Consider the following 230,686-nt stretch of genomic DNA (forward strand, 5'->3'; position numbering starts at 1 on the left):
GTCGTTAACAGTGATCGTTGCGCTCGCCGTCGTATCAACTGTGTGGGTTGAAGTCGTGGTTGCGGTAAATGGATTACCTGTCGCGTCAGTGCCAGTCACAGTCGCATCGAAGCTGGTGTCGGCCGCCAAGTCTGCGCCATCAACTGCAATGCTGTAGGTGTTGCCCGCCAGCACGGTGCCGCTGTAAGGCGTGCCGTTGATGGTGAAGCTAACAGTGTCGCCAGGCGCGGCGTCGCCGCCGACCGAACCGGTGACATTGATGCTTGTTCCAGCTTCAGCAGCGTTAACAATGTCGTCAGGTGTGATGTCGTTGACCGTGATCGTTGCCGCAGCAGACGTATCAACGGTATGCGTTGAGGTCGTGGTTGCCGTGAACGGATTGCCCGCTGCATCGGTTCCCGTTACCGTGGCATCGAAACTGGTTTGTGCTGCTAGATCGCTGCCCGCAACCGCAATGCTGTAAGTGTTGCCCGCCAGCACAGTGCCGCTGTAAGGCGTTCCGTTAATCGTAAAGCTAACCGTGTCGCCAGGGGCGGCGTCGCCACCGACGGTACCTGTCACATCAATCGTGCCTCCTGCTTCGGCCGCGTTAACGATGTCATCAGGCGTAATGTCGTTGACCGTGATTGTTGCGCTCGCCATCGTATCAACGGTGTGCGTTGAAGTGGTGGTTGCCGTGAACGGATTGCCCGCTTCATCAGTGCCAGTCACTGTTGCATCGAAGCTGGTATTCGCCGCCAAGTCGGCGCCGTCAACCGCAATGCTATAGGTGTTACCTGCCAGCACAGTACCGCTGTAAGACGTACCGTTAATCGTAAAGCTAACGGTATCGCCAGGGGCGGCGTCACCGCCGACAGTACCTGTTACATCAATCGTGCTTCCAGCTTCGGCTGCGTTAACAATGTCATCAGGCGTGATGTCGTTAACGGTGATTGTTGCCGTAGCAGAGGTATCAACCGTGTGGGTTGAGGTGGTTGTCGCGGTAAACGGATTTCCCGCGGCATCGGTTCCCGCAACCGTCGCATCGAAGCTGGTGTCGGCGGCCAAGTCAGCGCCATCAACCGCAATGCTGTAAGTGTTGCCCGCCAAGACGGTGCCGCTGTAAGGCGTGCCGTTAATGGTGAAGCTAACAGTGTCGCCCACTGTTGCATCGCCACCCACTGTACCGGTGACGTTGATGCTTGTTCCGGCTTCGGCCGCGTTCACAATGTCGTCAGGCGTGATGTCGTTGACGGTGATTGTTGCACTCGCCGTCGTATCAACGGTATGCGTTGAAGTGGTGGTTGCCGTGAACGGATTACCCGCTGCGTCAGTGCCTGTCACTGTCGCAGCGAAGCTGGTATCGGCCGCCAAATCGGCGCCATCAACCGCAATGCTGTAGGTGTTGCCCGCCAGTACAGTACCGCTGTATGGCGTGCCGTTGATGGTGAAGCTCACGATATCGCCAGGGGCAGCGTCGCCACCCACAGTACCGGTGACGTTGATGCTTGTTCCGGCTTCAGCCGCGTTCACGATGTCGTCAGCAGTGATGTCGTTGACCGCGATTGTTGCACTCGCTGCCGTATCAACGGTGTGGGTTGAAGTGGTGATTGCGGTGAACGGATTACCTGCCGCGTCTGTACCCGTTACGGTGGCATCGAAGCTGGTGTCTGCCGCTAAGTCGGCGCCATCAACCGCAATGCTGTAGGTGTTGCCAGCCAGCACGGTGCCACTGTAAGGCGTGCCGTTAATGGTGAAGCTAACTGTGTCGCCAGGCGCGGCGTCGCCGCCAACTGAACCGGTGACGTTGATGGTTGTTCCCGCTTCCGCTGCGTTAACGATGTCATCTGGGGTGATCGCGTCTACGCTGATAGTTGCTGCTGCGCTCGTATCTACTGAATGCGTTGACGTTGTTGTAGCAATAAAGGAATTACCCGCGGCGTCGCTGCCCGCAACGGTGGCGTCGAAGCTAGTTTGCGCCGCAAGATCGCTACCCGCTACCGGAATGCTAAAGGTGTTGCCAGCCAACACTGTACCGCTGTACCGCGTGCCGTTGATGGTGAAGCTAACGGTGTCGCCTGGAGCCGCATCGCCGCCGACCGAACCAGTAATATTAATTGTGGTGCCCGCTTCCACCGCGTTAACCACGTCATCGGCCGTGATGCTGTCGACGGTGATCGTCGCTGCACTAGCGGTATCTACGGTGTGGGTTGATGTGGCCGTTGCAGTGAAAGGGTTGCCCGCACCGTCCGTGCCCGTAACAGTGACGTCGAAGGACGTATCAGCAGCAAGATCGGCGCCCGCGACCGCAATACTGTATGTGTTTCCAGCGAGCACGATGCCACTATAAGGTGTGCCATTAACCGTAAAGCTAACGGTGTCGCCCGCGCTAGCATCGCCGCCAACCGTACCTGTAACATTAATGTTCGCGCCGGCTTCAGCCGCGTTAACCACGTCATCAGAGGTGATGTTATCGACCGTGACGGTCGCCGCTGCAGAGGTATCAACCGTGTGGCTTGAGGAGGTCGTAGCCGTGAACGGATTACCCGCTGCGTCGGTGCCAGTAACGCTTACATCGAAACTGGTGTCGGCCGCTAAGTCTGAACCGGCGACTGCAATACTGTAGGTGTTGCCCGCCAGCACGGTGCCGCTGTAAGGCGTACCGTTGATGGTGAAGCTAACGGTATCACCCGGGGCTGCGTCGCCGCCAACGGTGCCCGTTACATCAATCGAAGTACCCGCTTCAGCGGCGTTCACTACATCGTCAGGCGTGATGTCGTTGACCGTGATCGTTGCGGTCGCTGCAGCATCAACCGTGTGGGTTGAAGTGGTGGTAGCAGTGAAGGCGTTACCCGCTGCGTCAGAGCCAGTCACAGTCGCAGCAAAGCTGGTGTCGGCCGCTAAGTCGGCGCCAGCAACTGCAATCGTAAAGGTATTGCCCGCCTGAACGGTGCCGCTGTATGGCGTGCCATTAATGGTAAAGCTAACCGTATCGCCGACCGCGGCATCACCACCAACAGTACCAGTGACATCAATGCTCCCACCGGCCTCTACTGCATTCACGACATCATCGGCAGTAATGTTATCGACGGTGATGGTCGCCGTCGCAATAGTATCAACAGTGAATGGACGGCTGTCGTTTGCAGTGAAGCTATTACCGGCGTCATCGCTACCGGTCACGACTGCAGTGGCACTACCAGCACTAAGGGCCGCCACATCTGCAGCGGGAACAGTAACGCTGAAACTGGTGTTGTCTGCATTGACGGTGGCCGCGTAATCCTTGCCACCAATACTAACAATAACACTGTCACCGCTAGCGGCATCGCCACCAACCGTGCCAGAAATAATAAGATCAGTGCCCGCTTCCGCGGCATTAATAATGTCGTCGGCCGCAATTGCTGCCAGCGCAATAGTTGCCGCCGCACTGGTATCAACGCTGTGCGTTGAGGTACTGCTTGCCGTAAACGGGTTGCCGGCATTATCGGCGCCTGTAACCGTGGCATCAAAACTGGTGTCAGCCGCTAAATCCGTGCCCGCTACCGCAATACTAAAGGTATTGCCGGCTTGGACCGTACCGCTGTAGTTAGTGCCATTGATGGTAAAACTTACCGCATCACCAGGCGCTGCATCGCCGCCCACTGAGCCAGTCACATTGATTGTGCTGCCAGCTTCCGCCGCGCTAACAACGTCGTCAGCGGTAATACTGTCGACGGCAATGGTCGCCGACGCAGTGACATCAGAAATATGCGTTGAGGTAGTCGTTGCAGTAAAAGGATTACCGGCATCATCGCTGCCAGTTACACTTGCATCAAAGCTGGTATCGGCTGCCAAATCTGCACCCGCGACGGCAATACTGTAGGTATTACCGCTTTGTACGATACCGCTGTAATCATTGCCGTTAACGGTAAAGCTAACCGTGTCACCCGGGGCCGCGTCACCGCCGACCGAACCCGTCACGTTAATTGTACCGCCCGCTTCCGCCGCGCTAACCACGTCATCGGCGGTGATACTATCGACGGTGATTGTCGCGGCCGCTGTCGCGTCAAAAATATGTGTGGAAGTGGTGCTTGCCGTAAACGGATTCCCGGCGTTATCTGTGCCCACTACCGTGGCATCGAAGCTGGTATCCGCTGCTAAATCGCTGCCAGCTACCGCAATACTGTAGGTGTTGCCGGGCTGAACGATGCCGCTGTAATCGCCGCCATTAATCGTGAAGCTAACCGTGTCGCCTGGGGCGGCGTCGCCACCGACCGAGCCTGTCACGTTGATCGTGCCACCGGCCTCTGCCGCATTAACCACGTCATCAGCAGTAATGCTATCCACGATAATGGTCGCCGCCGCAGTAGTGTCTACGGTGTAGTTTGAGGTGGTCGTTGCGGTGAAGCTATTACCCGCTGCATCAGTGCCCGTTACTGTGGCATCGAAGCTGGTATCGGCGGCCAAATCGGCGCCATTAACAGCAATGCTGTAGGTGTTGCCCGCCAAGACGATACCGCTGTATGGCGTGCCGTTAATGGTGAAGCTCACGGTATCGCCAGGCGCGGCATCGCCACCGACAGTACCGGTGACGTTGATGCTTGTTCCTGCTTCAGCAGCGTTCACTACATCGTCAGCGGTGATGTCATTAACGGTGATCGTTGCCGCAGCAGACGTATCGACGGTATGCGTTGAAGTCGTCGTTGCCGTAAACGGATTACCCGCGGCGTCAGTGCCCGTCACGGTCGCATCGAAGCTGGTATCGGCGGCCAAGTCGGCGCCATCAACGGCAATGCTGTAGGTGTTGCCCGCCAAGACAGTACCGCTGTATGGCGTGCCATTGATGGTAAAGCTTACTGTGTCGCCTGGCGCCGCGTCACCACCGACTGTACCCGTCACATTTATCGTTGCGCCGGCTTCAGCTGCATTTAAAACGTCGTCGGCAGTGATGTCATCAACAACAATTGTTGCACCGGCAACGTTATCCACCGTGTGAGTTGACGTTGTTGTCGCCGTAAACGGATTCCCGGCGTCATCGCTACCAGCAACACTTGCGTCGAACGAGGTATCGGCAGCAAGATCAGATCCAGCTACGGCAATACTAAAGGTATTACCCGCTTGCACGGCGCCACTGTAATCCGTGCCATTAATAGTAAAACTAACCGTGTCGCCAATGCCGGCGTCACCGCCAACCGAGCCCGTCACATTGATGGTGCCACCGGCTTCCGCCGCGCTAACCACGTCATCGGCAGTAATATTATCAACTGAAATCGTGGCCGTCGCAGCGGTATCAACCGTGAAGGGCCGACTGCTGGTTGCGGTAAATGGATTACCGGCATCATCGCTGCCGGTGAGGGTCGCAGTAACATTACCTGCCGTTAGCGCCGCCACATCCGTAGCAGGAACAGTAACGCTGAAAGTGATGTTGTCTGCATTGACGGTCGCCGCATAATCATTGCCACCAATGCTAACCACGACGCTGTCGCCGCTAACAGCGTCGCCGCCAACCGTACCGCTAATTGTAAGATCTGCGCCTGCCTCGACCGCGTTAATAATGTCGTCTGTGGCAATCGCATCCAGTGCAACACTTGCGGCAGAACTAATATCCACACTGTGCGTTGAGGTGGTGCTTGCGGTAAACGGATTCCCTGCATTATCGGTGCCGACAACAGTGGCATCAAAGCTGGTATCGGCCAGCAAATCACTACCTGCTACCGCGATACTATAGGTATTACCTGCTTGGACAGTGCCACTGTAATCCGTGCCATTAACAGTAAAACTAACGGTGTCGCCAACAGTGGCATCGCCACCGACCGAGCCAGTGACATGAATTGTGGCTCCGGCTTCCGCAGCGTTAACAACATCATCCGGCGTGATGCTATCGACAATAATCGTTGCGGTCGCGGTGGCATCAACCGTGTGTGTTGATGTGCTTGTGGCAGTGAAGGGATTACCCGATCCGTCGCTACCCGATACTGAGACATCGAAGCTGGTGTCGGCGGCCAGATCCGATCCCGCCACCGCGATGCTATAGGTATTGCCTGCTTGAACAATACCACTGTAGTCCGTGCCATTGACGGTGAAACTAACGCTATCACCAGGCGCCGCATCTCCACCAACGGAACCAGTGACATTGATTGTGCCGCCCGCTTCTGCCGCGCTAAGCACATCATCGGCGGTGATGCTGTCGACAGTGATTGTCGCTGCTGCCGACGCATCCGAAATATGCGTTGAGGTGGTCGTCGCCGTAAACGGATTACCCGCGTTATCTGTGCCGACAACCGTGGCATCGAAGCTAGTATCGGCCGCTAAATCTGTGCCCGCTACCGCAATGCTAAAGACACTGCCCGCTTGCACAGTTCCGCTGTAATCTGTGCCGTTAATGGAAAAGCTGACGGTATCACCAACGGTAGCATCGCCACTTACCGAGCCCGTGACATTAATTATGCCGCCTGCTTCCGCCGCATTGACTACGTCATCGGCGGTGATGCTATCGACGACAATGGCCGCCGAGCTTGTGATGTCGACGCTGTGTGTTGAGGTCGTGCTGGCAGTGAAGGGATTACCCGCGCCATCTGTGCCAGTAACAGTAGCATCGAAGCTGGTATCTGCCGCCAGATCAACACCTGACACCGCAATGCTAAAGCTATTATCCGCTAGTACCGTGCCACTGTAATCAGTGCCATTGACAGTGAAACTCACTGCGTCGCCTGGCGCGGCATCGCCGCTAACAGAACCGGTAATATTGATCGTTGCACCAGCTTCAGCAGCGTTAATGACATCATCGGCGGTGATGCTGTCCACGGATATTGTCGCCGCTGCCGTCGTGTCTACCGCGTGGCTAGAAGTAGTGATCGCAGTAAATGGATTGCCGGCGTTGTCGCTACCCGTCACGGTGACATCAAAGCTATTGTCAGCGGCTAAGTCGGCTCCCGACACCGCAATACTGTAGGTGTTCCCCGCCAGTACAGTCCCGCTGTAATTAGTGCCATTAACGGTAAAGCTAACGGTATCGCCAACAGTGGCGTCGCCGCCGACGCTACCCGTAACGTTAATTGTTGCGCCAGCTTCCGCGGCGTTAACTACATCATCGGCGGTAATGTCATCGACGCTGATACTCGCAGTACTGGCCGTATCTACTGTGTGAGTTGAAGTGGTCGTCGCAGTGAAGGAATTGCCCGCATCGTCGGTGCCAGTCACCGTAGCCTCGAGGCTCGTGTCGGCTGCTAAGTCTGCGCCGGCAACGGCAATCGTAAAGCTATTATCAGCCTGAACGGTGCCGCTGTAGGTGTTGCCATTAATCGTAACGCTAACGGTATCATCAGCTGCTGCGTCGCCAGTAACCACACCAGTAACGTCAATTGTTCCGCCAGCCTCAGCCGCATTCACTACGTCATCGGCGGTAATGCTATCGACGGCAATTGTTGCTGCCGCAGAGGTATCAACTGCGTGAGTCGATGTGGTGCTTGCGGTAAACGGATTGCCGGCGCTGTCGGTGCCCGTCACCGTCACGTCGAAAGACGTGTCGGCGGCCAAATCCGATCCTGCCACCGCAACGCTATAGGTATTACCTGCCTGAACAGTACCAGTGTAAACGGTGCCATTTACCGTAAAGCTAACTGTATCGCCAACCGCCGCATCGCCGCCGACGCTACCCGTAACGTTAATCGTTGCGCCAGATTCCGCGGCGTTAACCACGTCATCAGCAGTAATATCATCAACGGTGATGGTCGCCGCTGCAGTAGTATCAACAAGATAGGTAGAGGTTGTTGTTGCCGTAAACGGATTACCGGCATTATCCGCACCCACGACTGTGGCGTCGAAAGACGTACCTGCCGCTAAATCAGCGCCAGCAACCGCAACGCTAAAGGTATTGCCGGCTTGAACTGTACCGCTGTAGTTAGTGCCATTAATGGTAAAGCTGACCGTATCACCAACTGCTGCATCGCCACCCACCGAACCAGTAACGTTAACAGTACCGCCGGCTTCCGCCGCATTCAGTACGTCATCAGGCGTAATGCTATCGACATTAATCGTCGCTGCGGCACTAGTATCAACACTGTGAATTGAAGTCGTCGTCGCTGTAAATGGATTGCCTGCGCCGTCGGTGCCGGTCACCGTAGCATCGAAACTGGTATCCGCCGCTAAGTCTGCGCCGGCAACCGCGATGCTGAAGGTATTATCGGCTTGCACAATGCCGCTGTAGTCGTTGCCATTTATCGTCAAACTAACGGTGTCGCCAACGGCGGCGTCGCCAGCAACCGAGCCGGTCACATCGATTGTGCCGCCGGCCTCAGCAGCACTAACAACGTCATCAGCAGTGATACTATCGACCGCAATTGTCGCTGCCGCAGAGGTGTCAACTGCATGAGTCGATGTGGTACTTGCCGTAAACGGATTGCCGGCGCTGTCGGTCCCTGCCACCGTCACGTCGAAAGACGTGTCGGCGGCTAAATCCGACCCTGCCACAGCTATACTAAAGGTATTACCGGCCTGCACTGTGCCACTGTAATCAGTGCCATTGACTGTAAAATTAACGATGTCACCAATCGCCGCGTCACCACCAACCGAACCAGTCACATCGATTGCGCCACCCGCTTCAGCCGCGTTGACCACATCATCGGCGGTGATGTTATCAACGACGATGGTTGCTGAACTAGCCGTATCGATCCCGTGCGTTGAGGTCGTGCTGGCAGTGAAGGGATTACCTGCACTGTCGGTCCCCGTCACGATCGCATCGAAACTGTTGTCCGCAGCAAGATCCGCCCCGGCAACCGCAATGCTATAGGTGTTACCCGCTTGTACGGTGCCACTGTAATCAGTGCCGTTAACCGTAATGCTAACTGTGTCGCCTGCCGCAGCGTCGCCACCAACAGAACCAGTAACATTGATTGCGCCACCCGCCTCTACAGCGTTAACCACGTCATCAGCAGTAATGCTATCCACTGTAATTGTTGCTGCTGCGCTGGTATCAACGGTGTAGGTAGACGTCGTCGTTGCCGTAAACGGATTGCCGGCGTTATCCGTACCTGCAACCGTTGCGTCAAATGCCGTATCTGCTGCCAGATCCGACCCCGCTACAGCAATACTAAAGGTATTACCGGCTTGAACGGTGCCGCTGTAATTTGTGCCATTAATCGTAAAGCTAATGGTGTCGCCAACCGCCGCGTCACCGCCAACCGAACCGGTCACATCGATCGTGCCACCGGCCTCTACAGCGTTAACAACGTCATCAGCGGTAATACTGTCAACAGTAATTGTCGCTGCCGCAGCAGTATCAACGGTGTGGGTAGATGTCGTTGTTGCCGTAAACGGATTGCCCGCGTTATCCAAACCAACAACTGTTGCATCAAAAGAGGTGTCCGCAGCTAGATCAGACCCAGCCACCGTAATATTAAAGATATTGCCGGCTTGCACGGTGCCGCTGTAGGCAGTGCCATTAATAGTAAAGCTAACTGTGTCGCCAACAGCCGCGTCGCCACCAACTGATCCAGTCACACTGATGGCGCCGCCGGCTTCCGCCGCACTAATAATGTCATCAGCGGTAATGCTGTTAACAGTAATAGACGCTGCCGCAGCAGTATCAACCGTGTAGGTAGATGTCGTCGTTGCCGTAAACGGATTGCCGGCGTTATCTGTACCTACAACCGTCGCATCAAAGGCGGTTTGAGCGGCGAGATCAGACCCAGCCACCGCAATACTAAAGGTATTACCGGCTTGCACGGTGCCGCTATAATCCGTGCCATTAATGGTAAAACTAACTATGTCGCCAATGGCTGCATCGCCGCCAACCGAACCAGTTACGTTAATTGTGCCGCCAGCTTCCGCCGCGCTAACGATGTCATCGGCAGTGATGCTGTCGACAGTCACACTGACTGCCGCTGTTGTATCAACTGTATAGGTAGATATGGTCGTTGCCGTAAACGGATTGCCGGCGGTATCTGTACCGGCAACCGTCGCGTCGAACGAGGTAGCAGCTGCCAGATCAGCCCCAGCCACCGCTACGCTATAGGTATTGCCGGCTTGCACGGTGCCGCTGTAGGCAGTGCCATTAATCGTGAAACTAACCGTATCACCAACGGCGGCGTCACCGCCAACCGAACCGGTCACATTGATAGTGCCACCAGCTTCCGCCGCGCTAACAACGTCATCGGCGGTAATGCTGTCGACAGTGATAGTGCCCGCCGCAGCGGTATCAACGGTGAACGTAGATGTGGTACTGGCCGTGAAAGGGTTTCCGGCATTATCAGTGCCGATGACCGTCGCTTCAAACGAGGTGTCAGCAGCTAAATCAGATCCCGCTACCGCAACACCAAAGGTGTTGCCTGCTTGAACAATACCGCTGTAGTTAGTGCCATTGATCGTAAAGCTAACTGTGTCGCCAACAGTAGCATCGCCCCCAACAGAACCGGTTACATTAACCGTAGTGCCAGCTTCAGCTGCGTTCACAACATTGTCGGCGGTGATGCTGTCGACAATAATGTTCGCTGCCGCGGTGGTATCCACGATGTAGTTAGACGTGGTCGTTGCCGTAAACGGATTACCCGCGGCGTCGTTACCTACTACCGTGGCATCAAAGCTCGTATCCGCGGCCAAGTCTGCGCCAGCAACGACAATACCAAAAGAGTTATCTGCCTGAACAGTTGCGCTGTAGCTGTTGCCATTGATGGTGACAGTCACGGTATCGCCTTCTGCCGCATCACCACCCACGGAACCCGTAACATTGATATTCCCGCCAGCTTCCGCCGCATTCAGCACGTCATCAGAGGTAATATTATCGACGGCAATGGTAGCGGCTGCGGTGGTATCAACGGTATGCGTTGACGTGATGCTTGCCGTAAAGGGATTGCTCGCGTTATCAGAACCCGTCACCACGATATCGAAGGAAGTATCAGCAGCCAGATCAACCCCTGACACAGCAATACTGTAGGTGTTATCGGCCTGAACCGTTCCGCTGTAATCGTTGCCGTTAACGGTAAAGCTAACCGTGTCGCCGACAGCAGCATCACCACTGACTGCGCCTGTTACATTGATGCTTGCGCCAACTTCGGCGGCACTGACAATGTCATCAGCGGTAATGCTATTTACCGTAATCGTCGCTGCAGCAGAGCTATCTACGGTATGTGTGGATGCCGCGGTAGCGGTAAACGAATTACCAGCCGAATCACTGCCAGTAACGGTAAGCTCAAAACTAGTGTCTGCGGCGAGATCTGCGCCCGCAACCGGAATACTGAAGGTATTATCTGCTTGCACGACACCACTGTAATCAGTGCCATTAACAGTAAAACTGACCGTGTCGCCGACCGTTGCATCACCGCTAACAGAACCTGTTACATTTATATTTGTAGCCGCCTCGGCGGCGCTCACCACGTCATCGCTGGTAATATTGTCGACGCTAATAGACGCCGTCGTTGTGGTATCAACTGTAAATGGACGACTGCTGCTAGCAGTAAAACTATTACCTGCGTCATCTGTGCCAGACAGGGTCGCAGTCACATTGCCGCCCGTCAGTGCTGCAACATCCGCGGCAGGGATCGCAACTGCGAAGCTCGCGTTATCGGCATTAACCGTTGCGAGATAATCTTTGCCGCCGACACTTACCATAACAGTGTCACCGGCCGCCGCGTCACCACTTACCAAGCCTGTAATCACTAGATCACTTGCCGACTCCACTGCATTGACAATGTCGTCCGTCGCGATTGTATTCAGAGCAACACTTGCCGCGGCACTGGTATCAACGATATGCGTCGACGTGGTGCTAGCGGTAAAGGGATTACCCGCGCCATCACTGCCGGTAACACTGACAACAAAACTGGTATCGGCAACTAGATCCGATCCCGCTACGGCAACGCTAAAGGTATTACCCGGCTGCACGGTCGCACTGTAATCGCTACCGTTAATGGTGAAATTAACTGTGGCGCCAGCCGTGGCGTCACCGCCAACTGAGCCAGTAACAATGACATTACCACCAGCTTCTGCCGCACTCACCACATCGTCTGGCGTGATGCTGTCGACAATAATACTCGCCGCCGCGGTGGTATCCACGGTGTAGCTAGACGTGGTTGTTGCCGTAAACGGATTACCTGCGCCATCGCTGCCAGTGACCGTGACGTCGAAACTCGTATCAGCGGCCAGGTCAGAACCCGCCACAGCAACGCTAAAGACATTTCCGGCTTGAACAGTACCGCTATAAACCGTGCCATTGATGGTAAAACTCACTGTGGAGCCAACCGTGGCATCGCCACCAACCGAACCAGTCACATTAATTGTGCCGCCTGCTTCAGCCGCACTAATTACGTCATCGGCAGTGATGCTATCGACAATGACAGTGGCTGTTGCAGTGGTATCGACGGTATAGCTCGATGTTGTCGTCGCTGTAAAAAGATTGCCAGCGCTATCGCTGCCCGTCACCGTGGCATCAAAACTAGTGGCCGCCGCTAAATCTGAGCCCGCTACCGCAACACTAAAGGTGTTACCGGCTTGAACAGTTCCGGTGTAAACCGTGCCATTAATCGCGAAACTCACCGTGGCACCGACTGCCGCATCGCCGCCAACTGAACCAGTGACATTAATTGTGCCGCCAGCTTCAGCAGCGCTTAACACGTCATCAGGAGTGATGCTATCTACGGTAATACTCGCTGTTGCGGTGGTATCGACCGTGTAAGTAGATGTGGTCGTGGCCGTGAAGGGATTACCGGCGCTATCGCTGCCCGTTACCGTAGCATCAAAGCTGCTGCCCGCCGCTAAATCTGCGCCCGCCACCGCAACGCTAAAAGTATTTCCGGCTTGCACTGTGCCGGTATAAGCCCTGCCATTAATTGTAAAACTAACGGTCGCGCCTTCCGCCGCATCGCCACCCACGGAACCAGTAACGTTAATTGTGCTACCGGCTTCCGCCGCATTAATAACGTCATCGGCGGTAATGCTGTCAACAGTAATAGCGGCCGCAGCATCGGTATCAACCGTGTAAATAGACGTGCTTGTCGCCGTGTAGGGATTACCAGCACTATCGCTGCCGGCCACCGTGACATCAACGCTGGTGTCGGCCGCTAAATCAGACCCTGCCACTGCAATACTAAAGATATTGCCAGCTTGTACTGTGCCGCTATAAACCGTGCCATTGATAGTAACGCTAACCGCGGCGCCCACTGTAGCATCGCCGCCAACGGAGCCGGTGACATTAACAGTGCCGCCGGCTTCTACCGCATTGATAACGTCATCAGCAGTGATGCTATCGACCGTCACTGCGGCCGCCGCCTCAGTATCAACAGTGTAAGTAGACGTGGTCGTGGCGATGAAGGAATTGCCAATATCATCGGTGCCCACAACAGTGACATCGAAGCTCGTGTCCGCCGCCAAGTCAGACCCAGCCACTGCGACGCTAAAAACATTACCGGTTTGAACAGTGCCGGTGTAGGCGGTGCCATTAACAGTGAAACTAACCGTGTCGCCGACAGAGGCATCGCCGCCAACCGATCCCGTCACATTAACGATGCCACCGGCTTCCGCCGCACTTACAACGTCGTCGGCAGTAATGCTATCGACAGTCACTGTGGCTGTTGCGGTAGTATCAACGGTGTAGCTAGCGAGCGTTGTCGCCGTGAACGGATTACCCGCGCTATCGCTACCCGTAACCGTGGCGACGAAGTTAGTTTGGGCCGCTAGATCTGATCCAGCTACCGCAACACTGAAGGTATTATCTGTTTGAACAACGCCGGTGTAGGTGGTGCCATTAATAGTGAAACTAACGGTGTCGCCGACCTTGGCGTCACCGCCAACCAAACCAGTAACATTGATTGTGCCGCCGGCTTCCGCCGCATTAACAATGTCATCCGCGGTAACGCTATCAACAGCAATTGTCGCTGCGCTTTCTGTGTCCACGGTATGTGTTGATGTGGCGATAATCGTAAACGGGTTACCCGCTTCATCCGTACCTGTAACGGTCGTCTCAAAGCTGGCATCAGCCGCAAGATCAGAACCCGCCACCGGAATGCTGTAAGTATTATCAGCCTGAACAACACCGCTATATTCAGTGCCATTGACAGTCAAGCTTACCGTATCACCAGGGCCGGCATCTGGGCCAACGCTACCAGTGACATTAACATTCCCGCCGGCTTCAGCCGCATTAACAATGTCGTCTGCGGTGATATTATCAACTGTAATGGTGGCCGTACTAGAGGTGTCTACCGTGTGGGTAGAGATGGTGGTCGCAGTAAACGGATTGCCTGCGCTATCGGCACCTGTAACAGTCGCCTCAAAACGGGTATCAGCTACGAGGTCAGAGCCTGCCACCGGAATACTGTAGGTATTGCCAGCTTGCACAACACCACTATACGCTCGGCCATTAATGGTCATGCTAACAGTATCGCCAGGACCTGCATCAAGGCCAACACTGCCGCTCACATCTACATTGCCGCCTGCCTCAACGGCATTAACAATATCATCTGCCGTGATGTTATCGACAGAGATTGAAGCTGCGCTGCTCTTATCGACTGTAAATGGACGACTGGTATCGACCACAAGGCTATTACCAGCATCGTCAGTACTAATCAGCGTTGCAGTTACAGTACCGCCCGTGAGCTCACTTACATCCGCAGCAGGAACAGTGACGCTAAAGCTACTATCATCGGCATTAATGATAGCGTCGTAATCCTTGCCACCAATATTGATTGTGATGCTGCGGTCCTCAGCAAACTCACCAGATATAGCGCCACTAATAACAAGCGCACTGCCCAATTCGGCTGCATTAACAACGCCGTCCACAGCAACTTCGTTGAGGCTAATACTTGTTTTGGCCTGATCCGATTGCGAGCTATTACGCGAACTGCCACCCAGCCCTTGAAAATCGAGTTCGTCAGTATCGCTATCACCAGAAATAGGCGTCAATCTGGTGTCAACAATCCCCTCGCGCCCATCCCGCTGAAATTCCGAAGAGGCGCCAAGCCCGTCGCCAACACCAACATCCTGAACACCTGCTGCCGTGGGTTCTAACTCAGAGAGATCAAGCCCATCCAAAATAGCCTGTTGAAGGGCGGCAATTTGGTCCACATCCAAGTCGCCATAGCCTTCGCCATCATAGGCCAAGGTTTCATCCATCAGAATTCTGGCATCAGCTTCAACCTGTAGCTGATGCCCATCATAGAATGTCACCAATACCGTCGAATTAAGCCCCGTCATCAATAAATCGCCTTCGCGGAGACCATCTCCAACATTGACGACACGGACTATGCCTTCGGCGCTACGTACTGTTGCAGAACCGACGATCTCGGCGATAAAACCTATTTGCTTGGCAGCCATGATTAAACCTCTTTTTAGATTTACCAAGACTAGCAGCGCAAGCAACTGAACGCATTGTACCTAGGTACAATATAAGCAATCGGGCTGACCGCCCGACCATGAAGACGAAAGAGGAATAATAGGCGACCAGTCAAGTAAAACTGGGCTATTTAGTGAGGCGTAAGTGCTGGGCGATGGCTGAGCAGAATCATCAGGCCTTTGCGGTCGCTGATACCGAGCTTTTCATAAATACTCGTGAGATGCGCTTTCACAGTGCGCTCAGAGATATTGCACTCAAGTGCTATATCCTTGTTAGAGCGACCGTCGGCAACAAACTCTGCCAGCTCACGCTCACGCGGAGTCAGCTTTTCTAGCTCGGCCGCAGACTCTCGAGATTGAGTATCGCCCGCGCGAGCCAGTGCAAACACCTCGCCGAGCAAGGCGGGTGGAAACCAGCTACCACCCGCCTCCAACAAACGCAGCAACTGAGCGTAATGCTGGGGCGCCATATAGCTATTAAAATAGGCCTTAGCGCCGTTTTCACTGGCTGCCAACAAACCAGAAACCGCCGGCGCGTCATCCGCCACCGCCACTACCGCCAATTTAGCCGCGGTAAAAGCGCTCACCTCCTGCTCAGCTAATGAAGACAGGTGCAATATATACACATCGCCCAGCTCTGCGGGCGGCAGCAAATTCACCGATGAAAACTGGCGAATAGCGCCACTTTCGCCCAAAGCATTACTAATATGCCGGGCAAACGCAGAAGACCTAGAACACACATATATCGTCATTTAATTCTCTGTCATCGCTTTTTGCAGACCACGATTTATAGGTTTTAACAAATATTCAAGCACAGTTTTTTTTCCAGTGACAATATCTGCTTCGCTGGTCATACCAACCTTAATCGGCAGGCGCTCAACATCCTTACCCAAATAAGAGTGCTCTGGCTGCACCCGCACAATATAGAAGCTTTCGCCCTCGTCGGTCGTTGTCGTATCGGCGCTCACATAGATAACGCTACCACCCAAGCTGCCGCTTATCGCAAAGTCATAGGCCGAAAACTTTAAGCGCGCAGGCTGGCCGATCTGAATTAAAGCAATATCAGCGGGTTTTATGCGCATCTCAACCAGCGGCTCGTCTCCCAAGGGAACTATTTCTAACACATTATCACTAGCCTTAACCACTCCGCCAATAGAGTTGGCATATAAACGCTTAACCACTCCTCGCACCGGTGAGCGCAGCGTGGTGCGACTTACCCGATCCTCTAGCGCCGCTTGCGTTTGCTCAAAGCGCGACATCTCCGCCAATACTTCATTTAGCTCGCGCTTGGCTTCATTGCGAAAATCTAGCTCGATTTGACTCAGCTTGCGGCGAGCTTCCTCTATAGAGGACTCTAAACGCGGTATGGTGATCGTTACCGTTTCTAACTCACCCTCAATTTCCGCCTCACGCTGGCGCAGCTGAAGAAAATCAATCTCGCTGATAATGCGCTCTCTCACTAAGGGCCGCTTGATACTAATCTCTTCCCGAACCAACTTTAAGCTCTTACGCAACTGGCGCTGCTTCGCGTGCCCCTCTTCAAGTCCATTTTCTTGCTGCGCAAGCTGCTGACGATAAATGCTAAGCGTATCTTGCAGCTGCTGCTGATTACTGTCGTATAAGCTGCGCTCCGAGCGCACTAACTCCGGAATAGTTTGAGTGATTTCCGGAGCAACATCGAAATTTTCATTGTAGGCTTCGGCACGCAAACGAATACTTCGCGCTTGTAACTCGTAATATTTAAGCTGATTCTCTTCAAAAGAACTCGAAAACGCCACTTCGCTCAACTTTAACAGCGCCTGCTTCGGTTCGACTAAATCCCCTTCACGCACCAAAATTTCGGTAACAACACCGCCCTCAAGGCTCTGCACCTGCTGCACTTGACCCGCGGGTATAACCTTGCCCGCGCCGCGCACTACCACATCCACATGCGCCCACGCCATCCACAGCACTATCGCTAAGAATAGCGCCGCCAACACAAAAAGCACGGCCATAAGATAGCCGGGGGAGCGCTGTACAACAGCCGCCGACAAGCTGCGCATATACGCCAAGTCAGCTTCATCTATGTCCTTGTGAGTCTTTATCTCTGTCTTCATCAGCGCTATCTACTTCCCAAGTTGCTTCAGCTTTTCGACGACTTGCGCCTTGGGCCCGTCCATTAAAATACGGCCATTCTCAACTACAATAAGGCGCTCGACCAAATCGAGCATGGAGGTTTTGTGGGTAATCACAATCAAGGTTTTATCTCGCGTGTAATCAAACAAGCGGCGCTTAATTCTAAACTCGGTAGAATTATCCATATTGCTAGTGGGCTCATCTAAAATCACAATAGATTCATTGCGCAGCAAAGCCCGCCCCAAAGCAATAGATTGGCGCTGACCACCAGACAAGCACGCACCCTGCTCACCCACCTGAGTATCAAACCCAGAAGGCAGCTGATTAACAAATTGATCGACGCCACACAAGGCCGCCACGTCTAACAATCGCTCGTCGTGAACCTGGGGATCGCGATAAATCATATTGTCGCGAATAGTCCCTCGCATCAGGCCAACTTCCTGCGAGAGGTAGCTAATATGCTGACGAAGATCGGCGGGATCAATTTGCTTACTATTAATATCATCCACCGAAATTGAGCCCGAGCTCGGCTCGTAAAGACCAAGTATCAGCTTAGCCAGACTGCTTTTTCCCGAACCAACCTTGCCGATAATGCCCACATGCTCGCCGGGAGTAATATTAAAAGAAATATCCGTAAGCGAAGCCTGCTGCGCTTCGGGGTAGCTAAACGCGACTTTTTTAAATTCAATATGACCGTCAAAACTCGGGCGGCGAACATATTGCTTATTTTCTGGACGCTCAACCGGCAAGTTCATAATATTGTCTAAAGAGTCAAACGCCGTCTTGGTCTGTTGGTACTGGGATATCAAGGTAGCCACCTGACCCACTGGGGCAACAGCGCGAGAAGACAGCATCACCACCGCGATCAAACCGCCCAAAGAGAGCAACTGATCACTAATCTGATAAACACCAAAAATGATGAGACATACCGTATTCAACTGCATTAAAAACTGAGAAATCACCGCGATGGAGTTTGACAGCAAGCGGCTGCGCATCGACTTGTGAGCAATCGCCCCTGAGGACTCCTCCCAAACCCACTGCGAGTGACTAGAAGCACCCAGTGCTTTAATCGTTTGAATCGAATGCAAGCTTTCGATCAAATGCGCATTTTTGTTCGCCGAGGCTTCAAAGGTTGCCTCAATACTCTCACGTAGAGGCTTAGTAATCAGATAACTATAGAGCAGCAGTAAAATTGTTATCACCACCGGCACGACAACCAATGGCCCACCGATATACGCAACCAAAATAAGTAACAGTATCGAAAAGGGCAAATCAACCAAGGTACTGAGGGTCGAGGCGGTAAAAAAGCTACGAATACTTTCAAATTCACGTAAATTATTAGCGAAGGCGCCCACGCTGCGCGGCCATTCCGACATCTTTAAATTCATCACCTGCTCAAAGATGATGGACGACATAATAACGTCGCTTTTCTTACCCGACACTTCAAGAAAATAGGTACGCAGGAAGCGCAACGCCATGTCAAAGCCATAAACCAACAAGACCCCAATCGCCAACACCCAGAGGGTTTCTATGGCGGCATTGGGCACTACCCTGTCGTAGACATTCATGGTGAATAGTGGTGTGGCGATCACAAAGAAATTAATTAAAATCGACGCCACAATCACACTAACAAAAGCTTCTTTCGATAGTTTAAGAGTGTCCCAAAACCAGTGGCCCTTACGAAGATTTAGGGTTTTCCGGCCAGCCGACTCTTGTTTAAACTCGACTTTAAGAAGGAAAGCAAAACCAGTATAGGACTCATTAAGCTTGGCAAAATCTATCCACTCAGCGCCATCGGCAACATCGGGAAAAATCACCTGCGCCCTGCCATTCTGGCGATCAACCTTCTCCAAGATTACCGCATCGCGATTTTTCAACACCAGAATACACGGTAGCAACAGCCCTGAAATTTCTTCCAAGTCGCGCTTAATCAACCTAGAGGCAAAGCCCGCGCGCGCCGCTACTCGCTGAAACATCCCCTTAGATCGCTCGAGCGAAAACATCTCTGGTCCCCGCGCACCAGGCGCAACGGGCAAACCAGAAATCAGCGCATCGACCGTTACCGGCCGATTATAAAGCTTGGAAAAAACCACAAGACAACCCAGCAGTGGATCGTAAACGTGCTCTACTTCTGTCATATGATTCTCTCTGGCCTACCCAGATAATTGCCCTGCATACCATCAACGCCCATCGCCAGCAAACGATCGCGAAGTGGCTGCTGATCTACGCCAACCGCTATCAATTGAATATCTAAGGTTCTCACCACATTACGCAGCGCCTGATAACCGCTGGCATTATTCTCTGCGCCGAGGTCATCAAGCACCTGCGCGGAAATTTTCACATACTCGGGATTAATCGTCTGCAAGCTGTGCATCGGAATATTTAGATCCAAATGATCAACGCCAAAGGCGTGACCATAGCGCTTTACCGCATCGGCAAGTTGCTGACAGCGCTGCGGGTGACTTCTAACGGCCTCGTGACTCACTTCAACGCACAATGTGCCCGGCGATTTTTGAAACAGCGCCAGCATCTGATTTAGCTCCTCAAAGGCATGCGCGCCACTAATAAACAAATCAGAAAAATTCACTGCAAAGGGCACAATATATTTACTGTCATTTACCACCGGCAGCAACTCATTGACCTTGCGATAAATGGCCATACCAAAGCCCAGCGACAAGGCCATCGGCATAAAAATACCGGCGGGAACTTCCCGTCCATCTTCGTCGTCTACACGCACAAAAATCTCGCGGTGAATAACCGCACCGTATTTATCATAAACCAACTGCGACACAAGATAGAATTTATTGTCGTCCAACGCCCGCTGAAACCAACTGCGCCACTGAAGCTTACCCTGGGGCAGCGATAAGCTCTGCTCGCCTGGAAAACACAACTGATAAGCACCAATAGACTGCGCCTGACTCAAGGACAAATCTAATTCCGACAGCAGTTCCGTTGCAGCATCTGCGCTACTCAACTCAGCAACACCAGCATTCAATGAAACGAGCCCCTGCTCAATGCTGCATTGCGATTGAAAACGCGAAAACAAGCGTTCAATCACCGCCGTGGCGAGCTCGCGATCAGCCTGAATAATTAGGGCAAACTCATCCTCACTAATTCGCGCATAGTTATAATGGGAGTTTTGTGCCAAAGCATCTTTTAAGCAGCTGGCAAATTGCTGCACAAGTTCATCGGCATGCTGATACCCCGACTGCTCGCGCAAGGTCTCTAGGCCATTAATTTTAATCATGGCCATCACGCCATGAAAGTTGGCACTGCCCGAGAAAATCGCATTGAGCTCGGTCATCAAAAAGCGACGATTGCGCAGTCCTGTTAGCTCGTCCTGATAGAGCAGACTCTGATAGCGCGCCACCGCATGCTCCTGCTCCTCAAATATCTCTTTAACATTGCGCGATAGTCGATTCATCGTTTGCACAACTCTGCGCAGCTCGAGCGTTCTCGGCAAGCTCTCCTGCTCGGTGTAGCGGTTTTCCTGAATATCAATCGCCTGGCGATACACTGCCTTTAATGGCTTAAGCAAAAAATCCAGAACTAGCCATAACAATATCAATACGGCAACGAAAATTAGAACAAACCATTGTGTGGTTGACACTAGCCGCTTATACAAACCGGCGTAGGCAAAGCCCGGATGCAGACTTATTTCTAACTGTGCAATGGGAACCCAGCCTTTCATTACATCTGCACGACCGGTCTCAGGTTCAAGATGTACCGCATCAACAAACCAACCGGGGACACCGCTCGCCGCTAGTGGCCGGCGCTTTTCAAAAATCACGCGACCGTCGTCAGACGAAACCAACTTAATATCGCTGTAATAACCGCTGTCAAATACCGCATTAAACAAGGTCTCAATTGCCGCCACGTCTTCGCCACTGCCCGTGGTCGACATTGAAATCGCCAACACCGTAGCAGTGTCTTGAACTGTTGACTGCAGCTGCCCGCGCAGTAAATTAGTAGACTGCCGCAAGCTATCAACACTGATAAGCCCAAGCAACAAGGCAAAACCAATGGCCACCAATATGGCGATTTGCCTAAACAAGGTCATTTTTCACCTTCCCGAAGAGTGTTCAACAGCGCCTTCCATTTACTATTTTTTATTTTATCGGTCGGCACGCGAGTACCGACACCGGCTGTGGTATCGGTCAAAAAAAAGGTGCGCGCATTAAAGCTGTATACCGGCAACAGGTCTTTGCGCTCGGAAGCGGGCAGCACACGTAAATCGTAATTATCTAAGACGAGGGGAATACTCTGTGGCTTTTCAAAATAGGTAAGTACCATATGGGCAACATTTAGCTCAGTGGCTTTAACATAGGTTAAAAACAATTTACTTTCTGGCACTCCCACTTCGCGTAAGGCGAAATATTTGGCAATAACGTAATCTTCACAGTCGCCCCGCATGCGACCTATAAACTCTTCTGGCGTTGCCCAGTAGTCACGTTCTTGCCAATTCTCTAGATCATCTACATAAGTAAACTGATTAAAGAAGTCATTCACTCTAACCAGCTTTTCATGCTCGCTTAAACTGGCAATTTCAACCAAGATTAATTGTAACTGCCGGCCGCGCTGATAGGCCGCCTCGCCGTAGCGGCGTTGCAATTCATCGAGATGTCCCTGACTAACAATTGAATCGGCAAGTAGCGGCATGCACACAGCAAACAGAATGAGCAGTCGACTAAAGCAGTAGCGGGCGCCCATTTGTTTTTTTGCAATCACCACCAACTTAGGCCTCAACAAACGTCAACGGGACAAAACCCTCCGCTTAATCGCACCGCCAAGCTTGGCAGGAATATGCCTTCGCGCAAGCCAACACATCACACAATACGCGCGAAAAATACAAGGTTCGCTCATTGTTAATTAGCGTAGTCCATTTTGCCCAATAGTCACGGTAATTACCGAGCCGACTCTTGCAAAATAAAGCGAAATTCGCCGCGGCGATTTATTGCCCGACCGTCATCTGTAGCGTTATCGGCTAGAGGCTCATCCTCACCCCGACCAGCAATATATATGCGATCGGCCGACACTCCTGCTTTAATCAACATTTGCTTGGTAGCTTCAGCGCGACGTTCTGATAAACGCAGATTATAGCCGCTAGAGCCGAGGCTATCGGTATAAGCAGACATTTCAACAAGCACTCGAGGGCTAGCAAGTAGCGCACTAATAATACGATTTGCCAACACTCTTGATTCCGCAGTTAATGACACCCGATTAAAGTCAAAGTTCACGTAGTAAGCCTTAGTGAAATCAACTGCCGCGTGCTCACCCACCATCAAGGTTACGGTTGCCGTCGCCGTCGCCTGGCCATCATCAACAATATACGTAAAGGTATCGCTGCCGAGAAACCCTTCCGCCGGACGATATACCAAATTATTGGCTGCATTTACTGCTAGCTGCCCGTGCTTAGGCTGGGAGAAAGCTTTGATTGTAAGCGGATCGCCATCTTTATCCCTATCATTTTCCAGTAGCGACGCTCGACCTATTTCAACAACATCACCCGCGTTGACCGCTACCGCGTCATTTACCGGCTGTGGCGGGCTATTCCCAAGCTGCACCGCCGGGCCGGACCTATCCTGCGGCACAGCGCAACCAAACTCATTCACCACCATACCAGCGAGACTATTATCACAGTGGTCACTCTTATCTATTTCTGTATCGCCATCGATATTGTCCTTCAGCGGCAATCGATCACGGCCTTTTGCTGAAATACGGGCAACACGGAGGTTTTCATCCTCGACAATCGGCTTTAACCCAAGGCCTTCAAATAACTGCCCAGTTCCCTCTAAAATACGAAAACGCGCCGCGAAAGAGTCATAATAAGCGCTTATATAGGCATTTTGCGCACTATTAAGCTCATTCTTTGCGTCAAGTAAATTAATGAGGTCGCGCTGACCAATAAAGAACTCTTCCTGATAGGAAACCATGGTTTTCTGAGACTGAATAACATGCTGACGCAAATAACTCAGCTGCTCTTGCAAGGACCGGTCGCCCATCCAAGCAAGACGCAAGGTATTAATAATTTGGCGACGCACCCGCACCGCATACTGCTGATGCTCATGTACTGCGCTGATTTTTTTCTTTTGCTCGGCTCGGTCGGCACCGCCATTGTAAAAATTGTATTCAAGAGTAAGCGCCACACTGGCTTCTTCGGTATCACCCCGAATGCCGTTTAGATCCTGCCCTACCTGCTGAGCCAAGCGTAAATTAAGCTTAGGGTAATACTTGCTTTTCGAGCGTTTCTCGTCGAATAAGGCAGCAGCAATATTAGAGGTGGCCACGGCCATCGCTGGGTGCCGAACAAGCGCAAAGTCGGTCATACCATCGAGGTTCAATTCAGGGTGTTCCGGCAAACTCGGCTCAAGCAGTTCAATAGGCTGAATATAGCGGCCGAGTAAATGATGCGCCTCAGTCAGAGCGTCTTCTAGGTTATTGCGCTGCGCGATTAGCCCGGCTCGCGCACGCGCAACGCGGCCTTCGGTTTGCTCTAGCTGCGAGCGGCGGCCAGCGCCAGACTGGCTGCGGCGGGTAATTTTACTTAGGGTTTCTTCATGAGAGCGCAGGTTCTCCTGTGCTAGCTCAAGCAAACGCTGCTGCTTCAGCACCTCGAGATACGCTTTAACGGCTTCTAGGGCGACATTATCGGCAGTATCATAAAGATGAAATAAGGCCGCGCGCACCCTCGCATCAGCTTGATTTGAAAAGTTAACCGTATCAAAACCATTAAACAAGTTTTGCGTAATCGACAACTCAGCTTGGCCGCTCGAGTAATTATTCTCTTGCGCTAAGGGCGAGCTAAGCACCGTAGGCGCCTCACTCTCGACCTGACCACCGGTAGCGAACAAATCTACGCTGGGGCGCCAACCACTGCTAGCAATGGTCTGGTCTTGCTTGGTTTGACGAAATATATGAAGCTGTTCGAGCACCAGTGGATGCGCACTAATCGCGTCGGCAACAAAGTCTTGGATATCCAACGATTGTGCTTGCCCACCCGCTGCCCACACCCCAAATACACAGGCTAATCCAAATTTTTTCATTGCCAATCAAAACCTTAGTGTTTGAGTAAATGCACACACAGACCGCTCCCTGTGCCCGATACTTCGTACCGCTAGTTTATATAACGTATAGATAGCATCTAAAAACTTCCGCTCAAAACGATGAAGCCATCACGTGAGTAACGACGAAGTATATACAACTACCCATGCGGCGAGAACAAACTAGCCACTCATACCATCCTTACGGAATTTAAAGCGTAAATCCTAAAAACGACGGCAAACAGTAATTGCGCCGAAAAACACGGTATTTTATCTAGTGAAGCAAGTTCAATATTAATATGCAAGTCAGCCTGCAAATTATTGAGTTTTGGGGGTATTTCCACTGCAGATTACCCGCACAGCGAGCGACTGGCAGCCAGGCTGCCTAATTTCGCCAATGTCCCGCTCATCGCCAAATTATGATCGTCATCATTAATGCGTTAAAATTAGACCACGCCGTTGACCCAATGCCTATTGGCGTCGACATGCCAGCCCCTCGCAGATTCGGTGAGTCATGAAACGTATTATTTACCCTGGGACTTTCGACCCCATTACCCGCGGCCATATCGATTTAGTTGAGCGCGCCTGCAAGCTGTTTGACACGGTAGTCATTGCCGTCGCTAATAGCGAAAAGAAAGTACCTATGTTTGCCCTCAAGGAACGTATGGATTTGTGCAAGCAAGCGCTGGCCCACGTACCCAATATTGAAGTGTGCAGTTTTACCGGCTTAACCGTCGAGCTCGCCAAATCACAAAATTGCAGCATTATTCTGCGCGGCGTTCGCACCGTGGCCGACTACGAGTACGAGCTCCAACTAGCCAATATGAACCGCTCTTTGGCGCCAGGCATTGAAACCGTATTTTTAACCCCAGGCGAGTCACTGTCTTACGTGTCGTCGTCATTACTTAGGGAAATCGCCAGCATGGGCGGCGATGTATCGCGCTTTGTCCCCGACAACGTCAGCGCAGCCTTAAACGCCCGCTTCCCTGCCCGAAAATAAGCCGGCTAGGCACTGCTTACCCCAGTGCCAGCAGCTGTCCCACAAGTTCATTTTTACCAACCACCTCTCGTAGCCTAGCTATCACCCGTCATCAAATTAGCGTTATATTCCGTATCACTCAGCTTTAATACAGCCTATAAAGGGAGAGCCCGATGAAATTACTTGCATGGATCAGCGCCGCAGTACTTTGTAGTTCAGCACTGCATGCCGAGATTATCGAGAGCAAATTAAACCTACCCGGCAAGCTCGGTTCAGCCGTGCTATATCACGATTCAGCCAAGTCCGCGGCAGCCCCCGCGGTAGTCGTCGTGCATGAGTGGTGGGGACTTAACGACTATGCTCGCGGCCGCGCCAAGCAGCTAGCCGAAGCGGGCTATACTGCGATAGCTGTGGATATGTACGGCACCGGCAAAAGCACCGACCACCCCAAAGATGCTATGGCGTTTATGAACGCCGCATTAGCGGAACCGGAAAAAATGAATGCCCGCTTTGATGCTGCAGTTGCCATTTTGCGCAAACAACCCCATGTCGCCGCCGACAAACTATACGCCATCGGCTATTGTTTTGGCGGCGCAGTGGTATTGAACCAAGCTCGGCGCGGACTTGATTTAGCCGGGGTAGCTAGCTTTCACGGCAGCCTGGGCAGTGAAACCAAGGCCGAGCCCAATACGGTGAAAGCCAAAGTACTGGTTGCCACCGGCGGCGCCGACCCCATGGTACCACCAGCCCAAGTCGGCGCCTTTGTTGAAGAAATGAGCAGCGCCGGCGTTGATCTAAAATTATTGAGCTTTCCTGGCGTGGTACATAGTTTCACCAACCCCGGCTCCACTGCGATTGGCGAGAAAACCAAAATGCCGCTGGCCTACGATGCTAATGCCGACAGAATAAGCTGGGCAGCATTGATGACGATGCTCACCGAAAAATAGCCCAAAACGGTAAAGTGCTTATCTGTAAAACCAAACCGGCACCCACCGCCGGTTTGCATATCTCCGCGCCCCACCAAAGTTAATAAAAAAAGTGCTGCACACCCAAAGCGCTAAAGACCAGCAATGCCAGCCCCATCATAAGATTGCTAACGATGCCGTAACGATGCGTTTTCGCGATAATCCGATTATTCAAATAAAATAAAGTCAGCGCCAGAAAAGGCATAAAAAAAGCGCCGGTAACCGCATATAACATGACCAGCCAAACTGGCTTACTCATTAGCAATAGCAGCATAGGCGGCAAAGCCAGATACAGCAAAAATCCACGGTAAGGCCAACTACTAACAGCCAATGATGGCGCGCCAAGCTCGATATCATCATTACGCTGCCAGTTTCTCAGCAAGTCGGCAAACAAATACGGCACCCCCTGCCACACGCCTAGCATTGAGCTAAATACGGCAGCCCACACCCCAATCAAAAACACATTTCGAAACAACGGATGTAAGGTGCGACCTAACTCGTCGGCCATGGCCAGCAAAATTTGACTGCCCTGTATCGAGGCCGGTGCAGCCTTTGCCGCCAGCAACATAATCCCCATACCAAACAAAGCGGTAATCGCATAAGCCACCACTAAATCAATTCGCGCCAAGGGCAACGCACTGCGGTCATACCACCCCTTTTCGCTCATCCAGTAGCCATAACACAACAAAGTAACACTGCCACCAACACCGCCAATAACCGCTAGCACTAGGCGACCGTGGGTTTTATCAGCCGAGTCGACCAGCAGTGTTTGATTGAAGCTGATAGCGGATAAATCCAAACTAAACACCGCAACCATCACAGTGGCAAACATCAACAAAATTAAAACCTTCATCGCCTGTTCAAAAAAGCTGTAGCGACCAAATAGCACCAGAATGAGAGCCAGCAATGAATGTATGAACGCCCAGGTATTCACTGACAACTGCGGCAATAATGCGTTAGCTGCCAAACCACAGGCAGCCATTAGGGCGGCGCCCACTAAAAAGCTCCAGAGCAATAAATATACAAAGAAATAGGCATTCACCCAACGCGGAAAATAGTTCGCCCAGCCCCGCAACACACTCTGCCCCGCGCACAACTGCCAGCGCGCCAAGCCCTCATTTAGGGCCAGCTTGATGATTGCACCAAACACCACCGCCCACATAATGGACGTGCCAAGACTGGAGCCAGACACCGCTGCGGCGACTAAATCGCCGGCCCCAAGTCCCGTTGCTGCCACCACAAAGCCCGGGCCGATCAAGGTCAGACTTCTTAAAAATTTCATCGCGATTACCCAAATGTATAAAATCATACTGCCGCCAAGCCTCAGTATGACAAGCAGGGACATTAGCGTCATCTGCGCTATTGCCAAATCTAATACTTAAGCTATGCCAAATAGCTGGCGCCAATAAAAAAGCCGCCTTGCTGCAGCGTATGCTGCGTTAAACACGCGCATTCATTACAATGGCAAACATGAGTACTCAACCACCAGATAAACCGCTTCACCAGCTTAAAACTGGTGCTTTTGGCCGTCGCCTTGCACTCTCTACCCTCGGCCTGCGTTATGGTAGCCGTGCGCTGCGCCAGAGTATGTGGCAGCGAGTGAGCGGCAACGATGACGCCGCGCTGGCCAAACGCACCGAAAATATCGACTTCTTTGTTAGCGAGCTGGGGCGATTAAAGGGCAGCGTCGTCAAAATTGGCCAGATGATGGCCACCTATGGCGACTATATGATGCCCCCCGAAGTTGCCGATGCCCTGCACAACTTAGAAGACAATACCCAAGCCATGGCGTGGCCGGTCATCGCCAACGTCTTACAGAAAGAGCTCGGCGCCAGTGCCCTAGCCGAGCTAGAGATAGACCCAGAACCACTCGCAGCGGCTTCCCTCGGCCAAGTACACCGCGCGCGCTTGCGGGCGAGCGGTGAAGAATTATGCATAAAAGTGCAGTACCCCGGTGTGGAAGACACTATCGATGCCGATTTTAATGCCGTGCTGCGTTTGCTAAAAATCTCCCGCCTGCTGGCCAGCACCCGTAATATCGACGACTGGTTTGGCGATATTCGCTTATTGCTCCACAAGGAAGTGGACTACGAACAGGAGCGCAGGGATTTAGATTTTGTCGGCAAATCGCTCGCTGGCGACGATCGCTTTGTGGTGCCCAAAAGCTACCCCGCCTACTCTACGCGGCGGGTTCTGACCATGAGCTACGAGGCCGCCGACTCGGTGAACTCCGCGGCTGTGGCTGCCCTGCCCCAAGTCCGTCGCGACCGTTTGGGCAGCGCGGTATTAGATGTTTTTCTCACTGAGCTATTTCAGTGGCGACGCCTGCAAACCGACCCCAATTTTGGCAATTTTAGAGTGCGCATAGACCCAAAGGGCCAGAGCGATAAACTAGTATTGCTCGACTTTGGCGCGATGCGAATGCTACCCGACACCTTTGCCAATGAGTTCTGCGCCATGATGATTGCCGCCTACCAGCGGGATCGGCCGCAGTTTTTAGCCAAGTCGCTAAGTTTGGGCTTTATGAAAGCCCACTTCCCGAAAACTGTACTCGACAATTTTGTCGATATTGGCATTGATATCGCCGAGCCCCTGCGCACCCCCGATGCCAGTGTGCCGGCCTGCGCAGTAAACGCCAACGGTCAATATCACTGGCGCGACAGCGGCCTGCCTAAACGCATTGCCAAACGTGCGATAGCAGCGTCAATCAGCAAGTATTTTGCGCTGCCGCCCAAGGATTTTTTATACGTGATGCGCAAACTGATGGGTGTCTACGCCTTAATCTCGCTACTCGATGCACAATTCACCGCCGATACCGCACTGCTAAAATATTTACCCCAAAACGAAAAATAGCGCTATAAACTCCAGACATAAAAAAGGGCCGCTATAAGCGGCCCAAAAGTTTGAGACTGAATGAGGGTAATTCCTAATCTTCGAGTACTACTACGCTAAAAAAGTTCAATTGGTTTACATCATTGATTGGGCAATGCCTTCAACATCCAAAGTCAGCTCCACAATTTGTGATGCAGGGCCAAGATCAAAATCAATCCCAAAGTCCTTTAAAGCAATTTGAGTTGTGCCGTGAAAACCTTGACGGTAGCCGCCCCAAGGATCTTTACCGCCACCAATCTCGCTTACTGCGATGGTCACCGGTTTGCTTACGCCGTGCAAGGTTAAGGTGCCTTTCAGCTCGGCCTTGCCATCGCCCAGCGCTTTAAAGCTTGAGCTTTTAAAGCTGGCGGTGGGAAATTTATCTACCGCCAAGAAATCTTTACCGCGCAAATGCTTATCCCGCTCGGCGTGGTTACTGTCAACGCTGGCGGTTTTAATCGTCACGTCCACTGACGACTCATCGGGTTTGGCTGGGTCGTAATTAAAGCGCCCCTCAAAATCATTGAAGCGGCCATATAACCAGCTATAGCCCAAGTGCTTAATTTTGAAATTAATAAAAGCGTGCGCGCCAGCGTTATCAATTTTGTATTCCGTGGCCTGCAGGGCGCCGCTAAAGCCGAGTAAGGCAGTAAAACCAATCGCAATTAAACGTTTCATTCCTTCGCTTCCTTTTTGATAGTAGATGGTGCGGGGTGAAGTGCTGCGTCACGGCCCAGCATTTTGAGCAAGGTCGAGTCGCGGTTAATAAAATGGTGTTTTAAGGCTGCCAAGGCGTGAACGCTGGCCAGCAAAATCAAACACCACGCCAAAATTTCGTGAATCTCACCGGCAATGTCTTCTTGCTCTGGCAAATCGTGCAAGGTGGCGGGCACGCTAAACCAGCCGAACACCTCAATGGCGCGACCATCGGCGGTGGAAATCAAATAGCCGGCAATCATCAGCGCAAACATCAAGGAATACAGCGCAATGTGGGTGAGGTGAGCGCTAATTCGTTCCCATACTTTTAAGGCTGGGTCATCGTTAGGCCGCATATTCACATTGCGCCAAACTGTGCGCACAACAAGCAAGCCAAACAACACGATGCCAATACTTTTGTGAAGCGCCGGCCCGTCTTTATACCAAGGATCGTAATAGGACAGCTCACGCATCCACAACCCCAGCGCAAACATCCCGATCACCGCCAGCGCCATGCTCCAGTGCAAAGCGATGCTCAGCCAACCGTAACGGTTTGGGGTGTTCTTAACAGGCATTGCGGCTCCCTCGCTAAATTCAATGAGCCAAGTATAGAAGCATTTGATTGATAGAAAAGCGCAAAATTCTGGGTTAATAGATCAGATTAGTTGATGTATTGGCAGGAGTACAAATAAACCGTCGTGCTGGACTTGATCCAGCACTGGTGGGGCGACCGTGAACTTCATCAGCGGCACTGGATTCTGAATCAAGCTCAGAATGAGGTTACATAAAGAATGCATTGTATAGCGACATTTAAAACCCGAGCGCCTGCCCCTCACGGCGCGGGTCAGCGGCACCTTCCAAGCCAGATTTTTTAATTACAATTCCGTGCAGGCCGCTGGTTTGGTCGCGCTCACGAAATTGGTGACCGAGTTTGTTGAGCTGCTTTTTATCGCCGGTTTTGAAGCGACCACTTTCCAGCTCTAAGGTGTCGCCCATCGCAACGATATGCCCCCGCGCAATGGCGGCGCTAATCGTGTCTCCCTCTGCCAACACGTGGTAAAGACTGCCTGCCACATAATCAATAATCCGCGCACCGCCGGGCGAGCCAATCGCCAACACCGGACGATTATTTTTAAACACAATCATTGGCGACATTGACGAGCGCGGACGTTTACCCGGCTGAATGCGATTCGCGATTTTGCTGCCATCAGCGTCTTTCGGGCTAAAGGAAAAATCGGTCAATTGATTGTTTAGTAAAAAGCCACCGACAAAAACCCGTGAGCCAAAGGCGGTTTCGATGCTCGTTGTCATACTCATCACATTGCCATCGGCATCGACAATACTAAAGTGGCTGGTCGACGGTAGCTCCGGTGAGCGACTGTCGCTGACCTTAGGCGCATGCGGCGGAACGCCGGCCTCAACCACCGCAAGGCGCGTGTTTTGAATCAAATCGGCGCGCTGTTTTAAATAGTGCGAGTCGACCAAGCCCGCGCTGGGCACGGCAACAAAATCAGGGTCGGCGACGTAGCGATTGCGGTCGGCAAAAGCGAGCCTAGAGGCTTCGATAAAGCCGTGCATAAAACCAACCCCCTTCAACGCACCACTGCGGGCCTCATACGCATCAAGCATCCCTAAAATAGCCAGCACCGTGGTGCCACCCGACGATGGCGGCGGCGCGCCGCAGACTTGGTAAACTCGAAAGGGTGCGCACACCGCCTGCCGACGCACTGCATGGTATTGTTTTAAATCCGCAAGGCTCAGCCGTCCAGCCCGATTAGGGTCCTTCGCCACCGCGGCGACGATATCGTGGGCAATAGCGCCGCGATAAAAAGCGTGACTACCTTCTTTTGCCAACAGTCGTAAGGTCTGTGCATAGGCGGGATTGGCTAAACGACTGCCAACGGCCTTGGGCTGAAGTTGCTCGTCAAAAAAATACGCGCTAATCGCGGGATTTACGGCAACCTTGGGCATTTCTTTAAGCAAAGTATGCAGACGTGGCGAAATAATAAAGCCGGCCTCAGCCAGCTCAATAGCGGGTGTAAATAGATTCGCCCAAGGTAATTTACCTAACTCCCTGTGCGCAGCCTCTAGCATCGCAACAACGCCAGGCACCCCAACAGAGTGTCCGCCAATAACTGCTTCGAAAAAACCCATCTCGCGGCCATCAGCATGCATAAAGTAGTTTTCATCGACCGCCTGCGGCGCGGTTTCGCGGCCATCCCAACTGCTCAGCTGTTTGTGCTTGGCATCCCAGTGCAGCATAAACGCGCCGCCGCCAATACCGGAAGACTGGGGCTCAACCAAACCCAAAACCAGCTGTGCGGCAATGCCTGCGTCGATGGCTGAGCCGCCTTGACGCAGAATTTTCACAGCAGCTTCGCTGGCGTATGGGTTAGCAGTAACCGCCATGGCCGACTTCGCGTAAACCGTCGGGCTATCTCGAAAACCGCTTGCCGCCTCTGGCACAATGACTGGGTCGCTGGCATAGGCCGGCGCCATGCCCAACAACAGCAAGACAACACACGGCAGCACCAATAAAGGACGCAAATAGGACATAGACCGAGACTTAGAAAGAAACATAAACATCATCACGTGGCGGAATCCAGAAATCAGCTTGCCACGGCACGCCCACAATCGCAAAGCACTCGCGCTTTACATCATGCTCCGCTCAACATCCCGCAACTGCCGTGAATAGCTGCGGCAGTGCTTCCACAGCCAATCTTCTTTGCTGCGCCGCGCCTTTTTCATGGCGGCACCGCTGGCGTAGCCTTTGAGCTTTTTACCAGCACCTAGCGCCTGCTCTAGGCGCACCACTTCAACTTTGCGCGCTCGGCAGGCATTCCAATCAGCTGCGCGAGCAGAGTGGTTTATTACTAAAAAGATGCCCAATACCGCGAATGAAAATTTCATGGTGACCTCCTTGTCGACCGTGAACAATTGATCTCATTTATTTCTAGCTGTGAGCTAAAGTCATAACTTAAAACACTGTAAAACCGAATGCAAAGCCCAGCTCCCGCGCCATTCACTGTCTTCTAGCGCAGGCCGGTGGCATAATAGATCGCTGTCGCCCGCTACCGGAATGCCTTGCATGAGCAGATCTACCCTTCCCGAGTTTCTTGCCCAACACCATGTTACCGCCGATCTTCAAACTGTCATTTTAGGTTTGGCCGAGGTCAGCGTGACCATTAGCCAAGCCTTAGCAAAGGGCGCACTGGCCGGAATACTCGGCGCTGCCGGCGCTGAAAATGTGCAGGGCGAAGACCAGAAAAAGCTCGACGTTATCGCCAACGATTTAATCAAAGACGCGCTAGCCAAGCTACCCGCCGTGCGGGGCGTGGCCTCTGAAGAAGAAACCGACGTACTGCCCTGCCACACCGATGGTCGCTATTTAGTTACCTTCGACCCCCTTGATGGCTCATCGAATATCGACATTAACAGCATGGTCGGCACCATCTTCTCGGTGCTGCCCCACACTGGCAGCGCGCCAGTGTGTGAGCAGGATTTTTTACAGCCCGGCCGCAATCAAGCTGCAGCAGGTTATGTGCTGTATGGGCCCTCGGTCATGCTGGTACTCAGCACCGGCAACGGCGTGACCATGTTCACCCTAGATCAAGACAGCAACACCTATCTGCTCACTGACGCCGAGGTCAGCATTCCCGCCGACGCCAAAGAATTCTCCATCAATATGTCTAACCAGCGCCACTGGACGGCTGGCATGCAAAGCTATATTAGCGACCTGATCGCCGGCAAAGACGGCCCGCGGAGCAAAGATTTTAATATGCGCTGGGTTGCGGCAATGGTCGCCGATGTGCACCGCATTCTGTGTCGAGGCGGCTTATTCACCTACCCCTGGGACAGCCGCAAGCCAGAGCAAGCGGGCAAATTGCGCTTAATGTACGAAGCCAACCCTATGGGCTTTTTGGTTGAGCAAGCGGGCGGCGAAGTGTGGACCCCCGAAGGTAAAATACTCGACATTCAACCCGAGCATATTCACCAGCGGGTGCCGGTTATTCTCGGCGCCGCCAACGAAGTTAAAACCTGCGTCGATTACCATAAATAACGCTGAGCTTTTTCAGAGCAACAACCGAGATTTATTATCATGCTCAGCTACCGTCACGGCTTTCACGCCGGCAACCATGCCGACGTGCTCAAACACCTAGTCCAGGTTTTGTGCCTAGATTACTTGCAGCAAAAGCCCACTGGGGTGTCGTATATCGACACCCACGCGGGGGCCGGCTTTTACCATTTTGGCAGCGCCTTTAGCGCCCAAAACCGCGAGTTTGACAGCGGCATTGCCAAATTGCGCGCCGCGGCAGCAAGCAGCGAATTCCCCCCGCCCCTGCAGCGCTACCTCGATATTATTGAGGCTTGCTGCAAAGGCGAGGCCGAGGGCTACCCCGGCTCGCCCGCCATTGCCCTGCAAATGTTGCGCGAGCAAGACAGGGCCCATCTATTTGAGCTGCACCCTAACGATCACGAAAACCTGCGCAAACGTTTTCACCACAGCGCGCGCATCAGCGAGAGTGACGGTTTTGCTGGCTTAAAAGCCCTGTTGCCGCCACCCAGCAAACGGGCACTGGTGTTAATCGACCCGCCCTACGAAGACAAAAACGACTACCGCAATGTCATCGCCGCGCTCAAAGACAGCCAACGCCGTTTCGCCAATGGCGTTTACACACTGTGGTACCCCTTGATTCCTCGCGAGGAATCCAAGGATCTAGGCCGCCGCTTAAAAGCTCTGTCGCCCGACAATTACCTGCACATCAAGCTCTCCGTGCAAGCCCCCGCGGGTGAACACGGCATGTTTGGCAGCGCCATGTTTGTTATTAATCCGCCGTGGCAACTCGCCGCTCAGCTAGAGCAAGCGATGCCAGTAATCGAGCAATTGCTCGGCGACGGCGTAAACAGCAGTTTTGAATTAAATTCAGCCATTCGCTAACGCTCGCAACGGCCAAGCCGTCAAACAGCCAGCAAAACTGACGCGCAAGCCGGACAATATCTATATCAATATATTTTGATATAGATAAAAATCCTGCTACACTGCGCGGCATGAACTCAGTGAGCCCACTCAGCACCGCAATAACTGCGAGCAACGATGCCCTATTGCAACTCTGCAAAGCCGGCGGTGATATGCTGCGCCTGCAAGTTTTGCGGGTATTGAGTCGCGACGCCTACTCGGTTCAAGAGCTTTGCCACATTCTCGATTGCCGGCAGTCAGGGATGAGTCACCACCTTAAAACCCTAACCACCGCGGGCTTAATTACCAAGCGCAGAGAAGGCAATAGCCTATTTTATCGGCGCACTTACACCGCCGCGATCGCCGATTTAGCGCCTCTGCACGACGCCCTGCTTAGCAGCGCCGACCTCATGCAGCTAGACCTCGACCAGCAACAGCGCCTGGAGCAAGTCTACGTAGAGCGCGCCGAACGCTCGCGGGCCTTTTTTGCCGAACACGCCAGCGAATTTGGCGAGCAGCAAGAACAGATGGTGGCCTTTAATGTATACGGCCACAGTTGCATGGAATTACTACGCAGCAGCCAACCTCAGGGCGGTGAACTCGCTATTGAGATTGGCCCAGGCGAAGGCGCTTTTTTAGCCGAACTGTCACCTCGCTATGCCAAGGTAGTGGCGGTGGATAATGCCGAGGCCATGCTCAAGCGCGCGGGCGAGTTTGTAAACCAACAGGGCCTTGGCAACGTAGACATGGTGCTAGGCGACAGCCGCGATGCCCAGTTAGCGCCCAATAGTGCCGACTGCGTGGTGTGTAATATGGTGCTACACCACGTGCCTTCGCCGGCCGATATTTTTAAAGACGCCGCGCGCTTATTAAAGCCCGGCGGCTTATTTTGCGTTACCGATTTGTGCCGCCACGATCAAAGCTGGGCCCGTGACGCCTGCGGCGATTTGTGGCTGGGTTTTGAACCCGATGATTTAAGCGAGTGGGCCGTAGCCAGCGGTTTGCAAGACGGCGCCGCCGCCTACCTAGCTCAGCTCAATGGATTTCGCGTACAGGTTCGGCAGTTTATTAAAGCCGAGCCCCACACTTTTCACACCCCGAGCCACAGCGCGTAAAGCCGCGCCGGCCATTAACAAAGGACGATTGCCAATATGTCTGAATACAGTATTTTTACCTCGGAGTCGGTGTCTGAAGGACATCCAGACAAGATGGCCGACCAGATTTCTGACGCTGTGCTCGACGCAATTATCGCCCGCGATAAGCACGCCCGCGTAGCCGTAGAGACCCTAGTAAAAACTGGCATGGCGATTGTTGCCGGTGAAGTGACCACCTCCTGCTATGTCGATTTAGAAGACATCATCCGCGACGTGATCACCGGCATTGGCTACAACAGTTCAGACGTTGGCTTCGACGGCGCCAGCTGCGCGGTATTAAACGCCATCGGCAAGCAGTCGGTAGATATTAACCAAGGTGTTGACCGCGCCCGCCCAGAAGATCAAGGCGCTGGCGACCAAGGCCTAATGTTCGGCTACGCCACCAATGAGACCCCGTCGCTAATGCCTGCGCCGCTGTTTTACTCACACCGCTTAGTAGAGCGCCAAGCTTACTTGCGCAAGAACGGTGTACTGCCGTGGTTGCGCCCCGACGCTAAAAGCCAAGTTACCCTGCGCTATGAGAATGGCCTGCCTGTTGCCGTAGATGCCGTTGTACTGTCTACCCAGCACAACCCAGAAATTTCACAGAAAGACCTGCAAGAAGCCGTGCGCGAAGAAATTATTAAAAACGTGATTCCCGCTGAGCTACTCCACGCTGGCACCCAGTACCACATCAACCCTACCGGCAAATTCGTGATTGGCGGCCCCGTTGGCGATTGCGGCCTGACCGGCCGTAAAATTATTGTAGACACCTACGGCGGCATGGCCCGTCACGGTGGCGGCGCGTTCTCGGGCAAAGACCCCTCAAAAGTTGACCGCAGCGCGGCGTATGCTGGCCGTTATGTTGCCAAAAATATCGTTGCCGCCGGCCTTGCCGACCGCTGTGAAATTCAGGTGAGCTACGCCATTGGTGTTGCCGAACCCACCTCGATTTCGATCAACACCTTTGGCACCGGCAAAGTCAGCGACGCCAAACTGGTTGCCGCCGTACGCGAAGTCTTCGACCTGCGCCCCTACGGCATCACCAAAATGTTGGACTTAGCTCACCCCATGTACCAACCCACCGCCGCCTACGGACACTTTGGCCGCGACCCTTACGAGTTGACCTATAACTTTAAAGAAAACGGCGAAGAGAAATCAGAAACGGCTACGGCGTTTAGCTGGGAGAAAACGGATCGGGCGGAGGCGTTGAAGGCGGCGCTGTAGCGCGGGAGAGGCTGGACGGGAGACGGTATACGCAAAAGCCTAAACCCGCTCAAACTATTTGGAGGGTTGCCATGGAGCGGCGACATATACGAATGGATGTTTGGCAGGACTCTGTCGCGCTGGTTCATCATGTTTATGAATTCAGTGCCGCGTTTCCGCAAGATGAACGATTCGGGCTTATCAGCCAGATGCGACGCTCAGCAATTAGTGTTCCGAGCAATATCGCAGAGGGAGCCGCCCGTGGATCAGACAAAGACTTTTTACGCTTTCTATATATCGCTAGGGGATCCTTAGCAGAATTAGAAACGCAAATAATTATAGCCACACAACTAGGCTATATAAACGAACAAGAGAATTGGCAGCCAGCCCTTGAACGCGTTTTCGCGAAACTGGCGGCACTAATTAACCGACTTAGGGCGAGTACCGAATGAGCGCTTTTGCGTCTCCCGTCTCCCGTCCAGCATTTAGCTTATAGAGGTATACACCATGAGCAACACCTTCACCGATTACAAAGTAGCCGACATATCCCTTGCCGCTTGGGGCCGTAAAGAACTCAGCATTGCCGAAGGCGAAATGCCTGCGCTGATGGCTATGCGTTCAAAATACGGCGCTGACAAACCATTGGCTGGCGCCAAGATTTTGGGTTGTATTCACATGACGATTCAAACTGGGGTTTTGATTGAAACCTTGGTTGAGCTCGGCGCAGAAGTGCGCTGGTCGTCGTGCAACATTTTCTCTACCCAAGACCACGCCGCTGCTGCGATTGCCGCTGCTGGTGTTCCAGTATTTGCTTGGAAAGGCGAAACTGAAGAAGAGTATGAGTGGTGCCTAGAGCAAACTATTTTAAAAGATGGCCAGCCTTGGGAAGCCAATATGGTATTGGATGATGGCGGCGATTTGACTGGCCTGCTTCACCAGAAATACCCGCAGATGATGGACCGCATTCACGGCATCACAGAAGAGACCACTACCGGTGTTCACCGTCTACAAGAAATGATGGCGAAGGGCGAACTAAAAGTACCTGCGATCAACGTTAACGACTCGGTAACCAAGTCTAAAAACGACAACAAATACGGCTGCCGTCACAGCCTGAACGATGCGATCAAGCGCGGCACCGATCACCTGCTGTCTGGTAAGAAAGCGCTGGTTATTGGCTACGGCGATGTGGGTAAAGGTTCTGCAGCATCATTACGCCAAGAAGGCATGATTGTTAAGATCAGCGAAGTCGATCCAATCTGCGCCATGCAAGCCTGCATGGACGGTTACGAAGTGGTTTCACCCTACAACAACGGCGTTAACGACGGCAGCGAAGCCTGTGTTAACACGTTGGTGCTGGGCAACACCGACCTGCTGGTGACCACTACTGGCAACGTCAATGTCTGCGATTCCAATATGCTTAAAGCCCTGAAAAATGGCTGCGTAGTGTGCAATATCGGTCACTTCGACAATGAGATCGACACCGCCTTTATGCGCAAAAACTGGGAGTGGGAAGAAGTTAAACCACAGGTACACTTGGTTTACCGCAACAAGGCCGCTAACGATCACTTGATTCTCTTGTCAGAAGGCCGCTTGGTTAACCTTGGCAACGCCACTGGTCACCCAAGCCGCATCATGGACGGTTCTTTTGCCAACCAAGTGCTGGCGCAGATACACCTGTATGCACTGCGTTTTGCCGACTTAGCACCAGAGCAAAAAGCCGCCGCCATTACCGTAGAAGTACTGCCCAAGAAACTGGATGAAGAAGTTGCCGCCCACATGGTTGCCGGTTTCGGCGGTGTACTGACCCAGCTCAGTAAAACTCAGGCAGACTACATCGGCGTGCCCGTTGAAGGACCGTTTAAGCCAGAGAGTTATAAATACTAAGGCGGCAGACGCTTTACGGGAGACGGAAAACGCAAAGTCGTAGCGTCTCCATCTCTCGTCCAGCATTTAGCCTAGCAGCTTTAATAAATACGGAAAGCTCGAAGCTTCCAACACACTACGGATTACATCATGGCAAACCGATATAGCTTTGAATTCTTCCCGCCTAAAACCGAAGCCGGTCGCGAGAAGTTAAAAGACACTCGCAGCCAGTTGGCGGCTTTAAACCCCGAGTTTTTCTCGGTTACTTATGGCGCTGGCGGTTCGACCCGCGACAATACCCGCGGGATTGTTTTAGAAACCAAAAAAGCAGGACTCTCAGTTGCGCCGCATTTGTCTTTTGGTGGCGATGAAGAAGCAGAGATCCTGACCCTGCTCAATGACTACAAAGATGCGGGCATCGACCGCATTGTCGCGCTGCGCGGCGACATTCCCTCGGGCATGGGCGCAACGCGTCAGGTTTACGCCAGAGAGCTGGTCGAGTTTATTCGCAAGCACACCGGCGATCACTTTCAGATTGAAGTAGCGGCGTATCCAGAGGTTCACCCCGATGCCAAAAGCTATCAAGCTGACATCAATTTTTTGAAAAACAAATTGGATGCCGGTGCCAACAGCGCCATCACCCAGTATTTTTTCAATGCCGATGCCTACTTCTACTTTTTAGAAGACTGCGAAAAAGCCGGTATCGAAAAGCCGATTTATCCCGGCATTATGCCCATCACTAATTTTGCCAATCTCGCGCGTTTCTCTCGCAATTGCGGTGCAGATATACCCCGTTGGTTGACCCAAAAATTAGAAGGCTATGGCGACGACCAGCAGAGTATTATTGAATTTGGTACCGAATTCGTCAGCGAGCTATGCCATATTCTGATGGAAGGCGGCGCACCTGGTATTCATTTTTACAGCATGAACCAAGTTGAACCGATTAAGCGCATTGCCGAAGCTGTAATAAGCTCCCACCCATAAAAAAAGGGGCGAGGCTTGCGCCTCACCCCTTTGCCAATTATCAGCCAAAGCTGTGGCAAAACTTATTTAAAATAATCCGGTTTACCCTGCATCCACAAATCTCCCCACAACTGACCACCGCCATCAATGGTGAGCACTTCGCCGGTAATGAAACTGCCGCTAGGGCCACCGAGATACACACAGGCTTGGGCAATATCCCAAGGTGTACCGAAGCGCTTCATAGGGTTGGACTTATCGAACTCGCTCATGGCCTCGGGGCTGTAGGCACCCATGCCTTCGCTGTAAATAACACCAGGGGCAACGCAATTGACGCGAATATTGTATTCCGCCCACTCCACCGCCACGGTTTTTGAAAGGTGTATAACCCCAGCGCGGGCAGCACAGGTGTGAGCGCCGCCGCACATACCTCGCGGCACAACCGCGACAATGTTCACAATGCTGCCCTGCAGGCCACGGTCGCGCCATTGGCGCGCAGCGTGTTGCATCATATACCAGCTGCCATTGAGGTTATTATTAACCACGGCATCCCAGCCGTTTTTAGAGAAGTCGATAGACGATTGGGGGAACTGGCCGCCCGCATTATTAACGAGCACATCGAGGCGACCAAATTCGGCGTATATGGCTTCGTACATCGCCGCAATGCCTTCGTAATCACGAATATCTTGAAGCTTGTAACTCGCCGACAAACCAGCTTCTGTCAATGCCGCAACGGTATCGACGAGCTTCTGCTCGGTGCGTCCAGTAATAATAAGGTGGGCGCCAAGGCGTGCAAACAACCACGCAGTGGCTTTACCAATGCCGCTGCCGCCGCCACTGACCAACACCACTTGGCCCGCAAAAGAGCCCCCGCTAAAAGGCAGCGGGGCAGTGGCAAATTCAGCGTCGCTCGGTACGACCAGCGGCTTTTTCATTAGCAATATCTCAGCCGATTACGACTCTTAACGGAGTAGTTCGCCGGCAATTATCAGTTTACGAACTTCTGTTGTACCGGCACCAATCTCTAATAGCTTAGTGGCGCGGAACAGACGGTTTATTTCAGATTCCCAAATATAACCGCTACCGCCATGTACTTGCACGCCGTCGTCGAGGACTTTGTTCAACGTGTTGGCTACAAACATAATAGCCGCTGCCGTTAGCTTGTGAATCTCGCCACGACCAGCTTCGCCGTGAGCAACGCCTTGGCAGGCAGACAGTGCGCGGTAGGTCATCAGCTTCATGGTTTCAACATTGGCGTACATATCGGCCAAGCGGCTTTGTACCATTTGGAAGCTCGCAATAGGCTTGCCAAATTGCTGACGGGTTTTGGCGTAATCTACCGACAATTCCAATGCCCGCTCGGCAATACCGACACAAATTGGATTAATCATGGCGCGTTCAAGATCCAGACCGCTCATGACAACGCGGTGGCCCTGACCTAATTCGCCCACGATATTTTCTGCAGGTACGCGGCACTCTTCAAAAACCAATTCCGCAGTTTGGCTGCCACGGAAACCCATTTTGGTGAGTTTCTGTGCAACTTTAAAACCAGGGAAATCTTTCTCTACCAAAAATGCAGTGATACCTTTTGAGCCTGCGTCTTTTTCGGTTTTTGCATAAACCAACAACACGTCGGCAACGGGGCCGTTAGTGATGTAAATTTTGCTGCCGTTCAACACATAGTGATCGCCGTCTTGACGGGCAGTGGTGCGCATAGAACCGAGTGCGTCAGAACCTGCACCAGGCTCAGTCAAACCCAAAGCGCCAATCTTGGTACCGGCGCAGACATCTGGCAGGTATTTCTTTTTCAGAAACTCGCTAGCGTTTGCATAAATATTATTGGCGAACAAATTGTCGTGAACTACCCAGCTCAAACCTAGCGCGTGGTTCCAGCGCGAGAACGCCTGGGCGATAACGCCGCAAGACAAGAAGTCCATGCCGGCGCCGCCGTACTCAGGCGCAACAGTAACGCCCAACAGGCCGAGTTCGCCTAATTTTGGAAACAGCTCAGACGGCCACCACTCTTCATTGTCCATACGCTCAGCTAATGGATACAACATATCCTTAGCAATACGGTCGGCGTGGTCTAGCAGGCCTTGATGCTCTTCACCTAATTCAAATAAATTTGTCATGACTATTCCTCAATTCTTAGCAAACGCGCTTAGATGCGCAATACGCCGTAACGCGGATCTTCAATCGGTGCATTCATCGCGGTGGCAATCGCCATACCCAGTGCATTGCGGGTATCGGCTGGATCAATAATGCCGTCATCCCAAATTAACGATGAAGTGTAGTAAGCGCTACTTTGATGCTCGTAGTCGTCAGTCACATCGCTGTAAATTTTGGCGCGCTCTTCATCGCTGAGGGTTTTACCTTCGCGCTCAAGCTGCGTGGTTTTAATGGTCGCCAAAGTTTTTGCTGCTTGCTCGCCACCCATTACCGAAATTTCGCTATTGGGCCAGCTGAACAAGAAGCGGCTGTCAAAGGCACGACCACACATGCCGTAGTTACCAGCGCCGTAAGAGCCATTGGTCATAATAGTGAACTTAGGCACTTCGCTACCCGCTTGCACCATGATCATTTTGGCGCCGTCTTTGGTAATACCTTCGCGCTCGTATTCGCGACCAACCATATAACCGGTGATATTCTGCAAGAACACCAGCGGCGTTTTATTCTGGTTACACAGCTGAATAAAGTGCGACGCCTTTTTAGAGCTGTCGTTAAACAGAATACCGTTGTTGCCGATAATGCCGACTTTATAACCCCAGATATGCGCAAAGCCGCAGATCAAGGTTTTGCCGTAGGCGGGCTGGTATTCATGGAAACGGCTGCCATCGACTACACGGGCAATCACTTCCATCATGTCGAACTGAGTTTTGATATTGGCTGGGATAATGCCGTACAACTCTTTAGGGTCGTAATACGGTGCTTCCGGCGCCTGCTGCTGGGCATCCCATTTTTTCTTTTTGCTCCACTGGGCAACGATCTCGCGACCAATGGCAATGGCTTCTTCTTCGGTGTCTGCGGGGTAATCGCAGGTGCCACTTACAGAGGTGTGCATGTCTGCACCGCCCAGCTCTTCAACCGTGACTTCTTCGCCGGTTGCCGCTTTAACTAATGGCGGCCCACCGAGGAATACTGCGCCGGTGCCGCGAACAATTACGCTGTAATCACTTAAGGCCGGTACATAAGCACCACCCGCGGTGCAGTGACCAAATACCAAGGACAGCTGCTTGCAACCCATTTTGCTAAGAATGGCTTGGTTGCGGAAAATACGACCAGCAAAATATTTGTCGCCAAACAGTTCAGACTGCAGCGGCAAGAAACCACCGGCGCTGTCGCACAAGTGAATAACGGGCAGGTGATTCTCAATGGCGATATCCATGGCGCGAACAATCTTTTTGATTGTCATTGGATACCAAGCGCCACCTTTTACCGTGCTGTCGTTGGCGTGAATCAATACTTCACGGCCACAGACAATACCAATACCGGTGATGCAGCTTGCCGATGGCGAATCGCCGTCGTAGTGCTCGCCCGCCGCCAAGGTAGACAGTTCCAAAAATGGCGTGCCTGGATCGAGCAGCATTTCTAAACGCTCGCGCGGTAACATTTTACCTTGGCGCGCCAAGCGGTCTAAATCCCGCTGGGGACGCTCGTGGCGAGCGGCGTTTTGGCGGCGATGAAACTCGCCCAAACGCGCTTCGTTAGCTTTAAGGTTTTCTTGGTACTCTGGCGAGTTAATGTTAACTCGCGATTGAATTCTACGCATGGCGATAGTCCAGCCGATATCAATGAATGTCAGAAGTGAATTTATTCGCTCTCAATTTCAACAAGAACATCGTCTTTGTTGAATTCGGAACCTTCACTCACGTGTATACGTCCAACAACGCCGTCACAGGCCGCTCTAACGGTCGATTGTAATTTCATACTTTCGATAGTCAGTAATTTATCGCCTTCAACGACTGTGTCGCCTTCGGCAACCAGCACTTCAACCACAACGCCAGGCATTGGTGCGCTAATAGCACCGGCACCAGCGCTGGCGCCGGAGGCCGCAGCGCGAGGATCAACAGCGGTAACCTTAAAATAATGGCTAGCCATTTTGATATAGATGTCGTCACCGTCACGAGCAACCCAAGACTCATAGCTGCGCCCGTCTAGCGTTAAGGTGCAACGTCCTTCGCGGCCGTGATCAAAAACAACGCGGCAATTCTGCTCGCCAATGGCCAAAATAAGTTCATCGGCCATGCTGCGCGGCGCAACTTTAACCAGCTCTTCGCCAATTTTGAATGTGTATCTCAACTCAGTTTCTCCATTCTTTCATGAGGCGGTATGGATAAGGCACTTCATCCATCATTGCCACAAATTGACGATCACTCAGCGCGGCCGTAGCTAATACAGCGGTTTGCAAATCGGCACTCAGCGCATCTGGCCCAAGGTCAGCCGCGTGGTCTTTGATAAAACCAGTATTCGTCTCGCCAGCAATAAATGCGGGGTGACGAAGCAGGCGGCCAAGGTAATCTGAATTAGTCTCAACACCGAGTAATACAAACTGCTCTAGCGCCTCACCGGCACGAGCAATTGCGGCATCGCGATCTTCAGCGTGAACAATGAGTTTGGCGATCATGGAGTCAAAGGCGGTACCGACTTTTTGACCTTCGTAACTGCCACTGTCAAAGCGCATGCCTTCGCCAACTGGCGGACGTAACATGAGGACCTTACCCGCAGCAGGCGCAAAGTCGTCGTCGGGAATTTCTGCGCAAATACGACACTCAATAGCATGACCGACCTGCTTAATCTCTTCTTGGCGGTAGCTCAGGGGGTGGCCCATTGCGATCCGCACTTGCTCCGCAACCAGATCAACACCAGTAACCATTTCGGTAATGGGGTGCTCTACCTGAATACGGGTATTCATTTCCAAGAAGTAGTAATCGCCATTAGGGGCGAAAATAAACTCGATGGTACCGGCACCGGTGTAATTGGTTGCCTTGGCGATACCCACGGCTGATTCGCAAATATCTTTGCGCAGCTCTGGGGTCAGTGCGGGGGAAGGCGTCTCTTCAATTACCTTTTGGAAACGACGCTGAATCGAGCACTCGCGCTCCCATAAATGTACGCAATTGCCGTGCTCATCGCCCAATACCTGCACTTCGATATGGCGCGGGCTCTCGATGTAGCGCTCTGCGTATACACGCGGATCACCAAAGTAACGCTGGGCTTCTACTTTTGCGGTCGCAACGATGTCACGCAAGCCGTCGGCTTCGCGAACAATCTGCATACCTTTACCACCGCCGCCAGCAGAGGCTTTAATCAAAACTGGGAAGCCAATTTCGATAATGCTGGCAATCAGCTTGTCTTCGTCGCCATCATCTATAACTGAAGGCGCGATAGGGAAACCGCGCTCGGCAACAAAGTCGCGCGAGCCAATTTTGTCGCCCATCAAGTTCATCACTTCTGGGCGCGGCCCTATAAAGCAAACACCCGCGGCGTCTAGCGCGCGAACAAAAGCCGCGTTCTCAGCCAAAAAGCCATAACCAGGATGCACCGCATCGACGCCGTGTGTTTTGCACAGCTCAACAATCTGCGGAATATCAAGGTAAGCGCTGACCGGTGTATCGCCAAAGACCTCAAAGGCCTCGTCGGCAAAACTGAGCGCAGGGCTTTCAATTTCTTGACGATGATAGAGAACAGCAGAAGGCAGCCCAAGATCCTTGAGCGTGCGCAGAATCCGCATCGCAATTTCGCCACGGTTGGCGACAAGTACTTTTTTGAAACTTCGTACAGCAGACATTGAATTTTCCAGTGTGCTTAGTTGATATTAATATTTATACCTTACAATTGAGTCATACTCAATAGCAAGCATTTACATTGCTCACAACAAACTCTAAAAAAAGCGCTACAAAGCCTGAGGCGCAGCAGCATAATCCTTAAAAACCAACAACTTAGCCCCTATCAAGCGATTATTGACCAGCGCTCAAAAAATATAACAAATGACGCTCAAAACCGGCTTATTAACTGCGACACAATAGCGACCGACAAAAAAAGGGGGGCGACACAGCCGCACACCCCTTTATAAAAATCGTCCTTCAAACGAACACCTAACCTCTTCCGCACGCCGGCGTAAAAAACCCCGCTCCTAAAAACGGGGAAAAATCGCACCTGGAAGGGTACTACTAAAAACCACTGCACAGAGCCAAGACCCTGCCGCACAGCAATAGTGAAAACACAGCACTATTGAGCAAGAGTTAATATAGACAATATTGACCCCCAAATCAATATTTGTGTACCACCCCCTATACAGCCAAACTAGCGACATAAAGATGACGCATCTCAAAATGTCGAAAGCAACGCCATATATCGGCTAAAGCACAGCGAAATAGCGCACAAACTCCTCAATAAGAATTTTTTACAAGGGCCAACCTCAAGCACCGTCACTGCAAATATCAACTCATAAAGCTTATAGAGCGCGGCCTTCAAGCTGGATTTTACGCTTTAGCTGACGTACTATTAAAATTGAGCCATACTCAATTAAAAGATAAACAACCCTTACAGACCGTAAAAGGAAGGCCCCAGTGTTTAACGAAAATACCCTTACAGGAAAAGTCGCATTTATCTCTGGCGGCACCAGCGGCATCAACCTTGGCATTGCCAAATCCATGGCAAAACACGGCGCAAAAATCAGCGTAGTTGGCCGTGACATTGAGAAGGCCAATAAAGCAGCCGCCGAAATTACTGCGATTAGCGGACTAGAGACACTGGCCTTTAGCGCCGACGTTCGCGACTACGACGCTATTAATGAAGCCATAAAAGCCACCGTTGCTAAATTTGGCAGCCTCGACATTGTTATTGCTGGCGCTGCGGGCAACTTCTTTGCCCCCGCAGTCAATATTAGCCCCAACGGTTTTAAAACCATTGTCGACATCGACCTTATCGGTAGCTATCACGTATTCCGTGCCGCCTACGATCACTGCAACAAGCCTGGCGCTAGCTTCATTGCCATCACTGCACCACAAGCGGTTAATCCAACGCCACTGCAAACCCATGTGTGCGCTGCGAAAGCTGGGGTTAACGCCATGCTCAAAACCTTAGCAATGGAATGGGGCCCAGCGGGCATTCGCGTTAATGGTATTTCACCTGGCTTAACCGCCGAAACCGAAGGCCTAACCCGCCTATTTGCCACCGACCCAGCCGCTGGCGAAAAATTAGTAGGCGCACTTCCCACCCGCTACCTCGGTTCGGTTGAGGACATCGGCAGTGCCGCTATTTATTTGAGCAGTGATCTTGGCAAATACGTTACCGGTACTATTTTCGATATCGATGGTGGCTACCAGCTCGGCGACGCCAGCATAGATTGCGTAACACCACGCCGCTAAGCCAATTTTTGAGCGCGCGGACAAATGGCAATACCTAACGAGTCGGAGCAAGTACATGATTGAAATTAGCGACCAGCAACACGTTCGCACTATCGCCCTGAATGAGCCCGCCTCGTTCAATAGTATTACCGAAGAATCGGCCAACGCCTTACTCGACGCCCTGCGCAATGCTGTCGCCAGCGACACAGTGCGCGCAGTGTTATTAACCGGCAACGGTAAATTTTTCTGCGCGGGCGGCAATCTTAAGAACTTTATGGCTCAGCAAGGCCCCCTCGACACCTACGTTAATAAGGCAATTGAAGAGACCTATAATCCGCTGGCCAACTATATGATGAATATGCCCATTCCGCTCATTTCTGCGGTAAATGGTCCAGCAATTGGCGCCGGCGTTGGCTTGGCACTGAATTGCGACATTGTACTGGCCGCCAAATCTGCCTATTTCTCCCTGCCCTTTGTGCCCAAGCTGGGCGTTGTTCCCGACATGGGTTGCTCATGGCTGGTGAGCAGAGGCCTGAATTACAATCAAGCTTTAGCCATGTGCTTAACCGGCGACTCACTCAGCGCCGACGATGCCGCGCGGGCGGGAATGATCTGGAAAAGTATTGACGATAGCGAGCTGATGACAGAAGCTTCTGCACTGGCAGCCAATTTAGCCAAACTATCCTCTGGAGCTGTTCGGAGGACCAAAGAGTCACTACGCGCCGCTTACCAAAATAGTTTTAATGAGCAGCTCCTGCTAGAGCAAAAATTGCAGACCGAAAGTTTCGGTGGCAAGGCCTTTCAGGAAGGGCTCAATGCCTTTCGCGAACGTCGAGAAGCAGATTTTATAGCCAATGGCGATGAGTGATAACACCGCAGGCGTCGCGCCCAGAGCGAGAGAAAAGTACATAGTGAGCAAAGTAAAAAAGCCTAGCACCCGCACGCGACTTTCGCGGGAGCAACGCGAATCCGAGATTATTAGCGCGGCGCGACAAGTCTTTATCAATCGCGGCTATGAAATTGCCACCATTGCAGAAATTGCCGACGTGGTGGGCGTAGTCGAAGGTACTGTGCTCCATTACTTTAAAAGCAAACGCGCCTTAATGGCCAAAGTAATCGAAAATTTCTATGAAGAGATCACTCTCGCCATGGAAACTGGGGTTGCTGCCATCAGCGGTTCACAGAATAAGTTACGCTATATTATTCATACCCATATGTCGTTTTTACACAATAACAGCGACCTCTGCACCGTGATTCTCAACGAGTCTCGCGGTTCGCATACCGAGCTCCTTGAAAAGGTGCACAACTTCAATCGTCGCTACACCAATGTTGTTATCAACGTAGTGCGCGAGGGCAAAGAAAATGGCGAGATTGACGAAGCGGTATCGCCAATCCTCATTCGCAATGTGGTCTTTGGCGCGATAGAGCACTATCTTTGGGACATCGTCTCGGGCACCACACGCGAAGACAGCAATGTTATTGCCGAACAACTCACTCACTTGGTATTCAACGGCATTGTGAACAGCGCCGATGATTCACGCAGCGAGATCAATCACCTCATTCTGAAATTAAACAAATTAATCGACGAGTAACAGACCCTCAGGAGAACGGCATGAGCGACATTAATTATAAAGGCCAGTGTGCCTGCGGCGATTTCACTTACAGCTGCGAAGGCGAGCCAGCCAGTGTTATGGCCTGCCATTGCCGCGACTGCCAGTACGCCTCTGGCAGCGCCTTTGCCACGGTAGCATTTTTCCCCGCTGCCAACTGCGCAATGACCGGCCCCAGCAAGGTATACACCGTTAAAGGTGAGGCCGGGCTCACAGTAAACCGTCATTTCTGCGGTAACTGCGGCACACCACTGTATTCCATGCTGGCGGAAATGCCAGAGATGCTATTTATCAAAGTGGGCACCTTAGAAGACCCCAATCTAACTCCTTTACAAGGCCATATGTGGTGCGCATCCAAACTGTCGTGGCTAAAATTAGACGACGGCTTGGTACAATTACCAGGCAATCCACCGCTCGCATAAGTCCCGTACGAATAGTACAAACAATAAAAAAGCGCCGAAAGGCGCTTTTTTATTGCCTCAATGCCAACCTCCAAAATAAAGGGCCGGCACTAAAAGCACGCGCGCGGGTAGCGCTTACATAAACACGACCGTGTCAGAATGCTTAGCTTCGATCTGATCTTTGAAATGCGCAATAATGCTTTTGCGCTTAAGCTTCAAGGTAGGTGTGAGCAGACCATTCATAATTGTCCACTCCGGTGTAATCACAACGTGATTGACCCGCTCATAAGCGGCTAGCTTGGCATTTATTTTCGCCAGGGAAGCGCTAAGGCTTGCAGTGAGCTCATCCGCAGACAAGCCTTTACCAAGCTCAGACAAGGTCGCCAATAACAGCGGCTGATCCAAACCATGACCACAAACGCAAACTTGCTCAAGCTCAACCAAAGAGCCAAAATCGTCTTCGAGTTTAATCGGCTGAATAAATTTGCCCTTGGTGGTTTTAAACACTTCGCTGATACGGCCGGTAATCCACAGATTGCCGTTTTCGTCGAGCTTGCCAGTATCGCCGGTGTGATACCAGCCATCGATAAGCGCTTCGGCAGTTTTTTCTGGGCTTTTGTAATAGCCAACCATCAAGCCATTACTTTTAAAGCATACTTCTTCATCGTCGGTAATTTTTATTTCAACGCCAGTTAAAGGCACCCCGACACAACCGGCTTGGGGCCGCTCGTCAGACAGCCAAAAAGTACCGTCACAGAAATTTTCGGTCATGGAATACCCTTCGCGCAGTACCACGCCAAGATTGATAAACCAATTTTGCACATCGCGTGGGCAAGGTGCTGAACCCGTTAAGACCATACGCGCTTGATTTAAACCCAGCTGTTTTCTGATCTGCTCCTTTTCAGCTTCGCCAAACCCTGCCTGCGCTTCTGGCGGAATCTTCGCGTCAATAGCAGCTTTAAATTTTACCCACAGGCGCGGCACAGAGAAGAAGAAAGTTGGCTCAACATCGCGCAATTCGGCGGCAAAGGTTTCTAGCCCCTCAGAGAAAGACACCACGCCATTACAGTACAGTGCATTCATTTCAACAATGGCGCGCTCAGCAGCGTGAGACAGTGGCAAATAAGACATGAAGCGCTCGCGCTCTTTACCCAAACCCACATTCCAATCTTTGTGCATACGCGGTAAAACCCGTCCTGGCGTGCCGTGCACATGCATTACACCCTTCGGATTACCAGTGGTGCCCGAGGTGTAAAGTATTGTCATTAGCGCTTCAGTACCTGGCACTGGTGACTCAGCCATCGGCGGGTGAGCAGCCACAATAGCGTCTAGATTTGCTTCCGTTTCACAGCTACAGCCGTGTATCGCCACGCGCTTCATACCCGCGGGCAAAACCTCATCTGCTTGGCCGGCAATATCAAACTGGCCCAGGAAAATCATCTGACTTTCGCTGTGCTCTAAAATATAACGTGAAGACGGTGCATCCTGACCTGGGTACAAAGGCACGCTAACGTGACCACTCAGCATAATTGCAAAATCTACAACTACCCAGTCGGCACAGTTTTTTGCAAATACCGCGATACGGCTGCCGGGCTCATAGCCTTGCGCAGAAATATAGCTCGCTAAGCGACGCGCGCGATCAGCTACCTGCCCCCAAGTAAATTCGGTCCACTGCAAGTCTTTAGGCTGACGCAGAAACACTTGCTCTGCAGCCACCGACTCCCAGTGGTAAAACATTTCCAATGGTGTCTTTATCGTATTACTCATCGCTCATACTCCGGCAAATCTTTATTGTTGAATATCCCGGGCTGACTGCCCGGGATAGCATCCGCCTTACTGGAACAGCTCACCAGCAGCGGCCTTATCAATCACAATAGCTGGCGGCGCAAAACGCTTACCGTATTTAGCTTCTAACTCGCGGCAGCGATCTACAAAACGCTGCACGCCATAGGTATTAATAAACTGCAGATAGCCGCCTGTCCACGCCGGTGCACCGATCCCCATAATCGAGCCAATATTGCCGTCGGCTACGGTGCGTAATACACCGGTTTCTAGGCATACCAAACTCTCAATCACTGGACGGAACAGCAGACGATCACGAATATCTTGATCATTTACCTCGCCATCAACCTCGGCATTAAAATACATTTCCCGTAAACCAGGCCAAATATGCTTGCCGGCTTCAGTGTATTCGTAATAACCGCCGCCATGAACCCGACCTCCGCGCTTATGCTCGGTTAACAGGCAGCGCATCAGCGCAGTTCCCTGTGGCGTCGGATCATCTTCAGCTTTGCTCAAGCCCATACTGATTTGAGCATCAATAATATCTAAAGACAACTTTTGGCTAACTTCATCTTGCAGCGCTAAGGGGCCAACTGGCCAACCCACTGATTTACCTACCGACTCCACGCGCACTGCATTAATACCTTCGGCAATTAACTGAGCCGCTTCTTGTATTGGCGTACCAATAGTTCGAGAAGTATAGAAGCCAGGTGAATCGTTAACTACGATGGGAGTCTTTTTCAACTGGCGAGCCAGATCGAAGGCCTTAGCAAGGGTTTCTTCGCTGGTTTCTGCACCGCAGATAATTTCCACTAACGGCATCCTGTCTACCGGCGAGAAGAAATGCATTCCAATAAAATTACTAGGGTTTGAGCTGGCGCCAGACAAAGACGTAATTGGCAGCGTAGACGTATTAGATGCCCACACGCCGCCCTCTGCCAAGCAGGACTCCGTCGATTTAGTCAGCGAGTGCTTGAGTTCGACGTTTTCAAAAACGGCTTCAATAATAAAATCGCAGCCCTGCAAATCGTCATTGCTAATACTTGGTTTGATGCGCGCCAATACATCTTGGGCGGCAGCCTCAGTCATCCGACCTTTTTGAATCAGCTTAGCCAGACCTTTTTCAGAATAAGCCTTGGCTTTTTCTGCAGACTCCATGGTTACGTCTTTAATAACAACGCTAATGCCGACCATAGCCGCCGACATGGCAATACCTTGGCCCATCATCCCGCCGCCCAATATGCCTAAGCGCGATACGGTCGATTTCTCAAATCCCTTGGGCCGGCTTTGACCACCAGCAACCTGATTCATCTGGAAGAAAAAGGCGTTAATCATGTTCTTCGCTTCTGGCGTTGTTACCAGCTGAGCGAACTGCCGGCTCTCAATACGCAGTGCGGTATCCAGGTCTACGCGCAGGGTTTCGACCATAATATCCAAAATCATTTCTGGCGCAGGCAACAAGCCCCGCGTCTTTTTGCGCAGACCAGCGGCATAAAATACGATTGCCTGGCGAATACTTGGCTGCTCTTCGCCGCCACCTGGTATTTTAAAGCCGCGCACATCCCAAGGCTGAACAGCTGCTAACTCATTGCCGCGCTGCTCAAGAATCCACGCCTTAGCGCGGGGTAGCAAGGCTTCTTGGTCCGCCACCGTTTCGTGAAGCAAGCCGGCCGCAACCGCGGGCGCCGCGCCCAATTTTTTACCTTCAATCAAAAACGGAAAAGCTTTTTCAAAACCCAGCAATGTAGTCAGGCGCACTACGCCGCCGCCGCCTGGCAACAGACCCAAGCCCACTTCCGGCAGCCCAACCATAACCGCCTTGGAATCCACAGCTATGCGGTAGTTACAGGCCAAACACAATTCTAAACCGCCACCCAGCGCCGCGCCATTAATGGCGGCAACAACCGGAACCGGCAGTTTTTCTATGCCGCGAAATAATGCCTTAATCTCTTCGGTGCGCACAAATACACCATGCTCTTCACCGGGCTGGGCCGTGACCAAGTCGTTGAGATCACCGCCAGCAACAAAAGTTTTCTTAGCAGAAGTAATAACCACCCCCGCCAAATCTGCCTCGCCCGCTAATTTCTCGAGCGAGCTGCGCAAACCGTCGATAAACTCATCGTTAATCGCGTTTACGCTGCCGCGCATATCCATAGTGACGGTTACGATATTGTCGCTGTCTTTTTCATAAAGAAATGATGTTGTCATTGTACTTTCCTGAATTTTGTCTGCTGTTCGTCAGAGGGGCACCGCCGCGGAATTGCTTTGTGCGATGCCAAGATTACTGCCGTCTGCTATTCGCGGTTTACACCCGCTCGATGATCGTTGCGATACCCATTCCGCCACCCACACATAGGGCAACCAAACCGCGCTTTAGATTGCGGCGCTCAAGCTCATCGAGAATCGTGCCGACCAACATGCCTCCAGTTGCGCCCAGAGGGTGACCCATGGCAATTGCGCCACCGTTAACATTGGTCACACTATCGTCAATGCCAAGATCGTCCATAAAGCGCAACGCGACAGAAGCGAAGGCCTCGTTGATCTCCCAAAGGTCGATATCTTTAACGTTTAAACCGGCTTTTTTCAGGCATTTCAATGCTGCGGGGCCTGGGCCAGTGAGCATGATAACGGGATCTGTTGAGGTAACTGCGGTGGCGACAATACGGCCACGGGGTACCAGTCCCAACTCTTTTCCAATTGCCTCGCTGCCAATAAGTACCGCGCTGGCACCGTCAACAATACCGGAGGAATTTGCTGCGGTGTGTACGTGATTGATCTGCTCAACCGAGGTGTATTTAGACAATGCCATATCATCCATACCAGCACTGCCCATCGCTGCAAATGAGGGCCGCAGGGTGCCGAGGGACTCAAGGGTACTATCGGGCTTAATAAAATCGTCTTGGCCCAGAATCACCGCACCACTGGCATCACGCACTGGCACGACTGATTTAAAATAACCATTGTCTCTCGCAAAGGCCGCGCGCTGCTGCGACTGCACTGCAAAACTGTCGACGGCGGTACGATCCCAGCCGGCCAGAGTAGCGATCAAATCAGCGCCGACGCCTTGGGGAACAGAGCGCTGCCCAAAAATAAACTCGGGATCAGAAAACATCACCCCGCCATTGCTGCCCATTTGCACGCGCGACATCGACTCAACGCCACCAGCAACAATCAAGTCGTCCCAACCCGAGGCAATTTTTTGCGCTGCGGTGTTAACGGCCTCTAAGCCAGAGGCGCAAAAACGGTCTAACTGCACCCCAGCAACCGTTTCATCCCAGCCCGCAAATTGGGCGGCGGCCTTGGCTATATTGCTGCCTTGCTGAGCAATTGGGGTTACGCAGCCTAGCAACACATCGTCAACCCGGCTGGTATCAAGGTCGTTGCGCTGCTGGATTTCTTTCAGCAAGCCGGCGATCAACGCCACAGGCTTCACTTCGTTAAGTGTACCGCCCGTCTTACCTTTACTACGGGGACTACGAATGGCTTCATATATAAATGCAGCTGTGCTCACGGCGTACCTCGGATTTACATTATAGAGATTCAAATTCTGGCCAAAACTGACTTAGCCTAGGTTCGGGGCCACAGTGTGAAAGATTGGACTGACCGAGACAATGACCAAAAAATGACACAAAAATTAACATTTGAATGCAAGTCGTCAGCTATAATCACGCTATATGGATAATTTCGACTCGCTCAGTATCTCAATGGCCACCGTGGGCCGCAGCCTTTCTGGCGCGGCAAGCAAAGGTATCAACATTCCCGCATTGCTGCGTAAATGCGGTATCGATGCTCGGTTATTAGAATTACCACAAACCCGTATCCCCATCCAAAAATTCATTAAACTATGCCGCCTAAGTAGTGACCGACTCAATGATGAACAGTATGGCCTACTCGCCAAACCCCAACGCTTAGGTACCTACCGCGCTATATGCGTAAATGTAGTCCATGCCAAAACCCTTGGCGATGCACTGCTGCGCTATACCGAGTTCAGCAACCTCTTCGAAAACAGCTTAGCCTACCAACTCAATGTGCAGGGCCGCCGCGCCGAATTACAAATCCATCGCCGCAACAATATGCCAGTGTTAAACGGCTTTGCCATCGACACGGCATTGATGGTGGTACATCGCTTTAGCAATTGGCTGATCAACGAGCGCATTGCTCTGCAAGGGGTGCGCATTGACTATCCCAGCCCCGCCCACCATGAACACCACTACCTGTTTTACGGCTCTCCCGTATTAACCGGTCAGCCCTATAGTTCGCTGGAATTCGACAGCGCCTACCTAGAGCGGCCAATTGTCCAAAACGAAACCAAGCTCGCTGGCTATCTCAAAGAGGCGCCAGCAAACTTGTATTTGCCGCTAAATGAAAGCGGTCAGTTCTCATTACAAGTACGCCATATTCTTAGTGAAATGCCCGACCACCTCACCGCCAAAACAGCCCTGCGCGACACTAGCGCGGCACTCGGCTTTAGCCCCGACACCTTGCGCCGCCGCTTGAAACAAGAGGGCACCAACTTTCAATCGATACGCAGCACCATGCGCCGCGAACTCGCCATTCACTATCTGGCCAGTAGTAGCGACAGCATCGAGATAATTGCCTACAAAACCGGTTATACCGAGCCCGGTGCCTTTATTCGCGCCTTTAAAAACTGGACCGGCTCCACGCCACTGCAATTTCGCAAGCAGCTCGAACGCTAGTCGCATTTCTGCGCAGCAGGCTCATTAGGCGTTATTGACTTAGAGATCACTAAGTGCCACCATCAAAAAGATAAGTCCGCTGAAACCCAGTCCAGTAGCGCCATAAGCATGCCACTGCGCCCTAGGTTTCACGCTAATTTGCGGGAGTATCCCGTCAAAATAACAGCTTAAACACCCAATTCCGCGGTTTTTCCACACCTAGCGTAAGGACATAATCGCAGCCATAACCACACCCTCAGATCAGAGGTTTATACTATGAACAGCGTTGCCCCCCTAGCCGAAAACCCCACTTCAGACTTTCAAAGTATAAAAAATGCCGTTGATCTTCAGCGCGCCAGTTTCCTTGCCGAAGGCTACCCTAGCGCCAAAACGCGGATCGATCGCCTAGATCGCTTAATCGCCATGCTACGCACCAATAAGCAGAAGCTGGCCGCCACCCTAAAAGCCGATTACAGCGCCCGCTCGCACTTCGACAGCGTAGTTTTTGACATACTGGTGCCTATCGAAAGTCTAAAATACTGCCGTAAAAACACCGCCAAATGGATGAGGCCGGAAAAGCGCGGCGCGAAATTCCCGCTGAATGTACTGGGCGCCGACGCCCATGTTTTTTATCAGCCACTGGGCGTTGTCGGCATTGTCGCGCCGTGGAACTTCCCCATTCAGCTAACCTTCTCGCCGCTTGGCAATGCCATCTCGGCTGGGAATCGCGCCATTATTAAACCCTCTGAGCTAACCCCAGCTACCTCAGAATTACTGGCCGAATTGTTCACAGAGTCGTTTAGCCCCGAAGAAATCACCGTGGTAAACGGCGGCCCAGAAGTGGCTTCGGCGTTTACCTCGCAAGCCTTTGACCACCTCGTGTTCACCGGCGCACCCTCGGTAGCTAAACACGTGATGCGCGCTGCAGCCGAAAACTTGGTACCGCTAACACTTGAGCTAGGCGGCAAATGCCCCGTTATTATTGGCGAAGGCGCAGACTTAAAAGCCGCGGTTGAACGTATCTTCACCTTTAAGACTATGAACGCTGGGCAAATATGTTTAGCCCCCGACTACACCTTTGTTAAAAAAGAAGTGCTGCCTGAGTTTATTCGCCTCGCCAAAAACTTTGTGTCCGACAATTTTGGCCATCTTGCCAACAACGACGACTACGGTTCTATTATCAATGCCCGCCATCGCGCTCGCATTGCCTCTTACATCCAAGAGGCAAAGAGCAAAGGCTTTGAAACCATTCCACTGTCTGACGACATTGGCTTAGACGCGCTACACGATCACCACAAGCTGGCACCAACATTGGTTATCGACCCCAGCGATGACTGTAAAATTATGAGCGACGAAATTTTTGGTCCCGCCATGCCAATCAAAACCTACTCCGACATCTCCACCGTAGTCGGTCACATCAATGCCGGCGAGCGGCCCTTAGCGCTGTATTACTTTGGTAAATCGCAATCCGAAATTAATTTGCTAAAGTACAACACCACCTCCGGCGGCATGGTCGTAAACGATATTGCCGCCCACGTTTTACAAGACACCATGCCACTGGGCGGTGTTGGTCACAGCGGCATGGGTTCTTATCACGGCTTTGACGGTTTCCGTCAATTAAGCCACGGCAAAGGCTATTACAAGCAAGGATTACTCAGCTTAACGCCATTCTTCAAGGCGCCACACACCGACAAAATGCTGGCCTTGCTTGAAAAAATGATGGGCTAAACCTGACGCTGCTTTGGCATTAATAAGGATATACATCAGATGAACATCGAACGCTTTGTTATAGATATTAATAAAAGTCAGCTCGACGATTTACAGAAGCGCTTAGACAGCGCTCGCTTTTGCGACGACTTTAGCAATGACAACTGGGAATACGGCACCAATGCCACTTATTTAAAAGAGCTGGTCGACTACTGGCGCACGGATTACAACTGGCGCGAACACGAAGCGACCATGAACCAGTTTGAGCATTTCCGCGCCGACATCGACGGCATGCCCATTCACTTTCTGCACAAAAAAGGCGTCGGCCCATCACCCACCCCGCTGCTCCTAAGCCACGGCTGGCCGTGGACCTTTTGGGATTACCAAAAACTCATTGGCCCACTGACCGACCCCGCCGCTTATGGTGGCGACCCCGCCGACGCCTTTGACGTGGTGATTCCCTCACTGCCCGGCTACGGTTTTTCAACGCCACTCACCACCACTGGCATTAATTTCAGCAGCGCCGCCGATATATTTGTAAAATTAATGACCGGTTTGGGCTACGGCAAATTTGCCGCCCACGGCCACGACTGGGGCGCGATTATCACCGCCCAGCTCGGTCACAAATACGCCGACCGGCTAATTGGCGCCCACTTCACTACCATGCTACCGCTAGACACTTTCAGTGGTGGCGTTGTTGACGAGCGCTTCTTTACTGCCGCAGACCAAAGCATTGCCGAAAAGAACGCGATGTTTTTTGCCGACGGCGGCGGTTACTTCGCCCTGCAAACAACCCGCCCGCAAACCTTGGCTAACGCACTAAACGACTCGCCAGTTGGCCTGTGCTCGTGGATCTTAGAAAAGCGTCGCGACTGGAGTGACTGCGGCGGCGACGTAGAGAGCCGCTTTTCAAAAGACGATCTCATTACCACGGTAATGCTCTATTGGCTTACTCAAAGTTTTGGCACTTCAGCGCGCTTTTACTACGAAGCCGTGCATCGCCCCTGGACGCCGTCCCACGACCGCAACCCTGTGGTAGAAGCCCCCGTCGGCTTAGCCATCTTCCCAGAGGAAGTGCTCGGCCAACCCAAAGCGTGGATAGAGCACTACTATAATTTGCAACACTACTCAGAAATGCCAAGCGGCGGCCACTTTGCCGCAATGGAAGAGCCCGAGCAGCTCACTCAAGATATTCGCAAATTCTTTGCTAGCTTGCGCTGAGTTTTACGACAATGGCGCGATTGTTCACCGCCCTTGACGTCGCGAAAATTGGCACTATACGGATGCGGTGGCTAGTTACTCCGTCATTCTGAATCAAGTTCAGAATGACGGAGGGCGCGCTCAGAATAACAAAGGGGCTTTCACAATGGCGCTAAATCGAGGACTGGTGTTTACAAGGCGCCAAAAATAAAAAAGCACAGCGAGAGTCGCCTCGAACTGTGCTTTTTAGAGCGGTTACAAATTAAGCCGCCGGATAGCGCTCGCTTACCCAAGCGACAATATCACTAACCACTTGCCGCCGATCCTCTGGCAGCTCATTGAGTATCTCATGATACAAACCCGGGTATATCTTTAACTGTTTGTCTGTAGAGCTGATTTTTGCATTGAACGCTTCGCTCGCCGCGGCGGGAATAAGCTTGTCGTCACTGCCATGCATAATAAAAATAGGCAGACGAATACGCTCAAACTGCGGGGGCAGTTTGGCAATGGTATTCACCATTTCCGAAATAGTTTTTAACGGCACGCGGCTGCTAAGGTTTAAAGGATCGGCGCTGTAGTCGGCAACGGCAGCAGGATCTCGGCTCACTAGCTCCGGCGCTACGGCAAAGGCTGGCAAGTTAGGCGCAAAAACACTGATTAAACCGCATAGCGCTTTTACTGGTGCATTAACCACATCTGACGCCAGAGCGGCACCCGACAATAACAAGGCCGATAATTTATCTTGATGCTGGAGGGTGTAACCCACCGAGATTGCGCCACCCATGCTATGCCCCAACAACAGCAATGGCAGTTTGTGTTCCTCGGTGACCTTATCAACCAGTTGATCGAGATCTTCTATACAGTACTGAAAGCGATTGATCGCACCGCGATGGCCGTATGACTGACCGTGGCCACGATGGTCAATTGCATAAACCGTAATATTTTTAGCCACCAGCGCGTGTGCCAGCTCGGCGTAACGACCGCCGTGCTCGCCCAAGCCGTGGGCGACAATCATTACCGCAACGGGGTTTTCGGCGTGCCAGCACTGCCAGAAAACTTTAATACCTTCGCAACCGCGAAACTTGCCATTACCTTGCTTCATCCTTAATCCTTTAATCTGCGGCGTATTGCCGAATAATATCGTTAAACTCGGCAGTAACGCTATCAAGCAGCAGCTGAGGCTCTTTAATAGCCGCCGGATCAATATTTAAAGCTAGGCACGCCGTGTCACCATGGGTAATCATGGCGTACATCACCGCGCAACCAGGTCGTGGTGGCAGCACGTAATGCGCAAGTACTTTGCTGCCCGCCAAATACACCGTGTCGCGCATACCTGGAATATTACTAGCTTGGGCATCCATGCGACTGGTGACCACCGACATTAGCGCTGCGACCACCGAACTGGGCATGGCTAATAAGCTAGGCATTATTTGATTGAAAAAGTCGATTGCCGGTTCTTTGCGAACCTGACTAACAAATTCACTTACTTCTTTTAGCTGCTGAGCTAAATCATTGTGCACCGGCGCGCGGTAACTTACCCCGCTAAACCGGTTGCCACCCGCGGGATCCCCTGGCTTGCGCACGCTCACCGGAAAAGACAGGGGCACAGCCTCAAGCGTCATATCGTAGGCTTCGTGGTAGCGACGAAAGCCGCCAATAATCCCAGCCAGATAAACATCATTAAACGAAACACCCGCGGCTTTGGCTGCCGCCTTTAAAGGCGCGAAAGACACGTCTAGCAGTTCAAAACGCGTTGCCAAGCTGCGTTTGCGAAACAGCGGCGAACCACCGCCACTTTGCGCCTGAGTTAAGGCAAGCAGCGAGCGGCTGTAATCTAGCGCGATACGCGAAAGCTCGGTATTGCCACTGCGCAGCCACGCCAAGCCCTGCCGACCCAAAGACGACACACCACCGCTAAACTGCTTAGCGTCGCCGATAAGCCGCGCCGCAAAATTCCTCGACCACGGCGAAGTAGCCGCCGGCCATGTAGCATCGCCGCCAAAATATTCATTTGGATCACGCGCGAGAACACTGTTAAACAATTGTATTAAGCCGCCGCCATCGGTGAGGCTATGGTGGATCTTCATTGCAAACGCGCTGCGGTTTTCTGCGCAGCCTTCAATTAGCACTATCTCCCACGGTGGCCGACTGCGATCACAGGGCGTGGTAGCGAAGGTTTCCAAAAAATCCATTAGCTCTCGGTAGCCGCCTGGCGCCGGCAATGACACGCGGCGCACATGGTAGTGAAGGCTAAAGGTATCGTCATTTACCCAGCACGGCAGCTGGCCGGGGATACCGGTTTCAAACACACGTTGCCGCAGACGCGGCACCGAGGACACCATCCAGGTCATGGTGTCTAAAAAACGCTGCCAATCAGGACAGCCGTCGAGCATATGCACCGAGGTACCGGTTGAGCGGGTTTTGGGCAAAACTTCCATGCGCCACATAATGGCTTCGGCGGCAGACATTACCTTATCGCCGCCCCAGCTACGCAGAGCCTGCAAGCGCTCGGGGCTGCACGGCTCAGCTTGTTGGTGGGCGGCCTTGGCAGAAGCAGCTTTATTTACAGGGGCTTTATTTACACGAGCCTTAGTCACCCTGCGCGGCATTTTTACTGGATTGCTTATCGGCTCTGATTTTGAATCTGGCGCGGCCGTTTGGACTTCATCAGCCGTGATCGCCTCTTGCACTTCTTCCATAAGAACATCCTGCTCTGGGTTTATTGGCTGCGCTTAATTTACCAAGCTACTGTCGTTCATCGTCTTGGTCTCGGTAGGCCAGTCAGCCAAGGTATCTACAAACAATTGCCGCACCGCCGCAATATTGTCGTCTAGGTTTGCAGGGTCCCACTGACTAACATCAATCGGGTCTAAGGCACAAATATCCACGGTGCCGGCCCGCATAGTGGCATCTTCACGCCACATTAATTCACCAGCATTGCGTATCACCACCGGCACAATGGGCACGCCGGCTTGCATAGCTATATGAAAAGCGCCTTTTTTGAAGCGGCCGACCTTAGGTGTGTAAGAGCGCGTGCCCTCGGGTGCAATGGCCACCGACAAGCCGCGTTTCAGACGGTCTACTGCGGGTTGCAGTGCATCAATCGCTTTTTTAGAATTACTGCGGTCGAGAAACGACATTTCAGCCATACGCAGAAACGGACCAATCACCGGTACATTTTCGGCTTCTTTTTTTACAACACCGGTAAGCTCGCGACGAATAATATTATAAAAAATAAAGAAGTCGAGTTTGCTTTGGTGATTCAAAATAAACACTGCGGGGCGCACTCGCCACAGATTGTGTTCATTGAGAATATTTACTTTTATACCCGCCAGCGCCAAGCCCAGTTCGCTGCCAATGGTGCCGACCATATCTGCAGCGCGGCGCGGCTCTTTGTAAAATCGGTTATACGCCATGCCCGCTAACATAGTTGCGGTCATGGCCGAATACGCGCCCACGGTGCCAGCAAAGGCTTTAAACGGCGCGCGCTTGCGGGGATCGAAGTTTAGTACGGGCCAAGCCTCTGATGCTGCTTTAAGCTGCAGTTCTTTCTGAGGATTAACCGCTGTGGCTAAACCCACCGTAGATAAGAAATCGATGTCCTCATCGCCATTGGCGTAGCCGTAGCTTTTGCTCAAATTAATTTTTTGCTTTTTAGCAAAGCCGCGCACCGCCGCCGCCTTGTTTTTTCCCCACAGCGGCTCACCGTTAAGCTTGCCATTTACGATGCCGCGCTTAATTTCTAATTCTGTGGCCAGAATATGCTCAATACCGTATTCGATCGCCAAGGGTTCAATTTGATAGCGCGTTGCCGACGAAGCAATTGCCACCGTATGCCCTGCTTGCATATGGGCCTGCACCAAACTATAGGCTTCGTGAAACATGCACCGCGCAATGCGTTCAATAAATAATTTTTGCCACAGCGCCCGAACTTCGTCCTCGCTATTGCCCGCCCATTCGGCGATTAAATCTTTAAACAGCTGAGAAAATTCAGCCTCGTTAGCAATACCCTTAAACGGCGCCGTTACCCCAGTGACAAGCTCTTTAACGCTGATGGTGCGCGTGCGAATACGCTCTTTGAAATACTCGCCAACCGAGTAGCCGTCAATCAAGGTGCCGTCAAAATCAAAAAATGCGCCTATGCTTGGCCCCTGCGGGCCAGCCTTAATTCGCGCTATTGCGTCGGCGGTATTAAATACATCCATTTACTCACTCCAATGCACCGGCGTGGCGCTCTCGATTAAGGATAAGGTTAAATTTATTGGCTATCACGGCTGTGATCTGCGATTAGGCGCTCTCACAAAATACAAGTGCACACTCGAAATTTTTAGCTCAGCAAGCCACCAGCAAAAGATCGGGGTCCACCTTTTGTTAAACCCAGCGGCCCCAGCCAGAGGGCCATCAAGCGCTGCATGCATGATTATGAAGCCTAAAGAATCTCTTGATATCAATTATTGACTATTAAATCAATATAGCATCAAAAACAATGTACCACTAGTGGCCCGCTCGTTAGCTGCAAGGCCACGCGAAGAGATAAAGGAAGTGAAACGAAGGCGCTACTCTTCTGGCGCCAAATAACTCATAACGAGCGAGTGCACGGTATTTTGTACTGTGCGTTTAGAATTACCCGAGTAGCGCATGTGCGCGACAGTATGCGCCATGCCCATAATGACCCGCGCAGCATCGCTGGCATTAATTTCCGAGGAGATAGAATTGTCTTGGCGGCCTTCTAATAGCAATTTGCGCAGGCCAGATACCGCTTCTTTATAAAAATCGAGGTACATATCCCAGATAAAGCCTCGAGTAAAACCCGACCACTCCAGCCATATCCGTACATAATGGCTGTTCTCATCAATCAGAATTTGAAAGGCGAGCAGCAAGTCTTCAATACGCTCATAGGCGGGTGCCGACTTATCTAAGCGCACTATAATCATTTTATCGAGAAAATAACGGTGAATTTCGGTCAACACTGACCGTTGCAACATATCTATCGACGGGAAGTAATGAAATACCGTTGGAATAGATACACCCACTGCGGCGGAAATATCTGCGTGATTGGCATTGGCCAAACCCCGTTCGGCAAACATCTGAATACCACAGTGCAATATTTGTTCGTGGCGCAATTCCGGTGACATTCTCCGAGCACGGGTTTTCGGTTCCTTACTACTTACCGGCTTAACACCCTGCTTTTTCAATTCGCGTCTCCATCTATAACTAAAATACCCTCACTTGGGGTAAACCTATTTTGCACCCTTACGTACAACAAGCGCACCGCTAAGTATATCGTAGTTTGGCACCGTGGTTTTTCCTTATACCCCAGCACTACGTCACAGGGGATACTTAGCGGGCAACAGAGAATTACTACCAAGATAATCGCTGGCGCAAAACCACAGCACTTACCGATACTATAGAAGCGGCACTTCAACAGGAGAGAAGGCAATGTTTAATAGCAAGGAAAACGCTATCACCAGCAACACCCCCAGCAACGATCTATTTAGCACCCACATTGCACTTTTAATTGGCGCAATGGCCATTCTGATGCTTTTTATACCCGAAATACGCTAAGCCCCCGCCGCGGCATTTGTACAATGCCGCGGCAAAGCCCAAATCTCCGCTGAACTTCAGCGCCGCCCCAGCTTAACACCTGATCGAATTAGTCTTACACGTCGTACAAGTCAGTGCTTATCAAACTGGCAGCAACCCATGATCCAAACCTTAGAAGAATACATTACAGTAAAGCGCTCGATTGCCGAATGCTTTGCCTACTTACGAGACTTCGCCACAATCGAACAGTGGGATCCTGCAGTACTGCAGGCCCGCAAACTCAGCCCAGGAAGGCCAGAAGTTGGTAGTAAGTACCAACTTAAGCTAAAACTGCCCGGCGGCAGATCAACAAATATGCTTTACACGCAAGTGTCGATAGACGAACAGCGCCAACTGATATTACACGGTGTCGGTAGCAATTTTTCGGCGCTAGATACCATTAGTTTAAAAGCATTAGACCCCGAAACTACCGAAATTCACTATCGCGCCGAGCTCCACCTCGACTGGATGCCATCCCCATTTGCCTGGTTCATTAGCCCGCTGCTAAAGCGCATCGGTAAAAATGCCGTTAGCGGTCTACAGCGCGCCCTCGAAATCCCCACAGAGCCGGCCCCAATGCGTTTTAAAGATACTGTCGCTGACCGAATGATACTGCCCGCCGCAATCAATTTCGGTCGTCGCGGCTATTTAACCCAAGTCAGAAAATCTCATTCAACACGCTTAGACGGCAAAGTGATTGCGATCACCGGCCCCACCGCCGGCCTGGGCCTTAGCGCGGCCTGCGAGCTAGCCCGACTCGGCGCCAGCTTAATTCTCATCGGTAGAGATAAATCTCGTCTAGAACAAGCCGCCGCGGAAATTCGCGATTTCAGCGGCTGCCCAAGCGATACGCTTTACATTTACAACACTGAATTATCGAGCCTCGAAAATACCGCGGCCAAGGCCAAGGAAATTAGCGCGAACCACCCACACATCGACGTTTTAATTAATAATGCCGGCGCGCTGTTTGCCGAGCGCCAAATAACCGACGAGGGCCTTGAGCGCAGCTTAGCCCTTAATTTCCTTGCCCCCCTATTACTGAGCAAGGCCCTAAACCCCAGCTTTAGTCAAAATAGCCGAATCATAAATGTGGTCTCCGGCGGTTTGTATCTACAAGGCTTAGCGCTCGATGACCTGCAATACAGCACGCCGCCTTTTGACGGCAGCAAAGCCTATGCCCGCGCCAAACGAGCGCTGCTCACCATGAGCCAGCACCGTGAAAACCAGCTCGCGACTGTCCACGCCATGCATCCCGGCTGGGCGGCCACCCCGGGTGTTGCCAAATCACTGCCCGCATTTAACAAGGCCATGCATCGCCATCTTCGCGACAGCCGCATGGGGGCAGACACGATGGTCTGGCTAGCCGCCGCACCAGAAATAAGTAGCGCGCCGTCCGGACAGCTCTGGTTCGACCGCAGGGCGCATACTGATGCGGTACTTCCAAACACGGCTTGCTCCGAGCAAGACCGACAAAAGCTAAGGGACTGGAGTGACGAGATACTCACCAAGCATTTGTTTTAATTGGGAAAATTCCAGCCACAAACAACCGAACCGCTAATCCAGCCCGTTATATGGGCGATTTCCTACACAGCGTGGGGCTAATCGCCGATTTCCCTACGCTTCCATGGGAGTAAACTAAACAGCGTCAAGGATGACATCGGTGCAAACAAGGATGTTCTGCACCACCGGCCTTCGGGCCGGTTTTTATTTGTAGCCCACCAAGCTTGTCACTCGGCTAATCCACCTCAAGAGCAAATTTCACGCTCCAATACACATCAAACAAGCATAAAAAAGCCCCGACCTGCGGGGCTTTTTTATCAAACTCGCTAACGACTTACTCTGCGCCAGCGATGCTGATCAACTCAACATCAAATACCAGTGCGGCATTTGGGCCAATCATTTGGCCAGCACCACCCGCGCCATAAGCAAGGGCTGGTGGTATAAACAACTTCCATTTAGAACCCACCGGCATCAGTTGCAATGCTTCGGTCCAACCTGGAATAACGCCACCAACGGGGAAGCTCACTGTTTCGCCGCGCTGATAAGAGCTGTCGAACACCGTGCCGTCTAACAGGGTGCCGTGATAATGCACTTCTACTGTATCGTCAGCAGTTGGCTTATCGCCTTTGCCTTCAACCAGTACTTGATACTGCAATCCGCTGTCTGTGGTAGTTACACCTTCAACGCTAGCATTTTTCGCAAAAAAGGCCTCAGCCTCAGCCTGGTTCTTGCCACCAGCCGCTTGCGCTTCTTCCTGGCGCTCAGCCAACTGCTTCTGCTGGTAGGCTTGCAGGGTGCTCATGATTTCTTCTTCTGTCATCTGCATTTCACCACCAGCAAGCGCATCGCGCACACCGGCACTAAAGGCATCTACATCTAAGGGTAGGTCGTCGCCAAAACGGGCACCGATATTTGCGCCAATACCATAGCTGACCTTTCCGATCTCGGAATCTAAATTGGCTTTTGACGATGTATCGCCACTACAAGCCGTTAGCAGACCACTCATTACCACCGCACACACCAGTGTCTTATTCATGTAACTACCTTAATTTTATGGATAAAAGAACCGTCGTGGATTCGACATGTGTTATCAGACCATAGTCTGCCACAAGCGTTCCAACAGACACAGAGGCAATATCAATAAATACCGCGGGTTAGATCAACACTTCAGTGATAGATTCTCTACCGCAAGTTTGTATAATGCTAATTGATGTTTTTTTAACCATTCACAGGGTTAAACTCATGACCAGCAACAATAAAAACAAAGGCGAATCGGCTAACAGCCCGCTCGAAACACTGCATCACCTGCAATCTGAGCTATTCACGCTCAGAGAAAAGCACATTAACGTCTTAGAAAAAGCACTTATTATCATCGAAAAAGAGGAAACAACGCTAAAAACACAGCTAGATAAAGCCCGCGTGCAACTTAAACTCTACCAAGAGCGCTTAAAAGACCCTAAAAATGCCAAACCCAGCGTCCAAGGTCGTATCAAAACCAGCGTAGCCAGCCTCCAGCGTAATATTGAAAGTGATCAGGCACAATTAGCTCTGCTGCGCGGAAAAATTATTGAACAACGCCTGCAGCTGCGCAAAGAAAAAGCCGTATTAAAGGCGATGCTCGACACCGACAAGTCACTGGGCAAACCGCTAAGCAAGGCGAACGGGAGCGCTAAAACCAGCGCAGCAAAGAAAACGGCGGTTAAAACCACACCACCGGCTGCAGCCAAAGCCCCAGCCAACCCCGCAAGTAAAACTGCGCCCAAGGTACATCCCGAAGCCGCGCCGAAAACTACTGCGAAGCCCAAGGCCACCAGCGCCGCCCAGAGCGTCAAACCCGAAGCCCCGCCGGCGCTAGCAAGCAACCCTGCACCTGCTGACCTACCTCGCCCCAAGCGCCGCGTGCGCCGTATGAGCGACATCCCCAGTCACCCCGACAAACAAGCCGATCGCTTGGCTAGCTTATTCGACGACTTCTAAATCGCGGCGGCGGCCAATGCCGCCGCCAACTCGTTAAGATCCGTCATCAAGCTAACGCGCTCTCGGCCAGTGTACACGCGGGCGTAGGCTTGCAGATTAAATTCATAATCGTCTATACCGTCAGCTTTAACATTGCTGGGCATAACACTGAGCAGGCGCGCGATTGCATCAATTTGTAGGCGCTCCGCGGCCAGCTCGGCATTTTTTAGTGCCTGATATAGGAATTTTCGCTTCGGCCCCGCTGCTTTAACACGCAGCGCGCGCAGCGGCAAAACGTAGTTTTCACGCAGATCAGCCGACTCTGCAACCAATTCATCAACCTGCGCATTGCTCCAACAGCGCTGGGCGCAAGCCCAATATCCTGCGGCCAATAACAAATTCACATCCAGATCGTAACGATCTTGTAAGTGTAAACACTGGGCTTGAATCGCCGGTTGCGAGTACACTGCCAGCGCATAATCCCAAAGCGAGTAGTCACGTAAGGCTTCTCGGGGACGATCATCGACAAATTTTTCATCCATTAGCTGATACTCACGCTATAATCGCGGCCCATCATGATAGAACTCCTAAATCTCAGCTTACAACGCGGCGGCAAACCATTGCTAGAGGCCGTCGATCTGCGGGTCAATCCCGGCGAACACATTGCGCTGGTTGGCGCCAATGGCAGTGGCAAATCCAGCCTCTTTCAGCTGTTGTGCGGTAAATTAGTTGCCGACAGTGGCGAACTGCGTCTGCCCAGCAACTGGCAAATTGCCCAAATGCGCCAAGAGGTCGACGCCAGCGATCAAGCCGCCATAGAGTACGTTATAGACGGCCATCACCGTTTTCGCGACATCGAGGCAGCCATTGCCAACTGCCGCGACGACCACCAACTGGCGGAACTCCACGGTGAACTCGACCTAATTAACGCCTACCAGATTCGCAGCGACGCCGAGCGCCTACTCACCGGCCTCGGCTTTAAACTCGAGGAACTCGAAAAGCCGGTAAACGACTTTTCCGGTGGCTGGCGAATTCGTCTTAATTTAGCCCAAGCGCTAATGTGTCCTTCAGACCTTATGCTGCTGGATGAGCCAACCAATCACTTGGATCTCGACGCCAGCCTGTGGCTTGAGCAATGGTTACATCGTTACGAAGGCACCCTGCTGCTAATCTCCCACGACCGCGACTTTATCGATGCCTGCTGCGACCACGTTGTGCACCTTGAGCGCGAAACGCTGACTCGTTATCGCGGCAACTACTCCGCATTTGAGCGCCAGCGCGGCGAACGCATGGCTCAGCAACAGCAAGCCTTTGAAAAACAACAAGTGGTGCGCGCTCACATGGAAGACTTTGTGCGCCGTTTCCGCGCCAAAGCCACCAAAGCCAAACAGGCGCAGAGCCGGCTTAAAGCCCTAGAACGCATGGCCGAAATTGCACCGGCTCATATCGACTCGCCGTTTCGCTTTAAGTTTTATGAGCCGTCACAGTTCTCTGACCCACTGCTAAGCCTGTCGCAGGCTGACCTTGGCTACAACAGCGCGATTGTAAAAAAACTGAACCTGAGTATTCACCCCAATACCCGGCTGGGCTTACTTGGCGCCAATGGCGCGGGTAAATCAACCCTCATGAAAACCTTGGCGGGCAGCCTGCAACCCCTGCACGGCCAGCGCCAGCAGGGCGAACACCTGTATATGGGCTATTTCAACCAGCATCAGCTAGAATCTTTGGACTTAAGCGCCAGCCCCATACTCCAGTTGCAGCGCCTGCGCCCGACAGCCCGCGAACAGGAAATTCGCAATTTCATCGGTGGCTTCAATTTTCACGGCAGCCACGCCGAACAGAGTTGCGAAAACTTCTCTGGCGGTGAAAAAGCCCGTCTGGCGCTGGCACTCATTGTTTGGCAGAAACCAAACCTGTTACTACTCGATGAGCCCACCAACCACCTTGATTTAGAAATGTGTCACGCCCTCACCACGGCGTTGCAAAATTTTGAAGGCGCGGTGATTTTGGTGTCCCACGACCGTCACCTGCTGCGCAACACGGTGGATGAATTTTTGCTGGTCGACAGCGGCAAAGCCGAACCCTTTGACGGCAGCTTAGAAGACTACCGCCACTGGCTGCTCAATCGCGATAAAAGTGCACCAGCAAGCACCGCCGACACCAGTGCGCCCTTAGTCGACAAAAAGCAGGCCCGCCAAGACGCCGCAGCCCGCCGCGCCCAACTCGCGCCGCTAACCTCAAAAATCAAAAAGCTCGAGCAAACCATGCACAAGCTTGGCGAGCAAATGGCGGTCATCGAACAGCAACTTGCCGATGTTAGCCTTTACGACGACGCGAATAAAAATAAGCTGAAGCAAATACTGGCTGAACAAAGCCAGCTGAGCGCAAAAAATGACGACGCCGAAGAGCAGTGGCTAACATTACAGGAAGAGTTAGAACTACTAGAAGCTGGGGCCTAAGCCCCAGTTTACACCCACCTCAATAAGTAGCCCACAGCCACCCAACCAGATAGCGGATCAAGTCCGGTATGACAGCTTCTTTATTGTTCTATCGCTGGCTTATAATTTCCCAAGAAACTATCATGAATACATATACTCATAAGGATAAAACAATGCTTCCACGTTCTCATTTAGCCGGCGCTTGGTCTGGCCCGATATTTATTTTATTACTTGGAGTGGGTGCAGCACTATTTGCGAATTTTATTCCTGCGCATAAGCCTAGCGCCTCTGCTGACGAGATCGTGTTGATTTATCAAAGTAATTTAACGGGTATTCGAGTGGGCATGGTGCTGATGATGCTTGCATCAGCGTTTTATATTGCGTGGAGCGTTAGCTTATCCGCAGCAATTAAAACATTTGAAGGGAACAATGGTTTTTTTGCTCCTGCACAAATGCTGGGCGGCACGATTGGCAGTTTGTTTTTTCTATTCCCAGCATTTTTCTTTGAGTTTGCGGCATTTAGGCCCGAACGCGACCCCAATTTAATTTTATTATTAAATGATATTGGCTGGTTGCTGCTGATTACGCCTGCGCCACCGTTTTTAATACAAGCGCTTAGCTTGGGTACTGCTATTTTAACGGGCAACAACACTCAGGCAATTCTGCCGCGCTGGACAGGCTTTTTAACCTTATGGGTAGCGGTATTGGTGGTTCCCGCCTTGCTGCCATTCTTCTTTAAAACTGGGGTATTCGCTTGGAATGGTTTATTCCCATTTTGGCTACCACTTGCTATTTTTGCGGTGTGGATTTCGGTGATGTCGTGGTTTTTGCTTGCCGCAGCTAAGCGTCAAGAACATTGATCTAATTGACACCAACTAGGGGCGCCCCGCACTTGGTGTCAAATTAAGCTTACCACTTGAACTAACTCAGGACTGATATTTACTGATCATTTCAACCAACTGATCTTTTCTAAACGGCTTTAGTAAATAGTCATTCATACCCGCCACGAGGCAGCGCTCGCGATCACTCGCCAGTGCATTGGCGGTCATGGCAATTATTGGTAGCGCCTGCAATGCCGGATTTAGACGAATATTTTCAGTCGCGACAATACCGTCCATTTCGGGCATTTGCATATCCATAAATACCATATCGAATTGCAGCTCTTTCAAGCAGGCCAAGGCTTCTAAACCGTTGGCAGCAATAGTAGTTTTACAACCTAGGCTCTCTAGCATGGTATTGATAACGTATTGGTTTACCTGATTGTCTTCCACCAGCAATACCGTTACATCAAAATCAACTGCCGGTGCATTTTCTACAGCAGATTCAATGGCGCGATACTCCTGAGCTTCGGCCCATTGCAGGGGCAGCCGCGCGCTAAATTGGGAGCCTTGGCCAAGCTCACTTTCAACGCTAATACTGCCGCCCATCAACTCGGCCAATTGCCGGCTTATCGTTAAGCCTAAGCCGCTGCCGCCGTAGCGGCGGGTCGTCGTACTATCGGCTTGAGTAAATTTTTCAAATACTTTGTCGATGTGCTCTGGAGTCATGCCCACGCCAGAGTCTTGCACCACAAAACGAATTGGCCCACCCTTCTCGCCGTCGCAATACAGCGACAAGTTTACAAATCCCGCACTGGTAAATTTTAAAGCGTTGCTTAACAAGTTATTCAATATTTGCTTTAAACGCGCTTCATCACCATTAACGTGGCTTGGCACATGGCTATCACAATAGGCGGTGAGCTCTACACCTTTCTCATCGGCCAGCGCCTGAAAAGTATCTACTGTGTCGCGGATGCAAGTATTTAAGTCGAACACCTTGCACTCCAGTTCAAGCTTGCCAGCTTCTATTCTGGAGAAATCGAGAATATCACTAATCACCGCCAGCAATGCTTGGGAGGAACGCTGCATGGTGTCGAGACGCTGGCGCTGCAAATTGTCAGCGGGAGACTCTCGCAAAATTTCCACCAAACTCATAATACCGTTTAGCGGCGTGCGAATTTCATGGCTCATCGTTGCCAAAAATTCGGATTTTGCCAAATTTGCGCTCACGGATTCAGCGTGGGCATTGCTTAACGATTGCTGATTCTGTTCCCTCTCAATTTCTCCGCCCAGCCAGTGCGCAGCCAACTGCATTAAGTTTTTGTGAATATCCGTAAACCGCGACACCTTCGAGGACGTATGGCAAACCGTGCCATACAGCTCGCCCTGCACGTATATCGCCGCGCCAATATAGCTCTCTACGCCCATATGCTTACGGGCGGGATGCTCTGCAAATCCCGCCTTGCTTAAATCAGGAATCATCCGCACCCGATTGCCTGAGTCTACACAGCTTGCACAAAGCGTATTATCAAATTTACTGAGGGTGCCGGGCACCATTTTCGAGGCCATACCCGCAGTAAACAAAACCTTGATTGACTCACCCTCAAGTACATTGATTCGTCCAAAGTCGGTGCCAATAATATTATTGAGCAAGCTCAGTAATTGACCACACTTTTGCTCAAGATTTAAATTAATTTGCCCAGATAAGCGGCCTAATGTCTCTAGTGCCGCCTCATATTCAACCTGGTCATTGATGTCTACCAAGGTACCCGCCATACGCAGCGGCACGCCGCCGCCATCACGCTCAATAACCTTGCCCCGCATTATCACCCAACTGGGCTCGCCAGTTGGCTTGCGGATATTCACACGGGTTTCAAACAAACTGTCGTAACGTCGAATATGACTAAACATGCGCTTTTCGAGGGATTTAAAATCGTCCTCAAGGATGTTGGCCAACATAAACTCGGCCACACTTAGCGAACAGCTTGCTGGATAGTCAATAATGGTTTTGAAGCCCGTGTTACAGTCGATCACAGCTTGGGGTATTTGCCACTCCCACAAGCCAATATCCGCGCTATCTACGGCATATTCATAAAATTCTCTGAGCCTGACCGTTTCGGCTCGCAGAGCCTCGTTACTTGCTCCCGGTTCAGCCGACATCACGGAAAGCGAGCGCTGGCTGCGCTCAACCACTGAGTCGTAGTCGGCGTAGGCCGCGCCTACCAGTTCCAGCAACTTTTCAACGTCAACGGTTTCGCCGGTACTTGCAGCCCTTAATTGCCGCTGTAATAAACGGTGCCTAGACATGGCCATCTAGTCTTCCCAAATAGTGGTAATGGTCATGGTTTGGTTGTGCAACTGACAATTTCCGGTAAAGCCGTGGGGAGCAATCTCGCCATAGGAATAGAAACCCGCCATTTTTGTCGCTGAGGGCAGCACATCCTTCACTGCTTCAACTTCGTCGGCCACCATTTGCCCCATTAGTAGCTTTCGGCCAATACAGCTTACCAATAGCGCCAAGACTTCGTTATTGCTCGGGCCAACCTCCGCTTGCTCGGCCGACAGCTCAGCACCACGGGCGAGCTGTGCGAAGCTAGCACTCATTAACTGGGCGCTATAGCCCTCTGGGACATCGCCGGCAAAAATCAGGCTTTTATTTTCTTCGTCTACGCCGATAATCGTGCGCACAATATCTTGATTATCTTGGCCTGGCGCGCGAATAGCCAAAGGATAAAGCAGCGCGCTACTAGGTAAATTATCTGCTTCAGCGCCGAGGTAATTTTTGTACAAATCTAATGCAGGGGTACCATCTAGCTCATACAACACGCTACCTTCCGAGCGACTAATCTGGCGAGGCGGGCCAAACACCTGCCAACCGCCCATACTGCCACTACTGCAATGCACACCGCTGCCATACACGCCCAAAGCCAGCACTTGCAAGGTTTGGGGTGAATTATCTAGGCCAACATAGGTCTCGCCAAAATCAGGTCCGTCACCGGCTAGCCCGCCGGTTAAGAGCACGCTACTCGGCAGTACGCCGGTAAAACCCCGCACCAATTCGCTGCCGTTAACATTTAGGCCATCAGATAGAACAAACACCAGTTTCAGCTCTTCGCCAAGTAATTCGGTGGCCAACTGGGCGCCGATATTATGGTCCTCGCCAGGCGTTACTGGCGCACTAACAATGACGAATTTAGCCTGTTCAAAAGTCACCGCCACGCCAGAAATACTGTCGTCAAATACCTCGGCATCGCAAATTTCGCCACCGCTTGAGCAACCTATTTGCCGCGCATGGGGGTAGCGCTCGCGCAAGATGGCCGCGACATTTTGACCGCGCACCAATGCAGCTCCAGCAAAATAAATCACCAGCGCAGCATCTACCATTGCGCTGTCTGTAGCCCAGCCGCCTCGCCACGAAAACAATTCTGACTTCACAATTTAGCCTCTTGGAAGGAAGATATTCATGACTCCATCTTAAGCCACCACCCTATATGACTGTATACGGTAAAACCCATAACGACAAATTAGGCAGTAAATTAAACACTAGGGTAAACAGACATAAAAAAAGGAGCCGAAGCTCCTTTTAAAACGCGTTTAAAACTCCATTTACATTCCGAGACCAGGCGATGCCGGAATCGAGTCTGTCGCCAAGGTTGAACTGCAGGTTTGATCGGATTCTAACAAGACCTGCTGAAATGGCAGACAGGCCTCGCCAGTATCCGTGGCGAAAGGCCAGCACAGCTCATCAGGTGCAGAGTCTGGGCTACACGCGGCCACATTATTTTCGCTCAAAAACTGCGCGAGGCATGAATCCTTCTCTTCCGAGGTAATGCAATCTACCACCTCAGTTGAAAGACCTAGAGCGAAAGGATCACAGAGCTGACTACCATTGTCACCCAAATACGTTTGGCACTGCTCAAAAAGCGCACCTTGCAGAAATGCCGCACAGGCGTCGGTATCTGTAGCGCAATCTTCCAACACAGCTAACTCCGCGCTATTCGCGATATCATCGACAAAGTTAGCGCACTGAGCTGCTACGCCTTCGTTAACTAAGCTTGCGCAGAAATCATTACCGCAGCTTTGCAGATCGAAGCTCTCACTTCCTGGCTCGCAAACACTAAAAGGCGCGGGCTTTGGCGTGACCGTAATAGTGACACCAGCGCTATCGCTTAAGCTGCCATCGCTAAGACCAAGAGTGAAGTTCAGCTCGGTAACTTCTTCGACTTCTGGCGCGGTAAAACTGGGCTGCACTGCATTTACATCACTCAATGTAACTGTTGGGCCGCTGTCTTGGCTCCAGCTATAGCTCAACTCATCGCTGGCATCAGGATCGCTACTCCCGCTTCCATCGAGGTTTACCACACTGCCTGATTCGACATTTTGATCTGCACCGGCATCCGCCACGGGTGGCTGATTGCTATCCTCACCACCGGTCTCAGTGTCCACTTGCACCAGTACCGATACCAAGGCGCTATCAGTAGCACCCTTGTCGTCGGTCACGGTGAGTTTAAACTGTAGGGTAATACTTTCGGCTGGACTTGGCGCAACAAAGCTCGCCACGGCTTGTCCGCCATTGATTATACCCACGGCCTCACCGTCGCCTACTTGCAGCCAGTTATAACTAATTTCACCATCGGCATCACTGCTGGCGCTACCATCTAATGTGACTGTCGCCGCAGGGCTCACAATTTGATTGTCACCAGCGACTGCAAGCGGCTTTTGGTTTACAGGCTTGCTGTCGTTGTCTTGCACGAGCACATTAACAATATCACTACCCTGCGCGCCCTGATCATCGCTTACAGTAAAGCTGAAATACAGTATGGTATCGGCCGCCACCTCCGGCGCCACAAACTTAGCCCCGGCTTTGTCAGCATCAGTGATTTGTACCGCATTGTTTTTAGCGATGCCATTGCGGTCGGTGTGCTGCCACTGCATGCTCACTACGCCACCATCGCTATCGCCACCGGACCCACCCAGAATAACGGTGTCGCCTTCAATCACAATCTGGTCATTACCTGCCGAGGCAACCGGCAATTGGTTTAACGCTGCACCAGAGGCGACTGCCGCTTCGGTTTCACTAAGCTCATCGGTTGCGTCTGCGACGCTAACAATATCAGCCAGTCCACAGCTCGCCCAACCGCGGGCCTGCAACACCTCGCAAATAAACTTCACAGCCGGGCTGTCTTCACTAACAAACAAATCACTTACCGCAAACTGGATACTACTCGCGTAAGAGGCAACCAGCTGAGCGGCTTCTGGAGGAATCGCGATGCCATTGGCCGTGTTACGGTCAATGTCGAGGCTTTGTAAAAAGCGGGCGATATTAAGTATCGCGGGATATTTACCTAGTATCTCGTCAAAGCTCATGCCGGCACTGTAATCCGCCCGCACGCCGTCGACCAAATCGAGCAAAGTCATTATCTCCAGCGCACTGCCTGTACCTATACTCAGACCGGCAATACTAAAATTAACGGTTTCCCCTGCGCGATATGAAAAGCGACCATCAATATCCGTCGTGCTGCTCAGCGTTCCGGTTTTGGCAGTTATGCCCTTCACTGGGCTATCGATTAAACGACCGGAGCTTACTTCTGCTAAAGCTGCGGAAGTGTTGCTACTCCGATTAGATGAGGTATTAGTACCGCCGCAGGCGGCAATAAAAACAGCAACAAGCAATACTGCTGGGGTCAAAATCCGCATAAATAGTCCTTATTTATTGTAAAAATTCCCCCGACCACACTAGTGCGCGAAGAGGCGAGTTCATGCATTTAGCTGAATATTAGAAGAATAACCGAGTAGCGACTAACAAGGAACCGAGTCGGGGTGGGAAACCACCCCTCACTATCTTTAAAAAGGCATTAAACTTCTAAGCTGCGCCAGTCGACTTTAAGCTCTTGAGCCCAGGTTTTAATGACTTTATCGACCTGTGGCGCGCGGGTTTCGGTCACTTCGCCAGTTTTGGGGTTTTTAAAACTGCGTAGTGGTCGTGGCGCCATTTTTTTGCGGATCTTTTGGGGCGTATTTGTGCTGCTGTCTTTTTTTGCACTAGGCGCGTTTTTAACACCGGCTTTGCGGCCCCGCTTTTTAGCTGGCGGAGTATCGGCGGCTGGCGCGGCAGTTAGAATAGCCAATAAGTCATCTGCACTTTGTCCGTGCTTGGTCATCAGTGCTTGGAGTTCGGAGATAAATTTAAACTTTTGATCTATTGCTTTGTGCTCAGCTTGTAATTGCTTTTGCAGTTTTGCGATATCCATAAACACCTTTTCAATAATAATTAAAAACGATTTTTTAATGCATGTTCAAAATGAATATGCGAGCGGCCGCGATTTTAACATAAATAAAATAAGAATTTATGACGCGAAATCGGCAGAAAAAAGGTGCAGAAAAGATATGAGGATTGGGGGCGAGCGCGAAAAAACAAGCTTATATAGGGCCAGCTCAGTGGCTGGCCCTATATAAGTATTACTTTATCTTGGCGTTTAAACGGCCAGAATCGTATTCCATATACATGGCTTCGAGACTCATAGGTTTAATTTTAGAGGCATTACCGGCAGTGCCAAAAGCTTCATAACGGGCAATACAAATTGCCTTCATTTCTTTAATAGTTTCTTGCAAATATTTACGCGGATCAAACTCGCTAGGGTTCTTCGCCAAGAAACGACGAATAGCACCCGTAGACGCCAAGCGCAAATCGGTGTCGATATTCACTTTGCGTACGCCGTATTTAATACCTTCGGCAATTTGCTCTACTGGCACGCCGTAGGTCTCGGGAATTTCACCGCCAAACTCATTGATAATGGCCAGCCAATCTTGGGGCACACTGGAGCTACCGTGCATAACCAAATGGGTATCTGGAATACGGGCGTGAATCGCTTTAATCCGATCAATCGCCAAAATATCGCCTGTAGGCGGACGGGTAAATTTGTACGCGCCGTGGCTGGTACCACAGGCAATAGCCAACGCATCAACACCCGTTTTAGCAACAAAATCGGCCGCTTCTTCTGGATCGGTTAGCATCTGGTCGTGAGACAATATACCTTCGGCGCCAACACCGTCTTCTTCGCCAGCTTGGCCTGTTTCAAGTGAACCCAAGCAACCCAATTCGCCTTCAACCGACACGCCGCAGGCATGGGCCATTTCAACAACACGGCGGGTAACGTCGACGTTGTAATCGTAATCCGCTGGGGTTTTGCCGTCTTCCAGCAGCGAGCCATCCATCATTACCGAACTAAAACCCAGCTGCATAGAGCGCTGACAAATAGCGGGGCTGGTGCCGTGATCCTGATGCATAACCACCGGAATCTCTGGAAACTCTTCAATCGCGGCCAAAATCATGTGCCGCAAAAACGGCGCACCCGCGTATTTGCGGGCACCCGCAGAGGCCTGCATGATGACCGGACTATTGGTTTCACGCGCCGCTTCCATAATAGCGCGGGTTTGCTCTAAGTTATTTACATTAAATGCGGGAACGCCATAACCGTATTCGGCAGCGTGGTCCAGCATTTGGCGTAGACTGATAAGTGCCATGGTGATTTCCTTTTAAATTTCAATTTGTATGCTAGATGCTGGACGGAAGACGGGAGATGCCAAACAAAAAAAGCGTCTTCCGTCTCCCGTCCAGCGTCTCCCTTAAGCTTTTGCGCGCTCTTCTAGAATTGCTACTGCTGGCAATACCTTGCCTTCTACGTATTCCAAAAAGGCGCCGCCGCCGGTGGAGATGTAGGAAACTTGCTCGGCAATGCCATATTTATCAACAGCGGCAAGGGTATCACCACCACCCGCTATGGAAAATGCCGGAGACTCGGCAATGGCCTTGGCAATGGCTTCGGTGCCGCCACCAAATTGGTCAAATTCAAATACGCCAACGGGGCCGTTCCAAATAATGGTGCCAGCTTGCTTCAGTATTTCAGCTAACTGTGCAGCGGAATCTGGGCCAATATCAAAAATCATATCGTCGTCGCCAACATTTTCAACCGCTTGCAAAATGGCGGGCTCGCTCTCGCCAAATTGCCTGCCGGTAACAACATCGCTTGGCAGCGGAATACTGCATTTTTCCATCAGGGCCTTAGCCTTGGGGATCAAATCGTCTTCGCACAGTGATTTTCCGACGTTATGGCCTGCCGCCGCCAAGAAGGTATTGGCGATGCCGCCGCCAACAATCAGCTGGTCAACTTTGTCCGACAGGGTTTCGAGCACGGTGAGTTTGGTAGACACTTTAGAGCCGCCAACAATGGCCACGAAGGGCCGCGCGGGATTGGCCAGTGCACGTTCTAGGTTTTCTAATTCACTGGCCAGCAGTGGGCCAGCGCAGGCGATAGGTGCAAATTTAGCGACGCCGTGAGTTGACGCTTGGGCGCGGTGAGCGGTGCCAAAGGCATCCATCACAAACACATCGCAAAGCGCCGCATAGGCCTTGGCTAAAGACTCTTCGTCTTTTTTCTCGCCCTTGTTAAAGCGCACGTTTTCCAGCAAGGCCAGTTGCCCGTTAGCCAAGGTCACCCCGCTTTGCCAATCTTGGAGCAGCGCAACCTCTTGACCAAGCGCTTCGCTTAAATAGTCGGCAACCGGTTTTAAAGAGTACTGTTCTTCAAATTCGCCTTCAGACGGGCGACCAAGATGCGACATCACAATGACCTGAGCACCCGCCGCCAAAGCCAATTTTAAAGTTGGCAACGCCGCGCGCAAACGCGCATCAGAACTCACCACACCATCCTTGATTGGCACATTAAGATCTTCACGAATCAGTACTCGCTTACCACCGAGATCGACATCGCTCATTTTAATGACTTTCATCTTTTATTCCCTGCTCGTTTCGCCACGACCCACGCGGGCCTTACCAATGTTTAAATCATTACTTTGAAGTTTGTGCCTTGCAAGCTGAGCAAGCTAGATGCTCTATCTGCGCACTTACTTCAGCCAGTGCGCCACCACATCTAACATGCGGTTGGCGTAGCCCCATTCGTTGTCAAACCAACTAAATATGCTCACCAGATCGCCCACCACCCGCGTTTGGCCAGCATCAACTATCGCCGAGCGCGGGTCGTGGTTAAAATCACAAGACGCCAAGGGCTCGTCGCTGTAACCCAGAATTCCCGCTAATCGACCATTGGCCGCCATGCGCAATGCCGCGTTAACATCGTCGGCAGTTACAGAAGCCTCTAAACTAACCGTCATTTCCATGGCCGACACATTGTGGGTAGGAATACGCACTGCCCGCGCCGCAAAGCAGCCATCTAACTCAGGAATAATGCGGCCGATACCCGCTGCCAAACCGGTGTCTACCGGAATCATCGACAGCCCCGCCGCCCGAGTTTTACGCAAGTCGGTGTGGTGATAAGCATCCAGCACTGGCTGGTCGTTCATCGCCGAGTGAATGGTGGTTATGCACCCCGAGCGCACCCCAAAGGCCTTATTGAGCACGTCGATGACGGGCACAATGCCATTGGTAGTGCACGATGCATTGGACACGATACGCTGCTCAGGTTCCAACTCACTGTGATTCAGGCCATAAACAATGGTCGGCGTGCCGGGCTCGCCAGGCTGCGACAGCAGCACATGGCGAGCGCCCTGCACTATATGCGCCTCGAGATCGTCGTAGCGACTCACCACCCCCGAGCACTCCAGCACCACGTCTACATTGTGACGGGTCCAGTCGAGCTTGTTGATTTCTTCGTGGTGACTTACCGCAATGACGTCATCGTTCACCAATAAGCTGCCGTGACGGTACTCCACCTTGCCCATAAAGCGGCCGTGGGTGCTGTCGTAGCGGGTGAGATGCGCAATCGTTGCGAGGTCGGCCGGTTCGTTAATGGCGACAATCTGCATGCTGTCACGCAGCGGTGATTCATATAGGGCGCGCAATACGCAGCGCCCTATGCGGCCGTACCCATTTATGGCCAGTCGTAGCATTAGGCTAAACAGTCCTCAACGGCTTCAACAACCGCGTCGGTGGTAATGCCAAAGTATTCAAACAGGGCTTCAGCTGGAGCGGACTCGCCAAAGCTGTCCATGCCAACAATACGACCATCCAAACCAACATATTTGTACCAGTAGTCGCGGTGCGCCGCTTCCACTGCCACCCTAGCTGGAATATGGCTGGGCAATACTGACTCGCGGTAATCGCCATCTTGGCTATCGAACACGTCGGTAGACGGCATCGACACTACGCGAATCTTTTTGCCTTTCGCGGCCAATGCTTGCTGGGCAGCCATGGCCAGTTTCACTTCAGAACCGGTGGCGATAATGATGGCATCCGCCTCGCCGTCGCAGTCGCTCAATACATAGGCGCCGCGGGCAACATTGGCTAGCTGTTCGGCGTCGCGTTGCTGGTGAGGCAAGGCTTGGCGGGTGAAGATCAAGGCACTTGGCCCGTCTGCGCGCTCAAGTGCCGCTTTCCACGCCACCGCAGATTCAACCATATCGCAGGGTCGCCACAGTGACATATTGGGGGTGCCGCGCAGACTGGCGATTTGCTCGATAGGCTGGTGGGTTGGGCCGTCTTCGCCCAAACCGATGGAGTCGTGGGTGTAAACGTGAATTACCCGCTGGCCCATAATGGCCGCCATACGTACCGCGTTGCGGGCGTATTCCATAAACACCAGGAAGGTAGCGCCGTAGTTGATGAAACCGCCGTGCAGTGCGATACCGTTCATCATTGCCGACATACCAAACTCGCGCACGCCGTAGTGCAGGTAGTTGCCGCTGGCGTCTTTGGCACTAATCGCCTTGGCGCCGCTCCACATTGTTAGGTTAGAACCGGCTAAATCGGCTGAGCCGCCCAATATTTCTGGCAGCATTGCGCCGTAGGCTTCAATACACAGCTGCGACGCCTTGCGGGTAGCCACCTCTTTGGCATCCGACTGGCACTGCGCAATAAAGGCATTGGCTTTTTCAGCAAAATCTGCGGGCAAATCACCCTTAACACGACGGCTAAGATCGGCAGCCAAATCAGGAAACTCGGCTGCGTACTTGGCAAAGGCGTCGTCCCAAGCTGCTTCTGCGGCCTTACCTTTTTCTTGGGCATTCCAGCCTTCGTAAATTTCTTCTGGAATTTCGAATGGGCCGTGGGCCCAGCCGAGGCTCTCGCGAGTCAGGGCAATCTCGGCATCACCCAGTGGCGCGCCGTGACACTCTTCCTTGCCCTGCTTGTTTGGTGAGCCTTTACCGATAACGGTTTTGCAGCAGATCAGTGTTGGCTTGCCAGTCTCTTCGCGAGCGGCTTCAATAGCGCGGGCAATCTCGGCGCTATTGTGGCCGTCAACATCGGCAATAACATGCCAGCCGTAGGCTTCAAAACGCGATGGGGTATCGTCGGTAAACCAACCTTCGACTTCGCCGTCGATAGAAATGCCGTTGTCGTCATAAAACGCCACTAACTTGCCTAGCCCTAAGGTGCCGGCCAGCGAACACACTTCGTGACTAATGCCTTCCATCATGCAGCCATCACCCATAAAGGTGTATGTGTAGTGATCGACAATATTGTGGCCGTCACGGTTAAACTGCGCCGCAAGTACTTTCTCGGCTACGGCCATGCCTACCGCATTCGCCAAACCTTGGCCTAAAGGACCAGTGGTGGTTTCAACACCTGGGGTGTAACCGTATTCTGGGTGACCTGGGGTACGACTGTGTAGCTGACGAAATTGCTGCAGATCGTCAATGCTCAGATCATAGCCGGTGAGGTGCAATAGCGAGTAAATCAACATCGAGCCATGGCCGTTGGACAACACAAAACGGTCGCGGTTGGCCCACTCAGGGTTATTGGGGTTGTGCTGTAAATAGTCGCGCCACAATACTTCGGCGATATCTGCCATACCCATTGGAGCACCGGGGTGGCCGGACTTGGCTTTTTGAACGGCGTCCATACTCAAGGCGCGAATGGCGTTGGCGAGATCACTACGTGAGGGCATCGGTGGCTCCTAGATCTGAGTGGTGACTTAAGTTTTAATTGAAGAGCTAACTTAAGTGGCAATAAAGAGCCGGTATTTTCCCCTACCGGCGCCCAGACAGCAAATAGCAGGACCGTAAAAATGGCCAATTACTGCACCTTTACTTGCAACAAGGGCGACTGACAGCGAAAATCAGCGGCTCAAGGAAAGATTCAGGTCACAAAATCCATGTTCAAAAATATATTAATGGTGTGTATCGGCAATATCTGCCGCAGCCCCTCGGCCGAATACCTGCTCAAACACAAGCTCGCCCACAAACCAGGCGTAACCATACACTCAGCCGGCCTCGGGGCGCTCGTCGACAAACCAATCGATACCAGTGCTGGCCAATTACTCAGCGCCAAAGGCGTCGACGCCAGCGGTCACCGCGCCCGCCAAGTTACTACTGAAATGCTATTAAACGCCGATTTGATTTTAGTGATGGAGCAACGCCACGTTAAAGGCATCACCGAACTCGCCCCGCAGGTCAGTGGCAAAACTTTTTTACTGGGTAAGTGGTCGCAAAACCAAGCGGTTCCCGACCCCTACCGCAAAAGCATGGAAGCCTTCGAACATGTGTATGGGCAAATAGATCAATTCACCGACGACTGGCTAAAGTACCTTTAAGTTATTGTTATTTAAAAGCTATCGCCCCCTATATAACTTGACTCAGAGCCCAGCGCTACTGCACCACCTCGGCACTGGCCCGACCAGATACCGGATCATGTCCGGTATGACGCTCTTTTTAGCTCGTTGCCACACCCACGAGACACCAGATCAAGCCTGGGAGACGACATAAGGCGGGCATTCAGGATTCAGCTCTCTATAACTCACTCAGGCTTTTATCTTTTTCGAGCTGATAGCTTTTAAGGTCTTCGGCCAACAGTAGATTACCTTGATAAAGCTCGCGCGCTTCGCTAAATAACTCCGCAACACTGTGAGTCTTGGCTTTCTTAGAGGGGTCTTTGCGATAACGCTGACTGAAGTGGGTCAAGATGAGATGAGGCAATGCGGCGGCTGCCGCGGTTTTTGCTACCATCGCCGCCGTGCTGTGCATGTACTGGGGGCCAACCTTGGCTAGGATGTCTTCGGTAAAAGTGGCTTCGTGTATCAGTAAATCACTGTCTTGCAGTGCTTCACTTAACAGATCTGGCTGATCATTGTCGCCACCCACAATCATTTTACGCGCCGGCCATGCGGGGCGGCAAACCTTGCTAGCAGCTACACGCTCGCCACTCGCTAAAACAATATCCTCCCCTTGCTGCAACTGGTGCCACAGCGGGCCACGAGGAACGCCTAAGGCGTCGAGTGCGACTTCGTCGATGTGATTCGGCGGAATTTCTTTGATGTGATAAGCAAAACAGGGCACTCGATGCGACATCGCTACGGCGCTGACCTCAACACTCCCGTCGCTATAATAGAAATTAGGTGCATCGCTGCGCACAAAATTAAGGGGAAAGCGTAAATTGTGTACATCGGTATGCGCAAAGGTCGCGCGCACATATTGCTCAATACCATCGGGCGCGCATATCGTAAGCGCGGCGGTGCGGCCGCTCATATTGGCACTGGCAATTAAGCCTGGTAAGCCGTAACAGTGATCGCCGTGAACATGGGTAATAAATATCGTTTTCAGCTTAGCGCTAGAATGGCGGCTACGCAGTAGGCGATGCTGAGTACCCTCACCACAATCAACTAAATACCAATCGCGGCTCTCGCCAATATTTAGGGCGAGTGCGGTAACATTACGCTGCGCCGTTGGCGTGCCGGCACTGGTACCTAAAAAAGTAAAACGCATAAAATCTGAGTTGAAACTCCCTGCTCGCTGGGTTCATGGTGACGTTTTAAGGCTGACGTTACCTTCGTATTTGTAGTGCCTCTGCCGAAACTATGTGCACCGTAAGCGGCTTAGTTTTACTGAGCGCCCACCAATACGAATAAAAACATCGGCAAGCTCAGTATAGCCAAAGTTAAGCCGTCATAAATTGGTTTAGCGGTATTTGATGCTGCATCGCGCTCAGAATCACTACGTAGACGACTCAAAATACCTGCCTTATACCGTCATACCGGACTTAACCTAGCATCTCATTGGCCGGTAGAGAGCAAGCTCAGAGACACTAAAGTGAATCAAATTCAGCTCAACTATCGCACTCAACGCTGGCAGCGCCGACAAAATACGGTCGTCCGTTGCGCTATACGGATTTCGCTTAATTCTTTCATGCAGGTCCAGCAGGGTTGACCGCCGCGGCCGTAAACTTGCAGTTCTTGTTTAAAATAGCCTGGCTTACCATCGCCACCAACAAAGTCTTTAAGGGTGGTACCGCCTTGGGTAATGGCCTTGTCGAGCACTTCTTTTACCGCGAAAACCAAACGGGTATAACGCGCCAAACTGATGCTGCCCGCCTCGCGAGTTGGGCTAATACCGGCCATATAAAGCGCTTCGTTGGCGTAGATGTTTCCCACCCCAACCACCACATGAGCATCCATTAAAAAGCTTTTAACCGGCACGGTACGCTTGCCGGCGCGTTTAAACAGATAAGCTGCATTAAACTCGTCAAGCAAAGGCTCTGGCCCAAGCTTGGCGAGGAGTTTATGACTGGCGACATTGTCGCCTTCCACCCAAACAACTGCCCCGAAGCGTCGCGGGTCGGTATAACGCAGGATTTGCCCGTCGTCTAGGCGCCAGTCCAAATGATCGTGCTTGCCTATTGGCGTGTCGGCGCCAGTAAAATAAAGCCGCCCCGACATGCCTAGGTGGATAAGTAGGTGGCCGGCGGCGAGGCGAATCAATAAATACTTGGCGCGCCGCTCTACCGAGAGTACTTCTTGGCCGCAGAGGTGGTTCGCCAATTCCGAGTCGACTGGCCAGCGCAGGCGAGGATCACGAATGATGACATCACTGAACACGCGGCCAATTAAATGCGGGGAAATACCGCGCTTGACGGTTTCAACTTCGGGCAGCTCGGGCACGGGGATTCAATCCTAATATGAACGACAAAACTAGAGCGGGGATTGTAGCCTAAGGGCAAGCTACAAACCCAGCGCAGCCTCTAGGCCGTAAAAACATGACATCATCCAATTAACTGGCGACAATAAGCAAAATTTTGCCGCGAGGGCTTATGCCTCCACACTCCCCCCCAAGCCAAACGCCTGCTACCGTCGCCTATCTTGGTGTGGACACTGGCGGCACCTTTACCGACTTTGTACTTTTTCAAGGTCAGCAGGTGCGCAGCTACAAATGCCCATCCACCCCCGCCCAGCCCGAGCGGGCGATTCTCAGCGGCATTCAAGCCTTGGGCTTAAATGAGTTAATAGCCGCTGGCCGATTGCTTGTGGTACACGGCTCTACTGTGGCGACCAATGCCGCGCTTGAGGGCAAAGGCGTGCGCACCGCGTTTATCACCAATCGGGGCTTTGGCGATATGCTCACCATTGGTCGGCAAACCCGAGCGGCCCTGTACGATTTGCGGCCCGCCGCCAAGGTGGTGCCGGTACCTCGTGAGCTATGCTTAGAAACTGGCGGCCGTATCGGCGCCGATGGCAGCCTTATCGAGCCCCTGACTGTAGACGATATCGCCTCGCTTCAGACCCAGCTGCAGCAGCTAAAGCCCGAAGCAGTTGCGATAAATTTATTATTCTCGTTTATCGATGACAGCTTTGAAAAAGCCCTTGTTGAGGCCATTCCCGAAGGTGTTTTTGTGTCGCGCTCCTCAGAAATCCTACCCGAGTACAAAGAGTACGAGCGCGGCATGGCAACTTGGCTTAATGCTTGGTTGGGGCCGAAAGTCGCCGCGTATTTAGGACAATTACAGGCAGCACTGAAGACCACGCCGCTATCGGTAATGCAATCGTCTGGCGGCACCACCGACGCCGCCAACGCCGGCCTGCGGGCGGTTAATTTACTATTATCCGGCCCTGCTGGTGGATTGGCCGCAGCAAAACAACTTGGCGACAGTATTGGCCAGCCGCGCTTGCTGAGCTTTGACATGGGCGGCACTTCCAGCGATGTTGCGCTGATTAACGGCGACATTAAACTCACTAACGAGGGCAAAATTGGCCCTTATCCGGTAGCGGTACCGATGGTGGATATGCACACCATTGGCGCTGGCGGCGGGTCACTCGCTTATCTGGACGAAGGCGGCATGTTGCGGGTGGGGCCACAATCAGCCGGCGCCGACCCCGGTCCCGCCTGCTACAACAAAGGCGGGCTTGCCGCCACCGTAACCGACGCCAATATGGTGCTGGGCCGTTTGCCCGCCAGCGCCAAACTCGGTGGCAGCATGCCCTTGAGTCTTGACGCCGCCCGCAACGCCGTGGGCATACTTGCCACACAATTGCAGCTAAGTATTGAAGAAACCGCAGCGGGCATTCTCGACATTGCCAATGAACATATGGTGCGCGCGCTACGAGTGATTTCGGTGCAGCGCGGCCACGACCCCGCCGAGTTTAGCCTATGCTGTTTTGGTGGCGCGGGTGGCTTACATGTCTGCGCCCTTGCCGACGCCCTCGGCTGCACCCAAATTATTGTACCCAATTACGGTGGCGTATTTTCGGCCCTCGGCATGTTATTGGCACCGCGTGAAAGGCAGTTATCCCGCACTCTCAACACCCCCCTCGCAGAAATAAGCAGCGCAGAAGTAGAACGTGCATTGAAGCGTTTAACGACAAGCGGCCGCGAGCAATTACTGAATGAGGGCGTCGATGCCGCCCAGATCAGTTCCACCCCCAGCGTTGATCTCTGCTATGCCGGCCAGTCGTATACCTTAAATTTACCGTGGCAGACCTCGCTACCCGCACTTGCCGAAGCCTTTCATCTAGCCCACGCCCACCGCTACGGCCATCGCCTTGAATTACCAGTACAGCTCATTAATATTCGCCAAGCCCTGCGCGCACCAAGCAGCGTGCCCACGCTACCAACACTAACGCCACGCGCACCCGCCGCACCGATAGATATGCCGGTAGTAGTAAGTGATAGCGGCACTGACCACCCGATACCCCGCTATATGCGAGAGCAATTAGCCAGTGGGCAAATCATTACGGGGCCGGCACTGATTAGCGAAACAGTAGCCACCACTTGGCTGGCCAAACATTGGCAAGCTGCGGTAGACCCACAAGGGCATTTATTAATACACCGTATTATGCGTAGTGATACCCATGACAGCATGCCACCATTACCGCTACAGTGAGCTCATTCGCGTTTACATGTTTATAACAGGTTTTGTATGACGGAGAGCTCGATCAGCCATCCGCTGTTTGACCGCGGCATTAGTCATGCTGGGCTCAAACAAGTGCGCGGTCGTTTTTACAAACTCAATCACGAACGCCTGCTGCGCACCCGCACGGCGCTGCTGTCGCGCCAGCAAATTTTTCTCGATTTACTACCTCTGCTAATTCACATTAACCATCCTATTTTGCCGGGGTATAAAAGCGCCCACACCCCCTGCGGCATAGACGGTTACACCCCCGACGAACTGACTTTAGAAAGAATGCGTACAAATATTGCCCGCAGTGTGCAATACCGGCAAGACGAGCAGGGCCCACCGCAGATTCACAGCGTTTTTTTAATGGGCTCCTGTGGCACTGTGGCCCAGGCCGAAGACTCTGATCTAGACGTTTGGCTCTGCCACCGCAGCGACATCGACGATTTAGGCTTACAACGTTTATACAATAAAGCTGGCGCCATCTCTGACTGGGCGCGCAGTCTCGGTTTGGACATTCACTTTTTCTTGATGGACAGCGAGCAATTCCGGCGCGGCCAGCGTGACCGACTAAGTGCGGAATCGGCGGGCACCAGCCAGCATTATTTATTGCTCGACGAATTCTACCGCAGCGCCCTGCTCGTTGCTGGTCGCTATCCACTGTGGTGGTTGGTGCCGCCCAGTGAAGAAATAAACTATCGGGAGTACACCTCTCTGCTCCATGCCCAGGGTTTTGTCGGCCCCAACGAATCCATCGACTTTGGCGGGGTCTCTGACATTCCCGCCGGCGAGTTTATTGGTGCGGGCGTTTGGCAATTGTATAAAGCCATAAGTTCACCCTACAAAGCGGCGCTAAAGCTCCTATTAACCGAAGCGTATGCGCGGGATTACCCCAATGTAGTGCCACTGTGCATTGACCTTAAACAAGCGGTTTACAGCGGCGAGGTCGGCGCCGACGACTTTGACCCCTATATTATGGTCTACCGGCGTTTGGCCGATTACTTACAAGCCCGCAATGAGTTAGACCGCCTTGAGCTGATTCGCCGCGCCTTTTATTTCAAAGTGGGTATACGCCTGTCACAAGCGGCCAGCAGTATTGCCCCGTGGCGACGCAAGCTTTTAGAAGCTCTTATTGCCGAGTGGCAGTGGCCTGCAGAACAGCTTTTAAATTTAGATACCCGCAGCCGCTGGAAAATTCGCCGGGTAAGGGAAGAGCATCGTTTTTTGGTAGCAGAACTCACCAATAGCTACCGGTTTTTACAAGACTTTGCCCGCCAAAGTGATAGCCCTGCGCTTATTAAGTCCCAGGAAATGACCCTGCTCGGTCGCAAACTTTTTGCCGCCTTTGAGCGCAAGCGCAATAAGGTGGAATGGCTAAACCCCGGCATTGCCCCCGACGTGTCTGAAGAGCAATTATTTTTTCACACCCAAGGTTTTGGCGAACAGCGGCGCTGGGCCGTCAGCACCAGCGCCCGCCACGACTTTGAGGCCGACGCCATATTACAAGAGAACGACCACCTCAGCGGTTTGCTGTGCTGGTGCTTTTGTAATGGCCTTATTAACGACTACACTCGCCTGCGCATCAATGGCCGCCAAGACGGCGTCTCTGAAAATGATCTACGCAAAATGGCAACACACTTAAGCAGCCACCTGCCGCGCAAGGCCTTCGCCGCCGACCCACAAAAACACGAGGCATTTAACCGGCCGAAAGTACCCGAAGCCATGCTGCTCTATATCAATCTAGGGCAAGGCGCGCTCAGTGCCCTAGGTGCCGCGGGCTTGGCGCGGCACAATAGCAGCTACTCCATCAGCCATATTGAGATTGTGTTTATTAATAGCTGGGGGGAGGTTTCCTCTCGTGCCTTTAGCGGCGCCGAAGCCATCCTTGATGCCTTTCGCGCCTACCAACAACTTATGCTGATGGCTGCTCGCGGCACCCAACAACCGCTTATCGACGCAATTTGTTTTAATGATCCAGAGCAAAAGCTGCGTAAACGTATACGCCATTTGCCAAGATTATTGCACCGTGCGTTTTACGCCAAACCCAAAAACAAACGCCTCATAATCAAACTCGGTAACGGCTTTCATATTCTGCAAACCGAAAATGACGAACTGCGCAGCATTCACGCCCATGGCTACTCAACCTTAATTCAATGCCTAGGCCGAGGACAGGCCAGTTACAGCCCACTAATGATCGACCGCTACTGCGCGCCAAACTCCGCACTCGCCAGCATAGTGGCCACCGCTAATAGCCCAGATTGCTATATTTTCTTTCACCGCCGCGATGACTTCGCCGATCTCTTTGTACGCGACGAGCGCGGCTCACTGCACTACAGCACCGCCGCATTTGTCAGCGTAACTCAGCTGCTACAACCACTGCTGGCGTTTTTACAACACTGCCAGCATGAACAGCAAAGCAATCATCAATTTCGCTTGTTTGAATTACATCAGCAAGATAATAAATGGCGCAGCCAAGCCCTGGACATCAAAAAGCTCAGCATTAACGAGCTGGACGCCGACCAGAAGGTAGCTCTAGAAGCCATCGCCAACCCCGACGATCAAGGCCGCTTGGTATTTGATATGCGCTACCAAGACCAATTATTCTTATATGCTAAGTTCGGGCCTGCGCTGTTTGATGAAGTGGCCAGCCAATTGCTGCGGCAAGAAACTCAGCCCACTCACTATCAACTAGACGCGATTGACCTAAGCGCCCTACCCCCGCAACAGACCAGTGTTTACCTACGCTATAAACAGCATATCGAAGAAATGCTGAATACCTCGGTATTGTCACAGTAGGCTTTTGCTAGGGACGCTAGATACGCTTGACGGGAGACGCCGAACTGAGCCAGTTTACAGTTACTCCACCAAACCAGTTCACAGCCGCCTCACCAGATACTGGATCCAGTCCGGTATGATGGCACTTTTATGACCCCTGTGACGGCAAAATCCCGCTAGGCTTATCACAGCACCAGTGTTTCGCCTATTTGTTCAAGGCTTATCTCTTCTAACATCTGCGCTAGGCTTTTCCCGGTGCGGGCGCAGTACCACTGCTCGTCAACCCAGTTAAAGTGGAAGCCACCGGAACGGGCAGCCAGCCACAGTTCGCAACTGGCACTTTGGCGGCTAAAAATCATGGCGCTGCCATCCGGCGCTTTAAGCGTTAAAACGCCGCCGCTTATTTCACAATCAACATCGGCATCAAGTTCGTCAACAGCGTCTTCGATGGTGACAAACAGTTCGTCGATATTGTCGTTAAACATTACTTCATTCATTTTACGGTGGCTTCCAGATCGCGGTTCAATGCCGCGAGTATACTAAGGCCCTGCCGCCACTGGCCATGCCCGCAGCGCCTAGGGTATGTGTTATTCATTTGCACCCTAGGTATAATGCGCGACTCAGTCAATTTTAGGGACGACATCATGGCCGCTTTTCCTATAGTCGCGTTTGCGCGGCCCGCTGCATTTTGCCTTGCCGTACTACTAGCCGGCTGCGGTCAAACTGGGCCACTGGTGTATCCCGAAAACAATGACGCTGCTGCCAACTCAACTGACAGCGGAGCAAGCACCCCAACTACCGAGCCGAGCCCGAGTAAGCCTTTATGACGCCTTTTCACTACCTTAACGGCGAATTACACGCCGAATCCGTTGCCCTAAGCGCTATTGCCAAGCAATACGGCAGCCCCTGCTATGTGTATTCCCGTGCCTATTTAGAACAGCGTTTTACGGAATACACTGAGGCCTTGGCCGGTCAGGATCATTTGGTGTGCTACGCGGTAAAGGCCAACTCCAATATTGCCGTGCTCAATGTGCTGGCCCGGCTTGGCGCGGGCTTTGACATTGTTTCTGTTGGCGAGCTCGAGCGGGTATTGGCAGCCGGTGGCAAGGCCGAACGCATTGTGTTTTCTGGAGTGGGTAAAACCGCTGCTGAGATGCGCCGCGCGCTGGAAGTGGGCATCCACTGTTTTAATGTGGAGTCTGAGGCGGAACTGGAGCGTTTAAATAACGTTGCCAGCGAGCTGGATGTTAAGGCCGCGATTTCGATTCGGGTCAACCCCGATGTGGACGCCAAAACCCACCCTTATATTTCTACCGGTTTGAAAGACAATAAATTTGGTATCGACATTGCCCGCGCCCCCGAGGTTTATCGCCGCGCCGCCAGCCTTGCCAATATCACCATAAAAGGTGTGGACTGCCATATTGGCTCCCAGCTTATTGATACCAGCCCCTTTCTCGACGCCCTCGACCGCGTATTGAGCTTGGTCGACACCTTGGCAAGCATGGGTATTGCGATCTCACATTTGGATTTGGGTGGCGGCCTTGGTGTGCGCTACCGCGATGAGGTAGCGCCTGCGACCAGCGACTATATTGCGGCAATTCGCGCGCGTCTGGGCGAGCGTAAAGTGACTCTAATGTTTGAGCCAGGCCGCTCTATTAGCGCCAATGCCGGTGTGCTGCTGACCACGGTGGAATATTTAAAGCTGAATGAGCACAAAAATTTCGCGATTATCGACGCCGCGATGAACGATATGATCCGGCCCTCTTTATACTCGGCGTGGATGGATTTATTAGCGGTAAAACCCCGCGAAGACGGCGTATTACGCACTTATGACTTTGTTGGGCCCGTATGTGAAACCGGCGACTTTTTAGCGAAAGATCGCGAGTTGCGCATTGCCGAAGGCGACTTACTGGCATTGGCATCTAGCGGTGCCTATGGATTTACCATGAGTTCCAATTACAATAGCCGAGGACGTGCGGCGGAAGTCATGGTAGACGGCGATCAATGCCACCTGATTCGCGCCCGCGAAACTGTCACCGACCTGATGCGTGGCGAAACCGTGTTGCCCTGAGAGCAAGATCTTTTGTTGTAATCAACAAGCCCTGATCTGCATCTCTAACCTATAGCAACCCGCCCGCATCGTTAACTAGCGCCATCGGTGGGGCGCACCACAGGGTTTTACGATGCAGTTACGTTTTACCAAAATGCATGGCCTGGGCAATGATTTTGTCGTTATCGACCTCATTACCCAGCGCTTTAAGCTCAAGCCACACCATATCCGCAAAATTGCCGACCGGCATTTTGGGATTGGCTGTGATCAAATACTGGCGGTGGAAATTCCCACCCAGCCCGATGTCGATTTTCGCTACCGAATTTACAATGCCGAAGGCAGTGAAGTAGAGCAGTGTGGCAACGGCGCACGCTGCTTTGCCCGCTATATTCGCGACAAACGCCTCACTGGCAAAGAACGGATTAAAGTTGAAACACTGGCCGGAATAATCGAGTTAGAAGTAACCGAGAATCGCCACGTTCGCGTCGACATGGGCGCGCCGATACTCGATCCGCTGCGTATCCCCTTTACCGCTGAGCAGCAGGCCAATGATTACGCATTAGATATTAATGGCGTTGAATGGCGGGTTGGCGCGGTGTCGATGGGCAACCCCCATGTTATTTTGCCGGTTGCCGATGTCGATACCGCTCCCGTTGCCGAGATTGGGCCCACCGCCGAGCAGCACCCGCGCTTTCCGCAGCGGGTTAACGTGGGCTTTATGCAAGTTATCGATCGCGACACCATTAAACTGCGCGTTTTTGAGCGCGGCGTAGGTGAAACCCTCGCCTGCGGCACGGGTGCTTGCGCGGCCGTGGTGAGCGGGATTGTGCAGGGTAAGCTCAATAATAGCGTTACCGTGCACTTGCCAGGAGGCAACCTGAGTATTGACTGGCAGGGCGCCGGTCAGCCCGTTATTATGACAGGCCCCGCAACGACGGTTTTCGAAGGTCAGATACAAATATAGGATCGCCTGTGGACAGTGCAAACCCAAAGAAAGACGGACTACCCAGCGAGAGTGAAGTTGCACGTTATTTGCGCAACCACCCCGGCTTCTTCCTAAATAACGAAGATATCTTGGCCGAGCTGAAACTCACCCACCAAACCGGCAAAGTAGTCAGCCTATTGGAGCGGCAGGTAGAGATCCTACGCGAGCGCAATATGGATATGCGCGGCCGAATCAGCAATATGCTTGACAATGCCAACCGCAATGACCAGCTATTTGAGCGCAGCAAGAAACTCATTCTCAATCTGATTGAAGCCAAGCGCGCCGAAGAACTGAGCAACATCCTTTGTCGTCACCTCGTTAACGATTTTGACGATATCGACTACGCCAGCCTAATTCTCTTTGCCGACCCCAGCCGACTCGGCAGCAGCGTGCTCCGCGTGGTTAGCCCCGAGCAAGCCCAGCAGCAGATCGGCAGTTTACTGCGCAGCAAAAAAGCCATTTGCGGTGTATTGCGCGCAGAAGAATTGAGCTTTTTGTTTGGCAAACACGCCGACCATATCGGCTCGGCAGCGCTGATGCCCATTCAAGCAGGCAACCTTGACGGTGTTATTGCCATCGCCAGTAAGAATCCGCAGCACTTTAAATCCAGCATGGGCACCTTGTTTTTGGAATACATCGCCGATGTAGTTAATCGCTGCCTGCCGAAGTTGATGAAAGGGCCGTTTCTTTAGGGGGATGGTCAGACGCCTGACGTCGGGTGTCTGACGAAATACCAGCCCGCATAAAGTTTGTACGCGCTCCCAACCACAGCCTTGGAGCAAGCTCTCCTCATCGGACGTCCGACCTCAGACCTCCGACCCAACTGCCTGACAATGCCTATCCATAAACCGCCGCATTAATTTCAAATACTCCCGCTGGCCGAGATGCACTATATGGTTGCCCGGAAACCAGTGCAGATGCGATTCGGGCCAGTGGGCGTGGAGTAAGCGCACAAATCTTGGCGGGGTAAAACGGTCGCCAGCGCCGCCAATAATCATCACCTTTTCTGGATCGAGTTTGGGTTGATAGCTGAGCGGGCTGTGAATAGCCAGACCGCGGCGCAGGTCGAGCGGAGTAAGGCCGGTGCGCTTACCAATTAAGTCCATTAAACTGCCGGTGGGCTGCCAACTGCGCATGGTGTCGACCGGCGCAACCAGGGGCGAGTTGGGTATACAAAATGCTAAGCGCGGCTCCACCACCGCCATGAGTGAACTGAGGTAGCCCCCCAAACTAAGGCCGCTAATTCCGACGTGAGGCACACCCCGCTCCAGCAGGTAGTCCACCAGCACCCGCATATCCGAAACAGCCTGCAGCATGCCTTCATTAAGCTGCGAAAAGCCCCCCGCAAACAGACCATAACCACTAAAGGGATGGCAGCGCTCTGCACGGTCACCGTGGAAGGGCTGGGTCATTAAGACAATGTCGTAGCCATTGTCATAAAACCAACGCAGCGAGAAAAATAGGCTGTTAAAGCCATACCAACTTTCTACTACGCCATGCACAAAAATCAAGGTTGGCCGCGGGCCATCTGGATGAGCCCAGTACTGGGCGCTGGCGGTGCGGTTACGTTTATAACTCAGGTAGCGTTCTCTTACTTCTGGATTGAGGGGCGTAAAGGCGCTATTAAATCGCAGATCAACCGCTGGAATGCCTCGGGGCTTATAGCTAAAGTGCGATATTTTATGAACACTCACGTCCACTTTCGGCGGCGGAATAAACACCTTATCGACATCTCTAGATGCGGCAAGATTGGCGTAAAAATCCATGCGCGCCCTTTCTTTGGCCATCTCCTTACCTTTGAACAGCTGGGGAACGAGGGTGCCAGAGATCATTAAGGACAAGCCGGTTCGCATCATGCGATCCATCATCGCCGTGCCGTATACCTTCAGAGGGAATTCACTATCCAACTCTGTACCGTCAGATTGGCAATAAAAATCGTCTGGCAGGCTAATCCACCAAGGCGGTGACTTTTTGACAGGGGGCAAAGCAGTTTGCGTCATAAATCATTGTCTCGCTGAGCAATACAGTAGAGCTTAGTTGTACCATATCCTACTTAAATTACATTAGCGGCCGATTAATATAATTTAGCTAAGCCGCTTGCCCCACTAACAGTCTGTACTTAAGCTAAACACTTATTTTCTCTAAGCAAAAGGTCAGCAATGAGTACAATTAAACTACTGAGCTTCGACCTTGACGACACCTTGTGGCTAAGTGCCCCCACCATCCACAAAGCCGAACAAGCTTTCTACCAGCATTTGCAGCTACACGCACCGGCGTTGGTGGCCAAATTCAGTCCTGAGGCTTTACGTGAACACCGCTTAAAGTATTTACGTGCCCAGCCAAACTTACGGCACCACATTTCCCAGTGGCGGACCGACAGTTTACGACAGGCCTTAATAGAGTCGGGCTATGGAAAGCAAAGTTCGGAGATGGCCTCCGCCGCATTTGCGGTATTCATCGCGGCTCGCCAGCAAGTCCTGCTGCTAGAGCACTGCACAACCGTTCTCCAAGAGCTGAGTAAGAATTATGTACTTATCAGCCTCACCAATGGTAACGCGGATTTGAGCAATTTGGCGATTTCAAACCACTTTAGCGCCAGCTACCGCGCCGAAGAACTCGGCGCAGCCAAGCCCGCAGCACCACTTTTTTTAGAGGCGCTAAAACACGCTGGATGCCGCCCAGAAGAAGGCATTCATATTGGCGATAATATTAATGACGATATATTTGGTGCAAAAGAAGTGGGGATGCACGCCATTCAGGCGCGCTTTGCTGCAGACGCACCACCGCCGCATCCCTTGGCAGATCAACATTTCAATGACTGGCGTGAACTGCCGGCTTTGATCCGGCAGTTAGAAGCAAAATTAAAGACCAGTTAAGCCCGCGTCAGCTCGACGCAACAAGGCGTAGGCCACGTCATTAGAACGTGTCTACATCAGAGTCGCTATCGCCAAGATTGCTGCGCATATGCGGCTCAAGATGTTTTATCTCACCGCCGCGCGCCAGAAACGCCTCAACGTCTTTAGACAGTTGATCGCGCATGCGATCATGCACGGTCTGACTAGGTACAAAATTTTGATTGGGTATTTGATTATCAGTACTACGAATGCGCGATCCCATACGACCTCCTCCCGGAAACAAGAAACCCGCGTTTACATCGCGCTTTATACTGCTTTCTGATGCTTGCTGACAAGCAGCGGCTTAGGCTTTTTTGTTCTTAATAATCTTATATATCAGTGTATTTAGAGCTATAGCGCGTTAACTAGCGCCCACAAAAAAGGGCGACCAATGGCCGCCCCTTAACTGTACAAACAATCTTAAATCGCTTCTTCACCGGTTTCACCGGTACGAATACGAATAACCTGCTCTAAGCTAGTCACAAAAATTTTGCCGTCACCAATTTTGCCGGTACACGCTGCTTTGGTCACGGTATCAATGACTTTTTCCAGCTGGTCATCGGTTACGGCAATTTCAAGTTTTACCTTGGGCAGAAAATCAACCACATACTCTGCACCGCGATATAGCTCAGTATGGCCTTTCTGGCGACCAAAACCCTTCACTTCTGTAACCGTTACGCCTTGCACACCAATTTCCGACAAGGCGGCACGAACGTCATCTAATTTAAACGGCTTAATTACCGCACTGACTAATTTCATCGCCGTAGCTTCCCCTTCATTATGATTACCGCAATATATAGCCTATTTAGCCTAGACCTAAGGGGTTTGGCAAGGTGATCCCAGCTTTTGCCGTAAAAAACCTTAGAAATAACCTAGATAACGTAGCTAAACATGGTGGGAGCGCCCGTAGCGACACGCTTGACGGGAGCCGGAAATGCTTTTCCCGCTATCGCTCGCTCACTAGGCGCGAACCTAACTAGTATCCAGTCACCGCGCGAATGCTAAAACCTTCCAGACAATGCACCCACCCCCGTTGTAGCTCTCATCCGGCATTCAGCAGCTCAATGCCGAAACAAAACGGGCGCTCTAAGAGCGCCCTGAAAATCACCAAACGGGGAGAGTCTTACTTGTTGGTGAATTCCGGATAGGCTTCCATACCGCATTCAGAGAGGTCGACACCTTCGTACTCTTCCTCTTCTGTAACACGCAAGCCCATAACCACTTTGAGTATGCTCCAAACCACTAGGCTTGCACCAAATACCCAGGCAAAGATGATCGCTGCGCCGTAAAGCTGGGCACCGAAGCTAGCATCAGAGTTAGTTAATGGCACTGCCATCAGACCCCAGAAGCCAACAACACCGTGTACAGAGATCGCACCAACTGGATCGTCGATTTTGATTTTGTCCAAGGCCAAGATCGAGAACACAACGATTACACCACCAACTGCACCGATTAAGGTTGCGGCCATTGGGCCAGGTGTCAGTGGTTCTGCAGTAATAGCAACCAGACCAGCCAAGGCGCCGTTCAATGCCATGGTCAAATCCGCTTTACCGAACAGGATGCGAGCAACTAACAGTGCTGCAATCAAACCACCAGAAGCAGCAGCGTTGGTGTTAACAAATACTTGTGCCGTGGCGTTCGCTTCGTCGATGTTAGAAACCATCAACTCAGAGCCGCCGTTGAAGCCGAACCAGCCCATCCACAGGATGAAGGTACCGAGGGTTGCCAAAGGCAGATTAGCACCTGGGATCGCATTAACTTGACCACCAGCGCCGTACTTGCCCTTACGTGCACCCAGCAGCAATACACCAGCCAGTGCTGCCGCAGCACCACACATGTGAACCACACCAGAACCCGCAAAGTCAGAGAAGCCAGCAGCGTCAAGGAAACCGCCACCCCATTTCCACATGCCCTGCAATGGGTAGATAACGCCAGTCATCACTATTGCAAAAGCAAGGAAGGTCCACAGTTTCATACGCTCAGCTACCGCGCCAGAAACAATCGACATTGCCGTGGCCACAAACACCACTTGGAAGAAGAAATCTGAGGAGCCAGAGTAGTAAATATCGCCGTTAGAAGCTAAAACGTCTTCTACCGATGCGTCAGAAACCCCATTACCAAACCATGCGTCTGGCAGGATTCCACCTTCGGAACCGCCGTACATAATCGTGTAGCCGCACAGTAAGTACATGGTGCAGGCAATTGCATACAGCGCGATATTTTTAGTAAGAATTTCAGTTGTGTTTTTTGAACGAACCAGACCGGCTTCTAGCATGGCAAAACCTGCTGCCATCCACATAACCAGCGCACCACAGACGAGGAAGTAGAACGTGTCCAGGGCGTACTTGACCTGTATGATGTCTTCCATCACATGCCCTCCAAAGGGAAAGAGATAATCTTTTAATTAAATTTGTTTAACTAACAACCGCAACCGAAAAATTAAATGGCTTCTTCGCCAGTTTCACCGGTACGGATACGAACAACCTGCTCAAGTGCAGTGACAAAAATCTTTCCGTCACCAATTTTGCCGGTATTCGCTGATTTAGTAATAGCTTCAATTGTCGGCTCAACTGATCCATCAGCAACAGCAACTTCAATCTTCACCTTGGGCAGAAAATCAACAACATATTCAGCGCCACGATATAACTCGGTGTGACCTTTTTGGCGACCAAAACCCTTAACTTCGGTAACAGTTATACCCTGTACACCGATGTCAGAGAGCGCCTCACGCACATCATCAAGTTTGAATGGCTTAATAACAGCCGTAATCAATTTCATCGGAAATCTCCTGTTAATGTGCGTCGATCACACACTAGGATTAGTTAAAGAAATGACCGGCAACAAACTGTCGCCGGTCGGGGTATTACATAGAAATTGGCAAGCTATAAGAAACAATGAATTTTGGATCTGTATCTACAGCCAACACATCATCACCATCCTGCTGGCTCACAATGAACGACAGGTTGTCGTTGTAAGCGTAGGCAATATCGGCGTGCATTGTGTCATTACCATTGATATCTTCCATACCGATAGTCAAGGAGAATGCACCTGCGCTACCGCCAATGGTGTAGTAGTTGTAATTAGTGTAACCAGAAGGGCCAGCAATTGGCTCATAGTAAGAAACACTAATAGGGCCAAGACCAAGAGTAAGGATCAGGTCTGAATGCTCAAACAAATCAGTTTGTTCAGTACCAAGGTAGCCAGCACCAGTAGGATAATTGTAGTTCCAAACACTAATATCGAAGCTTACGCCGCCGCCGACATCCATACCGTAACCAGCGTATAAGTCATACTCAGTGCCTGCACTCGTATCACCAGAAGACGCCCAAGCGCCAATATAGGCACCACCGGTGCTATAGCTCAAATCACCAGACACCGCTGGAGTGCCTGAACCTAGGTCATAACCACGCCATAAGTAAGTGCTAGCAACACCAACACTTGCAGATACTTCTGCTGAAGCCGGTGCAGCAACCATGGTCATTGAAGCTGCCGCAACACTAACAGCCAGTAAAGTTTTCATTTTGTTCATGTTGTAGTCTCCGCGTTTAGTATAGAGAAAGTGATCAAGCACTATCCTGACTTAGCTATAGCACTTTCAATGCCAACATGAATTTTTATCATTTCTATCAACAACTTACAGATTATTAGAGCGGTTTTATAAAACACCGTGAATACCGTGTCATTCGCTGCCCCGACTTGAGCCAATAGTTACGCACAAATATAGAGCATATATAGAAAGCCGCCGGAAAAAGTGCGTTAAATAAATGCACCAAGGCGATGAATGATGGCTATTTATGAAGTAAAAAAACCGGAAATAATTTATTTAACGATTTAAAAACAATGACTTGGCTAAGCATTCAAAGCCCAAGAGCAAAAGCCAAGCAATGAGACCTAACTTTGCGCACCATTGCGGTGCTAGCGCACTATATCTCAGCGAAGAAAGTAAAAAAGGGGCGCCCAACGTTAGTTGAATGCCCCTAATACCCTAGATGAATGAATTCCCAAAAATAACTAAAGCACAGTATTAGCGCGCCTCTAAAGCCTCAACGCGTTTGCGCAAACGCTCAAGCTGTAACTGCAGATCCTTGATCTTCGCATCGCCGCTGGGGCTATGCGTCGCTTTAGGCGCTGCTAATATCAATTGATCAACCAGTATCCGCCCGGGCTTGCCAGCCGACGCCGTTACACCTGGGCTTCCAGCCAAACCACCCTGAGCACCTGCCACCCATTTACGATTTCCCACTAGGGTTTTCTGGGTTACATAAGCCCCACCAGAACCTGCACCACCGGAGCCTGCATCGCCACCCTCGCCACCGGCGCCGCCGTCGGCATTAATACTTATGCGACTCACCATGCTGTCGCCAGATTCGGTTTTTGATAAGTTTTGGTACAAGAAGGTAATATCTCCACCGCGACCGCCCTCACCGCCATCGCCACCATTACCGCCCTCACCAGCTACTTCAGCGCCGCACTTACTCTTCATATCGGCGCCGTCACCGCCCGCGCCACCCTGGCCACCGTCGCCACCCGCACTAAGAAGTTGTAAGCTGCCGAGGCTTTCCAAGCCCAGCTGAAAGCGAATTTCCACGCCATCGCCACCCGCTTCACCGCTCTCGCCTGCTTGACCATCGACAAATTCATCACAAACTGGCGCAGATATACCAACCGCACCATTTGCGCCCGATTGTGCTCGGCCGTCGACCACCACGTTTTTACCAATATATGCCTGCCGCGCATGCACCCGCCAGCCACCCACTCCGGGGGCAAAACTGATATGAGCGTCGTCACCAATGCGTAGAGTATCGAGAATTAACTCCTGCTGATCTAAACCAACAAGGTAAGCTTGGCCAGCCGGAATTGTTAAATCGGTTGCCATGCTCGTCAGCGGAACCAACGCTAACGCCAGTGAGGCAAGGTATTTCATGAGCTTGTCCTAAGGGGGTAAAGGCCGCCATTATAGACTTTGGATACAATAAAAATGCGGCATTTTGTGTGAATAGTAATCAATTCTTACACGTCTGAAGCCTGAGGTCTAAGCCAGACTTGCTAAATGCTTGACGGGAGACGGTATACGCAAAAGGGGCCCTCGTTCAAGGACGACGGTTGGATAAGCAGGTAAACAACGTTAATGCCTTTTCCTACGTCGCCAGACGTCTGACACCAGACGCGCCCTTCACACCGTCATATGCCGCCGGACATCTTCCTCGACCATTTCATCGCCTCGGCCAGACAATATCACTTCGCCGCGATCCATTACGGCGTAGTAATCGGCCAGCTCGCGGGCAAAATCAAAATACTGTTCTACCAAGACAATCGCCATCTCACCCTGCTGACGCAGAATGGTAATAACATTGTGAATGTCTTTAATAATAGAGGGCTGAATCCCCTCGGTGGGTTCATCCAAAACCAGTAGGCGCGGCTTGGTAATCAAGGCCCTTGCAATGGCCAACTGCTGTTGCTGCCCGCCAGACAAATCGCCACCGCGACGCTTGAGCATACTTTTTAACACAGGAAATAAATCGAAAATTTCAGGGCTAATATGGCGCTGGCTGCGCTTAAGTGGCGCATAGCCGGTATAGAGATTTTCTTGCACGGTGAGCTGCGAAAAAATTTCTCGGCCCTGAGGCACATAGGCAATGCCGGCGCGGGCGCGGTCTGCGGGCGCCATACTGCTAATATCCAAACCATTTAGCGTAATGCTGCCGCCGCGCACTGGGTGGCGGCCAGTAATCGCCCTTGCCAAGCTAGACTTACCCACCCCATTGCGACCTAAGATACAGGTAACTTTGCCCGTCTCGGCGCTTAAATTCACTTTACGCAGGGCCTGACTCGCGCCGTAGTAGAGGTCCACATCATTCACTAGCAACATAGTCTTAACGTCCTAAATACACTTCAATCACCCGCGGATTGGCCGACACCACTTCTAAACGACCTTCAGCCAACACACTGCCTTCGTGCAGCACCGTGACCTTGCTGTCTAAGGCTTTGATGAAATCCATATCATGTTCGACCACCACAATGGTGTGCTCGCGGTTAATTTCTTTTAATAGCGCTGCGGTTTCCATGGTTTCTTGATCAGTCATGCCCGCTGCTGGCTCGTCGACCAGTAAGAGTTCCGGCCCCTGCACAATCAACATACCAATTTCCAACCACTGCTTTTGACCGTGTGAAAGACTGCCCGCGAGATCCGCCGCTTTGGCTTTCAAGCCGACCAGTTTAATCACTTCATTTATCCGGTCACCCTGCTCACTACTTAACTTATGCCAGAGCGCGCGAATCACACTGCGAGTGCCAGCCAGCGCCAGCTCTACATTTTCCCAAACGGTGAGGGTTTCAATGACCGTGGGCTTTTGGAATTTACGACCAATGCCCAAATTGGCAATGTCGGCTTCGTCGTATTGAGTAAGATCGATACTGTCCTTAAAACGCACCTGTCCAGAATCGGGCCGCGTTTTGCCGGTAATAATATCCATCATCGTGCTTTTGCCCGCGCCGTTAGGGCCGATAATTGCGCGCAATTCGCCGGGCGCAATATCTAAAGACAAATTATTAATCGCTTTAAAGCCATCAAAGCTTTTGGTCACACCATTGAGATACAACATGCTCTGCAATTCTGAGCTGTGAAAGCCCGGACTTTTTACCACCGCACTCATGACTCTGCTCCTTGCGATGTCGGCGCGTTACGCTCGGCGCGACGATCTTGCAATTGTTTAACCACACCCACAATGCCTTTCGGTAAATACAGGGTGCTAATAACAAACAGGGCGCCCAACATAAACAGCCACACTTCGGGGAAGGCACCGGTGAAATAGGTTTTGGCATAGTTCACTGCCACCGCGCCGATGACCGCGCCAAACAACGTGCCGCGGCCACCGATCGCGACCCAAATAACAATTTCAATAGAGTTGATTGGCCCAAACTCGCCGGGGTTGATAATACCGACCTGAGGCACATACAAAGCACCCGCAATGCCAGCCAATATCGCCGACACCACAAACACAAAGAGCTTAAAATGCTCAACCCGATAACCCATAAAGCGTGTGCGACTTTCGGCATCGCGTATTGCCACCAACACCCGACCGTATTTACTGCTCACAATCGCACGGCACAAAATATAGGCCAGCATCACGCTTAATGCCGACAAGGCGAACAATACACAGCGGGTGATATCTGACTGCAAATTAAAGCCGAGAATGTCTTTAAAATCGGTGAGGCCATTATTGCCGCCAAAGCCCATATCATTGCGGAAGAAAGCCAGCAGCAAAGCGTAGGTCATGGCCTGGGTAATGATCGACAAATACACGCCGGTTACTCGCGAACGAAATGCCAGCCAACCAAACACAAAGGCCAATGCGGCAGGTACCATGGCTACCATAAACATAGAGAAGAAGAAGCTATCAAAGCCATACCAATACCAGGGCAGCTCCGTCCAGTTCAAAAACACCATAAAGTCGGGTAAATCGGCATTGCCATATACCCCGCGCTCACCGATCTGCCGCATTAAATGCATGCCCATGGCGTAGCCACCGAGTGCAAAAAATGCACCGTGGCCGAGACTTAAAATACCGCAATAACCCCAGATTAAATCCAGCGCCAAGGCAAGCAAGGCATAGCAGAGATACTTGCCCAGTAGCACGACAATATAGGTGGGTATATGTAAAAAACTGCCCTCGGGCATTAGCAAATTACACAGCGGCACCAGCACCATGGCGGCAAACAACACCATTAACAAATAGCTACCCGCTTTATCTGCTAGCAATAAACGGCCAATGGCACTGCGTTCAAATATTTTTGTATTCAGCATGGTCAATTAATCCTCTACCGAGCGGCCTTTAAGAGCGAACAAACCGCGAGGTCGCCACTGAATAAACATAATGATGAACACCAGCACAAAGATCTTGGCCAATACTGCACCCGCAAAAGGCTCCAAGAATTTATTGGCTACCCCGAGGCTCATCGCCGCAAAGAAGGTACCGAATAAATTACCCACCCCGCCAAACACCACCACCATAAAGGAGTCGATAATATATGACTGACCTAGGTTGGGACCGACATTGGTGAGCTGGCTCAAGGCCACTCCGGCAATACCTGCAATACCTGAACCTAAACCAAAGGTTAAGGCGTCCACCCAGCCCGTGCGTATGCCCATGGAGTTCGCCATGGCGCGGTTTTGCGTAACGGCGCGCATCTGCAAACCCACAAAGGTTTTCTTTAACAAAAACACCAGCAGCAATAGCACGATTAAACTGAAAGCGATGATATAAAGGCGGTTATAGGTCAGCGACAAGGCGCCATTAATTTCTAGCGAGCCACTGAGCCAACTTGGCGCGGTAACCGATTTATTTAGGGGTGAGAAAATACTGCGCACCGCCTGCTGCAAAATCAGGCTCACACCGAAGGTAGCCAACAAGGTTTCTAAGGGACGTCCGTACAAATGGCGAATAATGCCGCGCTCTATCACAATCCCGACTAAACCCGACACTATAAAGGCGGCGGGAATGGCGACAATAATCGAGTAATCAATATAGTTCGGCATCAGTAATTGAATAACGTAGGTGGTGTACGCTCCCAGCATCATCATTTCGCCGTGGGCCATATTAATAACACCCATAACCCCAAAGGTGATCGCCAAGCCCACGGCGGTAAGTAACAGCACCGACCCTAAGCTCAAGCCAAAAAACGTATTCTCAATTAATTTATAAATCTTGGCTTCGCTGCGCATTTCTTTTAACACGGCAGCAGCCGACTCCCTTACCAAGTCGTCTTTTTCGGTGTAGTTTCCGTCGCTATCGGTTAGCTGCATGGCGGCAAGAATCGACATGGCATCGCTGTCGAGGGTGCCGCGAAAAGATTCGATGGCCTCTAAACGCAATACCTGCTCATCCGAATTTAAATTAACCATTGCCGCGGCAAGTCTCAGAGATTCGATTACCTTGGCATCAGTTTCCATTACCAGTGCACGTTCAATAGCGTGCAAAAATTCCGGTGACGGGCTGCGCACCAAATTTTTAGCCGCCTGTAAGCGCACTGCCGTATCGTCACTGCGCAGTGCAATTTCAGCCAGCACGCCGCGCAACACTGTGCGCAGCTCATTATTAATACTGATCTTGCGCACCGCTCGGCTACCTACCACGCCAAGGTCTTCACCACTAATTACCGCCACCGCACTGTAGCCGTCGGCGTTACTATGGGCGTACACCAGCTGACGCCCTTTTTTGGTGTAGTACAAATCACCCGCCTGCAGAGCCTCGAGTACCGCAACCCGCTGGGACAAATCAGAGCTCGCGATTAAATTAATCAAGTTCACTTTGTCACTGGTACTTTTTACAGTAATGAGTTCATTCAGCAGCAGCGAAGCATCTTTATCTCTTAATTCGTTTTGGCTTGCTGTCGCAATCGGCGCAGCAGTGCTTTGCATAGGCAGACAAATGACTAGGCAAAGTAATAAAAATCGGAATACGGAATACGTATAGGTGTGATTCAGTTTCATTGAAACATCCATTTACAATTAATGCCCCGTCACACCATGGCATGACGAGGCATCTTTTTGAAAAAGAAGTCCGGGGGAACTTCTTTTATTCAGCGAGCGAACTCGCTAAGAAGGCCTAGTAGTTTTGACCTGAGCACTTCTTGGTTTCGGTATTGTAGTTACCGCACATGATTTTAGGATTCTGCCAATCTGCTTCAAGCTTAGCGCTCTCTGGCAGGAAGTCAGTCCACGCATCACCAGGAACGGCCGCTTCGGTTTGCCATACGATATCGAACTGGCCGTTTTCTTGAATCTCACCAATTAGCACAGGCTTGGTCAGGTGGTGGTTGGGTAGCATAGTGGCCACGCCGCCAGTCAAATTCGGCACGCTAATCCCGATCAGGGCATCGTGTACTTTATCTACTTTAGTGGTCTTGGCTTTTTCGACTGCTTTCACCCACATATTAAAGCCGATATAAGTCGCTTCCATTGGGTCGTTGGTAACGCGCTTGGCGTCGCCGATATACGCCAGCCATTTATCAATGAAGGCATCGTTGGCTTCAGCATCGGCACTCATGAAGTAGTTCCACGCGGCAAGGTGACCAACCAATGGGCCAGTATCGAAGCCAGACAACTCTTCTTCACCAACCGAGAACGCGACCACCGGAATGTCTTCAGCAGATAAGCCTTGGTTAGCCAGTTCTTTGTAGAACGGTACGTTGGCGTCACCATTGATAGTTGAAACCACCGCGGTCTTTTTACCTTGTGAACCGAATTTTTTAATATCAGACACAATGGTCTGCCAGTCGGAGTGACCGAAAGGTGTGTAGTTGATCATGATGTCTTTTTCAGCCACACCTTTGCTTTTCAGGTAGGCTTCAAGAATTTTGTTGGTTGTGCGCGGATAAACGTAGTCGGTTCCCGCTAATACCCAGCGTTTAACCGAACCGCCGCCTTCACTCATCAAGTAATCAACGGCAGGTATGGCTTGCTGATTGGGCGCTGCGCCGGTATAGAAAACGTTTTTAGACGACTCTTCACCTTCGTACTGAACGGGGTAAAACAACAAGCCGTTTAATTCTTCAATGACGGGCAGTACCGATTTACGCGATACCGAAGTCCAGCAACCAAAAATAACATCAACCTTATCTTTCTCTAAAAGCTCTTTGGTTTTTTCGGCAAACAGTGGCCAGTTAGAAGCGGGGTCAACTACCACCGCCTCTAATTTTTTGCCCAGCAGGCCGCCTTTTTTGTTTTGCTCGTCAATCAACATCAGTACGGTGTCTTTCAGTGTGGTTTCACTGATCGCCATGGTGCCTGATAAAGAATGCAAAACACCGACTTTAATAGTGTCTGCGGCTTGGGCTATCGAGGCGCTTAGCGACAAGGTCGCTGCCGCCAACACAATACTGCTGTGTTTAGCGAAGGCCTTGATGGATGATTTTGTTTTCATTTTGTGCTCCCTAACTCTATTTTTATACCGCTAATTAATTCAATCTCACTGCGATTGCTATTAACGGACCCTGGCAATTCTACCCACGGGTATTAGCAGAAATGGTGCCAATCGGCTAAAAGCGGGCATTTGCAGGGCTTTGCGGGAAGCGGTGTTATGTTTTGATGCCGACAGCGATGCTGCCGGCCTTTTGCGCGTGCAAAGCAACGCACAATTACTGTGCGCAAGCACCAAAGAATGGCAAAGAAGGGATTTTAGTTATTGAGAAGTAAAAAAACGCCAAAGCCCATGGCCGACACCGCAAACAAGGATTGCAGTGAACGCTGCACCCCGTAATGGTAGCGACCCAAGCTAGAAAGCCCGCCACGCAAGGCGATCCCAACGCCAGCCATAGCTGTGATCAAACCAAAATTAAATACTAAAACATGCAGCATACCCAATGCGGGACTAGCCATGCCCGCAGCTGGAATCACCGCTAATAGCGGCGCCGAACCCGCACTACCATGAACCAAGCCAACCCACACTGCCGAGGGACCAACGCCCTGTTTTGAATCATGGCGATGATGTTGTCGCCATAAGTGATAAAAACTCAGGCCGCCAATCACAATTAACATCCACGCCACCAAGGATTCGGCAAACGCACTAAACTGCACAGGAATCGCCGCGCCAGCCAACAGCACTACGCTTGCCACCACAATGACCGCCAAGCCGTGACCCAAGCCCCAGTGCACCGCAAAACGCAGGCTGTGTCGGCCGTTGTCACGACTACTCATACCACTCACGGCAGCAAGGTGGTCGGCGTCAAAGGCGTGCGCCACCCCCGCCGCAAAGCCGAGTAATAACATACTTAATAGTGGCGCCAATTCCGTTGCTATCAAAGCCAAGCCTCCTTAACTCACGCCCCGAGCATGCCCTGCTCAACAATAAAATCAACAATTGCGGCAACGCCGCTGCCGTCTTTTAAATTGCTAAAAATAAACGGTTTGTCGCCACGCATGCGCTTGGCGTCGCGATCCATTACATTGAGGTCGGCACCCACCAAGGGAGCCAAATCAGTTTTATTAATAATCAATAAATCTGAGCGGGTAATACCCGGCCCGCCTTTGCGGGGGATTTTATCCCCCGCCGAAACATCGATCACATAGATGGTTAAGTCCGACAACTCGGGGCTAAAGGTTGCCGCTAAATTATCGCCGCCGCTCTCGATCATGATTAAGTCTAAATCGGGAAAGCGGCCACTGAGCTCAGCCACTGCTGACAAATTCATCGAGGCGTCTTCGCGGATTGCGGTGTGGGGGCAGCCGCCAGTTTCCACGCCGAGAATCCGCTCTTGATCCAGCACCTCGTGGCGCAGCAAAAACTCGGCGTCTTCACGGGTGTAGATATCGTTGGTGATGACCGCGATGTCGAAGCGCTCGCGCAACTCGGCACACAGGGTTTTAACTAGGGCGGTTTTACCAGAACCTACTGGGCCACCAATACCAAGCCGCAATGCAGGCTTTTTCATATAAATACTCCACAAATAATGAATAACAAATTCTATGATCGAAACAAACGTGAATACTGGGTTTCGTGCTGAGCCGAGGCCATTGCCAAACCCGGCAAACCAACACCGAGATCATCGCTGTCGCGTGTTTTCGCTGCACTCACACTGGCCTCCAATTTCGGCATTAAAGCCAACAATAAGCGCTGACCATCGGTCTGCCCTAGCGGCACCAATTTAATGGCCGCCGCCACCTGATTCTCTAACCAACTCCAGGCGAAACCGCTGAGCGCGTCATCGCTATTAACTTGCCAATGCTGGGCCGCCAAGGCGAATACCGTGGCAAAACTTACCGCCACGCCTTTGGGCCAAGCCAAGGCACTGGGCACTTCCAGTGAAACCAATAAGCGCAGCAACGCTTCGCCCATTTGCACGTCTTCTAATAACAATTCCTTGGATTCACGCGCCGCCTGTAAATAGTCATTCCAATAGGCGACATCGTCCAGCGCGCCAGCCTGCCATGCCGTATGCAGACGCTGTAAGACAGGTAAATCTAAACCACCCAAGCTGTGGCTTAACACCTCGCCAATCCAATCTTCTGCGCCCGTCAGACTCTTAACCCAACCTCGCTCAACCGCATACTCCAAACCCTGTGAATAGGCATAAGCCCCCACCGGTAAGGCAGGACTAACGAGATGCATTAAATGCAGTAATGGACTAGTCATGATGATGGTGGTGGCTGTGAATACTGCCCGCGCCACTATTATGGTAGGCGCCGTTCTCGGGGTGGAAGGGCTTTTCGCCAACTTGAACGCCTAAGCCTAAGCCGCGCAACATATCGTCCAGCACATGGTCGTGCTGATAGCGCAATTCCCCCGCATCAATCTGCAAGGGCACATGACGATTGCCTAGGTGGTAGGCGGCCCGCGCAAACAATAGGGTGTCGTCAGTGTGAACCAGCGACAGAGTTTCTTTAGCCGCCACCACCGATATTTGCTCGCCATTTTTGGCGATTAAAATATCGCCATCGGCAAGCACCTGACCCCGTTCAATATACCAAGACAAATCCTGGCCGCAGCGAGTTTTACCGCGAAAACGACTGCGCTGCCGATCTTGATAGTTCAGCACAATACTCATTTCTGGCGCTAAACCCTGGCCCTCACTTGCTACCTCAAAACACTCAAGCATCACTTACTTCCAAATTAAAATTAATTTTTCTCAACTAATTAGAACCAGCAAATCAAAACAAACAATAGCGCTGGGCCAAGGGCAGCTCGGTAGCGGGTTCACAAATTAATAGCTGGCCGTCGGCACGCACCTCGTAGGTATCAGGGTCGACCTCCATCACCGGCTGATAATTGTTCAACACCATATCGGCCTTGGTCACATTACGGCAGTTTTTCACTGCGACTAGCGGGCGATCTAAACCCAGTGCGCTGCCAATATCAGCATCAATCGCGGCTTGGCTAACAAAACTCACCGAGGTCTGCACACAGGCTTTACCATAGGCGCCGAACATCATCCGGTAATGCACCGGCTGCGGGGTGGGAATCGACGCATTGGGATCGCCCATGGGCGCGGCGGCAATGGCGCCGCCTTTAATAATCATGGCGGGTTTAATGCCGAAGAACGCTGGTTTCCACAACACCAAATCGGCAAGCTTACCTACCTCGATAGAACCCACCTCATGGCTAATACCGTGGGCAATGGCCGGATTAATCGTGTATTTGGCGATATAACGACGGGCGCGGAAATTATCATTATCTGCGCTGTCTTCTGCCAGCGGACCGCGCTGCACTTTCATTTTGTGAGCAGTCTGCCAAGTGCGACACACCACTTCGCCGACTCGGCCCATAGCTTGGGAGTCGGAGGCAATCATCGAGAAGGCGCCAAGGTCATGCAGAATATCTTCAGCGGCAATGGTTTCCTTGCGAATGCGGGAATCCGCAAAGGCCACGTCTTCGGGAATATTGGGATCAAGGTGATGACAGACCATGAGCATATCCAAATGCTCGTCCACAGTGTTCACCGTATAGGGCCGCGTCGGATTGGTCGATGACGGCAATACATTGGCCGCGCCGCAGGCTTTGATAATATCCGGCGCGTGACCGCCACCAGCGCCTTCGGTGTGATAGGTATGAATGGTGCGGCCCTTAAAGGCGGCGAGGGTGTCTTCGACAAAGCCCGACTCATTTAGGGTGTCGGTGTGAATTGCGACCTGCACATCGTATTTGTCCGCCACACTTAAACAACAATCGATAGACGCTGGGGTGGTGCCCCAATCTTCGTGGAGCTTTAAGCCCATGGCACCGGCTTTAATTTGCTCTTCCAGCGAATCTGGCAAACTGGCGTTGCCCTTGCCGAGAAAGCCCAAATTCATGGGAAAGCTCTCGGCGGCTTGCAGCATTTTGCCCATATGCCAAGCACCCGGCGTACAGGTGGTGGCATTGGTGCCGGTAGCGGGGCCGGTGCCACCACCGATCATGGTGGTCACGCCGCTCATCAAGGCCTCTTCAATTTGCTGAGGGCAAATAAAGTGGATGTGCGAATCGATGGCACCGGCGGTTAAAATCTGACCTTCACCGGCAATCACCTCGGTGCAGGGACCAACAATAATATCGACATTGGGCTGAATATCGGGATTACCGGCTTTACCAATGGCGCAAATTCGACCGGCCTTTATCGCCACATCGGCTTTAACCACGCCCCAGTGATCTAATATCAAAGCATTAGTAATTACCGTGTCTGGGGTATGAGCACCGCCTAACTGACTCTGGCCCATGCCGTCGCGAATGACTTTGCCGCCACCGAATTTCACTTCTTCGCCGTAGGTGGTGAAGTCCTTCTCTACCGAGATCCATAACTCGGTGTCAGCCAAACGCAGGCGGTCGCCCACTGTGGGCCCGTACATATCCGCGTAGGCGCGGCGATCTATCGTAGCCATTTATTTATGCTCCTTGCTTGTCGAGGGCGCCCATTACATCGCCACGAAAACCATACACTTCTCGCTTGCCCGCCAGCGCCACCAACTCTACTTGACGGCTTTGGCCAGGCTCAAAACGCACCGCGGTGCCCGCCGCAATATTCAAACGAAAACCCCGACTCGCCGCGCGATCAAAAATCAGCGCGGGATTGGTCTCAAAAAAATGGTAATGGGAACCAACCTGTATTGGCCGATCACCACTATTGGCCACGTCAATCACGCAGGTTTCGCGACCGGCATTGAGGGTAATATCGCCCTTGGCTGCGATTAATTCTCCGGGAATCATAAGTGCTCCGTTATGCCTATTTAAACGATGGGATTATGGACAGTGACCAACTTGGTACCGTCGGGGAAGGTCGCCTCCACCTGTACCTCGTGAATCATTTCGGCAATGCCGTCCATCACGTCATTTTTGGTCAGCACTTCACGCCCCGCGCTCATCATCTCGGCTACCGTGCGACCTTCGCGAGCGCCCTCCATTACCGCCGCCGAAATCAGCGCAATCGACTCGGGGTAATTTAATTTCAGGCCCTTGGCCATGCGGCGTTCGGCCAATAGTGCGGCGGTAAACAGTAATAATTTATCTTTATCTCTGGGACTCAATTCCATGGCGGTGTCATCCTGTTTTCAATTAATTCTCATTTCGATGCTTACTTAAGTGTTCCAAATCCGTGGCGGGCAGGCCTCGCGGCCATTAAATTGCGGTCGAAGCTGCGCCCACAGCCACGCAAAACCTTTGCGGCACTGCTCCGGCGAATCACCCAAATAGCGCGCTAAAAAAATATCCCGCTTTTGCGATAAGCCCCACTCCGCCGCCAACCAAGCATTTTGCTCAGCAAGCTTAGTGAGGCCGTCGCGCAATTTATCCATCATGGCCTGATCGCAAATCATCGTCGCGAAAAAGCTGCCGCTCACCGAGGCGCCAGCCATACCCCAAGGCGCATCCAGCATGGCGCTGCCCCCCAGCCATTCGGTGCGTTCAACTAATAGTGGTTTGCCGTCGCGACGTATGTCGATTTTTTGCAGGCAACGACCCTGGGCAAACCCTTCGCCACTGGCGCGGCGGCCCAGCACCACAATATCCCATGCACATAAACGGGCATTGCCCTGCAGAGCGAAGTGATTACTCAATTCGGCTTCAGCGCCTTCAAATACAATGGTTTCCTGGGGCAGCCATTCCAAACAGGCGCCATCGGCAACATCAGCGCTCACGCCTTGAGACTGCGCCGTTTTCGCCAAATCACTGCGATACACCTTGCCCGCCGAGGGCGTGGTCAACAGCGCTTGCGCCCCAGCATCCAAACTTACTGCCACCCGCAAGGTATCGCCGGCCACTATGCCGCCAGGCGGGTGCAGGAGATAAACATGACAGCAATCTCCCTCAGGATAAAAAGGACGCTGCACCCGCAATGGCCCCTTGTGTAAAATTCGCACCAAATCAGTGCGATTTTCACTGGCACGCAGACCAAGCTCAATCGCCGCTGGCCACGATTTACGCGGAGCCAGATCACCACCGTGGCCAGTATGTGCAGATATTAAGGGGGCTAGGGCCGTCAACGGCAATTCCTTGTTTGTAAAACTAATTAATAAGATCGCGGAGCGCCTTTGAGTTAACGCCGCTCAATGCGTTGCAAACAATATCCGTGAGCAATAACTGTACCATCACTGTGCGTTTTTATTAGCACTGCGCCAAATCGGATCTTATTATCGGAAAATGCGCACCAATATTAGGCGAGCTAGTGGGAGAGGCTTGACGGGAGACGGTAAACGCTAAGATAAAATCTAAACCCGACTTGCCTTTGCGTCTCCCGTCTCCCGTCCAGCATTTAGCTTGCGAGGCGCCATACATCTCCCATGCATCGCCAATAAACGATACACTTAGCCCATCAACGAGGTAACGATCCATGGCTAAACCCGATTTTATTGCCCAGCTGGCGCAACAGGCCAGCAAGCTGATGAATAATGGTCCTGAAATTCAGCAGGACATCGAAGAGAAAGTGCAGGTGTTACTACAAGGCGGATTCAGCCGCTTAAACGTGGTGTCTCGCGCCGAATTTGACGCCCAAGTCGCTGTGTTGAATCGCACGCGCAGCAAGTTGGAAACACTGGAGAAACAGCTCGCGGAATTAACTGAGCAATTAGCAAACCAAACCGGCAGCAATACCTAAACATCGTATTTCAAAGAATAGCGCCGCCTTCAAGGATGAAGACATGCCCCTCGCTACCGTATACAGCCGCGCCAAGCTTGGCGTGCACGCGCCACTGGTCACCGTAGAAGTCCACTTATCTGGCGGTTTGCCCGCCTTTAATATTGTCGGCTTGCCCGAGGCCAGCGTACGTGAAAGCCGCGACCGAGTGCGCTCTGCCCTCGTTAACTCGCGCTTTGAATTTCCGGTTAGCCGCATCACCGTCAACCTTGCCCCCGCCGACTTACCCAAAGAAGGTGGCCGCTTCGATTTACCTATCGCCATCGGAATCTTGGTCGCCTCTGGGCAATTGCCGACCGCACCACTCGCCAATTGCGAACTGATTGGCGAACTTGGGCTGAGCGGTGAATTGCGCGCGGTAGATGCCGCGCTGCCCGCTGCGGTGCAAGCTGGCGAGGCGGGGCACAGCCTGATACTGCCCGCCGCCAACGCGGGCCTTGCCAGTATTCTCGATACCAGCGATATTCGCGAGGCCCACTCCTTGCTCGCGGTAGTTGCCCACCTCCACGGCCAGCAGGCGCTGCCCTATGCTAGCGCCGACGATTCGGCAGAATTAGCCGAACACTATCCCGACCTCAGCGAGGTGCGCGGCCAAGCAGGCGCCAAACGGGCACTGGAAATCGCCGCGGCGGGCGGTCACTCGCTCTTACTCAGCGGCCCGCCCGGCACCGGAAAAACCCTACTCGCCAATCGCTTACCGGGTATTTTGCCACCCCTTAACGAAACTGAGCGTTTAGAAATTGCCACCGTGCAATCAGTCGCTGGGCTACCGCTGCGGCTGAACCGGCCTTTTCGCGCGCCCCACCACACCGCGTCGGGGGTGGCGCTGGTTGGCGGTGGCAGCTATCCGCGGCCCGGTGAAATTTCCTTGGCCCATCACGGCGTATTATTTTTAGATGAACTGCCCGAATACCCCCGCAAAGTACTCGAAGTACTACGCGAACCGATAGAATCTGGTGAGGTAACCATTTCACGCGCTACCCAACAATTAACCTTCCCGGCTCGATTTCAATTAATAGCGGCGATGAACCCATGCCCTTGCGGTTTTGATGGCGACAGCGGCAAGGACTGCCGCTGCACCCCCGACCAAATCCAGCGCTATCGGGGCAAGCTATCTGGGCCGCTACTCGACCGCATCGATTTACGCATTACCGTGCCCCGCCTGCCGCCAGGGGTTTTACAGGAAGATGGCCTAGCGGAAAGCAGCGCCACCGTGCGCGAGCGAGTTTGCGCGGCCCGCGACCGCCAATTGCTGCGCAGCGGCAATATCAACGCCCAACTCAGCGCCGCGCAGGTGCGGCAGTTTTGCTCGCTAGACACCCCCAGCAAGCAATTCATGCTCAAAGCTGAGCAAAAACTCGGGCTGAGCGCCCGCGCCCACCACCGCTTGCAAAAGATCGCACGCAGTATTGCTGACCTCGCTGGCGCTGAGGCTATTAGCCTTGCCCATTTACAGGAGGCCATGATTTACCGAGGCGAACTTTAACGGTATTAATTAGCCGCATTCGCCCTGAGAGTTCTTGTTGACCATACGCACTGTTACAATGCCCGGCCCTTCTAGCACAATCTCGGGAAAGATCATCAGCGTGAGTAAACTCAACGACAGACAACGCGAAGCGGTTCGTTATATCGACGGCCCGATACTGGTGCTAGCAGGCGCTGGCAGCGGCAAAACCAGCGTTATCACGCGCAAGATGGCTTATTTGATCGAGAAATGCGGCATGCCTGCCCGTCATATTGCGGCGGTGACCTTTACCAACAAGGCCGCCCGCGAAATGAAGGAGCGCGTATCCCAGCTGGTAAAAGGCAAAGAGGCCCGTGGCCTCACGGTGTCGACCTTCCACAATTTAGGCATGAACATTCTGCGCGCCGAGTACAAGGCGCTGCAGTACAAATCTGGTTTCTCCATTTTTGACGGCCAAGACGCGCAAACCCTGATTCGCGACTTATTAATGCAGGATCACAGCGCCGAAAGTGACAACGCCGACCGCATTCAGCAGCGTATATCCCAGTGGAAAAACGAATTCATTACCCCCGAGCAGGCGATTGCCAGTGCCGAGGGGCCAGCCGACATACTTTGTTCCCAAGCCTATTTGCGCTACCAAAGCGCTTTAAAAGCTTATAACGCGCTGGATTTTGACGACTTGATCATGCTGCCCGCGCTCTTGTTTGAGCAGCACCCTGCCATTTTAGAAAAGTGGCAGCAGAAAATACGCTATATGCTGGTGGACGAATACCAAGACACCAATGGCTCCCAATACCATTTGGTTAAGCAGCTCGTCGGTGGCCGCGGCGGCCTAACCGTGGTGGGCGATGACGACCAATCGATCTACGCATGGCGCGGCGCCAAACCCGAAAACCTCGCCTTGCTAGGCAAAGACTACCCCCACCTAAAACTGGTCAAGCTCGAGCAGAACTACCGCTCCACCGCGCGCATCCTCAAAGCGGCCAATACGGTTATTGCCAACAACCCCCACGAAATGAATAAGGCACTGTGGTCTGAACTGGGTTATGGCGATCCGATTCGAGTTATTCGCTGCCGCAATGACGACGCCGAGTGTGAGCGGGTGGTCACCGAGATTCTCGACCACAAACTCCGCACCCAGGGACGTTTTGGCAATTACGCGGTGTTGTATCGGGGCAACCACCAGTCGCGTTTATTGGAACTTAAACTTCAGGTTCACCAGATTCCCTACAAACTCAGCGGCGGCACCTCGTTTTTCAGCCGCAACGAGATTAAAGACATCATGGCCTATTTGCGCCTGATCATTAATCCCGGCGACGACAACGCCTTTTTACGCATAGTAAACGTGCCCCGCCGCAAGATTGGCACCTCAACTTTAGAGAACCTCGGGCGCTATGCCACCGAGCGCGAAATTAGCATGTACGATGCCTGCGACGAGTTTGGCCTCGCCCAGCGCCTGCCCGAGGCCGCCTTGCTGCGCCTGCGGGAGTTCACCAGCTGGCTGGGTAATTTGCGCCGCAAATGCTACGAAGAAGACCCCATCGATAGCATTCGCCAGCTGTGTAGCGACATAGATTACTTAGACTGGCTTATCCAAAACAGCTCCTCGGTAGCGATTGCCGAGCGCCGCATGGCCAATGTTCACATTCTCATTAGCTCTTTGGAAAAATCCCTTAAAGATGACGAAAGCGACAATGCCATTGAGGGCGCAATAACACGTCTGGTATTGCGCGATTTAATGGAGCGTCAAGAAGACGAAAAAGAGAGCGACGATCAAGTTCAGCTCATGACCTTACACGCCGCCAAAGGTTTGGAGTTTCCCCATGTGTTTATGATCGGCTTAGAAGAGGGCATTCTGCCCCACCAAAACAGCATTGACGACGGCATGGTCGAGGAAGAGCGCCGACTCTGCTATGTGGGTATTACCCGCGCCCAGCGCACCCTAACCATGAGCTACTGCGCCAAGCGTAAAAGTTTTGGAGAATTCACCAGCTGCGAACCCAGCCGCTTTCTTGCCGAACTTCCCCAAGAAGATTTGGAGTGGGAGGGCCGCGGCGACGCCGACCCAGTGCAAAACCAAAAGCGCGGTGGTGAGACCTTGGCCAGTCTCAGGGATATGTTGGGTTAGTAGTCAAGCAAGTTAACTACGCAGTTGCTTCCCGTCTCTGTCGGCAATTCATTTTGGTATATAGGCCTCTAACCGTCGTTGCAACAGTCTCATAACGTAAATGAAGATCGCGGGCTCAGCGTTTTACGCTGAGACCACTGGCCACCGACTGCAATACACTCATTTCGCGTTTGCCGAAGCGAGACTCCTCACTAAACGAAGGCCAAATTCGGCAATTAGACGCCGCGCTAATTTAGTCGTCAGCCGGGGACTACCTGAAATCACTTCTTGGAGTTGCGGTACAAATACGGCATCGTCAATAGCGACGTATCCATCCGCACCGGCGCGCAGCGAAGCCAATAACTCATCGGAATCATCATAAAGTGTTGTCACAATACAGCGTAGCTGTGTCTGAAAGCACTTAATTCGACTAATTAATGGCAACACCGAATCTAGCGCAAGTGTACATATATAGATAACAAGTAAATCAGGCGATCAATGTAGAAGCATAGTTTCCGCTTCATCAACTCGCACTTCGGCAACACCATAAACCAAGGCTACTTCTTTAAAAACCAGCAGCGCAGCTCTAAATTCCCCTCAATTATTAATACACGTAAATTCAAACATCCTTGTTTTGAATTCTCCACGCCAATCTCCTAAGTGACAAACTATTTTTTATGGTACTTTAAACAAGAGAACCACGCATATTTGTGCCGAGCCCCTCAGGATGATAGGTGCACAAAGACATAACGAAACTCAAAGGAGTGAGTGAGTTGCAGAAAACGTGTTCCCGCCAACAATTGGTATGGCTTTTTATTATCCCAATTTTAGCTATATTTTTTAGTATTTTAGCTGTTTGCCATATTCCTATCAGCGGCGCCAAACTGGTCTGGTCGGGTGATCACAGCACAGCCATATCCACGGACATCAACACTCTTGGCGCTAAGATTGTGGCTATTAATAGCAGCGAGGGCAAGTTAGTGCTACAAGCTAACGATTTCGCCCGCTACCCCAATCGCGCGTTCACAAACTACGATCACTATTGGCAGTTTCTTCATCGCCAACAACAACTCTATTTAGCTTTACAAACTAACGAAGTGCAATTCATTGCCGATAATGGCTACACCATCTCAGCCAGCACTCAAAAATCCCGGTGGGTAAATGAGATTCCACTGCATTTTTGGCAAACGCTTGCCGCAGGATTATTCGTGTGGAGCTTAGGTGCGAGTCTTTTAATTTTTAAGCCAAACTCGGCTAGCGGGCGCTATTTTTTCCTCTGTTGCGGTGCGCTATTCAGCTCATCACTTGCTTCAAGTATATACAGCAGTCGCGAACTAGCCATGTCGGCACCCGTGCTGGTGATATTATGTGATTTAAAGTTTTTAGCCGACTTAGTATTCAGTGCCAGCCTTATCAGTTTATTGCTCCAGTTCCCAAAGCGCATCACCCACTACAGTGTCAATATCGCGCTATTTTTGCTAGCACTAGCATGGTTTGTCGCTTCCGAAGCTGGCATATTAAATACGCCAATGAACCGCCAATTCGCCATTCCCATCGGTATTTTTATTGCCATTGCGCTGGCATTTTGGCAGCTACATATCACCACCAAAGATCCACTTCACAAAGCCGCACTATTTTGCTTCTTTACGTTTATAAGTCCAGCCCTGCTGTTTACGTTCAATGAACTAAGCGCCTTCCCAAACAAACTCCACGGCCTGCTAAGTATCGATTACACCATTGCGCTGATGTGGATTTTATTTGGATTGGCACTCGGTATTAGCCGCTATAAATTAAATAGCTGCAGCCGTCATCCTTACCTGTTTTTTATTCTGGTGACGACCATTGGCCTCTGCCTAAACTCAATAAGCTACTATCTAAAGTGGGGGCAATGGCCCGTATACTCACCATCAATATTACTTATCTTATTACTTAGCCTAATCTTCGCCATTTATCATGCCAGCCACAAACTCAGCGCCCAGCCACTAAGTAATATCGACGTTATCCATTTCATTGCAATCAATTACCAAACCCGCAATGAAAGTATTGACCAAGCTTGGCAAGCTTTTATCAGGAAGTTTTTCGATACGTGCCGTGTTCAAGCTCGCGCCACCAATTGTTCCACCGCTACCGTCAGTCACGGCGGTAAATTCCTCTATGTTCCATTACTTCAGGGCCCTGGTAGCCTTCGCTGTGAATATGCCCAGCGCGGCAGACGCTTATTCCACCCAAGTGACGCTCAGAAAATAAACACGCTTGCTAACACAGCCAAAGACTTAATCACCGCCAATCAACAATTTCATCGACAACAACAAGTACAAAACAAACAGCTCGCCAACGATCTACGCAAGAATATTGGCGAAGCACTGCTCCCTACCTTACGCCACAATGAGCCCGAAACCATAAAGCAGATAATCAGAGATGTACTTGCCCAAACGCACACGATTAGTAGCGGTTTGTACGGAAGCAGCATAACACTGCATGAATTACTGACGGATTTACATCGTGAGCTTGAACAGCGCCTGCAGCGAGGGGGTGTAATTCTAAGCTGGACCACCCAGTTGCCCACAATACCAATAAACCTCGAATATCCAGCCTATAGCGCTCTATCAGCATGCTTGCGAGAACTAGCCAAACTGTGCAGTCAATTAGCTGATATCAGCCATGCCTGTATTGATATCACTCATGATGAACCACATTTAGTCATCACTATTCGGGCCCATAATAAGGGTGTTTATCTACCCCTGAGCGATCGTATTCAGAGCGATACCTTGCCCCTCATTGTCGATCCCTTACTTGGCGAGATGAAAATTGACGACAAACTAAAAATTAAAATTTATTTTTTAGTCAGCGCGTTAGCGACCAACAGTAAACCCGCATTTATAAATCACCCGCTGGATAAAAATCAGGCCAGCTAATCAGTTTGGTATTGGCATTAATAAAACCGCCATCGATGGCGTAGCGTAGCGCGCGATCAAGATTGGCCACGCCATTGCTAACCAAGGTCGGACTCACATTTAAAGACACCACGCTGGTTACTGCCAACGCCTTGCCGGCTGCGCTGAATACGGGGCCGCCACTGTCGCCAGAGACACTCGCCGTGTCAGTAACAATGTCGTAAGCCCAGCCACCACCCAGCACCGCATTTATCTTGCCCTGCTTAGCTTCACGGCTGCGTCGGCCGAAATGGAAAGGCGACTGACCATAGGCATACACCTCTTCGCCGACCGTGGCCAAACCGGTAAACATCGCCGTAGGCCCGCCAAACGCAATCGCCGCCGGATGTATCTTGGCGATGTCGTCGGCGTGAATTTTTACCAAGGCGAAGTCATTGTATGTACAAACATTCGAGCCCGCGGTTTCGCCCATCTCCTGCATCGCACGCCAGCTGGTATATACCAATTCACCTGGCTGCGAGGCATTTTCTATGGTGATCTGATTAAAACCAATCGGCAGGTTATTCGATTCACAGGGGTCAACCCCAGAGTTGGTGTCGGAACTGAAGCAGTGGGCCGCCACGCCGATATACACGGTTTGGGCATTAGGTGAATACAAGAAATTGCCGGTGCAGCCACTGCCGTCGGCGCTAATGAGCGCACCGGGGCGAATTTGATCGGCCGACGGAGTGCCGTAACTGGCGGCAATACTGGGTTTTTGTTCTGGCGCAGGCTCAGCCACTGACTGAAGACCACCATTGTCTACTGGCCGTGGGTTTGATGAGGACGAGCCCCCACAGGCGGTGAGTGACAAGATCACCGCCAATATCATCAATTTTTTCACTTTCTGGGCACCCACCTTGTTAAACCAAGCATGCTGTAAATACTACATCACTAAGCGCCTGAAATTGTGCTATTGGACGCCAATTTCTGCTAAATAGTGCGTTTTATCGCCCTAAAACTCGATCTACTCATTGATCCAGCACTAAAAATAAGGCAAAAAAAAGCCGCGCGGTGCGCGGCTTTTTAGCAAGAACAGATGCTTATTTGCTGTGATCAACGATGTAGTCGACCGCAGCCATTACTTCATCGTCAGAGCAGCTCATGCACAAGCCTTTAGCCGGCATCATACCAATATTGCTGAAACCGTTAATGGCATTGCTATAAACCTTGTCCATGCCCTTGGCAGTACGGGCTTTCCAATCTGCTGCATCACCAAATTTTGGCGCGCCGCCAGCACCCACTGCGTGACAGCCTTGGCAGCTGGCTTTATACACATCTTCACCAGATTTAGGTGCACCGCCACTTGCGGCAGAGGCAGAACCACAGCTGCTATCGCCCTGCAGGCAAACTTTACCCGCGGCCTGAATACGGGACTCTACTTCGCCGTACTGCTTATCGGTCAATGCCCACGCCGACACACATACCAGCAACAAACCAACAACAGCCGCTAATTTTTTCAACATTGCACTCTTCACTGTTTTACGCCCTCTCGACATACAGGGCTGATCAGCCCGCAAATTTTACTGGCGGCATTATAGCGGCATGACCGCAATTACTCCAATACTGCCGCGCCACCAAATAAATCCCGCCATAAGCCAAGAGCTAAGCACTAGCTAATACGGTGCAAAGCGCACACCTTATTACCCGACGGATCACGTAAATAGGCTAGATACAGCTTTCCTAATCCGCCTTCACGGATGCCCGGTGCGTCTTCACAACTCACGCCGCCATTAGCCACACCAGCTGCATGCCAGGCGTCAGCCTGCGCGGGATTCTTTGCAGCAAAGCCTATGGTGCTACCGTTACCATGAGTGGCCGGATTGCCATCGATCGGCGGCGTAATAGCAAAAACACCGCTATCAGTAAAATAAAAACAACGGCCTCGGTCATCAAAAACGCCTGCCTCGTAACCCATCGCACCTAAAATAGCGTCGTAAAATACCTTCGACGCATTAATGTCGTTGGCGCCGACCATAATATGGCTGAACATTCTTAATTATCCTTATATGAACTGAAACTCATACCCGCCGAATATATGTCTACTCAAAAGTGGTAAAAGTATTCTTACAACAAAACCTCGGCCTCATCACCGCTGGCTTCGAGCCAACTCTTACGATCTGGCGCCCGCTTTTTCGACAGTAACATATCCATCAAACCATCGGTTTCATCGCCGTCTTCTATCGACAGGCGAACCAAACGACGAGTATTTGGATCCATAACTGTCTCCCGCAACTGCAGGGGGTTCATTTCACCCAAACCTTTAAAGCGCGTAACTGAAACTTTACCACGCTTATTCTCAGCTTCCAGACGATCCATAATGCCCTTCTTTTCGGCATCATCGAGCGCGTAATACACGTCTTTACCCAGATCGATACGGTATAGCGGCGGCATGGCAATATAAACATGGCCCTGCTGAACTAGGGGCCGGAAATGCCGCAAAAACAATGCGCACAGTAACGTCGCGATGTGAAGTCCGTCGGAGTCCGCATCGGCCAATACACAAATTTTGTTATAGCGCAGGCCGCTGAGGTCGTCAGAATCGGGATCTATACCCATTGCCACGGAGATATCGTGTACTTCCTGCGAGGCCAAGATCTGCTGAGATTCAACCTCCCAGGTATTCAAAATTTTACCGCGCAGTGGCAATATCGCCTGAAACTGCCGATCACGCGCCTGCTTGGCAGAACCACCCGCCGAGTCACCCTCTACCAAAAACAATTCCGAGCGTTCGATATCGCCACCGGAGCAGTCGGCCAATTTACCAGGCAAGGCTGGGCCAGCAGAGACTTTCTTGCGCACTACTTTTTTGGCTTTGCGCATCCGGGTCTGAGCATTATTAATACACAGTTCGGCGAGTTTTTCGGCATCTTCAGTGTGCTGGTTCAGCCACAAGCTAAAGGCATCTTTAGCCACACCAGAAACAAAGGCAGCGGCTTCACGCGAACTCAGGCGCTCTTTGGTTTGCCCAGAAAACTGGGGATCGGCCAACTTTGACGATAAAACATAGCTGCACTTCTCCCAGATATCATCGGGCGCAAGCTTTACGCCGCGGGGAATTAAGCTGCGAAACTCACAAAATTCGCGCATGGCATCCAGCAAACCACTGCGTAGACCATTTACGTGGGTACCGCCCTGCGCGGTGGGAATCAAGTTTACATAGGATTCGGCCAGTGGCTCGCCGCCCTCGGGCAACCACTGCACGGCCCAGTCCACCGCCTCTGAGCGGCCGCTAAAATGGCCTATAAACGGCTCGGCAGGCAGGGTGTCGTATTGCCGAGTATGGCTAGACAAATAGTCGCGCAGGCCATCTTCGTAATACCACTCTTCGCTCTCGGCGCCGGTCTCATCGACGAAATTAACCTTGAGGCCTGGGCACAAAACGGCCTTGGCACGCAGCACATGTTTAAGGCGGCGAACCGAAAATTTGGCGGTATCAAAATACTTAGGATTCGGGGTAAAGCGAATAAAGGTGCCGGTATTGCGCTTGCCGCAGCTATCAATCACCGCCAGCTCAGTAGCCTTGTCGCCGTCAGCAAAGAACATTTGATGCACTTCACCATCGCGTTTAATAACAATCTCAAGTGAGCTAGACAGCGCGTTAACTACCGATACGCCAACGCCGTGCAAACCACCAGAGAATTGATAATTATCATTGGAAAACTTACCCCCAGCGTGGAGGGTACACATAATTACCTCCACCCCAGGCAGGCCCTGCTCTTTGTGAATATCCACCGGCATACCGCGACCGTCATCGGCGCAACTCAGGGAACCATCGTTATAGAGGGTAACGGTAATCTCTTTAGCGTGGCCGGCCAGCGCCTCATCAACACTGTTATCGATCACTTCTTGCGCAAGATGATTAGGGCGAGTGGTATCGGTATACATCCCCGGCCGCTTGCGTACCGGCTCTAGGCCAGTGAGGACTTCTATGGATTGTGCATTATATTGTGACATCTGAAACCATATTAGCGGCTGCGCCGCATTGTCTATTATTTAAGGAGATACGCCCCAAACGGACTCATCTTTTCGATATTATGTCGCCACACAAACTCGCCGGTTTGCGCGCTACAAACCACTACCCCAAGCGTAAAAATCCACAACGGCCGGCAAGTGACGTTCAAATTGCTGAAAACTGTGGTCACCGCCGGTTTCGACGCTAATATCGCAGCCCCGATAAAATTCTTTGGCGAGACGGTAATCTAACACTTCATCGCCCTCTTGCACCAAAACCCAGTAGCGCCCTTTCGCCGGCGCACTCACCATGTTGCGCAAATGGTCGATATCCGCCTGATCAAGACTGAAATCCACCCCCGTATAAGGGTTGTGATGCGCGCCCAGAAAATGGCCGGCAAAATTATGGGGCTCTACCGCAGGGTTAATCAAGACCGCAGGCAAACTGTAGCGCTCGGCCAGCACCGTGGCCAGAAAGCCACCTAAAGAACTGCCAATCAAACCCACCGACCCCGCGTGATGTTGCAAACAGTGCTGCACTAACTCGTCAAGCTGCTGCGCGGCTTCGCCTGGGGTATTGGCTAAGCTGGGAACAAAATAGCTAATTTCAGGGTGGTGCTCGGCAACATAGCGAGCCAGCTGTTGGGCTTTATGGGATTGCGGTGAAGAGATAAAACCATGGATATAAATTAACGCCGCTGTCATTCGTAACCACTTGCCAAATTATCAACCATGAATGTTACACCCTTTACCCGGGACACTCTCGTTTGAAACTGGGATTTTTCGCCCAAGTAAAACCCGCGATAACCGGGATTACAGTCATCTAAGGCAAAACTGGCACTGTTTGGCGCAAATTGAATACACGTCGAGGGTGTGCTCAGCAGACCAATATTCTGATACAACTGCTCTGACTGTTGATGCACATGACCACAGACGATGGCTTTAAATTGATCTTTATCGACCAGTTCGGCAAACAGTGCGTCGGCATTGGCCACCCGCTGTTCATCTAGCCACGCGCAACCCAGTGCGCGTAAGTGGTGATGTAAGAAAACCAAAGTCGGCTGCGCCTGCACCGCAGCCTCAGCGAGCACTGCCAGCTGATCCTGCGCCAGCTCTCCGCCAACCTGTCCTGGCACCGCAGAGTTTAAAAACACCAGCTGCCAATCGCCTAGCACCAGCCGACTCGGCATATGGTGATCACCAACAATACTGCGCATCAGAGCACTGTCGTCATGATTACCGGGCAGCCACACCATTTGTTTCGCCATGTCCTGCAAGCGCACGGCCAAGCGCCGATACGCGCTGGCATCGCCGTGCGCTGCCAAATCACCGGAAGCGACCAACAAATCGATATTGGGATATTCCTCAACCACCGCGTTTAAAACGGCCTCAAGGCTATCATCGGTATCCATACCAAGCAGCCGATCGCCGGGCTCTGCCCCCAAATGGCAATCGCTAATTTGCACCACGCACAGCGGCGCCTTATTTGACTGAACAGGCAATTTCACCGTTACCCCATTATCTCTCTCACGCTTGATTTATACGGGATGCCTTTAGCAAGCACCAGTAAATTTCGAGACCAGCATCATATTTCAAGAATATTAAGCGGATTGTCCAGCGAGTGCCCCAACTCCAAACATAGGCTCAGCCACTCGCCAAGATAGGTGTTCTGCTGCGCTTTTTCGTCACGTTGAAACATATTGTCATTAGGGTAGTGATAGCGCGGTTTATGGGGGCGCAACCCTCGCGACCCCATGACCTCTGCCAATTTAGCATCATGATAGACCCGCACATGCAATAAGGGTGAAGGCAAATCTGCAACAAGGGGTTTATGCAAACGCAGCTCAAGCATGGTGGTATAGGGCGCGCGCTCCTTAACCAACAGTTCTACGGTATTGGTCGCCACCCCAAATCGCAAGCAATCGCCCGCCTCCGCATCAACTGGCAACAATTGCTGCAAACGCCGAAAATTCATCTCGCAGTCAGCTAGATGACCACTGAGATCGATTTGATAACGATGACTACTCACACTTCTCCTACACTTCTATCGGCTAAACCATAACTTTAGTTAATATTCATTCTCAAGCAGCGTTAGTTTGATACACTTCTCCGCTATCCAATCCTCCCCTCTCTGGAGAACAGGTTAACTCTATGATTGCCAAACGTCATCTTCTCAGTGTTTCTCTGGCTGCGCTACTCGGCAGTCACTCCGTCTATGCCGACACTCTACTAGACGTTTACGAACTGGCGGTTAAAAACGACCCCCAGCTCAAGGCCGCCGAAGCAAGCTACCGCGCCAATATTGAAACTAAAAACCTCGGTCGCGCCGCACTGCTGCCGCAAATCAGCGCCCAAGCGTATTACCAGGATGTGGAGAGCGACAGCGAACGTAAAAGCCCAACCAACACTGGCGCTATTATTGATCAAAAAGCCTCAACCGATAGCGAGTCTGAATACTACGCAGTGTCATTAAACCAAGCACTTTTTGATCTTCCCGCATGGTTTACCTTTCAAGCTGGAAAGAAGGTCTCTGAGCAGGCTCAAGCGCAATTGGCCTATGAGCAACAACAACTAATCATCCGCACTGCCGAGGCCTATTTTAACGTACTGCGCGGCCGCGAAAATTTAGACGCCTCCAAGGCCGAAGAACGCGCGGCTAAACGCCAGCTAGAGCAAACCCAGCAGCGCTTTGATGTGGGCCTGATTGCCATCACCGACGTGCACGAAGCCCGCGCCGTGTTCGACAGCACTGTCGCCCAACGCCTTGGTTTTGAAGGCAATCTCGCCATTGCCCGAGAAAATCTCAGCAGCCTGACTGGCCAAGAGCACAATAATCTGTGGTCACTCAAAGCCGACTTCCCCATTAGTATGCCCGAGCCGGCAGACCGCGCCGAGTGGGTCAACTTTGCACTAGCCAACAACAAGCTTTTGCAGGTATCTAATGCCGGTGCAGGCTCCGCCTACCAAACAGCTAAAGCGAAGAAAATGGAGCACCTGCCCAAGATTACTGGCAGCTTTACCACCAGCAAAGACGACCTTGACGGCACTACCCGCTACAACCCAACCAGCACCTTTGCCACGCCGCCAGATAGCCACACCGAAACCGACGCCCTGCGCATCACCCTCACCATGCCGCTGTTTAGCGGTGGCGGAGTCAGTGCCGGTCGCCGCCAAGCGTACGAGCAATACAATGCGGCTAATTACAATGCGCAAGCCACTCAGCGCCAAGTGATAACCGCAACCCGCGCCCAGCATATTGCGGTGTACACCGACGTAAAAACTGTCGACGCTCGTCATCAAAACATTATTTCTACGCGCAGCGCCTTAGACGCCACCGAGGCTGGCTATGAAGTGGGCACCCGCAATATTGTTGACGTTCTCGATGCCCAGCGCAGACTGTATGGCGCCATGCGCGATTACACCAATGCGCGCTACGACTACGTGATTGATGTGCTGAAGCTAAAATTGAACGCGGGCACCTTGAGCCCTGCCGACATTATTCAGCTCAACAAGTGGCTGCAAGCTTCAGAGTCTGTGTCGCTGAGCGAGCGCAGCTAAGCGAGCACAACTAAGCAACACCTAGGCTTTAAGCTGAGCCTCAATCACCGCGATCAAGCGCTGCAAAGCGCCGCGGTTACTGTCCACCACCTGCTTTGCCGCCGCGCCCTGTTGCTGGCGGCGAAGCGGATCGGCCACTAGGCCAAGTAAAACCTCTGCCAGCGCATTGGCACCCTCAACCTGAACCAAACCCCCCGCGTCAGCTAACAAGGCGCTCACTTCCGTAAAATTAAAATCGCTCGGTCCAGTCACTAGTGGCAGGCCCCACGCCGCCGGCTCTAAGCTATTGTGACCACCGTGGGGGATTAAACTGCCGCCCACAAAGGCAATATCGGCGCAGCCCAGCAATAGCAGTAACTCACCCATAGTGTCGCCCAGTATCACCGCGGTGCCACTGGCCACTGGCACCGTGCCTGCGGCACCCAAGCTTGCGCTGCGGCGCTCAAAACTCAAATTATTGCTGGCGATCAGCTCAGCCACCTTAGGAAAACGCTCAGGATGACGGGGCACTAAAATCAATAAAGCATCGGGAAACTGCGCTAACAACGCCTGATGAGCGGCCAGTAAGACCTCATCTTCACCAGCGTGAGTGCTTGCCGCAATCCACACTGGACGGCTGCCCAGCCACGCACCCCGCAAGCCCTCGGCCTGTTCCCGCAGCGCCGCAGGTATCGTCAAATCAAACTTAATACTGCCCGACACCGTTAATTGCGACTCAGGCAAACCCAGCGCCACAAAGCGCGCACCGTCGGCCTCGCCTTGGGCCACCACCTGACTAAAGCGCGAAAACACCGCGCGGCTCAGCCCCGCAATACGCCCGTAACCCCGCGCCGAGCGCGCCGACAGCCGCGCATTTGCCAATACCACCGGAATGCCTCGGCCCTGCGTTTGGCAAACCATATTTGGCCAGATTTCGGTTTCCATAATCACCGCCACACGTGGCTGAACACGGTTTAAAAATCGCGCAATCGCGTCTGGCAAATCGTAAGGCGCGTACACATGAAAAACCTCGGCGCCAAACATGGCCTGCACCCGCTCCGAGCCAGTTGGGGTCATAGTAGTCACCACCACCGGCAAATCGGGGTGATGCTCAAGAAAATGACGTACCAATGGCGCCGCCGCAATGCTTTCACCCACCGACACCGCGTGTATCCACAAACCCCCGGTGCGAGCTGGCGCTTTAAAGAAGCCAAAGCGCTCAGCAATCCGCTGCCGATAGGCCGGTGCCTGCCACGCTCGCCATAGCAACCGCAACAAGACCAAGGGCAAGATGAGATAAAAGAAAGCACTGTATAAAAAACGAGACATATTAGGGGTACAAACTCCAACTTCGCAGCAGCTAATTAGACAAATAAGCGAGCCTTAAGCGGCCCGCTAATTGGCTTACGCCATATTAAGCACTTCGCGAACACAGCGATTAATCCCCTTGGCGGCTTCACCAATACTGCTCGCCAGCATATAGGCTGGGGTTGTAACCAGTTTCATGGCCTCGTCCACGCAAACCTCGTCTACCGCCCGATCTTGATGGCTGCCACCCATGGTATTAATGGCGCCAGCCACCTCTGGGTCATTGCCAATCGTGCACTTCACCCCTTCGCCAAAAAGCCGTACGGCCATGGTGGGCGCAATGCAAATTAAACCAACTGGTTTAGCGGCGGCGTGCATGGCCTGAATAAAGCTAAGCACCTCGGGCTGCACACTCATGTCTTCGCCTTTTACCGCAAAATCAGACAGGTTCTTGGCAACGCCAAAACCACCTGGGACAATCACCGCGTCAAAATCGGCTGGCTTAGCCTCGGCCAAATTTTTAATTTTACCCCGCGCCAAGCGCGCCGCTTCCACCAATACATTGCGGCTCTCGCCCTCGGCAACACTGCCATCCAGATGATTAATAACGTGCATTTGCTCAATATTGGGTGCAAAACACTGGTAACTGGCCTCGTGGTTCTCCAGCGACAACATAGTCAATACGCTCTCGTAGATTTCTGAGCCGTCGTAGACGCCACAACCCGCTAAAATTAATGCGACTTTTTTCATGTATCCTCTCCTCTTGAACTGATTCTATTAATGGAAACCTAGCGCTGCTAATCGGCGCTCGCCGCCAACAGGTAACTTTTAACTACGCCCTCGCGCAGGCCCTGCTCAGAAAGCTGCATCTCCTCTATATTTAAAGCCCCAAAGAGCGCCAACACAATAGCCACTCCAGAGGCAAAAATAGACTGCCGATCTTCCGTTAAACCCTGATAACTAATGGCGCCGAGGCTGGCAAACGACTGCAAATCAGTCGCCAACTCCTGCAATTCTGCTAGGCGAATACCACGCCCCCTGCCATTGCGCGCCATAAGCACCTGCTCGACCGCCAGCAAGGTACCGGAACAACCAATAAACTGCAGCCGACTTGGCTTGGACAAGCTTGCCGCCGCCAATTCAAATTCGGCCCGCGCCGCCGCTGTCGCCGCGTCAAAATCAGCGCGCTCTAAGCGGCCAGCAGGAAAATACCGTAAATAGCTCAAACAGCCCACCGCCACACTGAGCCCCTGCCCAAGCACTTGGCCGCACCCCAACGCAAGCTCAGTACTGCCGCCACCAATATCCACTACCAATTGATCGATGTCGCAGGGCGCTGCCACGCCAAGATAAACCAGCTCCGCCTCGCGCTCACCACTAATTATCTCAGGCTCAACCCCGAGCAAGTGCTTTACCTGTTCGCAAAAATCCGCCGCATTCGCCACCCCGCGCAACGAGGCAGTGGCCACAATGCGTAAAATCACGGGCCGATAGGCCGCCAATATCTCCTTAAATTCGGCAAGGCAGGCCAACGCCCGCGCCTGAGCATCGGCCTGCAATACGCCGAGTTCACTGCCGGCAGCTAACTGCACTTTGCGCTCGGTCCGGTATTCGGCGCGGTAGGCCAAGCTTGGCTCGACTTCGGTCTGCCGAGCAATCAGCAAATGAAAGCTATTCGAGCCCATATCAATCGCCGCAATAGTCGAGCCTGTCGTCAAATTCACCCCCGCTAGCCTTTTCACTTCCGCCCAAATCCTGTGCTATCATCGCACATCCTTAATTTATGATGTGTATTCGGAGAAATAACATGAGCGACAACATCGTTCACGTCACCGACAGCAGCTTTGAAGAAGATGTGCTGAAGTCAGACGTACCTGTACTGGTCGATTTCTGGGCAGAGTGGTGTGGTCCATGCAAAATGATCGCCCCAGTCTTGGAAGAAGTGGCTGTTGAGTTCGCGGGCAAGATCAAGATCTGCAAAATTGATGTTGATGCCAATAGCGATACGCCTCAAAAATTCAGCGTGCGCGGTATTCCAACTTTGATTATTTTCAAAGGCGGCAATGCCGAGGCAACTAAAGTCGGCGCGCTGTCTAAAACTCAGCTGCTCGATTTTATTAACGCGGCACTGTAGTTCTGAACCGCGCGGCTCTCGGCCGCGCGGTTTTGCTTATATTAAAAGCTGCTTTAAAAACTGGACGCCTCTAACTTTCAATGATAGAGTGCTGACGATCCTTCAAAGAACACCCAATAATTAACCTTATTTTCGCTTCTTCTTTAACACGTCGAGTTCGTTTCGGCTTTCCGATTCTGCCGTTCCCACGTCTCGCTCATATCTCGTCTAATTGATGCCACTAAACCCATATACCTATGAATCTTACCGATCTTAAAACCAAACCCGCTCAAGAACTACTCGATATTGCCAAAGAAATTGGCCTCGATAATATCGCCCGCTCTCGCAAGCAGGACATTATATTCTCCATACTAAAACGTCACGCTAAGAGCGGTGAAGATATTCACGGCGACGGTGTTTTAGAAATACTGCAAGACGGCTTCGGCTTTTTGCGGTCTGCCGACTGCTCATACCTAGCCGGCCCCGACGACATCTATGTGTCGCCTAGCCAGATCAGACGCTTTAATTTGCGCACTGGCGACAGCATTGCCGGCAAGATCCGGCCGCCTAAAGAAGGCGAGCGTTACTTCGCACTGCTTAAAGTCGACGAAGTTAACTTTACCCGCCCCGAGCAGTCCAAGAACAAAGTACTGTTTGAAAACCTTACCCCCCTGTTTCCCAATGAGCGCCTGACCCTAGAATCGGGCACCGGCTCTACCGAAGATTTAACCGGTCGTATTATCGATTTGGCCGCACCTATCGGCAAAGGCCAGCGCGGCTTGATTGTCGCTCCGCCAAAAGCGGGTAAAACCTTGATGTTGCAGAATATTGCCTCGAGCATTATCCGCAACAACCCCGAGTGCTACGTTATTGTTTTACTGATCGACGAACGCCCGGAAGAAGTAACAGAAATGCAGCGCTCCGTTGGTGTGCGCGGCGCCGAAGTTGTGGCCTCGACCTTTGACGAGCCACCAGCCCGTCACGTTCAAGTAGCCGAAATGGTTATTGAAAAAGCCAAACGTTTGGTTGAACACAAGCGCGACGTAGTAATTCTACTCGACTCCATTACCCGTCTGGCCCGCGCCTATAACACCATCGTCCCGAGCTCTGGCAAAGTGTTGACCGGTGGTGTTGACGCCCACGCCCTTGAGCGCCCGAAGCGCTTCTTCGGCGCCGCGCGTAATGTTGAAGAAGGCGGCAGCCTGTCTATTATCGCCACCGCGCTGATCGACACCGGCTCCAAAATGGACGAAGTGATCTACGAAGAATTCAAAGGCACAGGTAACAACGAACTGCACTTGGATCGCAAAATCGCTGAAAAACGCGTCTATCCCGCCATCAATATCCGTCGCTCAGGTACTCGCCGCGAAGAACTCCTCACCGGCGAAGAAGAACTGGCCAGAATGTGGATACTGCGCAAATTACTGCACGGCATGGAAGACACCGCAGCGATTGAGTTCTTAATCGACAAGCTCAAAGACACCAAGACCAATGCGGAATTCTTTGATTCAATGAAGCGTAAGTAGTGCTGAATGCTTGACGGGAGACGGGAGATGCTTAAAAGCAAAACCCTAAATACCCGTCAAGTTTTACACTTGGGCTTAATTAGCGCGGTGTCTGCCGCGCCTATTATTTTGACCTTGCATCTCCCGTCTCCCATCCAGCGTAACGCCTGCTATGTATAAAGACCTCAGAGAATTCATTGCCGACCTTGAAGCCAAGGGCGAGCTAAAGCGCATCAAACACCCTGTTGACCCCAATCTTGAAATGACCGAGATTTGCGACCGTGTATTGCGCGCTGGCGGCCCTGCGCTGCTGTTTGAAAACCCCATTGGCTATACCATTCCCGTTCTCGCGAATTTATTCGGCACCGAAAAGCGGGTGGCGATGGGCATGGGTAAGGACGACATCAAAGCCCTGCACGACGTTGGCGAGTTACTCGCCTTTCTGCGCCAACCCGATCCACCAAAAGGCTTGCGCGACGCGTGGAGCAAGCTGCCGGTATTCAAGCAAGTATTGAATATGGGCCCAAAAATGGTGAACGGCGCCGCCTGCCAGCAATGCGTGATTGAAGGCGATGCTGTCGACCTAAAAACCCTGCCGATTCAAACCTGCTGGCCCGACGATGCCGCGCCGCTAATCACTTGGCCGCTGGTTATTACCCGTGGCCCAAACAAAGAACGCCAGAACCTAGGCATTTACCGCATGCAATTAATTGGCAAGAACAAGCTGATTATGCGCTGGTTGTCGCATCGCGGTGGCGCCCTCGATTTCCAAGAATTTAAAGCCGCCCACCCCGGCGAAAAATTTCCGGTATCGGTTGCCCTTGGCGCCGATCCAGCAACCACCCTCGGCGCCGTAACGCCGGTGCCCGACAGCCTCAGCGAATACGCCTTTGCCGGATTATTGCGGGGCAGTAAAACTGAACTCACCACCAGCCTGAGCAATGATCTAAACGTGCCCGCCAGTGCTGAGTTTATTTTAGAAGGCTATATCGACCCCGAAGAAATGGCCGACGAAGGTCCCTACGGTGACCACACCGGCTACTACAACGAAGTCGATAGCTTTCCCGTACTTACCGTGACCCACATCACCCATCGCAAACAGCCGATCTACCACAGCACCTATACCGGCCGGCCACCCGATGAGCCAGCAGTGCTCGGCGTCGCCTTAAACGAAGTATTAGTGCCGCTACTGCAGCGCCAGTTTCCCGAAATCGTGGACTTTTATTTGCCGCCAGAAGGCTGCTCCTATCGCATGGCGATTGTCACCATTAAGAAACAATACCCTGGCCACGCCAAGCGCGTGATGTTTGGAGTGTGGTCGTTTTTGCGGCAATTCATGTACACCAAGTTTGTGATTGTGTGCGACGACGACGTCAACGCCCGAGACTGGAATGATGTCATCTGGGCCATTACCACCCGCATGGACCCCGCGCGGGACACTGTACTGGTGGAAAATACCCCCATCGACTACCTCGACTTTGCCTCGCCGGTATCTGGTCTTGGCTCAAAAATGGGAATGGATGCCACCAATAAAATGGGTGGTGAAACCACCCGTGAGTGGGGGCGACCGATTGTGAAGGACCCTGCTGTAATTCAGAAAATAGATGATATTTGGGATAAGTTGGGGTTGAGCTAAGCGCTCTCAGTTAAGGCTATTGATAGCAATATTGGAGCCAGAGCAAAACTCCAAACGAGGTAGTTTGGCACTGTAAAAATTATCCTACCTTCCTGCTAGCTTTTATTTCGCCCTCGCTGGGCGACTTACTTCTTTTTGCGACAAAAGAAGTAAGCAGAAATTCGCCCGCTAACAGCATCCCATTAATTTTCTGTGATGCTCGGTGAGCTCAAAAGCGGGATCAAGAGCGGTGCCGCGTTCTAGTATTAAATAATAAACAATTCTTTGTAAGCACAAGACTCGCAGTTTATTTACGCCAATGCCCTGCAGCAAGTAACGGGGTAAACGGGAAAAACAGGTCTGACGTCGGATGTCTGACGCAAGGGCATTCGCTGCCGCTCACTCGCATCTCGCGTTCGCGAGTATGCCCAGAAGATCAGGCATCGTGCGCCTGAAGTAACGGCGTTTTAGCCGATAAGCACCACTTCTTGGGAACTATTCCCAACTCCCAAGATCGATTAGTGCGCTAGCACAAATACCGAGCGTCACTAGGGGTGTTATTTTTGTCAAAAATCTCAAACAACTGGCTTGCCCTTATAGCGCCGCAACATAGCTGCGCGCCGAGCAGCCTCAGCGCTTTATCGATCATTGCAATATTCACATTGCTACTCTCCTTGGTGGCTTGCTCTTCATTACCGGTGGAAGAGGCAGCGGTCGAGGAGGAGGAAGTTGTACTCGTTATAGAGGAAACCCCCGTTATCATCGAGTCTGGTCTAGCGTCTTATTATGGCGATAGGCACCACAATCAAAAAACCGCCAGCGGCGAGCGCTATCGGCACGAGCTAAAAACCGCAGCCCATAGAACGCTGCCTTTTGGCAGCCACGTTAAAGTCACAAACCCCAAAACCGGCCAAAGTGTGTTGGTGACCATTAACGACCGCGGCCCCTTTGCCCGAGGGCGGATTATTGACCTTTCAAAGTCGGCCTTTGCTGAGATTGGCAATACCGCGTCAGGCGTAATCAAGGTCGATATTCAAGTGATTGAGTAAGCCTATATTAGCCATCCCCTCGCTAAGCAGCGGTAGTAAAAACGGCTTGGCTAGCGTCAATAACAACCGCCCCATGAATAATGCTAAACTTGCCAGCCGCAGCAGACCACCACAAGTAAAGTCCGGCTATGAACGATTCCCCATTAACGACCCTCAGTACCGGACGACCGCAGCCAATACCCTTATCGCTCTACATCCACATTCCTTGGTGCGTGCGCAAATGCCCCTATTGCGACTTTAACTCCCATGAGCAAAAAGGCGAGCTACCAGAGCAGGTCTATGTTGCCGCAATGCTGGAAGATTTTAAGCAAGACGTGGACTTCATCCAAGGTCGTGAGCTGCAAAGCATTTTTATTGGTGGCGGCACGCCGAGTTTATTCAGTGCGGCGGCCTACGAGACGTTGTTTCGCGGTTTACAGCAGCACCTGAAATTTGCCGACAACATCGAGATTACCCTAGAGGCCAATCCCGGCACTTTAGAACAGGGCCGGTTTGAGGGCTATCGCGAGGTGGGTATTAATCGCCTGTCGATAGGCGTGCAAAGCTTTGATCCCGTGCAGCTTCAAAAGCTGGGCCGCATTCACAATAGCGATGACGCGCTGCGCGCCATTAGCTGCGCCCAACAGGCGGGCTTTAGCAATTTTAATGTCGATTTGATGCACGGCCTTAATGAGCAAACACCGGATGACGCGCTGCGCGATTTAAATACCGCCATTGCCGCTGGCGCGCCGCATATCAGTTGGTACCAGCTCACGATTGAAGCCAACACCGAATTTTACAAACGGCCACCGCTATTGCCGGTGGAAACTGAAATGCATCGCATTCAACATGCGGGGGGTGCGCTGCTTGCCGCAAACAACTTTGCCCGCTACGAAATTTCGGCCTTTGCCAAGCCTGGCCACCAGGCCCGCCATAATCTTAACTATTGGCAGTTTGGCGATTATCTGGCCATCGGCGCGGGCGCCCACGGTAAAATTAGCCGTGCCAATGGCGACATACTGCGCTATCAAAAAACCCGTAAGCCAGAAGATTATTTGCTGCGCAAACTCTCGCGCAGCAGTAAAACCGAACTGATCGCCGCAGTCGATTTGCCACTAGAATTTATGATGAACGCGCTGCGTCTGCAGCAGGGTTTTACTCGGCAGTTATTTAGTGAGCGCACTGGGCTGAATAGCCAAGCAATAGAGGCTACCTTGAGCAGATTAAAGCAGCAAGGTTTGCTCCACGAAGAGAACCTATTGATTTGCCCCACGCCCCGCGGCTTTGAGTTGGTCGACAGCATCCTCGCTGAATTTTTGCCCGATTAGACGCCTTTAGACATAGCAAACGGCGCCGCCATCAATACGAATATTCTGACCATTGATAAAGCCGGCGCGGTCGCTGCAAATAAACGCGACTAAATCGGCGACCTCTTGGCGCTCTGCAATGCGACCACAGGGGTTGGGATATTCGCTGGCAACGACGTGTTTAACAATGTCGTTCCAATCCTCGCCCCAGCCTTGTTTCGCGGCGCGGCGGCGAAAGCCCGCCTCTAGCTCTGCAGTGCGAATATAACCCGGCGAAACGGTATTAACGGTAATGCCGGTGTGACTCAATTCCTTGGTTAGGCTAACACTCATGGTCGCGAGCGCGCCTTTCGCCGCGTAGTAGTGAGGCATAATGCTATTAGGTTGATGGCTGCCAATGGTGCCAAGTTGCACAATTCGCCCCCAGCCCTTAGCCTTCATCGCGGGCACCAAACCCTGTATTAAACGCGCCGCCGACAGCACATTTTTTTGGTACATATCCAGCCAGTCATTCGTGCCACTCACCGCCCATTTGCCCGCTGTTGCGGTGCCGTAGTTATTCACCAAAATATCCACCTCACCAACCACCGCACGAGTCTGGGCCAATACCTGCTCGCAGCCCGCCTCGGTGCTGATATCACCCCACACCCCTACCGCATTGGCCACGGTGGCCGCCGCCGCTTCGGCGCCGCCCCGTTCATTGCTGTGAAATACCACCCGCGCACCTTCTTTAGCTAAGGTAGTCGCAATACATTCACCGGTGCCGCGATTACTGCCGGTAACGAGGGCAATTTTATTATTGAGGTTTAAATCCACAACCAGCCACCTTGTAAATTAAGCGAATAGCAACATAGTCGCACAGACATGGTCTGTGGCAAAATCAAAGACTTAATGCCAATAACTATATCGAGGCCACCATGAATTTTTGCCCCCAATGCGCCAACCCCATTGCCGAAATACTGATCGACAGCGAAATTCGTAAAGGCTGCCCCGACACCGCATGCGGCTTTGTGCTGTGGAATAATCCCGTGCCGGTGGTCGCCATGATTGTCGAAGTTGAGGGCGGGGTTGTAATGGCCCACAACGTGGCGTGGCCTAAGAGTTTTTATTCTATTATCACAGGCTTTCTGGAGGCCGGCGAAGACCCCGAGGAATGTGCACGCCGCGAGACCATGGAAGAATTAAACCTCCACGCTCTCGAAACCAAATTAATTGGTGTATACCCGTTTGCCCAGCAGAACCAGGTGATTATTGCCTACCATGTGCGCGCAGCAGGTGAGATCAAACTCAATCACGAATTAGACGATTATAAAATTGTGCCCGCGCTAGAGATCAAACCTTGGCCAATGGGCACAGGCCTAGCAATTAGCGCTTGGCAGGAATCTTTACGCTCCGTCTAAAAACTTCCGTGTTGGCAAGCCTAAGGCTATTTAGCCTTAGGCGGTGTTTCGCCTACCGAAGATTCGTCCAACAGAGATTCTTCTGCCGGTGGCTCACTTGCTTGTTCCACCTCATCCTCACTGTCGCCATTACTGGTATCACGATCTCTGGCAATCTCATCCTTTGCCAGCTGGCGAGCGAGTTCCAGCTCCTCGGTCAGTGCACTTAGCTCTGCTTTCAAGGCATCGCGATCAGGCGCCTCCTCCCCTTCGGCCACCTCCACATTTAGCGAATCTTTAAGCTTCTTAATTTTTATTTGCAGTTGCTCTACCGCACTGGCGACCTCGGCCTTATTAAATAGAATTTCCTCGGCATGACCGGTTTTGTCGTCGTCGGGCTGGGCTTGGTGTCTACGTTTAGGAATAAACTTAAGCTCAGGCGGCAGTGGGCGCTGATTCATAAAGTTGGGCGACACAATTTCGATACCCGCCTCGTGCAGAGCATCCAGTATTTTGCCCCGCAGACGTGAACGCGCACTGACCAGTAACCCCGCTTCCTTCAACCAGCCGCTGGCGCGATAGTTCACTGAAAAATCGCCGAGGTTACGAATTTGTACAAAGCCGTTTTCGAGCTCCGCAGCATCAATAGCAATGAGTAGCGCCGCTTCGATGTCGCGGCGATCTACGTCGTAACCCAGTGACACTTCGGCTGACACTACGGTGCCCGAGGCCCGCACTACGTTATAGGGTTCCTGCACCAACAGCAGATTAGGCACTGTCACTAGCTCGCTGGTTTCGTTCTGAAACTCCACGTGCAGTAAGCCGCGCTGTGACACCCGCCCCAGCTCATTGCGAAACTCAATATAGTCGCCAGCACGAAAGCTATTGACCGTGCGCAACATAAAGCCCGCCATTAAATTGCCCATCACCGAGGTTGATGACAGAGCAATCGCGGCGCTCATTAACAGGCCCACTAAACTTAATAGCTGGCCCCGCAGTTCGCCATTCATTGGAATGGTGCTTATTGCTAACAACAGGCCGCTAAGACGGAAGGCTAACCGCGTGCCCTGCTCTCGATAACGGGTATCGGCGCCGTGGCTTTTTTGAACCGCAAAAACTTTTCTGGTAAATAACCAGCTGACAAATAACAGTCCGATCACCACCGCAAAGGGGCCCCACTGGCCCAACCAGCTCGGCGCTACGCTGACGACTGCGTCTAAGGCATCATCCATTCAACAAACCTCTTTATTGCTCTAAGACTGCATCATACTCATTGCCAGGAGTATAGACACCTGCGCGAGGCCTTGCTCAGGCACTATTTACCGCATACGAAGGTGCCACGCTCTGTGTTAAACTGCCGCCCAATAGCAATCGTTCAAAATACTACTCAGCGAACCGCGCGCGAGGGAAATTATGCCTATTTATCGTTCCAAGACTACCACCGCTGGCCGCAATATGGCGGGTGCCCGCGCACTGTGGCGCGCCACCGGCATGAAAGACGGCGATTTTGAAAAGCCGATTATTGCGGTAGTTAACTCTTTCACCCAATTTGTGCCCGGCCACGTCCATCTCAAAGACATGGGCCAATTGGTTGCCAGAGAAATTGAAGAGGCCGGCGGCGTCGCCAAAGAATTCAATACCATTGCGGTTGACGACGGCATTGCCATGGGTCACGACGGTATGCTCTACAGCTTACCGAGCCGTGACATTATTGCCGACTCTGTAGAGTATATGGTCAACGCCCACTGCGCCGACGCCATGGTGTGTATCTCGAACTGCGACAAAATCACCCCCGGCATGCTAAACGCGGCGCTGCGCCTAAATATTCCCGTGATATTTGTGTCTGGCGGCCCCATGGAAGCTGGCAAAACCAAACTTTCAGAACATAAGCTAGACTTGGTCGACGCTATGGTCATTGCCGTAGATGACGAAGCTTCTGACGAGAAAGTTGCTGAATACGAGCGCTCTGCCTGCCCGACTTGCGGCTCATGCTCCGGCATGTTCACCGCCAACTCAATGAACTGCCTAACCGAGGCGCTTGGCCTCTCACTGCCTGGCAATGGTTCTTTATTGGCAACCCATGCCGACCGTAAAAAACTGTTCTTAGAAGCCGGTCGCCGCATCGTTGAGATAACGCGCAAGCACTACGAAGAAGACGATTACAGCGTACTGCCCCGCAATATTGCTTCTCACAGCGCCTTTAGTAATGCCATGGCGCTAGACATTGCCATGGGTGGCTCAACGAATACCATCTTGCATCTATTGGCCGCCGCACAGGAAGCCGAACTCGACTTTACCTTGAAGGATATCGACGCACTGTCTCGGAAAGTACCGCAGCTGTGCAAAGTTGCGCCCAATACTCCGCTCTACCATATGGAAGATGTACACCGCGCCGGCGGGGTAATGGCCATCCTCGGCGAACTAGATCGCGCAGACTTGCTGGACACTAGCTTGCCGACCGTTCACGCCAGCACCATGGCCGCGGCCTTGGCGCAGTGGGACATCATGACCACCGACAATGACGCGGTGAAAAATTTCTTTAAAGCTGGCCCAGCCGGCATTCCCACCCAAACCGCCTTTAGCCAAGACACGCGCTGGACATCGCTGGACGCCGACCGCGAAAACGGCTGTATCCGCAATCTAGAGCACGCTTTCTCGCTAGAAGGCGGCTTGGCCGTACTCTATGGCAATATTGCAGTAGACGGCTGCGTGGTAAAAACCTCCGGCGTAGATGAAAGTATTCTGGTGTTTGAAGGCCCAGCCCATATCTGCGAGAGCCAAGAAGGCGCGGTAGACGATATTTTAAATGATCGCGTAAAGGCCGGTGATGTGGTTATTGTGCGCTACGAAGGCCCCAAGGGCGGCCCCGGCATGCAGGAAATGCTCTACCCGACCAGCTACATCAAATCTAAAGGCTTGGGCAAGGTGTGTGCACTGCTCACCGACGGTCGCTTCTCGGGCGGTACTTCTGGCCTGTCTATCGGTCACGCTTCACCCGAAGCCGCCGCCGGTGGAGCGATTGGCTTGGTTGAGCAAGGCGACATCATTCGTATCGACATTCCGAACCGCGGTATCAACGTGCTAATAGACGAGACCGAACTTAATAAGCGCCGCAAAGCCATGGACGCCAAAGGCGCCGATGGCTGGAAGCCTGTTAATGAACGGCCACGCAAAGTGTCTGCGGCGCTAAAGGCTTACGCTAAGATGGTGACTAGTGCTGATAAAGGCGCTGTGCGGGATATTAGCCAGCTATAAGGCGCCCACACTGAGCAAGAATTAGCAGGCATAAAAAAGGGGCCGAAAGGCCCCATAAGATTGCTGTTCTCCCTCACGCAACAGAGGTCCTCAGCCGTCCCAATAAATCTTCGAGCCTATTTCTTGATGCTCTCGTCAATACTATACCCTAGGTTTAGGGCAAAAATGATAGGCAATTTCCCCTAGGGCCGGCAGCACCCTAATTTTGCTCTGTTTAATCGTCGTTCCTGCCACTGAACAACAAAGAAATCAGTGTAGACCGCCTTTTTAGACTTCGCCAAAATTTAATTACGCTTTTTTACCACTATTCTCACGGCTGCGACCGCAGTGCCAACACAGATCAAAATTCACCCCATTACTCTCACTACAGTGAGGGCACGTCCAGTCGCAGCCATTTGCGTCCGCTAATACCGCCAATAATTTCTCCGCTTGCGCAACACTGCTGTCGGCAACCCACAGCTCTGGCCACACCTCGTTAAAGGCCAAGCCACCGCTCGCGCCACCCGCGTAAGTATTGCGCAACTCACTGCTCAGCCCTGCGTGCTCTAAGATATTCGCCGCATTGGCAACCAAGCTTAGGTTCTGGTCGGTAAACACTTTCTTCACTGCTATTTCCACATTGTTCGATTTGCTAGGCTTCCGGCCTCAGCGGCCGCACATCCACATTCACCAAACTTGGATCAAAGGCGTCGGTCAATAGGCAGTCGTATCGGCAATTATCGTAGGCGGCAATAGCATCCGCTTGCACTTGATTTAAGCCTCCGCTGGCCACCGCACTAGCTAGTTTTTCAGCTGTAGATTCACCCGCTAAACCGCCTTGTTTATCCAAGGAAAGAAAATGTTCGTAGTCTTTTTCCACCGCCGCCAAGAGCTGAAATGTGTAATGAATTCGACCCTGCGCGTCTTGGGGATCACTGCTGAGATACACCTTGTCTGCCAAGAGATCACGCACCGAACTCGGCTGCATAATTAACTCACCCAAAGCCCTGATGTCGTCGTCTGACGAGGCCCACTGCGGCATTCCCCACGGGAAAAATGCGGCCTTTAATACTGCGCCCAAGCCCTTAATTGGCAGATTGCGGTAATACGCCGCCAGTGCCGTATTCATACTTCTAAAACAGCGCTTCAATGCGTATTCCGCGTGTTGCTCATTCGCCTCGTCGGGGGTTTGCGCATCGTGAAATTTAAGCAGTGCGCAGGCAATCACCAACTGGCTGTGAACATCACCCAATCGCGCCGACAGCAATTCACGACGCTTAAGATCGCCACCTAAGGTCAGCAAGGCAATGTCTGCGCTGGCGGCAAATACGGCGCTATAGCGATTAATATGACGATACCAGCGCGCCGACAATTCACTGTTACCGCATTTCGGCTTAGGTAATAAACCGCCGCTAAGACCAAGTAAAATTCCACGGCTAAATACTTCTGCGGTATGGCCCAGATGCCCCATAAGTAGACGGTCAAAATTCGCCAAGGCCTGTTCAGAGTCATCGCTTAGTGCCGCTAATTCATCGGCTAAATAGGGATGGCAGCGCATCGCGCCCTGACCAAAGATAATCATGGAACGGGTTAAAATATTGGCGCCTTCAACGGTAATAGCAATCGGCACGGTTTGGTATACCAGCGCCATGAAATTGCGCGGACCCATTTGAATACCGCGACCACCGAGAATATCCATGCTGTGATTAACCACACCGCGCAAACTTTCGGTAGCGTGGTATTTAGCCATGGCAGTCAGTACCGAGGGCGCGCCGTCATCCAGAGCGCGGGTAACTAAAGCGCGGTAGGCCTCGAGCATATAAGCCGACGCCGCGATCTCGGCACTGGCCTCTTGCACCCCTTCAAACTTACCGACCGCAATACCAAACTGGCGGCGGATTCGGGCGAATGCGCCCACCAGCAGATAGCTCATTTCACCACCGGCAGTCGACAATGCCGGCAGCGACACCCCTCGGCCAGCACCCAAACACTCCACCAACATCCGCCAACCTTGGCCAATATATTCTTGACCGCCAATCAGCATGTCCATGGGAATAAATACATCCACACCAGTAATTGGGCCATTCATAAAAGCCGAACCTGGGTTGTGGCGGCGACCAATCTCCACCCCCGCCAAGGTCGCGGGTACTAAGGCGCAGCTAATGCCGCGCTCGACTTCATCACCAATCAGGCCGTCGGGGTCACTGAGCCGAAACGCCAAACCGACCACGGTGGCGACCGGCGCCAAGGTGATCCAGCGTTTGGAAAAGTTTAATTTAACGCCAAGAACCCGCTTGCCCTCGTAGTCTTGCTCGCAAACCACGCCGGTATCGGGAATGGCGCCCGCATCGGAGCCAGCTTCTGGGCTGGTCAAACCAAAACAAGGCAGCTCTTCACCCTTCGCCAACCTAGGTAACCAAAAGGTTTTTTGCTCATCGCTGCCGTATTTGAGCAGCAATTCACCTGGCCCCAAGGAATTAGGCACCATTACGGTTACCGCCGCGACGGTTGAGCGACTGGCAATTTTACTCACCACTCGGCTCTGGGCGTAGGGGCTAAACCCCAAGCCACCATAGGCAGGGGGAATAATCAGGCCCAGAAAGCCTTTGTCTTTAATAAATTGCCAAACCTCGGCGGGAAGGTCCTTGGCGTCGTGATGAATTTGCCACTCAGATAACAGTGCGCACAAGTCATTGGTTTCACCATTGATAAACGCTTTTTCTTCAGGGCTAAGTTCCGACAACTCAATCTCTTCAAAAACCGACCAATCGGGCCGCCCCGAAAACAATTCTTTCTCCCACCACGTGGTGCCGGCATCGAGGGCTTCGCGCTCGGTGTCGCTCATGGGGGGCATCATTTTTTTAAGCGCAGCCATCGCCGGTGCCGACAAAAACCGAATACGCAATGAATTAACGAGCAGCAAGGCCAAGCCGGCAAAGAGGATTAACAAACTCAGGGGATGAAGAAAAACGGGACTAGTCAGCCCCGCTAGCAACCAAGCCAGCACCACTACCACTGCACCATTGCGCAGCGACAGCCGGCGGTAAAAAACAAACAGCAGTACTACAATAAGTCCTAAAAAAGTCACTACGCTGGCCATAATACAATCTCCAAATTAAGTGGTGATGTTGTTAGCCTGCCAAGCTCAATATTGAATAAGCCGTACTTGCCTTACACTTGCCCTACTCCGATGTTGCGCTAAATGCTGGCTCGGAACCAGACGGTAATCCCGAGACAATATGCAGATCCCGCTGAGGAAAGGGCACCACAATATTTGCTTCTACCAAGGCGCTATCTATCGCCCATAAAAATGCCGAGCGCGTGCCGCTCTGCTGGGCGGCGTATTCTGGCTTAACCCAAACTAGCAATTCAAAATCGAGGCTTGAATCGCCAAAACCTTTCATAATTACCGCTGGTGCGCGGCCCGGAAAATCCAATAAAGTCTGTGGTAATTCCCGAATCGCCTCTAGCACCACATCGCGCATGTGCTCTTTATTAGTGCCGTAGGCCACACCAAAGGGTATACGCATTCGGCAATAATTATTGGTGTGAGTCCAGTTGGTGACCTTGCCGTTTACAAATTCGGAATTAGGTACAATTACCTCGGCGTTTTCCAAGGTGGTTATAATCGTTGCCCTTACCGTAATTTCGGCCACCACGCCAACGACGCCGCTTTCTAACTGCACGTAATCACCCACCTTCAGTGAGCGCTCAACCAAAATAATCAAACCCGACACAAAGTTACTAAAAATGGCCTGCAGACCAAAACCAATGCCCACCGACAGCGCCGAGGCCACCAGCGCCAGCTTGCTCAAATCGATACCGATCACCGACAGGGCAACAAACACCCCTACGATCAAGACCACGTAATGGATGAGGCGTTCAATGGTATAGAGCGTACTGCTTGAAAATGCGCTGCGGCGCTGGGCCACTGAGCGCAAGCTGCCCCGCAAGACCCGCGACCCCATCATCGCGATGCCCACCACCACGCCACCGGCCAGCAATGTTCCCAAGGTCACTGGGTTTTTACCAAGACTGACTAAGGGGTAGGTCAGATAACTACTAAGAGAAATGAAAAAACTTTCGATGGTAATGATGGCGGTCCTCAATGAACGGCCGTCGATGCGGCCTATATTATCTGTTTAATATAGGCCGCATCGACGAAAACAGCGAGTTTTTTAGGGCTGCCAAGACAGGGTGATGCCGTAGGTCGCTGGCATGCCGGTATAGCGACCAATGGTGTCGAGCTGATTGGTAACATTATTATAGTAGTACTCGTCACTGAGGTTGCGGCTCCACAACATCAGCTGCCACGGACCTGCCGTTGGCGCAAAACCAATACGCGCGTTAAGCAGGCCATAATCGTCAATAAAGAAACGTTCATCCTGCTCAAGCGAGGCATTGGTCTCACCGCTATAGCTATAATCAATACCCAATGACAACTCGTAGCGCTCAAATACTGGCAGCACGTAGTCCACCAGCAGGGTGTATTCCCAGCGCGGACTGTAATTGAAGGGCTTGCCGGTAAAATCGAACTCATCGCCGTTGCTGTCGCCGCTAATAAACTCCTTTACCTCGGTGTCTAAATAGGCCGCGGCCAAAGATAAGTACAGACCCTCGACTGGCGTGTATTTCACATCCAACTCAGCGCCGCGCACGGTCGACTTAGGGGCGTTGCGCAAAATAGGCAGCGCACCAAATACCGGATCGCGGAAATTAGTCACCAACTGCTTGTCTTTATAGCGATAATCAAACACCGAGGCATTGAGCTGCATAGTTTTGTTGAGCAGGGTTAATTTACTGCCAATCTCCACTGCGTCGAGCTGCTCTTGGGTCACGGGTTCAAACTGCACCGAATCTGAAATATTAATTACGGGAAAGCTACCCGACTTAAAACCGCGACTCAGCGCGACGAAAGCCAGCATGTCTTCGGCAAAGCGCCAATCTAAAGCTACGCGGCCAGACACATTGTCTTCATCCAACTCACCGAAATACCGGCCTGGCTGGCGAGTTTCATTATCCAAGGTGAAACAGCCACCCTGCTCCGCCGTACCTGGGGCAAAGCCCGCCAGCGGTGATTGCAGCACGCTAATGCCGCTAAAGGCCCCCGCCAAACCGACACCTTCGTCTTGAGCGCCCGGTGAATCTTGGTCGGCGCCGGGCTCGTCGCTCACATTCACGTCTTGGCCACAGCCATTAAACTTCCGCGACTCGTCGGTATAGCGCGCGCCGCCGCTCAAGGTCCAGTCGTCGGCCACGGCCCACTCGGTGTGAAAAAACACCGCGGCCACTTCAGCAAGCTGATTGCCACCAAAACCCGAGCGATTATCCAGCCCCGCCACACCATCGCCATTTGGTGCGTCAACGGGGAAAATAATACTGACTGTCTCGTGATGCAGGCGCTGAAATTCAGCCACATCATCTTCGCTGTAATTAACACCCAGCTGCCAGAACACGTCGGGGTAAGCATTGCCCGACAAGCGCCACTCTAAATTGAAGTAATCGGTAGTCGCAAACACATTGCGCTCCGTGTTTACGGTGTCGACCCCAGACTGGGGAATAAAACTACCATCCGATTCAAAACGGCCTATTGATCCCAAAAATACCGCGTCTAGGTCTTCTGACAAGCTCCAGCCCACCCGCACGCCGGTCGAGTAAAAACTGTCATTTAAGCGAAACTCCATACCGGCATTTGGCCAGTCGGCGGCGCGGTTGTCTTGGGTGTTTTTGTCGTTAACAGGGTAATCCGCCACCTCGGGGTGCAAACCCGCCGCGCCCAAGATCGCATTTTGAGACTCAATGGCAATAACCTGCAATGCCTGGGGCTCAGAGCGGTCGCGCCAACCGTCGAGGTGATAGCTAACATCGACATTGTCGGCGGCCAACCACGTCATCGAAAAACGGGCGCTCTGCTTATCTACCTTGCCTAAGGTTTGGTAACCAAACTGCTGGTATTCACCGCCAATATCGCGGCCAGTATTACCGTTATAGGCGTCGCTACTAGGGTGGCGAGTTCGGCTGCGCTGCCAGCCTTCACTACTATTAATAGCGCGCAGGGCGAGGCGAGCGTTTACAGTTTCAGACAGCGGGCCACTAATAAAACCATTGGCCTCGCTAGTTTCATAACTGCTAAAGCCGGCACTGCCGCCATAGCTATAGTCATCGCTGGGCTTATTGGCAATATAATTTATGGCGCCACCGGTGGTGTTGCGGCCATAAAGTGTACCCTGCGGGCCTTTTAGCACCTCCACCCGCGCAAGATCCAAATTGCTGCCCTTGGTCATAATAGGAAAGGGCAAATTGAACTCGTCAATATACACGCCCACGGTAGCGCTGGCGGTTTGACTGTTTTCATTAAAACCTACCCCGCGCAGGGTGTAGATTGGGGTATTAAAACCACCGTCGGCATACGAAAAGCCAGGTAGTAGCTTGCCAAGGTCCCGCGTGTCAGTCACTCCTAGCGCAACAAGATCTTCGCCGGTATAGGTAACAATGGCCAAGGGAATATCATTGGCGCCCTCTTCGCGCTTTTGCGCCGTAACGAGGACCTCTTCGATGCTTAAGCCTCGGCGTGTTTGGGTGTTTTCTTGGGCGTTAAGGACTGTCGCGCAGGCCGCGCTCAGTAATATCAAACTGAATTTTGTGGAGGTGTTCACCTAGGTTTCGCTCTCGGCAGGCCTAAAGCAGCGCATGCTAGGGGCTCCGCCTAGGCTTTTCAAGCCATTAGAAGCGCCTAAAGACAAATATTCTAAGCATAGATCATTTAGCTATTACTAATAAATTCAACATCTTAGATATAAACTACAGTATTCCTCGCCTTAAACTACTCGGTAGGGACTACTGAGCGCCACGCTGCAAGCATGGAATCGCGCTGGGACTCACTAACTGCGGCCCTGCCCAGCCACACACTCAATATCAACGCCGCAGAATTTGGATCGCGAATCACCCCTAAGAGATCTTGGTTTAAGCTCAGCTGCAAGCCCTGCTCAGGTCGCCAAGTAAGATGATACTGATCTCCTTTTTCGACGCTTTTATACCAACTGCAAAAGCGCGTGATATCTGCTGCTACTGCCGACAATTCCTCTGCGGAATAAGAATCGGCCAGGGCTTTATTCGTCATACTGCGAAAGCGCTCAGCCGACACTCCAATTTTATACTTGATGATGATCTGCTTGGCATAACTGGGCTCGAGGATATCCCCATCCACCGGCAGGGCTTGGACCGGGTCCACCTGCAAACGGGTATAAGTTAAATCCTTCCACAGCAGGCTAAATGTTTCTGCGCTCACCGTGCGCCAGTTGTCTGCCGCCAATAGCTGGCTTGGCAAGATTACCGGCTGCAACAACAGCCATATACTTAATAAACGTAAACGCCAATGTTTAGTCATTATGGTCACCATTAAGAATCACCATCAATAGCCAGCATCGACTTGCGACCCAACATAAAAAATACCAGCAGTTTGAGGATGACCGGCGCCAATACATAGACTGCGCTAATTGCCCAGACTGGCGGCGCAGCGGCCTCGGCCTGGCTACCCAGCCACAAATACGCTACGCCAACCGCCAAACCCATGGCCGCTTTACTCAGCATACTCCACAGCGCAAACATTCTCGCGCCTAGCGCTGCGCCGCCGTATTCGGCCGACAAGGTCTGCGCCAACGCCGTTTGCATCGCCGAAGGCAGTGCTTGATCCGCCCCCAAAGCCAAGCCGGTGCCAATACTGATGGCAATAAACCAGCCCACATCACCCTCACCCAGCAATGCCGCAAAACTGAACAACAGCGCCGAGCTGCACAAACCAATTCGCCACGCCCACAGATTGCCAATACGCCGCGCGAGGAAATACCAAAATGGCACCCCAGCCAAGCCGGCAAGAAAATAGCTAATCAACACTATTGGCAGCTGACTCTCGGCATCCAGCACTTCACGCATAAATAAAATAAGCACGGTGCCGGGAATCGCATTAGCAAGCATATTGGTAAACCACGGCAGCGCTAAGCTGCGTAAGCGCTGATCGGACAACAGCACCCTAAAAGTGAGTATTTGCCGATTTTGCGGCGCCACTTGGCTGCCTTGCAAGCACACAGTGAGCAGCAACACCGCCAATAACAGCAGCAGAGCAACAGGAATCATTGCCGGCGCCAAGATTGCTGGTAGCAGCATTGCCAACAGCGTACCCAGTAGCAGCATGGCTTCGCGGCTACTGTTGTAACGCAGGCGATCTTCGCCCGAAACAGAGAGATTCACAGGAAGCGCTAACCAAGGTACAGTAATGCCCGTCCAGCCCAGCATGAGCAATACTAGCCCAGTAAGTAATAATGGCAGGGGCCAAGGGTGGGGCAGATAGATCAGCGCGATTGCGCTGCTGGCAATAAGCAACCACGCGCCAAGCCATAAGCTTCGATGACTGCCGCGCTTATCGATCCAAGCCCCCACCGGCAAATCGCTAAGTACGTCGCTCAATCTTGCAGCAAAGAACAGCGCACCGACTATGCTGTAACCATAGCCCCCCTGCTCTGCGAGCCACAGTGGCGCGTAGAGGTAAAACGGTAGCCCCAAGGCGGCTAAGGGCAAGCCTGGCAAGGCGTAGCGCGCAAATTGCCAAACTCGGGAAGGATTCCACATGTGCGTCTCCATAACAGCGGCAATGGTATTGCCTCGCCGCGAGAATTCACTGCGGCTGATCTGTTTAGCACAGATATACGTAAATATGACAAAGTGGGATCAACGAAATCATTATGCAAACACCAATAAAATCAGCAGTAACGGCAGCAGCACCATTGAAAATTGCTGTCATCGGGTCCGGCATATCAGGCTTGAGCAGCGCTTGGCTGCTCGGTAAGCAACACCAAGTTACCCTATTTGAGCAGGACTCTCGCTTAGGCGGCCACAGCAACACCGTCGACATTCTCACTAGTGCCGGCACCATTGCCGTCGATACCGGATTCATCGTTTTTAACGAGCGCTGCTACCCCAATCTGGTTGCACTATTTAAACATTTGGGAGTTCGCTACCAAGGCACCGACATGTCCTTTGGTGTGTCTTTAAATAAAGGCCAACTTGAGTACAGTGGTTCAAACTCTATCGCCACCATGTTCGCCCAAAAACGCAATATATTCCGGCCCCGCTTCTGGGGCATGATTAAAGACTTACTGCGTTTCTATAAGCAAAGCGCTGGCTGGCTAGAAACCCTTCCTGCCGAATTGTCCCTTGGCGAATTACTGCGCCAAGAGAAGTTTGGGCCCGGCTTTTGTGAAGACCACCTACTGCCTATGAGCGCCGCGATTTGGTCTACCCCCATTGAGAAAATGCTCGCCTACCCAGCCAAAACCTTTTTGCGCTTTTGCGATAATCACGGCCTTTTACAGGTCAATGAGCGTCCCCAGTGGCAAACCGTGAACAACGGCTCGCGGGAGTACATAAAGCGAATGACCAGCGACTTTGGCGGCACTATTAAGCTGAATTGCGGTATTAGCAAAGTGCACCGCGCCAGCGACCACGTTACGCTTATTGATGAACACGGCGAGAGTCACCGCTTTGACCACGTAGTGATGGCGGGCCATGCAGATCAGTCGCTGGCTCTGCTTGACGAGCCCAGTCAAGCAGAAAGCAGTTTACTTGGCGCCTTTGCCTACGAGAATAACGAAGCCGTGCTGCACCGCGATGAAAGTTTAATGCCCAAGCGCTGCGAGGTGTGGTCGAGCTGGAATTACCTCGCCGACACCAAGCAAAAAAGCAAAAAAGTGTCGGTCAGTTACTGGATGAACTTACTTCAGCATCTACCTTGCCAAGAATCGATTTTGCTGACCCTAAATCCGCTTACTGAGCCGCGTAAAGATCAGGTTTACCGCCGCTTTAACTACCAACACCCGGTCTTCAACGAGGCCTCTCTCAACGCCCAGCAGCATCTTTGGGAACTACAGGGCCAGCGCCGCACGTGGTTCTGTGGCAGCTATTTTGGCTATGGCTTCCATGAAGACGGCATTCAATCTGGCTTGGCGGTGGCCGAGCAACTGGGCAATACCGTGCGACCGTGGATTGTGCCCAATGCCAGTGGCCGCATTCATCTGAGCACTAAGCCGGTGATCGATAATGCCGCGTGAGCGCTGAGTTGCGCACCGCGATTTATCGCGGCGAAGTTCGCCACCAGCGCTTAGCGCCGCTGAGCCACCGCTTTGCCTACCGAATTAGCAGTTTTCTGTTTGACCTAGACGAGCTAGACCAAGCGGCAAGCCATTGCCGCTGGTTTTCGGTGAATCGCTTTAATTTATTTAGCTTCCATTTTAAAGATGTCGGCAATGGCAGCGGCGAAACTCCCCGCTGCTACCTTGAACGCAGCCTTAAAACCCAAGGCATAACAGACACTCTCGCCAACGCCAGCCTGCTTTGCTACCCCCGAATTTTAGGCTATACCTTTAATCCGCTGAGCGTCTATTACTGTTATAACGAGCAACAGCAATTGTTTGCCGTTCTATATGAGGTAAGCAATACCTTTAAGCAGCGGCACAGCTATTTGTTTACGGTGCCCGAGGCTGAACGAAAACTAGCTACTATTCATCAGCAGTGCGATAAAAATTTTTATGTATCGCCATTTAATGGCATGACGATGCGCTATAAATTTAGGCTTCTGCAGCCTCAAGATAAGATCGGCATTAGCATTCGTGTCCAAGAGGGCGACAAAGACCTGCTTCACGCCGCATTTCAAGGCCAGCGCAAACCCTTTAACAATAGCGAATTGCTGCGCAACTTCTGCACGTTACCCTTTATGACCCTAAAAGTACTTGGCGGTATTCACTGGGAGGCACTAAAGTTATTTTGCCAAGGTTTGAAATTAGTCCCTCGGCCAGCTGAACCAAGTTCGTCACTCTCACGTATTGATAAATAAATATGCTGAATACGCAAAGGGTCTACTATGAAATCAGCTGCAGCTGACTTACAAAGCAATCTGGGTTCCGGCTGGTGGGCAAAACGCCAGCAGCAAATGCTCGCCAAAGTACTAGAACCATTATCCAAGGCGGCCAGAGGTGTACTGAGCCTAAACCTGCCCAACGGCAGCTGTATTGAATTTGGCGAACATCCCTGCGAGCGCTTAAATCCCGTATTGACCCTGCACAATTGGAAAGCAGTGCGCAAAGCCTTTACCGGCGGCTCGGTAGGCTGGAGCGAAGCCTATATGGACGGCGATTGGGACAGCCCCGATCTAGCTGTTTTGGTGGAGTGGATTGCCGTTAACGAAGCCTACTTTGACGGCATGCTCGACAGCGGTAAATTTGAAGGCGCCATCCAAAAATGGCGGCATCGCCGCAACGCCAATAGCAAGCGCGGCAGCCGCCGCAATATTAGCTACCACTACGACTTGGGCAACGAATTTTATGAGTGCTGGCTAGACCCCAGCATGACTTACTCTGCGGCCTACTACCGGGACGAGCAGCAAAGCCTCAATGACGCCCAGCACGCCAAATATCAACGACTCATCGACCTGCTCAACATCAAAGATGGCGACCGAGTTTTAGAAGTTGGCTGCGGCTGGGGTGGCTTTGCCGAGCAGCTTTGCCTGCAAAAAGCCGTTAAACTCCACGGCATCACCCTGTCGGAGCGCCAGCTGGAATACGCCAAGCAGCGGCTTAGCAAGCTGGAACTACGCGGTAGCGCCGAGTTCAGCCTTACGGATTACCGTGATACCAAGGGCCAATACGACCATATTGTGTCGATAGAAATGCTCGAGGCAGTCGGCGAGAAATATTGGCCAACCTATTTCGATACTCTGTACCAACGCCTCAAACCCGGTGGCAGCGCCGCAATTCAAATTATAACTATTGAAGAGGCCCGCTTTGCTGGCTATAGCGCCAACCCCGACTTTATTCAGACCTATATTTTTCCCGGCGGCATGTTGCCCAGCCCCGAGCGCTTCCGCGCCGAAGCGCAGACCGCGGGGCTAAAAATTAAAGATGAAGAGGCCTTTGGCTTGGGCTACGCCCGCACTCTGCACGAATGGGCAAAAAGCTTTAATCAACACTGGTCCGAGATTGCGCCTCTGGGCTTTGATCAGCGCTTTAAGCGGATGTGGAATTACTACCTCGGCTACTGCGAGGGTGGCTTTCGGGGCAAGTCGATTGATGTCTATCAGTTTGTGCTTGAAAAACCGCAGTGCTAAAAGTAAAAAGGGTCGCTTAACGACCCTTTTTACAGAACATGGTTTTGTTCAGACGATTAGCCCTTTGCCGCCACTGCAGCTCGACAACCCTCCACCCAGGGCTTAAGGAGATCCAAGGCCGTTTTATCGCTTGGGGGTAACTCTTCATCGCACACGCCAAGGGCGGTAACGCGCTCGCCCCATTTAATCACTGCCGCGCCCCAAGTTAGGCCCGCGCCGAAAGCCGCCGTTAAAACCCGATCGCCGGGCTTAATCCGCCCCTCTTCCAAGGCTTCACACAGTGCAATTGGCACCGTGGCCGCAGAAGTGTTGCCGTATTTTTCAATATTGACCACCACTTTTTCCGGCGGCGCCTTAAGACGCTTGGTCAAGGTTTCAATAATTCGAATATTTGCCTGATGGGGAACGAGCAAGTCGATTTGCTCTGCTTCCAGCGACAATTTCGTCAGTACATCCGTTATTGCGCCACCCATGCCCCGCACCGCACGTTTGAAAATTTCGGGGCCTTCAAAATTTACGTCAAAAAAGCCATCTACCTCAGTAAACCGCTCTCTGATTGTGCCGGCGTCTCTCGCCATTAGAATATCGCGATCTTCGCTGTCGCAGCCCAGTTTTTCAGCCAACAAACCGCATTCCGCATCGCTAGCTTCCAGCACTACCGCGCCGGCACCATCACCAAACAACACGCAAACATCACGCAGGGTGTAATCCAGAAAATAGGGGATTCGATCAGCACCAATTACCAGCACCTTTTTCATGGCGCCACTTCGAATCATGCCGGTGCCAATACTCAGGCCGTAAACAAAGCCGGTACAAGCGGCGTTGAGGTCGAATACCGCGGCGTTAACCGCACCCAAGCTCTGCTGCACTGCCGAGGCGGCGTTAGGAATCAAGGTATCTGCGCAGGCGGTGGCAAGAATGACCATATCTAGTTCCGCAGCATCTAAACCCGCCGCCGCCAAAGCCCGCTTGCCAGCCAGACTCGCAAGGGCTGCGGTAGAAACATGAGAGATTCTGCGTTCTTTTATGCCGGTTCGGCTAGAGATCCACTCATCTGATGTATCGAGAAACGTCATCAGATCTTGGTTACTTAAAACCGCTGGGGGCAAGCATTTTCCCCAGCCAGTAATATTTGCGTACTGCATCAAAACCTCTACAGGATTAGTAGTAGGCCGCATTATGCCCAGCAATGTTAGCAGTGTCACCCGCCTAAATAAGGCGTAATCTAGTGACATTTACTTGAACTTATGAAGTATCGCCGCCTCAAAACATTCGTGAAAAAGAGAGATATACGTACAATCCACTATGAAATTAGCGGCTTTTTACGCCATTCACAAGATTACAGCATGCTAAGATAGTGACAAATGGCAGGACGAAACACCTAAGAGCAAACGCTATGAAAACAAATAAACGATGGGGCAATGGAGCGCGGGTCGACGATCTCGATACCGGTAAGAAAATATTGCTCAAATCCGCCGTTGACTGTTTTATGACCAAGGGCATCAAGGCCACCACCATAGAAGACATTGCCAAAGTGGCCAATGTCACGCGCCGCACGGTGTACCGTTACTTTAACGGTAAATCCGACATTATTACCGCTTTGATCGACATAGAACGTCAACGAATGTTCCATAAAATCAAAGATATAGCTGTATTACACGACAACAACTTTCCGCTAATGTTAGAGGAATGCATTTGGTTTGCCGCTACCTACCGGCCACCAGAAGCAGGCAAGATCGATTTAGTCTCAGGTATAAATGCGGCCGAAGCATCGCCCCATATCGACACTGACGAATCTGACCAGCATTGGCGCGAACTGCTCAACGAGCCATTAAACGCCTATAACGCCCGCAATAAGCGCAGCGTAAAACTCGACGATTTAATCAAAGTCGTCGGGCGACTAGTCATCTCTTACCGCCAATTTCCCAGTACCAAAGAGCAATTTAAAGCAAGCATGCTCGCCCTTATGCTCTGAGGCCGCCAGGCCTCTCAGCCTAGGTCGCCACTTCAGCCCTAGGCTTTAAGCATTTCAAACTCTTTCTTAAATACTTAAGTCTCAGCAGATGCTAGGCGGCACTGAGCTACTGCCCTCAGGCGAGGACGTATTTGCACCACTCGCCACTAACAAAAAACGTTATTACACATATATGCCCATTCGTGTAGGGATAATTCCGCATGTGCTGCCAAGCCCCAAATCGCTAAAGTAGCTACATACAACAAACAACACGTTTCGGGGACAAGACCATGGCAACAGCGACTGCAGCACAGACAACCACACAGCCTGAAAACAACACTATTTTTGGTCAAAATATCTCGCGCCAAGCATCGTTAAGCCAAAACGGCCTAAAGCGCAGCGAATGGTGGTTGAACGTGAACTACGCAGAAACTATAGAAATTCATCACGCCGTGTCAGCATTGCAGCGACGTGCCAGCTAAGCACCGCTAACCCTAGTGTAAACACTCGGTAAGCGGCACTAAGTAAAGTCACCTATACTTAGTCATCTGGAAAAGTCGTATTTTAATCTAAGAGCGCATGAAGCCTCAGCTACGAGTCTTACCACGATGAAAGAGCCCGACGACAAGCCCCCCGCTAATACCCCATTCGAGCAAGTAGGTGAAAAGCCTACCTCAAAACGCCAGTTCGGTAGCCATCGCGGCGATTGGTGGTTAGATGTTAGCTACTCCGAAGACATCGACATGAATAAAGCGATAGACACCAAAGCTGCGCGAGAAAAGCTAAAACCCTAAACTAACTCACTCCCCAGTTTCAGGCCGCAATGAACAACAATATCGTTGCCCCGCCTAGCCGCCAAACATTGCCCCCCAATTTTGCGTTTCACCAGCGCCTTATCCGCCCTGCATTCAGTTCAGAAACCGTAACCAGTTCACAGTTTGAATACACAGGTTCACTCATTAGGGACTTTTCCCTATACTCCATTCTTGGCCCTGACAGTACCTTGATTACTCACTGAATTACGTCATTGAGCAATATCAACCGAGGGCGCCAAAAATGGCCACAGCACATAAGTCAGATAGCACTTTTTCCCAAGAAATTCGCCGTGGTGCGCGCACCATTAACCCCTACGGCAATAACCGCGCCGAGTGGTGGCTGAACGTTAATTACGCCGAAGTAATTGACATGCGCGATGCGGTCAATAGCAAACCCAATATGGCACGGGCGTCGAATTAATGCCGGTGCACTCAATACCGGTACACTATGATAAATTGGCAGGAAATTGACACCGTTCTTCTCGACATGGACGGCACCTTACTCGACTTACACTACGACAATTTTTTCTGGTCGCAACATCTCCCCAAGCGCTACGCTGAAATTCACGGTGGCGAACCAGAGCAAGTAGCACAAGACTTAATACAGCGCATTATGGCCGAGCGCGGCTCGCTAAATTGGTACTGCTTAGACTACTGGTCAGATCAGCTTAAGGTGGATATCGTCGCCCTCAAGCGTGAAGTTGCCCACTTAATTGCCCCTCACCCCAGCACCGCAGACTTCTTAAGCGCCCTAGACGCGAGTCACTGCGAAACCTGGCTGGTCACCAACGCCCACCGCGGCAGCTTAAATCTAAAATTAGAGCACACCGACCTAGCCCGTTGGATGCATAAAATTATCACCTCCCATGAACTCGCCAAGCCCAAAGAAGATCCTGAGTTTTGGCATCGGCTACAAAAGTACTGGGACTTTAATCCAGAGCGCACCCTACTCGTTGACGACACCGCCAGCGTGCTCGATTCCGCCGCAACATTCGGTATTCGCCATCTACTTACCCTGCGCCAGCCCGACAGCAAACAGCCCAGCCGCGAACAGTTGAGCTACCCTGCTATTCAACACTTTTCTGAAATACTCCCCATTCCCAAGCGGAGTATCGCCAATGACTGATAACCCAGCGGGTATTCGCCTCGACAAATGGCTGTGGGCCGCTCGCTTTTACAAAACCCGCAGCCTTGCCAAACAGGCCGTAGAAGGCGGCAAGGTTCACTACAACGGCGAGCGCTGCAAGGTAAGTAAAGAGGTGCAAGTAGGCGCAACACTCACTATTCGCTCGGGCTGGGACAATAAAGTAGTGGATGTAATCGCGCTATCAGGCCAGCGCCGCGGCGCTCCAGAGGCGGCACTACTCTACCGCGAGACCGAGGACAGCATTCGCGCCCGCGAACAAATCGCCGCCGACCGCAAAATACTCGGCGCGGCCGCCGGCCTCTTACACCCCGAGCGACCCAATAAAAAGCAGCGCCGCCAAATCCACCGCTTTAAAAATTTAAACGACGAGTAATTATTAGCGCCCACTCGGCCAAGACCCCACTCACCGTAAGCGCTATAATTGCCAGCTTCTTTTACCACGGACACCAGACCCGCCATGAGCGATACCATCAGCCGCTTTATTTTTGACAACAGCGATGTTCGCGGCGAGCATATTCGCTTAGAAAAAAGCTACCAAGATATTCTAAGTATTCATCACTACCCCCCAGGCGTCGCCAATTTACTGGGCGAATTCCTCGCAGCGGCGAGCTTGCTGAGCGCCACTATTAAATTTGAAGGTGCGCTGATACTGCAAGTACGCGGCGATGGTGAAATCCCGCTGATTATGGCCGAAGCCAACTCCAAGCAAGAGCTGCGCGCCATTGCTCGCGATGCCAACGAAGCGATGAGCACCGACTTCAAAACCCTGATAGGCAACGGGCAACTGGCCATGACCATCGCTCCGGACAACGGCAAACCCTATCAGGGCATTGTCAGCTTAGATGGCAATAGCCTCGCCCACTGCCTAGAAGCCTATTTCCAGCGCAGCGAGCAGCTCGCCACCCGAGTTTGGCTGTGCGCCAACGGCCAACACGCCAGCGGCTTGCTATTGCAACAATTGCCCAGCATCAAACCCGACCTAGATCGCTGGGAACACCTGAGTACCATTGCCCACACCATCAAAAATGACGAATTGCTCAATTTAGATGTCGAAACACTGCTCTATAGGCTCTACCACCAGGACGCCGTTCGCTTATTTGACAGCAAGCCAATGGTCGCCCGCTGTCGCTGCAGCCGCGAACGCGTCGCTCAAGCCCTTATATCTATCGGTAGAGAAGAGCTTGACGACATCCTTCTTGAGAAGGGCCAAATTGAGACGAATTGCGAATTTTGCAACCGCCTTTACCAATTTAACCGCAGCGATGTCGACGCCCTTTTTGAGCAAGGCAGCGACATTACCCGCCATTAATTTAAGCACCATATTTGGGCATACCTCTCAAACCGAGATTTATGCCCTCAAAGATTAGCGCTGCTTCAGGTTTTTTGTAATAATGGCGCCCCAAATTACCAGCCACTTTGGGGGTTCTCTTTCTTGCCCACCCCACAGCAACACCCAAGGCTGCTCTCAGGATTACGCGACAGGAAAACAGAGAATGAGTGCTGAAACGACGATTTACACAGATTTGACCCCCGCTCAATTAATTGAGCAAGCCCTGAGTCGCGGCGAAGGCCGTCTCGCCGACAGCGGCGCGCTGGTAGTTACCACCGGCAAGCGCACTGGCCGCTCACCTGGCGACCGCTATATCGTTCAAGAGCCCTCTACCTCTGACGCCATCGACTGGACCAGCGTAAACCGCCCCTTCGATGCCGCTAAATTCGACGCCCTGTGGAACCGAGTTGAAGACTACCTAGCCGATCACGACAGCTTTGTCTCCTCACTCCACGTTGGCGCCCACGAAGATCACTACATCCCAGTGGTAGTAAACACCCAGACTGCATGGCAGGGTTTGTTCGGCCGCAATATGTTTGTGCGTCCCGCTAAATACAACCCCAAGAGCAAAGAAGAGTGGACCATCCTCAACTGCGCGGGATTTGTTTGCCAGCCCGAGCGCGATGGCACCAACTCAGACGGCTGCGTCATCATCAATTTTGCCCAGCGCAAAGTACTGCTGGCTGGCATGCGCTACGCTGGTGAGATGAAAAAAGCGATGTTCTCTGTGCAGAATTTCCTGCTCCCCGAAAAAGACGTTATGCCTATGCACTGCTCGGCCAACGTCGACGAGTCTGGCCAAACCACCCTGTTTTTCGGCCTATCTGGCACTGGTAAAACCACTCTGTCTGCCGACCCAAGCTGCTACTTAATCGGTGACGACGAGCACGGCTGGGCAAAAGGCTCGGTATTCAATATTGAAGGCGGCTGCTACGCTAAAACCATCAACCTAAGCCAGAAAAACGAACCCATTATTTGGGACGCGATTCGTTTTGGCGCTATTGTTGAGAACGTGGTTATTGACGACCACACCCGCCACGCCGATTACGACGACACCAGCCTCACTGAAAATGGCCGCTGCTGCTACCCGCTGGAAAATGTAGAGAAGCGTGTTATTGAGAATGCCGCTGGCGAACCCAAAACCGTTATCTTCCTGACCTGCGACGTATCTGGCGTGATTCCGCCAATTTCAATTCTGTCTAAAGAAGCCGCGGCATTCCACTTCCTGAGCGGCTACACCGCACGGGTTGGCTCCACCGAGCTGGGCGCAGAAGCAGGTATTCACCCCACGTTCTCCACCTGCTTTGGCGCGCCCTTTATGCCTCGCCCAGCTGGCGACTACGCCGAGCTGTTGATGAAGCGTATCGACGACTTCGATTCACAGGTTTACCTGATCAACACTGGCTGGACCGGTGGTTCAGGCGCAGCTGGCGGCACTGGCTCACGATTCCCAATCCCAGTAACCCGCGCAGTCGTTGCTGCCGCCCAGAACGGCACTCTAATTGGCGCCGAAACTGAGCAACTGGAAGCGCTGAACCTGACTATCCCCAAAGCAATTCCCGGTGTTGATGACAAATACATCAACCCACGTAAGGCATGGGGCGATACTGCAGCCTACGATGCTGAAGCAACTAAGCTGGCTCGCCTCTTTCAAGAGAACATCAAGAAATTTGACGTTTCCGAGGCTATTGTTGCCGCAGGCCCTAAAGCCTAAATTCGGGCTGGAAAACAAAAAGGGCAGCTTAGCTGCCCTTTTTTATGTCACTAAACTTGCCTGACACCCCCATCCGGCCCACACTCACCACTCCCCAGCCTGCAAGGGCCCAGCCCTTCCAATTAGCTCGGCTTTTTACTGGATACGGCTAATGACCACAGACTCCTCGGCAGAACACACCGCAAGCTTTATCAAAGACTGCCAACAGGCTTTTCAAAATGGCCAATTGCAGCGCTTAGTACTATCTAAGTATCAGGGCGACGAACCCGAACTTAATCGCATCAGTGTGCGCCCAATAAACCTAAAGAACACTGAGCTACTGTCCTTCCTATACGAATACCGCAGTCGCCACGTCACTAAAAACATGAGTTTAGCGGATGCCGTGAGCTTACTGCATCGCTGGCTGGGCGGCGATTTCAACAACGCCCACATGATTAGCACAGACTGGGAAATACAACTGCGCTTTAGCAAAAAAGGCAAAGCCCTGCTCAATAAGCACCGTAATAAAAACGCCAATAGCCAAACCGAAACCCAGCTACACAACCGCGAAAAACGCCGCTTTGTAGAGCAGAGCCGGCCCTACCTCCAGGCGCTAGGCATCACCGACCAACAAGCCCACGTCATTCCCGCGATGTCCCGTAAATGGAAGCAGATAAACCGCTTCATCGAGGTACTGGCCGGCGCGATAAATGCCACCGGACTCGCCGACCAAAAACAGCTACATATTGCCGACTTTGGCTCTGGCAAGGCCTATCTCACGTTTGCGCTACACGACTATCTTCACGACCAGCTGCATATTCCCGCCCAGGTCACCGGCGTTGAATTGCGCCAAGAACTCGTTGATCTATGCAATAAAACTGCTACAAATTTAGCCTTGGATGGCATTAAATTTGAACAGGGCGACGTCCAACATTTTGCCGCCCAGCACATTAATGTCATGATAGCCCTACACGCCTGCGACACCGCGACCGACCACGCCATTCACATGGGCATTCGTAGCGGCGCCGACATAATCATGTGCTCACCCTGCTGCCACAAGCAAATTCGCCCCCAACTAAAGAGCCCCACCTTATTAGCGCCACTATTACAACATGGCATTCACCTTGGCCAAGAGGCCGAAATGCTCACCGACGGCCTACGCGCGCTACTACTGGAAGCTCACGGCTACGACACCAAGGTATTTGAATTTATTTCACTGGAGCACACTAGTAAAAATAAAATGATCCTCGCTCAAAAGCGGCGCCAGCCCCAAGACAGCACTGAAGTACTGCAACAGATTGCCGAAATTAAGACATTCTACGGAATTCAGGAACATTGCTTAGAGCGCTTACTGCAAGAAAGCGCATAAAGCTTAGAATAATGATGCAGTGCCGCTCGGCACATCGACACCCGACGCCCAGTGTACAAAGCCGAAGACAGCGTGTGTTCGCGTATCGGCGTCGTTAAGAAAACGACGAGTAAATAAGTTTAATGCACATAAAATAATGGCTTAGCGCAGTTTAGTATGTGCTTTCTAATTAAACACCGTATTCTGGCCCCAAGTCAGCGAGCCAATGCAGTTCTCGCCTGAATCGGGCTCACATAGCCCTTAAATTCTTTCCCAATGAGGACGTCATTATGACCGAAGCAAGTAAAATTGAAAAAGCCAACGCGCTGGCAAAAGAAGTATTTTTGGCCAATTTGGGTCTAGCTGGCAAAGTGTTTGAACAGAGCCAAGATCTGTTTAAGCAGACTGAAGCCAAGCTTAAAGAAACCGAAAGCAAATGCAAAGACGCTTACAGCAAGCGCAACGAATTTTTCGACAGCTTAGTTGTTCGCGGCGAAAAAGTACAAAGCGATGCCGTTTCTAAATTCGAGTCTAGCAAGACTCAGCTAACCAGCAAAATTGAAGGCAGCAAATCTACAGCCATTGCCAAGTTCAACGACAGCAAAGCTCAGGCACTGGCCAAGTTCGAAGAGCTTAAAAGCGAAAGCAACGCTGCCGTTGAAGGCCAGCTGAAAACTTTGCGCGAAGGCTTCGACAAAGTGAAGTCTAAAGTTTCTCGCGGTACGGCAGAAGTAAGTGAAGTTGTAGTAGAAGCCACCGCGTCGTAAGCATTCGACATCCGTTTTAGGGTGTCAAATCCTAGGTCTTTATCTCACCTATGCTTTTGCACGATGCGCCCTATGGCCATCGTGCTTTTTTCATACCTGAGATCAGATCATAGTTTCCGCACCGCAGGCATCGCTAGCGGCGCACAAGATTCAGTTATTTTATTTTGCAATGGAGAACGCCATGAGCAAAGACAGCAAAAAAAGTCTACAAGACCTTAAAGATGCAACCAACCAGGCAGGTGAAGTTGCTAAGAGTATTTGGCTTGCCGGACTTGGCGCCTATGGCCGCGCCTACGACGAAGCTCACGAAGCCCTAGAAAAAGCCAGTAAGGAAACCCCTAAATTGTTTACCGAATTGGTGGATAAGGGCAACCGCTTGGAAACTCAGGCCCGCGCTAAACTCGGCGAAGCAACAAACATCGGCAAAACTATCTCCATCGAAGAGCGCATCAGCAAAATGCGCGCTAGCCTTGGTTTTGGTCACACTGCTAGTGCCGACGATCTAAGCCGCCTAGAAAAGAAACTAGATGCGCTTAGCAAGAAAGTTGACAGCCTAAGCAAAGCGACCAAGCCCGCCGCTGAAGCTGCGCCTAAAGCTCCTGCAAAAGCGAAAGCAAAAGCACCACGCAAAGCACCTGTTAAAAAAGCGGCTGCCAAAGCAGAGTAAGAAAGTTTACGGGGAGGGTGGGCAACTCACCCTTCTCGTAAAGATTTAAATCTCGCGCTCGTCTTTTTACGCACTGACACTGCTGGACATCCGCGCAGGATTCATGGCACCTTGTGGCCTCGCTCACAGGAGTCTGTTATCTCGGATGAAAACCCGCGACAAAATTTTATTGCGTAGCCTCACGCTGTTTAATACCGACGGCGAACCGAATGTGACTGCCGTAGACATTGCCAACGAGCTAAACATTAGCCCCGGCAATCTTTACTACCACTTCCATGGCAAAGACGAAATCATCCCCGAGCTTTACGCTGCCTTTGAACTAGAACTTGTTGATATTCTCAGCGCGCCACTCGAAAAAACCCTCGGCGCCCAAGACGCGTGGTTTTATTTATATATCGTTTTTGAACACATATTTAACCATCGCTACCTCTACCGCAATCTCAACGACATTCTGCAACGTTACCCACAAATCGCTAAAAAGTTTTCGAAACTGCTCGAACTAAAAGTACAGGCAGCGCGCGCGGTTGCCCTAGAATTACGCAGCCAAAACTTTCTCGACCTCGACGATGCTCAACTTACTCGGCTCTGCGACAACATCGCCATGTCGCTAACCTTTTGGCTGAATTACAACCAACTGCGCGAGCGTCACACCAGTAATGAAATGATGATTCACCAAGGTGTATTCCAAATTATGTCGCTGATCACCCAGCATCTGCGCCCAGAATACCGTTACTTTTACGACGAGTGCTGCGCCTTGTTTGAGGCTTTAGTACAAAGTGAGGGCTAGTGTGCTCACGGCAAAATGCTTGACGGGAGATGGGAGACACTAATAAGTCAAACCAAAGCCCTGAATTAGCTTTGCGTCTTCCATCTCCCATCAAGCGTCTCCCGCGCCTCTAAAAAACCTTGTTGTCAAGCCTCGCACCCGCGCCATAGTTTTTGCATAATGTCCGGCTTCCAGTATTAGATAAGCCGATAATATGAATTCCATCTCCAGCCGTATCGCTCAGGAACTTGGTGTTAAAGAAGCGCAGGTTAGCGCTGCCGTTGCCTTATTAGACGAGGGTGCCACCGTTCCGTTTATCTCCCGCTACCGTAAAGAAGTAACCGGCGGCTTAGACGACACCCAAATGCGTGATCTAGAGTCGCGGCTGGGCTATTTGCGGGAGCTGGAAGATCGGCGCGAGACCATTCTCAACAGCATTCGCGAGCAAGACAAACTCAGCCCCGAGCTAGAGCGCGATATTCGCGCCGCCGACACCAAGAACCGTCTAGAAGACTTATACCTGCCCTATAAGCCCAAGCGTCGCACCAAAGGCCAAATCGCCATTGAGGCCGGCTTAGAACCGCTGGCTAACACCCTGTTTGACGATCCAAACCAAGATCCCGCCAGCTTGGCGCTGAATTATTTAAACCCAGAGCTGGGTATCAATGATGTTAAAGGCGCGCTCGACGGCGCCAAATACATTTTGATGGAACGCCTTAGCGAAGACGCAAACTTACTCGCCAAACTGCGCAGTTTTCTGTGGAATGAATGCCTGCTGTGCAGCACCGTCATGACCGGCAAAGAGCAGGAAGGGGAGAAGTTTAGAGATTACTTTGCCCATAGCGAGCCACTTAAAACCACGCCCTCACACCGCGCCTTAGCGATGTTTCGCGGCCGCAACGAGAGCATTCTCAGTCTCGCCATTAAATTTAGTGAAGAAGAGGGCACGACTCATCCCTGCGAGGGCATGGTCGCCGAATTTTGGAAAGTGAAGGACGAGGGGCGCCCTGCCGATACTTGGTTAAAAGAAGTGATTCGCTGGACCTGGCGCATTAAGCTCTACACCCACCTCGAAACCGATTTACTAGGGCAGTTGCGCGAGCTAGCCGACACCGCTGCAATTGACGTATTTGCTCACAATCTTAAAGACTTGCTCTTGGCTGCACCGGCCGGACAGCGCGCCACCATTGGCCTCGACCCCGGCATGCGCACCGGTGTAAAAGTGGCGGTTATCGACGCCACAGGTAAAGTGGTCGACCACTGCGCTATTTTCCCCACGCCGCCACAGAACAAGATTGCCGAATCCGCCGCAGTGCTATTGGCACTAATCAAAAAGCACGGCGTACAACTTATCGCCATTGGCAACGGCACTGCCAGTCGCGAAACCGAGCGCTTTGTAAAAGACGTGCTCACCGCGCGCCCCGAGCTGGGCTGTACCAGCGTGATGGTGAACGAGTCTGGCGCCTCGATTTACTCGGCATCAGAATACGCGGCCAAGGAATTCCCCGATCTCGACGTCACCATTCGCGGCGCCATTTCCATTGCCCGTCGCCTTCAGGACCCGCTGGCCGAATTGGTTAAGATCGACCCCAAATCGATCGGTGTTGGTCAGTACCAACACGATGTATCGCAAACTGCGCTGTCGCGCACCCTAGAGACTGTGGTCGAAGACTGTGTAAACGCGGTAGGTGTGGATGTAAACACCGCCTCACCGGCACTGCTGGCCCGCGTATCTGGCTTAAACCAAAGCATCTCGGCCAATATTGTTGAATATCGCGACCGCAACGGCGCTTTTAAAAGCCGCGAGCAATTAAAAGAAGTTAACCGCTTTGGCGCCAAAACTTTTGAGCAAGCGGCAGGCTTTTTACGGGTTGTGGGCGGCGACAATCCGCTGGATGCCTCGGCGGTACACCCTGAGTCTTATAGCGTGGTGGAAAAAATCGTTAACCGCTGCGGGCGCGAAGTCAAAAACGTACTGGGTGATAGCAGTTTCTTAAAAACCCTAAAGCCGGCTGAATACGCCGATGAACGCTTTGGTATTCCCACCGTTACCGATATTTTCGCCGAGCTAGACAAACCCGGCCGCGACCCCCGACCCGATTTCAAAACCGCGACGTTTAAAGACGGCATCGAGAAAATTTCGGATCTTGAACCGGACATGATCCTGGAAGGGGTCGTCACCAATGTCACTAACTTTGGCGCCTTTGTCGATATTGGCGTGCACCAAGACGGTTTGGTGCACATCTCAGCGCTGGCCAATCAGTTTGTGAAAGACCCCCACAGCGTCGTTAAAGCCGGCGATATTGTCAAAGTGAAGGTTATGGAAGTCGACGCGCAGCGCAAGCGGATCGCGCTGTCTATGCGTTTAGAAGACAAGGCCAGCGACGTGCAAGCGGCCAATAGCAGCGGCGAACGGCGCGGCGCGCGCAACAAGCCAGCGGCCATGCCCAAGCAGCCCCAAAAAGCGGAGAACACCACCATGGCCGCGCTATTTGCGCAGGCTAAGCAAAAGAAGCGCTAACCCCACGGTTACTGGCTTTGCAATTCACACTGTTCCGCGGCCGCTTCGGCGGCGCGGATTTCACTGGCGCTATCACGATACTGCTCGTCATCTGGCGCCAGCGATTCAGCACGACTAATCGCCCTGAGCGCCTGCGCCTTGCAACCACCGGCCAACAGTGCGTAGGCGTAGTTATTCCACAGCGCCGGATCGTCTTCTGTTAGTGCCAATAAACGTTCGAATAACACAATAGCGCGCTGATGCTCCCCCTGAGACAGAGCTAAATTCGCCTGCGCAGTGAGTACCGGCTGAGAATCTGGCCAGCGCTCCGCGGCCAAGGCATAAAAGCCCGCCGCAAGTTCAGGGTGGCCAGTTTGCTCAAATGCATACGCACTGCTGATTGTCTCGACAGGCTCAGCAGTTACTGGCAGGCGACTGCTATCGACCATCACTCGCGCCCAGCTGTTAGTCCGCGACCATGTTGCCATAAAGGTCGAAAAGGGCAGCCGGTAATAGGCGTGGCTACCCGAGTGCAAAATCAACTCTTCGCTATCTAAATCGTAGCCAAGGGCTAGCGCATAGTGCCACTGAGGCAACCAAGAAAAGGTCAAATTTTGAAAGACCAACACCGGATTGCCAGCATCAATCTCTTTAAGTAGTGCATAAAAATCTTTGGCTAAGGGGTAGGGCAGTAATCCCAGCCGACGGCTGGCCGCCTGCATCTCTACCGCCAGCGAACCTTTTTTATCGGGAATAAAAAGCTGCTTAGCCAAAGCGTCCTGATCAGCATCAATACCGCGATACTGAGCAACTTCAGCCAAGGCTGCGGGGCCACAATAAAATTGCTGTTGGGCAATAAACGGCACGTCTAACTGACGCCGAGCCCCAAGGGTCTCGGCGTATTCCTTTAGCGGTAAACCAGAACAGGCCTGCAATAGCAGGCACAGAAGGAGAAGGGGAAAAGTGTTACTTCGCCGCATTAACAAAGGGGAAGATATCGGTAATACCGAGCACATCAGTAATGAAGAAGATTAATACCAATAGCGCTAACAGGCCGACTGCACCTGAACCCGCTGGCAGCTCATCCATGCGTTCATGCAGCATGGCCAATTCGGTGGGGCTTAATGAATCAATACGCGCTTCGACATCTGCCGGTGACACACCCAATTCGACTAAGCGCGTACGCACGTCATCACTGGCCAGCGCAGCTTTCATTTCAGCGCGGTCAGATTTCACAGAGTACTCTGCCACCATATGATCTGTACTGATCACCGCCGCAGAGGCCGTGCTGGCTAATAAGCCGGTCCATATCATAAAACCGCTCATTACCACGGCCGTACTACGCTTCGCTAATTTCGTTGTCATACTGCTCACTCCATTTTGCAAATTATCGCTATATCACCACGCTTACGATATAGCCACGGTCAAGCTCGCTTATAGCTTTGTTGTTTCTTCTGAACCACTCAATACCAGCTGACCATTTTCAACAGGTATCGTCGATCCTGGTTCATGATCCATGGTTACCGTATCTGTTTTACCATTCAACTGGTAGGTAACACTATAGCCCGTAATTTTCTGATGCGGGTCTTGTACGGTGTTGCAGCGCTGCTCAGTTGTGGTGTACACGTCTTTTTGCTGCATGTTTTTCTGCACTTTATTACCCGCGTAACCACCGGCTGCTGCACCGGCAACTGTCGCCAGCTTCTTGCCGTTACCACCACCAACTTGCTTACCAATGACCGCACCTAATACTGCGCCAATCACGGTACCTGTAACTTGATTGCTATCTTTCACTTCCGCCTGATGCTGCACAACTTCGTCGTAGCACTCTTGGCGGTCTGTGTAATAGGTTTCAGTAATCGGTTTGCTATCGACCACCTCGGCAAACTGGGGCTTCTTACTTTCTACCAAAGTGTTATAGCCCGCATAACTACCCGCTGCGGTTACCGCAACTGCGCCAAATATGCCGCCTACTAATAAATTTGTGTTCATGCCTGCGTCCTCAGCCATAAATTGCTTGTAATGCTATGACTCTAGTTGAAGCCGAGAGTGCCACCTATTACTCATTTAAGACTGTGCAGTATTCACACTTTGAGAATTAGTGGCGAGTCGCAGGCATCTACTTCCGTTCACAGCAATATGGCTAAATACACCAATATTTCAACAACTTGCTGCGCAGCGCCGAGTGCATCGCCGGTGTAACCACCAATCCGGCGCCGCAAATACGCGGCAAATACCAAGCGAAATAGTAGGCTCATGGCCACTAGCGCGATTAAAGAATTGAAATCGATAAGCATCAGTAAGGGCAAAAGTGGCACGCCAGAATACAGCCAATGTCTGAGCGGCATCGTTGTCGCCAGCGGTTTCGACTTACCTTCACCGCGCACATAATTAAGATCAAGCAAATACGATGTCGACACCCAGCGACTAAATACGTGCCCCCATAAAAGCGCGGCCGCAAGCACCGAGCTCGTCGGCATCGCATCTAAGCTCGCCGCCTTTAAAGCCAAAATCGAGATCAAACCGACAGTGCCGTAGGTGCCAATCCGCGAATCTTTCATGATCCGCAGTACATCTTCACTGCGCCAGCCACCGCCAAAGCCATCACAGCTATCGGCAAAACCGTCTTCATGAAAGGAACCGGTAATCAGTATCGAGGCGACCATCGACAGCAAAATAGCAATAAGACTATTGGCAAACACCGCTAAGGCCGCGCCGTATACCCCAGCCGCTAATACGCCGACGAAAAGCCCCACCAATGGGAAATAACGCGACGCACCGTTAAGCTTGTCCTCGCTAAAATCGGGATCAGCCGGCACTGGCAGGCGAGTGAGAAAGCCCACCGCCAACAATAAAACCTGCCATTCGTAGCGACACTGCTGGCGTGACATCAAGGCTGGACTCCAAATTTAATAAGTTGAACGCTGCTGGGGGATTAGCCCAGCAGTCGCAAAAGTGCCAGTGTAGCAAGCAAGCCACTGCAGTGACGGCACAAATTCGGCCTTATTTAGACTTATTGCACTCTAATTTTGCGCGGTTCCTCCTTTGTGCACTTCGGTATATTCAAAGCCAGCACTCCGTGCTCGAGCTTGGCCGCAATTTGCTCGACCTCCACCCCCTCCGGCAAAGTAAAGCGTCGCACAAATGTGCCTTGCCAACGCTCACTGATACTCAACTTGCCTTCGCTAGTATCAATTTTGCGCTCACCCTGCACCGTTAAAATACCATTGTGGACACTAATATCTACTGCATCTGGCGCCATTCCAGGTACATCCATCACCAGCAAGAAACCACCATCATTTTCACAGACGTCCACCGCAGGCTGCCATTGCGCGCGGCGTTCACTGTCACTGTGTTGGCGCTCAAACGCACTATTTGCGTCCCTAAATTCATTAAACAAGGCAAAAGGCAGATAACTATTCATGATCAAAACCTCCCAAAAAATGCAATTCAAACCATGAACAGCGCATTGGCTGTTAATGCCAAATATGGTGGCCAACTTTAGATTTTCAAGTGGATTACGCCCGGGCCATTGCTCTGCTAAACTGACCGATCACACTCACTGCATAATATTAAGGTCCTACTATGAGCATTCAGACTGGCGATAAAATTCCCGCAGCGAAACTGAAAGTAATGGGCGAGAAAGGCCCTCAAGACATTACGAGTGAAGAAGTTTTTTCTGGCAAAAAAGTCGTATTATTTGCCGTTCCCGGTGCATTCACCCCGGGCTGCTCTCTGACCCACCTGCCCGGCTATGTCGTTAATGCCGACAAGATCAAAGCTGCCGGCGTTGATAGCATTGTGTGCATGTCAGTCAATGATGCCTTTGTAATGGACGCTTGGGGCAAAGCACAAAATGCCGAAGAGTTGTTGATGTTGGCCGATGGTAACGGCGACTTCACCAAAGCGCTGGGCTTAGAAATGGATGCCACCGGTTTTGGCATGGGCAGCCGCTCTAAGCGTTTTGCGATGATTGTCGACAATGGCACGGTTAGCCACATTGCCGTTGAGCCAGCTGGCGGTGTTGACGTTAGTGCCGCTGAAAAAATTCTCGCTCTTCTGTGAGTCCAATGCAGCACACTCCCCGTGTGCTGATCTTCGATTCCGGCGTCGGCTCACTGAGTATCGGCGCCGCAATACACGATCTGCTCCCGGAAATTGACCTACTCTATGTTATGGATCACGGCGGTTTCCCCTATGGCGAGTGGGACGAAACCCTGCTAATCAAGCATATTTGCGCCACGGTAAATCAAGTTCTGGCCGTTCATAGCGTCGATTTACTGGTCATGGCCTGCAATTCGGCCAGCACCGCAGTATTACCTGCACTGCGCAGCCAAATACAGATCCCGATTGTGGGTGTGGTGCCTGCCATCAAGCCTGCAGCGACACTTAGCCAAAGTGGTGTTATTGGTTTACTAGCCACCCCCGGCACGGTAAGCCGCCCTTATACCGCGCAATTAATCCAAGACTTTGCCGCGGACTGCACGATAATAGCCATTGGCAGTCGCGAACTAGCACCAGCCGTAGAAAATTTCATATGGCATCAACAAGCGCTAGATTCGGTATTGGCTAAAGTTGAACGCGAGTTTAGCCTACACCGTGACTTTGCCAGCATGGACACGATCATACTAGCCTGCACACATTTCCCGCTGGTACAGCCGCAGTTGGCCGCCTTGCTACCGAATATAAAATGGGTAGATTCGGGGCAGGCCATTGCGCGACGTGTCGCCTACCTTATTGAAGAGTTGGGTTTTGAATCAAGAGGGGAAGAAGCTGGCAATCACGCGGCAATCATACTCGGCGATGAGCGCCCGAGCGCAAATTTAAAACATTATTTACAAGAAAAAAATATTCACATTAACGCTGATTAAAATCACTGACATTAGCGTTGTAAGTGCTAATAACTTCACTCATATTTTTCATTGCGGCATTGTAATTCGCGATGCGTTTCCGACGACGTTCATCGTTGTCGCGGCCAGTACCCAGCGCAGTTTTATCCATGGCATCTAGACATTTTAAATAACGTTGACTGTCATCTAAATAGCGTTCAACTCGACGCTTTGCCACATTCATATCATCAAAATCGGCGATTTCACCATCAACAATATCCTTCGGCATGAGCGGCAAGATACACGCCGCCTTGGCAAAGGGCGCCCAGATCATTGTGCTTAAGAAAATAGCGGCAAAAAAACGCATTGTGTCGATCCAGCAGAAAATTCTTAGGCAGAGTATACCCCAGTTCCACTGTAACGCGGCCCCTAGTAGCACTGCGAAAAGCAAGACTGAAAATAAGACAGCCAAATAACACGGCAATGTATTATTCGGCTATTAAGGGTTAACGATGAACGGCATCGACCACATAAGTCACCTAGTTTACCTTACCGTGTTTAACGCCAGCTTTTAAATTTCTCCGCCATCACATCAGCGCCCATTCTAATTAGCGACTCATTGGGCGAGCCTGGCTGAACGCCGGTTGCCAATATCGTTTGCTGCATGGCAATTTCCTTGGCAACGTCTTCCATGGTTCGCTCGTCTACCGGCTCGCCCTCTGGGGTTTGAGCTTCGCCCTTGGCAGCGGCGCGAATTTGGGCATCTTGCTCTGAACCAGGCTCAACACCGCCGCGGCGCATTAGCTCTACTACCGCTAAATCTTCCGCGGCCTGACGTTTGTCGATGGGATTTCCCTCGGCGTCATAAATGCCATCGTTGGGTTCATATGCTGTTTCTGGCGACTGCCCCATGCTGATGCGGATCATCGCCGCCTCGGTAGAGTCGGGCGGCACGCCGGCTTTGCGAACAGCGGCCTCGGCCGCACGAGCCTTACCGGCTTGCATCGCGGTAATCGGCTGGCCATGACGATCATATATAACGGCTGTTTGACTCGCCTGCCCGCTGGCTGAGGCCTTCGCAGTGCTTGTTTCTTGGTTTTTTGCTGGCGATTCAGCGGCCTGTACAGGCAGTGCAACACAGAGTGTAATCCCCGCCAAGATATTGAAAAACCTCATTTCTCACCTCTAAATTGACTGTATTTTAATTCTGTTTAAATACTTATTGGCCCAACACATACAAAGCCTGTTGCTCACGCCTGTGATAATATCAAAGTCATGACTAGCACAAGCGCCCCACTACAAGACCGCTTTGGTCGCAGTGTCGATTACCTGCGGCTCTCGGTCACCGATCGCTGCGACTTTCGCTGTGTATATTGCATGGCGGAAGATATGACCTTTTTGCCCCGCAAGCAAATTCTCAGTCTTGAGCAGTTATACGATATTGCCAGTAACTTTGTTCAACTTGGCGTTAAAAAAATTCGCCTCACCGGCGGCGAACCACTGGTCCGCAACAATGTTATGGCGCTTGTTGAGCGCCTCGGTAAGCTCGAACAACTTGAGCAGCTGCACTTAACCACTAACGGTGCCCAGCTCGACAAATACGCCGCCCCCCTCAAAGCGGCAGGCCTGACCGGCATGAATATCAGCATCGACAGCCTCCAGCCCGACCGCTTTAAGGCCCTGACTCGCTTCGGCGAACTCAGCAAAGTGCTAGTGGGCATCGACGCCGCCGTTGCCGCCGGTTTTCAGCGTATTAAACTCAATGCCGTTATTCTAAAGGGCAGGAACGACGACGAAATCCTAGATTTGGTCGATTTTGCCCGTCATAAAAATATTGATATCAGCTTTATCGAAGAAATGCCGCTAGGCCAAATTAGCGAACACGACCGCGCCAAAAGTTTTATTAGCAGCGAGCAAATTCGCGACCTCATCCACGCCCGCTACCCCTTAACCACCAGCACCGAGACCACAGGTGGGCCCTCGCGCTATCACCGCATGGCCGATAGCCAGAGCCGCATAGGCTTTATCTCGCCCCACAGCCACAATTTTTGCCATCTGTGCAATCGGGTACGACTGACGGTAGAAGGCCGCCTGCTGCTATGCTTAGGCAATGAACACTCGCTAAATCTCAAAGAAATTATCGAGGCCCACCCCGGCGACGACGGTATTTTGCAAGCCGCACTCATCAAGGCCATGGACCTCAAGCCCGAGCGCCATCACTTTGATCTCGACGGCGAGCCCCAAATCGTGCGCTTTATGAATACCACTGGCGGCTAATGCGCAAGCTATCGCCGCCTAGCCAGGGTCCACGTCAGCCGGCGTCGCCATGAACAGTGCCACCGTAATTGCCCAACTCGGTCTTGAGCCCCACCTTGAAGGTGGCTATTTTCGGCGCAGCTATACTGCGCCGCACGCGCTCAATGGCCGCGCTGCGATGTCGGCAATTTACTATTTGCTCAGCACAGCCAGCCCCCGCGGTCATTTACATCGTAATCGCTCGGACATTCTACATTTTTGGCAGGGCGGCAGTGCGCTGCACTACACGCTAATCTCGCCAACAGGCGAGTTAAGTCAGCCAGTCATGGGGCCCGATATTAGCAAAGGCGAAGTACTGCAAATGCTGGTGCCGGGCGGCTACTGGAAAGCCTCGGAGTTAAAAGACCATCATTCGGCCAATTGCGACTACGGGCTTATCTCAGAAGCAGTCTGCCCCGGCTTTGACTTTGCCGATCACGAATTGGCCAGTGCCGCGCAAATCCAGCGCGACTACCCCGAGCACTGGCCAGCCGTGGCGCACCTTATTTCATCCGCAATACGCGACGACAAAAATCAATAACACCGGAAGCCCAGCCATGAGCGACGCCCGCAACAATATCGACCAACTCATCGCCGAACTGGCCAAGCAGGGCTATATCGCCAGTTCAGCAATTGCCACCACTCTGTATATTGCCCAGCAATTAGAGCGCCCCATTCTCATTGAAGGGCCACCGGGGGTCGGTAAAACCGAACTCGCCAATGCCACCGCCGCCATGCTCAATAAGCCCATGTTTCGCCTGCAATGTTACGAGGGCCTAGACGAAAGCAAGGCCTTATACGACTGGAAATACAGCAAGCAATTACTGTATGTGCAGGTGCTAAAGGAACAATTACAGGAAATTCTCGATGGCGCCGAAGGCCTCAGCTCAGCGGTTGAACGCCTGCACAATTTTGACGATATTTTTTACTCCGAGCGTTTTCTTGAACCCCGCCCGCTGCTCAAAGCGCTGCAAAGCGAGAGCGGCGCGGTATTACTTATCGACGAGATCGACAAAGCGGACTACGAATTTGAGTCCTTGCTGCTGGAAATTCTCGCCGACTTTAAAGTGACTCTGCCGGAAATTGGCACCTTGAGCGCAGTCCACAAACCACTGGTGATTCTCACCAGTAATAATACCCGCGACCTCAGTGACGCTCTCAAACGGCGCTGCCTACATTTGTATATTCCCTTTCCAGAAGCCAAGCTCGAGAACCAAATTGTGCAGAGCAGGGTGCCCGAGGTGCCCGAGGCCCTGCGCCGCCAGCTGGTCAACTTTGTGCATAGCGTGCGCAGTTTCGATTTAAAGAAACAGCCGGCGATCAGTGAAACCATCGACTGGGCGCGCAGTTTACTACTGCTGCACAGCAGCAGCCTGTCTAAGCAATTGGTCGAAGACACCCTCAATGTATTGCTCAAATACGAGGAAGATATCGCCATGATCGCGCCGGAATTGCACAGCCTTATCAAAAAATCCGACGACGGTCGCTAGGCTTAGGCTGTTATGGACAATATCCTGCTGCAATTCATCCGCCACCTGCGCCACCACGGTTTGCCGGTGTCGACCGCCGAAACCTTGGACGCCATGCAAGTCACTGCGACCCTAGGCTACGACGACCCCGTATTGCTGCGTGACGGCCTAGCCAGCTGCCTAGCCAAAACCGTGGACGACAACGACACCTTTGCCCAGTGTTTTGAGCGCTTTTTCCACTTAGAAAGGGCTCTCGACCCAGCAGCAACGCCAAACTCAGATATCGAGCCCAGCGCCGCGCCAAATGAAGACCAGGCCGATGAAACGTCGAGCAGCGGCCAAGGCGGAGCCGAGGCCAGCGGCGAGGGTGCGGGGCAGGGTGAGGGAGACGCCAACAGTCAGAATCAAGGCGAGGCGGACGCACAAGGTGATAGCAGCGCGACTATGCCAGGCAAGGGCGGTGGCGGCGGGCAGGGCAGTCAACGTCGGGCCGAGGTAATGCGCGCCGCCGCTGAAGCCAAACTAGAAGACATTCAGTACCGCACCCAGCGCGGCATTTTTCGGCGCAGGATTCTCGACGCCCTCGGCGACAAGCAGCGGCAGATCGATATTCAAGCACTGCGCGATGCGGGTAATGACGAGCAAGCCAACTGGCTCGAACAAATTCGCCAAGCTCAGATTAGCGACGTGATCGAGGCAATCAATCGGCAATTACTACTCAATAATGATGCCGCCAACCGTGAGATTCGCGACGACATTCTCCAGAACAGCTCACTGTCGGCCATGGAATCTTACCACCGTGAACGCCTGCCGCCGCTGATTCGCAAACTCGCCAAAAAACTTGCTGCTCGGCATCGCCAGCGGCATCGCCACGCCCGCAAGGGCAAGCTCGACTTGGGTAAAACCCTACGTCGCAACATTGCCTACGGCGGCATTCCCTTTCATCGCTTCTGGAAAACCACTCGCAAAGACAAAAGCGAAATTTTTGTGCTCTGTGATATTAGCGGCTCAGTCAGCGCTTGGTCCCGTGTGCTGTTGCTGTTTATGCAGGCCCTCAGCGACGTATTACCCAGCACGCGCTGCTTTGTATTTTGCGGCCAGAGCATTGAAGTAACAGATTTATTTCGCCAATACCCCGCCGATCAAGCGCTGGCAATAATCCAGCAGCGCCACGGCTTAGGTGGCAGCGACTACGGCTTGGCGCTTAATAGCTTTCGAGAGCAAATTAGCGACAAACTCAACCGCCGCAGCTGCGTCATAGTCCTTGGTGATGGCCGCGGCAACGGTGGCGACACCGGCATTGCCGCACTGCGCGACATTTACCACCGCGCCCGCCTCGTGCTGTGGTTTAATCCAGAGTCGCACTACAGCTGGAATACCGGCGATTCCGAAATACGCCGCTACCAGAGTGCCGCCCACTATGTTGCGGAATGCGGCTCCTTGCGCAAATTAGAGCGATTACTAGACGGCCTATTAAGTCTATTACGTTAAAAAGCTGTGAAAATTGCTCGGCACAAATACACCCTCATTGGCGATGTAGTCAGCGGGTAAACTCGCTACTATAAGCACTGACCCAAACCTCCGCGGACACCCATGAACAAGCTCAAGCATTTTATCAGTCAGTCTTTTATCGGCGGCGTGCTGGTTATAGCCCCGATTATTATTTTATTACTGGCCATGCGCTGGGCCATGAACAGCGTTCAGGCGCTCATTGCCCCGCTCACCAACCCACTTGAGCGACTTACCGGCGCACCGAGCTTGGCCATAGACGCTCTCGTTATCGCCTTTATTCTGCTTGGCTGCTTTATGGTCGGCACCTTGGTTGCCACCAGCGCGGGTCGCTGGCTGCAAAATTTTATCGACAACCATCTCGCCCGCTTTGCCCCAGGCTACAAATTAATCCGCGACATTATTCAGCAAATGTTTGGCGCTAATAGCAATTCACCGTTTACGCGAGGCGAAGCCGCCGTAGTTCAGCTCTACGGCACCCAGAGCCCAGCCCGCGCCACCGCCATTATCACCAGCCGCCACAGTAATGGCTGGTATACCGTTTTTGTACCCACCGGCCCCAACCCCACCTCGGGCTTTGTATATCACTTGCCACCCGAGTGTGTTGAGCCTCGACCAGACATTAAATTAGACGCCGCCTTCCGGTCTATAATTTCCTGTGGTGCGGGGTCAGCCGACTTGGGTATTATCAAAACCGACACCCAGCAGCAATACCCCAACCAGTAAGCAGCGCCCGCGCTAACTACCGAGTAAAAAAGTATTACGCTATGAGCCAAGCGAATTTAATCAAGCCGGTACTCAAGGTCTGTAGCTTAATACTGCTGGTCTTTGGCCTACTGATGGCTGTGCCGCTGCTCATGGCAATCATCTATAACACCGGCAATGACCGCGCCTTTGCCAGCGCCCTCGGCTTAACCGTTACACTCGCCGCCTGCGGTTGGGTGCTATCGCGCTCCTATCACATGAATATGCTAACGCCGCGGCAGATGTTTTTAATCACCACCAGCTCTTGGTTATTAATATCCCTAACCGGCGCACTGCCATTTATGCTCATACCTGGTTTTTGCGACTTCACCGACGCAATATTCGAGTCGGTATCGGGATTAACGACCACTGGTTCCACTGTATTAGTCGGCCTAGACGGCATGGCCCACGACATTTTAGTGTGGCGCTCGATGTTGCAATGGGTAGGCGGGCTAGGCGTTATCGGCATGGCGGTCGCAATACTGCCGTTTTTAAAAGTGGGCGGCATGCGCCTATTCCAAACCGAATCATCAGATTGGTCAGACAAAACTACCCGCTCAGGGACCATGGTCACCATGATCATCTACGTGTACATCATTCTTACCTTTTTGTGCACTGCCGCCTATATGCTCGACGGCATGGACGGTTTTCACGCCGTAAACCACGCCATGACCACTATCTCGACTGGCGGCTACTCGACTTCCGACAGCTCCTTTGCGCAGTTCGCCGACCTGCCCAGCCATTGGATCGCCATCTTTTTTATGATCTTGGGCGCCATGCCGTTTACCATTTATGTTCACTTTGTTATTAAGCGCCACTGGCAAGTATTCAACGATCAGCAAATTCGCGGTTTTTTACTTACCCTGCTCGTTCTCAGCGTAGTTATAACTTTGCACCTGCTATCAGAGACCGACATAGACCTTGCCCACGCCTTCACTTACGCCACCTTTAACCTAGTCTCGGTTATCACCACCACCGGCTTCGCCAGCGGCGACTACTCCCAGTGGGGCGAACTCGCTGTTGCTGCATTTTTCTTTGCCATGTTTATTGGCGGTTGCTCCGGTTCGACCAGCGGCGGCATAAAAATATTTCGCTTCCAGTTACTGTTTATGATGATGCAAGAAAGCATCATCCGCGCCGTGCATCCCCGCGCCATGATCCGCCGCTATTACAATAAGCGTCCGGTAGACGACAGCATTGTGCTGTCGGCAGTGACCTTTGTTTTTATTATGTTGTTATCCCTCGTGATGATAACCCTACTGCTCGCCTTTAGCGGCTTAGACCTCGTCACCAGCCTCACCGGCGCCGCCACTGCACTAATGAACGTAGGACCAGGACTTGGCGACATTATCGGCCCCGCAGGCAACTTCTCTAGTTTACCCGACAGCAGTAAATGGATTTTAAGCTTAGGAATGTTACTTGGTAGGCTGGAATTTATGACCGTGATTTTGGTGCTGACACCCACATATTGGAAGAGTTGATTTTAGCTTAAACAGCAAGCCAGACTTAAATTAAGCCTTTTTATGCACCACCCAAGCCTCTAGCAGCGCGGCATTGCGCAGGTTTTTACGAAACGCGACATCGGCGATATCGCCGATTATCGGCACGCTGCCCAGCAAAAAATCTAAACCGATATTCGCCAGCATTTTTAATTGCAGCGAGAGCGGCGCGCCAATTTGGCGGGCCTGCCAGACCACACCTAGACCGAGAAGAGCGCTGAGTAAATCCCCAGCAACTGGTAACAAACCCAGCAGCGCGTCTAAACCGAAGCGCCATCGAGTATTTGGAATACCCCAAGCGCCGTCGAGCAGGGTAGCCAGTTGCTGACTGCGGCGCAGCCGTGCTTGAACTTCGTTTGCATCCATTTATCTACTTTTTGCCTATGATGTAGACCGCATGAATAACCCCTGGCAAATAACCACATAAGGTAAGGATGATATTTATCCAAAAGTGTTTACCCAAACCAACTTGTAAAAACACACCTACGGGTGGTAACAAAATGGCGAAAATAATGCGAACAATATCCATAGAACCACATCCTCTTTTGCTATTAACTCTTCGCTAGCTTTTAAGGTAGCACAGAAAAATAGCGGGAACTTAGCATTACAGCTTTATTAGCTTTTCTCACTATTTTGTAAGTCTTTCAGACTCGAGGCATAGCGATTAAGTTCGGCATTAACGCTGTAAAATCGAAACACGCCTATCACCAGCACCAATAAACCGAAAATGACCAGCACCCACACGGTAGCAATATAGGAATGTAGTTTTGAGAAAAACTGAAACATCACCGCCGCAGCCGCTAACAGCGACAAACCCGTGCGAATATACGCGAGAAAGGTTCGTTCATTAGCCATACGGGTGCGTTCCAACGCCAATCTATCTCGGGTATCTGAGTCACCATTCATAGCATTACCTTTCATTATCTTAGATCAGCGCTTTGCCACACCTTGGTGTATATGCATTAACGCCCTTGATTCTTTCTTTTTACGGGCTTATTCAGTAGGCTTCAAGCGCTTAATAGCGCACTCATCGTGGACTAGATACCTTGCATACCCTTGCCCAATTAAAATCCGGCGAATTAGCCGGCATTCAGCGCCTAAGCCTATCCGCTAAACTTGAGTCACTCCCTTTAGAGATTCTCAATTTGGCAGATAGCTTAGAAATACTCGATATTTCCAATAATTTATTGCGCAGCCTGCCCGACGAGCTCACCCAACTCAGAAAGCTGAAAATCATTTTTGCCTCCAATAATCTATTTAAATCCCTGCCCGAAGTGCTTGGTCAGTGTGAAAACTTAGAAATGGTGGGCTTTAAATCCAACCAAATCAAACACGTTTCTGGCAGGGCACTGCCGCCAAAATTACGCTGGCTAACCTTAACGGATAATCAACTAGAGACCCTGCCCGAGGCACTAGGGCAGCGGCCGCGACTACAAAAGCTACTGCTGGCCTGCAATCGCTTAAAACAGCTACCCCAGAGTTTAGTGCAGTGCCAGAACTTGGAGTTAATTCGCATTTCGGCTAATCAGCTAAGCGCCTTCCCCGATCAATTGCTCGCACTGCCAAAATTAGCTTGGCTGGCCTTTGCTGGCAATCCTTTTAGTCAGTCCAACACCTGCGCGGCGGCGGTCACTGAAGTCGCTTCATCTCGCTATACCCTGCAAAACATACTTGGCGAGGGCGCCTCTGGACTAATTTCTAAGGCAACGTGGAATACCGCCCAAGATAACTTTCCCAAAGAGGTCGCGGTAAAGATATTTAAAGGCGTGCTTACGAGCGACGGTTACCCACAAGACGAGCTACGCGCTTGTTTAAAAGCGGGGAGTCACCCTAATTTAGTGCAGCCACTCGCCCAAGTTAATGAGGCTGACTGCCTAGCATTAATAATGAAACTTATCCCAGCTAGCTATAAAAACCTCGGCCTACCGCCCAGCTTTACTAGCTGCACCCGCGACACCTTTCCCAAAGAATTTTCTTTGCCAATAACTACAATCACAAAAATTGTGACACAAATGAGCTCGGTACTCAGCCACCTGCAATCACAGCAGATTTGCCACGGCGACATATACGCCCATAACACCTTAGTTGATAACAACGGTGATATTTTGTTTGGCGACTTTGGTGCGGCATCTATGTATCACATGTTAAATAGCGAGCAGCAAGAAAAAATCCAATGCGTAGAGCGCCGTGCGCTACACAATTTTATTGACGATCTATTAAGTATTTGTGCAGAAGAAGATAGGCGCACTGAACAGTTCACCAAATTAAAACAAGCGTGCTATCAATAGCACAAAAATTGAGGACAGACCACATACGTGACCTTCCCTAAATTTATTTTAAATATAAAATCTATTTTTTGCCTTTGCCACTATCGCCATCAGCGTCTACTGTTAGCGAAGTGTTTTCGCCATCGCTATCACTCTTAAAACCAAAAGAACCCTCGCCGGTATCGATACTAATTGCAGTGGAGCCTTGTTTCGCAGCGGGAGCGGCGGCCTTATCATCTGAACATGCGATTATCAATATCGCAAAAGCGGCTAGTGAAGTTGCTATCAAAATCTGTTTCATAATATCTCGATTATCTATTAAGGAAACGAACGGGGTATCTGACTGTGCCTACTAACCTTAGTTCCATTACGTGGAATTGCAAACCGCCTCGCTAACGCGCCATCAACGTGCGCAAGCCAAATTTTCTGCCAAGCTGTAATGCTCCAAACTGGGGACTAAATCAAAACCAGGCATTATGACTTTCTAAAAATTCGCAAAACCTATTTTCTAAGCAAACGCTCTAAAGGCCTGTGCTGCATCACTATCCTGCCTTTCACCGAAAATTCCCTACATAAGAAATTAACGCGAAATATATGATTTGGCTTGCGCGGCATGATTTATGCTGTCCATTAGCTGTAGGCGCCCATTGCTAGGCGGCGCTGAATTAACAAATCAGCACTGCTGGTCATTATTCATGCAAGCCCGCCGAACGCGCCGCTACTTTCTTTCACTAGGGCAGGAGTATCCATGCACCTTGTATCTCGACACTTAATTGTACTCATCGCGGTAATCTGCCTCCCCTTGTCCGCTGCGGGCTATTCCCTTACACACATACACCATAAGGCCAGCATAGCCTTTGGCGCCAGCCTTGAGCAGTGGCAACCCCAACCCGTATGGCAATCTGTGCTGGCCCAAAAGCCTCAAGTTTTTATGTTCCTTGGCGACAATGTGTACACCGACGCTGAACCCTACTTAAGTACTGAGCTGCCGGAGCGGATTAACAAAGCCTATCGCGACTTAGGAAAAATGAAAGAATTACAGCGCTTTGGTATGGCAAAAGGTATTGATGTCTTCGCGACTTGGAACGATCACGATTATGGGGAAGACGGCGGCAACGCCAACTTCCCGTATCTAACTGAGTCTCGTCGCTATTTTGCTGAATTCTTTGGCCTTGAACTCGATAGCATTGGCGATACCGAAGAGCGCGGCATCTTTCACGCCCAGTATCGCGACATCGGCGGGCTCCGAGTGCAGTTCCTTATGTTAGATACCCGCAGCTACCGTAGCTCTTTAGCAAAACAGTTAAAGCCACCTACTTGTGAATCTATAACCAACACTGCCGCAGGCGCAACTATCTTAGGAGAAGAACAATGGAAATGGCTGTGGAAAGAGTTCAAGAAGCCCGCAGATTTACGCATAATAGCCAGTAGCATTCAGGTCCTACCCACCGAGCATTGTGACGACAAATGGGCCAATTTCCCTAATGAGCGTCAGCGTCTATTTGATCTACTTAAGACCAGTGGCGTCAATGGCGCGATTATTGTTAGCGGTGATCGCCAATTAGCAGAAATTTCAAAATTAGACGGTGTGCTCGCCTATCCACTTTACGAAATCACCGCCAGCGGTTTGAACTCGGCACTAGGCGCCAATAGCCCCGCAGCTGCTGAACCTAATGGCCTGCGCACCACGGGCAACAATTTCCCCATCGATAACTTTGGCTCTATTCAAATTGAGCGCCAAGGCGACGACGCGCTACTGCAGTTGCAACTGCACGATGTAAAAGGCGCAGTACTAGAAGAGATTAAGTTAATGGTTAGTGAGCTGAGGGTGCCTAAGCAAGTTCCACTCGATGAGTAATCGGCGCTAATACTCGTCATTACCGAAGCCATTGTCTGTTATGCACTCCGCAGATCTCCTGCTACTCGGAGTACTCTGCGGAAAACCCCACCTCGTTTTCCGTAAAACCGCGCCCCACGCTGTATAGGTAAACCTGAGCCAGATAATTCACTCCTTTGCCGACATTCTAGTCAAATACATGACATTGCCAGAAACTCAGCTATACGTAATAGGTCATAGACTAGAAGCTGGCCATACATAAAAACTATCGAAGTACTAAGAATATGCAATTTCCTGTAATAGTCCAATGAGAGTATAAATTAGAGCAAGCTTCGGTTTCCGACAATGCAGAGCCACGCCACCCTTGATGCGCGAATCTGCCCGATACCAAAGTACTCAGCAGAATCGCCTTTACTAATTTTTACGTAGTGATCGATAAGCAGATACCAACGGAGAGAAATATGAGTGCAAATAATGACACTAGCAGCAGCGGAAAATGCCCCGTTATGCACGGCTCACGTACCAAAGCAGAAGACCGCGGCACCGCAAACCAAGATTGGTGGCCAGAACAACTAAACCTAAAAATACTTCACCAAAACTCCCCTACGAGCAACCCTTTGGGCAGTGGTTTTAATTATGCCGACGAGTTCAAGAAGCTCGATTTACAAGCTTTAAAAGACGACCTCGCGACCCTGATGACCGATTCACAAGACTGGTGGCCAGCCGATTACGGCCACTACGGGCCGTTCTTTATTCGCATGGCGTGGCACAGCGCCGGCACCTACCGTATTGGTGATGGCCGCGGCGGCGCTGGCGCCGGTGCCCAGCGTTTTGCCCCGCTCAATAGCTGGCCAGATAACGGCAACCTCGACAAGGCGCGGCGCCTGCTGTGGCCAATTAAACAGAAATACGGCAACAAAATTTCTTGGGCAGACCTGATTGTGCTCACCGGCAATGTTGCGCTAGAGACCATGGGCTTTAAAACCTTTGGCTTTGGCGGCGGCCGCGCCGATATTTGGGAACCAGAAGAGGATATAAACTGGGGTGCCGAGCGCGACTGGCTGGGCGACGAACGCTACAGCGGCGATCGCGACCTTGAAAACCCCTTGGCAGCCGTGCAAATGGGGCTAATTTACGTCAACCCCGAAGGCCCCAATGGCAAACCCGACCCCCTTGGCTCAGCCCGCGACATTCGGGAAACCTTTGCCCGAATGGCGATGAACGACTACGAAACGGTAGCCTTAACAGCGGGTGGCCACACCTTTGGTAAAACCCACGGCGCTGGCGACCCAGAAAAATACGTTGGCCCCGAGCCCGAAGCAGCGCCTATTGAAACCCAAGGCCTAGGCTGGATTAACAGCATGGGCAGCGGCAAGGGTGGCGACACCATTACCAGCGGCCTTGAAGGCGCGTGGACACCAACGCCAACCCAGTGGGACAACAGCTACTTTGATACCCTGTTTGGCTACGAGTGGGAATTAAGCAAGAGCCCCGCCGGTGCCCAGCAGTGGACACCGACCGATGCCGCCGCGAAAACGACCGTGCCCGATGCCCACGACCCCGCAAAGCGTCATGCGCCAATAATGTCGACCGCCGATATGGCGATGCGCGAAGACCCCGCCTACCGGAAAATAGCCCAGCATTTCCACGCAAATCCAGAAGAGTTTGCCGATGCCTTTGCCCGCGCATGGTACAAGCTGACTCACCGCGACATGGGACCTGCGGTTCGCTATCTGGGTAGCGAAGTCCCCGCCGAAGAATTAATTTGGCAAGACCCAGTGCCCGCCATCGATCATGAGCTAATTGATAAGCAAGATGTCGCGGCCCTTAAAACCGACATCCTCGCCACCGGATTGTCGGTTGGCGAATTAGTCAGCGGCGCATGGGCCTCGGCGTCGACGTTCCGAGGCTCCGATATGCGCGGTGGCGCTAACGGCGCCCGTATTAGATTGGCACCGCAAAAAGACTGGGCGGTGAACCAGCCTGCGCAATTGGCAAAATTAATAAGCGCGCTAGAGGGCGTGCAAAGCAAATTTAATAGCAGCCAATCTGGCAATAAGCGGGTGTCTCTTGCCGACCTGATAGTGCTCGGTGGCTGCGCCGCAATTGAGAAGGCCGCCAAAGCCGCGGGACACAGTATTGAAGTGCCGTTTACCCCAGGCCGCAGCGACGCCAGTCAAGAACAGACTGATGTCGAGTCTTTTGCGCCGCTAGAACCCGCCGCCGATGGTTTCCGCAATTACCTCAAGGCCAAGTACAGCGTGACCGCCGAAGAGCTGCTAATCGACAGAGCACAATTACTAACCTTAAGCGCGCCAGAGATGACGGTGCTAGTTGGTGGTATGCGGGTCTTAAATGCCAATGTTGGTCAAAGCCAGCACGGTGTGTTTACCCACAACCCCGAAACGCTGAGCAACGACTTTTTCGTTAACCTGCTGGATATTAATACCACTTGGAAGGCGAGCAGCAATGACGACGGCGTATTTGAGGGCCGCGACCGCGCAAGTGGCAAGCTGAAGTGGACCGGCACCCGTGTCGACCTCGTGTTTGGCTCTAACTCTCAGCTCCGCGCAATCGCAGAGGTGTATGGCAGCGCTGACTCGGCGCAACGCTTTGTTCACGACTTTGTGGCAACGTGGACCAAGGTGATGAATGCAGATCGCTTCGATCTAGCCTAGTTGCTAATAAGCCTTGTTCAAGCGCAGCGTTGATACGCTGCGCTTGTATTCCCCCTCGTGGCCCACACACCTTAAGTCGCCACGTAATAATTTAAAACACCATCCACACTGGGCTGCTCCTGCTCCCCAGCTCGCCTAAATATCGCCGCTCAACAAATTTGCCCTGTTCATCCTTGAGAGGATCAGTTTCGATCTCGGCGTAAAGGGTGAAGGGAACCCCCGCGTGTAAACCCGCTTCACCTAGATGAATAGCGGCTTCATACTGGCGGTGGCCAGATACCATAGAGGAGCTCCCGTACGCGTATTGGTAAACTCCCCAATCGCTAATCGAATACTTTTTCCAACGCTCATCATTTGTTTTCGGGGCTTCGCCCTGCCACTTAAATTGGGTTTGGCGAATACTGGTAAGGCCTGCGCTGCGGCCAATGTGAATACGCTCATTCACTAACTTAGCCAACAAGCCCGCGTGAAAATAGATACGGCACTGATCGTAACCCTTGGCACTGCGCTCCTCCGGTACGTCACAGGCAATAAACAACCACTCGCCATCACTTTGTAAATACAGCCGCGATTGCAGTGCGTCATCAACCACAATTTGGCTGGCCTCAGACCACTCGCCATCACTCATTACACCGTCGAGTTCGGGACGCTTTGCGCTGCGAGCAATACTATTGATGGGCTGGCCCGCCGGCGCGCTACGCTGCGCAGCCAGTAAACTGCGCGCCGATTTAATTTTGCGCTCCAGCAGGCTGTCGTCGTAACTGCTGCTAGCAGAGGACGACTTTCTTCTTATATACACCGCACTATTAATTTTATTTTTATAAAGCGATTTAAAATTTTCATCGGGCGCCAAATTCGCAGAATAACTGCTCGCGTCGACCACGCTCGGCAATTCAATCCGCTTAGCACGGCCCTTGCTTTTAGCTTGCGGCAACAATGCTTGCGCCGAACTACTGCGCGCTACGGGCGCAAGCGCTGCGTCACTGTCAAATACCTTAAAGTACATAAGGCCCGCAAAAATAATAAGGTCGACCACAATAAAAACAAAAAAGACCGTAGACATACGCAAGGCCTTGTTTGGCGCGTGCTCTTCTGACACTGACTTAGCGTCTAGATTTTCGTCTTTAAAATACCAGGGCTTTTGGACTTTAAGCACCGCCTTGAGGCGATCAATTTCCGTCTTAGCCTCTACCAAGCTACAGCCTGTTGCTTCACGGTAAATGCGAATCGCCTCTATGGTCTTACCCTTCGTTAAGGCCTTCTCAATATTGTAGGTTTGCAGGGCTGTCAGTTTCATAGGCTGTCGCTCTTACTCGCTTTCCACAGAGGCATTACACCCCCATATTAAACCAGTTTTGGCCCTATATTGGTCAAACAGCGTCTAAATATAGCGAAACTGCCACTAAGTATTGATTTCGAGCTAAAGCCATTTCTGCTACAATCTGGCCCGCAAAACCTAAGGGGTGGCTTCGGCCTGAGATGCTATTGGCGATCATATACCAATGCGCAAACCCTTGAACCTGATCCGGTTAATACCGGCGTAGGAATAGGTAATTCAACAATCCTCTTCACGTCGCACACCGGGTCTCTTTCACAGCTGTTCCTTCGAGAGAGAACCATGAAGTATCTACGTAAATCGAACACCCTTGCGCAAGCACTGAGCCTTGCCGGCTGCATGACGGCGGGCGCCGCATATGCCGAAATCCCCGCTAAGCAAAATAGCGTCGAAGAAATAATCGTCACCAGCCAATTTCGCGACACTCGTTTACTCGATCTGTCGAGCAGCGTTAGCGTGTTTGATCAGGCCACTATCGATGCTCGCGGCGCAACTAATCTTGAACAGCTACTCAATCTCGCCCCCAACGTTAATTTCTCGGCTGGCGCCTCGCGGGGCCGTTTCTTCCAAATTCGCGGTATTGGAGAACGCAGCCAGTTTATAGACCCAGTAAACCCCTCGGTTGGCCTTATTATCGACGGCATCGACTTTACCGGCCTAGGCCTAGCGGCCAGCACCTTGGACATCGCTCAAATTGAAATTTTGCGCGGCCCGCAGGGAACTGTGTACGGCGCCAATGCCCTCGCGGGGCTAATTACCATGCGCAGCCAAGCACCAACAACAGCGCCGATGTTCAAGGTGGCGACTGAAGTGACACAATACAATGGTCGCACTTTATCACTGGTGGGCAGCGGTCCGATCAGCGATACCGTGAGCTACCGAGTCGCGGCACAAAATCAGCAGTCCGACGGCTATATTAAAAACACTTATTTAGGCCGCGACGACACCAATAATATCGACGAATCGGTGCTGCGCGGCAAATTGCATATTCAGGCCCACGACGATCTGCAGTTGGATTTATCACTACTCTATATCGATGCCGACAATGGCTACGATGTATTCACCTTAGACAATAGCCGCAAGACCCTATCTGACCAGCCCGGCCGCGACAGCCAAGAAACTGTGGCTGCCTCCGTCGCCGCGCTGTGGTCTGGCAATGAATTATTTAGCGTGGAATCCGTTTTAAGCATGGCCACCTCAGAGACGGAATACGGCTATGACGAAGACTGGAGCTATATTGGCTTTCACGCCGATGAATACAGTTCAGCGGACAACTATCAGCGCGACAAAGACAATATCAGCGCCGATTTCCGCTTTATCTCCACGGCAGAATCAGCGCTGTTTGGCGGCAGCACGAGCTGGGTGGTAGGCAGCTACTTCCGCAGCGAAGAAGAAACGCTGCTGCGGATTAAAGACAAAGACTTAATCGCGCAGCCCGCGTTTACCAGCCAATTTGAAACTAGCAATATGGCGGTTTACGGCCAATTGCGTAGCGGCCTCAGCGACAAAGTTGATTTAGTAAGTGGTCTGCGCTTAGAAAAACGCGATGCCGATTACCGCGACTCGCTCGCGGTGAACTCTGACAATAACGAAGATTTATGGGGCGGTAACCTCACCTTGGAATACCGCTACACCGACAGCAAGTTGATCTACGGCACGATTTCTCGCGGTTATAAATCTGGCGGTATCAATGGAAAAATCATCTCGGCATCAACCACCAACGCAGACATCAACAGTGATATGTACGAGTTTGATACCGAGCACATGATTAACTACGAGCTTGGTATCAAAGGCACATGGTTTGAGAGCCGTCTGCAGGCGCAAATTGCAGCTTTTTATCAAGATCGCAGCGATGTCCAAGCGAAGCAATCTATTTTCGATCCCAATAATTTTTCCTTCGACGATTACCTAACCAATGCCGCGGGTGGAGCAACTCAAGGCCTAGAACTGGAATTGAATTATTTGGCCAGCGAGCGCGTTAGATTATTTGCCGCCGCGGGTTGGCTTAGCGCCGAGTTTAAGGGCTTCACCAGCTCCTCCCATGTCGATGCCAAAGACGACTGGAACGGTGTGGTGCTTGCGCCGGTAGACCTCGATGGCCGCGAGGTAGCTCACGCACCAGAGTATCAATTTTTTGTCGGCACCGAACTCGCGCTACTGCCAAATCTTATTTTGCGTTTAGAAGTTGAAGGCAAGGACGAGTTTTACTTTTCTAATAGCCACAATGAAAAATCCAGCAGCTACGAATTATTCAATGCGCGCCTAAGCTATATCTCCAGCAATTGGGATGTTGCGTTGTGGGGACGCAATCTTAGCAACGAAGATTACCAAACTCGCGGTTTCTACTTTAGCAATCAATTTGGCAATAACCCAGCCAACGGTTATGCGCCAGAAGCCTACTACCAGTTTGGCGAGCCACGGGTAGCGGGCATCTCGGCCAGCTATACTTTTTAGGCTCACGGGGCGGCTATAACCGCCCTTTTTTGCATTGAATGTGGAGCAAGCACAATGAAACTCTCTGTTGAAATTAGTATGTATCCGCTCAAAGAGGAATACATACCCAGTATTCAAAATTTTATTGATCGCCTTAACAGCCACGCCGCGCTGCAGGTGATCACCAACACCATGAGCACCCAGATTTTTGGCGACTACGATTTGGTGATGGATATTCTTAAACAAGAAATGCGGATCTCTTATGAAAAGCACGGTCGCGCTATTTTTGTTTGTAAATTTATCGACGGCGATTTAAGCCCAGTAACTAACAATGCTTAACGAGGAAACGCTCAACGCCATTGGCAATGCCTTTATCGCGATGTCGATGTGGGAGCTGCTTGCCGTGGTGCTGGCCTTGGCGTATTTATTACTCGCCATGAAAGAAAAAATAAGCTGTTGGTATGCGGCATTTATTAGCACCGCTATTTACGTCTTCTTGTTTTGGGATGTCAGCTTATTAATGGAATCTGCCCTGCAGATATTCTATCTGGTCATGGCGGTGTATGGCTGGTGGCAATGGCGGAAACATGGCGATAAGCAGCAGGAATTACAAATTCATTGCTGGTCTTTAAAAACTCACTGCGTAGTAATTTTAGCCGTCTGCGCACTGAGTGTCGGCTTTGGCTATGGCCTGCATCATAATACCAACGCCGCCCTACCCTATCTCGATTCTTTCACCACTTGGGGTGCAGTGATCACCACCTATATGGTGACCAAAAAAGTATTAGAAAACTGGGTATACTGGCTGGTGATCGACGCCGCTTCGGTGTACTTGTATATAGACCGAGAGCTCTACCTCACCGCCTTATTATTTGTGATGTATGTGGTATTAGTCGTGATTGGTTTTTTCCAGTGGTATGCGATCTACCAGCGCCAGCAGCGGCTGAACTAGCCATGGTAGCAGCGCTATGAACAAAATCGTCACTGATATTATTCCCGCCGACTGGCCGCTGTGGAGTGCTACAAAACCCACGCTGCGCTGCGCAATTACCGGCGGTTTAACCAATAAAAGCTTTCTGTTAATTACGGCAGGCGGCGACGTAGTATTGCGCATCAACTCCGCACACAGCAGCGCGTTAAATTTAAACCGCAACGCAGAGCACCAAGCTTTGCGCCTAGCTGGTAAAGCAGGGCTCTGCGCGCCACTCATCCATTACGACCGCCAACATAAATACATGGTCAGCCGCTTTATACGTGGCGAGAGCTGGAATAGCAGCGCAACTAACCTAGCGCAATTAGCGCAGCACTTACAAAAAATACACCGGCTACCACCGATTGATGCGCACTTAATCATTGCCGATAAAATTGCACATTACTGGCGAGGCATAAAGAGCGATAGTAATGCGGGCTTTATCAAACAACTGCATTCCCTGCACCAAAGGATTCACGTCTCTATAGATAAAGCTAGCGCGCTTAGCGAAGGCAACTGCCTCTGCCACAATGATTTACTGGCCGACAATTTAATTACAACTAGCGATGGAAAACTTTATGTCATCGATTGGGAGTACGCCGCAATGGGCGACCCATTTTATGATCTCGCCGTTATTACAGAAGGGCAAAATCTAAACCAGCAACAGCAGCAGCTGTTACTAACGAGCTATCTCAGTAGACCTGCCAATGCACTTGACTGGCAGCGGCTTTATCTTTGGCAGCTGGTTTACTGTTATTTAACGGCGCTGTGGTACGCGGTGCAATGGTCGGCAGGAGCGATGGACAAAAACCTAGTAAGCCAGGTGATCGCCGAGCAAATTGATTCATCATCGGCGTTACTGCTAAACATAGCGCACACAAATTAGCACAGCAAAACGCTTTAATATTCGCTTAAGTTAATTGCGGCCGATAAAGCAACGCAGGCCGGTGCTAATGGCGCCGGCCTGCTCAAACAAGGAATTAAAGTGCAGACCTGTGTTTACTAAATTGGAATTATAGCCAGTAAATCTAATGGTAGAGCGTTAATGCTCGGCAGGCCAGCGCCCAGAATCGGTGCTAGCGGTGCAACTGGAATTAATTCAAGACCAGGCAATCCACCACCTAATAATAACGCTGGGGTTGCAGGTACGCCGCCCAAACCACCACCTGCTAACAGTGAAAACGGATTAATGGGGAGCGAATTATAATCGGCAACCCCACCGACCATTGCTATCGCTGAGTCCAAGGGCAAACCTGTATTTGCAATCGCATCGGTAACGGCTTGCAGAGGTATGAGCTCCGTCAGGCTGAGTAGATCAGCCGGTGTGACTGGCAAATCGCCGATACTAAGCAAATTTGCGCCGCCACCTAATAAGGCTGATGGATCTAGCGGCAGAGAATCTAAACCAGGCAAACCGCCACCGCCCACTCCACCTAATAGACTAAGCACTGGGGCCAAGGGTTCGGCAATGATTGACGATGACAATGACGTCAACAAAGCAGCTACAGCAAGTTTTTTGGCGTTCTTCCTTTTCATTATGTTCTCCACGTAATGTTGCGCATAAAAATTTATTAATTCTTTAAACCACTCAAATCGCAACCTAGATACTTACTACCACAACAATAACTTAGGTAGATTTGGGCAGGTCTTAATAATATATTTACAAGCTAACAGTAAGTGTGCGAAACATCTCAAAAATCGCGCGCAACCCGCCATTAATAATCGCCTATTACTCAATCTCTTTTCTTTGAGTTTTATGTGGGAGATTTTCAAGCTTCGCTGATGAGCTTGTAAGGAGAAGGTGGGCTTGAAAGGGGAATAATACTCACCAAAAAAATGAGTGGCATGTGTCTCTAAATAATAGTTCGCCTTTTTAACGTGATTGACGCTATATCACTGAAATAACTCACCGTGATAACGCAACCAACCGCTCTGTTCTTCATTGTTGTCAAAATAGGTATGGGTTAACCTTCCGCCTTCCTCTGTCCATTCATACTTACCCCGAAATTCAATGATATCGCCCTCCCGTAGTTCCGTAATTGGCGCAGCAAGCTCGGTATCGTGAACAATATGTATAATCTGGCTATTTGCCAATCGCACTATAAAACGCTGCTGTGGCTTATTTTGTAAAATCTCGATTATCGTACCCGCGCCTTCCACGATCGCATGCTGTACTTGTTCCTCATACATCATTGCCACCTGATTGCCAGATACAAGTATGCCCTGCGCGGCGACGAGCTTACTTTTCGACACGCCTATCAATACCACTGAGCATACCAATAATATCAAGGTAAGTTTCATATCATCCCTGAGGCTACAAACGCTTGAATAAAGCGAGCCATTCATCCTTTAGTTAAGCAGATAATCTCACTTACCTAGTGTTCTTGCGTCTCATTTCGTTGAATTCATTCGGTTAAGAAAAAATTAATCTAAAAGCACCTTTCTATATCGCACTCAATTCTAAGGCGCACTTAACAGCCAATTTGACAAAATCGATGAGGAAGTAGTTTGATCTAGTTAGATGTTGCCATTTTCATGCAATGGCTATCGGAGGGTCATATAGATGGCATAAAAAAGATAGGGTTCGTTTGCGCAATACCATCAGCGCAATTATCGTTACCCCCGCAAAAGCGGGGATCTCGAGAACACTATAAACAAGGCTATATCGGCAGCATACATTCTCGAGCTACACTCTGAGCTAGCGGTTACTTTTATCCTTCTTCATACCAGCCCCGATAAACTGAGCAATTGGGTAGGTAGCAATACCCGCAACAATACCCGGGAAGCCTTCGTACACCATATTGTGCAAATCAAAATAACGCCACAGAAGAGCAGTTAGTACGCCAACGGCACTCACCGCAATCAGCGTGCTCTCGTTCGGACGACGGCCACTAATGAGTATTGCTAACACCGGAACAAATGCGCTCGCTAAGCCAGACCACGCCATGACCACCATACCAAACACAGTTTGCGCACTGATTAATGCCCAACCCAGCGCAAAAAGAGTAACGCCGAAAGTTGCTAATTTGATGAGTACGGGGCGCTCGATGTTTTTAGGAGCAAGATCGTGGGTCAGCGCCGCTGAGGCGCTAAGTATTAACGAGTCCGCAGTCGATAACGTCGCCGCGAATATCCCCGCTAAAATAAGACCAACCATAACTGGCGACAGTAATTGCTGAGCCATAGTTGGCAAAGCCAGTTCTGCGTCAAAGTTGCCAATTTCTGGCAGATAAATTCGCGACAATAGACCAACCGCTGTCGCCATCAGATAGAAGGCAACAAACCACAGATAATACCAAACTCGAGCTCGGTTCATATCGCCTGTGTTAGCCAAGGTCATAAAGCGCACCATCACGTGAGGCTGGCCCGCCACCGAAAAACCAGCAAACAGCCAACCCAGCGCAAACAGTATCGCCCCAGCCGCACCTGGAAAGGCGAGGTCTTCGGGAAACCAGTTCATATAATTAGGTATTTGATATAGCGCATCAACGGTGGCAACCGGACCACCCAGAGCGGCTATGGCCACCCAAAGTAAAACACCCATTGCGCTTATCATAACCACTGACTGTGCCGCATCCGTCCAGATGGAAGCGCGAATACCCCCCGCTAAACAATAGGCTGCGACTAATACCGAACCGGCAACAGCGCCTGCCCAGCGTGGCCAGTCAAACAAGGCCTGAAGGGCTTTGCCCCCCGCCAGTAATTGCGCGGCAGCATAGGCAAGGAGCAAAACCAGAGACAAGAGGGCGGCGAGTTTTTGGTAGCGCCCCATACTTGTGCCAGTCCAATTACTGAGCACCCCAATATAACTGAGCTCGCCACTGCTCTCGGTCATGCCCCGCAGCCGTTTGTGCACTAATTGGGAGGCAATAAAGTCACCGGCTATCCAACCCGCCATAACCCAAAATGCCGACAAACCCACGGTATAGGTGTAGCCAATAACGCCGATAAACATATAGCCGCTGTTATTGGTCGCCACCGCCGACAAGCCTACCAACCACGGCTGAACCGAATTGCTAGCCAGATAATAGTCGCTACTGTGATGCCTACTTAAAAAAACTGACGACAACCCAATTAATACAAAAAAAGTTAAAAAGGCCGCGAAACTCCAAGCAGTTACCATATTCAGATCCAAACTATTTTGGTTTTGAGTGGGCGAAAAAAGTTAAGCCTATGAAGGGTGCTCAACCGTTGGGGCCAGCAACTCAATCAATAACGGATGCTCTCGCAATTCAGACAGTGCGGGATCGCGATACAGCTCTTCTCGATATGATTCAGACTGCGCCACGGCGTGAGTAAAGTAGCGCGCCGCGTCGTCGAGATTTCCTTGGCAGGTATGAGCGCAGGCCAACTGATAAAACGCGTGGGCATTGGTTTCGTCTAGCAGCAACGCTTGCTGACAGAGATTGATTGCCCACTGTGGCTCGTTTTGATCGAGTGCAGCATCAGCCTTATAAGTAATCGCCTCAATATCGTCGCCTCGCGCCGCCAGAATTTGGTCGTATATAGCGATTTTACCCGCTGGACTCGATTCCTGACTGGCTCGCAGCCACAGCGAGTGAATCTCTTGAGTAAGGGTTATTTCTTCGCGGTTAGACTCGATATGTGCGGTTTCTTGTTTTAACTGCTTTTCAATCGCGCGCAGACGCTTCTCGTACTCTTCAACCAATTCGGCAACTTGTTCGTTAGCAACACTGTGCACTTTTTCTTTAATATCACGCACCGAATTCCAACCCATTAACACAAGAGCCGAACTCACGCCCGCGATAAGGTAGAAAAAATAGGTAACCGTGTTGGTTGCGTAAGAAACCGCCTTATCGGCGGCGCCTAATTCGCGGTCGACTACTTCGGCGGCTAATTCGCGATGAGCACGCTCCATGTCGATACGCAGGTTGCGCACTTCATCGAGCATATAGCGCTCAATAAAAGGCGAGTAGAGCGGCTTATCTAAATTATCGATACTAGCATCTACTTGGGCCGCACTCGGCTGAGACTCGCTTGGCATAGACTCGGCGCTTTCAGCAGCTACCGCGAACAGGGGCAACAGCCCCCAACAGAGGATAAACCCCTGTATTACGCTGCGCATATAGCTTCACCGTGGTCATGAACCTCGACCAAACAGCGGTGCAAGCTGGCGACGCCTTTCTCGTAATCGTCTTCATTAACAACAAACTGCATGTCGACCTGACGCATAGACTGGTGCATGGCCAACACACTAATGTTTGCCGACGCCAATGCCACGACGGTTTTAGCCAACATACCTGGCACCTGCATATCGCTGCCAATCGCAGAAATAATTGCTACTTTGCGGGTACTGACTTCCGCTTCGGGGAACAATTCTTTAACCGCGCTAACAATGCGTTTCACGGTTTTTAAATTAACACCCAGATAATTAGTAATGGTATTGGCATTGATGTCTTTAGTGATCACCGTACCTTTATAGCGCTCGATAGCACCCAGTATTTTTTGCTCGTACTGCCACAGCGCACCCACCATGTCTTGATCGAAAACTTCCAGTGCATACACTTGTTTGCGACCGGCAATAATTTCAACACAGGGCTTTTCACTGCGGTAATCGCAATCAATAAGCGTACCCGAGTGATGAGGCTCAAAGGTGTTTTTTACCCGCAAAGCAATTTTCTTTTGGCGCAAACCCTTGGCCGCGCGCGGGTGTATTGCTTCCATGCCCAAGTTGGCAAGCTGGTCGGCAACATCGTAGTTGGTGCGGCCTATCGGCACCACTTTATCGGCACCCACCAAACGCGGGTCGGCACTGCTAAGATGGTACTCTTTGTGAATAACCGCTTCGCGGGCACCACTAATAACCGCCATACGACTGAAGGTCATTTCGCTATAACCGCGATCAAAGCTCGCCATTAAGCCTTCTTTACAGTGAGCGTAACCAGTAACAATCGGCAGGGTGGTATTTAAATCAATACCCTCTAGCGCCTCAGTAATATGCTGATCAAGTGGCAGCGCTTCTTCTGCACGCCAGCCCGACAAGTCAATATAACAAGTATTGATACCATCGCGCTTAAGCAGCGTTGCGGTATTCCAAGCGCTGTGCGCCTCGCCAATACTGGCCAGCATTTCCCGCACGGTAAGCAGGTGGTCTTCTAAACCAAAATGACCATGCTGGCAGAGCCTATGTAAGTTATCCATGCAGCGCTCGGCTTCAAACAGCCGACCTTCAATATAGGTGTTAGCGGCCTCAAGCTGCTCGGCGTCGGGAAACAAACCAGCATTAATTTCTTTTAAGGCATTGCCGACATTGCTTAGTGCATCGCGCCACAAAGTTTCGGCGCCGTCATCGGCAAACAGAGCGTAAACCCCAGGATGACTAGTACGCTTATTTTCTAATAATAAATCGGTTACGCCGCCGTAAGCTGAAACCACGAAGATACGCTGATAAATATTACCGCTCTCACCGCCGGCTAAAATAACATTGTCGCGCACCGCCTCGTAGTTGGTCATTGAGGTGCCGCCAATTTTCTCTACACTGTGTCCCACTGCTACTCTCCCTTGAATTTAAAAAATGTTTTTAAAAATTCAATAGCTCAGGTCACTGCCTCAGCCGCTAATGGGTAGACCCCATTTTCGTCATGCACTTCTTTGCCGTTCAGCGGTGGATTAAATACGCAGGCCATTTTCATGTCTTCACTGCCGCCGCGCAGTAAATGATTGTCGTGCTTATCGAGAATGTACAAAGTGCCCGCTTCAATTTTATAAACTTTGCCGTCACTTAAAGTTTCAACTTCACCATTACCAGACATGCAGTACACCGATTCCAGATGGTTCTGGTAGTGAATTGGCGTTTCAGTATTGGCGTAAATGGTGGTGATATGGAAAGAAAAACCCATTTTGTCGTCTTTCAGCAACATCCGCACACTGCTCCAGTTATCACTATCAACGCGGCGCTCAGAGTTTTGACATTCTTCCAGTGTTCTTACAATCATCTTGTGTTCCTTTTCCTAATACTAAAATTCGTTAGCTCAATTGCTGAATAAAGCACGCCACTTCCGCAAATATTTATCTGCAGAAGAGGCGTATGCTCAGCCGCTTACGAAGCTTTTTTAGCTACTGACTCACCCAGTACTTCGGCGATACTGTCAGACAAAATATCCAGTCCGCGCATTAACTCGGCTTTATCAATGGTTAATGGGCAAAACACTTTAACCACGTGACCACGGTTACCACAGGTTTCAATGACCAAGCCCCGCTCAAAGCAAGCGCGACCAATTTCGTCGGCAATATCACCGTCGCGACAGGCCAGACCCTGCATCATGCCGCGGCCCTTGGGCTGCAATTTGGTAACGCCATAAAGATCAGAAAGCTTCTTAAAGCGGTGGCTGACGATGGCTGATTTTTCAACGATCTCAGCGGCAAACTTATCGTCTTTCCAGTAGTGGCGAATAGCAGCCGCTGCGGTGATAAAGGCGTGGTTATTACCGCGGAAAGTACCGTTGTGCTCACCCGGCTCCCAAATATCTAAATCGGGGCGAATCAGTACAATCGCGAAGGGCAGGCCGTAGCCGCTCAATGATTTAGACATGGTGATAATGTCGGGCTTGATACCGCTACCTTCAAAGCTAAAGAAAGTACCTGTGCGACCGCAGCCCGCTTGAATGTCGTCAACAATCAACAGAATATCGTGTTTGCGACACAGTTTTTCCAAGCCGCGCAGCCAATCATTATTGGCGACATTTAAGCCACCCTCGCCCTGCACTGGCTCGACGATCATCGCCGCAGGCAGATCGACACCCGAAGACGGGTCTGAAAGTAGCTTGTCCATCATTTTCAGGCTGTCGGCATCGCGACCGTAGTAGCCGCAAAACGGCATACGAGTAACATCGCCCAACGCCACGCCAGCGCCACCGCGGTGATGGCTATTACCGGTGGCCGCAACTGCGCCCAGGGTTACGCCGTGAAAACCGTTGGTGAACGAAACAATACTGGTACGACCGGTGACTTTGCGTGCCAATTTCAGCGCCGCTTCCACCGCGTTAGTACCAGTGGGGCCAGTAAACTGAAAAGTGTAGGTCATGTCTCGCGGCGCAAGAATATGCTCGTTAAAAGCCTGTAAAAAATCGCCTTTGGCCTCGGTGTGCATATCTAGGCCGTGGGTGATGCCGTCGCGCATGATGTAATCAACCAGCGCCTTTTTTAGTACGGGGTTATTGTGGCCGTAGTTTAAGGTGCCTGCGCCAGCCAAAAAGTCGATGTACTGCTTGCCATCGGTAGAGTACAAGTGCTCGCCTTGGGCCTTATCAAAGGTCACCGGAAATGAGCGGGCGTAGGATTGTACTTCGGATTCAAGTCTGTCAAAAATAGTCATGTTTAGTCCTCTTAGTGTTCTTTACTGAGCGGATGAATACTGAGTAAAAAAATATTGGCTCAAGCTTACTGAGCGAAGGGGCCGATACACAGCAGCGCTTCGCTGTCGTGCTGGCCGCCAAAATGCGCCTCTTTTTCAAACCAGAGGCTATGATTTAATTCAGTATCCAGATCTCGGGCAAAACTGCGGAACAAAGCCCAAGATGCTTCGTTATCTGGTGTAATAGTAGTTTCCATATATTTCACTTCTGCGCAGGCCGGACGCTTAATTACTTCTTTGAGCATCTTTTTGGCCAAGCCTTTGCCGCGCTGACTCTTATCCACCACCACCTGCCACACAAATACGGTGTTCGGCTTAGCGGGAATAATGTGCGCAGAAATAAAGCCCACTAATTTGCCGTCTTCTTCAGCGGCAACCGCGGTTTCGGCAAAGTGGGTGCAATGCAGCAGATTGCAATAAACGGAATTAGTATCGAGTGGTGGGCTGGCCGCCACTAATTGGTTTAGGGCGTAACCATCTTCCGCCGTTGGCTGGCGAAAACGAAGCGTGGCAGCCGTGGCTTGCGTCGCGCTATTTGATTTCAACACAATCTATTAGTGTTCATACTAATTTAGCGAGTAAATAGCATGATATTAAGGTGATAATCCCTTAAATACCGCCAATCATCCCTAAATAAATGAACCCAACCTCCTGATTAATTACTTAGAACACGAAGGATTATACGCGCTTTTATAGCATTATTTCAAGCCTAGCTATTGACAAGAGCACGGGATAACTGATGCAAAAATCGCCACAAGCCGCTACCATTGGGCCGCTAAGCCAATCTGCAGGCCCCGAAAATGAATCGTATTAACGAAGTATTAGTCTCATTGCGCCGCGTAACTCGGGCAATTGATTTGCATTCAAAGCATTTAATGAAGACCGCAGGACTCACCGCGCCCCAAATGCTAATACTGCAAACCCTACGCGATAAGGGCGACGCCATTATCAGTGACGTCGCCAATCAGGTTAGCCTCAGCCAAGCCACGGTAACCAGCATTCTCGACCGCCTCGAAAAGCGCGGGCTTGTAACAAGGGAGCGCTCGAGCCTCGACAAGCGCAAAGTCTTTGCCTGCCTCACCGACGCCGGTAATGATTTAATACGCAACGCGCCCATGCCGCTGCACGATTACTTTATTCGCCAGTTCAGCGACCTCCAAGACTGGGAGCAAACCCATATCATTAGCGCCCTGCAACGCGTCGCCCACATGATGGACGCCCAGCATATTGACGCCGCGCCCGTGCTTGATGTTGGCGCCATCGACCGCCAGAGTGAAGACGAAGCCCATACCTTTGGTTTTTCCAGCGACTAAGCAGGCCGGCAACCACCTGCACCCGCAGCGTCACAAAACTGCCACACTCGACCATTACATTGCTGTGTACTTATATGTACACAATGTAAAGGAATCCTCATGGAGTGCCCTAGCTGCCAGCGCACCAACGCCACTTTGTTTGGCAGTAAAAATTCTCACGATTTGTACCAGTGCCAGCACTGCACTTTAATTTATATGCACCCCATGCCGAGCACCGATGCGCTTGCCGACTATTACCACAACTACCACAAAACCCCACAATACACTCGCAAATTGCAATCTAAGCAGCGTCGCGCAGCCAAACGCATCTGGTCATTAAAACGCTTATGCAAAGGTAAGCGTTTTATTGATATTGGCTGCAACGCTGGCTTTGCTGTTGAAGCCGCGCGCAGCCTAGGCCTAGATGCGCTAGGCATCGACCTAGACAACGCCAGCATAGACTTTGCTCGCCGCCAATACCCCCTCGCAAAATTCCAAACCATCGCGGCAGAAAATCTCGCCAGCCAAGGTGAAAGCTTTGACATTATTTACTGCTGCGAAGTGATCGAGCACCTGGCCAATCCGCACACCTTTCTGGATGCCCTGTACGCTATGCTAAATGACGGCGGCGTTCTGTTTTTAACCACCCCCGACATCGCGCACTTTTCTGTAAAACGCAATTTATTGGAGTGGACCGCAATTAGACCGCCGGAACATTTATTGTATTTCGCCAAAGCATCACTCAAACAGCTCTTAGAAGCACATCAGTTTAGCAAAGTGAATTTTCGCCCCAACTTCAAGCCCACCTTAAAAGTCGTGGCTCAAAAGCGAGCGCCCAAGTCAGGTCGCCTTAAGCAAGGCTCTGACATAGCGGCGATTTAAGGGGTAGACTGCGGCTTACTCGTTTTTCGGAGCCAAATTAATGCAGATATTTCCGTCTTTTCGCCTCAGCCAAGCCCTGTTAACTGGGCTCTTGCTAATAGCTTTAAGCGCATGCAGCCCCGAGGCCAGCAACACCGACGGTCAAGTAGCGGCAAATACCGCAAGCGCTGCCAATGCCTCTAGCCGCAGCCGAATGCCCAGCGATCCAGCGCTAAAGTCCTTATATATTCAAAGCTGCTATGGCTGCCACAGTGCCGGCGCCGCCGGCGCGCCCCGCAGCGGCAATAGGAAGCAGTGGGCTCCGCGCCTGCAAAAAGGCTTAGAAGAATTACTGGCTAATACCAAAAGCGGAATTAACAGCATGCCGCCCAGCGGAATGTGCGTTAATTGCAGCGACGACGACTTTCGGGCGCTGATTTTATTCTTGGCTGGTGAAGCCGAATAGGCTGCGACACAGGCAAAATCACCAAGACCGACTAGGCTTATAACAACGGCGGCAGCATGATCTACCGCCATCGCGATTACGTAAACTCTCGCGTTAACACTCACAATTACCAAGGACACCAAGCCACCATGCCAAACTCTGACTCCATCCGCATTGGTATCAGCGCCTGTTTACTCGGCGAGCAAGTGCGCTATGACGGTGGCCACAAGCGCCTGCCTTTTGCCTCAGAAGAACTGGCCAGACACTTCAGTTTCGTCAGTATTTGCCCCGAGCAGGCCATCGGCATGGGCGTGCCACGGCCAACCATTCGCTTAGTCGGCGAGCCTGACAATCCGCAACTGATTGGCAGTAGCGACAGCAGTCTGAATGTCACCTCACAAATGCAGAGCTATGCCAAGCGCACCGTCGCTAAGCTCAACCACATCAGCGGCTATATACTCTGCGCGAAATCCCCCAGCTGCGGCATGGAGCGAGTACCGGTATACGACGACAAGGGCAATGGCCTAGGCAAGGTTGGCGTTGGCCTTTACGCCCGCGAGCTAATGGCCGCCCAACCGCTACTACCCGTTGAAGAAAACGGCCGGCTCAACGACGTCCACTTGCGCGAGAATTTTGTGTTGCGGGTGATCGCCTATGCGCGCTGGCAAGCGATTGCAGCACAAGGCTTAACTGCCAAGCGTCTCGAAGACTTTCACCGCCGCCATAAATTCCTATTACTAGCTCACAATCAACCGATTTATCGCGAATTGGGACCCATCGTTGCCGAAGCAGGCGATCTTGACGATAGGGCTGATCGCTACATCGCCAAATTTATGCAGGCCCTGAAACAGCCCGCCAGCATCAAAAATCACACCAACACCCTGATGCATATCCAAGGCTTTTTTAAAGACCATCTCGATGTCGAGGACAAAATCAGACTCACCGAAGTGATCCGCGACTACGCGGAAGGCATGCTACCCCTGCTTGTACCACTGGAAATGCTGAGCCTTTACTTAAGAAAATACCAAGTAGATTATCTGCTCGACCAATACTATTTCGACCCCTACCCACGGGACCTGAAACTGCGCATGGGGCTATAATTTATGGCCGCACTAGTATGGTTTCGCAACGATCTACGCAGTCTCGACCACCCAGCATTGAGCGCCGCCTGCGCCGAGCACAAGACCGTGCGCGGCGTCTATTTGCTCTGCCCCCAGCAGCTCAATGAACACCTCATCGCACCAATACGCCGGCATTTCCTGCGGCGCGCACTAGATGAGCTAGGCCAACAACTGGGCGAACTGGGCATCGCCTTTGACATCATCGACGCGGAGCATTTCCAGTACTCAGCTGGGCAGCTCGCAGACTATTGCCAAGCACATAATATCGACGCGGTGTATGCCCACCGCGAGTTGCTAGTAGACGAAATAAAGCGCGACGACGCCTGTCTCTCACAGGGCATTCCCCTGCAATTAATAGACGACAGCCTTCTTAACCCGCTACGGGTCACTAAGCCAAACGGCGAACCGTATAAAGTATTTACGCCATTTTCTCGACGCAGTCGCGATTATCTAATGGCCAATTTCCCTCGCTGCCTACGCCGGCCCGCCGCCCAAGGCCCCGCCATCAACAACCGCCACTGCGCTGTTTTTGGCGAAGAACGCGCATCTGACGACTGGCCGGTTAGCCAAACCGCTGTACTCGAGCAATTACGCAGCTTTTGCGCTGAACGCGCCGCCGACTACCAAGCCAGCCGCGACTTTCCCGACCTCGATAATACCTCGCGCCTATCAGCCACACTCGCACTCGGCTTACTTAGCGCTAGGCAATGCCTAGCACGCCTACAGCAGGAGTGTGGAGACGCCATTTGGGACACTAAAACAGGCGCTGGCACTTGGCTTAACGAGTTGCTGTGGCGCGAGTTTTATCGCCATATTGCCTACCATTTTCCACAAGTAGTTAAGGGCCGAGCTTATCAAGCTTATACCGACCAGATTCCCTGGCCCAATGATCAACGCTTATTTGATGCCTGGCGGGAAGGGCGCACCGGCTATCCCATTGTCGATGCTGGCATGCGGCAGCTCCGCGATACTGGCTGGATGCACAATCGCCTGCGCATGATTACCGCCTCGTTTCTGTGCAAAGATTTGCACATCGACTGGCGCTGGGGAGAGCGCCACTTTATGGAAAACCTCATTGACGCGGATTTTGCCGCCAACAACGGTGGCTGGCAGTGGGCCGCCTCGACGGGCACCGACGCGGCCCCCTATTTTCGAATTTTCAACCCCACCACCCAGGGGCAGCGTTTTGACGCCAAGGGTCATTTTATTCGCCGTTATATTCCCGAGCTAGCTCACCTGTCAGACAAAGCCATTCACCAGCCCCCCACGCAAGCTAATTATCCTGCACCAATTGTCGATCACGGAATAATGCGACATATTACCCTCGCACTTTTTCAAGATGCGAGGGACTAAGCCCCCGTAAGTACTTTTATTGCTTCGCGCTAACGTCGCCGCTGGCTAATCAGCTTGATAGTGAACTATGCTATGGGGGCTTGCCGGAGCACAATAAAATGAAAGGAGAAACCGTGCGATCTGCTGCCTTATTTCTATTACTGATAAACGCCATTTTAATTAGCCACTCAAGCATTGCCAGTGCCGACAATCGGCTCGTGTTTGGGGTCAGCGAGTACGTCTACATTGAAGAGCTCGATGTGCGCTACAAAGCAAAAATTGATACCGGTGCAGAGAGCGCCTCAATCAACGCCATCAATGCCAAAGTAGAGAAGGGCCAAGGCAAAAAAGATGACCTTGTGCATTTTGATCTAGTGTTGCCAGACAACACCCTTAAATCCGTTACCCTGCCATTGAGTAAACACATTCGCATTAAACGGCGGGCATCTGATTACGATGAGCATGAAAAAGACTACACTCGCCGCCCAGTACTGGAGTTAACCCTGTGCGTCGGAGGCCAGTCGCATTTGGTCGAAGTCAATCTCGCCGACCGCCGCCAGTTTTCAAAACCGATGCTAGTTGGTTCTGAGCCATTGACCGCCTTTGGCGCGCTGGTAGACCCAAGCAAAAAATATCTACAAGACAAATCACTCTGCACTAAAAAAGCAGAAGCCAAGGAGCACGATGAATGAAGGGCGTAAAATTACATGTCAGGGTACTGGCGCTAGCGCTATTATTGATCGGCGCTGCCAGTACTGCATGGCAGATTTTCGTGCTCAATATTCCGGTATCGTCCGACACCACCGAACCGGTCTGGGTCATTGATACCAAGCTTACCTTTAGCGCCCGCGACAACACCCCTGTTAAAGTACAGATGTATGTCCCGCCAAGCTGGAGCAAATTTATTACCCTAAACGAGAGTTTTATCTCGAAAAATTACGGGGTAAACACCGACATTGTTAACGACAACCGGCAAGCTGTATGGTCGGCCCGCCGCGCCGAAGGGCAGCAGCAACTGTTTTACCGGTTGATGCTAACTAAGCGCAGCAATTCGCGCTTTGCCGAGTCAGAGGCCGGCCCGCTGTTCCGCGAGAGCCCCGAATTAGCTGGCGTTGAAAAAGTGGCGGTAGATGCCCTTTTAAAACCAATTCGCGAGCACTCCGCCGACATTGAAACCTTTATTCGCGAAGCGATTAAACTCATCAATGAACCCAGCAACGACAATGCGCGACTATTGCTAGGCAATAACTACACCCAAGACAACAAATCAATGGTGCTGGAACTGCTGTTGTCCTCGGCACATATTCCAGTTGAGCGAGTCCGTACCCTGCGTTTAATCAGCGGAGTGGCCCAAAGCCCAGAGTTGTGGATGCGCAGCTATAACGGTAAGCGCTGGCTGTATTTTAATCCTGAAACCGGTGCCCAGGGCCTACCCGACGACCGAGTAGTGTGGTGGACGGGCAATGACCCCATCGCCAAAGTCGAGGGCGGACGCCACTTAAAAGTGGAGATCACTGCCAACCAGAAAGTCATGAACTCCATTACCTTGGCCCAGTCGATCGCCGAGAGTAAAGAAAACAAATTCTGGGCGCTGTCGCTCTACGATCTGCCCTTACAGTCCCAGCAGACCTTCGAAATTATTTTAATGATCCCCATTGGCGTAATGCTCATTCTATTATTGCGCAATGTGATCGGCTTAGAGACCCTCGGCACCTTTACGCCGGTACTGATTGGCCTTGCGTTCCGAGAAACCCAAGTGTTGTGGGGGATTATTCTATTCACCTTGATTACCGCGCTAGGTCTGTCGATACGATCCTATTTAGAGCATCTCCACCTCCAGCTGTTATCCCGACTCTCGGTGGTACTAACCTTTGTCGTGATTATCATGGCCTTGATCAGCGTACTCGGCCATCGCTTGGGCCTGGACCGCGGCCTGTCTATCGCCCTGTTCCCCATGGTTATTCTCACCATGTCGATCGAGCGTATGTCGATTGTCTGGGAGGAGCGGGGCGGCCTACACGCCGGCAAAGTGGGTATTGGCACCCTCATCGCTGCAACCTTGTCGCACCTCATGATGACCTATGCACCGTGGACCTATTTCGTGTTTACCTTCCCCGGCATGCTATTGATATTTATGGCCTTTATGTTAGTACTTGGCCATTATCGCGGCTACCGACTCACCGAATTATTCCGTTTCAACGCCATGATCAAGGGTAGGCAATAATGTCCTTATTCAGCACCTGGAAAGATCTTCGCCAGCGCGGCGTAATGGGGATCAATCAGCGCAATGCCGACTATGTCTTGCGCTATAACCAGCGCCATCTCTACCCCTTGGTCGATGACAAAATCAAAACCAAGGAACGCGCAATCAAGGCCGGCATCCACGTGCCGACCATGTACGGTGTTATTGATTCCGACAAAGGCATCAGCAAGCTAAAAGATATTGTGAAAGGGCATAGCGACTTTGTGATAAAACCCGCACAAGGCGCAGGCGGCGACGGTATTCTGGTTATTGCCGATCAATTTGAAGGCTATTACCGCACTACCTCTGGACGCCTACTGAGCACCGAAGATATCGAGTTTCATATCTCTGGGATTCTATCCGGTATCTATTCGCTGGGCGGGCATCGCGACCGCGCGCTAATCGAGTACCGAGTAATACCAGATCCCATCTTCAGTGCTATTAGCTATGAGGGCGTGCCAGACATTCGCATTATTGTGCTCAAAGGCTACCCCCTGCTCGCCATGTTGCGCCTGCCCACCCGCCAATCTGGCGGCAAGGCCAATCTGCATCAGGGCGCCATCGGCGTCGGCGTGGATTTAGCTACTGGCATCACCTTAGACGGCACCTGGCTCAACAAACTCATCAACAAGCATCCAGACACCACCAACCCCGTTCGCGGCGTACAGCTACCTTACTGGGATGGTTTTATGTCACTAGCCACGCGCTGCTATGAATTGACTGGCCTCGGTTATCTCGGCGTCGATATGGTCTTGGACAAAGACGAAGGCCCGCTGATGCTGGAGCTGAACGCCAGACCCGGCCTCAATATTCAAATCGCCAATGATGCGGGATTAGCGGCGCGCTGCAAAACCGTTGAAGATGAAATTGAGCGTCTGAATGCCAAGGGTATTAGCACTGCCAAACCAGCCAAGCGCATGGCGTTTTGTCAGCGCGAATTTGCCCAGCCCCTGCAAAACCTAAGCACCTTAAGCGGCGATAATGAAGCGCAGAGCAGCGAGCTTAGCACTCCGCCCGAAACCAGTACTTAACAGTTAACACTCAGCCCCAATCAATAGCCATAAAAAAGCCGCTTAATTCCACCGGTAAAGTCTCCGAGGAATTAAGCGGCCTTTAAAGCAGCTAATCTTATTTAGCAGCGCGCTCCTTGGCAATAAGCTCTTCAGCCACTTTTAGCATTTCTGCTTTGCCACCAGCCGAACGGCCGGTTATGCGATATTTGCCATTCACGATCAACTCTGGCGTACCTGCAATGCCGTAGGCTCTGGCGCGAGCGTCCGCTTGCTTAACTTGGCTGTTAACACCGAAGGAGTCGAAGGTTTTACGAAATTTTTCAGCGTCTACTTTACTGTGAGCCAAAAATAATTTCTCAATGGCAGCACTGTCACGCAGCGGGTTGCGGTCAATATTAATAGCATTGAAGAGCGGGGTATGCAGCTCCTCGATCACGCCCAATGCCTCTGCGGTATAAAAGGCTTTGGCGTGCACTACCATCAATTCATTCCACATTGCTGGCGAGCGACGAAACTCAACGTCCGCGGGCAGCTGCTTCTTCCAGGCTTCCAGCATTGGGTCAAAGTCGAAGCAGTGGCTGCAGCCGTACCAGAACACCTCAGTCACTTCGATTTTATCTGGGTTTGAGGTATGTACCGGCTGAGCAATACGCAGATAACGCTCACCACTACTGGCGACACGTTCAGCGCTGGCACTTGCCTCGACTTTCGCCGCTGGTGCTGCAGGCTTAGCCGGCTCGGCGCCATCGCTGCACGCAGACATCAGCAGTAAAAAGCTAAATACACTGAATAAGGAAATCACTTTCTTAAGCATGGAGCCCCCTTTTTATACTATCGAATGCGGTAAGTGAGCCAAATGGCTCGTTTAGCATCGTTATTGTTCAATATATGAGCCAGGTCTGACTGCAGCGACGAGCAATGGTTTCGCCGTCGCAAATTACAGCGATAAAAAAGGCGGCCTAAGCCGCCCCTTTACGATTCAGAACTTACTTATGTAAGCCCTGAATGAAGCTTGATACCGCTTCTATTTCTGAATCGCTCAGTTTAAACGCGATTGTGCGCATCACCATCGCGTCGCCGTCGTTGCTGCGTCCTTCACGGCCATCAGCTGCAGCGCGGAAAGCTTTAAGCTGAGCTGCGGTGTAATCGGCGTGCTGACCACTCAAGGCTGGGAAACCGGCTGCGGCCATACCGCTGCCAGTTGGTGAGTGACAGGCAGCACAAGCGGGGATATTACGATCGGCAATACCGCCACGATAGATCGCTGCGCCTTTTTCTACCAGCGCTGGATCAGCCTGACCGGTGCTCGCCGTCTTGCTCGCATAAAATGCAGCAACGTTAGCAATATCTTGCTCAGAGAAGTTATCGAGCTGACCCGCCATCATCGGCACCGCACGGGCACCTGATTTGATGTCGGAGATTTGCTTAACCAAATAACGCTCACCTTGCCCAGCTAATTTCGGGAAGCTCGGCGCGGCGCTGTTGCCGTCGGCACCGTGACACGCTGCGCAAGCTGTCGCCTTCATTTTTCCCGCTCGGGGGTTGCCCTCTGCTGCCATGGCTGCGCCGGCAAACATCAGGGAGGCAAACATCACTAATACGGTTTTATTCATTGTTACGTACTCTTTAAGCAGATAATTCTGTGCAAATGTCATTCAGACCGGTTAATTCAGGACTGAGGTGCTGCCATATATTCGATCAAGGCTTTAAATTCATCGGCGCTGCAATCAAAGCACAGGCCCTTGGGTGGCATAGCGTTAAAACCTTGGTCAGCGTGTTTAACCAGGGTATCCATACCTTTTTCTAAGCGCGGCGCCCAATCGGCAGCAACACCTGTTTTTGGCGCGCCATTGGCACCAAAGCCATGACAGGCAAAACAAGACTTCTGATAGCGATCCAGTACCGCTTGCTCCGCAGCAAAAGCAGAAACACCAGACAATGAAAGCAGTATAGCCACAAGCCATTTATTCATGATCTACCTCTCAATTTCGCGATAAGCGGCGCAGGATGAGTCAATGTAAAAACTGCGGCATTATACACAACTACATGGCGCTGGGGCCAATAATTGCCGTAAAATGCCGCTGCTTTCGCAAATTCCCCCGGACCGATTATGTCATCAAGCCCAGCTCTGAACTACCGCCGCGCCAGCTATTTAAAAAGCTCGCCCAACCTCACCTACTGCCCCGACGACAGCGGCGCCGAGGTTGCCTTTGCCGGTCGCTCCAACGCGGGCAAGTCCAGCGCGATCAACCGCTTAACCGAAAACAAGAAGCTGGCCAAAACCAGTAAAACTCCTGGCCGCACTCAGTTACTTAACTTTTTTGTATTGGACGACAGCGGCCGCCAGCGCCTAGTCGACCTACCCGGCTATGGTTTTGCCAAGGTGCCCCTAGCAGTAAAAAATGAGTGGCAGCGCAATTTAGAAGCCTACCTACAAAAGCGTCAGTCCCTGCGCGGTATGGTCTTAATGATGGATATTCGCCATCCACTTACTGAATTCGACGAGCAAATGGTGCGCTGGGCGACCAAAAGCACCATGCCCATGCACATTTTGCTAACTAAGTCTGACAAATTAAAACGCGGCCCCGCTACAGCCACCCTATTGATGGTGCGTAAAAGCCTTGCGGAATACGGCGACTTAATTAGCGTGCAGTTATTTTCTGCACCCAATGGTGACGGCTTACAAGAGTTGCGCAACAAATTAGATGAGTGGCTGGATACCGCCAATATGGTCAACGTCAGCTACCTGGGCGACGACGGAATTCCAATTAGCAGCAACCCAGAGGGCGAAAGCCCCGAATAAAGGCCGCAAAAAAGCCCGGCGGACTCAAGTCACCGGGCAATCCTACTCCGTTTGGAGTCAGGGGGAGACAAGTCTCCAACGCGGGTGCCATCCTCAAGCACTTCAAGATGACGGCTTATTGACTTTAGACGTGGATTTCTAATTGCGCAAATCCCGCACAGTAAAGTTAATGTGCCTCGTCCCAGTTTGCGCCCACACCAACCCCCACTTCCAGCGGCACGGCAAGCTCCGCCGCCGCCATCATCAAGCGCACCACCTCAGCCTGCACTTCTTCTAGCACCTCAGCTGCAACCTCGAGCACCAATTCATCGTGAACCTGCATAATCATGCGCGCGTCCACCGCACTGCTGCTCAAATATTGATCTACAGAGATCATCGCCCGCTTAATAATATCTGCCGCAGAGCCCTGCATAGGCGCGTTAATAGCGGTGCGTTCTGCCGCTTGGCGACGCATGCCATTGCGGGCATTGATTTCAGGCAGATGCAGACGACGCCCAAATATAGTTTCGACATAGCCGTTTTCTGAGGCCAGCACCCGTGTTTCGTCCATATAGCGCAATACCCCAGGGTAGCGCTCAAAATACAGATCGATATATTGCTGAGCCTCTTTGCGCCCTAGGTGCAACTGCCGCGCTAGGCCAAAAGCCGACATACCGTAGATCAAACCAAAGTTAATCGCCTTGGCATTGCGGCGCTGCTCGTCGCTAACCTCGACGGGAGTCACCCCAAAAACCTCGGCAGCGGTGGCGCGATGAATATCTTCGCCCCGAGAAAAAGCGTCAATTAAGCCGCGATCTCCCGACAAATGGGCCATTATGCGCAATTCAATTTGCGAGTAATCCGCAGCTAAAATCACATAGCCCGGCGGCGCAATAAAGGCCTGACGAATGCGCCGCCCCTCGGCGCTGCGAATTGGAATATTCTGCAAATTGGGATCAGAGGACGACAAACGCCCTGTCGCAGCAACCGCCTGATGGTAAGAGGTATGGATGCGGCCGGTTTTGGGGTCGATCAAGGTCGGCAGCTTATCGGTATAGGTCGACTTAAGCTTAGCCATTCCCCTATGCTCGAGTATGACTTTGGGCAGAGGATAATCGTGAGCTAGCTCCACCAAGACTTCTTCGGCGGTAGAGGGGGCGCCTTTCGGGGTTTTTTTAGTGACTGGAATCTGCAAGCGCTCAAACAGAATTTCACCAAGCTGCTTGGGCGAGGCCAAGTTAAATTCACCGCCGGCCAGCTCATAGGCCTGCTTTTCAAGGGCCTGCATTTTTATGCCAAGCTCGTGGCTCTGCTTGCCCAACAACTCCCGATCAACATAGGCGCCATTGCGCTCAATACGCGACAACACCGGCACCAGCGGCATTTCAATATCGCGATAGATCGCTAACAAGCCAGCCTGCTGCTCCAGCCTCGGCAGCAAGGCCTGATATAAGCGCAAAGTGACATCCGCATCCTCGGCCGCGTAGGGACCCGCCTGCTCGAGGGCAATCTGGTTAAAGGTGATCTGCTTGGCACCCTTGCCCGCAATGTCCTCAAAATGGATGGTGGTGTGATCTAAATACTTCAGCGCCAAGGTGTCCATATCGTGGCGACTCCCAGTGGAGTCCAGCACATAGGAGGCGAGCATGGTGTCATCGTGGATACCGCGCAGGGTAATATCGTGATTTAGTAAAACATTGGCATCGTACTTAAGATTTTGGCCGACTTTTTGGACCTTAGAGTCCTCCAAAATCGGCTTGAGCTCGGCCAGTACATAGGCCTCATCCAGCTGATCTGGCACATCAAGATAATCGTGACCAAAGGGCAGGTAGGCCGCTTCGCCAGCCGTTACCGCAAAAGACACACCCACCACCCGCGCCTGCATATAATTCAAACTGGTGGTTTCAGTGTCAAAGGCGAAAATCGACGCCCCCCGCAACTTGGCCAACCACAGCTCAAAATCGGCCTTGCTCAGAATTAACTGATAGCTGGAATCCGCCAGCGCTGGCGCCACCTCTGAACCAGGCTCGGCGGCTGCCGCCGCTTGCGAATCAGCCGCAAAAGAGGGCTCCGCTTGGCCGGACGCGGCCGCAATTGCATCGCTGCGCTCAGCTCGGCTCAACTCTTCTACCCAGGTCTTAAATTCATACTCTTTAAATAGCGCCAGCAAACGCTCGCTATCTGGCGCCTTTGGCAGCAGCTCGGGCACTCCCACGTCCAGCGGAACATCGCACTTAATGGTGGCGAGGGTATAAGACAGCAGCGCATTTTCGCGACTGTCGGCCAGCTTCTTCGCCACCCCCTTGGCGCCGCGAATCGGCAAATCAGCTACTTTGTCGAGATTCTCATAAATACTGCTAACCCCACCCAAGGCTTGAATCAGGGCAAGCGCAGTTTTCTCACCTACGCCGGCAACACCGGGGATATTGTCGACTTTATCGCCCATCAGCGCGAGAAAATCGATAATCAACTCGGGTGGAATACCAAATTTCTCCTCAACTCCCGCCACGTCCATCACCGTATCGGTCATGGTATTCACTAAGGTGACGTGACCGTTCACCAACTGCGCCATGTCCTTGTCACCGGTAGAGACCAGCACGGGGCGCTCTTGGCCGGCCTGAGCGGCGAGGGTGCCAATAACATCATCAGCTTCAACACCATCAATGACCAGTCGCGGCAAGCCCATGGCATCCACAATCGCGTTTATTGGCTCTATCTGACTGCGCAGATCATCTGGCATGGGCGGGCGCTGCGCCTTGTAAAGCGTGTAAATATCGTCGCGAAAGGTTTTGCCCTTCGCGTCAAACACCACAGCAATCGGGCTGTCGGGATAATCCTTTTGCAGGCGGCGTAACATGCTAATCACCCCCTTAATTGCGCCCGTGGGCTGCCCCTTGGAGGTATTCAGTGGCGGCAGGGCATGGAAGGCGCGGTAGAGGTAAGACGAACCGTCAACCAAAATCAGGGGCTTTATTGCAGTCATAGCGGAGAGTTAACACGTAGTCATTGGAAGCGGGGAGTGTAACACGAGCCTCAGCAGCAAAATATTCCAAGCCACCCACTCCAAAGTGTTACCTTTTACCACGGAACCTACCCATCATGACCGGCAGATTACCCAAATGTTACCGAAAATTAAGGAGACTTCTTGATTAGCTGTGTTACCTTACGTAACACAAGGTAACTCTTTACCTTGTGTTGAACAAAACAAGGCTCAGCTGATTAGAGGAGAAATGCAAATGAACAGACTTACCAGCGCAATCTTAATCTTGGTTGCCAGTACTATGGCGACTGCTGCCGAACCGGAAGTAGGTGCGAATCAGTCGCTGGTATTGGCGTTCAACACCAGCACAGACACCCAGCCGCAGGAGCGCAAAGCCGAGTATGTGTCACAACACTCAGCTAATCGCTTTTTAGAAAAAAACCTGGATGTCGTATCCGCCACACTGAATGTGGAGCTAGACGCTCAAATTAGCCAACGCATGCTAATCAGCGCCAAATGAGGGTAGCGGCAAATCGGCCTTGCAACCGCAGCCAAACCCTATGCAGCAAAGCACTTCAAGAAAGCCTGACCCAGCTGACGGTATAAGCTAAGAAAACCGTCAGCCTTCTTCATCCCCACACCGAGGGGATCAATCTCTATCACCGATATATCCAAACCCGAGGTTAATGCGTTTAGCATTGCCGCCGGATACTGTGGCTCACGGAAAACACAGGCAAACTCCCCCTCCTGCAAGCGCGCGCGCAATTCCACAATATGTCGAGCACCGGGCAGACGATCCGAGGCAGGCATAACCACTTCGGCCTCGGCCAAGCCAAAATGACGCTCAAAACGGCTGAAACCGTCGTGCAGCAACAAATAAGGGCGATTGCCAACGCGGTTTATATCGATCTGCAACTGCTTATCATACTGCCGAAAATCTGTACTAAAACGCGCTGCATTGGCGTGAAAAAATGCGCCGCGGGTTGGCATGCGATCTGATAACAGACGGGCAATACGCCGCGAAATATTCTGAACTTGATCGGCATCCATCCACACATGCGGATCCTCACCCAGACTCAGCGCCGGAAAAAGCGCCACCGCATTGCTTTGCTCAGCGACCGCTTTCTGCAAATAGCCTTCCATAGCAGGCCCCACCCACAACACCAAATCGGCGCTGCGCAAGCGCTGCATATCAGACGGGCGAAGCTGAAAATCATGAGGCGACACATTTGCTGGCGCCAGCAAATCGACCGTTACGGCGTCACCGGCAATATCGCGCACGAGCAACTGCAACGGCATAATACTGGTTAAGATCACCGGTTTATCGTCTGCCCACGCCGCATTTCCGAGCATCCAAGCCACCATCAATCCCAATACTATTGCTTTCAAGCAAATTTCCCCATTGTTTACATATGCACTAATGCAATATTATAACATTATATTTTTATTAAAACTGCTCGGACGCCCCAAAGCGATGCACGACCTTAGCCACCAGCATAACCATCAACACTGCATTGATGACGCCTTGCTCCGCGCCCGAGAACTCTGTCAACAGCGCAACCTCAAGTTCACCCGAATTCGCGAGCTCGTGCTAGCCACCGTGTGGGCAAACCACCAACCGGTAGGGGCTTATACCATTCTTGAGGAGCTAGCAAAAGAATCTATTCGCCGCCCCGCGCCACCAACAGTGTATCGCGCCTTAGATTTTTTGCTCGATAACGGCCTTGTGCATCGCATTGCATCACTCAATGCCTTTGTTGGCTGCAGCGACCCTGGCGACGCTCATCAGGGCCATTTTCTGATTTGCAGGCAATGCCAGATCGCCACTGAATTAGACGCCAAACTGATCAACCCGGCTATTGCAGCCGCCGCCGCCCAGCAGGCATTTACGGTAGAAACCGCCAGCGTAGAAGTGGTTGGCTACTGCGCCCAATGCCACCACAAACCCCAGGGAGAATCAGTACATGAATGACTCCCCACTACTTAGCTTGCACAATGTTTCGCTCAAGCACCAACAACAAAGCCTACTCAATGACATTAGCTTAAGCCTCAACGCCAAACAGATTATGACCATTATTGGCCCTAACGGCGCCGGCAAAAGCACGCTGATCAAAGTTGCACTTGGGCTAAGCAAGGCTGACAGTGGTAGCATCTATCGCCGCCAGGGGCTTCGCATTGGTTATATGCCCCAGAAACTTACCCTCAACCCCTTGATGCCACTCAGTGTCGCGCGGTTTTTGGCCATGGCCAAACCCAAACGCCAGCAAATCGATGCCGCGCTAGCCCGAACCGGTATCAGCCATTTGCGGCATCGCCCCCTGCACGATATTTCTGGCGGCGAAACCCAGCGTGTATTGCTCAGCCGCGCCTTGCTTAGCCGCCCAGATTTACTGGTACTCGACGAACCCGCGCAAGGCGTGGATATAAGTGGTCAAACCGAATTATACGAGCTGATTAATGCCCTGCGCGACGAGCTGGGCTGCGCGGTACTCATGGTCTCCCACGACCTGCACTGGGTAATGGCGCAGACCGACACCGTTATCTGCCTCAACCAGCACATTTGCTGTCACGGTCATCCGGAGCAAGTCAGCAGCGACCCAGAGTACTTAGCCCTATTTGGCCGTCGCCACGCCGAGGCAGTGGCGCTCTACCAACACGACCACGACCATCAGCACGATATTCACGGCGACGTGGTTTGCGAGCACCATCACCATGATTGATATTTTACTTTACGCCTTAGTCGCGGGCTTATTAGTCGCCACGGTGTGCGGCCCCCTTGGCGCACTCGTCACTTGGCAGCGCATGGCCTATTACGGCGACACGCTCGCGCACTCAGCACTGCTTGGTCTCGCCCTCGGCTTGGCCCTGCAAGCTAACCTACAGTACAGCGTGCTGGTTACCTGCCTTTTGATTGCCGGTTTATTATTCGCCCTGCAGTGGTGGCGCAATATCGCCCTCGACAGCCTGCTGGGCATCCTGTCCCACAGCAGCTTGGCACTAGGCCTAGTTTGCCTATCGTTTATCGACAATCAACGCCTAGATCTCAACGCCTTTTTATTCGGTGATTTGCTCGCCATCATCCGCGAAGACTTAATTAACTTGGCCTTGATCTGCACCTTGGTATTAGGTCTGCTGTGGCGCTACTGGCCAGCACTTGTCGCCCTGTGCGCCCACGCCGAACTGGCCGAAATTGAAGGCCTGCCCGTGAAACGACTAAAGCTCCTATTAATGCTAATGGTAGCTGCGACGGTCGCCGTAGCAATGAAGATAGTTGGCGTATTGTTGATTACTGCCATGCTTATTATTCCCGCCTCGGCGGCCGCCAGAGTCGCGCGCAGTCCAGAGCAAGCGGCGCTTATTGCCGCGCTCGTTGGTGCGCTGGCAGTGTGTGGTGGATTGGCTGGCGCGTGGTATTGGGATACCCCTGCAGGACCGAGTATTGTATTGGGGGCGGGCTGTTTATTTGTACTGGGACAACTCGCGCCGGGCTACCGGCGTAGCAGCTAATCACAAAAGATAAGGCCTGTGACTTGGCCTTATCTACGAGGGACAATGTCGATTAGTTATATTCCCGAATCGACAGATACGCCCGCTTAAGCTTCGTAATTTCCAGCGGCGCCTTAAAGAAACCCACCGAGTGCCCCTTGGGATTAATCAAAGCCACATTGGCACTGTGCTCAACTTGGTAGTTACTACCGCCGCCAGGCACCTTGGTAAAAGGAATATTCAGCGATGTCGCAAAGCGGTGAATCTCTAAAAAGTCACCGGTAATGCCGCGAAAAGCGGGATGAAAAAAATCCAAATAACTGTGCAATTGCTCTGGAGTGTCGCGAGCCGGATCAACACTGGCCAGCCAAATCTGCGTATCTGCTTGTACCTCTGGCGTCAGCTCTTGATAAAACGCCTTGAGCTGCGCAAGAGTAGTGGGGCACACGTCTGGGCAGTAGGTAAACCCAAAAAACACCAAGCTCCACGTCCCTTCGAGCGAAATCGGGGTCAGAGTTTCGCCACGGTCATTGAGCAAGCTAAAATTAGGTAGCATACGTGGGTTTTCGTATAGATATGCACCCTGAGATTTAAGCTCCTCAGCGGTCATCATTCGCGCCCGTGTAGCGGCATAAAAAAAGCCCGCCACCAAGATAACGCCAACGCTAACAATCGCCAGTACCGTCATTCGTATACCGCGCTGCCGCACTGCCGCTGCAGACTCGCTATGTTGCGTTTCGTCAGTCATTAAAGCTCAACCTCAAAAATAGTCATTGCCGGTAATAAGTAATGATCTAAGAGCATGATCATAAACAGCGCCATTAGATAAATAATGGAGTACTTAAACGTCGCCATCGGCGCTTTCGGGTTGTTACCCCGCAATAAAACAATCGACCAATACAAAAAGCCTGCGCCCAAACAAACTGCGCCTAGCAAATACAGGGAGCCGCTCATCCCAGTGGCAAAGGGCAGCAAGGTAACCACAAATAATAAGATGGTGTAGAGCAGGGTGTGCAATTTAGTGTACGCAATGCCATGAGTAACCGGCAACATGGGAATATCAACTTTGGCGTAATCGTCGCGGCGATGAATTGCCAAAGCCCAAAAATGCGGTGGCGTCCAAATAAAAATAATTAACACCAACAGCAGGGCGTGACCGTGGATTTCATTGGTCACCGCAGTCCAACCTAATAGCGGCGGCGCGGCACCGGCAATGCCGCCGATCACGATATTTTGTGGCGTCGCACGCTTCAAATACAGGGTATAAACCACCGCATAGCCAAGCAGGGAGGCAAGGGTCAGCCACGCAGTAAGCGGGTTAACTAAAATAAGTAAAATCGCCATGCCGGCGCTGCCGATAATAGCCGCAAAAATGCCAGCATTGCGGTTCGTTACACGACCCTGCGCAATAGGGCGATTGTGGGTACGCGCCATCTCTAAATCGATACGGCTGTCGACCAAATGATTGATCGCCGCTGCGGCTGCCGCACACAAGGCAATACCGAGATTACCAAAAATAAGGGCATTCCACGGCACCATCCCGGGCACCGACATAAACATGCCAATCACCGAGGTTAGTAGCATCAGTAAAACCACATTGGGTTTACAGAGCTCGTAATAATCCCGCCAGTTTGCCGCCGACTGTGGCTGTGTCATACCCGAATTCCCCCGCGGATTACCGCCGCTGTAAAGACCAAATAACAAATTGTTACCTGGCTAAGCAATAAAAACGCACCAACAAGATTGTGAGCGACAGCGACATTAATCGGGAAGCTAAACGCAATATTGCTAATACCTAAACCAATTTGCAGCGCCAAGATAGCAAGCATCACACCAGCCGATTTCCGTGCCGGAGCAATACCGAGTTGCCGCAATTTAAAGAATAAAAATAATAAATACAGCCCCGTTACCATGGCGCCAACCCGGTGACTAAAATGAATCGCGACCCGCGCAGCATTGTCCATTGTGCCGCCCAAATAATTCGGGCCAATATGCTGGTTTACATTAAAGCCATCACCAAAATTCATTGGCGGCAACCAAGCGCCTTGGCACTGCGGAAAATCTGGGCAAGCAATGGCAGCGTAATTTGATGTTGTCCAGCCGCCTAAGGCGATCTGGCAAACCACAATCACCAGCCCGATCAGCACTAGTGGCTTTAAAGCCTGTAACTTAGCCTCGTTAATTGCCGGCAGCTGCCAGCGCTGATTATTTAAGCGAAGCGTTAGCAGCCACAGTAAACTCAGGGTGGTAAAGCCACCGAGTAAATGCGAGGTCACCACCTGCGGCCACAGCTTTAAGGTGACCGTCCACATGCCGAACATACCCTGCAAAATAATAAAGGCTAAAATAAAAATCGGCAGCTTCATTGGCTGCTCGGGGTCACGTTTACGTAGCGAGAAAATAACAATACCAATTGTTAACAGACCCAGGCTTGACGCTAAATAACGATGAATCATTTCTGGCCAAGTTTTATCGTGTTCCACAGGCATATCAGGGTACGCCTCATTCGCACGAGCCACCTCATGATCTGCACTCGGCCACAGCACATGACCGTAGCAGGTCGGCCAGTCTGGACAACCTAAACCAGCGTCAGCAAGGCGGGTAAATACCCCCATCGCCAAAACTATTACCGCGACAAGGCAGGATATAAAAGTGAGCCTAAACCCTGCCTTGCGCTGTGCTGCTGTATTAAATAGAGCCATCGTTCAATACCGTCTGTTTTCTAACACATAGTTCGCGCCAACTACTTAATCAGGCGCCCCGTATCTTTCAGGACGTCCTTGCCCAAAGTGGTCAGGGTGAGCTGTTCCATATCGGCGGCGCGATAATACATCATCACCCAGCCCATTGGATCGACTACGTAAAACGTACTTGCATCAAAGGGATTTATTTCAAGATTTTTTAAGCCCTTTAAAAAGGCCGAGCCATCTGCCTGCAACACGGTCATGTCGCTGTGCTCGGCTTCGAGAAAATCGCGCAACTCAGGCGAAAGCGGGCCATCTACCGCGAGGTAAATACGCTCCACTCGATCTACTTTCTTACCCATTGCAGTATGAGTCTGACGAGTAAGATAGAGCATCCGCTCGCAGGCATCGCGGCATTCGCGACCACCAACAACCATAAATACCCAGCGAGATTCAGCGCGATTAAACAGAAATTCGCCACCGTCACTGCGCAGCGGGTGCAGATCACCCAGCTGCATTGGTGGGTTGATCAAGGTGCCACGATTCACCGTGGTGAAGGAGATAATGTCTTGTTTGGCTAGGTAAAAAACCGCGCTAGAAATAAGGATTACAGCGATTGGAATTGCCAAAATAATGCTTAGCAGTTTTTTACTGCGCTTATTGTCACTCAATGTTGTCATTGTTTGTTGCTCTCATTGCTTTTACTCCGCTTCAGCCACAGGCCTAAATTGCTATTGCGAAAAATAAATATCAGCCCCAGCGCAAACGCCATCGCGAACCACTGCACTGCGTAACCGGTATGTTTGGCGGGCGTAACATTAACGACCACGCGCTCAATTTCTAAGGCGCCAACACTGTCGCCAGCCAGCCGTAATGTGGTTGGCAGCAAGTCCGGAAATTCACCACCAAGATCGTCAATATCTAACCACTGCTGACGCCGAGGCCATGCAGCCGCCACCGGCTCGACACCTAAACTAAAGGCCTTTTCGGTATTGCGGTACAACTCACCGGCAATTTTCACCGTGCCACTCGGTATCGCAATAGCCGGTAAAATCTGACGCGCGCGATCACCGGCAATCCAGCCGCGATTGACTAACAGCTCGCGGCCATCGGTCAAAGTGAAAATAGCCATTATCTCATATCCGAATCGACCATGAGAAATGCGATTATCCAATAGCCAATAGCGCTCAGCGTCAAACTCACCAAGCGCGAAAACCGGCAGATAATTGGGGTATTCTGCCAAGCCGCCAATTGCCACTGGCGCGAAATTTCGACGCTGCTCAAAATCAGCGAGTAGGGCGGCTTTTTCATCTGCGCGGTTCAGCTGCCAAAATCCTAAACTCAGGAGAATCGGCAAAATCAGCACGATCACCAGCAGCGACTTCCAGTCAAACTGCCATTGGAATCTGCTGGGCGAAGCCGCCATTTTTCAAATCCTATTGTGTATACTGCGGCGAACAATTATGGAGAATCGCCAGCATGTGGTTAAAAGTTGTCATTGTCGTACTTTTCATAGGGCTAGTGATTAGCCTGTTCAGCGGCCTGTTTTTCCTCATCCAAGATCAAGGTAAAACAATGCGCACTTGGCAATCACTGAGTGTTCGCCTTGCACTGGCCGTATTGCTGATGGGCTTTATTGTCTACGGTTTTTACACCGGACAACTGGGGTCAAAAGCACCGTGGGATCAACGTCACATGAAATCTGACGCGGTAATCCAACAAGCTCCTTAATACCCTGAAACGACTTGGCCGTTAAGGTCTATTTGCAAAGCAAATAAACCTTAACGGCCAGCGTTACCGTCTCGTCAGCAGCGTATGCTTAGATAATGTAAACAAAGATAAACAAGAAGACCCAAACCACGTCAACAAAGTGCCAGTACCAAGATGAGGCTTCAAAGCCAAACTGGTCGCTAGCGCTGAAGTGGCCTTTGCTAGTTGAACGCAACCACTGCACCAGCAGCATGAAGGTACCCATCGCCACGTGGAAACCGTGGAAACCGGTCAACATGAAGAAGGTAGTACCGTAAACACCGCTGTTCAGGTGAATGCCGTATTCAAACAGGGCTTCGTGGTATTCCATGTACTGCAAGTACAGGAAGGTAATACCCATTGCGACAGTAATGAACAACCACAGATTAAACTTCTTGCGATCATTCTGCTTCATTGCCACGTGAGCAATGTGGCAGGTAAAGCTCGAAGCTAAAAGAATGACCGTGTTATACAGTGGCAACCAGTGGGCAATATTGGCAAAGCCAGGGAAAGACAAGTGCTTTTCAGCGCCAGTAAATTCACCGTTATTAGCCAAGTGGCCAGCAGCAGCCTGGGCCTGAACACCACCGATCGCATCCTGAGGCGTTGTTAGCAGTGGCCAATTGTATTCAAAACCGGGCCACAACAAGCCATTCATTGCACCCGCTTCACCTTCACCCGCCAACCACGGCCCAGCCAAGTTACGGATATAGAACAGCGCACCAAAGAAGGCGCCAAAGAACATCACTTCTGAAAAGATAAACCATTGCATGCCTAGCACGTAGGAGTGCTTGAGCTGTGCGCTGTTCATACCAGCGCGGTTCTCTTTAATAGTGATGCTAAACCACATGAACAACGTCGCGGCGAGCCAAGCTAAACCAGCAAATAGAATAAAGCCGGAATTAGTTTCTTCACCGGGGCGGTAGCTGTTGTCGTTGATAAAGCTAGATGCACCGTAAACGGTGGTAATCATGCCTATCGTCGCACTTACAGCAAGCTTACTACTGTCGGGTACGTAGTATGTTTCATACCCGGTTTTGCTTTGACCTGCCATTGTTAAGTCTCCATTTTCTCGCTAGAGAAAAACTCTCTTACTATTTAGACGCCGCCGCAACAGAGTCCTGTTTTGCGGCCATCTCGGTTACATCAAATATCGTGTAGGACAAGGTAATCACATGGATATCTTTAGGTAAATCGCGATCAACAATAAACTGCAACGCCAAGTCGGCGTCGGCTCCTGCGGCCAGCGGCTGCTGGTTAAAGCAAAAGCATTCGGTTTTATGAAAATACTCAGCGGCGCGGGACGGAACAAGACTGGGAATTGCCTGTGACACCATGTAACGATCCTGCGTGTTCTTTGCAAAGTACGTTACCGTCGCGGACTCACCGGGGTGAACCTCAACTTGACTGGTGTTAGGCGAAAACTCCCAAGGCATTGCTTCATTATTTTGCGCAACAAACTGCACCTTTACGGTACGGCTTGTATCGATCTGACTATCTACAACCGTGTATTGCCGGCCGGTTTTACCGTTGATGCCCAACACCTCACAAAGTGCATTATAAAGTGGGGGCATCACCCACATGGCAAAGGCAAACATCACCACTACCAAACCCAGTAACTTAACACTGAGTTTAGCTATGTTTTTGTCTGTCGCTTGCGCCATGTTACACGAGCCTCTTTATTTCAATTCTGGCGGTGTAGTGAAGGTGTGGTATGGCGCAGGCGAAGGCACTGTCCATTCCAGAGTTGTACCACCTTCCCAAACTTTCGCGTCAGTAACTGGCTTGCCATGAGTAATTGTTCTAACAATGTTGAACAAGAACAGCAGCTGGCTAGAACCGTAGATAAACGCACCGATGGACGACATCATGTTGAAGTCGGCAAACATCAGGTTGTAATCAGGGATACGACGCGGCATACCCGCCAGACCCACAAAGTGCTGCGGGAAGAAGGTCAGGTTGAAGCCGATAAACGAGATCCAGAAATGGGTCTTACCCATGGTCTCGTTGTACATCTTACCGGTCCACTTTGGCAGCCAGTAGTACACAGCAGAAGACAGCGCAAAGATCGCACCAGCAACCATGGTGTAGTGGAAGTGGGCAACAACAAAGTAGCTGTCGTGGTACTGGAAGTCAGCCGGTGCAATTGCCAGCATCAGACCGGAGAAACCACCAACGGTGAACAAGAAGACTTTAGCAATCGCAAACAACATAGGCGTTTCAAGAGTAATCGAACCCTTGAACATGGTCGTAACCCAGTTGAACACTTTTGCAGCAGTAGGTACTGCGATCAGCATCGTGGCGTACATGAAGAACAGTTCGCCAGCAATCGGCATACCAACCGTGTACATATGGTGAGCCCATACGATGAACGACAGGAAAGCGATCGACGCTGTTGCGTAAACCATAGAGTCATAACCGAACAGCGGCTTGCGCGAGAAGGTCGGGATAACTTCAGATACCACACCAAAAGCAGGCAGGATGATGATGTAAACTTCTGGGTGACCAAAGAACCAGAACACGTGCTGGAACAGTACTGGGTCACCGCCACCAGCGGCAGAGAAGAAGCTAGTACCGAAGTGAATATCCATCAACATCATGGTTACCGCGCCAGCCAGAACCGGCATAACCGCGACTAGCAAGAAGGCAGTAATCAACCACGTCCATACAAACATTGGCATCTTCATGTAAGTCATGCCAGGCGCGCGCATGTTTACGATGGTAGCAATAATGTTAATAGAACCCATGATCGACGAAATACCCATGGCGTGAACCGCAAATATAAAGAAGGTCACACTTGGTGGCGCATAAGTTGTTGATAGTGGCGCGTAGAACGTCCAACCGAAGTTAGGACCGCCACCATCCATCAGCAGGGTAGATGCCAACAGCAAGAATGTTGGTGGCAGTATCCAGAAACTCCAGTTGTTCATCCGTGGCAGAGCCATATCTGGCGCACCGATCATCAGCGGAATCATCCAGTTAGCCAAGCCAACGAAGGCAGGCATAATGGCGCCGAAGACCATGACAAGACCGTGCATGGTCGTCATCTGGTTGAAGAACTCTGGCTGCACAATCTGCAGGCCAGGCTGGAACAATTCAGCGCGAATAATCATGGCGAACGAGCCGCCAAGCAGGAACATCGCAAAGCTGAACCACAAGTACATCGAACCGATGTCTTTGTGGTTGGTGGTAAATAACCACCGAGTTAAACCTTTAGCAGGTCCGTGATGAGCACCCATGGTGTATCCCCCTACTGACCTTTCTTGAATTTGTAAATGTCAACTGGCTGCAACATGTCACCCATGTTGTTGCCAAACGAGTTGCGCTGGTAAGTGATAACCGCAGCAAGATCAACCTCGTTAAGCTGACTACCAAACGCCGGCATAGCAGTGCCAGGCACGCCGTGAACAACAACTTCCATATGATCTTTCATAGGGCCAGTTGCTATTGGGCTACCTGCAATTGCCTTACCAACGCCACCTTCACCGTTGGCGCCATGACAAGCTGAACAGCTGCTGGTGTAAACATTCTTACCGCGAGCAACCAACTCATCCAAGCTGAAATCTTTCGCCATCAGCTCTTTGATTTCGGCAGCGGCAGCCTGCTTTTCAGCCAGCCACGCAGTGTATTCAGGCTCTTCAACCACGTTTACAACAATCGGCATAAAGCCGTGGTTGCGACCGCAAAGCTCAGCACACTGACCACGGTATACACCGGTTTCAGTCGCTTTAGTCCACGCTTCGTTGATGAAACCAGGAATTGCATCGCGCTTAACAGCTAGTGCAGGTACCCACCATGCGTGCAATACGTCATTGGCAGTCACTAAGAAGCGAACCTTCTTATTGACGGGGATAACCACTGGCTCATCGACTTCTAACAAATAGTTAGAACCCTTTTCTTCAGTGTTAGCAATTTCTGCACCGTCGGTCAGCAAATTCGAGAAAAAGCTAACATTGTCGCCGGTTGGATTGATGTATTCGTATTTCCACTTCCACTGGTAGCCAGTGATGAGGATATCGAGCTCGGCATCATCGGTGTCATAGATTTCGATCAGTGTCTTAGTGGCAGGAACCACCATGATCAACAGAATCAAAAACGGCACGATAGTCCAAACGATTTCCACTTTAGTATTTTCGTGGAAGGTCGCTGGCTCTGGGTGACGGTCTTTACGGTATGCAAATACCGAGTAAAACATCACACCAAAAACCAAAATCCCAGTTACGACGCAGACGTAGAAAACCCACATATGCAAATCGTAAATTTGATGACCAACCTCGGTGATTCCAGGGGTCATATTAGTTTGCCAACGCGCGCCCTCTTCGGCCCATGCGCCGGTACTAAAAAGGCTTAGCAGCATTAGCACAGGACTAAGCGCCAGCTTTAAAAGCCGTCTCGCTTGTAAATACATCTCCCGTGTCTCCATGTATAGTTGAATAAAGACCCCGCCGCTAAATCTGCAGCTGCAACACACAAACTTTACCCCGCTACGGAACGCAATCGTTAAATTACACTCTTAAACAGGCATAGATAAACGCCACTAAGCCGGCCTCTGGAGGTCGAATTTAGACGTTTATCTATTAATTTGTGTAACGCAAACCCGCTAGGACCGCTTTGGGTGCGACAAAACGCCGCAATTATAAACCCGATGAATACACCAGCGCTACTGCGCTGAGCACTAAAGCCTAGAGACTGCGCACTTCTTGCGCGTTAAATAACCGTTACAATACTAACTAAAGTGCTCAAACCGCGCGCAAACCACTAGATATAGACAAAAAACTAATTGTTAGTAATTGTAAACTCGCCCAGACTTAGCCCCATTATTGTGCGCCGTAGCTTCGCTTCCTCGCGAAGTGCGGGCCAAGCAAGCACAACGCACTTGCGCTGCAGCCTAGGCCGGCGCGGAATTACCGTCTAAATAGGCCCACGCCGATCACAATGCAATCAGATACAAGGCCAGAACCTCAGTCCGAGATCGCCGCCCGCGTCTGGGCACTTGCGTGGCCAATGATATTGGCAAATTTGTCGGTGCCTTTATTGGGATTGGTCGACACCGCCATTCTAGGGCACCTCAGCGACAGCCGTTATTTGAGCGCAGTGGCGATCAGTACCAGCCTACTGGCCTTTCTTTATTGGGGCTTTGGTTTTTTGCGTATGGGCACTACTGGCGCCAGCGCTCAGCTCCTCCACAAACCCCAAGACGCCAACGCCCTACTAGTCAAGGCCGCCGCCCTCAGTTTGCTCATTGCCGCATTTATTTGGCTGGGAGGCATTGCACTGAGCAATATCGGCCTGCGACTGATGAACACCCCAGCTTCACTAATTGAGCTCGCCCAAAGCTATTTGCACATCCGCCTGTTTAGCGCCCCGGCGGTGCTGTGCACCTATGTCATTGTTGGCTGGCTAATAGGGCGCCAGCAAACTCGCTGGCCGCTGGTTATTGCCGTGGCCACCAATGGCGTGAACATCGCACTAGACTATGTGTTTATTGTTGGCCTCGACATGAGCAGCGATGGCGCCGCACTCGCCAGCGCCATCAGCGAGTATTGCGGGCTCGCGATTGGTCTGTGGGCGGTGCGCGACGCCCTAATAGCAACTCTCGGCCACGGCCTGCGCCGCAGCTGGCAATATGGTCCCGCGCTTAAGCAGCTCCTCAATAGCAATGTGCACCTCTTTATTCGCACTGCGGCGCTGCTATTTAGCTTTGCGTTTTTTACCGCCCAAGGCGCTAGCTTTGGCCAAGCCACGCTGGCCGCCAACGCCATCTTGCTGCAATTGATGCTGGTTAGCGCCTACGGCATGGATGGTTTCGCCCACGCCGCCGAAGCCCTTATTGGCGAAGCCTTTGCTCAAGGCCGGCGCGATGCACTGCTAAAAATCGTTGTGTGCTGCGCCCGCTACTGCCTCGCTACCGCGCTGGGCGCCAGCCTGCTGCTCTGGCTTGGGGAGAGGCAGGTCTTAAACCTAATGACCGATATCGAGGCAGTGCGCAACATTGCCAGCGGCCATTATGCTTGGTTGATCGTGCTACCACTGCTGTGCGCGCCCAGCTATTTATTAGACGGCGTATTTATTGGTGCCCTCAAAACCGAGGCAATGCAGTGGACCATGCTAGCCAGTGTTATCCTGATTTATCTGCCGGTGTGGCTGCTGAGCAAAGATCTTGGCAATCACGGCCTATGGCTGAGCTTCTGCGCGTTTAATCTGGCCCGCAGTGTGAGCCTAGGCGCCCTGCTCAAACCGGCAATACTAAAGCCGCTCAACTAGCCCGCCTCCGGCGCCACCTCATCTATCCACAGCAGTAAATCAGTAATGCCAACATCCACCCCCTGCTGACTGAGCAGAGTAGTCAATTGACCCCGATGGTGGGTTTGATGATTAAAGAAGTGCTGCAGAACCAAGCCAAAGGGTTTGCAAAAATCAGCGTCTTTGCTGTTTTGATAGGTAAACGGGCGATCTAAATCTAGCTCCTGTAAAGCCTCGGTCCAGCTGCAAATCATTACGTCTAGACTTTTGCGGGCGGGCAGGAAGGCATCCAAATCTGCATAGATCATTTGATTTAAGGCCGTGGGCTTCGCTATTGCGGCCACACTACCTAAACAACTTGCCCCTGCAAATGGCCCCGCCGCAAACCGTTTCACCCACATCACATCGGCCACATAGAGATGGTTGAGGGTGCCCAATATCGACTGAAAAAACGCGCCCATATTACTGCGCAGCTGGCTATCTTCAAGCTTGCTGGCAGCGGCAAACAGACGCTGGTTCATATCGCGGTTATACCGGCCCATTAATGCAAACTGCTGCTGACGACTCATGACCGTGCTCTCCACCCATGTAATCACACCGTTAAGACCAAGCCCTAGCAATAAGGTCGCGGCTTTTAACTATTCGTTTTTCGGTATTAACACACTAAATTTGCCACCGCGTCTTTAATAAAGGCCTCGCAGCGCAGCGCGGCCGCGCCCGCTAAATCGCGATTGGGCAATATTAAAAACAAATCGGCATGGCGCTCGCCACCCTCGATCATCGGCAGCGGCTTGATTAAACCGCTCGCCAACTCCTCACGCATTGCCACCGCTGGCAGCCAGGCAAAGCCGACGCCTCTGGCCACCGCGTTAATTGAGGTCTCCATGCGGCTTACGGTTAATCTTTGCACAGCATCTAACCAGCCCGAATCCCGCTGGCGGCGCACCCCAGAGTCTCGCACCACCACCTGCCGAAAAGGTCGCAAATCGCGGTAGTCTAAATTTCGTCCCAATTGATGAAGCGGGTGGTCACGCTGGGCCACGGCCATAAACTTCACCCGCAGCAAGTGATCACCCAAAAAGCCCGGCGGCACAATGCCGGTTATTGCCACATCGCAGCGCCGCTCCAGCAAGGCTTCTTCGGCGCCACTTAGCACCGACTCAACACATTCAATACGGGTATCGGGGCAGTGCGCGCTGAGATCTTCGAGGCAATCCAACATCACCGCCGAGGGAAACAAGGTGTCGCACACAATACGCAATTGCGGCTCCCAGCCCGCAGCCACCGACTTAGCAGACTTTTCAAGGCGCAAGGCCTCGTCAATCAGTGACCGGCCACGGCGATAGAGCATTTGCCCCGCCTCAGTAAGCTCAGCTTTGCGGCCGCGAATTTCAAATACTCGCACCCCCAGCTGCTCCTCCATTTTTTGAATGGTGTAGGTCACCGCCGACTGACTTTTATGCAATACCTCAGCGGCGCGGGCATAGCTGCCTTCGTCTACCACCGCTAAAAAGCAGTGCCACTGCTCAAGACTGGTTCTAGGTCCGCTCATACATCAATATTCTTGATTGTTTAAGCCAATAAATTGCGCTTTTTAAACAACTTTATCAATAGTTTAATGGCCTCAACAACAAGTAATTGTCCACGACCAAAAGGGGTTACACGATATGAAAACCATTCTCCAGATTAATAGCAGCTTATTTGGCGAGCAGGGTCAATCCAGCAAGATGGCCAATGACTTTGTTACCCAATTACAAGCCAATAGCGACGCCACCCAGCTTTTACGCCGCGACTTGCACGCCGATCCACTGCCGCACCTCGACGGCCAGCGCTTTGCCGCGCTCACCACCCCCGCCGCCGAGCGCGATACCGCCCAACAAGCAGTGGTCGCCGAGTCCGACACCTTGATTAATGAACTGCGCGACGCCGACATTATTGTGCTTGGCATGCCGCTTTATAATCTTGGCGTGCCATCTACCTTTAAAGCCTATATAGACCACGTTGCCCGCGCCGGCGAAACCTTTCGCTACACCGCGAACGGCCCAGAAGGTCTGCTAGAAAACAAAAAGGTCTATATTTTTGCGGCCCGCGGCGGCAAATACGAAGGCACCGCCATGGATACCCAGAGCGCTTATCTGCGTCATATTCTTGGCTTGATGGGCATAAAAGATATCGAATTTGTTTATGCCGAGGGCCTAAATATGGGCGGCGATGTTGCTGAACAAGCACTGGTGGCCGCCCAAGACCTCATTCGCCAAAAAGCAGCCTAAGCTCAATACACCGCCGGGCAGTAGCCTCAACATTGGTATAGGAGCAGCATTATGACTAATCGCAGCGTGTCTCGAATCATACCCGCGCAAGCTACCTCGGACGGCGCCGGTGTTAAGCTCAAGCGCAGCCTAGGGCAGTCGCAGGCGGCCCGCCACGACCCGTTTTTGATGCTGGACGAGTTCTTCTCGGACGAGCCCGCCGACTATTTAGCGGGCTTCCCCTCGCATCCCCATCGCGGCTTCGAGACCGTCACCTATATGCTCGACGGCCATATGCTGCACGAGGATCACCTCGGCAATAAGGGCCACCTCAAAGACGGCGGCGTGCAGTGGATGACCGCCGGCAGAGGCGTGATTCACTCCGAGATGCCCCAGCAAGACGCTGGCCGGATGCGTGGTTTTCAGCTGTGGATAAACCTGCCCGCGGCAGAAAAAATGCGCCCCGCCCATTACGAGGATATTCCCGCGGCCAAAATTCCGCGTCACCCGCTTGGCAGCGGTGGCGAGGCCATTTTGATTGCCGGTCAATGCCAGCTCGACGGTAATTCAGTGCGCGGCTATATCAATGGCCTAGACGGCCAGAACATGAGTACCGACCCAATTTATATCGACCTCAGGCTCAAAGCAGGGCAGCGCAGTCGCATTAATTTACCCAAGGACCACAATGCGTTTATCTACGTGTATGAAGGCGAAGCGCACATTGATGATCGGGCAATACCCTGCACCAACAGCGCGTTGCTCAGCCAAGGCGAGGAGCTAGTGCTTAGCGCCAACGGCGACACCCGCTTACTGTTGCTGGCGGCGCGACCCATTGGCGAAGCCATAGTGCA

General features: G+C 51.8%; 203 protein-coding genes and 1 riboswitch (1 of these 204 cut by a window edge). Of the genes, 90 read left to right on the plus strand and 113 right to left on the minus strand.

Annotated features, from left to right (window positions below; all coding sequences use genetic code 11):
* The 7 genes from AB4876_RS02725 to AB4876_RS02755 all read right to left on the minus strand — a co-directional run.
* Window positions 1-15,252 (minus strand): Ig-like domain-containing protein (locus tag AB4876_RS02725; RefSeq protein WP_368380115.1); only part of this gene is annotated, 15,252 nt, incomplete at its 3' end.
* 149 nt (window positions 15,253-15,401) lie between these two features.
* Window positions 15,402-16,022: a LuxR C-terminal-related transcriptional regulator gene (locus AB4876_RS02730; RefSeq protein WP_368380116.1), complete on the minus strand. Its 621-nt coding sequence runs from the start codon at window positions 16,020-16,022 to the stop codon at window positions 15,402-15,404.
* The gene (locus AB4876_RS02735) at window positions 16,023-17,366 is read right to left on the minus strand and encodes an HlyD family type I secretion periplasmic adaptor subunit (RefSeq protein ID WP_368380117.1); all 1,344 of its coding nucleotides are present in this window, start codon (window positions 17,364-17,366) and stop codon (window positions 16,023-16,025) included.
* 9 nt (window positions 17,367-17,375) lie between these two features.
* Complete coding sequence (locus tag AB4876_RS02740; protein WP_368380118.1) at window positions 17,376-19,523, minus strand: type I secretion system permease/ATPase; 2,148 nt, start codon at window positions 19,521-19,523, stop codon at window positions 17,376-17,378.
* Complete coding sequence (locus AB4876_RS02745; protein ID WP_368380119.1) at window positions 19,520-21,445, minus strand: bifunctional diguanylate cyclase/phosphodiesterase; 1,926 nt, start codon at window positions 21,443-21,445, stop codon at window positions 19,520-19,522. Before AB4876_RS02745 ends, AB4876_RS02740 begins: the two co-directional genes overlap by 4 nt.
* On the minus strand, window positions 21,442-22,113 hold the full coding sequence (locus tag AB4876_RS02750; RefSeq protein WP_368380120.1) for a transglutaminase-like cysteine peptidase: 672 nt from the start codon (window positions 22,111-22,113) through the stop codon (window positions 21,442-21,444). Before AB4876_RS02750 ends, AB4876_RS02745 begins: the two co-directional genes overlap by 4 nt.
* A 176-nt stretch (window positions 22,114-22,289) precedes the next feature.
* Window positions 22,290-24,428, minus strand: coding sequence for a TolC family outer membrane protein (locus AB4876_RS02755; RefSeq protein ID WP_368380121.1), 2,139 nt, complete (start codon window positions 24,426-24,428; stop codon window positions 22,290-22,292).
* A 511-nt stretch (window positions 24,429-24,939) separates the two neighbouring features.
* Here AB4876_RS02755 and coaD point away from each other — a divergent pair.
* Together coaD and AB4876_RS02765 are read left to right on the plus strand one after the other, a co-directional pair.
* Window positions 24,940-25,425: a pantetheine-phosphate adenylyltransferase gene (coaD, locus tag AB4876_RS02760; RefSeq protein WP_368380122.1), complete on the plus strand. Its 486-nt coding sequence runs from the start codon at window positions 24,940-24,942 to the stop codon at window positions 25,423-25,425.
* A 152-nt stretch (window positions 25,426-25,577) separates the two neighbouring features.
* Complete coding sequence (locus AB4876_RS02765; RefSeq protein ID WP_368380123.1) at window positions 25,578-26,351, plus strand: dienelactone hydrolase family protein; 774 nt, start codon at window positions 25,578-25,580, stop codon at window positions 26,349-26,351.
* A 79-nt stretch (window positions 26,352-26,430) separates the two neighbouring features.
* On the opposite strand, the gene AB4876_RS02770 is transcribed toward AB4876_RS02765, so the two are convergent.
* On the minus strand, window positions 26,431-27,651 hold the full coding sequence (locus AB4876_RS02770; protein WP_368380124.1) for an Nramp family divalent metal transporter: 1,221 nt from the start codon (window positions 27,649-27,651) through the stop codon (window positions 26,431-26,433).
* A 188-nt stretch (window positions 27,652-27,839) separates the two neighbouring features.
* Here AB4876_RS02770 and AB4876_RS02775 point away from each other — a divergent pair, with 188 nt between their 5' ends.
* Window positions 27,840-29,222, plus strand: a complete 1,383-nt coding sequence (locus AB4876_RS02775; RefSeq protein WP_368380125.1) for an ABC1 kinase family protein — start codon at window positions 27,840-27,842, stop codon at window positions 29,220-29,222.
* Between the two features lie 114 nt (window positions 29,223-29,336).
* On the opposite strand, the gene AB4876_RS02780 is transcribed toward AB4876_RS02775, so the two are convergent.
* The 4 genes from AB4876_RS02780 to AB4876_RS02795 form a co-directional block, all read right to left on the minus strand.
* A complete protein-coding gene (locus AB4876_RS02780; RefSeq protein ID WP_368380126.1) occupies window positions 29,337-29,918 on the minus strand; it encodes a YceI family protein in 582 nt (193 codons plus the stop codon).
* Window positions 29,915-30,511, minus strand: coding sequence for a cytochrome b (locus AB4876_RS02785; RefSeq protein ID WP_368380127.1), 597 nt, complete (start codon window positions 30,509-30,511; stop codon window positions 29,915-29,917). Before AB4876_RS02785 ends, AB4876_RS02780 begins: the two co-directional genes overlap by 4 nt.
* A 235-nt stretch (window positions 30,512-30,746) precedes the next feature.
* Complete coding sequence (gene ggt, locus AB4876_RS02790) at window positions 30,747-32,525, minus strand: gamma-glutamyltransferase (RefSeq protein WP_368380384.1); 1,779 nt, start codon at window positions 32,523-32,525, stop codon at window positions 30,747-30,749.
* 63 nt (window positions 32,526-32,588) lie between these two features.
* A complete protein-coding gene (locus tag AB4876_RS02795) occupies window positions 32,589-32,846 on the minus strand; it encodes a hypothetical protein (RefSeq protein ID WP_368380128.1) in 258 nt (85 codons plus the stop codon).
* A gap of 178 nt (window positions 32,847-33,024) precedes the next feature.
* On the opposite strand from AB4876_RS02795, the gene AB4876_RS02800 reads away from it, so the two are divergent.
* From AB4876_RS02800 to metF, 7 genes are all read left to right on the plus strand, one after another.
* On the plus strand, window positions 33,025-33,996 hold the full coding sequence (locus AB4876_RS02800; protein WP_368380129.1) for a class 1 fructose-bisphosphatase: 972 nt from the start codon (window positions 33,025-33,027) through the stop codon (window positions 33,994-33,996).
* 39 nt (window positions 33,997-34,035) lie between these two features.
* On the plus strand, window positions 34,036-34,875 hold the full coding sequence (locus AB4876_RS02805; protein WP_368380130.1) for a 23S rRNA (adenine(2030)-N(6))-methyltransferase RlmJ: 840 nt from the start codon (window positions 34,036-34,038) through the stop codon (window positions 34,873-34,875).
* A gap of 110 nt (window positions 34,876-34,985) precedes the next feature.
* A complete protein-coding gene (locus AB4876_RS02810; RefSeq protein WP_368380131.1) occupies window positions 34,986-36,008 on the plus strand; it encodes an ArsR/SmtB family transcription factor in 1,023 nt (340 codons plus the stop codon).
* Between the two features lie 36 nt (window positions 36,009-36,044).
* A complete protein-coding gene (gene metK, locus AB4876_RS02815; RefSeq protein WP_368380132.1) occupies window positions 36,045-37,253 on the plus strand; it encodes a methionine adenosyltransferase in 1,209 nt (402 codons plus the stop codon).
* Between the two features lie 92 nt (window positions 37,254-37,345).
* Window positions 37,346-37,684: a four helix bundle protein gene (locus AB4876_RS02820; protein ID WP_301029432.1), complete on the plus strand. Its 339-nt coding sequence runs from the start codon at window positions 37,346-37,348 to the stop codon at window positions 37,682-37,684.
* 55 nt (window positions 37,685-37,739) lie between these two features.
* Entirely contained in the window at window positions 37,740-39,116 is a 1,377-nt protein-coding gene (ahcY, locus tag AB4876_RS02825) for an adenosylhomocysteinase (RefSeq protein WP_368380133.1), read from the plus strand.
* 129 nt (window positions 39,117-39,245) lie between these two features.
* Window positions 39,246-40,079, plus strand: a complete 834-nt coding sequence (gene metF, locus AB4876_RS02830) for a methylenetetrahydrofolate reductase [NAD(P)H] (RefSeq protein WP_368380134.1) — start codon at window positions 39,246-39,248, stop codon at window positions 40,077-40,079.
* A 62-nt stretch (window positions 40,080-40,141) separates the two neighbouring features.
* On the opposite strand, the gene AB4876_RS02835 is transcribed toward metF, so the two are convergent.
* Genes AB4876_RS02835 through AB4876_RS02855 form a run of 5 tightly spaced genes read right to left on the minus strand, consistent with a single transcriptional unit; the run spans window position 40,142 to window position 45,843 of the window.
* A complete protein-coding gene (locus AB4876_RS02835; protein WP_368380135.1) occupies window positions 40,142-40,990 on the minus strand; it encodes an SDR family oxidoreductase in 849 nt (282 codons plus the stop codon).
* Window positions 40,991-41,017: 27 nt separating this feature from the next.
* Window positions 41,018-42,187, minus strand: a complete 1,170-nt coding sequence (locus AB4876_RS02840; protein ID WP_301029428.1) for an acyl-CoA dehydrogenase family protein — start codon at window positions 42,185-42,187, stop codon at window positions 41,018-41,020.
* A 29-nt stretch (window positions 42,188-42,216) separates the two neighbouring features.
* Complete coding sequence (locus AB4876_RS02845; RefSeq protein ID WP_368380136.1) at window positions 42,217-43,824, minus strand: acyl-CoA carboxylase subunit beta; 1,608 nt, start codon at window positions 43,822-43,824, stop codon at window positions 42,217-42,219.
* Between the two features lie 41 nt (window positions 43,825-43,865).
* A complete protein-coding gene (locus tag AB4876_RS02850) occupies window positions 43,866-44,354 on the minus strand; it encodes an acyl-CoA carboxylase biotin carboxyl carrier protein subunit (protein WP_301029424.1) in 489 nt (162 codons plus the stop codon).
* Between the two features lies 1 nt (window position 44,355).
* Window positions 44,356-45,843 (minus strand): acetyl-CoA carboxylase biotin carboxylase subunit, encoded by a 1,488-nt coding sequence (locus tag AB4876_RS02855; RefSeq protein WP_368380137.1) that lies wholly within the window; start codon window positions 45,841-45,843, stop codon window positions 44,356-44,358.
* Between the two features lie 781 nt (window positions 45,844-46,624).
* Between AB4876_RS02855 and AB4876_RS02860 the strand changes: the two genes are divergently transcribed.
* From AB4876_RS02860 to AB4876_RS02875, 4 genes are read left to right on the plus strand one after another with little or no spacing between them, the layout of a single operon-like run.
* On the plus strand, window positions 46,625-47,425 hold the full coding sequence (locus AB4876_RS02860) for an SDR family oxidoreductase (RefSeq protein WP_368380138.1): 801 nt from the start codon (window positions 46,625-46,627) through the stop codon (window positions 47,423-47,425).
* Window positions 47,426-47,480: 55 nt separating this feature from the next.
* Complete coding sequence (locus AB4876_RS02865; RefSeq protein WP_368380139.1) at window positions 47,481-48,272, plus strand: enoyl-CoA hydratase/isomerase family protein; 792 nt, start codon at window positions 47,481-47,483, stop codon at window positions 48,270-48,272.
* 43 nt (window positions 48,273-48,315) lie between these two features.
* Entirely contained in the window at window positions 48,316-48,996 is a 681-nt protein-coding gene (locus AB4876_RS02870) for a TetR/AcrR family transcriptional regulator (RefSeq protein ID WP_368380140.1), read from the plus strand.
* 20 nt (window positions 48,997-49,016) lie between these two features.
* Window positions 49,017-49,436 carry a GFA family protein gene (locus AB4876_RS02875; protein WP_368380141.1) on the plus strand — a complete coding sequence of 140 codons (420 nt, stop codon included), beginning with the start codon at window positions 49,017-49,019 and terminating at the stop codon, window positions 49,434-49,436.
* Window positions 49,437-49,550: 114 nt separating this feature from the next.
* Here the strand turns inward: AB4876_RS02875 and AB4876_RS02880 are convergent, their stop codons facing one another.
* The 3 genes from AB4876_RS02880 to AB4876_RS02890 all read right to left on the minus strand — a co-directional run bounded on the left by AB4876_RS02880 (window position 49,551) and on the right by AB4876_RS02890 (window position 54,708).
* Entirely contained in the window at window positions 49,551-51,182 is a 1,632-nt protein-coding gene (locus AB4876_RS02880) for an AMP-binding protein (RefSeq protein WP_368380142.1), read from the minus strand.
* Window positions 51,183-51,248: 66 nt separating this feature from the next.
* Window positions 51,249-53,405, minus strand: coding sequence for a 3-hydroxyacyl-CoA dehydrogenase NAD-binding domain-containing protein (locus AB4876_RS02885; protein ID WP_368380143.1), 2,157 nt, complete (start codon window positions 53,403-53,405; stop codon window positions 51,249-51,251).
* Between the two features lie 97 nt (window positions 53,406-53,502).
* Entirely contained in the window at window positions 53,503-54,708 is a 1,206-nt protein-coding gene (locus tag AB4876_RS02890) for an acetyl-CoA C-acetyltransferase (RefSeq protein WP_368380144.1), read from the minus strand.
* A gap of 163 nt (window positions 54,709-54,871) precedes the next feature.
* On the opposite strand from AB4876_RS02890, the gene AB4876_RS02895 reads away from it, so the two are divergent.
* From AB4876_RS02895 to AB4876_RS02905, 3 genes are all read left to right on the plus strand, one after another.
* Entirely contained in the window at window positions 54,872-55,894 is a 1,023-nt protein-coding gene (locus tag AB4876_RS02895; protein WP_368380145.1) for an AraC family transcriptional regulator, read from the plus strand.
* 255 nt (window positions 55,895-56,149) lie between these two features.
* The gene (locus AB4876_RS02900) at window positions 56,150-57,601 is read left to right on the plus strand and encodes a coniferyl aldehyde dehydrogenase (protein ID WP_368380146.1); all 1,452 of its coding nucleotides are present in this window, start codon (window positions 56,150-56,152) and stop codon (window positions 57,599-57,601) included.
* Between the two features lie 39 nt (window positions 57,602-57,640).
* The gene (locus AB4876_RS02905) at window positions 57,641-58,801 is read left to right on the plus strand and encodes an epoxide hydrolase family protein (protein ID WP_368380147.1); all 1,161 of its coding nucleotides are present in this window, start codon (window positions 57,641-57,643) and stop codon (window positions 58,799-58,801) included.
* A 241-nt stretch (window positions 58,802-59,042) separates the two neighbouring features.
* Here AB4876_RS02905 and AB4876_RS02910 read toward each other — a convergent pair whose 3' ends face one another.
* From AB4876_RS02910 to AB4876_RS02925, 4 genes are all read right to left on the minus strand, one after another.
* A complete protein-coding gene (locus tag AB4876_RS02910; protein ID WP_368380148.1) occupies window positions 59,043-59,882 on the minus strand; it encodes an alpha/beta hydrolase in 840 nt (279 codons plus the stop codon).
* 10 nt (window positions 59,883-59,892) lie between these two features.
* Window positions 59,893-61,479 (minus strand): wax ester/triacylglycerol synthase domain-containing protein, encoded by a 1,587-nt coding sequence (locus AB4876_RS02915; protein ID WP_368380149.1) that lies wholly within the window; start codon window positions 61,477-61,479, stop codon window positions 59,893-59,895.
* Between the two features lie 33 nt (window positions 61,480-61,512).
* Window positions 61,513-62,985 (minus strand): HAD-IB family hydrolase, encoded by a 1,473-nt coding sequence (locus tag AB4876_RS02920; RefSeq protein WP_368380150.1) that lies wholly within the window; start codon window positions 62,983-62,985, stop codon window positions 61,513-61,515.
* A gap of 351 nt (window positions 62,986-63,336) precedes the next feature.
* Window positions 63,337-63,975 carry a TetR/AcrR family transcriptional regulator gene (locus AB4876_RS02925; RefSeq protein WP_368380151.1) on the minus strand — a complete coding sequence of 213 codons (639 nt, stop codon included), beginning with the start codon at window positions 63,973-63,975 and terminating at the stop codon, window positions 63,337-63,339.
* 244 nt (window positions 63,976-64,219) lie between these two features.
* Between AB4876_RS02925 and AB4876_RS02930 the strand changes: the two genes are divergently transcribed.
* Both AB4876_RS02930 and AB4876_RS02935 read left to right on the plus strand, forming a co-directional pair.
* Window positions 64,220-64,345 carry a hypothetical protein gene (locus AB4876_RS02930; protein WP_368380152.1) on the plus strand — a complete coding sequence of 42 codons (126 nt, stop codon included), beginning with the start codon at window positions 64,220-64,222 and terminating at the stop codon, window positions 64,343-64,345.
* 138 nt (window positions 64,346-64,483) lie between these two features.
* Window positions 64,484-65,884 (plus strand): SDR family NAD(P)-dependent oxidoreductase, encoded by a 1,401-nt coding sequence (locus AB4876_RS02935; RefSeq protein ID WP_368380153.1) that lies wholly within the window; start codon window positions 64,484-64,486, stop codon window positions 65,882-65,884.
* Between the two features lie 313 nt (window positions 65,885-66,197).
* Here the strand turns inward: AB4876_RS02935 and bamJ are convergent, their stop codons facing one another.
* A complete protein-coding gene (gene bamJ, locus AB4876_RS02940) occupies window positions 66,198-66,899 on the minus strand; it encodes a BamJ family beta-barrel-assembly machinery protein (RefSeq protein ID WP_368380154.1) in 702 nt (233 codons plus the stop codon).
* Window positions 66,900-67,105: 206 nt separating this feature from the next.
* On the opposite strand from bamJ, the gene AB4876_RS02945 reads away from it, so the two are divergent.
* Window positions 67,106-67,840, plus strand: coding sequence for a hypothetical protein (locus AB4876_RS02945; RefSeq protein WP_368380155.1), 735 nt, complete (start codon window positions 67,106-67,108; stop codon window positions 67,838-67,840).
* Here AB4876_RS02945 and AB4876_RS02950 read toward each other — a convergent pair.
* Window positions 67,837-68,361: a TIGR02444 family protein gene (locus AB4876_RS02950; RefSeq protein ID WP_368380156.1), complete on the minus strand. Its 525-nt coding sequence runs from the start codon at window positions 68,359-68,361 to the stop codon at window positions 67,837-67,839. The genes AB4876_RS02945 and AB4876_RS02950 overlap by 4 nt on opposite strands.
* 33 nt (window positions 68,362-68,394) lie before the next feature.
* On the opposite strand from AB4876_RS02950, the gene AB4876_RS02955 reads away from it, so the two are divergent.
* Window positions 68,395-70,278 (plus strand): ATP-binding cassette domain-containing protein, encoded by a 1,884-nt coding sequence (locus AB4876_RS02955; RefSeq protein ID WP_368380157.1) that lies wholly within the window; start codon window positions 68,395-68,397, stop codon window positions 70,276-70,278.
* A gap of 152 nt (window positions 70,279-70,430) precedes the next feature.
* A complete protein-coding gene (locus AB4876_RS02960) occupies window positions 70,431-71,117 on the plus strand; it encodes a hypothetical protein (RefSeq protein ID WP_368380158.1) in 687 nt (228 codons plus the stop codon).
* A gap of 66 nt (window positions 71,118-71,183) precedes the next feature.
* On the opposite strand, the gene AB4876_RS02965 is transcribed toward AB4876_RS02960, so the two are convergent.
* From AB4876_RS02965 to tkt, 8 genes are all read right to left on the minus strand, one after another.
* Window positions 71,184-73,388, minus strand: coding sequence for an ATP-binding protein (locus AB4876_RS02965; RefSeq protein WP_368380159.1), 2,205 nt, complete (start codon window positions 73,386-73,388; stop codon window positions 71,184-71,186).
* Window positions 73,389-74,510, minus strand: coding sequence for an FIST signal transduction protein (locus AB4876_RS02970; RefSeq protein ID WP_368380160.1), 1,122 nt, complete (start codon window positions 74,508-74,510; stop codon window positions 73,389-73,391). It lies immediately after the preceding gene.
* Window positions 74,511-74,681: 171 nt separating this feature from the next.
* Entirely contained in the window at window positions 74,682-76,772 is a 2,091-nt protein-coding gene (locus tag AB4876_RS02975) for a PKD domain-containing protein (protein WP_368380161.1), read from the minus strand.
* A 158-nt stretch (window positions 76,773-76,930) separates the two neighbouring features.
* Complete coding sequence (locus AB4876_RS02980) at window positions 76,931-77,326, minus strand: hypothetical protein (protein ID WP_368380162.1); 396 nt, start codon at window positions 77,324-77,326, stop codon at window positions 76,931-76,933.
* 208 nt (window positions 77,327-77,534) lie between these two features.
* The gene (fba, locus tag AB4876_RS02985; protein ID WP_368380163.1) at window positions 77,535-78,599 is read right to left on the minus strand and encodes a class II fructose-bisphosphate aldolase; all 1,065 of its coding nucleotides are present in this window, start codon (window positions 78,597-78,599) and stop codon (window positions 77,535-77,537) included.
* Between the two features lie 102 nt (window positions 78,600-78,701).
* Window positions 78,702-79,865, minus strand: a complete 1,164-nt coding sequence (locus AB4876_RS02990; protein WP_368380164.1) for a phosphoglycerate kinase — start codon at window positions 79,863-79,865, stop codon at window positions 78,702-78,704.
* 114 nt (window positions 79,866-79,979) lie between these two features.
* On the minus strand, window positions 79,980-80,981 hold the full coding sequence (locus AB4876_RS02995; RefSeq protein WP_368380165.1) for a type I glyceraldehyde-3-phosphate dehydrogenase: 1,002 nt from the start codon (window positions 80,979-80,981) through the stop codon (window positions 79,980-79,982).
* Window positions 80,981-82,978, minus strand: coding sequence for a transketolase (tkt, locus tag AB4876_RS03000; protein ID WP_368380166.1), 1,998 nt, complete (start codon window positions 82,976-82,978; stop codon window positions 80,981-80,983). Before tkt ends, AB4876_RS02995 begins: the two co-directional genes overlap by 1 nt.
* Before the next feature lie 207 nt (window positions 82,979-83,185).
* On the opposite strand from tkt, the gene AB4876_RS03005 reads away from it, so the two are divergent.
* Window positions 83,186-83,623 carry a low molecular weight protein-tyrosine-phosphatase gene (locus tag AB4876_RS03005; RefSeq protein ID WP_368380167.1) on the plus strand — a complete coding sequence of 146 codons (438 nt, stop codon included), beginning with the start codon at window positions 83,186-83,188 and terminating at the stop codon, window positions 83,621-83,623.
* 196 nt (window positions 83,624-83,819) lie between these two features.
* Here AB4876_RS03005 and AB4876_RS03010 read toward each other — a convergent pair whose 3' ends face one another.
* From AB4876_RS03010 to mutM, 3 genes are all read right to left on the minus strand, one after another.
* Window positions 83,820-84,791, minus strand: coding sequence for a ribonuclease Z (locus AB4876_RS03010; RefSeq protein ID WP_368380168.1), 972 nt, complete (start codon window positions 84,789-84,791; stop codon window positions 83,820-83,822).
* A 116-nt stretch (window positions 84,792-84,907) separates the two neighbouring features.
* A complete protein-coding gene (locus tag AB4876_RS03015; protein ID WP_368380169.1) occupies window positions 84,908-85,036 on the minus strand; it encodes a hypothetical protein in 129 nt (42 codons plus the stop codon).
* Between the two features lie 108 nt (window positions 85,037-85,144).
* On the minus strand, window positions 85,145-85,963 hold the full coding sequence (gene mutM / locus AB4876_RS03020) for a bifunctional DNA-formamidopyrimidine glycosylase/DNA-(apurinic or apyrimidinic site) lyase (RefSeq protein ID WP_368380170.1): 819 nt from the start codon (window positions 85,961-85,963) through the stop codon (window positions 85,145-85,147).
* 149 nt (window positions 85,964-86,112) lie between these two features.
* Between mutM and AB4876_RS03025 the strand changes: the two genes are divergently transcribed.
* Both AB4876_RS03025 and AB4876_RS03030 read left to right on the plus strand, forming a co-directional pair.
* Window positions 86,113-88,179, plus strand: coding sequence for a hydantoinase/oxoprolinase family protein (locus tag AB4876_RS03025; RefSeq protein ID WP_368380171.1), 2,067 nt, complete (start codon window positions 86,113-86,115; stop codon window positions 88,177-88,179).
* Between the two features lie 36 nt (window positions 88,180-88,215).
* Window positions 88,216-90,987, plus strand: coding sequence for a class I adenylate cyclase domain-containing protein (locus AB4876_RS03030; protein WP_368380172.1), 2,772 nt, complete (start codon window positions 88,216-88,218; stop codon window positions 90,985-90,987).
* Window positions 90,988-91,151: 164 nt separating this feature from the next.
* Here the strand turns inward: AB4876_RS03030 and cyaY are convergent, their stop codons facing one another.
* On the minus strand, window positions 91,152-91,463 hold the full coding sequence (gene cyaY / locus AB4876_RS03035; RefSeq protein ID WP_368380173.1) for an iron donor protein CyaY: 312 nt from the start codon (window positions 91,461-91,463) through the stop codon (window positions 91,152-91,154).
* A 147-nt stretch (window positions 91,464-91,610) separates the two neighbouring features.
* Here cyaY and lptM point away from each other — a divergent pair, with 147 nt between their 5' ends.
* From lptM to AB4876_RS03055, 4 genes are all read left to right on the plus strand, one after another.
* Window positions 91,611-91,793 (plus strand): LPS translocon maturation chaperone LptM, encoded by a 183-nt coding sequence (gene lptM, locus AB4876_RS03040; protein WP_368380174.1) that lies wholly within the window; start codon window positions 91,611-91,613, stop codon window positions 91,791-91,793.
* The gene (gene lysA / locus AB4876_RS03045) at window positions 91,790-93,037 is read left to right on the plus strand and encodes a diaminopimelate decarboxylase (protein ID WP_368380175.1); all 1,248 of its coding nucleotides are present in this window, start codon (window positions 91,790-91,792) and stop codon (window positions 93,035-93,037) included. The genes lptM and lysA overlap by 4 nt, the downstream gene beginning before the upstream one ends.
* Window positions 93,038-93,149: 112 nt before the next feature.
* A complete protein-coding gene (dapF, locus tag AB4876_RS03050; RefSeq protein WP_368380176.1) occupies window positions 93,150-93,980 on the plus strand; it encodes a diaminopimelate epimerase in 831 nt (276 codons plus the stop codon).
* Between the two features lie 8 nt (window positions 93,981-93,988).
* On the plus strand, window positions 93,989-94,693 hold the full coding sequence (locus tag AB4876_RS03055; protein ID WP_368380177.1) for a DUF484 family protein: 705 nt from the start codon (window positions 93,989-93,991) through the stop codon (window positions 94,691-94,693).
* Between the two features lie 114 nt (window positions 94,694-94,807).
* Here the strand turns inward: AB4876_RS03055 and AB4876_RS03060 are convergent, their stop codons facing one another.
* Window positions 94,808-96,001, minus strand: a complete 1,194-nt coding sequence (locus AB4876_RS03060; protein WP_368380178.1) for an alpha/beta hydrolase family protein — start codon at window positions 95,999-96,001, stop codon at window positions 94,808-94,810.
* A gap of 159 nt (window positions 96,002-96,160) precedes the next feature.
* Between AB4876_RS03060 and AB4876_RS03065 the strand changes: the two genes are divergently transcribed.
* Window positions 96,161-96,877: an HAD family hydrolase gene (locus tag AB4876_RS03065; protein ID WP_368380179.1), complete on the plus strand. Its 717-nt coding sequence runs from the start codon at window positions 96,161-96,163 to the stop codon at window positions 96,875-96,877.
* 40 nt (window positions 96,878-96,917) lie between these two features.
* Here AB4876_RS03065 and AB4876_RS03070 read toward each other — a convergent pair whose 3' ends face one another.
* From AB4876_RS03070 to AB4876_RS03160, 19 genes are all read right to left on the minus strand, one after another.
* Window positions 96,918-97,118 carry a hypothetical protein gene (locus AB4876_RS03070; RefSeq protein ID WP_368380180.1) on the minus strand — a complete coding sequence of 67 codons (201 nt, stop codon included), beginning with the start codon at window positions 97,116-97,118 and terminating at the stop codon, window positions 96,918-96,920.
* Window positions 97,119-97,315: 197 nt separating this feature from the next.
* Window positions 97,316-97,654: a P-II family nitrogen regulator gene (glnK, locus tag AB4876_RS03075; protein ID WP_368380181.1), complete on the minus strand. Its 339-nt coding sequence runs from the start codon at window positions 97,652-97,654 to the stop codon at window positions 97,316-97,318.
* A gap of 364 nt (window positions 97,655-98,018) precedes the next feature.
* The gene (locus AB4876_RS03080) at window positions 98,019-99,263 is read right to left on the minus strand and encodes an ammonium transporter (RefSeq protein WP_368380182.1); all 1,245 of its coding nucleotides are present in this window, start codon (window positions 99,261-99,263) and stop codon (window positions 98,019-98,021) included.
* Window positions 99,264-99,334: 71 nt separating this feature from the next.
* Entirely contained in the window at window positions 99,335-99,673 is a 339-nt protein-coding gene (gene glnK / locus AB4876_RS03085; RefSeq protein ID WP_301028610.1) for a P-II family nitrogen regulator, read from the minus strand.
* Between the two features lie 85 nt (window positions 99,674-99,758).
* Window positions 99,759-100,424 (minus strand): TorF family putative porin, encoded by a 666-nt coding sequence (locus AB4876_RS03090; protein WP_368380183.1) that lies wholly within the window; start codon window positions 100,422-100,424, stop codon window positions 99,759-99,761.
* 495 nt (window positions 100,425-100,919) lie between these two features.
* Window positions 100,920-101,819, minus strand: coding sequence for a hypothetical protein (locus AB4876_RS03095; RefSeq protein ID WP_368380184.1), 900 nt, complete (start codon window positions 101,817-101,819; stop codon window positions 100,920-100,922).
* 249 nt (window positions 101,820-102,068) lie between these two features.
* Complete coding sequence (gene urtE / locus AB4876_RS03100) at window positions 102,069-102,764, minus strand: urea ABC transporter ATP-binding subunit UrtE (RefSeq protein ID WP_368380185.1); 696 nt, start codon at window positions 102,762-102,764, stop codon at window positions 102,069-102,071.
* A 4-nt stretch (window positions 102,765-102,768) separates the two neighbouring features.
* Window positions 102,769-103,548: an urea ABC transporter ATP-binding protein UrtD gene (urtD, locus tag AB4876_RS03105; RefSeq protein WP_368380186.1), complete on the minus strand. Its 780-nt coding sequence runs from the start codon at window positions 103,546-103,548 to the stop codon at window positions 102,769-102,771.
* The gene (gene urtC, locus AB4876_RS03110; protein WP_438273397.1) at window positions 103,545-104,699 is read right to left on the minus strand and encodes an urea ABC transporter permease subunit UrtC; all 1,155 of its coding nucleotides are present in this window, start codon (window positions 104,697-104,699) and stop codon (window positions 103,545-103,547) included. Before urtC ends, urtD begins: the two co-directional genes overlap by 4 nt.
* Before the next feature lie 6 nt (window positions 104,700-104,705).
* Window positions 104,706-106,385, minus strand: coding sequence for an urea ABC transporter permease subunit UrtB (gene urtB / locus AB4876_RS03115; RefSeq protein WP_368380187.1), 1,680 nt, complete (start codon window positions 106,383-106,385; stop codon window positions 104,706-104,708).
* Window positions 106,386-106,500: 115 nt separating this feature from the next.
* Entirely contained in the window at window positions 106,501-107,817 is a 1,317-nt protein-coding gene (urtA, locus tag AB4876_RS03120; protein WP_368380188.1) for an urea ABC transporter substrate-binding protein, read from the minus strand.
* 254 nt (window positions 107,818-108,071) lie between these two features.
* Complete coding sequence (locus AB4876_RS03125; protein WP_368380189.1) at window positions 108,072-108,695, minus strand: urease accessory protein UreH; 624 nt, start codon at window positions 108,693-108,695, stop codon at window positions 108,072-108,074.
* A gap of 17 nt (window positions 108,696-108,712) precedes the next feature.
* Window positions 108,713-109,324, minus strand: a complete 612-nt coding sequence (gene ureG / locus AB4876_RS03130) for an urease accessory protein UreG (RefSeq protein WP_008253386.1) — start codon at window positions 109,322-109,324, stop codon at window positions 108,713-108,715.
* Between the two features lie 32 nt (window positions 109,325-109,356).
* The gene (locus tag AB4876_RS03135) at window positions 109,357-110,025 is read right to left on the minus strand and encodes an urease accessory protein UreF (RefSeq protein ID WP_368380190.1); all 669 of its coding nucleotides are present in this window, start codon (window positions 110,023-110,025) and stop codon (window positions 109,357-109,359) included.
* Window positions 110,018-110,488, minus strand: coding sequence for an urease accessory protein UreE (gene ureE, locus AB4876_RS03140; RefSeq protein ID WP_368380191.1), 471 nt, complete (start codon window positions 110,486-110,488; stop codon window positions 110,018-110,020). Before ureE ends, AB4876_RS03135 begins: the two co-directional genes overlap by 8 nt.
* Before the next feature lie 52 nt (window positions 110,489-110,540).
* Window positions 110,541-112,244: an urease subunit alpha gene (gene ureC / locus AB4876_RS03145; protein WP_301028595.1), complete on the minus strand. Its 1,704-nt coding sequence runs from the start codon at window positions 112,242-112,244 to the stop codon at window positions 110,541-110,543.
* Between the two features lie 4 nt (window positions 112,245-112,248).
* Entirely contained in the window at window positions 112,249-112,569 is a 321-nt protein-coding gene (locus AB4876_RS03150; protein ID WP_368380192.1) for an urease subunit beta, read from the minus strand.
* A gap of 20 nt (window positions 112,570-112,589) precedes the next feature.
* Window positions 112,590-112,892 carry an urease subunit gamma gene (gene ureA, locus AB4876_RS03155; RefSeq protein WP_008253381.1) on the minus strand — a complete coding sequence of 101 codons (303 nt, stop codon included), beginning with the start codon at window positions 112,890-112,892 and terminating at the stop codon, window positions 112,590-112,592.
* Between the two features lie 45 nt (window positions 112,893-112,937).
* On the minus strand, window positions 112,938-113,840 hold the full coding sequence (locus tag AB4876_RS03160; protein ID WP_368380193.1) for an urease accessory protein UreD: 903 nt from the start codon (window positions 113,838-113,840) through the stop codon (window positions 112,938-112,940).
* A gap of 347 nt (window positions 113,841-114,187) precedes the next feature.
* On the opposite strand from AB4876_RS03160, the gene AB4876_RS03165 reads away from it, so the two are divergent.
* The 4 genes from AB4876_RS03165 (at window position 114,188) to AB4876_RS03180 (ending at window position 120,977) form a co-directional block, all read left to right on the plus strand.
* Window positions 114,188-114,451, plus strand: a complete 264-nt coding sequence (locus AB4876_RS03165; RefSeq protein WP_008253379.1) for an accessory factor UbiK family protein — start codon at window positions 114,188-114,190, stop codon at window positions 114,449-114,451.
* Between the two features lie 43 nt (window positions 114,452-114,494).
* Window positions 114,495-115,976 carry a YifB family Mg chelatase-like AAA ATPase gene (locus tag AB4876_RS03170; protein ID WP_368380194.1) on the plus strand — a complete coding sequence of 494 codons (1,482 nt, stop codon included), beginning with the start codon at window positions 114,495-114,497 and terminating at the stop codon, window positions 115,974-115,976.
* Between the two features lie 100 nt (window positions 115,977-116,076).
* On the plus strand, window positions 116,077-118,083 hold the full coding sequence (gene rep / locus AB4876_RS03175) for a DNA helicase Rep (RefSeq protein ID WP_368380195.1): 2,007 nt from the start codon (window positions 116,077-116,079) through the stop codon (window positions 118,081-118,083).
* 929 nt (window positions 118,084-119,012) lie between these two features.
* The gene (locus tag AB4876_RS03180) at window positions 119,013-120,977 is read left to right on the plus strand and encodes a hypothetical protein (protein WP_368380196.1); all 1,965 of its coding nucleotides are present in this window, start codon (window positions 119,013-119,015) and stop codon (window positions 120,975-120,977) included.
* On the opposite strand, the gene AB4876_RS03185 is transcribed toward AB4876_RS03180, so the two are convergent.
* From AB4876_RS03185 to AB4876_RS03215, 7 genes are all read right to left on the minus strand, one after another.
* Window positions 120,940-121,839, minus strand: a complete 900-nt coding sequence (locus tag AB4876_RS03185) for a S1 family peptidase (RefSeq protein ID WP_368380197.1) — start codon at window positions 121,837-121,839, stop codon at window positions 120,940-120,942. The two genes, AB4876_RS03180 and AB4876_RS03185, sit on opposite strands and share 38 nt — an antisense overlap.
* Before the next feature lie 199 nt (window positions 121,840-122,038).
* Window positions 122,039-122,461, minus strand: coding sequence for a c-type cytochrome (locus AB4876_RS03190; protein ID WP_368380198.1), 423 nt, complete (start codon window positions 122,459-122,461; stop codon window positions 122,039-122,041).
* A gap of 146 nt (window positions 122,462-122,607) precedes the next feature.
* Window positions 122,608-122,988: a VOC family protein gene (locus AB4876_RS03195; protein WP_368380199.1), complete on the minus strand. Its 381-nt coding sequence runs from the start codon at window positions 122,986-122,988 to the stop codon at window positions 122,608-122,610.
* Between the two features lie 74 nt (window positions 122,989-123,062).
* Entirely contained in the window at window positions 123,063-124,952 is a 1,890-nt protein-coding gene (gene parE, locus AB4876_RS03200) for a DNA topoisomerase IV subunit B (protein ID WP_368380200.1), read from the minus strand.
* Window positions 124,953-125,063: 111 nt separating this feature from the next.
* Entirely contained in the window at window positions 125,064-125,654 is a 591-nt protein-coding gene (locus AB4876_RS03205; RefSeq protein WP_368380201.1) for a YqiA/YcfP family alpha/beta fold hydrolase, read from the minus strand.
* Window positions 125,651-126,457 (minus strand): 3',5'-cyclic-AMP phosphodiesterase, encoded by an 807-nt coding sequence (cpdA, locus tag AB4876_RS03210; RefSeq protein WP_368380202.1) that lies wholly within the window; start codon window positions 126,455-126,457, stop codon window positions 125,651-125,653. Before cpdA ends, AB4876_RS03205 begins: the two co-directional genes overlap by 4 nt.
* Before the next feature lie 77 nt (window positions 126,458-126,534).
* On the minus strand, window positions 126,535-126,978 hold the full coding sequence (locus AB4876_RS03215; RefSeq protein ID WP_368380203.1) for a DUF1249 domain-containing protein: 444 nt from the start codon (window positions 126,976-126,978) through the stop codon (window positions 126,535-126,537).
* Window positions 126,979-127,100: 122 nt separating this feature from the next.
* Between AB4876_RS03215 and AB4876_RS03220 the strand changes: the two genes are divergently transcribed.
* Window positions 127,101-128,507 carry a TolC family outer membrane protein gene (locus AB4876_RS03220; protein WP_368380204.1) on the plus strand — a complete coding sequence of 469 codons (1,407 nt, stop codon included), beginning with the start codon at window positions 127,101-127,103 and terminating at the stop codon, window positions 128,505-128,507.
* Between the two features lie 21 nt (window positions 128,508-128,528).
* Here AB4876_RS03220 and waaA read toward each other — a convergent pair whose 3' ends face one another.
* The 3 genes from waaA to AB4876_RS03235 form a co-directional block, all read right to left on the minus strand.
* Window positions 128,529-129,815, minus strand: coding sequence for a lipid IV(A) 3-deoxy-D-manno-octulosonic acid transferase (gene waaA, locus AB4876_RS03225; RefSeq protein WP_368380205.1), 1,287 nt, complete (start codon window positions 129,813-129,815; stop codon window positions 128,529-128,531).
* Window positions 129,816-129,890: 75 nt separating this feature from the next.
* Window positions 129,891-130,544 (minus strand): isoprenoid biosynthesis glyoxalase ElbB, encoded by a 654-nt coding sequence (elbB, locus tag AB4876_RS03230; protein WP_368380206.1) that lies wholly within the window; start codon window positions 130,542-130,544, stop codon window positions 129,891-129,893.
* Window positions 130,545-130,591: 47 nt separating this feature from the next.
* A complete protein-coding gene (locus AB4876_RS03235) occupies window positions 130,592-131,536 on the minus strand; it encodes a Ppx/GppA phosphatase family protein (RefSeq protein ID WP_368380207.1) in 945 nt (314 codons plus the stop codon).
* Window positions 131,537-131,601: 65 nt separating this feature from the next.
* Here AB4876_RS03235 and trxA point away from each other — a divergent pair, with 65 nt between their 5' ends.
* From trxA to hemW, 5 genes are all read left to right on the plus strand, one after another.
* Window positions 131,602-131,928 (plus strand): thioredoxin TrxA, encoded by a 327-nt coding sequence (gene trxA, locus AB4876_RS03240; RefSeq protein ID WP_008253347.1) that lies wholly within the window; start codon window positions 131,602-131,604, stop codon window positions 131,926-131,928.
* Window positions 131,929-132,164: 236 nt separating this feature from the next.
* Entirely contained in the window at window positions 132,165-133,433 is a 1,269-nt protein-coding gene (gene rho / locus AB4876_RS03245) for a transcription termination factor Rho (protein ID WP_368380208.1), read from the plus strand.
* 151 nt (window positions 133,434-133,584) lie between these two features.
* On the plus strand, window positions 133,585-135,048 hold the full coding sequence (gene ubiD / locus AB4876_RS03250) for a 4-hydroxy-3-polyprenylbenzoate decarboxylase (RefSeq protein ID WP_368380209.1): 1,464 nt from the start codon (window positions 133,585-133,587) through the stop codon (window positions 135,046-135,048).
* 542 nt (window positions 135,049-135,590) lie between these two features.
* Window positions 135,591-136,076, plus strand: coding sequence for a septal ring lytic transglycosylase RlpA family protein (locus tag AB4876_RS03255; RefSeq protein WP_368380210.1), 486 nt, complete (start codon window positions 135,591-135,593; stop codon window positions 136,074-136,076).
* A 128-nt stretch (window positions 136,077-136,204) separates the two neighbouring features.
* The gene (gene hemW, locus AB4876_RS03260; RefSeq protein WP_368380211.1) at window positions 136,205-137,383 is read left to right on the plus strand and encodes a radical SAM family heme chaperone HemW; all 1,179 of its coding nucleotides are present in this window, start codon (window positions 136,205-136,207) and stop codon (window positions 137,381-137,383) included.
* Between the two features lie 6 nt (window positions 137,384-137,389).
* On the opposite strand, the gene AB4876_RS03265 is transcribed toward hemW, so the two are convergent.
* Window positions 137,390-138,178 (minus strand): SDR family NAD(P)-dependent oxidoreductase, encoded by a 789-nt coding sequence (locus AB4876_RS03265; RefSeq protein WP_368380212.1) that lies wholly within the window; start codon window positions 138,176-138,178, stop codon window positions 137,390-137,392.
* Window positions 138,179-138,279: 101 nt separating this feature from the next.
* On the opposite strand from AB4876_RS03265, the gene AB4876_RS03270 reads away from it, so the two are divergent.
* Entirely contained in the window at window positions 138,280-138,762 is a 483-nt protein-coding gene (locus tag AB4876_RS03270) for an NUDIX domain-containing protein (RefSeq protein WP_368380213.1), read from the plus strand.
* Between the two features lie 26 nt (window positions 138,763-138,788).
* On the opposite strand, the gene AB4876_RS03275 is transcribed toward AB4876_RS03270, so the two are convergent.
* Entirely contained in the window at window positions 138,789-139,973 is a 1,185-nt protein-coding gene (locus tag AB4876_RS03275; protein ID WP_368380214.1) for a mechanosensitive ion channel domain-containing protein, read from the minus strand.
* Window positions 139,974-140,154: 181 nt separating this feature from the next.
* On the opposite strand from AB4876_RS03275, the gene ilvD reads away from it, so the two are divergent.
* Window positions 140,155-141,996 (plus strand): dihydroxy-acid dehydratase, encoded by a 1,842-nt coding sequence (gene ilvD / locus AB4876_RS03280; protein WP_368380215.1) that lies wholly within the window; start codon window positions 140,155-140,157, stop codon window positions 141,994-141,996.
* 288 nt (window positions 141,997-142,284) lie between these two features.
* Here ilvD and AB4876_RS03285 read toward each other — a convergent pair whose 3' ends face one another.
* From AB4876_RS03285 to AB4876_RS03310, 6 genes are all read right to left on the minus strand, one after another.
* Window positions 142,285-142,602: a putative signal transducing protein gene (locus AB4876_RS03285; protein ID WP_368380216.1), complete on the minus strand. Its 318-nt coding sequence runs from the start codon at window positions 142,600-142,602 to the stop codon at window positions 142,285-142,287.
* Between the two features lie 25 nt (window positions 142,603-142,627).
* Window positions 142,628-145,075, minus strand: a complete 2,448-nt coding sequence (locus tag AB4876_RS03290; RefSeq protein WP_368380217.1) for an acyl-CoA dehydrogenase — start codon at window positions 145,073-145,075, stop codon at window positions 142,628-142,630.
* 82 nt (window positions 145,076-145,157) lie between these two features.
* On the minus strand, window positions 145,158-146,084 hold the full coding sequence (locus AB4876_RS03295; RefSeq protein ID WP_368380218.1) for a mechanosensitive ion channel family protein: 927 nt from the start codon (window positions 146,082-146,084) through the stop codon (window positions 145,158-145,160).
* A gap of 69 nt (window positions 146,085-146,153) precedes the next feature.
* Window positions 146,154-148,631 carry a TonB-dependent receptor gene (locus tag AB4876_RS03300; RefSeq protein ID WP_368380219.1) on the minus strand — a complete coding sequence of 826 codons (2,478 nt, stop codon included), beginning with the start codon at window positions 148,629-148,631 and terminating at the stop codon, window positions 146,154-146,156.
* A 167-nt stretch (window positions 148,632-148,798) separates the two neighbouring features.
* Window positions 148,799-149,362, minus strand: coding sequence for a chalcone isomerase family protein (locus tag AB4876_RS03305; RefSeq protein ID WP_368380220.1), 564 nt, complete (start codon window positions 149,360-149,362; stop codon window positions 148,799-148,801).
* A gap of 11 nt (window positions 149,363-149,373) precedes the next feature.
* Window positions 149,374-150,600, minus strand: coding sequence for an MFS transporter (locus tag AB4876_RS03310; protein WP_368380221.1), 1,227 nt, complete (start codon window positions 150,598-150,600; stop codon window positions 149,374-149,376).
* Window positions 150,601-150,713: 113 nt separating this feature from the next.
* Here AB4876_RS03310 and AB4876_RS03315 point away from each other — a divergent pair, with 113 nt between their 5' ends.
* The 3 genes from AB4876_RS03315 to AB4876_RS03325 are packed head-to-tail and all read left to right on the plus strand — an operon-like array spanning window position 150,714 to window position 154,129.
* On the plus strand, window positions 150,714-152,078 hold the full coding sequence (locus AB4876_RS03315; RefSeq protein WP_368380222.1) for an NAD(P)/FAD-dependent oxidoreductase: 1,365 nt from the start codon (window positions 150,714-150,716) through the stop codon (window positions 152,076-152,078).
* On the plus strand, window positions 152,075-152,860 hold the full coding sequence (locus tag AB4876_RS03320) for a DUF1365 domain-containing protein (protein WP_368380223.1): 786 nt from the start codon (window positions 152,075-152,077) through the stop codon (window positions 152,858-152,860). Before AB4876_RS03315 ends, AB4876_RS03320 begins: the two co-directional genes overlap by 4 nt.
* Before the next feature lie 27 nt (window positions 152,861-152,887).
* On the plus strand, window positions 152,888-154,129 hold the full coding sequence (locus AB4876_RS03325; protein WP_368380224.1) for a class I SAM-dependent methyltransferase: 1,242 nt from the start codon (window positions 152,888-152,890) through the stop codon (window positions 154,127-154,129).
* A gap of 56 nt (window positions 154,130-154,185) precedes the next feature.
* On the opposite strand, the gene AB4876_RS03330 is transcribed toward AB4876_RS03325, so the two are convergent.
* A complete protein-coding gene (locus tag AB4876_RS03330; RefSeq protein ID WP_368380225.1) occupies window positions 154,186-155,274 on the minus strand; it encodes a ketoacyl-ACP synthase III in 1,089 nt (362 codons plus the stop codon).
* A gap of 251 nt (window positions 155,275-155,525) precedes the next feature.
* Here AB4876_RS03330 and AB4876_RS03335 point away from each other — a divergent pair, with 251 nt between their 5' ends.
* The 13 genes from AB4876_RS03335 (at window position 155,526) to AB4876_RS03395 (ending at window position 167,137) form a co-directional block, all read left to right on the plus strand.
* Window positions 155,526-156,104: a TetR/AcrR family transcriptional regulator gene (locus AB4876_RS03335; protein WP_368380226.1), complete on the plus strand. Its 579-nt coding sequence runs from the start codon at window positions 155,526-155,528 to the stop codon at window positions 156,102-156,104.
* A 269-nt stretch (window positions 156,105-156,373) separates the two neighbouring features.
* On the plus strand, window positions 156,374-156,565 hold the full coding sequence (locus AB4876_RS03340) for a hypothetical protein (protein ID WP_368380227.1): 192 nt from the start codon (window positions 156,374-156,376) through the stop codon (window positions 156,563-156,565).
* Between the two features lie 126 nt (window positions 156,566-156,691).
* A complete protein-coding gene (locus AB4876_RS03345) occupies window positions 156,692-156,877 on the plus strand; it encodes a hypothetical protein (RefSeq protein WP_368380228.1) in 186 nt (61 codons plus the stop codon).
* A 262-nt stretch (window positions 156,878-157,139) separates the two neighbouring features.
* Window positions 157,140-157,319 carry a hypothetical protein gene (locus tag AB4876_RS03350; RefSeq protein WP_368380229.1) on the plus strand — a complete coding sequence of 60 codons (180 nt, stop codon included), beginning with the start codon at window positions 157,140-157,142 and terminating at the stop codon, window positions 157,317-157,319.
* Between the two features lie 27 nt (window positions 157,320-157,346).
* A complete protein-coding gene (gene yrfG / locus AB4876_RS03355) occupies window positions 157,347-158,024 on the plus strand; it encodes a GMP/IMP nucleotidase (RefSeq protein WP_368380230.1) in 678 nt (225 codons plus the stop codon).
* Window positions 158,017-158,418 carry a ribosome-associated heat shock protein Hsp15 gene (gene hslR, locus AB4876_RS03360; RefSeq protein WP_368380231.1) on the plus strand — a complete coding sequence of 134 codons (402 nt, stop codon included), beginning with the start codon at window positions 158,017-158,019 and terminating at the stop codon, window positions 158,416-158,418. The genes yrfG and hslR overlap by 8 nt, the downstream gene beginning before the upstream one ends.
* A gap of 84 nt (window positions 158,419-158,502) precedes the next feature.
* Window positions 158,503-159,354 carry an Hsp33 family molecular chaperone HslO gene (gene hslO, locus AB4876_RS03365; RefSeq protein ID WP_368380232.1) on the plus strand — a complete coding sequence of 284 codons (852 nt, stop codon included), beginning with the start codon at window positions 158,503-158,505 and terminating at the stop codon, window positions 159,352-159,354.
* An 82-nt stretch (window positions 159,355-159,436) separates the two neighbouring features.
* Entirely contained in the window at window positions 159,437-161,089 is a 1,653-nt protein-coding gene (locus AB4876_RS03370; RefSeq protein WP_368380233.1) for a phosphoenolpyruvate carboxykinase, read from the plus strand.
* Window positions 161,090-161,240: 151 nt separating this feature from the next.
* The gene (locus AB4876_RS03375) at window positions 161,241-162,437 is read left to right on the plus strand and encodes a class I SAM-dependent methyltransferase (protein ID WP_368380234.1); all 1,197 of its coding nucleotides are present in this window, start codon (window positions 161,241-161,243) and stop codon (window positions 162,435-162,437) included.
* Window positions 162,438-162,706: 269 nt separating this feature from the next.
* On the plus strand, window positions 162,707-163,183 hold the full coding sequence (locus tag AB4876_RS03380) for a hypothetical protein (protein ID WP_368380235.1): 477 nt from the start codon (window positions 162,707-162,709) through the stop codon (window positions 163,181-163,183).
* A 181-nt stretch (window positions 163,184-163,364) separates the two neighbouring features.
* Complete coding sequence (locus AB4876_RS03385) at window positions 163,365-163,850, plus strand: phasin family protein (protein ID WP_368380236.1); 486 nt, start codon at window positions 163,365-163,367, stop codon at window positions 163,848-163,850.
* Window positions 163,851-163,995: 145 nt separating this feature from the next.
* Window positions 163,996-164,637, plus strand: a complete 642-nt coding sequence (locus AB4876_RS03390) for a TetR/AcrR family transcriptional regulator (protein ID WP_368380237.1) — start codon at window positions 163,996-163,998, stop codon at window positions 164,635-164,637.
* Window positions 164,638-164,830: 193 nt separating this feature from the next.
* Window positions 164,831-167,137 (plus strand): Tex family protein, encoded by a 2,307-nt coding sequence (locus AB4876_RS03395; RefSeq protein WP_368380238.1) that lies wholly within the window; start codon window positions 164,831-164,833, stop codon window positions 167,135-167,137.
* 8 nt (window positions 167,138-167,145) lie between these two features.
* On the opposite strand, the gene AB4876_RS03400 is transcribed toward AB4876_RS03395, so the two are convergent.
* The 5 genes from AB4876_RS03400 to AB4876_RS03420 form a co-directional block, all read right to left on the minus strand.
* On the minus strand, window positions 167,146-168,051 hold the full coding sequence (locus AB4876_RS03400) for a PA2778 family cysteine peptidase (RefSeq protein WP_368380239.1): 906 nt from the start codon (window positions 168,049-168,051) through the stop codon (window positions 167,146-167,148).
* Between the two features lie 31 nt (window positions 168,052-168,082).
* Window positions 168,083-168,481 carry a PA2779 family protein gene (locus AB4876_RS03405; protein WP_368380240.1) on the minus strand — a complete coding sequence of 133 codons (399 nt, stop codon included), beginning with the start codon at window positions 168,479-168,481 and terminating at the stop codon, window positions 168,083-168,085.
* A gap of 69 nt (window positions 168,482-168,550) precedes the next feature.
* Entirely contained in the window at window positions 168,551-169,108 is a 558-nt protein-coding gene (locus tag AB4876_RS03410) for a glycine zipper 2TM domain-containing protein (protein ID WP_368380241.1), read from the minus strand.
* Between the two features lie 137 nt (window positions 169,109-169,245).
* Window positions 169,246-170,007 (minus strand): adenosylcobinamide-GDP ribazoletransferase, encoded by a 762-nt coding sequence (locus AB4876_RS03415; RefSeq protein ID WP_368380242.1) that lies wholly within the window; start codon window positions 170,005-170,007, stop codon window positions 169,246-169,248.
* Between the two features lie 122 nt (window positions 170,008-170,129).
* Entirely contained in the window at window positions 170,130-170,540 is a 411-nt protein-coding gene (locus AB4876_RS03420; RefSeq protein ID WP_368380243.1) for an Hsp20/alpha crystallin family protein, read from the minus strand.
* 161 nt (window positions 170,541-170,701) lie between these two features.
* On the opposite strand from AB4876_RS03420, the gene AB4876_RS03425 reads away from it, so the two are divergent.
* Entirely contained in the window at window positions 170,702-171,181 is a 480-nt protein-coding gene (locus AB4876_RS03425) for a peroxiredoxin (RefSeq protein WP_368380244.1), read from the plus strand.
* Window positions 171,182-171,186: 5 nt separating this feature from the next.
* Window positions 171,187-171,987, plus strand: a complete 801-nt coding sequence (gene murI / locus AB4876_RS03430) for a glutamate racemase (RefSeq protein ID WP_368380245.1) — start codon at window positions 171,187-171,189, stop codon at window positions 171,985-171,987.
* Here the strand turns inward: murI and AB4876_RS03435 are convergent.
* The gene (locus AB4876_RS03435) at window positions 171,974-172,312 is read right to left on the minus strand and encodes a hypothetical protein (protein ID WP_368380246.1); all 339 of its coding nucleotides are present in this window, start codon (window positions 172,310-172,312) and stop codon (window positions 171,974-171,976) included. The two genes, murI and AB4876_RS03435, sit on opposite strands and share 14 nt — an antisense overlap.
* A 191-nt stretch (window positions 172,313-172,503) precedes the next feature.
* Complete coding sequence (locus AB4876_RS03440; RefSeq protein ID WP_368380247.1) at window positions 172,504-173,121, minus strand: hypothetical protein; 618 nt, start codon at window positions 173,119-173,121, stop codon at window positions 172,504-172,506.
* A gap of 99 nt (window positions 173,122-173,220) precedes the next feature.
* Here AB4876_RS03440 and moaA point away from each other — a divergent pair, with 99 nt between their 5' ends.
* From moaA to AB4876_RS03470, 6 genes are all read left to right on the plus strand, one after another.
* Window positions 173,221-174,222, plus strand: a complete 1,002-nt coding sequence (gene moaA, locus AB4876_RS03445; RefSeq protein WP_368380248.1) for a GTP 3',8-cyclase MoaA — start codon at window positions 173,221-173,223, stop codon at window positions 174,220-174,222.
* Window positions 174,223-174,271: 49 nt separating this feature from the next.
* The gene (locus AB4876_RS03450; protein WP_368380249.1) at window positions 174,272-174,781 is read left to right on the plus strand and encodes a cupin domain-containing protein; all 510 of its coding nucleotides are present in this window, start codon (window positions 174,272-174,274) and stop codon (window positions 174,779-174,781) included.
* Between the two features lie 16 nt (window positions 174,782-174,797).
* Window positions 174,798-175,730: an AAA family ATPase gene (locus AB4876_RS03455; protein WP_368380250.1), complete on the plus strand. Its 933-nt coding sequence runs from the start codon at window positions 174,798-174,800 to the stop codon at window positions 175,728-175,730.
* 12 nt (window positions 175,731-175,742) lie between these two features.
* The gene (locus tag AB4876_RS03460) at window positions 175,743-177,200 is read left to right on the plus strand and encodes a VWA domain-containing protein (protein ID WP_368380251.1); all 1,458 of its coding nucleotides are present in this window, start codon (window positions 175,743-175,745) and stop codon (window positions 177,198-177,200) included.
* Between the two features lie 102 nt (window positions 177,201-177,302).
* Window positions 177,303-177,944, plus strand: coding sequence for a DUF502 domain-containing protein (locus AB4876_RS03465; RefSeq protein WP_368380252.1), 642 nt, complete (start codon window positions 177,303-177,305; stop codon window positions 177,942-177,944).
* A 41-nt stretch (window positions 177,945-177,985) separates the two neighbouring features.
* On the plus strand, window positions 177,986-179,443 hold the full coding sequence (locus tag AB4876_RS03470) for a TrkH family potassium uptake protein (RefSeq protein ID WP_368380253.1): 1,458 nt from the start codon (window positions 177,986-177,988) through the stop codon (window positions 179,441-179,443).
* A gap of 30 nt (window positions 179,444-179,473) precedes the next feature.
* Here AB4876_RS03470 and AB4876_RS03475 read toward each other — a convergent pair whose 3' ends face one another.
* From AB4876_RS03475 to AB4876_RS03485, 3 genes are all read right to left on the minus strand, one after another.
* A complete protein-coding gene (locus tag AB4876_RS03475; RefSeq protein WP_368380254.1) occupies window positions 179,474-179,827 on the minus strand; it encodes a DUF4112 domain-containing protein in 354 nt (117 codons plus the stop codon).
* A 4-nt stretch (window positions 179,828-179,831) separates the two neighbouring features.
* Window positions 179,832-179,990, minus strand: a complete 159-nt coding sequence (locus AB4876_RS03480; protein ID WP_368380255.1) for a YqaE/Pmp3 family membrane protein — start codon at window positions 179,988-179,990, stop codon at window positions 179,832-179,834.
* An 86-nt stretch (window positions 179,991-180,076) separates the two neighbouring features.
* A complete protein-coding gene (locus AB4876_RS03485; protein WP_368380256.1) occupies window positions 180,077-180,367 on the minus strand; it encodes a YidH family protein in 291 nt (96 codons plus the stop codon).
* 140 nt (window positions 180,368-180,507) lie between these two features.
* Here AB4876_RS03485 and AB4876_RS03490 point away from each other — a divergent pair, with 140 nt between their 5' ends.
* Window positions 180,508-181,749, plus strand: a complete 1,242-nt coding sequence (locus AB4876_RS03490) for a leucine-rich repeat-containing protein kinase family protein (RefSeq protein WP_368380257.1) — start codon at window positions 180,508-180,510, stop codon at window positions 181,747-181,749.
* A 61-nt stretch (window positions 181,750-181,810) separates the two neighbouring features.
* Here the strand turns inward: AB4876_RS03490 and AB4876_RS03495 are convergent, their stop codons facing one another.
* Entirely contained in the window at window positions 181,811-182,029 is a 219-nt protein-coding gene (locus AB4876_RS03495; protein WP_368380258.1) for a hypothetical protein, read from the minus strand.
* A gap of 447 nt (window positions 182,030-182,476) precedes the next feature.
* Between AB4876_RS03495 and AB4876_RS03500 the strand changes: the two genes are divergently transcribed.
* Window positions 182,477-183,586 carry an alkaline phosphatase D family protein gene (locus AB4876_RS03500; protein ID WP_368380259.1) on the plus strand — a complete coding sequence of 370 codons (1,110 nt, stop codon included), beginning with the start codon at window positions 182,477-182,479 and terminating at the stop codon, window positions 183,584-183,586.
* Between the two features lie 440 nt (window positions 183,587-184,026).
* Window positions 184,027-186,243 carry a catalase/peroxidase HPI gene (gene katG, locus AB4876_RS03505; protein ID WP_368380260.1) on the plus strand — a complete coding sequence of 739 codons (2,217 nt, stop codon included), beginning with the start codon at window positions 184,027-184,029 and terminating at the stop codon, window positions 186,241-186,243.
* 91 nt (window positions 186,244-186,334) lie between these two features.
* Here the strand turns inward: katG and AB4876_RS03510 are convergent, their stop codons facing one another.
* On the minus strand, window positions 186,335-187,540 hold the full coding sequence (locus AB4876_RS03510) for a hypothetical protein (RefSeq protein ID WP_368380261.1): 1,206 nt from the start codon (window positions 187,538-187,540) through the stop codon (window positions 186,335-186,337).
* 152 nt (window positions 187,541-187,692) lie between these two features.
* Window positions 187,693-187,807: riboswitch (TPP riboswitch) on the plus strand.
* A 54-nt stretch (window positions 187,808-187,861) separates the two neighbouring features.
* Between AB4876_RS03510 and AB4876_RS03515 the strand changes: the two genes are divergently transcribed.
* The 4 genes from AB4876_RS03515 to AB4876_RS03530 are packed head-to-tail and all read left to right on the plus strand — an operon-like array spanning window position 187,862 to window position 191,868.
* Window positions 187,862-190,033 carry a TonB-dependent receptor gene (locus AB4876_RS03515; RefSeq protein WP_368380262.1) on the plus strand — a complete coding sequence of 724 codons (2,172 nt, stop codon included), beginning with the start codon at window positions 187,862-187,864 and terminating at the stop codon, window positions 190,031-190,033.
* 54 nt (window positions 190,034-190,087) lie between these two features.
* Window positions 190,088-190,351 carry a YkoF family thiamine/hydroxymethylpyrimidine-binding protein gene (locus AB4876_RS03520; protein WP_368380263.1) on the plus strand — a complete coding sequence of 88 codons (264 nt, stop codon included), beginning with the start codon at window positions 190,088-190,090 and terminating at the stop codon, window positions 190,349-190,351.
* Window positions 190,344-190,964: a nicotinamide riboside transporter PnuC gene (gene pnuC, locus AB4876_RS03525; protein WP_368380264.1), complete on the plus strand. Its 621-nt coding sequence runs from the start codon at window positions 190,344-190,346 to the stop codon at window positions 190,962-190,964. Before AB4876_RS03520 ends, pnuC begins: the two co-directional genes overlap by 8 nt.
* A gap of 16 nt (window positions 190,965-190,980) precedes the next feature.
* Window positions 190,981-191,868, plus strand: coding sequence for a phosphotransferase (locus tag AB4876_RS03530; RefSeq protein WP_368380265.1), 888 nt, complete (start codon window positions 190,981-190,983; stop codon window positions 191,866-191,868).
* Between the two features lie 116 nt (window positions 191,869-191,984).
* On the opposite strand, the gene AB4876_RS03535 is transcribed toward AB4876_RS03530, so the two are convergent.
* The 8 genes from AB4876_RS03535 to ectA all read right to left on the minus strand — a co-directional run bounded on the left by AB4876_RS03535 (window position 191,985) and on the right by ectA (window position 199,904).
* Window positions 191,985-192,518, minus strand: coding sequence for a hypothetical protein (locus AB4876_RS03535; protein WP_368380266.1), 534 nt, complete (start codon window positions 192,516-192,518; stop codon window positions 191,985-191,987).
* 357 nt (window positions 192,519-192,875) lie between these two features.
* Window positions 192,876-193,283: a DUF3465 domain-containing protein gene (locus AB4876_RS03540; protein WP_368380267.1), complete on the minus strand. Its 408-nt coding sequence runs from the start codon at window positions 193,281-193,283 to the stop codon at window positions 192,876-192,878.
* 397 nt (window positions 193,284-193,680) lie between these two features.
* Window positions 193,681-195,105, minus strand: a complete 1,425-nt coding sequence (locus AB4876_RS03545; RefSeq protein WP_368380268.1) for a sodium/proline symporter — start codon at window positions 195,103-195,105, stop codon at window positions 193,681-193,683.
* A gap of 48 nt (window positions 195,106-195,153) precedes the next feature.
* Entirely contained in the window at window positions 195,154-196,068 is a 915-nt protein-coding gene (locus tag AB4876_RS03550; RefSeq protein WP_368380269.1) for a TPR end-of-group domain-containing protein, read from the minus strand.
* Complete coding sequence (locus tag AB4876_RS03555) at window positions 196,056-197,492, minus strand: aspartate kinase (RefSeq protein ID WP_368380270.1); 1,437 nt, start codon at window positions 197,490-197,492, stop codon at window positions 196,056-196,058. The genes AB4876_RS03550 and AB4876_RS03555 overlap by 13 nt, the downstream gene beginning before the upstream one ends.
* A 47-nt stretch (window positions 197,493-197,539) precedes the next feature.
* Window positions 197,540-197,938 (minus strand): ectoine synthase, encoded by a 399-nt coding sequence (locus AB4876_RS03560; protein WP_368380271.1) that lies wholly within the window; start codon window positions 197,936-197,938, stop codon window positions 197,540-197,542.
* A 104-nt stretch (window positions 197,939-198,042) separates the two neighbouring features.
* A complete protein-coding gene (gene ectB, locus AB4876_RS03565; protein WP_301028491.1) occupies window positions 198,043-199,317 on the minus strand; it encodes a diaminobutyrate--2-oxoglutarate transaminase in 1,275 nt (424 codons plus the stop codon).
* A gap of 65 nt (window positions 199,318-199,382) precedes the next feature.
* Entirely contained in the window at window positions 199,383-199,904 is a 522-nt protein-coding gene (gene ectA, locus AB4876_RS03570; protein ID WP_368380272.1) for a diaminobutyrate acetyltransferase, read from the minus strand.
* Between the two features lie 252 nt (window positions 199,905-200,156).
* On the opposite strand from ectA, the gene AB4876_RS03575 reads away from it, so the two are divergent.
* The 8 genes from AB4876_RS03575 to AB4876_RS03610 all read left to right on the plus strand — a co-directional run bounded on the left by AB4876_RS03575 (window position 200,157) and on the right by AB4876_RS03610 (window position 207,680).
* Window positions 200,157-200,669 (plus strand): MarR family winged helix-turn-helix transcriptional regulator, encoded by a 513-nt coding sequence (locus tag AB4876_RS03575; RefSeq protein WP_368380273.1) that lies wholly within the window; start codon window positions 200,157-200,159, stop codon window positions 200,667-200,669.
* Window positions 200,670-200,768: 99 nt separating this feature from the next.
* Complete coding sequence (locus AB4876_RS03580) at window positions 200,769-201,530, plus strand: class I SAM-dependent methyltransferase (protein ID WP_368380274.1); 762 nt, start codon at window positions 200,769-200,771, stop codon at window positions 201,528-201,530.
* Between the two features lie 40 nt (window positions 201,531-201,570).
* Complete coding sequence (locus AB4876_RS03585; protein ID WP_368380275.1) at window positions 201,571-201,975, plus strand: c-type cytochrome; 405 nt, start codon at window positions 201,571-201,573, stop codon at window positions 201,973-201,975.
* A 56-nt stretch (window positions 201,976-202,031) separates the two neighbouring features.
* Complete coding sequence (locus AB4876_RS03590) at window positions 202,032-203,054, plus strand: YbgA family protein (protein WP_368380276.1); 1,023 nt, start codon at window positions 202,032-202,034, stop codon at window positions 203,052-203,054.
* Between the two features lie 3 nt (window positions 203,055-203,057).
* On the plus strand, window positions 203,058-204,428 hold the full coding sequence (phrB, locus tag AB4876_RS03595; protein WP_368380277.1) for a deoxyribodipyrimidine photo-lyase: 1,371 nt from the start codon (window positions 203,058-203,060) through the stop codon (window positions 204,426-204,428).
* Between the two features lie 98 nt (window positions 204,429-204,526).
* A complete protein-coding gene (locus tag AB4876_RS03600; RefSeq protein ID WP_368380278.1) occupies window positions 204,527-205,099 on the plus strand; it encodes an ATP-dependent zinc protease family protein in 573 nt (190 codons plus the stop codon).
* A complete protein-coding gene (locus AB4876_RS03605) occupies window positions 205,096-206,631 on the plus strand; it encodes an inactive transglutaminase family protein (protein ID WP_368380279.1) in 1,536 nt (511 codons plus the stop codon). The genes AB4876_RS03600 and AB4876_RS03605 overlap by 4 nt, the downstream gene beginning before the upstream one ends.
* On the plus strand, window positions 206,628-207,680 hold the full coding sequence (locus AB4876_RS03610) for an alpha-L-glutamate ligase-like protein (RefSeq protein ID WP_497024781.1): 1,053 nt from the start codon (window positions 206,628-206,630) through the stop codon (window positions 207,678-207,680). The genes AB4876_RS03605 and AB4876_RS03610 overlap by 4 nt, the downstream gene beginning before the upstream one ends.
* A gap of 97 nt (window positions 207,681-207,777) precedes the next feature.
* Here AB4876_RS03610 and AB4876_RS03615 read toward each other — a convergent pair whose 3' ends face one another.
* The 3 genes from AB4876_RS03615 to AB4876_RS03625 form a co-directional block, all read right to left on the minus strand.
* On the minus strand, window positions 207,778-208,476 hold the full coding sequence (locus AB4876_RS03615; protein WP_368380281.1) for a thiol:disulfide interchange protein DsbA/DsbL: 699 nt from the start codon (window positions 208,474-208,476) through the stop codon (window positions 207,778-207,780).
* A gap of 172 nt (window positions 208,477-208,648) precedes the next feature.
* Complete coding sequence (locus AB4876_RS03620) at window positions 208,649-209,275, minus strand: c-type cytochrome (RefSeq protein ID WP_368380282.1); 627 nt, start codon at window positions 209,273-209,275, stop codon at window positions 208,649-208,651.
* A gap of 56 nt (window positions 209,276-209,331) precedes the next feature.
* Window positions 209,332-209,634 carry a c-type cytochrome gene (locus AB4876_RS03625; protein WP_368380283.1) on the minus strand — a complete coding sequence of 101 codons (303 nt, stop codon included), beginning with the start codon at window positions 209,632-209,634 and terminating at the stop codon, window positions 209,332-209,334.
* Between the two features lie 138 nt (window positions 209,635-209,772).
* On the opposite strand from AB4876_RS03625, the gene yihA reads away from it, so the two are divergent.
* Window positions 209,773-210,465, plus strand: a complete 693-nt coding sequence (gene yihA, locus AB4876_RS03630; protein WP_368380284.1) for a ribosome biogenesis GTP-binding protein YihA/YsxC — start codon at window positions 209,773-209,775, stop codon at window positions 210,463-210,465.
* A gap of 166 nt (window positions 210,466-210,631) precedes the next feature.
* On the opposite strand, the gene polA is transcribed toward yihA, so the two are convergent.
* Entirely contained in the window at window positions 210,632-213,427 is a 2,796-nt protein-coding gene (gene polA, locus AB4876_RS03635) for a DNA polymerase I (protein ID WP_368380285.1), read from the minus strand.
* Between the two features lie 253 nt (window positions 213,428-213,680).
* Between polA and AB4876_RS03640 the strand changes: the two genes are divergently transcribed.
* Window positions 213,681-213,944, plus strand: a complete 264-nt coding sequence (locus AB4876_RS03640) for a hypothetical protein (protein ID WP_368380286.1) — start codon at window positions 213,681-213,683, stop codon at window positions 213,942-213,944.
* Between the two features lie 38 nt (window positions 213,945-213,982).
* Here AB4876_RS03640 and AB4876_RS03645 read toward each other — a convergent pair whose 3' ends face one another.
* Window positions 213,983-214,813, minus strand: coding sequence for a metal ABC transporter solute-binding protein, Zn/Mn family (locus AB4876_RS03645; protein WP_368380287.1), 831 nt, complete (start codon window positions 214,811-214,813; stop codon window positions 213,983-213,985).
* A gap of 85 nt (window positions 214,814-214,898) precedes the next feature.
* On the opposite strand from AB4876_RS03645, the gene AB4876_RS03650 reads away from it, so the two are divergent.
* Genes AB4876_RS03650 through AB4876_RS03660 form a run of 3 tightly spaced genes read left to right on the plus strand, consistent with a single transcriptional unit; the run spans window position 214,899 to window position 216,931 of the window.
* Window positions 214,899-215,396 (plus strand): Fur family transcriptional regulator, encoded by a 498-nt coding sequence (locus tag AB4876_RS03650; RefSeq protein ID WP_368380288.1) that lies wholly within the window; start codon window positions 214,899-214,901, stop codon window positions 215,394-215,396.
* Window positions 215,389-216,144, plus strand: coding sequence for a zinc ABC transporter ATP-binding protein ZnuC (gene znuC / locus AB4876_RS03655; RefSeq protein WP_368380289.1), 756 nt, complete (start codon window positions 215,389-215,391; stop codon window positions 216,142-216,144). The genes AB4876_RS03650 and znuC overlap by 8 nt, the downstream gene beginning before the upstream one ends.
* Window positions 216,137-216,931: a metal ABC transporter permease gene (locus AB4876_RS03660; protein ID WP_368380290.1), complete on the plus strand. Its 795-nt coding sequence runs from the start codon at window positions 216,137-216,139 to the stop codon at window positions 216,929-216,931. Before znuC ends, AB4876_RS03660 begins: the two co-directional genes overlap by 8 nt.
* Window positions 216,932-216,983: 52 nt before the next feature.
* Here AB4876_RS03660 and AB4876_RS03665 read toward each other — a convergent pair whose 3' ends face one another.
* The 5 genes from AB4876_RS03665 to AB4876_RS03685 are packed head-to-tail and all read right to left on the minus strand — an operon-like array spanning window position 216,984 to window position 221,020.
* Entirely contained in the window at window positions 216,984-217,658 is a 675-nt protein-coding gene (locus tag AB4876_RS03665; protein WP_368380291.1) for an SCO family protein, read from the minus strand.
* Window positions 217,658-218,566, minus strand: a complete 909-nt coding sequence (gene cyoE / locus AB4876_RS03670; RefSeq protein ID WP_368380292.1) for a heme o synthase — start codon at window positions 218,564-218,566, stop codon at window positions 217,658-217,660. The genes AB4876_RS03665 and cyoE overlap by 1 nt, the downstream gene beginning before the upstream one ends.
* Window positions 218,563-219,612, minus strand: coding sequence for a COX15/CtaA family protein (locus tag AB4876_RS03675; protein ID WP_368380293.1), 1,050 nt, complete (start codon window positions 219,610-219,612; stop codon window positions 218,563-218,565). Before AB4876_RS03675 ends, cyoE begins: the two co-directional genes overlap by 4 nt.
* Before the next feature lie 41 nt (window positions 219,613-219,653).
* Complete coding sequence (locus tag AB4876_RS03680) at window positions 219,654-220,274, minus strand: redox-active disulfide-containing membrane protein (protein ID WP_368380294.1); 621 nt, start codon at window positions 220,272-220,274, stop codon at window positions 219,654-219,656.
* The gene (locus tag AB4876_RS03685; protein ID WP_368380295.1) at window positions 220,271-221,020 is read right to left on the minus strand and encodes an SURF1 family protein; all 750 of its coding nucleotides are present in this window, start codon (window positions 221,018-221,020) and stop codon (window positions 220,271-220,273) included. The genes AB4876_RS03680 and AB4876_RS03685 overlap by 4 nt, the downstream gene beginning before the upstream one ends.
* 53 nt (window positions 221,021-221,073) lie before the next feature.
* On the opposite strand from AB4876_RS03685, the gene AB4876_RS03690 reads away from it, so the two are divergent.
* Window positions 221,074-221,325 carry a DUF2909 domain-containing protein gene (locus AB4876_RS03690; protein ID WP_368380296.1) on the plus strand — a complete coding sequence of 84 codons (252 nt, stop codon included), beginning with the start codon at window positions 221,074-221,076 and terminating at the stop codon, window positions 221,323-221,325.
* Between the two features lie 88 nt (window positions 221,326-221,413).
* Here the strand turns inward: AB4876_RS03690 and AB4876_RS03695 are convergent, their stop codons facing one another.
* The 4 genes from AB4876_RS03695 to coxB are packed head-to-tail and all read right to left on the minus strand — an operon-like array spanning window position 221,414 to window position 225,751.
* The gene (locus AB4876_RS03695; protein WP_368380297.1) at window positions 221,414-222,397 is read right to left on the minus strand and encodes a cytochrome c oxidase subunit 3; all 984 of its coding nucleotides are present in this window, start codon (window positions 222,395-222,397) and stop codon (window positions 221,414-221,416) included.
* Window positions 222,398-222,437: 40 nt separating this feature from the next.
* Window positions 222,438-223,007 (minus strand): cytochrome c oxidase assembly protein, encoded by a 570-nt coding sequence (locus tag AB4876_RS03700; RefSeq protein ID WP_368380298.1) that lies wholly within the window; start codon window positions 223,005-223,007, stop codon window positions 222,438-222,440.
* Window positions 223,008-223,022: 15 nt separating this feature from the next.
* Entirely contained in the window at window positions 223,023-224,582 is a 1,560-nt protein-coding gene (ctaD, locus tag AB4876_RS03705) for a cytochrome c oxidase subunit I (protein WP_368380299.1), read from the minus strand.
* An 11-nt stretch (window positions 224,583-224,593) separates the two neighbouring features.
* Window positions 224,594-225,751, minus strand: a complete 1,158-nt coding sequence (gene coxB, locus AB4876_RS03710) for a cytochrome c oxidase subunit II (RefSeq protein ID WP_368380300.1) — start codon at window positions 225,749-225,751, stop codon at window positions 224,594-224,596.
* Between the two features lie 596 nt (window positions 225,752-226,347).
* Between coxB and AB4876_RS03715 the strand changes: the two genes are divergently transcribed.
* Window positions 226,348-227,607, plus strand: coding sequence for an MATE family efflux transporter (locus AB4876_RS03715; RefSeq protein ID WP_368380301.1), 1,260 nt, complete (start codon window positions 226,348-226,350; stop codon window positions 227,605-227,607).
* Here the strand turns inward: AB4876_RS03715 and AB4876_RS03720 are convergent.
* Together AB4876_RS03720 and AB4876_RS03725 are read right to left on the minus strand one after the other, a co-directional pair.
* Window positions 227,604-228,155 carry a DinB family protein gene (locus AB4876_RS03720; RefSeq protein ID WP_368380302.1) on the minus strand — a complete coding sequence of 184 codons (552 nt, stop codon included), beginning with the start codon at window positions 228,153-228,155 and terminating at the stop codon, window positions 227,604-227,606. The two genes, AB4876_RS03715 and AB4876_RS03720, sit on opposite strands and share 4 nt — an antisense overlap.
* Window positions 228,156-228,241: 86 nt before the next feature.
* Window positions 228,242-229,138 carry a LysR family transcriptional regulator gene (locus AB4876_RS03725; RefSeq protein ID WP_368380303.1) on the minus strand — a complete coding sequence of 299 codons (897 nt, stop codon included), beginning with the start codon at window positions 229,136-229,138 and terminating at the stop codon, window positions 228,242-228,244.
* 115 nt (window positions 229,139-229,253) lie between these two features.
* On the opposite strand from AB4876_RS03725, the gene AB4876_RS03730 reads away from it, so the two are divergent.
* On the plus strand, window positions 229,254-229,856 hold the full coding sequence (locus AB4876_RS03730) for an FMN-dependent NADH-azoreductase (RefSeq protein WP_368380304.1): 603 nt from the start codon (window positions 229,254-229,256) through the stop codon (window positions 229,854-229,856).
* A 51-nt stretch (window positions 229,857-229,907) separates the two neighbouring features.
* On the plus strand, window positions 229,908-230,686 hold the 5' portion of the coding sequence (locus tag AB4876_RS03735; RefSeq protein ID WP_368380305.1) for a pirin family protein. The gene runs 85 nt beyond the window's last position; 779 of the gene's 864 nt are visible here — the first part of the coding sequence; the start codon lies at window positions 229,908-229,910; its stop codon lies off the right edge, out of view.

This window comes from Zhongshania guokunii, from assembly GCF_040892635.1.
Taxonomy (GTDB): domain Bacteria; phylum Pseudomonadota; class Gammaproteobacteria; order Pseudomonadales; family Spongiibacteraceae; genus Spongiibacter; species Spongiibacter guokunii.

Excerpts from the sequence above, each read along its gene's own strand:
- AB4876_RS02730 (WP_368380116.1), bottom strand. The coding sequence starts at position 16,022 with ATGACGATATATGTGTGTTCTAGGTCTTCTGCGTTTGCCCGGCATATT.
- AB4876_RS02735 (WP_368380117.1), bottom strand. The coding sequence starts at position 17,366 with ATGAAGACAGAGATAAAGACTCACAAGGACATAGATGAAGCTGACTTG.
- AB4876_RS02740 (WP_368380118.1), bottom strand. The coding sequence starts at position 19,523 with ATGACAGAAGTAGAGCACGTTTACGATCCACTGCTGGGTTGTCTTGTG.
- AB4876_RS02745 (WP_368380119.1), bottom strand. The coding sequence starts at position 21,445 with ATGACCTTGTTTAGGCAAATCGCCATATTGGTGGCCATTGGTTTTGCC.
- AB4876_RS02755 (WP_368380121.1), bottom strand. The coding sequence starts at position 24,428 with ATGAAAAAATTTGGATTAGCCTGTGTATTTGGGGTGTGGGCAGCGGGT.
- coaD (WP_368380122.1), top strand. The coding sequence starts at position 24,940 with ATGAAACGTATTATTTACCCTGGGACTTTCGACCCCATTACCCGCGGC.
- AB4876_RS02765 (WP_368380123.1), top strand. The coding sequence starts at position 25,578 with ATGAAATTACTTGCATGGATCAGCGCCGCAGTACTTTGTAGTTCAGCA.
- AB4876_RS02770 (WP_368380124.1), bottom strand. The coding sequence starts at position 27,651 with ATGAAATTTTTAAGAAGTCTGACCTTGATCGGCCCGGGCTTTGTGGTG.
- AB4876_RS02775 (WP_368380125.1), top strand. The coding sequence starts at position 27,840 with ATGAGTACTCAACCACCAGATAAACCGCTTCACCAGCTTAAAACTGGT.
- AB4876_RS02780 (WP_368380126.1), bottom strand. The coding sequence starts at position 29,918 with ATGAAACGTTTAATTGCGATTGGTTTTACTGCCTTACTCGGCTTTAGC.
- AB4876_RS02785 (WP_368380127.1), bottom strand. The coding sequence starts at position 30,511 with ATGCCTGTTAAGAACACCCCAAACCGTTACGGTTGGCTGAGCATCGCT.
- ggt (WP_368380384.1), bottom strand. The coding sequence starts at position 32,525 with ATGATGTTTATGTTTCTTTCTAAGTCTCGGTCTATGTCCTATTTGCGT.
- AB4876_RS02795 (WP_368380128.1), bottom strand. The coding sequence starts at position 32,846 with ATGAAATTTTCATTCGCGGTATTGGGCATCTTTTTAGTAATAAACCAC.
- AB4876_RS02800 (WP_368380129.1), top strand. The coding sequence starts at position 33,025 with ATGAGCAGATCTACCCTTCCCGAGTTTCTTGCCCAACACCATGTTACC.
- AB4876_RS02805 (WP_368380130.1), top strand. The coding sequence starts at position 34,036 with ATGCTCAGCTACCGTCACGGCTTTCACGCCGGCAACCATGCCGACGTG.
- AB4876_RS02810 (WP_368380131.1), top strand. The coding sequence starts at position 34,986 with ATGAACTCAGTGAGCCCACTCAGCACCGCAATAACTGCGAGCAACGAT.
- metK (WP_368380132.1), top strand. The coding sequence starts at position 36,045 with ATGTCTGAATACAGTATTTTTACCTCGGAGTCGGTGTCTGAAGGACAT.
- AB4876_RS02820 (WP_301029432.1), top strand. The coding sequence starts at position 37,346 with ATGGATGTTTGGCAGGACTCTGTCGCGCTGGTTCATCATGTTTATGAA.
- ahcY (WP_368380133.1), top strand. The coding sequence starts at position 37,740 with ATGAGCAACACCTTCACCGATTACAAAGTAGCCGACATATCCCTTGCC.
- metF (WP_368380134.1), top strand. The coding sequence starts at position 39,246 with ATGGCAAACCGATATAGCTTTGAATTCTTCCCGCCTAAAACCGAAGCC.
- AB4876_RS02835 (WP_368380135.1), bottom strand. The coding sequence starts at position 40,990 with ATGAAAAAGCCGCTGGTCGTACCGAGCGACGCTGAATTTGCCACTGCC.
- AB4876_RS02840 (WP_301029428.1), bottom strand. The coding sequence starts at position 42,187 with ATGACAAATTTATTTGAATTAGGTGAAGAGCATCAAGGCCTGCTAGAC.
- AB4876_RS02845 (WP_368380136.1), bottom strand. The coding sequence starts at position 43,824 with ATGCGTAGAATTCAATCGCGAGTTAACATTAACTCGCCAGAGTACCAA.
- AB4876_RS02855 (WP_368380137.1), bottom strand. The coding sequence starts at position 45,843 with ATGTCTGCTGTACGAAGTTTCAAAAAAGTACTTGTCGCCAACCGTGGC.
- AB4876_RS02865 (WP_368380139.1), top strand. The coding sequence starts at position 47,481 with ATGATTGAAATTAGCGACCAGCAACACGTTCGCACTATCGCCCTGAAT.
- AB4876_RS02875 (WP_368380141.1), top strand. The coding sequence starts at position 49,017 with ATGAGCGACATTAATTATAAAGGCCAGTGTGCCTGCGGCGATTTCACT.
- AB4876_RS02880 (WP_368380142.1), bottom strand. The coding sequence starts at position 51,182 with ATGAGTAATACGATAAAGACACCATTGGAAATGTTTTACCACTGGGAG.
- AB4876_RS02885 (WP_368380143.1), bottom strand. The coding sequence starts at position 53,405 with ATGACAACATCATTTCTTTATGAAAAAGACAGCGACAATATCGTAACC.
- AB4876_RS02895 (WP_368380145.1), top strand. The coding sequence starts at position 54,872 with ATGGATAATTTCGACTCGCTCAGTATCTCAATGGCCACCGTGGGCCGC.
- AB4876_RS02900 (WP_368380146.1), top strand. The coding sequence starts at position 56,150 with ATGAACAGCGTTGCCCCCCTAGCCGAAAACCCCACTTCAGACTTTCAA.
- AB4876_RS02905 (WP_368380147.1), top strand. The coding sequence starts at position 57,641 with ATGAACATCGAACGCTTTGTTATAGATATTAATAAAAGTCAGCTCGAC.
- AB4876_RS02910 (WP_368380148.1), bottom strand. The coding sequence starts at position 59,882 with ATGAAGCAAGGTAATGGCAAGTTTCGCGGTTGCGAAGGTATTAAAGTT.
- AB4876_RS02915 (WP_368380149.1), bottom strand. The coding sequence starts at position 61,479 with ATGGAAGAAGTGCAAGAGGCGATCACGGCTGATGAAGTCCAAACGGCC.
- AB4876_RS02920 (WP_368380150.1), bottom strand. The coding sequence starts at position 62,985 with ATGGATGTATTTAATACCGCCGACGCAATAGCGCGAATTAAGGCTGGC.
- AB4876_RS02930 (WP_368380152.1), top strand. The coding sequence starts at position 64,220 with ATGTTTAATAGCAAGGAAAACGCTATCACCAGCAACACCCCCAGCAAC.
- AB4876_RS02935 (WP_368380153.1), top strand. The coding sequence starts at position 64,484 with ATGATCCAAACCTTAGAAGAATACATTACAGTAAAGCGCTCGATTGCC.
- bamJ (WP_368380154.1), bottom strand. The coding sequence starts at position 66,899 with ATGAATAAGACACTGGTGTGTGCGGTGGTAATGAGTGGTCTGCTAACG.
- AB4876_RS02945 (WP_368380155.1), top strand. The coding sequence starts at position 67,106 with ATGACCAGCAACAATAAAAACAAAGGCGAATCGGCTAACAGCCCGCTC.
- AB4876_RS02950 (WP_368380156.1), bottom strand. The coding sequence starts at position 68,361 with ATGGATGAAAAATTTGTCGATGATCGTCCCCGAGAAGCCTTACGTGAC.
- AB4876_RS02955 (WP_368380157.1), top strand. The coding sequence starts at position 68,395 with ATGATAGAACTCCTAAATCTCAGCTTACAACGCGGCGGCAAACCATTG.
- AB4876_RS02960 (WP_368380158.1), top strand. The coding sequence starts at position 70,431 with ATGCTTCCACGTTCTCATTTAGCCGGCGCTTGGTCTGGCCCGATATTT.
- AB4876_RS02965 (WP_368380159.1), bottom strand. The coding sequence starts at position 73,388 with ATGGCCATGTCTAGGCACCGTTTATTACAGCGGCAATTAAGGGCTGCA.
- AB4876_RS02975 (WP_368380161.1), bottom strand. The coding sequence starts at position 76,772 with ATGCGGATTTTGACCCCAGCAGTATTGCTTGTTGCTGTTTTTATTGCC.
- AB4876_RS02980 (WP_368380162.1), bottom strand. The coding sequence starts at position 77,326 with ATGGATATCGCAAAACTGCAAAAGCAATTACAAGCTGAGCACAAAGCA.
- fba (WP_368380163.1), bottom strand. The coding sequence starts at position 78,599 with ATGGCACTTATCAGTCTACGCCAAATGCTGGACCACGCTGCCGAATAC.
- AB4876_RS02990 (WP_368380164.1), bottom strand. The coding sequence starts at position 79,865 with ATGAAAGTCATTAAAATGAGCGATGTCGATCTCGGTGGTAAGCGAGTA.
- AB4876_RS02995 (WP_368380165.1), bottom strand. The coding sequence starts at position 80,981 with ATGCTACGACTGGCCATAAATGGGTACGGCCGCATAGGGCGCTGCGTA.
- tkt (WP_368380166.1), bottom strand. The coding sequence starts at position 82,978 with ATGCCCTCACGTAGTGATCTCGCCAACGCCATTCGCGCCTTGAGTATG.
- AB4876_RS03005 (WP_368380167.1), top strand. The coding sequence starts at position 83,186 with ATGTTCAAAAATATATTAATGGTGTGTATCGGCAATATCTGCCGCAGC.
- AB4876_RS03010 (WP_368380168.1), bottom strand. The coding sequence starts at position 84,791 with ATGCGTTTTACTTTTTTAGGTACCAGTGCCGGCACGCCAACGGCGCAG.
- AB4876_RS03025 (WP_368380171.1), top strand. The coding sequence starts at position 86,113 with ATGCCTCCACACTCCCCCCCAAGCCAAACGCCTGCTACCGTCGCCTAT.
- AB4876_RS03030 (WP_368380172.1), top strand. The coding sequence starts at position 88,216 with ATGACGGAGAGCTCGATCAGCCATCCGCTGTTTGACCGCGGCATTAGT.
- cyaY (WP_368380173.1), bottom strand. The coding sequence starts at position 91,463 with ATGAATGAAGTAATGTTTAACGACAATATCGACGAACTGTTTGTCACC.
- lptM (WP_368380174.1), top strand. The coding sequence starts at position 91,611 with ATGGCCGCTTTTCCTATAGTCGCGTTTGCGCGGCCCGCTGCATTTTGC.
- lysA (WP_368380175.1), top strand. The coding sequence starts at position 91,790 with ATGACGCCTTTTCACTACCTTAACGGCGAATTACACGCCGAATCCGTT.
- dapF (WP_368380176.1), top strand. The coding sequence starts at position 93,150 with ATGCAGTTACGTTTTACCAAAATGCATGGCCTGGGCAATGATTTTGTC.
- AB4876_RS03060 (WP_368380178.1), bottom strand. The coding sequence starts at position 96,001 with ATGACGCAAACTGCTTTGCCCCCTGTCAAAAAGTCACCGCCTTGGTGG.
- AB4876_RS03065 (WP_368380179.1), top strand. The coding sequence starts at position 96,161 with ATGAGTACAATTAAACTACTGAGCTTCGACCTTGACGACACCTTGTGG.
- AB4876_RS03070 (WP_368380180.1), bottom strand. The coding sequence starts at position 97,118 with ATGGGATCGCGCATTCGTAGTACTGATAATCAAATACCCAATCAAAAT.
- glnK (WP_368380181.1), bottom strand. The coding sequence starts at position 97,654 with ATGAAATTAGTCAGTGCGGTAATTAAGCCGTTTAAATTAGATGACGTT.
- AB4876_RS03080 (WP_368380182.1), bottom strand. The coding sequence starts at position 99,263 with ATGGAAGACATCATACAGGTCAAGTACGCCCTGGACACGTTCTACTTC.
- glnK (WP_301028610.1), bottom strand. The coding sequence starts at position 99,673 with ATGAAATTGATTACGGCTGTTATTAAGCCATTCAAACTTGATGATGTG.
- AB4876_RS03090 (WP_368380183.1), bottom strand. The coding sequence starts at position 100,424 with ATGAACAAAATGAAAACTTTACTGGCTGTTAGTGTTGCGGCAGCTTCA.
- AB4876_RS03095 (WP_368380184.1), bottom strand. The coding sequence starts at position 101,819 with ATGAAATACCTTGCCTCACTGGCGTTAGCGTTGGTTCCGCTGACGAGC.
- urtE (WP_368380185.1), bottom strand. The coding sequence starts at position 102,764 with ATGTTGCTAGTGAATGATGTGGACCTCTACTACGGCGCGAGTCAGGCC.
- urtD (WP_368380186.1), bottom strand. The coding sequence starts at position 103,548 with ATGAGTGCGGTGGTAAAAAGTCCGGGCTTTCACAGCTCAGAATTGCAG.
- urtC (WP_438273397.1), bottom strand. The coding sequence starts at position 104,699 with ATGCTGAATACAAAAATATTTGAACGCAGTGCCATTGGCCGTTTATTG.
- urtB (WP_368380187.1), bottom strand. The coding sequence starts at position 106,385 with ATGAAACTGAATCACACCTATACGTATTCCGTATTCCGATTTTTATTA.
- urtA (WP_368380188.1), bottom strand. The coding sequence starts at position 107,817 with ATGAAAACAAAATCATCCATCAAGGCCTTCGCTAAACACAGCAGTATT.
- ureG (WP_008253386.1), bottom strand. The coding sequence starts at position 109,324 with ATGAAAAAGCCTGCATTGCGGCTTGGTATTGGTGGCCCAGTAGGTTCT.
- AB4876_RS03135 (WP_368380190.1), bottom strand. The coding sequence starts at position 110,025 with ATGACTAGTCCATTACTGCATTTAATGCATCTCGTTAGTCCTGCCTTA.
- ureE (WP_368380191.1), bottom strand. The coding sequence starts at position 110,488 with ATGCTTGAGTGTTTTGAGGTAGCAAGTGAGGGCCAGGGTTTAGCGCCA.
- ureC (WP_301028595.1), bottom strand. The coding sequence starts at position 112,244 with ATGGCTACGATAGATCGCCGCGCCTACGCGGATATGTACGGGCCCACA.
- AB4876_RS03150 (WP_368380192.1), bottom strand. The coding sequence starts at position 112,569 with ATGATTCCCGGAGAATTAATCGCAGCCAAGGGCGATATTACCCTCAAT.
- ureA (WP_008253381.1), bottom strand. The coding sequence starts at position 112,892 with ATGGAATTGAGTCCCAGAGATAAAGATAAATTATTACTGTTTACCGCC.
- AB4876_RS03165 (WP_008253379.1), top strand. The coding sequence starts at position 114,188 with ATGGCTAAACCCGATTTTATTGCCCAGCTGGCGCAACAGGCCAGCAAG.
- AB4876_RS03170 (WP_368380194.1), top strand. The coding sequence starts at position 114,495 with ATGCCCCTCGCTACCGTATACAGCCGCGCCAAGCTTGGCGTGCACGCG.
- AB4876_RS03190 (WP_368380198.1), bottom strand. The coding sequence starts at position 122,461 with ATGTTGAAAAAATTAGCGGCTGTTGTTGGTTTGTTGCTGGTATGTGTG.
- AB4876_RS03195 (WP_368380199.1), bottom strand. The coding sequence starts at position 122,988 with ATGTTCAGCCATATTATGGTCGGCGCCAACGACATTAATGCGTCGAAG.
- parE (WP_368380200.1), bottom strand. The coding sequence starts at position 124,952 with ATGTCACAATATAATGCACAATCCATAGAAGTCCTCACTGGCCTAGAG.
- AB4876_RS03205 (WP_368380201.1), bottom strand. The coding sequence starts at position 125,654 with ATGACAGCGGCGTTAATTTATATCCATGGTTTTATCTCTTCACCGCAA.
- AB4876_RS03220 (WP_368380204.1), top strand. The coding sequence starts at position 127,101 with ATGATTGCCAAACGTCATCTTCTCAGTGTTTCTCTGGCTGCGCTACTC.
- waaA (WP_368380205.1), bottom strand. The coding sequence starts at position 129,815 with ATGTCTCGTTTTTTATACAGTGCTTTCTTTTATCTCATCTTGCCCTTG.
- elbB (WP_368380206.1), bottom strand. The coding sequence starts at position 130,544 with ATGAAAAAAGTCGCATTAATTTTAGCGGGTTGTGGCGTCTACGACGGC.
- trxA (WP_008253347.1), top strand. The coding sequence starts at position 131,602 with ATGAGCGACAACATCGTTCACGTCACCGACAGCAGCTTTGAAGAAGAT.
- rho (WP_368380208.1), top strand. The coding sequence starts at position 132,165 with ATGAATCTTACCGATCTTAAAACCAAACCCGCTCAAGAACTACTCGAT.
- ubiD (WP_368380209.1), top strand. The coding sequence starts at position 133,585 with ATGTATAAAGACCTCAGAGAATTCATTGCCGACCTTGAAGCCAAGGGC.
- hemW (WP_368380211.1), top strand. The coding sequence starts at position 136,205 with ATGAACGATTCCCCATTAACGACCCTCAGTACCGGACGACCGCAGCCA.
- AB4876_RS03270 (WP_368380213.1), top strand. The coding sequence starts at position 138,280 with ATGAATTTTTGCCCCCAATGCGCCAACCCCATTGCCGAAATACTGATC.
- AB4876_RS03275 (WP_368380214.1), bottom strand. The coding sequence starts at position 139,973 with ATGGATGATGCCTTAGACGCAGTCGTCAGCGTAGCGCCGAGCTGGTTG.
- ilvD (WP_368380215.1), top strand. The coding sequence starts at position 140,155 with ATGCCTATTTATCGTTCCAAGACTACCACCGCTGGCCGCAATATGGCG.
- AB4876_RS03290 (WP_368380217.1), bottom strand. The coding sequence starts at position 145,075 with ATGGCCAGCGTAGTGACTTTTTTAGGACTTATTGTAGTACTGCTGTTT.
- AB4876_RS03305 (WP_368380220.1), bottom strand. The coding sequence starts at position 149,362 with ATGACTAAACATTGGCGTTTACGTTTATTAAGTATATGGCTGTTGTTG.
- AB4876_RS03310 (WP_368380221.1), bottom strand. The coding sequence starts at position 150,600 with ATGTGGAATCCTTCCCGAGTTTGGCAATTTGCGCGCTACGCCTTGCCA.
- AB4876_RS03315 (WP_368380222.1), top strand. The coding sequence starts at position 150,714 with ATGCAAACACCAATAAAATCAGCAGTAACGGCAGCAGCACCATTGAAA.
- AB4876_RS03325 (WP_368380224.1), top strand. The coding sequence starts at position 152,888 with ATGAAATCAGCTGCAGCTGACTTACAAAGCAATCTGGGTTCCGGCTGG.
- AB4876_RS03330 (WP_368380225.1), bottom strand. The coding sequence starts at position 155,274 with ATGCAGTACGCAAATATTACTGGCTGGGGAAAATGCTTGCCCCCAGCG.
- AB4876_RS03335 (WP_368380226.1), top strand. The coding sequence starts at position 155,526 with ATGAAAACAAATAAACGATGGGGCAATGGAGCGCGGGTCGACGATCTC.
- AB4876_RS03340 (WP_368380227.1), top strand. The coding sequence starts at position 156,374 with ATGGCAACAGCGACTGCAGCACAGACAACCACACAGCCTGAAAACAAC.
- AB4876_RS03345 (WP_368380228.1), top strand. The coding sequence starts at position 156,692 with ATGAAAGAGCCCGACGACAAGCCCCCCGCTAATACCCCATTCGAGCAA.
- AB4876_RS03350 (WP_368380229.1), top strand. The coding sequence starts at position 157,140 with ATGGCCACAGCACATAAGTCAGATAGCACTTTTTCCCAAGAAATTCGC.
- yrfG (WP_368380230.1), top strand. The coding sequence starts at position 157,347 with ATGATAAATTGGCAGGAAATTGACACCGTTCTTCTCGACATGGACGGC.
- hslR (WP_368380231.1), top strand. The coding sequence starts at position 158,017 with ATGACTGATAACCCAGCGGGTATTCGCCTCGACAAATGGCTGTGGGCC.
- hslO (WP_368380232.1), top strand. The coding sequence starts at position 158,503 with ATGAGCGATACCATCAGCCGCTTTATTTTTGACAACAGCGATGTTCGC.
- AB4876_RS03370 (WP_368380233.1), top strand. The coding sequence starts at position 159,437 with ATGGCGCCCCAAATTACCAGCCACTTTGGGGGTTCTCTTTCTTGCCCA.
- AB4876_RS03375 (WP_368380234.1), top strand. The coding sequence starts at position 161,241 with ATGACCACAGACTCCTCGGCAGAACACACCGCAAGCTTTATCAAAGAC.
- AB4876_RS03380 (WP_368380235.1), top strand. The coding sequence starts at position 162,707 with ATGACCGAAGCAAGTAAAATTGAAAAAGCCAACGCGCTGGCAAAAGAA.
- AB4876_RS03385 (WP_368380236.1), top strand. The coding sequence starts at position 163,365 with ATGAGCAAAGACAGCAAAAAAAGTCTACAAGACCTTAAAGATGCAACC.
- AB4876_RS03390 (WP_368380237.1), top strand. The coding sequence starts at position 163,996 with ATGAAAACCCGCGACAAAATTTTATTGCGTAGCCTCACGCTGTTTAAT.
- AB4876_RS03395 (WP_368380238.1), top strand. The coding sequence starts at position 164,831 with ATGAATTCCATCTCCAGCCGTATCGCTCAGGAACTTGGTGTTAAAGAA.
- AB4876_RS03405 (WP_368380240.1), bottom strand. The coding sequence starts at position 168,481 with ATGACAACGAAATTAGCGAAGCGTAGTACGGCCGTGGTAATGAGCGGT.
- AB4876_RS03410 (WP_368380241.1), bottom strand. The coding sequence starts at position 169,108 with ATGAACACAAATTTATTAGTAGGCGGCATATTTGGCGCAGTTGCGGTA.
- AB4876_RS03415 (WP_368380242.1), bottom strand. The coding sequence starts at position 170,007 with ATGTCACGCCAGCAGTGTCGCTACGAATGGCAGGTTTTATTGTTGGCG.
- AB4876_RS03420 (WP_368380243.1), bottom strand. The coding sequence starts at position 170,540 with ATGAATAGTTATCTGCCTTTTGCCTTGTTTAATGAATTTAGGGACGCA.
- AB4876_RS03425 (WP_368380244.1), top strand. The coding sequence starts at position 170,702 with ATGAGCATTCAGACTGGCGATAAAATTCCCGCAGCGAAACTGAAAGTA.
- murI (WP_368380245.1), top strand. The coding sequence starts at position 171,187 with ATGCAGCACACTCCCCGTGTGCTGATCTTCGATTCCGGCGTCGGCTCA.
- AB4876_RS03435 (WP_368380246.1), bottom strand. The coding sequence starts at position 172,312 with ATGCGTTTTTTTGCCGCTATTTTCTTAAGCACAATGATCTGGGCGCCC.
- AB4876_RS03440 (WP_368380247.1), bottom strand. The coding sequence starts at position 173,121 with ATGAGGTTTTTCAATATCTTGGCGGGGATTACACTCTGTGTTGCACTG.
- moaA (WP_368380248.1), top strand. The coding sequence starts at position 173,221 with ATGACTAGCACAAGCGCCCCACTACAAGACCGCTTTGGTCGCAGTGTC.
- AB4876_RS03450 (WP_368380249.1), top strand. The coding sequence starts at position 174,272 with ATGAACAGTGCCACCGTAATTGCCCAACTCGGTCTTGAGCCCCACCTT.
- AB4876_RS03455 (WP_368380250.1), top strand. The coding sequence starts at position 174,798 with ATGAGCGACGCCCGCAACAATATCGACCAACTCATCGCCGAACTGGCC.
- AB4876_RS03460 (WP_368380251.1), top strand. The coding sequence starts at position 175,743 with ATGGACAATATCCTGCTGCAATTCATCCGCCACCTGCGCCACCACGGT.
- AB4876_RS03465 (WP_368380252.1), top strand. The coding sequence starts at position 177,303 with ATGAACAAGCTCAAGCATTTTATCAGTCAGTCTTTTATCGGCGGCGTG.
- AB4876_RS03470 (WP_368380253.1), top strand. The coding sequence starts at position 177,986 with ATGAGCCAAGCGAATTTAATCAAGCCGGTACTCAAGGTCTGTAGCTTA.
- AB4876_RS03475 (WP_368380254.1), bottom strand. The coding sequence starts at position 179,827 with ATGGATGCAAACGAAGTTCAAGCACGGCTGCGCCGCAGTCAGCAACTG.
- AB4876_RS03480 (WP_368380255.1), bottom strand. The coding sequence starts at position 179,990 with ATGGATATTGTTCGCATTATTTTCGCCATTTTGTTACCACCCGTAGGT.
- AB4876_RS03485 (WP_368380256.1), bottom strand. The coding sequence starts at position 180,367 with ATGAATGGTGACTCAGATACCCGAGATAGATTGGCGTTGGAACGCACC.
- AB4876_RS03495 (WP_368380258.1), bottom strand. The coding sequence starts at position 182,029 with ATGAAACAGATTTTGATAGCAACTTCACTAGCCGCTTTTGCGATATTG.
- AB4876_RS03500 (WP_368380259.1), top strand. The coding sequence starts at position 182,477 with ATGCACCTTGTATCTCGACACTTAATTGTACTCATCGCGGTAATCTGC.
- katG (WP_368380260.1), top strand. The coding sequence starts at position 184,027 with ATGAGTGCAAATAATGACACTAGCAGCAGCGGAAAATGCCCCGTTATG.
- AB4876_RS03510 (WP_368380261.1), bottom strand. The coding sequence starts at position 187,540 with ATGAAACTGACAGCCCTGCAAACCTACAATATTGAGAAGGCCTTAACG.
- AB4876_RS03515 (WP_368380262.1), top strand. The coding sequence starts at position 187,862 with ATGAAGTATCTACGTAAATCGAACACCCTTGCGCAAGCACTGAGCCTT.
- AB4876_RS03520 (WP_368380263.1), top strand. The coding sequence starts at position 190,088 with ATGAAACTCTCTGTTGAAATTAGTATGTATCCGCTCAAAGAGGAATAC.
- pnuC (WP_368380264.1), top strand. The coding sequence starts at position 190,344 with ATGCTTAACGAGGAAACGCTCAACGCCATTGGCAATGCCTTTATCGCG.
- AB4876_RS03530 (WP_368380265.1), top strand. The coding sequence starts at position 190,981 with ATGAACAAAATCGTCACTGATATTATTCCCGCCGACTGGCCGCTGTGG.
- AB4876_RS03535 (WP_368380266.1), bottom strand. The coding sequence starts at position 192,518 with ATGAAAAGGAAGAACGCCAAAAAACTTGCTGTAGCTGCTTTGTTGACG.
- AB4876_RS03540 (WP_368380267.1), bottom strand. The coding sequence starts at position 193,283 with ATGAAACTTACCTTGATATTATTGGTATGCTCAGTGGTATTGATAGGC.
- AB4876_RS03545 (WP_368380268.1), bottom strand. The coding sequence starts at position 195,105 with ATGGTAACTGCTTGGAGTTTCGCGGCCTTTTTAACTTTTTTTGTATTA.
- AB4876_RS03550 (WP_368380269.1), bottom strand. The coding sequence starts at position 196,068 with ATGCGCAGCGTAATACAGGGGTTTATCCTCTGTTGGGGGCTGTTGCCC.
- AB4876_RS03560 (WP_368380271.1), bottom strand. The coding sequence starts at position 197,938 with ATGATTGTAAGAACACTGGAAGAATGTCAAAACTCTGAGCGCCGCGTT.
- ectB (WP_301028491.1), bottom strand. The coding sequence starts at position 199,317 with ATGACTATTTTTGACAGACTTGAATCCGAAGTACAATCCTACGCCCGC.
- AB4876_RS03575 (WP_368380273.1), top strand. The coding sequence starts at position 200,157 with ATGAATCGTATTAACGAAGTATTAGTCTCATTGCGCCGCGTAACTCGG.
- AB4876_RS03580 (WP_368380274.1), top strand. The coding sequence starts at position 200,769 with ATGGAGTGCCCTAGCTGCCAGCGCACCAACGCCACTTTGTTTGGCAGT.
- AB4876_RS03585 (WP_368380275.1), top strand. The coding sequence starts at position 201,571 with ATGCAGATATTTCCGTCTTTTCGCCTCAGCCAAGCCCTGTTAACTGGG.
- AB4876_RS03590 (WP_368380276.1), top strand. The coding sequence starts at position 202,032 with ATGATCTACCGCCATCGCGATTACGTAAACTCTCGCGTTAACACTCAC.
- phrB (WP_368380277.1), top strand. The coding sequence starts at position 203,058 with ATGGCCGCACTAGTATGGTTTCGCAACGATCTACGCAGTCTCGACCAC.
- AB4876_RS03600 (WP_368380278.1), top strand. The coding sequence starts at position 204,527 with ATGAAAGGAGAAACCGTGCGATCTGCTGCCTTATTTCTATTACTGATA.
- AB4876_RS03605 (WP_368380279.1), top strand. The coding sequence starts at position 205,096 with ATGAAGGGCGTAAAATTACATGTCAGGGTACTGGCGCTAGCGCTATTA.
- AB4876_RS03615 (WP_368380281.1), bottom strand. The coding sequence starts at position 208,476 with ATGCTTAAGAAAGTGATTTCCTTATTCAGTGTATTTAGCTTTTTACTG.
- AB4876_RS03620 (WP_368380282.1), bottom strand. The coding sequence starts at position 209,275 with ATGAATAAAACCGTATTAGTGATGTTTGCCTCCCTGATGTTTGCCGGC.
- AB4876_RS03625 (WP_368380283.1), bottom strand. The coding sequence starts at position 209,634 with ATGAATAAATGGCTTGTGGCTATACTGCTTTCATTGTCTGGTGTTTCT.
- yihA (WP_368380284.1), top strand. The coding sequence starts at position 209,773 with ATGTCATCAAGCCCAGCTCTGAACTACCGCCGCGCCAGCTATTTAAAA.
- polA (WP_368380285.1), bottom strand. The coding sequence starts at position 213,427 with ATGACTGCAATAAAGCCCCTGATTTTGGTTGACGGTTCGTCTTACCTC.
- AB4876_RS03640 (WP_368380286.1), top strand. The coding sequence starts at position 213,681 with ATGAACAGACTTACCAGCGCAATCTTAATCTTGGTTGCCAGTACTATG.
- AB4876_RS03650 (WP_368380288.1), top strand. The coding sequence starts at position 214,899 with ATGCACGACCTTAGCCACCAGCATAACCATCAACACTGCATTGATGAC.
- znuC (WP_368380289.1), top strand. The coding sequence starts at position 215,389 with ATGAATGACTCCCCACTACTTAGCTTGCACAATGTTTCGCTCAAGCAC.
- AB4876_RS03660 (WP_368380290.1), top strand. The coding sequence starts at position 216,137 with ATGATTGATATTTTACTTTACGCCTTAGTCGCGGGCTTATTAGTCGCC.
- AB4876_RS03665 (WP_368380291.1), bottom strand. The coding sequence starts at position 217,658 with ATGACTGACGAAACGCAACATAGCGAGTCTGCAGCGGCAGTGCGGCAG.
- cyoE (WP_368380292.1), bottom strand. The coding sequence starts at position 218,566 with ATGACACAGCCACAGTCGGCGGCAAACTGGCGGGATTATTACGAGCTC.
- AB4876_RS03675 (WP_368380293.1), bottom strand. The coding sequence starts at position 219,612 with ATGGCTCTATTTAATACAGCAGCACAGCGCAAGGCAGGGTTTAGGCTC.
- AB4876_RS03680 (WP_368380294.1), bottom strand. The coding sequence starts at position 220,274 with ATGACAACATTGAGTGACAATAAGCGCAGTAAAAAACTGCTAAGCATT.
- AB4876_RS03685 (WP_368380295.1), bottom strand. The coding sequence starts at position 221,020 with ATGGCGGCTTCGCCCAGCAGATTCCAATGGCAGTTTGACTGGAAGTCG.
- AB4876_RS03690 (WP_368380296.1), top strand. The coding sequence starts at position 221,074 with ATGTGGTTAAAAGTTGTCATTGTCGTACTTTTCATAGGGCTAGTGATT.
- AB4876_RS03695 (WP_368380297.1), bottom strand. The coding sequence starts at position 222,397 with ATGGCAGGTCAAAGCAAAACCGGGTATGAAACATACTACGTACCCGAC.
- AB4876_RS03700 (WP_368380298.1), bottom strand. The coding sequence starts at position 223,007 with ATGGCGCAAGCGACAGACAAAAACATAGCTAAACTCAGTGTTAAGTTA.
- ctaD (WP_368380299.1), bottom strand. The coding sequence starts at position 224,582 with ATGGGTGCTCATCACGGACCTGCTAAAGGTTTAACTCGGTGGTTATTT.
- coxB (WP_368380300.1), bottom strand. The coding sequence starts at position 225,751 with ATGTATTTACAAGCGAGACGGCTTTTAAAGCTGGCGCTTAGTCCTGTG.
- AB4876_RS03715 (WP_368380301.1), top strand. The coding sequence starts at position 226,348 with ATGATATTGGCAAATTTGTCGGTGCCTTTATTGGGATTGGTCGACACC.
- AB4876_RS03720 (WP_368380302.1), bottom strand. The coding sequence starts at position 228,155 with ATGAGTCGTCAGCAGCAGTTTGCATTAATGGGCCGGTATAACCGCGAT.
- AB4876_RS03725 (WP_368380303.1), bottom strand. The coding sequence starts at position 229,138 with ATGAGCGGACCTAGAACCAGTCTTGAGCAGTGGCACTGCTTTTTAGCG.
- AB4876_RS03730 (WP_368380304.1), top strand. The coding sequence starts at position 229,254 with ATGAAAACCATTCTCCAGATTAATAGCAGCTTATTTGGCGAGCAGGGT.